This is a genomic window from Paractinoplanes ovalisporus (assembly GCF_016834655.1).
GTDB classification, from domain to species: domain Bacteria; phylum Actinomycetota; class Actinomycetes; order Mycobacteriales; family Micromonosporaceae; genus Actinoplanes; species Actinoplanes ovalisporus.
Genome location: NZ_JAENHP010000003.1, coordinates 170585 through 395930, shown reverse-complemented (window position 1 = coordinate 395930; position 225346 = coordinate 170585). Strand labels below are relative to the sequence as shown.

The following is a 225346-nucleotide window of genomic DNA, read 5'->3' as shown; positions in this document are numbered from 1 at the left end:
ACCACGGCCGGCCGCCGATCCGAGGGTGGCGACCCCGGACGAGCACGCCGACCGGATGGCCGGGTGGACCCGGTGCTGCCGCTTGCCGGGCCGGGCGACATCGTCCGGGTGGAGGCGGTCATCGAGACCTGACAAGCGGGCTCACTCGTACGCGACTGCGGTCAGCACGTTGAGCCGGGCGGCCCGGATCGCGGGAGCGATGCTGGCGACGGTGCCGATGACGACGCCCAAAGCGAGGTACGCGCCCATCTGCGCCCAGGGCAACCCGAGCGCCGTGATGCCCTGATCGTGCAGACCCTGCACCGCGGCGGCCCCGAGAGCCACACCGGCCGCCACGCCGAGCAGCGCTCCGAAGAGCGAGATGATCACACTTTCCACCGCGATCATCTCGACCAGCTGGGCGCGGCGCAGGCCGATGGCCCGCAGCAGGCCGAGTTCCCGGGTGCGCTCGATGACCGACAGGGCCAGGGTGTTGATGATGCCGAGCACCGCGACGATGATCGCCATCGTCATGAGGATCTGCACCATGCCGCGCAGCGAGTCGAGGGCGCTGGTCTGCTGGCGGACGTAGCCGCTGCGGTCCGACACGGTCGCCTCGGGGCTGTCGGTCAGCAACCCGGCGATACGCGCCTTGACCGCCGGCACCGAAGCCCCCGGCCGAACCTTGATCAGGCCCGTGCTGGGGTCGGCGCCGCGGAAATTCCTGCTCTCGGCGGCGCCGGTCAGCCAGCCGGACAACCCGGACTCCCGGGCGTAGATGCCGGTGACGGTGAACTGCCGGGGCCCACCCTTGGTCAACTGCACCCACAGGTGGTCGCCGACGTGCTGGCCGGTGTTGCGGGCGGTCGTGTCGTCGATCAGGAACTGTCCGGCGCCGAGACCGTCCAGCGTGCCGGCGGTGGCCCGCAGGCCGAACAGCGACCGCATGACCGTGCTGTCGGTGACGGCGCCGATCGGTGTCTGGCTGCCGTCGACGACGCCGACGTCGGTCGTGAACCCGAGCACCGTCTCGACCTCCGGCATCCGCCGGACCTGATCGAGCACGGCGCCGTCGAAGGTCGGCGGCAACGGTCCGGTCTGCTCCCCGGCGATGATGAGATCCACTTTGATCCGATTACCGAGGGCCTGATCGAAGCTGCGGGTGACCGACGTGAGGATCACACCGATGCCGACGACCAGGCTGATGCCGACCATGAGGGCGGCTGCCGTGATCGCCGTCCGGCGCGGCTGGCGGGCGGAGTTGCGCTCGCCCAGCCGGCCCGGCGTCCAGAACGCGACCGGGGCGCCGAGCGCCGCGACGACCGGACGGACCAGAACCGGCATCAGCAGGGCGATCCCGATCAGCACGAGCAGCACCCCACCCAGCAGGGCGACGAGTGGCTCGGCGGGACCGGCGTGGCCGGTCAGACCGGCGGCCAGCAGCGCGGCGCCGGCGATCGTGGCGGCGAGGCCGGCCACGGTGATCCGGCCCAGCCGGGTCTTGCCGGTGCTCGACTCGCGCAGCGCGGCGACGGGCGGGATCCGGGCCGCGCGCAGGGCCGGTCCCAGCGCGGCCAGCATGGTCACCCCGATGCCGACGCCGAGGCCGGCCAGAATCGCCGACGGCGGAACGGAGGTCGGCGCAAGCTCCACGCCGCCACCGAAGGCGGTGGCGGACCACCACGCCAGCAGGCGTCCGGTGCCGACTCCGAGCAGGAGGCCCGCGACCGACGACACCAGCCCCACCACGAACGCCTCGGCCTCGACCGAGCCGACCACCTGGGCCCGGCTCGCTCCCAGGGCGCGCAGCAGGGCCAGCTCCCGCAGGCGCTGCGCCACGATGATGGAGAAGGTGTTGAGGATCAGGAAGACGCCGACGAACAGCGCGACGGCGGCGAACCCGAGCAGGATGTAGTTGAAGAACTTCAGGCCCTGGTCGACGGCGTCGCCGGCCTGGCGTGACAGCTCGGCGGCGGTCTGCACGCGGTACGCCGGTCCAAGCACGCCCGCGACCGCAGCGCGCAGCTGCTCGGGGCTCACGCCGTCCTTCGCGACCAGGTCGACCGAAGTCAGCACGTCCGGCTCACCCACCAGCAGCCGCTGGGCGGCCGGCAGCGTGAAGGCCACGATCGTCTCCCCGGCCAGCGAGTCCCGGTTGCCGCTGTAACCGAAGACGCCGACCACCGTGAACGTGCGCCGCGGGGCGCGGGTCAGCACGCCGATCCGGTCGCCGACCGTGTAGCCGGTGGCTTTGGCCAGGCCCGCGTTGATGGCGATCTCGTTGTCGGCGGCCGGGCCGCGTCCGGCGCGCAGCCGGACGAAGCCGTCCTCGCCGGTCCAGTTCAGACCGATCCGCGGGGCGCCGAACGAGGTGACCACCTTGCCGTCACGGCCGACCACCCGGGCGCCGTCCTGCGTCGAGACGTTGCCGGTGGCCCGGGCCACCTGGGGCAGCGCCCGGAGCCGCTGCGCCAGCGACGCGGGCATGGTCGCCGGGGCGGCCAGATAGCCGGTGTTCACCTTCGGCGGCACGGACACCGACACGTCCATGTAGTCGTACGCGACGTCGAACATGGCGCTGTAGGAGCGGCTGAGGGTGTCGGTGAGGACCATCGAGCCGCTTACTGCGAGGACACCCAGCAGGACGGCGAGCCCGGACATCAGCAGCCGGAGTTTGTGGGCCAGCAGGCCCTTGAGCGTGGCGCGGATCATGTCCGGCTCCCGGCCCGTGCGGCGCTGTCGAGGCGGGCGAGGTGTTCGAGCACCCGTTCGGCGGTGGGTTCCCGCAGTTCGCTGACGATCCGGCCGTCGCGCAGGAAGACGACCCGGTCGGCGTACGCGGCGGCGTGTGCGTCGTGCGTGACCAGCACGACGGTCTGCCCCTGGCGGTGCACCGCGTCGCGCAGCAGCCGCAGGATCTCCGTTCCGGACCGGGAGTCGAGGTTGCCGGTCGGCTCGTCGGCGAAGATGACGTCGGGCCGGCTCAGGATCGCCCGGGCGCAGGCGACCCGTTGCTGCTGGCCGCCGGAGAGCTGGGCCGGGCGGTGCTCGAGCCGGTCGCCGAGCTCCATCGCGGCGACCACCTCGTCGAACCACGCCGGGTCGGGCTTGCGCCCGGCGATGGCCAGCGGCAGCACGATGTTCTCGCGTGCGCTCAACGTCGGCAGCAGATTGAACTGCTGGAAGACGAAGCCGACCTGGCGGCGGCGGAGCCGGGTCAGCCGGGCGTCGGACAACCCGGTCACCCGTGTCCCACCGATCCAGACCTCGCCGCTGGTCACCGCGTCGAGCCCGGCCAGGCAGTGCAGCAAGGTGGACTTGCCGGAGCCGGAGGGGCCCATGACCGCGGTGAGCTGCCGCGCGTCGACCGTGAGATGCACGTCGTCCAGGGCCACGACCTGAGCGTCGCCCGCCCCGAAGACCTTGCCGACCCGCATCGCGCGCACCGCCGGAACCGCGGGTGCCTGTGCTGTCGCCTCGCCGGCCATCGTGACTCCTCCCACCGGTTTTCTCCACCGTCGAGCCTTGGCCGCGGGGCGGGCCCGGCGACACGGCACAACGGCCCCCGAGGCGACGGTCGAACGTCCCCAGCCGGCGGGCCCGCTGGTCAGCGCAGGTGGGCGGCGTCCAGGGCCGACTGCAGCGACCGCCGGTAGCCGTCGCTGGTCACCGTCGCGCCGGAGACGGCGTCGATGTCCGCGCTCTGTGCCCGCAGCGTCTCCTGCACCAGGGCGGGCAGCGCGTACGCGTTGATCTCCTGATCGTGCGGGTTGTCGTCGGAGAAGACGGGCACCCGCACGCTCGCGATCCGGCCGGCAGTGACCGTGATCGTGACCTGCACGTCGCCCCACTCGGTGGAGGCGGTGCCGCCGGTGTAGGTCCTGGTGGTGGCTCGGCCACTCGGCGACTTCGAGGCCGGCGGCGGTGTGGTGGCCGGTGTGGTCGCCACGGCCACCGGGCCGGATGTGCCGCCGCCCGCGCCGGTGCTCGTGCGATAGCTGAGCAGCAACACCAGCGCCGCGACGGTGGAGAAGAGCCAGAAAGTGATGCGCCGCATGACCGGGTGTCCCTTCGTCACCAGGAGAACTGCTCGGTGTGCAACCGTCCGGCCGGGGTGCCGGCCGCCCGCGCGGCGTCCCGGGCCGCCGACGCCCACGCGTCGGGTCCGCAGATGAAGACGTGCGACCGGGCGACGTACGGGGCGATCTGCCGCAGGGCGTCGGCGTCGGAGTGGCCGGCATAGTGGGCAGGCAGCCACGAAACCCGGTCGGCCCGTCCGCCGGTCAGGAACACCAGTCGGACGCCTCGGTGCGCGGCGTACCACTCGAGCTCGCCGCGGAACGCGATCTCAGCCTCGCAGCGCACCCGGTAGACGAGGGTGGCCTGGCCCGGCCCGTACGGCATCTCGCCGAGCAGGGCCAGCAGCGGGGTCACGCCGATCCCGCAGGCCAGCATCACGACCGGCCCGCCGGCGTAGCTCTCGCCGGTGAGTTTCCCGTACGGGCCCTCGATCAGCACCCGGGTGCCGGGCCGCAGCGCCGGCGACCCGTCCGCTGGCGTCGCCGAGGTTCTTCACCGTGATCCGCAGGTGCTGCCCCCGCGGGTCGGCCGACAGGGAGTTCCGGATCATGGCCCAGAGTTCGGCGACCGCACCCGTTCCGGACGTTCCCCCGTAGCCCAGCGTGATCAGCCCGATGTGCCCGATCATCAGCCAGAACGAGACGAAGCCGGTCCAGCGGTGCCATCGGGCCAGCCGATCCTGGCCGAAGACGCGTTCGGCGAGCGGGATCCGGGCCATCAGCAGCACCTGCAGGAGCAGCAGGTCGGAGGCCCAGAGGCCGAGCAGGCGACCGGTGGCCGCGAGCGCGTTGCCGCCGGTGAGATCCTGCAGGCCGCCGTGGGCGCGCGGGTCATGGCGGAGCCGCCGGAAGCCGTACGGTGAAAGTGGCGCCTTGGCCAGGCTCGCCGGCCGCCTCGATGGTGCCGCCGTGGCCGGTGATGACCTCCCGGGCCAGCGCCAGGCCGAGCCCGAAACGTCGCTGTTCGCCGTGGCCGCGGGCGAAACGGTCGAACAGCCGCTCCGCGTCCGCGGGGTCGAACCCCGTGCCGGTGTCACGCACCGTCAACGTCACGGCGCGGCCCGGGGTTTCACGCAGCTCCACGGTCACCTGGCCGCCGCTCGCCGTATGGCTCAGCGCGTTGTCGACCAGCGCCACCACCACCCGGCGCAGAGCCGCCTCACGGCCTCGCACCAGCGAGGGGCGGTCCGGGTCGGGATCCAGCACCAGCGAAACGCCGTTGTCCATGGCCTTCGCGGCGAACCCGGCCACCGCGCCCGCCGCCACCACCCCCAGGTCGACCTCGGACGCCTCGCTCGCGTCGTGCTCCATGCGGGTCGAGAGCAGCAGATCCTCGATGATCTCGCCGAGCTGACGGGCCCCGGCCAGCAGTTGCTCGACGTCGGCGGCCATCCGGTCCGGCGGCGCCCCGTCGTGCAGGTCCTGGTGCAACAGCTGGGCCCGGGTGTGCAGCTGGGTGACCGGGGTGCGCAGCTCATGACCGGCGTCGGCGACAAAACGTCGTTGCCGGGCCAGGGCCTCACCCAGCGGCCGGGTCGCCCGTCCGGCCAGCAACCACCCGGCGCCGGCCGCGGCGGCCAGACCGATCAGCCCGGCCACGCCGAGTGCGGCCAAGGTGCGGTGCCGTTCCTGTTCCAGCCCGGCCATGCTCGCGACCACCTGGACGGCGCCGGTTCCCCGGGGCTGGGTGACGACCAGATAGTCCGTGCCCGCGCGGTCCACGGAACTTGACGAGGTGGCGCTGCCCGGCTGCGCGCGCTCGAGGGCGTCCAGATCGGGAAAGCCGCTCGGTGCGCCCGCGGTCGACGACAGCCGCCCGTCCCCGTCCCGCACGAACAGCCACATCCCGTACGGGGGATCGACGACGTCCTCGGCGGTGGCGGCCGTCTGCCGCACCGTGGTCTCCAGGACCCGGCGCTGCTCACGGGCCAGGGCGACGGCCGCCACCAGCCCGGCCACCAGCAGGATCAGCGTCACGACAGCGGTGCTCTGCACGGCCGACGTGCGCCGTGCCCGGCTCAGCAGCAACCGGTCCGGGTCGGGCCGGTTCACAGCGCACCCAGCGTGTACCCGGCGCCGCGTACGGTCCGTACCGCGTCCGCGCCGAGTTTGCGCCGCAGGTAGTGCACATAGGTGTCGACCAGCGACTCGGCGGCCGCGTCGGCGAAGACCTGGGTGACGATCTCGGCCCGGCTGAACACCCGGTCGGGCGCCTCGGCCAGCATGCGCAGCAGGTCGGCTTCCCGGCCCGACAGAGCGGTGACGTCACCGGCGGCGTCGGTGACCCGGCGCGACACCAGATCGAACTCGGCCCGGCCGACCGCCACGGTGGCCCGCACCCGGGCCGGGCGACGCAGCAGCACCCGCACCCGGGCCAGCAGCTCGGCGACGTCGAACGGCTTGACCAGGTAGTCCTCGGCGCCGCCGTCGAGCCCGGCCACCCGGTCCTCGACGCTGCCGAGGGCGGTCAGGATCAGCGCGGGCGTGGTCACCGACCGGCGCCGCAGCCGGGCCAGCAGGTCCAAGCCCTCGATCGCCGGGAGCCCGCGGTCGATGACCAGCACGTCGTACGTCCGGGTCAGGCCCCGGTGCAGCCCGGCCTGCCCGTCACGGGCGAGGTCCGCGGCGTATCCCGCCCCGCCGAAGACCCGCAGCAAGAGGTCGCCCAGCTCGCGATCGTCCTCGACCACCAGGGCCCGCGCCGGCACCGGTGTGCTCGTCTCGTCCACGCCTCCACCCTGCCGCGCGCAGATCGGAAAACTCCAAGATTTCCCTCCGTACGCTCGTCCCACGTTTGCCGATTCCCGGAGGGCTCCGCATGTTCACCGTCAACGGGCTGCCCGTACACATCCTGCTCGTGCACGCCGTCGTTGTGCTCCTGCCGCTCAGCGCGCTCGTCCTCGCGGCCACCGCGCTCTGGCCGGCCGTCCGGCGGCGGCTGGCCGGCCCCAACGTGCTGCTCTCGCTCGCGGTGGTCGCGTCGGTGCCGCTGACGACCAGCGCGGGGGAGTGGCTGCAGGCCCGCGTTCCGGCCACGGACCTGGTGCACGAACACGCGGAGCTCGGCGACACCGCCGTCTGGTACGCGATCCCGGTTGCGGTGCTGGCCCTGATCGTCTGGTGGCGTCAGCGCGAGTCACGCTCCACCGTGGAGAACCCGCGCCGCCGTACGTACCTGGCGCCGTTGTCGCCGGTGGTGACCGCGGTCGTGGTCGTCGCGGCGCTCGCCACGGCCGGCGCCGGGGTCTACGGCATGTACCGCATCGGCGACTCCGGCGCCCGGGCCGCGTGGACCGGCAGTTACAGCAGCTCCGCGGTGACACCCTGACCGGGCCGAACGACCGGCGGGCGCTACGACTGGACTTTGCGGACGGCACCGGTGAAGCCGGCGACGAACAGGGCGGCGAAAGCCCACGCCAGCACCTGCAGGAACCAGCCGCCGACCGTCAGCCAGGGTCCGGCCCCGGTAGTGGTGGGCACACAGGATTCGCGAGCGGCGGTCTTCAGCAGCGGTGTCCCCAGGTCGAGGCCGACGCCGACCAGTTCGCTGCCCGTGCACGGCTGGGCCGGCCGGGACACCGTCGCGGCGTGAGCCAGCCCGCCGTGCCGCCCGGCGAACCAGCTCACCGCGACCGACACCGCCACCACGAGCAGCAGCCCCAGAAGCGCCCGCCACGGTTGGTAGCCGTAGCCGAGGGTGAGTTTGGTCAGCCGGTTCCAGGTCCGCTCCCAGCGCCCGATCTGCCGCCGATGAACCCGATCGTCGCGCTGGGCAATCAGGACACGCCGGCACCTGCGGTCGTCCCCGGCGGCACGGTAGGCCCTGGCCAGCTGCTGATAGGGCTGGGCGGCGTAGGTCGACGTCCGGTCGTGTAACAGGCTCTCCCAGTCGGGTCTGACGTCCGGGATACCGGTGTAGGTCAGGCCGTCCAGATCGACCGGCCCGGGATCGCCCGACCTGGCCCGGTTGACGTCGCTGAGATCCAGCTGGAGCCGGCCGCCGACCCGTACATCCGCCAGCACCAGCACGGCGTCACCGGCGCCGGCAGCTTCGAACCCGTCCTCGAGGAACAGGTCCTGATCGACGGTGAGGCCGTCGGCGGTCAGGGCGGGGCCCGACGTGTTCTCCAGGTGCGCGCCGTTCCCGATGAGCTGGCCGCCGATGTGGGCCTCGGTCAGCCGGACCGCGCCGCTGTCGCCCGCCCCGAGGGCAACGAAGCCGCCGGTCAGAATCATCTCTCCGCCGACCCGCAGGCGGTCGGCGTTCAGGGCTGGTCCGGATCTGTTCTCCAGGTGTGCCCCGACGCCGGAGAATTCGCCGGTGATGTGGGCGTCGCAAAGGTTGACCGCACCGTCGGCGTTGTGGGCCCGCACCGTGGCCCTGCGCAGCCTGAGCAGTCTGGCGGCGAGACGTTCGGCGTCGACCGGTGTGTCGTCCGAGCCGGGTGGCTGGCCGATCAGGCATCTGTCCAGGGTCAGGCCGAACAGGGTGGCGTCGCGCAGCAGCAGCCCATCGGGAAGGTAGCAGTTGGTCAGTTCCAGCTCGAGATCGGAGGTCAGGTTCTCCAGGTCGAGCCGCCCGTCGATGCGCACTCCGTGCAGGCGAAGCCTGTGCGAATCAGGTTGTGGGGCGAGAACGCCGCGCACGATGTCCCGCAGCACCCGGGCCCGGACCGTCCGCCGGGCATCCCATGCCTTCATCGAGTCGGCGTCGACCGGGCTGTCACCTGCCAGATTCAGCGGTTCGCCGAGAGTGACGGCCTCGATGAGACGTTGTTCGAGGAGGGATTCGTCGGCCATGCGTCCAGGGTTGTCACCGGCCGGTCGGGCAAGGCAAGGGGCATTGGCCTCACGCATGACGGACTGACCGGCATGTGCGGCCGGCCGGAGAGGTCCGGCCGGCCGCGCCGCTTCTTCTCAGACGCACTTCTGCCGGGTCGCGTACGTCTGACCGCCCGAGGTGTGCAGGTAGCCGGTGATGCAGTTGCCGGGGTTGACGTTGTTCCAGGCGAACGAGTACGTGTTTCCCGCGTACGCCGTGAACCAGCCGTTGTCGTACGAGCCCCACGAGCCGGTCGAGTAGCTGAAGCGGACGGTGACGGCGCTGTTGGCGACCTTCTTGAACCAGATGTTGACGCCGGTCCGGTTGTTGATGTGCTGGATACAGATCTCGTTCGGACCGCTGCCGACGTAGTCGCACGGGTACGGGCTGGCCTGGGCCGGCGCCGCGAACCCGGTCACCACGGCCGCCGTCACGATCGCCGGAACCGCTACCGCACGCTTGACGAGAGAACGCATCGGAAACTCACCCCCATGAATGGAATCGATGGGGGTGACGCTAGGTCGGGACGAGAGCGCCGTCCGTTATCCCGGACGATCCCGGATGCGGTCAGACGCCGAGGCCGCCCGCGACGCGGGTCTCCTGGCTGGTGAACTCGCCGGTCAGCATCGGCATGGCCTGAGCGATGGCGGCGCGGGTCTCCGGCAGCTGCAGCGACGCGTCGTGGGCCTCCTTGGAGTCCCACGCCTCGGTCACCCAGATCGTGACGTCGTCGGACGCGTCGAGACCGACCACGTAGAGGTGGCAGCCGGCCGCCCGCAGCCCGTCGGCGCCGCTGGTCAGGATCGCCGCGACCTCGTCGCGGTGGCCCGGCTTGGTCTTCATCGAACCCAGATATCCGTAGAGCACGACCATGATCCTGGCACGGCTGGGTTAGGTTGGCCCGGTGGAACCCGTGGTTCTCGTGATCGGCCTCGATCCGCACCGGGTGCCCGGCCCGTGGGACCCCACGCCGGTGGCCGAGGGCATCGCGATCGGCATGGCCCGCTTCGCCCAGGCCGGCGTGGGCGCGACCAGCTGCCTGTTCGGCCTCGACGGCAGCGACGACATCGAAGCCGTGGTGACCGCGGCGCTGAGCGAACGCCCCTGGCGGGTGGTCGTCGTGGGCGGCGGCGTCCGCAACGACCTCGAACTGTTCGAACGCGTCATCAACCTGGTGCACCGCCACGCTCCGGCGGCGGCGATCGCGTTCAACAACACCCCCGACGACACGTACGCCGCCGCGGCCCGCTGGCTCCACCCGCCCGCGCCCTGACCGGTCGCCCGGGTCGCACACGGTGTGCGACAGGCACGTCCGCCGCGTCATTTCAATGCGATCATGACGCTGAGACAGCTGGTCATCGTGGTCGTCGCCGGGGGACTGGCCGGCGTGATCTGGCGGGTCACCAACGGTGACCATCTGGCCGGCCTCGTGTCGTTCCCGTTCCTGCTGTTCTGGCTGCACCGCTGGACCGCGCCCGCCCGGTCCTGAGGAAACAGGCCTCAGCTCGTCGAGGCGGCCGAGGCCCGGCGGGCTGATTTTTCGCGGTACATGGCGGCGTCGGCGGCCCGGCTCAGCGCGTCCAGGTCGGCGTCCTCCCCGGCCGCGCGCACCGCCGCGCCGATGCTCACGCCCACCGAAGCGGTCTGGCCGTCCAGGTCGACCGGCTCGCAGATCAGCGCCCGCAACCGGTCGGCCAGGGCGGCCGCGGTCGCGGGGGACGCGTCGGCCAGCACCACCACGAACTCGTCGCCGCCGATGCGGCCGGCCAGGTCGCCCTCGCGCAGGGCCGCGCGCAGGCGGGCCCCGACCGCGCGCAGCACCACGTCGCCGGCCGCGTGGCCCAGGGTGTCGTTGACGGCCTTGAAACCGTTCAGGTCGAGCAGCAACACGGCCATCGCCCGGCCGGTCAGGGCATCGGCGTGCGCGGTCAGGCGGGCCCGGTTGGGCAGGCCGGTCAGCGCGTCGTGGCTGGCCTGGTGGTGCAGCTGGCGCCGGGCCGCGTTGAGCTCGTGGACCTGGCGACCGTACGCGCTGGCCTGGGTGCCGCTGAGGATGGCGATCAGCAGGTGGCTGAGCACGGCCACGCTGAGGTCACCGGGGTTCATGGCCTGATCGCCGTGCACGAGGACCGCCACGCCCAGGATTCCGCTGGTCACCGTCCATGCGAGCAGCGCCCCGGGCAGTTGTTTGCGCAGCGCGGCGGTCAGGATGGCCATCGACAGCAGCGGCCAGACGGTCTGCCCGGCCGCCTGCAGGCTGGCCACCAGCCCGGCGATGGCGATGGTGTCGCTGACGACGCCGAGGGTGCTGAACCGCTCGTAGTGGCGACCGTTCGGGCGGCGCAGGTTGATCACGGCCAGGACGACCGAGAACAGGATCTCGGCGAGGCCGCCGATCGCGGCCAACCGGACCCAGGGCGCGTCGAGCAGCGCGTGCGGCATGCCGATCCACCCCGCCAGGAACAGCGAGACGCACAGCACGCCGCCGAGACGCGTCACCACCGAGTTGGCCTCGATGGTGCGGCGCCGGCGCAGCACCGAAGGGTCGAGTGTCGTTTCCATCCGACTTCGCATCGGACGGGTCAGGGGTTACTTGAGAGTCCAACCATCCAGCACCTGGGTGACGGTCGCCTCAGCCGGGGGTTGTGGATCTTTGGCGGGCGTACGGCCGAAGCGTGGCGCCGGGGCGGGCTGGGTGAGCCCGGACACGTCGACGAAGGCCCGGCGCTCCCGGTTGTGCGGGTGGGCGGGCGCCTCGGCGGGGGTGAGCACGGGCGCGACACAGGCGTCGAGCCCCGCGAAGATCGACGTCCACTCGTCCCGGGTGCGGGTGCGGAAACGCGCTTCGAAGGTGCTCCGGAGGACCGGCCACCCCGTTTCCTCGTACGGGGAAGGAAGCTCTTGATCCCCGAGCCCGAGCCCGGTCAGCAGCGCCTGGTAGAACGCGGGCTCGATGGCCCCGACCGCCATGAAACCGCCGTCGGAGGTCTCGTACGTGTCGTAGAAGGGCGCCCCGCCGTCGAGCATGTTCGCGCCGCGCCCGCCGTGCCACAGGCCGCTGTCGATCAGGCCGTGCAGGAATGTCGTGAGCAGCGCCGACCCGTCGACCATGGCCGCGTCGACCACCTGTCCCCGCCCGGACCGTGACCGTTCGACCAGGGCCGCGAGCACCCCGACGGCCAGCAGCATCCCGCCGCCGGCGAAGTCCCCGAGCAGGTTGAGCGGCGCGTGCGGGCGTTCCCCGGCCCGGCCCAGCGGTTCCAGGGCTCCGGCCAGCGCGATGTAGTCGATGTCGTGGCCGGCCCGCGCGGCGAGGGGTCCCTCCTGCCCCCAGCCGGTCATCCGCGCGTACACCAGGCCGGGGTTCCGCTCGAAGCACACCGCGGGGCCGAACCCGAGACGCTCGGCGACGCCGGGCCGGTAGCCCTCGACCAGCACGTCGGCCCGCTCGGTCAGGCTCAGCAGCTCCCCGACGCCGGCGGGAGTCTTGAGGTCGATGGTGACCGTGCGGCGGTTGCGGTCGAGCGGTCCCGGCGGCATCCCCGAGCCGCCGGGACGATCCACCCGCACCACGTCGGCGCCGAGGTCGGCCAGCATCATGCAGCCGAACGGCCCGGGGGCCAGGCCGGCCAGCTCGACCACGCGGATGCCGGAGAGCGCGGTCATACGGGTGCGAACCGGTCGCCGTAGCGGGCCGCCAGCTCGGCCGCCCGCCCGCGGAAGTCGTCGTGCTGGTCGGCGAACCGCAGCACCCCGCCGGTCCAGGCCGGATAGCCGATGCCGAGGATCGAGCCGATGTTGCCGTCCTCGGCGGTGCGCAGCACACCCTCGGCCAGGCAGCGCTGCGCGTCGAGCGCCTCGGCGAACAGGAACCGGTCCCGCAGATCCGCCAGGGGCACCGAGCGGCCTTCCGGCGTGGCCAGAGACACCAGGCCGTCCCAGAGTCCGGTGCGTTTCTCTTCCCCGTACGCGTAAAAACCGCGCCCGGACGAGCGGCCCGGACGGTCGTGCTTGTCGACCATCGCGTCGACCAGTTCGTGCGACGGCAGCCGCTCGTACGAGTCGGACGCGGCCTCGAACTGGCGGCGGATCCGCTGCACCAGCGTCAGGCTGACCTCGTCGGCCAGGGCCAGGGGACCGGTCGGGTAGCCGGCCTGCAGCGCCGCGTGCTCGATCGAGGGCGCCGGCACCCCTTCGGCCAGCATGCCGATCGCCTCGTCGATGAACGTGCCGATGACCCGGCTGGTGAAGAAGCCGCGCCCGTCGTTGACCACGATCGGTGTCTTGCCGATGCGCCGCCCCAGGTCGAACGCGCGCGCCACGGCCGCGTCCGAGGTCCGGGCGCCGACCACGATCTCGAGCAGCGGCATCTTGCCCACCGGTGAGAAGAAGTGCATGCCGATGAAGTCGCCCGGCCGGGACACACCCTCGGCCAGACCGGTGATCGGCAGCGTCGACGTGTTCGAGGCGAGCAGCGCATCCGGCGCGACCACCGGCAGCACCTCGGCGAACACGTCCCGCTTGAGGGCCGGGTCTTCGAACACGGCCTCGATCACCACGTCGCAGCCGGCCAGGTCGGCCACGTCGGCGGTGGTGGTGATGCCGGGACCGGCGGCCCGGGCCGCGAGTTCGGGCGTGACGTCCTTGACCACGACCGGCAGGCCGGCCTTGGCGCAGGCCTGGGCGATGCCGGCGCCCATCATGCCCGCGCCCAGCACCGCCACCCGCGTCGCCGGCGGCACCTCGACCGCCGGGCGGGCCAGGCCGCCGTTGACCGCGCGCATGTCGAAGAACAGCGCCCCGATCATGTTCTTGGCGATCCGGCCGGTGAGCAGCGTGATCAGGTGGCGGGTCTCGATCACCTGGGCCGTCTCGAAATCGACCTGCGCGCCCTCGACGGCGGTGGCCAGGATCTTCTCGGGTGCGGGCAGCGAGGCGCCCTTGAGCTGTTTGCGCAGGGTGGCCGGATAGGCCGGGAGCTGGGCCGCGGGCAGGCCGCCGGGGATCCGGTAGCCCTCGCGGTCCCAGGGCTGGGCGGCGTCGGGGTTGGCCAGGATCCACTCGCGGGCCTGGGTCAGCATCTCGGCCGGGGTGGAGGCGAGCGCGTCGACCAAGCCGTGGGCGAGGGCGTCGGCCGGGCGGTAACGGCGGCCGGTGAGCAGCCAGGTGGTCAGCGCCGGGGCGAGGCCGAGCATCCGGACCGTACGGGTCACCCCGCCCGCGCCGGGCAGCAGGCCGAGCGTCACCTCGGGGAAGCCGAGCCGGGTGCCGGGGGTGTCGAGCGCGATCCGGTGGTGGCAGGCGAGCGCCACCTCCAGGCCTCCGCCGAGCGCGGCGCCGTTGATCGCAGCGACGACCGGACGCCCGTACGTCTCGAGGCGCCGGAAGTCCCCTTTGATCGTGCTGAGCAGCTTGAACAGGGCGGGGGCGTCCTCGGGCGTGGCCCGGGCCATCGAGGGCAGGTCGCCGCCGGCGAAGAACGTCTTCTTGGCGCTGGTCACGATCACGCCGGTCACGGTGTCGCGCTCGGCGTGCAGCCGGTCGACGGCGGCCGACATGGCGGCCACATACGTCGCGTTCATGGTGTTGGCCGACTGGCCGGGGTCGTCCAGGGTGAGCGTGACGATGCCGTCGTCGTCCCGGGAATAGGTGATCATCACAGCCTCTCGAGGACGGTCGCGACGCCCATGCCGCCGCCGATGCACAGGGTGACCACGGCCCGCCGCTGGTCGCGCCGTTCCAGCTCGTCGAGCGCGGTGCCGAGCAGCATCGCCCCGGTCGCGCCGAGCGGGTGGCCGAGCGCGATCGCGCCGCCGTTGACGTTGACCGTCTCGGGGTCAAGTTCGAGGTCGCGGATGTATTTGAGGACGACCGCGGCGAACGCCTCGTTGATCTCGAACAGGTCGATGTCGCCGACCGTCAGACCGGCCGCGGCCAGGGCCTTGCGGGTGGCCGGGGCCGGGCCGGTGAGCATCAGCGTGGGGTCGGCCCCGGTGACGGCGGCGCCAGCGATGCGGGCGCGCGGGGTCAGGCCCAGCTCCCGGCCCACGCTCTCGGAACCGATCAGCACCACCCCGGCGCCGTCGACGATCCCGGACGAGTTCCCGGCGTGGTGCACGTGGTCGAGACGTTCGAGCCAGTGGAACTTGCGCAGGGCGACGGCGTCGAAGAAGTCCGTACGGGCGAAGGAGGGTTTGAGCTTGCCGAGGCCCTCGACCGTGGTGTCGGGCCGGGGATGCTCGTCGGCGGTGAGGATGTCGAGCCCGTTGGCGTCGCGGACCGGCACGATCGAGCGGCTGAAGTGCCCACCGGCCCACGCCTTGGCCGCCCGGTCCTGCGACTGCACCGCGTAGGTGTCGACGTCGAGCCGGGAGAAGCCCTCGAGGGTGGCGATCAGATCGGCGCTGATGCCCTGGGGCACGAAGTCGGTGGCGAACGACGTCTCGGGGTCGAGGAACCAGGCGCCGCCGTCGGAGCCCATCGGGTTGCGCGACATCGACTCCACGCCACCGGCCACGATCAGGTGTTCCCAGCCCGAGCGGATGCGGGCGGCGGCCTGGTTGACCGCTTCCAGCCCGGACCCGCAGAAGCGGTTGAGCTGCACCCCGGCCACCGTGTCGGGCAGCCCGGCCAGCAGCGCGGCGGCCCGGGACAGGTCGCCGCCCTGTTCGCCGATCGGGCTGACGATGCCGAGCACGAGGTCGTCGATGCGGGCCGGGTCGAGCCCCGGCAGCCGTTCCCGCAGCGCGCCGAGCAGGCCGGTGACCAGCGAGATCGGCTTCACCCCGTGCAGGGCGCCGTTCTCTTTGCCACGCCCGCGCGGGGTGCGCACCGCGTCGTAGACGAAGGCCTCAGAGGACACGGGCGATCAGCTCCTTCATGATCTCGTTGGTGCCGCCGTAGATCTTCTGGACGCGAGCGTCGGCGTACATCCGCGCGATCGGATACTCCGTGGTGTACCCGTAGCCGCCGAAGATCTGCAAGCACCGGTCGACCACCTCGCACTGCCCCTCGGTGAGCCACGCCTTGGCCATCGCGGCGGTGGCGACGTCCAGCTCACCGCGGGCGTGCCGGGTGATGCAGTCGTCGAGGAAGACGCGCGACACCCGGGTGCGGGTGGCGCATTCGGCGAGCACCATCCGCGTGTTCTGGTGCCCGATCAGCGGCTTGCCGAAGGCGGTCCGTTCCTTCGCGTACGCCGTGGTCAGCTCGACCGCCCGCTGCATCGCGGCCACCGCGCCGACGCCGATGACGAGGCGTTCCTGGGGGAGTTGCCGCATCATCTGCAGGAAGCCCGACCCCTCGCTCTCCAGCAGATTCGACGCGGGTACCCGGAAGTCGTCGAAGAACAGCTCGGCGGTGTCGTTCGAGTGCAGGCCGATCTTCTCGAGCAGCCTCCCGCGGCGGAACCCAGGGGAGTCGTCGCCCAGCTCGCAGACGATCAGGCTGATCCCGGCCGCCCGCTGCGACGGGTCGGTCTTGACGGCCAGGATGAGCAGGTCGGCCAGGCCCCCGTTGGTGATGAAGGTCTTGGAACCGGTGATCAGGTAGTCGTCGCCGTCGCGGACCGCCCGGGTGCGGATCTCCTGCAGGTCGGAGCCGCCGCTGGGCTCGGTCATGCCGATCGCGCCCACGAGGTCGCCCGAGCAGAGTCCGGGCAGCCACCGCCGTTTCTGCTCCTCGGTTCCGTACGCCACCAGGTAGCCGGTCACGATGCCGCTGTGCACCGCCAGGCCCAGGCTGCCCTCGCCCACCGCGGCCTGCTCGTGCAGCAGCACCGCCTCGTGGGTGAAGTCGCCGCCCCCGCCGCCGTACTCCTCGGGCACGCTGAGACCGAGCAGCCCGAGCGCGCCGGCCTGCCGGTAGTGGTCGCGGTCGGGGTGGCCCTGCTGTTCGAGGCGTGCCGTGTGCGGCAGCACCTCCTTGGTGAAGAAGGTGCGGGCCAGCTCGGCGAGGTCGTCGTGTTCGGGCTTCAACCACGCCGGGGTGTACCCGTCCAGTCCGGGGGTGGGCATGGCCCTACCTTTTCGCCTTGTTGGCACGGTGTCAACAAGCGATGGCCTAAGGTCATTTGGATGAGTGTGGAGGCGGGTCAGCGGCGCCGGCTGGAACCGGACGCGCGGCGTGAGCAGATCCTGTCCGTCGCCGTGCGGCTGTTCGGTGAGCGGGGCTACGCCGACGTGTCGACGACCGACGTCGCGCGCGCGGCCGGTGTGGCCCGGGGGCTGGTCAACCACTACTTCGGCACGAAGAAGGACCTCTATCTCGACGTCATCCGGGTGATGCTCACCGTGCCCGAGGTGGCGATCGCCGGCCTGCCCGACGGTGACCTGCCGACCCGCATCGACGCCATCGTGAGCTGGTTCCTCGACGTGGTCTCCCGGCACAGCCGCTCGTGGCTGGCCGCGATCACGGCCGGCGGCATGGGCGGCGACGCCGACATCGACCGGGTGATCGCCGAAGCCATCGACGCCGCCGCCGACTCGGTGCTGACGGCGGTGGGCCTCACCGGCTCGGGGCCGGCGCAGCACGCGATGGCACGCTCCTATGTGGGCCTGGCCGTTTCGACCGCCCGCGAATGGCTGCAACGCGGCGTGCTCACCCGTGCCCAGGTGCACCGCCTGCTCGCCGCCACCCTGCTGACCATGGTGGAGCAGGTCTTCACCGACGCTTAGCGGGGGTCCGATCCTCCGTTCGGACGGCTGTGTTCCGAGCCCGGGCTCGCCACGATGAGGTATCTGCGCGCTTCACGCGGACCCATCACCGGTGCCCATCCCTCTGCACAGCGGAGTCAGACATGGAAGCGGAACGGTACAGCGCGGACGTCCTCACCTTCGGCGGCGACCTCACGGCCGCGAAGGTCGAGGAACTGAACGACTTTCTGGACACCCGGGGCCACAAGAGCCCCCTCGTATACACCGGGCGCCGTGCCGGCGGCCGCGCCGTGGTCGAGGTCCGCGACGGCAACGCGACCGACATCCACGAGACGCTGGACAACGAGCGACCCGGGGCCGGCTCCCGCCCCGATCCGAAGTATCTCGGCGGAACCTTCAAACTCATGGGCCGCCACTGGGGTCACGGCACCTCATGGTCCGAGCTGCCCGACATCCCGGCCGACATGAAACCGCCGCCCTTCCGTCTGACCAAGCCCCAGGGCAACCTGCGCCGCCCGGTGGTCGCCCTGCTCGACAGCGGGGTGCACGACGACCACGAGGTGCTGGCCTCCGAGCCGGACGACCCGTTCGTGCTGCTCCCCGAGAACCTGCATGCCACCCACCGCTGGGAGGGCCGGGTCATGGAGGTCCACTCGGGTGACGTATCCGCGGCCGGCCACGGCACCTTCATCGCCGGCCTGATCCGGATGGCCGCCCCCAGCGCCCAGGTCCTCTCCCTGCGGGTCATGGACGACGAGGGCCGGGTCGAGGAACACAACATCATCGAGGCCCTCGAGTGGCTGGCGAGCTACTACGACCCCCGGGAACGGCCGGTCGACGTCGTCTGCATGGCCTTCGGCCGCGAGGACCACCCCGTCGACAACGTCATCCCGCTCCGCAAGGCCCTCGAACCTCTGGCCGACCTGGGTATCGCGCTGGTCGCCTCGGCCGGCAACGACCACCAGACGGAATCGATGATCTATCCGGCCGCGTTCGAGTTCGTCACCGGTCTCGGCGCCGGCTTCGGCCGCTACCACGCCGACTTCAGCAACTACGGCGACTGGGTCGACCGCTACCGCGACGGCGTCGACGTGATCGGGCCCATGCCCGGCGGCAAGTGGGCCAGGTGGAGCGGCACCTCGTTCTCGGCCGCCAACTTCGCCGGTGACCTGGCCCGCCCCCATGTCCGCTGACGTCCGTCTGGGCGCCCTGCTCGAACGGGCCCGCGACGGCGACCGGGAATCGTTGCGCGAACTCGTGCACGAGCTCAACCCGGTGCTCTGGCGCGTGGCCCGCGGGCAGGGACTGTCCGCCGAGGACGCCGCCGACGTGGTGCAGACGACCTGGCTGGAGCTGCTGCGACGGCTCCACGAGATCCGCACGCCGCGCGCGGTGACGGCCTGGCTGATCACCGCCACCCGGCGCGAGTCGTGGCACCGGCAGCAGCGCGGCCGCCGCGACGTTCCCGACTCCGAGGCGGTGCTCGACACCGCGGTCGACCCCGGCCCGCCCCCGGACGACCGGCTGCTCACCGACGAGCGCGACACCGTGCTGTGGCGGCACTTCAACCGGCTCTCCGAGCGCTGCCGTGAACTGCTCAGCATCGTGGCCGAGGTGCACCGCCCCGACTACTCGGCGATCGCCTCGGCGCTGGGCATGCCGCACGGCAGCATCGGACCGACCCGCGGCCGCTGCCTCGAGAAACTGCGCGGGATGCTGGTGGCCGACCCGAAGTGGGGTGCGTGATGAGCGACCCCGTGGACGCCGAGATTCTCGAGCGCATCGCCCGGTGGGACCGGCCGCCGCCCGACCTGGACGAGCGGGTGCTGTTCGCGATCGAGCTCGACCAGGTCGACGCCGAGGTGGCCCGGCTGACCGAGACCGCGTACGCCGGTTCGGGGGCCCGGGCGGCCGAGCGCACCCGCACGATCACGTTCGAGGCCGACAGCCGTACGGTCATGATCACCGTGGTCGAGCGGCCCGACAACCTGGTCCGGATCGACGGCTGGCTCGCCCCCGGCGCTGCCCTGCGGGTCGAGCTGCGGCTGCCCGAACCGGCCGCCTCCCGCACGGTCACCGCCGACCGGGCCGGCCGGTTCGTCTTCGACGAGGTCCCCCACGGGCTGGCCCAGCTGCTGGTGGAGGCGCAGAACGGCGGCGGCCGGGTGGTGACGCCATCGCTGGTGCTCTGACCGGACGGGCGGGCGAGCTGTTCGCCGCGGGCCTGGCCGCCAGCGACGACGGCCGGCCCGCCCTGGCCGTGCGCCGGTTGCGGGCCGCCCTGCGGCTGACCGGCGCCGGTGACCCGGCCGCCCGGGGACGGGTGCTAGTCACCCTGGCCTGGGCCGAGGCCGAGCGCGGCCGGGTCGACCTGGGCCACCGGCTGCTCGACCAGGCCGAAGAGCTCACGCCCGAGGCCGGGCGCCCGGTGCTGCACGCCCAGCGGGCGGCGCTGTTCAACCGGAACGGCCGGGCCGACCTGGCCATGCCGTGGTTCGACCGGGCCATCGCCGGGCTGTCCGAACGCGACGACCCCCTTGACCTGGCCAAGGTGCTCAACAACCGCGGCATGCTGCACCTGGAATCGGGTCGCGCCGGCCCGGCCCGCGACGACATGACCCGGGCGCTGCGCCTGTGCCGCCGCCACGGCATCGAGGTCGGGACGGCCCTGCTCGAGGTCAATCTGGCCTGCCTGGACGTGGTGCGTGGTGACCTGCCGTCCGCGCTCGGCGGGTTCGCGGCGGCCCGCGTCACCTACGAGCGGGTGGTTCCGGGCCGGTTGCCGACGCTCGCCGTCGAGCGGGCGCGGGCCCTGGTCGCGGCCGGGCTGTTCCAGGCGGCCGACGCCGAACTGGCGTTCGCCGTCGAGCAGGGCCGTTCCCAGGGGCAGGACAACACCGTCGCCGAGGCGCTGCACGTGCGGGCCGAGGCGGCCCTGCTCGCCGGGCGGTCCGCGGCGGCCGCGGGATGGGCCGAACAGGCCCGTACGGCGTTCGTGCGGCGCGGCAATCCCCGTCGCGCGGCGCTGGCCGCCCTGCTGGGGCTGCGCGCTTCACCGCCGTCGAAGCAGGTCGCCACCCGGGCCCGCCGGCTCGCGACCGAGCTGCGCCGGCTCGGCCTGGCCGAGGACGCCCGGGTGGCCCTGCTGACCGCCTCCCGTGTGATCCCGGGGCCGGCACCGGCGTCCCGCTTGATCCCTGGGCCGGCGCCCGCCTCCCCTTTGACCCCGGGGCCGGCGCCCGCCTCCCCTTTGACCCCGGGGCCGGCGCCCGCCTCCCCTTTGACCCCGGGGCCGGCGCCCGCGTTCCGCTTGACCCCGGGGCTGACGGTCGGCGCCGGGCGGCACGACCGGCTCGACACGCGGCTGCTGCGCCGCCTGGTCCGCGCGGAACAGGCCCGTGCCGCCGGGCGGCCCGCCGAGGCCGGGCGCGAGCTGGCGGCCGGCATGGCGGCCCTGCACCGGCACCGGGCCCGGTTCGGCTGCCTCGACCTGCAGACCGGCGCCTCGGCGCATGGGCACGACCTCGCGGCGGCCGGGCTGGCCGCCGCACTGGAGAGCGGTTCGCCGGCCGCCGTGCACCGCTGGTCGGAACGGTCCCGAGCCCAGGCGCTGCTGCTGCCCCCGGCCCGGCCCCCGGACGATCCCGCCGTCGCGGCCGCCCTGGAAGACCTGCGGCAGACCCGGTCCGCGCTGCGGGCGGCGGAGTTGGAGGGCCGCTCGGCGGGGTCGCTGCGCGGACGGGCCGAGACGCTGGAACGGCAGATCCGGGAGAGCGCCTGGTCGCAGCGGGGCGTGGGCTCGGGCGGGCCGGTGCTGGCCTCGCTGGCGGCCGTGCGCGCCGGGCTGGGCGGGGCGGCCCTGGTGGCGTACGTGCGCAACCGCGACCGCCTCGAAGCGCTGGTGATCACCGCGAGCCGTGCGACCGTGACGCCCGTGGGGGAGTGGACGATGGCCGAAGAGGCGGTTTTGCGGCTGCGGGCCGACCTGGACACCGCGGCCGGGCGAGCGCTGCCGAAACGCCTGGCCGTCGCGGTCGCCGAGGCCACCCGCCGCGACGCGGAGGCCCTTGAAGCCGCCGTGCTCGGGCCGATCTCCGCCCTCATCGGCGACCGCGACCTCGTGGTGGTGCCGACCGGCGTGCTGATGACCGCGCCCTGGGCCGCCCTGCCCGCCTGTGCCGGCCGCCCGGTGACGGTCGCACCCTCGGCCACGGCCTGGCTGTCCCGTCGACCCGCCGCCGGCTCCGTGCTCATGGCCGGGCCCGGCAACGAGTGGGCGGACGCCACCCACCGCGAGGGGGAGCAGGTTCGCGTCGAGCTCAGCCGTCGACCCGCCGCCGGCCCCGTGCTGGTGGCCGGTCCCGGCAACGAGTCCCGCCGGCGCGGCGACGGCCCCGTGCTGGTGGCTGGGCCCGGCAACGAGTCCCGCCGGCGCTTCGACGGCCCGACCGTGCTGGTGGCCGGGCCCGGTAACGACCGCGGCGCCGACGAGATCGCCGACATCGCGGCCCTGTACCCGCAGGCCGTCGTGCTCACCGGTGACCGGGCCGGACCCGCGGCGACCCTGGCCGCGCTCGACGGCGCCGGGCTGGCCCACCTCGCCGCCCACGGGCGCCACGAGGCCGAGAACGCGCTGTTCTCGGCGCTGGAACTGGCCGGCGGGCCGGTCCTCGGCTATGACCTGCAACGCCTCGGACGGGCACCCGGCCTGGTCGTGCTGTCGAGCTGCGAGCTCGGGCTGAGCGAGGTGCGGCCGGGCGACGAGACGTTCGGGATGGCCTCGGCGCTGCTGGCCGCCGGCACCGCGACCGTGGTGGCCAGCGTGGCCCGGGTCGCCGACGAGCAGGCCCTCGACGTGATGGCCGGCTTCCATCGGGCTCTCGCCGCCGGAAACACGGCCGCCGCGGCGCTGGCGGGCGCCGCGGCGGGAACCGCGTTCGTGTGTCTGGGTGGTTCGTAGCGTCAGCTGGCGGCCAGGGCCGAGGTCACGTGGGCCTCGATCTGGCGCTGGGCCTGCGCGTCGACCGCGGTCAGCTTCAGGCCGAGCTCGCGGCCGTCCGAGCGGTCGGAGCGCCGCATCACGTCGCCGCCGACGCTGAACGTCGAGCCGGACAGGGTGACCTCGACGGTGACCCGGTCGCCGACCGACACCCCCGCGTTCGCCGGGAGCAGGCAGCCCAGGCCGTCCGAGCTGAGGTCGACCAGCTGACCGCCGACCGGGGACCGCCCGGAGACCGTCACCCGGACCGGCCCGGTCGCGGCCATCCGCTCGTTGCGGCGCCGCTCGAGCCGCTCGGCGACCTCGGACAGGTCCTGGATCTCGGCCATGGTGGCGTCGACGGTGCTGTTGAGCCGCTCGACGATCTCGTGCTGGTTGTCGGCGATGCCGCCCAGCGAACCCATCGCCGCCTCGATCTCGCCGACCCCGCCGACGATCGCGGTGAGCGTGCCGCCCATCTGCGCGACGTCCGTCTCGAGGGTCGAGATGGTGGCGGCGATCTGCTCGGTCGACTCGGCCGTGGTGTTGGCGAGGTTCTTCACCTCGGCCGCGACCACCGCGAACCCCTTGCCGGCGGCGCCGGCCCGGGCCGCTTCGATGGTGGCGTTCAGGGCCAGCATCCGGGTCTGGGCCGCGATCTCACGGATCACGCCGGCGACCCCGGCCACCTGATGCAGGCTGTCGTTGAGCGCGGTGGCCGCCTGGTCGGCCGAGCGGGCCCGGCTGACCATCACCGCCGCCGCCTCGCTGGTGACCGAGACCCGGCTGTGGGTGGCGTTGGCCGCCTCCCGGGCCGCGTGCACCTGCTCGACCACGTCCTGCAGGCGCTCGGTGATGACCGCGCCCGACTCGTCGATCGCCTCGCGGGCCCGCCGGCGCAGCCGGTGGTTGTTCTTGCGCTGTTCCTGCTGCGCGTCGAACAGGCGGTTCTCGCGTTCGGTCAGCAACTCCTCGATCTCCCGTTGCCGTTCGTCGGCGAGGGCGGTCAGGGTGGTGCGAACCTCCTCGATCTCCCGCAGGCCGGCCTTCTTCTGCCGAGCGGAGCCGAGCCGGTACGCCACCACGGCGGCGGCCACGACGGCCAGAGCAACCCAGAGCGCTGTCACGGCCGCAAGTATCGGCTCCCGGTACGCCCAGTTGAGGGGTCGTCTTGTGCCGCCGACCATAATCATCAGTGTCGACTGTGGAGGGATGCCGTGCAGGAACACTGGGGCGAGGTCCGGGCCGTCGGTGAGGTCGTGGTCCGCGAGTCCTACCCGCAGGAACTGGAGGATTTCGACGCTGCGGCCGAGTGGTTCCGCACCGCTTCGCCGCCGGCCCGCACGTTCCGGCCGCCGGTCGGCATGGGGGTGGAGTTCGCGTCGATCGTCCCGATCGTCCTGTCCGCGGTGTCACTGCTGGCGACCGCCGTGGCCACTGCGGCCGGTGAGGAGCTGACCAGGGCGACCCGCGAGAAGCTGGCCGCTGCGTTCCGCCGTCGCCGCGAGCTGGGACCCGCTCCCGCCTTCCTCACCCCGGAACAGGAGCGGGAGGTGTACCGACTGATCCGCTCGCGGGCGGCCGGGCCGCTCGACGACGAGGAGGCGCGACGGCTGGCCGAGGCGGTGATCGGCGCCCTGCGCCTGCGCGGGCCGGACGGGTCGTGACCGCGGCGGCGGTGCGGCGCCCGCCCTCGGCCACCCGCGGCCGTTATTTGCTGATCATGGTGTTGTTGCTGCTCGGCGGAGCCCTCGCGGGCCAGCTGACCCATCACCTGACCGTGGGGCTGAACTGGCGGGATGTGACGGAAGCGTGCTTCCGCGACGCCTACAGCCGGTGGCCCGCCGCCGAGGACGCGTTGCGGCGGGCCCCGGTCATCAACGCCTGCCGGGCGGGCGTGGAGCACCGGTTCGCCCTCTTCGCGGCCGGCGGCGCCCTGCTGATGCTCGCGGGGGCGGCCTTCTTCGCCTGGCTGCTGCCCCGCGTGCTGCTCCTGCGTCTCGGGCCCCGCCGTCCGGCGCCGTTCGAGGGGTGGGCCGCGCAGCTCGGGGTCCGCCGGGCGCCCGAGGTCGAGTTCGGTCCGTGGGGTCTTCGAGAGCCCTTCACCGTACGGGCGTGGGGCGCGACCCGGGTCGTGCTGCCGCCCGGCGTCCGTCGTCTGCCCGCCGCTCACCTCGACGCTGTGCTGCGCCACGAGACCGCCCACGTGGCCGCGGGGGACGTGACGCTGGTGTGGCTGACGCGCGGCCTGTTGTGGGCGTTGCCGCTGGTGATGCTGGTGCCGCCGGTCCTGGCCGGGTTCGACGACGGCGGTTTCTGGCTCCGGTACGGCCTGCGGGCCGCCCTGCTCGGGGCAGCGGCCTACCTGCTGGCCCGTGCGGTGATGCGCGACCGGGAACTGGAGGCCGACCGGCATGCCGCCTTGGCCGGGTCGTCCGACGCCCTGATCGAGCTGCTGGGCGCGGCCCGTGGCGGTCGCCGGCACCTCCTGTCGATGCACCCGTCGCCGGCCGAGCGGGTGGCGGCCCTGCGCGAACCCGGGAGGCTGCTCGGCATGCCCGCCTCCGTGGCGGCGGTGGCCGGGGCGCTCGCCGTGAACATCTGGTCGGCCGGCGCCGGGATCGGGCTCTCGGCCTTCCTCGGTACGCCCCTGGAGCCGTACCCGCAGCTGGTGGCCGGTCTGTTCGCCGGTGCGCTGCTCGCCGCCACGTGGGGCCTCGCGGTCTGGCGGCGGCCGCCGCGAGCCGTCACGTCGGGCCCTGGGGTCGGGCGGCGGCCGCCGCGAGCCGTTACGTCGGGCCCCGTGCTCGGGCGGCGGCTGCCGCGAGCCGTCACGTCGGGCCTTGGAATCGGGCGGCGACCGCCGTGGGCCGGTGCCACGCTGGGCCTGCTGCTCGGGGTCGCGGCCGGGCTGCTGGTCAACCTCGACCCGCGGACCCTGGCCGGCGACTGGCGGATCGACTGGTGGGCCGTCCTCTACGTGCCGGTCGCGGTAGCCGGAGCCGCCGGATGTGTCCTGGCCCTGGCCACGATCCGGGCGCCGCGTTGGTGGCCGGCCGGGTTCGTCCTGGGCGCGGCGGTGTTCGCCGGGGCGCTCTGGATCGGCGCCGGCCTGGCCGTCCAGCAGCCGGTCGCCGTCGCGGCCACGGACCGGCCTGCCCTCGTCGCCGTTCTGTGGACAGCCGGGTTCGGCAGCGCCTGGCTGACCGCCGCGCCGATCGCCCTGCTGGCCCTGGCCGTGTTCACCTTCTCGCGGACCGCCCTTCTCGGAGGCCTCGTCGTGGGTCTGGTCGCTGTGGTTGGACGCTGGCTGGTCCCGCTGCCGGCCCTGGACGCCTACGGGGAGGCCCAACGCGACTGGTGGGCCGCCGCGCTGGCCGGTTTCGCGGTCGTCGTGGTGATGCTCGTGTGGCGGGGCGCGTCCGGGTTGGCCGCCGCCCTGGTGGCCGCCCCCGCCGCGGCTCTGACGGTCAGCGCCGGGGTGCTGCTGCGCTACATGACGGATTGGGACGAGCCTCTCGCGGCGGCCCGGGTCTACCTCACCCGCCCGCTGACGATGGTGGCCGTACTGATCCTCGCGGTGGGCGCGGCGGCCGGCCTGCTGCCCTCACGCCCGGGTCGGGGGCCGCGCTCACGCCCGGGCCGAGGGCCGCGCCGGAAAGACTGGTTTGCCTGGCCCCGGTTGAGGCGGTACCGCCTCGCTCGAGCCGCTGATGAGACGGGTCGGCCGGGGAGCGGGGTCATCGGGGAAGCCGGCGTACCCGGGCCGCCTCCCGGGTGAGGTGGTCGCGTTCGGGCACGCTCGTGGCCGCCTGCGCCGCCTCCACGTAGAGCTCGGCCGCCCGGTCGAGCTCGCCCGCCCGCTCCAACAGGTAGGCCTGGACCGCGGCGTACCGGGGCACTCCGGGGTCGACCTGGCCCAACTCGGCCAGCCCGGCCCGCGGCCCGTCGGCCTCGCCGACCGCGACCGCGCGGTTGAGCCGCACCACCGGGCTGCCGGTGATCCTCAGCAGCTCGTCGTACCACTCGACGATCTGCACCCAGTCGGTCTCGGCCGTGCTGGGTGCGTCGGCGTGCAAGGCGGCGACGGCGGCCTGGGCCTGGTATTCGCCGAGCCGGTCGCGGGCCAGCGCGGCCTGCAGGATCGCGACCCCCTCGGCGATCATCGTGGTGTCCCAGCGCGACCTGTCCTGCTCGGCCAGCGGCACCAGCCGGCCACCCGGCCCGGTGCGCGAGGCCCGGCGGGCGTGGTGCAGCAGCATCAGCGCGAGCAGGCCCGCGACCTCGGGTTCGGGCGTCGAGGCGGCGAGCTGCCGGGTCAGGCGTACGGCCTCGGCGGCCAGGTCGACGTCCCCGCCGTAGCCCTCGTTGAACACCAGGTAGAGCACCCGCAGCACGGTGCCGAGATCACCGGGCCGGTCGAGCGGCTGCCCGGTGATCTGCCGCTTGGCCCGGCTGATCCGCTGGGCCATGGTCGCCTCGGGAACCAGGTAGGCGGTGGCGATCTGCCGGGTCGTCAGGCCGCCGACCGCCCGCAGGGTCAGGGCCACGGCCGAACCGGGGGAGAGCGACGGGTGCGCGCAGAGGAAGTAGAGCCACAGCGAGTCGTCGCTCGCCGCGGCCGGCCCCGATGGCGGTTCGGCCTCCACCACCCGCTCCCGGTCCCGGCGGGACGACTCGGACCGCGTGGCGTCGAGGAACTTGTGCCACGCGGCCGCGATCAGCCACCCCTTGGGGTCGCGCGGAGGGTCTTCCGGCCACGACTCCAGGGCCCGGATCAGGGCCTCCTGCACGGCGTCCTCGGCGGCGGCGAAGTCGGCGCCGCGCCGCACGAGGACGCCGATCACGGCGGGGACGAGCTCGCGCAGCAGCGCTTCGTTCACTCGGTGACCGTCGGCGCTGCGGTCATGAACGGCCGCAGCTCCAGCCACTCCTGGATCGGGACGCCGCCCGCGCCCGGCGCCGCCGACAGCTCGGCCGCCAGTTCCAGCGCCCGCTCGTACGTGTCGACGTCGATGATCATCCAGCCGGCGATCAGATCCTTGGTCTCGGCGAACGGGCCGTCGGTGACCGGGGGCCGGCCCTCGCCGCCGGAGCGGACGAACGTGCCCTGTGGGGAGAGCACCTGACTGTCGACGAACTCGCCGGTGGCCTCGAGCTTGGCCGCGAAGTCGTCCATGTACTGCACGTGGGCGGTGACCTCGGCCGGCGTCCACCGGTCCATCGGCACGTCGTTGGGCGGGACCGGGCCGCCGCGGTAGTGCTTGAGAAGCAGGTACTTGGCCATCGTCGTCTCCTCCGGCTCAGGCGTTCTGGCGCTCGGCCCGCGCGCGGACCAGTTCCTCGACGGCGGACGGCAGCGTGGTCTCGAAGTCGATCAGCTTGACCCAGGTCGGGGTGATCACGATGCGGACCATGCCGTCGTACAGGGACCGCACCTCGGCCTCCCACTCGACCCGCTGTTCCTCGGTCATCGTGTAGGTGCCGTTCATCTGCAGATATTCGGCGGGGATGCCGTCGACGTCGTCGAGCTCGGCCGTCCCGCGGATGAGCAGGATCTTGGGTGGGTGCACCTCGGTGTCGATGGTCAGCGCGACCGCGGGGTTGTGGCGCAGCGAGGGCAGCTTGGGCGAGTTGCGGGTGGTGCAGAGGACGATCTGCGAGCCGTTCCAGGTGAACGCGATCGGGATGCTGCGGGGTGTGCCGTCCTTGGCCACGTAGGCCAGCCGGGTCAGGTCGCGGCCCAGCAGCTCCTGGCTGATCGGGCGGTTCAGGATCTCGGTGATCTCGTGCTGTTCCACTTCTGGCGCTCCTGGTGTCGATGTCGTCGGGCCGGTTGCACCCCGGGGACGGAGCCGGCCCGGCGTTCTCGACATCCGCGGCGGAACTTTTTCAGACCGGGTAGTCGGCCGGTGTCGTGAACACCCCGACGACCGTCGCCTCCCGCACGTCGAAGCTGAGCGTGAGGAACCGGCCCGGTTCGACCTCGACACTCGACGGGTTCGCCTGGTCGGGGTGGCCCGAGTCGTAGAGCTGCACGTCGGGGTAGCCGTCCCAGGTCTTCGCGGGGTCGCGCACCAACCGGCCCACGGTGTCGCGGTGCTCCGAGAAACGCTTCGAGAGATCCCCGTACGTGATCAGGACCTCCCCGGTGCTCAACGGCAGCGCGTGGTGGGAGGACGCGGGCATGTCGGTCGGCTGGGCCTCGGTCCACGTGTGCCCGCCGTCGACCGAGCGGCACACGTACGCCTGGTCGACCGTGGTGCGGATCAGCGCGACGACCTCGCCGTCCTCCAGCACGGTCAGGGTCGGCTCCTGGTAGTGCACGTTCTCGCCCTCGGCCAGCAGCACCTCGCTCCCGGCGGGCCAGCTGCGCCCGCCGTCCGTGCTGCGCACGACCGTGGCGCGTTGCCACTTCTGGCCGGGCAGACGACCGTACAGGGGAAGCAGGATGTCACCGCCGGGCAGCTCGGCCGCACCGCCGTGGGAGGCCGCCCACGTCGGCACCGCGGGCGTGTAACGGCCCCCGTCGTCGATCATGGCCGTGCCCACCGGGACCGGCTCGCTCCACGTGCGACCGCCGTCGGTGCTGCGGTGCGTGAACGTGCCGTGCGTGGTGTGCAGTGGCGTCGAGCTCCAGTCGATGACGAAATAGCTGAGCAGCACGGTCCCGTCGGCCAGGCGGGCCAGTTTCGGGTCGCGGTCGTCGAACTCCCCGTCGACCGCCACCCACGGCTCCGACCACGTCTGCCCGCCGTCGGTGCTCTCGACCAGGCTGATCCGCCCGTCGGACCGGACGTGGCCCGCACCCTCGCGGTAGGTGGCCAGCAGCCGGCCGTCGAGCAGGCGGACGATGTCGGGAAAGTGCGCGAGGCGACCGGCCTCGGCGCGGGCCACGGTGAACGGCGTCGGCACGCTTCTACCCCCAATGTTCGGCTCCGGCCCTATCTAACCGCTCCGCGAGACGGCGGGCCGACCCCGGGTCGAACCCGGGCCCGTCCACCGGCACCGGCCGGCCGCGCCGGAACGCGGTGAGCCCCGCCGGCAGCGGCCGGTCGAGCAGCCGTTCCAGCCGTTCCGCGGCGGCGCCGGGCTTCTCACCCAGCAGCGCGGCGGTCCGGCCCACGACCGTACGCCATGGTTGGCGCAGATAGCGGTGCATGCCGCTGTCGACCAGCAGGGGATTCCACAGCACGTAGCGGACGTCGCGGTCCGGATGCCGGTCGGCGAACCCGGCGCCGAGCAGGTCGAGGGCCCGCGCACCCTGCATGGTGGCCCGCGTCAGCGAGTACCGGCGTTCCAGCTGCAGGTCGTCCCAGTTCAGCCGCCCGAACGGGAGGCCGCCGACCCCGCACAGACTGAGGACAGTGCCACCCCGCATGCGCGGAACCAGCCGTTCCACCAGCAGATGCCGGCTCAGCACCGAGATCGCGAAGCTCTGCTCCAGGCCGTCGGCGGTGACGACGCGGCGCTGGTCGAACCGCCCGGCCGCCAGCACCAGCACGTCGATCCGCCCCGGCAGCCGCTCCGCCAGCTCGACAGTCTGCCGGGGCGACGACAGGTCGGCGTCGGCGCTGCCCAGCGCCACCACCCGGTCGCCCCGCCGCCGCAGCCGGGCCGCCAGGGCGCCGCCGATTCCCCGTGTCCCACCCGTGATCACCACTGTGCGCATGCCTCATGCTGGAGCGACCCGACGGCCGCCGAAAGAAGGCACATCGATGTCACCCCTGCTGCCCCTGCCCGTGACCGCGGCCGACCGCGATTCCTGCGCGGCCACCGACATCCTGCGGCGCGTCGGCGAGAAGTGGAGCGTGCTGATCCTGGCGTTGCTGGCCGAGCGCCCGTACGGCTTCAACGAACTGGACCGCACGGTCGAGCCGGTGAGCCGCCGCATCCTGACCCGTACGCTGCGCACGCTGGAGGCCGACGGCCTGATCAGCCGGTCCGAGACCCCCGAGCGGGTGCGGTACGCCCTGACCCCGCTCGGCCGCTCGCTGCTCCCGCTGATCGTGGCGCTGGGCGAGTGGGCGGCCGAGCACGCCGACGAGATCGGGGCGGCCCGCGCCTGACCTGGCCCCTCTGCCGCCCGCCGCCGCGCTGCTGCTGGACGACCTGGACGCCCCGCCGCGGCTCCGCGCCCACCTGCGGGCCGTGCACGACGTCGCCGTCTCGATCGTGGACTGGCTGGCCGCGGTTTCGGGGCGTGAGCCGTGGGAAGTCTTCCTCGACCTGGACGACCACCTGACGGCGCTGGCCGACACGGCCGACGAGCGGCTGGCTTTCCAGAACAGCCACCCCATCCACGGCTAGGATCAGGAACATCGACACTGTGACGCTCTGGCGGCCCACCGGGCAGGCCGAACTCGACCTCGTATCCGCCTCGGGCTGGCGGGCCTGGCCGCCCCGGCTCGCCGACCAGCCGATCTTCTATCCGGTGCTCAACCGGTGGTACGCCACGAAGATCGCCCGCGAGTGGAACGTGCCCGCCGAGGGCGTCGGCTATGTGACCCGCTTCGAGGTCGAACGCTCCTACCTCGACCGTTACCCGGTGCAGCAGGCCGGCGGTGACAGCGTGCTCGAATACTGGATCCCGGCCGAGGAACTGGACGAGTTCAACCGCCACCTCACCGGCGCGATCACCCAGGAGGCCGAGTTCCGCGGCCCGGTCGGCGACGACGAGTTCGCCGAGGCCGAGGCTGCCCTGGGCCACCCGCTGCCGGCCGCCTGGCGGGCCTATCTGCAGGGCCCGGCGTGGCTGCGGCGGGGCTGGCTGGAGAAGAGCGGCAGCCAGGTCTGGCTCCACTCGCCCCGCGAGATGCTGGAGATCCACGACGCCTGGCGCGACGCGACCGCCGCCCACCCGGGCATCGCCATCATCGGCGGCGACGGTTCCCGCGAGCAGCTGGTGCTCGACCTGCGCAAGGACCCGGCGCCCGTCATGCTGGCCGACGTCTCCAGCGAGAGCTGGGAGACCACGTTCCGCCAGGCCGCCGACGCCGGTGAGCTGGTCGAGCGGATCGAGGCGGGCACGTTCGCCTTCGACTTCGGCAGCGATTAGGCCGACGAAGCCGACTAGGCAGCATCCACCAGCGCGGCCAGTGCGTCCGCGATGTCGCCCAGACCCTCGTTCGGCGAGCCGCCGGGCTCGGTCATGTACGTGTCGCGGCGGATCTCCAGCATCAGGGCCGACACTGCGCGGTCCCGTCCGTACCAGGTGAGCGGGACGTAGGCGCCGGCGAACGGGGTGTTGACGGCGGCCGTGTAAGCGGCGAACGCACCCGTTGCAGTGTCCGTCAGGGACAGCGGCGTGTGGAACGCGTCCACGCCCAGGCAGAGCTCGGGACGCGGGCCGTCGGCGTGCAGCTCGTACGGCAACGCCTGCGTGGGATACGAGTGCACGTCCAGGATCACCGCCCGGCCCGTCGCGGCGAGGCGGTCGGCCACCAGGGTGGTCATTCCTTGCGCGTACGGATGGAAATGCTCCTCGACGAACGACGCGTCCCGCACGGGGTCGTCGTCGCGCAGGCGTCGCCGGGCGTAACCGTGGGTGTAGACGGCGCCCATCCCGCGCGAGCGCATCTCCTCGCGCTCGTCGGGGAAGCGTTCGGGGTCGACCACCAGGCGTGACAGGCCGTTGGCGAAGATCCACGGGCGTACGGCCGCCCGGTCCGCCGCCCGCAGGGCGATCAGGTCGGTGTGGGCGTCGGTCAGGTGGTCGAGCTCGTCGGTCAGCGCCGCCTCGTCGAGCAGCAGGCTGTCCCGGGCCTCGCCGGTGAGCTCCCGCGACGCGTGCGGCACGTGGAGGATCACCGGCGAGCCCGGGTCACCGGGCAGAACGTGGAACATGGACGCCTATTCGGCCAGGGCCGAGCACACCGTGTTGACGATGAGACGGGTGACGACGTACGGGTCGCAGTTGGCGTTGGGGCGGCGGTCCTCGATGTAGCCCTTGCCGTCCTTCTCGACCTGCCACGGGATGCGCACCGAGGCGCCGCGGTCGGAGACGCCGTAGCTGTACTTGCTCCACGGCGCGGTCTCGTGCATGCCGGTGAGCCGCTCGTCGATGCCGGCGCCGTACCCGGCGACGTGCTCCTCGAGCTTGCCCTCGGCGCCCATCGACTCGCAGGCCGTGATGATCGCCTTGTAGTCCTCGCGCATCGCCTTGGTGGAGAAGTTGGTGTGCGCGCCGGCGCCGTTCCAGTCGCCCTTGACCGGCTTGGGGTCGAGGGTCGCGGAGACGTTGTAGTCCTCGGCGACGCGGTAGAGCAGCCACCGGGCGATCCACAGCTCGTCGGCCACCTGCGGGGCCGCCACCGGGCCGATCTGGAACTCCCACTGACCGGGCATGACCTCGGCGTTGATGCCGGACAGGTGCAGGCCGGCCTCGAGGCACAGGTCCATGTGGGCCTCGACGATCGCGCGGCCGAAGACCTCGTCGGAGCCGACGCCGCAGTAGTAGCCGCCCTGCGGGGCCGGGTAGCCGCCGCCGATCGGGAAGCCGAGCGGGCGGCCGTCCTTGAAGAACGTGTACTCCTGCTCGATGCCGAAGATCGGTTCCTGGTCGGCGAACGTGGCCGCGACCTCGGCGCAGGCCGCCCGCGTGTTGGTCGGGTGCGGGGTGCCGTCGATCAGCAGGACCTCGCACATGACCAGCACGTTCTTGCCGCCGCGGATCGGGTCGGGGCAGACGAAGACCGGCTTGAGCACGCAGTCGGACTTGTCGCCGGGCGCCTGGTTGGTGCTGGAGCCGTCGAAGCCCCAGATGGGCAGCTCGGCGCCGTCCTCGACGATCTTGGTCTTGGACCGCAGCTTGGCGGTCGGCTGCGTGCCGTCGACCCAGATGTATTCAGCCTTGAACGGCAAAACGGGCTCCTCGGGAGTCAAAGGTGAAGGACCCGCGAAATGTTACCGACGGTTGATCATCCCGGACGCCTCCGCTCAGTGCGATCATCACCACGCTCCGCGTTAACACAGGGGAAACACTGGTGCGCCCGCAGGCATTTACGGGATTTCGCCCCGATCGGTGGATCACCACATAACGTCCGGGAGGTGATGCGCTTCCTCGGCAACATCGGCATCGGCCTACGCCTCGGTGGGGCGTTCACCGGCGTCTGCCTGTGCATGGTCGTCGCCCTCGGTATCGGCCTCTGGGGGCAGCACCGGTCGTCGGCGGCCACCGACGAGTTCGCCGCCGCCGATGACCTGCGCCGGCAGGCACTGGTCGCCAAGTTCCGCACCGCCGACCTCAACGGCTGGCAGAACGGCTACGCCTTCGACGTCGTGCGCGGCGTCACCGGCGCCAGTTCGGACACGGTGGGGCAGCGCAAGAACTTCGTGACCGCCAGCGAGGCATTCGAGTCGAGCATCGCCGGCCTGCGCGACAGCCACCTGCCGGCCGCCGCGGACACCGCGGTCGCCGCCGCCGATGAGGCGTACAAGCAGTACATGGCGGTCGACGACGAGGTCATCCGCCTCTTCCGGGCGGGCACGCCCAGCGCGGTCAAGCAGGCGGGGAACCTGGTGGCCGGCGAGTCGACCGAGCGGATGCGCGCCATGATCGCCGCGATCGACTCGTTGACCCAGCTCACCACCGACGACGCCACGGCGGCGAAGGCCGAGGCGACGTCGGCCGCGGACACCGCCCGCAACTTCATGATCGTGGCCGGTCTGCTCGCACTCGCGCTGGCCGCCCTGCTGGCGGTGCTGGTCACCCGGAGCATCACGGGGCCGCTGAGCGCGACGGTGGCGACCCTGCGTGCGGTGGCCGACAAGAATTTGGCCGTACGGGCCCCGGACGCCGGACGTGACGAGCTGAGCGTGATGGGCCGGGCCGTCAACAGCACGCTCGAGGTCCTGGTCAGCGCGTTCGGCCGGATCGGCGAGCACAGCCGCACGCTCTCCGGCGCCTCCAGCGAACTGAGCACCGCCTCGAACCGCATCGCCGAGGCCGCGGCCAGCGCCTCCGGCCGGTCCGGCCTGGTGGCGTCGTCGGCCGAGGAGGTCTCGCGCAGCGTGCAGACCGTGGCCGCCGGCACCGAGGAGATGAACGCCGCCATCCGCGAGATCTCGGGCAGCGCCAGCCAGGCGGCCGGGGTCGCGGCCAGCGGCGTGGACAGCGCCCGTGAGGCCGGCGAAACCATCGGTCAGCTCGGCCGTTCCAGCGCCGAGATCGGCGAGGTGGTCAAGCTGATCACCGCGATCGCCGAGCAGACCAACCTGCTCGCGCTGAACGCGACGATCGAGGCGGCCCGCGCCGGCGAGGCGGGCAAGGGATTCGCCGTGGTGGCCAGCGAGGTGAAGGATCTGGCCCAGGAGACCGCCAAGGCCACCGAGGACATCTCGGCCCGGGTGCAGGCCATCCAGCACGACACCACGGCCGCGATCAGCGCCATCGACCGCATCAGCGGCATCATCGGCCAGGTCAACGAGCACTCGACGACGATCGCGGCGGCGGTCGAGGAGCAGACCGCCACGACCGCCGAGATGAGCCGCAACATCGTCGAGGCGGCCACCGGGTCGGGCGAGATCGCCGAGAACGTGTCCGGCGTGGCCACTGCGGCTCAGGTGACCGCCGACGGGGTGGCCGAGGCGCAGCAGACGGCCGAGCGCCTCGAGGTGATGTCGCACGAGCTGCAGCAGATCGTCGACCAGTTCCAGCTCACGACACGCCCCTGATCTTCTAGGGCCGGCCGTAGCCGACCGTGTCGAGGGCGTGGTGGTGCGCGGCGATGACCGGCACGGCGGCCGCCGCCACCTGGCGGACCTGGACGTCGTCGCCGTGGTCGGCCTCCTGGCGGGCACCGGCCAGGGCCTTGGCGTGCCCGGCCATCTGCGTCGAGACATAGAGCGGGTCGAACAGGCTCGCGGGCGTGGCTTCGTAGCGGTTGCCGAGGGCCTGCTGCTCGGCGCTGGGCAGGTCGGGCAACCGGACCTGCAGCAGGGCCGCGACCCGGATCACCTCGGCGTCCATCGCCATGTGGTCCTGGATGAACCGCACGGCAACCGCCCGGATGTCCGGATCGGGCGATTTCCGGAGCGCGATCCGGTTGCCGGCGATCTCGGCCAGGTTGGTCTGGTGGGCGACGCGCAGGTACGCGGCGTCACGGGGCGCGGCCTGCGCGGCGGCGCCCGGAATCAAGGCTGCGGTCAGAGCCGAAGCCACCACAAGTGAACGGAACATATCGGTTCTTCCTCCTATATCGGATGCGGCTTACCCTCCGTACGGCCGGGTATGCCGGTGGAACAGCCCGAGTCCGGGGTGAGTTGGGGTGGGTGTGAAGAAGAAGATCGGTTTTTTGTCGTTCGGGCACTGGCGTGACGCCTCCGGGTCGCAGACCCGCAGCGCCGCCGACTCGCTGCTGCAGACCATCGAGCTGGCCGAGGCCGCCGAGGAGCTGGGCGTCGACGGCGCGTTCGTCCGGGTGCACCACTTCGAGCGCCAGCTCGCGTCACCGTTCCCGCTGCTGGCCGCGATCGGCGCCCGCACGAGCCGCATCGAGATCGGCACCGGCGTGATCGACATGCGCTACGAGAACCCGCTCTACATGGCCGAGGAGGCCGCCGCGGCCGACCTGATCAGCGGCGGCCGCCTGCAGCTGGGCGTGAGCCGGGGATCGCCGGAGACGGTGCTGCGCGGCGCCGAGGTCTTCGGCTACCAGCCGCCCGAGGGGCTGACCGCGGCCGACCTGGCCCGCTCCAAGACGGAGATCTTCCTGCAGGCGATCTCGGGTCAGGTGGTGGCCCGCACCGACCCGGCCCGCACCGGGGTCAGCGGCGGTCTGGCGATCCAGCCGCAGTCGCCCGGCCTGCGCGAGCGCATCTGGTGGGGCGCCGGCACCCGCGCCACGGCACAGTGGGCGGCCGGGCTCGGCGTGAACCTGCAGAGCTCGACCCTGCTGTCCGAGGACACGGGCGTGCCGTTCGACGAGCTGCAGGCCGAGCAGATCGCGCTCTTCCGGGCGGCCTGGAAAGAGGCCGGGCACACGCGGGAGCCGCGGGTCTCGGTGTCGCGCAGCGTCCTGCCGATCACCGAGGAGATCGACCGGATCTATTTCGGGAGCCAGGACCAGGGCGACCAGGTCGGGTTGCTCGAGGGGGTGCGGTCACGGTTCGGGCGGACGTACGCGGGTGAACCCGACCGGATCGCCGAGGAACTGGCGGCCGACGCCGCGGTCCGGGCCGCCGACACGATCCTGTTCACCGTGCCTAATCAGCTGGGCGTGGCGTACAACGCCCGGATTCTGGAAACGACCACCCGGCACATCGCGCCCTCGATCGGCTGGACGGCGTAACCTGACCGCGTGCAGCCGGTCGACGCGTATCCGGTCCCGTTCCCGGTCGTCGCGCTCGTCGCCTCCGCCGGCGGGGTCGAGGCACTGGCCCGCGTGCTCGCCGCGCTGCCCGCCGACCTGCCGGCGGCCGTACTGGTGGCGCTGCACCAGGATCCGAACCGGGCCAGCCTGCTCCCCGCGGTGCTGGCCCGCGCCGCCCGCCTTCCGGTCGAGGAGGCCGCCAACAACCACCTCATGCGCCCCGGCCACGTGCTGGTCACGCCGCCCGGGAACCATCTGCTGGTCACCTCCGAGGCGCGCATCGGGCTGATCGCCACCGGACCGCTGCCGCCGGCCCGCCCCTCGGCCGACCTGCTGCTGTCGACGCTCGCGGTGACCTGCGGGGCTCGCGCCCTCGCGGTGATCCTCACCGGCATGGGCCACGACGGGCAGGCCGGCGTGCGGGCGATCGCCCACTGCGGCGGCACCATCCTGGCCCAGAACGAGGCGACCTCCGACTTCCCGTCGATGCCCGCGGCCGCCGTCACCACCGGCCGCGTGCAGCAGATCCTGGCCCTCGACACGATCGCCGACGCCATCGTCAAACACGTCGGCGGCCATCGATAGCCCATTGTGGCGCTCCGCAATGGGGTGATCACGTGGCACTATGCCTGGCATGACGTTGTCGGCGCGGGGCTGGCGGGTCGGGATCAGCATCGGATCCGCCTCGACGGTGGCGATGCTGCGCGCACCGGGGATGCGACCACGGCCGATCCTGGCCGGCAACTCGCCCCGCATGCCGTCGTCGGCCGACCCCGTCTATCCCGGCCACCGCGACCCGCTGTGGGCCGGTTCGATGCTCCCGCAGCACCTGGCCCGCATCGCGGCCGAGGTGCACCGGGCCGCCGGCAACGAATTCGTCGAGACCACCGTCGGCTGCCCGCCCGAATGGGAGAACTCACGGCGGGCCGCCCTGGCCGAGGCCGTCACCCGGGCCGGGCTGACCGGCGTCGAGGTGGTCAGCGAGGCGGTGGCGGCCGGGGCCTATCTGGTGGACGCCGACGACGACGCCGTCCCGGTCGGCGGCCTGCTGCTGGTCTTCGACGCCGGCGCCAGCAGCTGCGACGCGGGACTGCTCCGCCGCACGCTCGACGGGTTCGAGACCGTGGCCTTCGAGACCGTCGAAGACTCGGGCGGCATCCGCCTCGACACCGACCTCGTCGAGTTCATCGGAGGCCGGATAGCCGCCGCCGACCGCACGGTGTGGCAACGGCTGAAAGATCCGCTCACCCCGGTCGACCGTACGGCCCGTCTGCTGCTCTGGGAGGAGGTGCGCGCGCTCAAGGAACGTCTCTCGTCCGAGACCACGACAACCTTGACCGTGCCGCTGGCCGACACCGCGCTGACCGTCACCCGCGAGGAGTTCGAGTCGCTGGCCCGGCCGACGCTGGAGCGGGCCCTGCGCGCCACCCGCGACGTGCTCGGCGGGTCCACGGTCGACGCCGTCCTGCTGGTGGGCGCCGCGAGCCGCATCCCGCTGCTGAGCGCCCTGCTCACCGAGGCGACCGGCCATGAGCCGATCACCGTCAAGGAACCCGACCTGGTGGTCGCCGAGGGGTGCGCGCTGATCGCCCGCCGGCAGGCGCCGCTGATCGACGAGGACGTGCAGTTCACCGTCTACCGCCCGCTGCGCCTGCCGCCCGGCCGGTGGGAGTCGATGCTGGTCTTCGCGCACAAGTCCGACCCCGTGGTCGACCCGGTCGCCGGCCCGATCGACCCGGTGCGCGAGGTGCGGGAGCGGGCCGAGCGCTTCTTCGGCGGGGCAGACCCTTCCCCCCGTACGGTCGATGCCCGTCAGCCCCTGACCCGCGGCACCGAGATCCGGGTCGTCCCCGAACTGCCCGGCGTCGAGTGCAACCCGCGCGAGGCCGTCCTCGACTGGCAGGAACCCGTGCACGAACTGGCCTTCCGGTTACGCGTGGCGCCGACCGCGCCCGAGGTGATCCGCGGGTTCGTGCGCGTCTGGTGCGGCCCGATCGTGATCGGTGAGGTGTCGCTGGCCCTGCCGGTGACCCTGGGCGACGTCGAGGTCGAGCGCAGGCCCGAGCCGATCCGCCGCTACCGCAAGATCTTTCCGTCCTATTCGAGCCACGACCGGGCCGTGGTCGAGGAGTTCGCGGTCGCCGCCCGTGCCCTGGGCGACCAATACCTGCAAGACATCGTGACGCTGCGCTCCGGCGAGCAGTGGAGCCCGCGGCTGCTCGAGCTGATCGCCGAGGCCGACGTCTTCCAGCTTTTCTGGTCGAGTAATTCCATGATCTCGGAATACTGTCGCGCGGAATGGGAATGCGCCCTGCGCCTGGGGCGGCCTTCGTTCGTGAGGCCGCTGTACTGGGAGGATCCGCTGCCGGAGGCGCCGCACCTGGGTCTGCCCCCCGAGGAGTTGCGTCGCCTGCACTTCGCGAAGGTGCCGGCCGCCTCCGGGCCTCCGCTCGCGGCGCCGGCCGCCCCAGGCGCTCCAGCGTGGAGCCAGTCACCCCCTGTTGCTCCACGGTCGCCGGCGCCGGCTGCCGTTCCGGCGCCGGCGGCGTCGTTGCGGGTCACCCACGCCAACGGCGAGACGTCGGCGTTCAGCCTGCCGGTGCAGCGCGCCACCGTGATCGGCACGGGACCGGCCAGCGACCTGCGCCTGGCCGACTCGTACGCGAGCCGGCGCCACGCCGAGATCACCCCGTCCGGCGGGCGGTTCCTGGTGGACGATCTCGGCAGCACCAACGGCACGACGCTCAACGGCCACCGGGTCAACGGTCGCGAGCCCCTGCACCCCGGCGACGTGATCGGCGTGGGCCGGACCCGCCTGGAGTTCGACAACCCTTCACTCCCGTACGCGGCATCGCCGGCACCCACAAGCAAGGGCGCCGACCCGGAACCGGCGGGCGGCGCCTCCATCGCCCTCGTGCTGACCGGAGCGGGCTTGGCGGTGGCGGGCGTCGGGTGGTGGTTGCGGTCGCCGTACGCGGGAATGCTCGTCGGTCTGATCGCGCTCGTCACCGGGCTGGTCGTCCTGGCGGTCGGCGCGTGGCGGCGCTGAGGCATCATTCCGGGCATGGATGTGCGGCAGGCCTCGGGCCCCGAAGATGCTTCCCGCGTACGCGACGTGGTCGAGCGCGCGTTCGAGATCTACGTCCCGCGCATGGACCGCCGCCCGATGCCGATGGACGCCGACTACGCCACGATCGTCGCCGCCGGCCGCTGCTGGGTGGCGGTTGACGAGGACGAGATCGTCGGCGTGCTCCACCTGGAGACACCGGCCGACCACGTCTACATCGAAACCCTGGCCGTCGCGCCGTCGGCTCAGGGCCGGGGTGTCGGGGTGCTGCTGCTCGCGTTCGCCGAACAGCAGGCACACACCCTGGGCCGGCCGGAGGTGCGCCTCTGCACCAACGAGGTCATGACCGAGAACATCACCTACTACCCACGCCGCGGCTACGTGGAGACCCATCGCGAGACCCAGCACGACTTCGCCCGCGTGTTCTTCACGAAGAAACTCTGAGTTGGGCGCCGGTCAGTCGCCGGTGTCGTCGTTTCCGTTGTCGTCTCCGTCTCCGGCCAGCGCGGGGCTCTTGTCGCCGCTCCAGCTCAGGGTGAGTTTGATGCTGGCCTTGCCGGAGGCCTCGGCCAGCACGCTGGTGAGCTTCCCGGTCTTCAGGGAAAGCTCGAGGCCGAACTCGACGCCGACCTGATCGGGGGCGATCCGCTCGACCGCGCCGGCGACCGTCTGGGCCACGCCCTCAACGGTGTCACGAAGGTCGTCCAGCGAGATCTTGCGGAGCGCGTCCATGCCCCCGACGTCGGATGGCCCCTCGGCCACGTTGGCCCAGATGACCTGGCCGCTCGGAAGCGCTACCTGAATCAGCCTCGACACTTGTTCGTTCTCCTTACTCTGCTTGACCCGTGGAAACCTCGGCCGTAACTCGGAAGAAGCCGGTTTCGAGATCGTCTCCGCGCTCGATCTCGACCAGCAGGTCGCCGTAGATGGTGAATCTCTGTTCCCCGACGAACCCAGCCATCGTCTGTGCGAACTCCTGGGCCAACGACGGGAACCTACGGGCCAGCCGGGTGTGGTCCTCCGGGGAAAGCTCGACCATGTAGTGGTTCGGCACCAGGATCCGGCCTTCGGGGAGAACGGACTTGTTCGCCTCGGCCTCCCGCTGGAGGGCGTTCAGGACCTGCACGGGCTGCACGGCGGTCGAGGTCCCGGCCTGATGGTTCGGGATCGCTCTAGCGCTTGGTGAGGATCGGTGTTCAGCCTGCACGCGGAAGGACCCGGCGCGCAGACCTGCGCCCAGGGCGATCTCGACTACGACGCCCTCCTGGAGCGTCCAGTCGGGCCGCTCGGCGATCAGCTCCACGATCGCCCTGGCCAGTTCGTGGGCGAGGGTCCCGAGGCGGAAGGACAGCCGATCGATGTCGCGCTGCGGAAGATCGATCAGATACTTCCCGGGAACCGGAACCTTCCTGCCGGCCAGTCTGGAGGTGTATGAACCTGCCTCGTCCCACATTGCCCTGAGAAGTTCGTCCGGAGCAATGACCTCTCCGACGGTCGTCGACCACGAACCTCCGACCTGATTGTCGAGCCTCTGGTTGAGCTGTTCGTAGGCGTTGCGCCGGCTCTGGCGGTTGCCCCACAGGCGCGACAGGAACGAGGCTCCGGTCTCCCGCTGGGGGACCTCTCCGACGGCCAAGGCCGGCCCGCGCTCCAGGTTGTTCGTCTGACGCTGCGTGTCGTCAGCCTCGGTGAGGACTTCGGCGGTGACGCGGAACATGCCACTGTCGAGTCCTTCCTCCCGTTCCATCTCCACGATGACGTCGTGGTAGACGACGTAGTTCTTCTCGCCGATAAATTCGGCCTCGGACTGCGCCAGCTCGTGGGCGAGCGCGGCCGCGTAATGGGCCAGGCGGGCGTGGTCGTACGGGGAAAGGCCGACCAAAAAGCGGTTGGGAACCAGCGTGCGGCCGCCGGCGAGTGGGGCGCGATGCTCTTCGGTCTCCCGCTGCATCGCCTGAAGGATCTCCACCGGGTGCACCACACCCTTGAAGGCTTTTCTGTGATCGCCCCCGACCAGCAACTCCAGCCGTCCCTCGAACCTGGCCACCGTAGGCGTGTCCGGATATTCGGCCGAAGGCGGTGTCGTCTGCCCGGTAGTGACCGTGGCTTCGGACAGCGGCTCCACGCGGAAGTGCCCTGCGGTCAGGTCGGTTTCGGCGTCGATCCGCACCGCGTTCTCCGGGTCGACCGTGACCTCCGTGCTGGACACCGCTTCGGTCAGCAGCTCGGTCAGTTCACGGCGCACGTCGCCCATGTACGGCACGATCGTTCGGAAGTCGTCGAACGAGAGACACAGCCGGAATTTGGCGCTCGAACCCGGCCGAACCGTAGGCGCGTGGGCCACCATCTCCTCGAACATCGCGACAACCATGACCGCCAGGTCGTCCGGCAGGAACGGCAGCCGTTGCCGCAGGTCTGAGGGGCGGTCGGCCTCCGCAGGTGCTTCTGCTCCAGGCCGTTCGGCGCGACTCTCGGTGGCCAGGCCGAGGCGGTGCAGCGCGTCCGCCGGGACCCAGGCGAACGGTTCGCCGGCCACCGGGCTGGGAGCGCCGCCCGGCAGAGCCGCCACGGCCGGAAAGGCCCGCCCCGGCAACCCGCCCCGAGACTCGATGTAGGCGGAGACGGCTTCGACGATCTGGTTGGCCTCCGACACCCGGAGGTCGTCCAGCAGCAACCCCCGCACGCCGGGCCGGAACTCGTACCCCGCCGGACCGCCCGCGCCGGCCTGCACGATCCCGGCCAGCAGCACTTCGGCCAGGTGGGTCGGCCCCGAATCGGGGAGCATGGTCCTCTGCACGAGCCGGATGACGGCGGGTTCCAGCGGCACCGCCGACAACAGGGTCGCCAGGCGGAAGGCCTGCGGCGAGGCCGTGGCCTGGAACCGCCGGAGCAGCTCGTCGGCCGTCCCACCCTCGGCGGGCATTGCGGAAAGAGCGCCGCCACCGTTGCCGGTCGCGCTCACCACGGCGGCCGCCAGGGCCGTGGTGTCTCCGTAGGCTCCGGTCACCATCGAGCACCACGACCGGAGCCAGCTCGGGGTGATCTCCACGACCGGTACGGCGGTCTCGTCCGGCCGGAGGGGACGTGGCCGGCGCCGGCGCTCCACAAAACGAAGGTCTTTCGTGGACCCGCCGGGCACGGTCGAGTGGAAGGTTCCCTGGCGGGTGCGTAGGCCCGTGCGGTGCCACAGCCTTTCCGGCAGGGGCTGCAGAACGACGACGGGACTGTGCCGGGACCACGAGCCCAGCACCTTTCCGCCCTCGCCGTCCCGCCAGCTCACCGAGGTGGCGTCGGTGACGACGAAGAACATCCGGCGGCCGCTGGGGTCGGTCAGTTCGCTGGGCTTGCGATCGGCCCGGGCGTCCGCACCCTCCGGTGTGCGGTTCTCCCGTGAGACGCCGAGACCCGGGTGGCGGCGTGAGGCGTGGATCTCCCACCGGCGTACGTCGCGGAAGGCGCCCAGCTGCACCAGCGACTTCTGCAGGTCGTCGATCATCGCGTCCCACGGGACCATGGAGGGCGTCGCCTCGACCACGAGAGCCAGATCGAGCCACTTCTCCGACGCGGGCCGGAACACCGGCGCCCAGGTGCCGGTCTCGGCGATCGCCTGCGCGGTCGCCTCCTCGTCCAGCACCAGGCGGCGGGCGGTGGGCACCCGGCGCTTCAGCGGCTTGAGCGCCCGCTGAACGGCCCGGCTCGACGGCAGCGCCGACGCGTCGGGCACGCTGACCGGCGACCCTTCGGCGAGCTGGGCCGACGGGCCGGGATCGGTCGGGACCCGTACGGACGTTCTCTCCGTCGCGGCCGGCGACTTCGGGCGTTCGGCGCAGGGGGACGGCGACGCGGGGTCGGGGGTGTCGTCCTCGTCGGCCGGGACGGTTCCCGCTTCGACGCGCCGGGCGGACCCGGCCAGCGGACCGGCCGCGCAGGCCAGCCACAGCGCTTCGGCGGCCTCCAACGGCGTCAGCTGCGGATCCGCGGCTCGCAACGCCGTCAGCAGCCGCGCCGTCTCCATGATCAGCCCTCGTCGCTGAGATGCCGCAGGACGACCTCGACGAGCTCGCGGCGGCTGGCGTCCGGCGTGAACTGGGTGAGGAACACCGCGTTCAACAGCTGGTCGGTCGCCAGCTCCCCGCCGTCGCGCCGGGCCAGGAACGCGTCGATCACATCGGACGCGCTCGCCCGCAGGTCCGGTCCGAGGTGGGCCTCCACGATCTTCGCGAGCCGGTCGGAGTCGGGCTGGCCGAGCTCCAGACGGACGCACCGCCGCAGGAAGGCGGGCGGGAAGTCACGCTCGCCGTTGCTGGTCAGGATCACGATCGGGAAGGCGCGGCACCGGACGGTGCCCCCGGTGACGCGGGCGGTGCCCTTCGGGTCGATGCGGACGGTCACCTCGGGCGTGCTGTGCCGGGCCAGCTCGGGAATGGTGAACTCGCCCTCCTCGAAGACGTTCAGCAGGTCGTTAGGGAGGTCGATGTCGCTCTTGTCGATCTCGTCGACAAGCAGGACCCGGGGTTTCCCGTACGGAAGCAGGGCCGTGCCCAGCGGCCCCAGCTGGAGGTAACGCCCGATGCCGTCGGCGCTGACCGTCGGTTCCCCGCTGAGGTTGACGTCCTGGAGGCGGCCGATCGCGTCGTAGCGGTACAGGGCCTCCTGCAGGCTCGACCGGCTGGTGATGGGCCAGCGCAGCACCGGACCCAGGCCCAGCTCGTGCGCGATCGCGTAGGCGAGCGTGGATTTGCCGGTGCCGGGGCGGCCGGTGATGAGCAGCGGCCGCCGCAGATAGATCGCGACGTTGACCAGCTCCACCTCGCGCGCGGTGGGCTGATAGGCGAGGGCGCGTTCGAGGTCGGCCGGCCGGTGCTCCCACCAGTCGGCGCCGGGCGGTTCGACCAGGGGGCCGCCGGTGAACCGGCGCCACGGCGGAGGCTCGGGCAGCACCCACTCCCGTTGCTCCCCGGATCCGCTGAATACGTGCCACTCGCTCATCGGCGCTCCTGATGGTTCATGCGGTCGGCCCGAGCAGCGGCGCCTCGGGTTCGGGCAGCCGGGTCGGGTCGTCCCACAACAGCACGATGCCGCTGCACTCGGGATTCAGCCCGGCCGCCATTGCGCTGCGCAGTTTGCGGACGAGCTCGGGCAGGGCCAGGTCCTGATGCGCGCCGAGCTCTTTCTCCAGACCCGCCCGGAACATGTCGCCCGAGCAGGGCCGCTCGTCGTGGCCGGGGCACTCGTGGCGCCGCCACACGACCGTCGGCACCCCGGCGTCTACGGCGACGTCCAGCAGTTCGCGCAGGGTGCCGCTCAGGTTGCGGGGGACGGCGACCGTGGCGATGTCGAGGCCGTTGCGCAGCCGCCCGTCCAGCGCGTCGGGGTCGGTGTGGTCGTCGCAGTCGAGCCATTCGACCGCGCCCCTGCCCGACCGCAGGCTCTGCCAGCGGGCCCGCCAGCCGTGCCAGGTCTCCTCCATGGCGAGCCGTTCGAGGTCCCGCAGAACAACCGGGTTCGTACGGCCGAGGCGGGACCGCCGCCCGACCGCGATCTCCTCGAACCGTTCGTCGAGCAGGTCGGGCGGGATCACGAACTCGACGATCGCCCAGCCGTGGAGCTGCTTCAGCGGGATCTTCACCAGGTCGGGCAGCATGGCCCGCAGCTCGTTGATCGTGTGGGTGCCGCTGTCGTCGCAGTAGAACTTCTCGCTGTGCCCGGCGCGCCGGCTCACCCAGACCGTCACCATGTAGCGGTTCGGGTCGAGCGCCCCGGGGGCGATCTGCACCGTCACCGACGGCTGGTCGGTCGTCTCCTCGGGCTTCTCGGCCGTCCGGCGCCACTGCACGTAGCGGTCGGACTCGCCGCGCCGGATGGCGACCTGTTCGGTCCAGCGGAGCAGCTCGTCGCGTGGCCGCCCGGTCGTCAGCTGCGAGAGATGCGCGGTGAACGCCAGCAGCGGGTGCAGGCCCGCCGCCGGTGTCAGCCGGTCCATGAGGGCGTTCGCCACCTCACGCAGACCGGCCAGCGACGACGGGGCCAGGCGGTCCGCGGCCCGTTGGTAGAGGACCGGGAGGTCGACGTCGACGCGCACGCCGCTCAGCAGGCCCAGAAGCTCGGCCTCCTCGACGGCGTTGATCGAGGCCGGAACCCGGTTCGGATGTCGTCGTAGCCCCTCGCGCAACGCCGCCCAGACACCGCCCGTGTGGTGCTGGTCGTGCCGGCTCCAGAGCATTGCCCGAGCGTGTGGCGAGAAGGCGCGCAGGCCGGCGATCGGGATGACGACACCGCCCATGGTGCTGTCGGGGAGACGGGTCGACTTGACGATCGCGCACACGGCGCCGTTGCGGAGATCGAGCACCGGCCCGCCGGACATGCCATGGGCGACCTCGTCGGTGGTGAAACGCCACATCTCGGCGCCGTCCACCTCCTGCGGGCCGCCGTATCGTCCGCTGGCCGAGGACACCTGCGGTGCACGCTGGTAGACCGTGGAATGTCCGAGCAGGAAGAGCGGTGTCTGGACGGACAGCCGCTGATCGCTGAGCCAGGCGCAGGGGTGGTCCGGAATGCCGGCCACCTCGAGCAGGGCCAGGTCGGGCCAGGGCCAGGGCTGGTCGGGGTCACGGCGCCGGGGCGGCACCGCTTCGACCAGGCGCCCCGGAGCGCGGATCTCTTCCCAGGTGATCTCGACGTCACCTGTGCCGGCCACGTGTGCGCAGGTGAGGACAAGTCCCGGGGCCACCCAGACGCCGCTGCCGTGGCTGCCGTCGGGCCCGTCGATGCGCACCAGGCTACGCCGGAAGAGCTGTTCCAGTTCCGCCTCGGCCGCGCTCATCGTTTCCGGGCACCGATCCCATCTCCTCGTCGTCAGCGGCCAGGCTAACCACCGCCGTCGCGCGTGGACACCGCCCGACATGGGGACCCAGGACCGGACATTCGGGGGATTCAGTCCACGGTGGCCTTGACCGGGCCGACACGCAGGATGCCGTCGTCGAGGGGGGTGCAGCGGACGCCGCCCTTGCCGCGCAGGCCCTTCCATGCGCCGGGGCCGACCGTGACGTCCATCCAGGCGCACGGGTGGGCCTTGCGGTTCACCTGCAGGCGTACGGGACCGTCGCCCGAATCGAGGGTCAGGATCTCGCCGACCAGGTCGTCCACGATCAGGCCGGACACGAGGATGTTGCGCCGCACCGCGGTCAGGCCCGTGCCCGGCGGCAGCTGCTCCTGGCTGATCACCGTGACGGCGGCGTCCTTGTGGGCCGGCTTGCCGAAGTAGCGGTCGCCCACGATGCCCAGGCCGGCCCGCACCTGCACGAGCGTCACCAGCTCACCGGGCGGCGCCGGCTTCGGGCCGTCCGAGGGACGCCCCTCGAAACGGGTTATCGGCGAGGCGAGCAGTTCCACGATCTCCGGCACCCGGCGATCCTAGTTGGTGCAGGCGCGCAGGCCCTTCAGCGTGCCCTCGCGGTAGGCGGCGATGCGGTCGAACGCCGTCGGGCCCTCGCCCTCGGCGGCCCGGCCGAAGGCCAGCAGCGCGGTGACCGCCTCGTCGAGGTCGCCGGGGGAGAGGGTCACCTTGCTCTGCCGCTGGTTGCGGGTGAGCAGGTCGTTGGTCCACGACCCGGCCAGACAGTCGACCGTGAGCTGGCCCCGCTCGGTGCGGGTGGCCTCGCCCCGGCGGTCCTGCGCGGCCCGGGCGAACAGGTCACCCAGCAGCATGCCGACAGCGTAGTCACCGATGCGCTGGTGCAGCGCCGGGCCCAGCTCGGTGCTGTCGAACGCCACGAAGTCGCCGTCAGGGCAGTAGAACGCGCGGCCCTCGGCCGACGCGTCGGGCTGCGGGCACTCCGGCGGCGAACCGGCCCGGAACGGCTGCACGGGCAGCGCGGGCCACTCCGCCCCGGCCAGCTGCGGATAGGTGCGCTGCCAGTACGACTGGGCGTCCTCGGCCAGCAACTGCACGGCGTCGTCGTAGGCGAGGTTCCCGCCGCTGGCCTCGTCGCGCGCGTTGGTGAACGGCACCTCGGTGACCGGCAGGTTCCGCGGGTTGTAACCGGCGCAGGTCTCCACGCCCTCCTCGACGCCGTCCTGCAACGCCCGGATGCGGTCGAACGCGTTGCCGTGCGCGCCCTCGGACAGGGCCGGCGTGCCCGGCTGGTCCCGCAGCGTCAGAACCCCGGCCACGGCGTCGTCGAGCTGCTTGTTGGTCACGTTCTTGAACGCCGTGGAGTTGCCGGCCAGCACCTCGGCCAGCCACGCCCCGGCGTAGCAGTCGGCCTGCTGCTCCAGCACGACCGTCGGCAATTCCCCGGTCAGCACCCGGGCCTGGATGGCGTGACCGTACTCGTGGGCCATCACGACCCCGACCAGCAGCGGGCCGTAGTCCTCCTGCAACTGCGGGATCAGCTGCTGGGCGTCCCACGCGATGAAGTCGTCGGCCGGGCAGTAGAAGGCGTTCGGCTGGTACTCGGACGGCTGACCCCCGCACGAGGGCGGCGGGTCGGCTTCCGTGTACGGGTAATAGCCGCCCTGCACCTTGGCGAACTTCGCGCCGTCGGCGATCCGGCCGAACTCGGACGTCCAGAAACGTTCCACATCGTTCAGCGACCGGGTGACGGTGTCGTTGCTGTTGCCGCCACGCCGGGGTTCCTGCTGTTCCTCCACCGGCACCAGCGAGCACCCGGCGGCCAGGCCGGCCACCGCGACCAGCGCGGACACGATCAGACGCTTCGACGCCATCGCCCACTCCTCATCAAGGCTGACCCTGTCGACGGTAGTTCCCCACGTCGACAATCCATCAATCGCGATGTGACCGGTCAGTACGCCACTAGGGTGTGGCCCATGCCGCCCGACGAGACCGTGGGGGTGCCGGCCCACCGGGGCGGGCTGCTGGTCGACGACCCGGTGCTGAGCGTGGGCGTCGTCCAGATCACGTCGCGTCCGTCGGGTCTCGACGTCGAGCTCATCGCCCGCCGGGGCGTGCCCGCGCCCCGCTCACCCCGGGTGCTGCTTCCCCCGTACGACGAAGGGGTCGATCTGCGGGTGGGCTGGCTCGACCCGTCGGGACGCGCTCACTGGGAATACGGCTCGGTCGCCTCGGACGGCGTGATGTGGCGCACGCGCGTGTACTTCCCCGCGCACTACGACGAGGTCTGCCTGCTGCTGGCCTGGCCCGAGATCGGCTTCCCGGAGTTCACGGCCCTGCTGCCGCTCCCGTCGCGTCCCGTGGTCGAGCGGGCCGCGGCGTCGATCTGGCAGGCGCCCGTGGTGATGGCGCCGGTTCCTTCCCACGTACGGCATCGGCCCGCCGACGGCCGCCTCGACGCGCCCCGGATCGAGACCGGCCGGCTGTGCGCGGCCCCGCGGGTGCTGGCCCGCGAACGGGACGGCGTGGTGGTGCTGACCCGCGTCACCGCCGTCGACCGCATCCTGGCCCTGGCCGTCGACAGCCTGGCCCGCATCGGTGGGCAGGCCCGCCCCGGCCCGTGGGGCGCCGGCCTGGCCGTGCTGAACGACCGCGACGCGATCCGCCTCGACCCGCACGAGAGCGAGGCCAGCGGCGACGAGCACAGTTTCCAGGCCAGCACCGAATACCTGATCGAACGTCCCGCCGCGCCCGTCCTCGACCTGATCGTCGCCTGGCCCGCGATCGGCCTGACCGGCATCCTGGCCACAGTGGACCTGGTCGACCCCGTCAGCCTGTGACCTTTTTTCGTCCGCGACTTCCGGGTGTCGTGCGGTCTTGGCCGACCCCTCAGCCCGTGACTTTTCCGTCGGCGACTTCCAGGTGCCGCGTGGTCGTGACCGCCTCCAGCATGCGCCGGTCGTGGGTGACCAGCAGAAGCGTTCCCGCGTACGAGGCCAGCGCCGACTCCAGCTGCTCGATCGCCGCCAGGTCGAGGTGGTTGGTCGGCTCGTCCAGCACGAGGAGGTTCACGCCCCGGGCCTGCAGCAACGCCAGGGCCGCGCGGGTGCGCTCACCCGGTGACAGGCTCTCGGCCGGCCGGGGCACGTGCGCCGCCCGCAGCCCGAACTTCGCCAGCAACGTCCGCACGTCGGCGTCGCTGAGTTCGGGCACCGCCTCGCCGAACGCGGCCATCAACGGCTTGTCACCCAAAAACAGCCCGCGCGCCTGGTCGATCTCGCCCACGACCACACCCGACCCGAGATGGGCCGCCCCCTCGTCGAGCGGAAGCCGGCCCAGCAGCGCCGCGAGCAGCGTCGACTTGCCGGACCCGTTGGCCCCCGTGATCGCGACCCGGTCGGCCCAGTCGATCTGCAGGGTGACCGGCCCGAGCTGGAAGTCTCCGCGCCGCACGACCGCGTCGCGCAGGGTCGCCACCACCGACCCCGAGCGAGGCGCGGCGGCGATCTCCATCCGGAGTTCCCACTCCTTGCGCGGCTCCTCGACCACCTCGAGACGCTCGATCATCTTCTCGGTCTGCCGCGCCTTGGCCGCCTGCTTCTCACTGGACTCGGCCCGGTACGCCTTACCGATCTTGTCGTTGTCGGGCGACTTGCGACGCGCGTTCTTGACGCCCTTCTCCATCCACGCCCGCTGCGTGCGGGCGCGTTCGAGCAGGTCGTCCTTCTTGTCGGCGTACTGTTCGTAGTCCTCCCGGGCCTGCCGCCGCGCCCGGTCGCGCTCCTCCAGATAGGAGGCGTAGCCACCCCCGTACAGCCGCACCTGCTGCTGCGCGAGATCCAGTTCGAGGACCTTCGTCACCGTACGGGTGAGGAACTCGCGGTCGTGGCTGACCAGCAGCGTCCCCGCGCGCAGCCCGCCCACGAACTCCTCGAGGCGGCGCAGCCCGTCCAGGTCGAGGTCGTTGGTGGGCTCGTCCAGCAGGAACACGTCGTACCGGCTCAGCAGCAGCGACGCCATGCCGGCGCGCGCCGCCTGCCCGCCCGAGAGCGCGGTCATCGGGTGGTCGAGCCCGACGGTCAGGTCGAGTTCGGCCGCCACCTGCTCGGCCCGCTCGTCGAGGTCGGCGCCGCCCAGGTCGAGCCAGCGCTCCAGCGCGACCGCGTATTCGTCGTCGGCGCCCTTCGCCCCCGCGGTAAGCCGCTCGGTCGCGAGATCGAGGGCCTGCTGGGCCGGCCCGACACCGGTGCGCCGGGCCAGGAAGTCGCGGACGGTCTCGCCCTCGCGGCGCTCCCGCTCCTGAGGCAGATAGCCGACGTTCGCGGTGGGCGGACTGATCGAGACGGTTCCGCTCTCCACGGGCACGAGCCCCGCGAGCGTACGCAGAAGGGTCGTCTTGCCCGCCCCGTTGACCCCGACCAGGCCAACAACATCACCCGGCGCGACCACCAGGTCAAGGGCGGAGAACAGGACGCGGTCGCCGTGCCCAGCGGCGAGTTCACGGGCAATCAGGGTGGCGCTCATCGCCTGCCAACTCTAGGCCGTGATCGGCACCGCGTTGCCGCTGACCCGCACCCTCGGGTCGCCCGGCCGCAGACCGACCGTGATCCGGCTCGACCGGCCCATGTCGTCGCCCTGCCGCAGCTCGAGCGTCACGGCCTCGGGCACCAGGTCGAGCGCGTGCAGATAGCCGCCCAGCGCGGCCGCCGCGGCCCCGGTCGCCGGGTCTTCCACCACGCCCCCGACCGGGAACGGGTTGCGGACGTCGAAGGTCGTTTCCCCCGTCCGGAAGATCAGCTGGATGGTCGTCCAGCCGTGCCACTCCATCAGCTCCTTGAGCCCCTCGAAGTTGTAGTCGAGGTCGGCCAGGCGTTGCCGCGTGCGGGCCGCGAGCACCGGGTGGTTGGCGCCGGCGAACGCGATCCGTGTGGGGAGGGCGGGATCGAGGTCGTCCGCGGACCATCCCAAGTTGCCGAGCAGGACGTCGAGGACCGGCGTCGGCAGCTCCTCGACCTTGGCCGGCACGCTGGTGAGGGTGGCCCGCCCCGCTTCGTCGACGGTCACCGGCACCTCGCCCGCGTTGGTCGTGAAGTGGTGCTCACCCGGCCCGAGCGCGACCGCCGTGGCGACCGTGGCGTGACCGCAGAACGGCACCTCGGCCAGCGGGCTGAAATAGCGCACCCGGTAGTGCCCGTCGCCCCGGTCGTCCGTGATGAACGCGGTCTCCGAATAGCCCAGGTCGGCCGCGATCTTCACCATCGCCGCGTCGTCCAGGTCACTGGCGTCGCGCACCACCCCGGCCGGGTTGCCACCCGCGGGGTCGTCGGTGAAGGCCGCATACCGCTCGATCGTCGCCATGCCGGCAAGACTGCCGTGCCGCGGCCGCCCCCGCCAGCCCGAGGGGCGGCCAACTGTCACAACGGCGGAGTAGCGTTCTTGCGGTGACAGATGCACCAACCGCGATCACACCCCCATCCGACCTTCCGCGCACCCTGGGCGAGCTTCGGGCCTCCGGGCACGAGTTCAAGACCGTGAAGCAGGAACTGCGCGACAACCTGCTCGACCGCCTGCGTGACGGCGGGCCCCGCTTCCCGGGCATCGTGGGCTACGACGACACCGTGCTGCCCGAGGTCGAGCGGGCCCTGCTGGCCGGCCACGACATGGTCCTGCTCGGTGAGCGCGGCCAGGGCAAGACCCGGCTCATCCGCGGGCTGATCGGCCTGCTCGACGAGTGGACGCCGGTCATCACCGGCTCCGAGCTGCACGAACACCCCTACCACCCGCTGACTCCGGCCAGCCGGCGGCTCACTGCAGAGACCGGTGACCTGCTGCCGATCTCGTGGCTGCACCGTTCCGAGCGCTACGGCGAGAAGCTCGCCACCCCCGACACCAGCGTCGGCGACCTGATCGGCGACGTCGACCCGATCAAGGTGGCCGAGGGGCGCGCGCTGGGCGACCCCGACACGATTCACTTCGGGCTCGTGCCGCGCACCAACCGGGGCATTTTCGCCGTCAACGAGCTGCCCGACCTGGCCGAGCGCATCCAGGTGTCGCTGCTCAACGTGCTCGAGGAACGGGACATCCAGGTCCGCGGCTACCAGCTCCGGCTGCCGCTCGACCTGCTGCTCGTGGCCTCGGCCAACCCGGAGGACTACACGAACCGCGGCCGCATCATCACGCCGCTCAAAGACCGGTTCGGGGCCGAGATCCGTACGCACTATCCGGTCGATCTGGCCCTGGAGACGGCGCTGATCCGGCAGGAGGCCGAGCTGGTCGCGTCCGTGCCCGACCATCTGCTCGACGTGCTGGCCCGCTACACCCGCGCGGTCCGCGAGTCGCCGTCGGTCGACGCCCGCTCCGGCATCTCGGCCCGGTTCGCGATCGCCGCCGCCGAGACCGTGGCCGCCAGTGCCCTGCGGCGCAGCGGCCTGCGGCAGGAACGTGAGGCCGTGGCCCGCGTCTGCGACACCGCGTCGGTGACCTCGACCCTGCGAGGGAAGGTCGAGTTCGAGAGCGGCGAGGAGGGCCGCGAGACCGAGGTGCTGGCCCACCTGCTGCGGGTCGCCACCGCCGAGACGTTCCGCGACCGGCTGGGCGGGCTCGACCTGTCCGGCTTCACCGAGCTGGTCGCCGAGGGCGCCATCATCGAGACCGGTGACCTGGTCAGCGCCGACGAGCTGCTGGGTCAGATCGGTACCGTGCCCGGCCTGGCCAAGGTGCTCGACCGGCTCGGCCTGGGCGACGCGCCGAGTCCGGGGCAGGCCGCGTCCGGCATCGAGTTCGTGCTCGAGGGGCTGCACCTCACACGCCGGCTGGCCAAGGAGCTCACCGACGACGGCCGCACCCTCTACGGGAGCTGACATGGCCGGAAACAGGTTCCGTTACGGCGCCTGGCGGGACGGGCCCGACCCGCTCGCCCCGCCGTACGACGTACGCGCCGCCGTCGACGAGGTCGGCGAGCGGGTGCTGGAGGGTGACAACCTCCGCGACGTGCTGCGCGACCTGATCCGCCGCGGTCCCCGGGCCGGTCGCGGGCTCGACGAGCTGCGCGACCGCGCCCGCCGGATGCGCCGGGAAGCGCTGCGCCGGGGAAACCTCGACGGCGCCGTCACCCGGGCCCAGCAGCTGCTCGACCAGGCCGTGGCCGCCGAGCGCGACGAGCTGCGCCGCCGCGACGACGACGAGTCCCGCTTCGCCGAGGCGGTGCTCGACAACCTGCCCCGGTCCACGTCGCGGGCGGTCGAGGAGCTGTCGCAATACGACTGGGCCTCCGACGAGGCCCGGCAGCTCTACCAGCAGATCCTCGACAACCTGCGGCACGAGGTGGTCGAGCAGCGGTTCGCGGGCATGAAACAGGCCCTCGAACAGGGCAACTTCGACGGCGTCAACGAGATGGTGGCCGACCTCAACGACCTGCTCGAGAAGCACGCCCGGGGCGAGGACACCGACGACGCGTTCCAGCAGTTCATGGCCAAGCACGGGCAATTCTTCCCGGAGAACCCGGCCGACGTCGAGGAGCTGATCGACTCCCTGGCCCGGCGGGCGGCCGCGGCCGAGCGGCTCATGCGGTCGCTCAGCCCGCAGCAGCAGGAAGAGCTGTCCCGGCTCATGGACCAGGCCCTCGGCAACGGCCCGCTGCGGGCCCAGCTGGGGGAGCTCACCGACAACCTGCGCGCGCTCCGGCCCCAGCTCAACTGGGGTCGTGGCGAGCGCATGCGCGGCCCCGAAGACCTCGGCTACGGTGACGCGGCGGCCGCCCTGGGCGAGATCGGTGAGCTGGACGAGCTGCTCGACCAGCTGGGCCAGGAACATCCGGGGGCCACGCTCGACGACGTGGACGTCGAGATGGTCGAGCGGCAGCTGGGCCGGGGCGCGGCCGACGACGTCCGGCGCCTGCGCGAACTGGAACGCGAACTGACCCGCCAGGGCTGGGTGACGCGCGACGCCGAAGGGCTGACCCTGTCACCCAAGGCTCTGCGCCGGCTCGGGCGTACGGCCCTGGCACAGGTCTTCGACGAGCTGGCCGGCCGCAAGCAAGGTCAGCACGACCTGCGCGACGCCGGGGCGGCCGGTGACCTGATCGGGTCGTCGCGGCGCTGGGAGTTCGGCGACGAGCAGCCCCTCGACGTGGTCCGCACGATCGGCAACGCGGTGCGGCGCCGGGCCTCGGGCGGCGGGGTCGGTGTGCTTCCCGTACGCCTCGAACCCGACGACTTCGAGGTGGCCGAGACCGAGCGGCGGGCGTCGGCCGCGGTCGCGCTGCTGGTCGACCTGTCCTATTCGATGTTCGCCGACGGGCGCTGGGGCCCGATGAAACAGACCGCGCTGGCGCTGTCGCACCTGGTCGAGACCCAGTTCCCGCAAGACTCGCTGCAGATCATCGGCTTCGGCCCCTATGCGTCGACCCTGTCGCAGGGGCAGCTGGCCGCGATCGAACCGGACATGGCCAAGGGCACGAACCTGCAGCACGCTCTTGCCCTGGCCGGCCGGCACCTGCGGCGTCACCCCGGCGCCGAACCGGTCGTGCTGGTGGTGACCGACGGCGAGCCGACCGCGCATCTGGAGGACGGCGAGTCCATGTTTTGGTGGCCGCCCTTGCCCGAGACGATCCGCGCCACCATCCACGAGGTTGATCACCTGACTCGTTATGGGGCCACGCTCAACTTCTTCATGCTGGGCGAGGATCCGGGTCTGCAACGCTTCGTAGCCGCGGTGGCCGAACGAAACGGCGGCCGGGTCTTCAGCCCGGACGCCGACGAACTGGGAAGCTACGTGGTCAGCGATTACGTCCGAGCCCGCCGAGGAAGACGGTAGGCGCGAGAGCGAGATCAAGAGCGAGATCAAGAGCGAGATCAAGAGCGAGATCAAGAGCGAGATCAAGAGCGAGATCAAGAGCGAGATCAAGAGCGAGATCAAGAGCGAGATCAAGAGCGAGATCAAGAGCCGGATGTCGTAGCGGGGTGGTGGGTGACGGACCGTCGCTCCCGCCGAGGGCCCGGGCGGGCCGAGCAGGGCGCTGGCGCGCCCAGAACGCTCAGCCCACCCGGGCGACCTGCGTAAATGGTTGCGCCCAAAGGCAAAATCCGGCTCGGCCGCCGCTGGGTGAGTGGTTGCGCCCCTAAGAGCTCGCCCGGCCCGGCGCTGGTGGGGTGGTCGCGGCTGGAGGCGGGTCCGCGCGACGTGCTCTGAGCGGGTGGTTGCGCCCAAGAGCTGGCTGCCCAGGGTGGGCTCGAAGCGTGACGCCCGGAGCCGGGCCCGGGAGAGTGGCTGTGCCCGGGGAGCGGGCACAATGCGGAGGTGCGTGCGGCCCGGCTCATCAATCTTGTGCTGTTGTTGCAGGCGCGCGGGACGATGACGGCCGCTGAGCTGGCGGCTGAGCTCGAAGTCTCCGAGCGCACGGTCTACCGCGACGTCGTCGCGCTGTCGGCGGCCGGAGTGCCGGTCTATGCCGAGCAGGGGCGCGTCGGGGGATATCGGCTGGTTGACGGCTACCGCACGCGGCTGACCGGGCTGTCGCGGGCCGAGGCCGAGGCGTTGTTCCTGGCCGGGCTGCCCGGGCCGGCCCGCGAGATGGGCATGACCGAAGCCGCCGGCACGGCCCGGCTCAAGATTCTGGCCGCGCTGCCGCCGGGGCTGCAGGAAGCGTCGGAACGGGCCGGTGACCGGTTCCACCTCGACGCGCCGGGCTGGTTCAAGGAGGCGGAGACGCCGCCCGTGCTGGCCGAACTCGCCCGGGCCGTGTGGCACGACGAGGAACTGACGATGACCTACCAGCGGCACGACGAGGTGTCGCGCACCGTCGAGCCGTACGGGCTGGTCCTCAAGAACGCCGTCTGGTATCTCGTCGGCAAAGTGGGGGAGAGCCTGCGCACCTACCGTGCCGACCGGATCACCGGTGTCCAGGCGACGGGGCTGACGTTCGTACGGGAAAACGGGTTTGATCTGGCCGATTTCTGGGCGCAGCGTGCGGTCGAGTTCGTGCGGCAGATGCTGCGCGAGACGATCGTCATCCGGCTGAGCCCGACCGGTCTGCGTGAGCTGCGGTTCGTGGCCGAGGCGGTGGCCCTGGACGAAGCCCTGGAGCAGGCCGAGCCGCCGGATCCGGACGGGTGGGTCCGGACCCGGCTGCGCGTCGAGTCCGTCGAAGTCGCCTACTCCTACATGCTGCGGCTCGGCCCCGAGGTCGAAGTGATCGAACCCGGGCCGCTCCGCGCGCGCCTCGCCGAGGCCGCTGGGAGAACAGCCGCTCTCTATCGGTAGCCGGTCATCCTGGCTATGTCAGTCACACGCGACGGAGCCAGGGTCACCGGTAGCCGGCCACGTCCGCGGGTTTGCCCGGGTCCTGCACCTCGACCAGGTAACGCCACGCGTCTGGCCGGCTGCCGTCGAGGTCGGTGAACCCGTACACCTGGGCCAGGTCGCCGCTCGAGGTCGACTTGCCGTTCCAGCGGGCCTTGTCCGGGTCGGCGGCGAGGGCGGCGACGGCCCGTCCCACGTACGCGGGTGATTCCGAGATGGCGAAGTGGGGTTCCTTGGCCGCGCCGTCGAGCCAGTTCTGCTCGGTCACGCCGAAGTGGTCCAGCATCATCTCGGAGCGCAGCCAGCCCGGGGTCAGCGCCACCGAGGTGCCGCCGTGCTCCTTCAGCTCCTGCGCCCAGGCGAAGGCGAGCCGGTTCACGCTCACCTTGGCCAGATCGTAGAAGACCGACAGCCGGTAGTTGTCCTCGTTGTAGGCGGTCGTGCCATCACCCATCTCGACCACGAGCCCGCCCGGGTTGCGGATGAGCAGCGGCATCGCGAAGTGGGCGGTGGTGATGTGGGTGTCGATGGCCAGCCGCAGCAGCCGGAACCCGTTGTCGAGCGACTGCTCCCAGACCGGCTTGTGCCAGGTCGCCAGTGGGTCACCGCCCCACACGTCGTTGACCAGCACGTCGAGCCGCCCCTGCTCGCGGTCGATGCGCTCGACCAGCCCCGCGACCTGCTCCGGAACGAGGTGGTCGACGGCCACCGCGATCCCCGTGCCGCCGGCCGCGGTGACGAGGTCGCCGGTCTCCTCGATCGTCTCCGGCCGGTCCATCTCCGAACGCTTTGCGCGCGTGCTGCGCCCGGTCGCATAGACGGTCGCGCCCGCCGCCCCGAGCTGAACCGCGATCTGCCGCCCCGCGCCGCGGGTGGCCCCCGCCACGAGAGCCACTTTGCCTGCCAATGGTTGTTCTGCCATGCGATGGACTCTCGCGGAAATACCTGACAGCCGATGTCCGACTTTCCGAACGGGGGCTCTCAGCGACCAGTCCACCCCGGTGTGCGACCGACAGAACTAGGTTCCTAGGATGGCGGACACGAAGTGCGACACGTGACGGGTCCGCGACGGAGATTCTGAAGCTCGTTATAGTTGCTCGGCGAGTGGCCGGTGGGGGGTCCGGGCGTCGGGGGACGCATGCATCCGGGCAGAGCCGTGCCGGTCGCCGGTGGTTCGGCCGGGGGATCTCCCGGCGCCGGAGGGGGAGAGGAAGTCGCGATGTCGCAGCAGCCTGCGTCGTCCGTTGCTGCCCCGTCCAACCGGATCTGGACGATTCCCAACGTCATCAGCTTCATCCGGCTGCTCGGCGTCCCGCTGTTCCTCTATCTTCTGCTGGGCCCGCAGCACGACGTGGCGGCGGTGATCGTGCTCGCGATCGGCGGCACCACCGACTGGGTCGACGGGTTCGTGGCCCGGCGCATGAACTCGGTCAGCCGCCTCGGTGAGCTGCTCGACCCGTTCGCCGACCGGCTCTACATCCTGGCCACGCTGATCGGCTTCACCGTGCGGGGCGTGGTTCCCTATTGGCTGACCGGCGCCCTGCTGCTGCGTGAACTGGTGCTGGGCATCGCGCTGCTGGTGCTGCGCCGCCACGGCTACGGCCCGCCGCCGGTGCACTACGTGGGCAAGACCGGCACGTTCGTGCTGCTCGCGGCGTTCCCGGTGATCCTGCTGGCCCGGGCCGTGCCGTCGATCGACTCGTGGGCCGGGCCGCTGGGCTGGGGTCTCGCGTGGTGGGCGCTCGGGCTCTACTGGGCCGCCGCCGTCCTCTATCTCGCGCAGACCACGCAGCTGCTGCGGGCCGCGCGGACGGCTCCGCGATGACCGAGGAACCGAAGAAGCGGACCTTCCAGCCCGACTTCCTCACCGAGCTGTTCCGCAATCCGCTCGACCCCGGCTACGCCGACGCCGCCGCCCGCAAGCAGCGCGAAGGCGAGCCCACGGGTGCCCGCAAGGCGATCTCCAGCGGTGTCCTGGCGGTCACTCTGGTCGCGCTGGGCTTCCTGCTGGTGCTGGCCTACAAGCAGACGGTCGCCGACGAGCCGGCCCGCACGACGGCCCGGGCCGAGCTGATCGACCAGGTCCAGAAGCGCCGCGAGACCACGGCCCACCTGCAGGAACACGCCGACGAGCTGGCTGACGAGGTGTCCGCCCTGCGGGAGGAGGGTCTCAGCGGCGACGAGATCCAGCGGCTGCGTGACACCGAGGCCGCGACCGGCCTGGCCCGGGTGACCGGTTCCGGGGCGAAGGTCACCGTGGGCGACGGCCCGACCCCGATCGACCCGGTCACCGGGGAACGCAACACGGTGGCCCGGGTCAAGGACTCCGACCTGCAGCTCGCCGCGAACGCGTTGTGGTCGCTGGGGGCCGAGGCGATCGCGATCAACGGGCAGCGGCTGACCGCGACCTCGACGATCCGGCAGGCCGGCGAGGCGATCCTGGTCGATCTGCGACCGGTCACGACCCCGTACGAGGTGGTGGCGATCGGCCCCGACGACCTCGCCCAGGATTTCCGTGCCGGCTACGCGGGCCGGTTCTTCGACCAGCTGGCCGGTAAGTACGGCATGTCGTTCGACGCGCGTGACGTCGAGAACGTGACGCTCGAAGCGGCGACCGAACTGAAGTTGCGGGTCGCCCAGCCGTCCACGCCGCCGCCCGCACCCTCGACCCTGTCCTCCTCGGCCCCCACCCCGGCCGAGTCCCGCTCATCGTCGGAAGGCGGCCGATGATCGCCGTACTTGCCCTGATCGCCGGGGTCGCCCTGGGCATCTTCTTCGACCCCACCGTGCCGGTGGCCCTGCAGCCCTATCTGCCGATCGCGGTGGTGGCGGCGCTGGACGCGGTGTTCGGCGGGGTGCGGGCCCGGCTCGACGGCATCTTCGACGACAAGCAGTTCGTCGTCTCGTTCATCTCGAACGTGCTGGTGGCCGCCCTGATCGTCTACCTCGGCGACCAGCTCGGGGTGGGCACGCAGCTGTCCACCGGCGTGGTGGTGGTGCTCGGGGTGCGCATCTTCGGCAATGTGGCGGCGATCCGCCGGCACCTGTTCCGGGCGTGATCGGGGTAGAGACGCGATGACCACCGACGACAACACGCCCGAGCCCGGCATGCCGACGGCCGGTCGCAAGCCGCCGCCCACCGAGGACGAGGGCCCGACGCTGGAGCAGCCGAAGCGCCGCCCGGTGGACCTGTCGACGGTCGAGCTCGAGGGCCCGACCCGCCGGCTGTCCCTGCCGTCGTCACCCGATTCAGCGACACTGCCGCAAACGGCACAGCCCGAGCCGGTGGATCCCGGGGAAGCGACGCGGGTCCTGACGCCGCAGCCCAAACAGACGCAGCCCAAACAGACGCAGCCGGAAAAGGCAGAGCCCGGGCCGGTGGATCCGGGGGAAGCGACGCGGGTCCTGACGCCGCAGCCCAAGAAGGCTCAGCCCCCCGAGGCGCAGCCCACGCCGGCTCAGCCCGAAGCCGCGCAGCCCCCGGACCCGCCGTCCGAGAGGCCGGAAACCGGGGCAGCGCCGCCTGAACCCGTACGGGAAAAGGAAGCGCAAGCGGACCAGCCACCGCCACCCACCGCCCGCCGTGGTCTGCTGCACAACCGTCCCAGCTCGGCCGGCGTGCTGATCCTGGTGCTGCTCGCGCTGTTCGGGTTCACGCTGGTGGTGCAGCTCAAGAGCAACGACAGCGACGAGGGCCTGGCCTCGGCCCGCCAGGAGGACCTGGTGCGCATCCTGAGCGACCTCGAGGCGCGTGACAGCCGTCTGCAGAGCGAGATCAGCGCGCTCGAGACGAGCCAGCGCCAGTTGACCTCGGGTGTCGCCGGGCGGCAGGCGGCCCTGGCCGAGGCCCAGAAACGCGCCGACGAGCTGGGCCTGCTGTCCGGCACCCTGCCCGCGCGAGGGCCGGGACTGCGGATCGTGCTGGACGGGGTCAAGGCGAGCGCGATCCTCAACGCCGTGCAGGAGCTGCGCGGCGCCGGTGGTGAGGTCATGCAGATCACCGGTTCGGGGGGCGAGGCCGTACGGATCGTGGCGTCGAGCTATTTCGTGGACGCCGAGGGCGGGGGCATCATCGCCGACAGTCAGCGGCTCAGCGGACCGTTCACGCTGACCGTGATCGGGCAGCCCTCGGTGATGCAGACGGCGCTGCAGATCCCGGGCGGGGTGGTGGCGTCGGTGAACAGCGGCGGCGGTAGCGTGACATTGGAACAACGGACCCTGGTCGAAGTGACCGCGGTACGCGGTGCCACGACATTGCAATACGCACGGCCGGCCTCCTGAAAGGGACGCCGGGGAATCGTGGAAACGGGAGAGAGAACGCGTGATTCCTGAGGACCTGCGGTACACCGCTGAGCACGAGTGGGTGGCCGGCGACGGTAGCGGTCCGGTGCGGGTGGGCATCACCCACTACGCGCAGGACGCGCTCGGCGACATCGTCTTCGTGCAGCTGCCCGACGAGGGCACCGAGGTCGCGGCGGGTGACTCGCTCGGCGAGATCGAGTCCACCAAGAGCGTCTCGGAGATCTACGCGCCCATCGCGGGCACGGTGGTGTCGAAGAACGCGACGCTGGCCGACGAACCCGAACTGATCAACGCGGAGCCCTACGCGGCGGGCTGGCTGGTCGAGATCGCGCCGGCCGACGCCGGGGCGGTTTCGCAGCTGCTCGACGCCGCGGCATACAAAGCTTTGACGGAGAGCTGAGCGAAGCTCAGCGCGTCCGGTTGCCCCGCGATATTGGCCCTGACTAGGGTTGCGGAGCACAACAGTTGTTATTCCTTTGAAACCGATAGTCGTGCGTCCAAGCCTTACGGCGCGGCCGGGGGAGACCTTTGCCGCACGCCACGACCAACTGATCCGTGAGGTGGTCCGATGACGCGCCCAGACGACGAGTTCCCCCCACTCGACGTCACGTCCACGCTGAACCTCGGCGCCCTCGACGAGGTGCTCGAGGGTCCCGACACCGACGTGGTGCCGAGCCGCATGTCGGGCTCGCTCCCGCCCGGGATGGCGCTGCTGGTGGTCCGCCGGGGCCCCAACGCGGGCGCACGGTTCCTGCTCGACCACGACGTGACGACCAGTGGCCGGCACCCCGACAGCGACATCTTCCTCGACGACGTGACCGTGTCGCGCCGCCACGCCGAGTTCCACCGTGACGGCGGCACTTTCACCGTGCGCGACGTGGGCTCGCTGAACGGCACCTACGTCAACCGGGAGCGGGTCGAGGCGGCCACGCTCAGCAACGGTGACGAGGTCCAGATCGGCAAGTTCCGGCTGGTGTTCATCGCCGGTCCGCGGCCCGAGGGTGAGGGCAGCTAGGAGTGAATTCGTCGGGGGCGGCCGCACGCGACCCGGGGGCCTCGCGCCCTCAGGGCGGGCGTGAGCCTGCGCTGATGAGCATCGGGGAGGTGCTGGCCCATCTGCGCACCGAGTTCCCCGACACCACGATCTCCAAGTTGCGGTTCCTGGAGGCGGAAGGGCTGGTCGATCCCCAGCGCACCGCCTCCGGGTACCGGAAGTACTCGTGGAACGACGTCGCACGGTTGCGGTTCGTGCTGACCGCGCAACGCGATCAATATCTTCCCTTGCGGGTGATCCGCGAGCAGCTCGACCGGATGGAGCAGGAGGAGCCGGTGGCGCCCAGCCGCCCGGCTCTGGTCGCGGTGGGCGCCGAGAAGGCGGCCGATCCGTCCGATTCCCGGGTCCCCCGGGAGGATGTGATGGAACGCACGGGCGCGTCGGGGGAGCTTCTCGACGAGCTCGAACGCATGGGCCTGGTCACCGCGCGTCCCCCGGGGTGGTACGACGGGGACGCCGTGATCATCGTGGAGGCCGTGGTGGGTCTCACGAAGTACGGTCTCGAGCTGCGCCATCTGCGCGGCTTCCGGGCCGCCTCGGATCGCGAGGTCGGCCTGTTCACGCAGCTTTTGGCGCCCCTGGTGCGGCAGAGCGACCCGGCCGCCCGGGCGCGGGCGAACGAGACGGCCCGCGATCTGCAGGCCCTGTCGCAACGTCTGCACGCCGCTCTGGTGCGGGCCGGACTGCGCGGCGAACTCGGACGCTAGGGCGGATTCGCCTAGGCTTTTCAGGGGTATGCGGCGGCCGTGGGATCCGGACGGCGTGCGTGTACCGTGCAGGATAGGGGCAGCCGTTGCGGGGCGGCGCGACAACGACACGGAGGCGGGCGGTGCGCGAGCTGAGCGTGGTCGGAGTTCGGGTGGAGCTGCCGAGCAACCAGCCGATCGTCCTGCTGCGAGAAGTTGACGGTGATCGGTATCTGCCGATCTGGATCGGTGCGGTCGAGGCGACCGCGATCGCGTACGAGCAGCAGGGTGTCAAGCCTGCCCGTCCGCTGACCCACGATCTCCTGCGGGACATCCTGGCCGCCCTCGAGGCGCCGCTGACCGCGGTTGAGATCACCGAGCTGAAAGACAACGTCTTCTACGCCGACCTGCTGATCGGCGACGGGGTGCGGGTCTCGGCCCGGCCCAGCGACTCGATCGCCCTGGCCCTGCGGGTCGGCGCGCCGATCCGCTGCGCCGACGAGGTGCTGACCGAGGCCGGCATCGTCATCCCCGACGAGCAGGAGGACGAGGTCGAGAAGTTCCGCGAGTTCCTCGACCAGGTCCGCCCGGAGGATTTCGCCGGCTGAGCCGGGGCGCTGAGCCGGAGCGGGCCGAAGCGCTGAGCCGGAGCGCTGAGCGGGATTGAAGCCGCTGAGCGGGATGGAACCGGCTTGCCGGGGCCTAAACCCCCGGAAAGATCGACATCTGCCTCCTCCGGACGCGGCGTGTCGTCGCGTTACCTAGCTGTTTCCGCGGGCCCTGAGATATACGCTCGTGAAGTCCAGGTGAAGCGGCGGCACCGCGCAGCGGGGAGGTGGTCGCGTGCACGAGCAGCCCCTTGAACAACAGGGTCCCCTCGTCGGCGAGGACGGCTCGGTCGGTTATCGCGGGGTGACGGCGTGCCAGGCGGTCGGCATCAGCTACCGCCAGCTCGACTACTGGGCGCGCACGACGCTGGTGGTGCCCAGCATCCGTGACGCGTCGGGCTCGGGCACCCAGCGGCTCTACTCGTTCCGCGACCTGGTCGTGCTCAAGGTCGTCAAGCGGCTGCTCGACGCCGGGGTCTCGCTGCAGAACATCCGCCGGGCCATCGAGACGCTGCGCTCGCGCGGCGTGGAAGATCTGGCCGGCATCACGCTGATCTCCGACGGCACGACGGTCTACGAGTGCCGTTCCCCGGAGGAAGTGGTCGACCTGCTGCAGGGCGGTCAGGGCGTGTTCGGCATCGCCATCGGCGGCGCCTTCAAGGAGATCCAGGGCTCGCTCACCAACCTGCCGGCCGAGCCGGCGGGTGGTCCGGTTCCGGTGGGCAGTGACCCCGAGCCGTCGGCGGGCGACGAGCTCGCAGCGCGCCGCGCTCGCAAGCGTGCGGGCTGACCTCTCGGCGTCGGACTTTCCCCACCGAGGCCGAAGCGTTTTGCTGTTTCAGCAACGTCAGTAGGCGGGTCGGCATTCGGTGCCGCAGGCTGGTGGCATGAGCGACGAACAAGCGTGGGACGCCCGGTACGCCGAGAGCCACCACATCTGGAGCGGCAAACCGAACGTGGTGCTGGTCCGCGAGGTCAGCGACCTGCCGGTCGGGCGCGCCCTCGATCTGGGCTGCGGCGAGGGTGGCGACGCGATCTGGCTGGCCGCCCGCGGGTGGCAGGTGACCGCCGTGGACATCTCCGGGGTGGCGTTGGAACGCGCGCGGCAGCACACGGCCGAACATGGCGTGACCACCATCGACTTTCAGAAGCGCAACCTGTCGGCGGAGTTCCCCGACGGCGAGTACGACCTGGTCAGCGCGCAGTTCCTGCACCACTGGGGCGAGTTCGACCGCGAGGCGATCCTGCGCCGGGCGGCGGCCGCGGTCGCGCCCGGGGGAGTGCTGCTGATCGAGGGGCACATGGACACCGGGCCGGTGCACCGCCCCGAACATGACGACATGCCGCCGCTGCCCGGCCCCGACGAGGTGGTCAAGAGCCTCGACCTGGGCGACGGCTGGGAGGTGCTGCTGGCCGAGGAACACCCCCGCGAGCACGTCATCGACGGCGTGGCGCATCACCGCACCGACAACACGGTGAAAATGCGCCGCCGCGACGGTTGACCCTCACACGGTGTCAGCGCCCAAGCTGGACGGATGAAGACATCAGTGATGACCGACCTCGGCCGGCACGCGGCGGCGGTGGCGGAGCTCCCGGGGGATGTTGAGTCGATCGTGCGGACGGTCCAGGGCCTGCTGATCCACGAGGCCTGGGCCGGGTCGTACGGGGTGACGGTGGCCGATCCGGAGACCGCGAACCTCCGCCGTACGGAAGATCTGCTCGACGCCGCCGGGGACCGCCCGCTGACCGAGGCCCGGGAACCCGCCGACCGGGTGTCCACGATGTGCCGCAGCTTCACCGTCGTGACCGTCGCGATGCTGCGCGCCCACGGCCACGACGCCCGTGCCCGGTGCGGGTTCGGCGCCTACTTCACGCCCGGCCGCTACGACGACCACTGGGTGGTCGAGGTCGGCGGCCGCCTGGTCGACGCGCAGATCGACGACCTCCAGCGCGAGGCCCTGAAGCTCGACTTCGACCCGCTCGACGTGCCGCGCGACCGGTTCCTGCCCGGCCCCGAGGCGTGGCGGCTGGTGCGGTCGGGCGAGAAGGACCCGGAGCTGTTCGGGCACCCACCGGCCGGCATGGCGGGGCTGTGGTTCGTGGCCGGCAACGTGATCCGCGACCGGGCCGCGGTCGAGGCCCTGCCCTGGGACGACTGGGAGCCCATGCCGGGCCCGGAGGACGAGGTCGACGTCGCGCTGATCGACCGCATCGCCGCCGGCGAGGAGCGCGTGGATCCGCCCGCCAAGGTGTTCAACTTCCGGCGTGGCGTGCTGGAGCCGCTGGTCAGTCCGTGAAAGCCGCCCGGGGGCGCCCGGTCACCGCGTAGCGTCGGGAGCGTGATCCCGCAGTACTTTCCGCTCTATCTGCGCGAGCCGGGCGCCCACGGCGGCGCCGACCGGGTGTGGCTGGTGGTGGGCTGGATGCCGGACAAGGTGTCGGGTCTGCCCAGGCAGCCGGTGGCTTTGCTGTGCGACGGCGACGTCGAGGAGCCCCGCGTGCTGGAACAGACAACCGTCTATCGGGTCATCGGGGCAAACCGACTCTAGCTGCGGTAACGGCGGCCACCGAGCGTGCCCGTGACATGACGTCAGGTGTTGTCTATGCTTCCAGATGCCTTGACCGGGATCTGGGGGAATCGTCGTGCCGCTGCCTACCGCGAAATCACCCGCTCCGCGCCCGCTCGACGAGGCTCGCCGGAGCCCCATCGACCAGATCGAACGGGCCGCGTCGGCGTCGATCGTCCGCCGCATCGTCCGGCTCGAACGATCGCGTGAGCGCTCCGACGTCACGCCCTTCACTTCGGGCATCTGACCCGGGGTGGAGACCCCGTGGCGCCCGCTGCGCCACTTCGTGCTGAAGGTCCACAGCCGCTGCGACCTCGCGTGCGACCACTGCTACATCTACGAGCACGCCGACCAGTCGTGGCGGGGCCGGCCGCTCGTGATGGCGCCCGAGACCGTGCGCGCCGCCGCCGGTCGCATCGCCCAGCACGCCGCGCGGCACGGCCTGGCCCAGGTGGGCGTGGTGCTGCACGGCGGTGAGCCGCTGCTGCTGGGCCCGCGGCGGCTGCGCGCCCTGCTCACCGAGCTGCACGGCACGATCACCGGGGTGTGCGGGCTCGACCTGCGCATGCAGACCAACGCCGTACGCCTCGACGCCGCCCTGTGTGAGCTGCTGCTCGAGTTCGGCGTACGGGTCGGGGTCTCGCTCGACGGCGGCCGCGCCGAGAACGACCGCCACCGGCGTTACCGCAACGGCGCCACCAGCCACCCGCAGACGCTGCGGGGCCTGGCCCTGCTCCGGCAGCCCCGGTTCCGGCCGCTCTATGCGGGCCTGCTCTGCACGATCGACGCCGCCAACGACCCGATCGCCGTCTACCAGGCGCTGCTGGCCGAGGAACCGCCCCGCATCGACCTGCTGCTGCCGCACGCCACGTGGGACACCCCGCCGCCGCAACCGGTGGGCCCCTGGCTGCGCACCTTCCACGACCGGTGGGCGGCCGACGACCGCCCGGTCCCGGTCCGCCTGTTCGACTCGATCCGCTCCCTCGGCCTGGGCGGGCCGAGCCAGTCCGAGGCGGTCGGCGTCGACACCGGCGACGTCGTGGTGATCGAGACCGACGGGGCGTGGGAGGAACCCGACTCGATGAAGACCACCGGGCCGGCCGGCGGGGCGACCGGGCTGACCGTCTTCGACGCCTCGGCCGACGACGTCACCGGCCTGCCCGCGATGCGCCGCCGCCGGGCCGGCCTGGCCGCGCTCTCGGCCACCTGCCGCGCCTGCGAGCTCGTGCGCCAGTGCGGCGGCGGCCTGACCGCCCACCGCCACCGCGCCGGTTCCGGCTTCGACAACCCCTCCGTTTACTGCGACGACCTGAAGGAGCTCATCATCGCGATCAACGAGCACCCCGGTCCGGTCGCGGGCGACCTCGGCGCGCTTCCGGCGGACGCCTTCGACGGCCTCGGCTACGGCTACGGCGACGCGGACGCGGTCGCCCTGCTGGCCGACGCCGAGCTGGCGGTCAACCGTGCCCTGGTGGGGGAGGTGGCGGGCGAGACCGCGGCCGGCGGGCATCTGCTGGCCGAGCTGGAACGGCAGGCGCCCGAGATCTTCGACGAGGTGTTGCGGCATCCCTTCGTACGCTCGTGGGCCGTGAGCTGCCTCGACGGCGGCCGCGACTGCGACCCGGACTGGGCGGCCGCCATCGCCGCGGCGGTCGCCGTGCGCGCCGGTCTGCCGGTCGAGGTGCCGGTGCGGGCCCACGGCGGGCGCATCCACCTGCCCACGGTCGGGTTCTTCGCGGCCCCGGCGGCCGAGGTCACGGTGTCGGCCGCCCCCGGCTCGTTCACGCTGCGCTGGCCGGGCGGCCGGGCCTCGGTCGCGGGCGACGCCGGGGCGCGCGGCTGGCACGCCGCCCGCTGGGTCACGGTCGACGGCGTACGGATCCTCCTCGAGGACGCCGACCCGTACCGCGACCGCCTGCAGCACGCCGCCACCGGCCACCTCGACGCCACCGCCGCCGGGGGCTGGTCGTCGGCGCTGCGCGGCGCCTGGGAAGCGTTGAGTGTGGACGCACCCGATCAGATCGGCGGCCTGCGTCAGGGCCTGCGCGCGATCGTGCCGCTGGCCCCCGCCCCCGACGGCACCCTGCGCAGTGCCACCTCCCGGCACGCGTTCGGGGCGCTCGGCATCGCCCGCACCGACCCGGCCGAGCTGGCCGTGCTGCTCGTGCACGAGTTCCAGCACACCAAGCTGGGGGCCGTGCTCGACCTGATCGACCTCGTGCCCGACGACGCGGGTGGTGACCGGCTGAAGGTCGGCTGGCGGCCCGACCCCCGCCCGGTCGAGGCGGCCCTGCAGGGCGCATACGCGCACCTTGCGGTGGCCGACGTGTGGCGGCGCCGGGCCGACCGCGACGGCGGCGACCAGAGCCGCAAGCTGTTCCGCACCTACCGCGACTGGACCGGCGAGGCGATCGGCGCGCTGCGCACCGGCGACCGGCTCACCCCGGCCGGGAAGAGGTTCGTCGGGCGCATGGCCGACACCGTCGGCAGCTGGGCGGCCTGACCGGAGCCGGCAAGCCCGACCGTCCTGCGTGGAGGTTGCGATCACGTGGTTGACTGAGCGTCCTGTGAGAGAGGTCGCGAGCACGGACGAGGCGGCGGGGCGGGACGATCCGGCCGCCCCGGTGTTCTTCCTGAGCTACTGGCGTCCCGACCCGCCCCGTCAGGGCGCCGGCCCGCCGCGCGAACCCAACCGGTTCGTCATGCAGTTCTTCGACGAGCTCAGCGAGAACGTCAACAACCTGATCGGCTCGATCCCCGGCCGCGACCCGGGCTATCTCGACGTGGCCCGCGGCGGCGGCGAGCTGTGGGAACGGCAGCTGCTGCACGCGGCCGGCACCTGTCAGGTGCTCATCTGCCTGCTCTCCACCCCCTACCTGACCGGCAGCGAGTGGTGTGCCCGCGAGTGGGACCTGTTCTCCCGCCGTCGCGTGGTGCCCCGCCACGACCACGCCCCGCCGTTCGAGACGGCGGTGGTGCCGGTGCTGTGGACACCGCTGAGCACCCCGCTGCCGCCGGTCGTCTCCGACGTCAACATCTTCGTGCCGACCCGGCTGCGCGAGGATTTCCGCGCCGACTACCAGACCGACGGGCTGCTCGGGCTGCTGCGCACCGGCCAGCAGACGGTGTACGAGGCGATCGTCTGGCGCATCGCGCAGCGCGTCGAGTGGCTGCGCCAGAACTACCGGGTCGAACCCCTGCACCTGCCGAGCTCGGACGACTTGCGCACCGACTTCGAGAGGGGGCCGCAGCCGTGACGCGGTACTACTTCTACCTCAGCTACGGCCACTCGGTGCGGCTGCGGGCGGGCGACCGGCCCGACACCGACCACTGGGCCGGCCAGTTCTTCACCGCGCTCTCGGCCGAGGTGGCCCGGCTGGTCGGCGCCGACCGCCGCACCCAGGTCGGCTACTACGACGACCTCGTGCAACCGCTTACCGACTGGAAGACCGCCCTGGCCGGGGTGCTGAGCAACACCGACGTCTTCGTGGCCCTCTACTCGCCGGGATACTTCAACAAGTCGTGGCCGCTGCGCGAACGGGCGTCGTTCGCCAGCCGCTACGCCGACCCCGCGATGGCCGACCACTTCACGGTGCCGGTGCTGTGGGTGCCGTGGCCGCCCTGGGAGCACGAGACCGAGCGCACGGCCGCCCTGCGCCTGGGCGCCGGCATCCCCGAATACGCCGACGAGGGTCTGCAGGCCATGTCGCGGCTCGCCCTCTATCGCAAGCAGTACCACGCAATCGTGCGCCGCCTGGCCTACCAGATCGTCACCCTGGCCTCCGAGGCGCCCCGCCCGGCCCCGCTGGCGGTCGCGATCGACGAGGTCACCGCCGAGCCCACCGCCCCGACCGACATCCTGTTCACGGTGGCCGTGGTCGCCCCGCCGCGCGGCGAGACCCCGCCCGGCCGCTCGACCGGCTCGTACGGCACGGCGCCGCGCGCCTGGACCCCGTACCGGGACCTCGAGCAGTTCCCGATCGCCGAATACGTGGCCAACGTCGCCGAGCGCCTGGGCCAGCCCGCCCGCATCGTCGACCGGCCCGGTGACCTCGGAGTGCTCGCCCAGGGCGCGGCGCTGGTGCTGATCGACCCGTGGGTGGCGGCCACCCCCGACGGGCTGGAACGGCTCTCCGGGCTGGCCGGGCGCATCCCCGACTGGGCGACCGTGCTGCTGGTGGCCGACCGTTCCGACCCCGAGTACGCCGCGCGCGGCGCCACCCTGCACGCCACCGTGGCCGATACCCTGATCGCGGCCGGGATCGCCCGCAACCGGATCACGCTGCTGCGCGACGCCGACCGCCTCGTCGAGCGGATGCCGTCCATCATCGACCAGGCGTGCACGGCGTACCGGAAGAACGCCCCGGTGTTCCTGCCCAAGGGCGCCGACTCCGCACTGCCCAGAATCGACGGGGGACCCGATGACTGACGGCGGCAAGGTCGTCACGTTCTACTCGTACAAGGGCGGCACCGGCCGCACCATGGCGCTGGCGAACGTGGCGTGGATCCTGGCCGCCAACGGCAAGCGGGTCCTGGTCGCCGACTGGGACCTCGAGTCGCCGGGCCTGCACCGCTTCTTCCGCCCGTTCATCGACCCCCAGGCCCTGGCCGACTCGGGCGGCGTGATCGAGCTGGTCCGCGGCTACGAGCAGGCCACCCTGCAGGACGTCGACCGCGACGACGACTGGCACCGCGACTACGCCCGGGTCAGCCGGCACGCCTTCACGATCAACTGGGACCACTTCCCGTCCGGCGGCACCCTCGACTTCCTCGGCGCCGGCAGCCAGAACCAGGACTACGCGCGCAGCGTCTACGAGCGCGACTGGGACGAGTTCTACGAGCGGCTCGGCGGCGGGCAGCTGTTCGACGCGTTACGCGACGACATGAGGTCCCGCTACGACTACGCCTTGATCGATTCCCGTACGGGGTGGAGCGACGTCGCCGGGATCTGCACGGTCCACATGCCCGACGTGCTCATCGACTGCTTCACGTTCAGTGAACAGGGCATCGACGGCGCCGCCACGGTGGCCGCCAACGTCTCGTCGCAGCAGGGCCGCCGCCAGATCCGCATCCTGCCCGTCCCGATGCGGGTCGACCTGGCCGAGCTGCAACGCGCCGACGCGGGCCGGCTGGCCGCCCGGCAGCGCTTCGGGGGACTGCCGTCCGGCATGTCGGCCCGCGAGCGGGACGCGTACTGGTCGACGGTCGAGGTGCCGTACGTGCCGTTCTACGCGTACGAGGAGACCCTGGCCACCTTCGGCGACCGGCCCGGCTCGCGCAGCTCGATGCTGGCCGCGTACGAGACCCTGGCCCGCTACATCACCGACGGCGAGATCGACGCGCTGCCGCCGATGGAGGAGTCGCTGCGCGAACGCACCGCCGCCCGGTTCGTGCGCCCGACGATCCTGCCCGAGTCGAAGATCGCGCTGCGCTACGCCCCCGACGACCGGCTCTGGGCCGAGTGGATCGCCAAGGTGCTGCAGACGAGCGGGGTCACGGTCAACGCGGTCGCGGTCGACCCCGAGGCCGACAACGTGCCCACCCCCGAGGGCCGCACCCTGACCGTCGTGTCGGCCGTCAACGCGCTCGCCGAACAGGCCCGCGTGCCCCGCGACCGCAGCGACCCCCGGGCGCCCCTGGTCGCGTACGTCTCCGATGTCAGCGCCCTGCGCGGGCAACCCGATCGCGACTCGGCGTTCCTGATCGGCCAGACCGAGGAGGTGGCCGTCGCCCGGCTGCTGCGCCTGGTCGGGCACCCGGCCGACGAGTTCGACCGCGGCCGCATCGGGCTGCGCTACCCGGGCCGCTCGACGGTGCTGTTCAACGCCCCGATCCGCAACGTGCAGTTCACCGGCCGCGAGAAGGACCTGCTCGACCTGCGTGACCGGTTGCAGTCCAGCAGCAGCCCGGTGGTGCTCTCGGGCGCCTCGCCGGTGGCGTTGCAGGGCATGGGCGGCATCGGCAAGACCCAGGTGGCGATGGAGTACGCCCACCGGTTCCGCAACGCGTACGACTTCGTCTGGTGGATCGACGCCGACCCCGTCACCTTCGTCGACACCCAGCTCTCCGACCTGGCCCGCGAGCTCGGGCTGGCCACCGACGGCGGCATCGCCGACCACGCCCAGGCCGTGCTGGGCGCGCTGCGCCGCGGGCGCACCCTGAGCCGCTGGCTGGTCATCTTCGACAACGCCGAGGACATCTCGGTGGTCAGCCGGTTCCTGCCCAGCGGACCCGGCGGCCACGTCATCGTCACCTCCCGCGACGCCGGCTGGGGCGAACGGGCCCAGGTCGTGCAGGTCGACGTCTTCGACCGCCGCGAGAGCGTCGCCCACCTGCGCAAACGCGTGCCCAGCCTGCGCAGCGAAGACGCCGCCCGGCTGGCCGAGCTGCTCGGTGACCTGCCGATCGCGGTCGCCGCCGCGGGCGCGTGGCTGGCCGACACCGGCGCCCCGATCGACGACTACCTGGCCCACATCGAGACGTACGGGCCGGCCAACCTGGAATCGGTCTGGGACCTGTCGCTCAAGCGCCTCGAGGAGCGGTCGGCGGCCGCGTACCGGCTGCTGACGCTCTGCTCGGTGCTGGCGCCGCAGATCGCCCTCGACCTGATCTACAGCGACCGGATGGCCGAACTGCTGCGCCCGCTCGACCCGATGGTCTCCGACGCCATGTACCGCGGCGCCCTGATCCAGCAGATCAACCGGCTGGCGCTGCTCAAGCTCGACATCGGCGGCGGGCAGATCCACGTGCACCGCATCGTGCAGCACGTGGTCCGGCAGCGACTGAGCGCCGAGCAGCTCGACGAGGCCCGCCGCGAGGTGCACCAGGTCCTCGCCGCCGCCCGCCCCACCGGCGAGGTCGACGACCCGGCCACCTGGGCCCGGTTCCGTCAGCTCTGGCCCCACCTGGAGGTCTCCCGGGCCTACCTGTCGCACGAGGAGCCGGTGCGGCGCCTCGTCATCGACCGGGTGCGTTACGTGTGGCAGTCCGGCGGCTACAACGACGGGCGGCGGCTGGCCGAGGAGTACGTGCGGCGCTGGACCGAGCTGCGCGACGACCTCGGCGACGACTACGCCCGTGCGTCGCTGAACCGGCAACTGCTGCAGCTCCAGTTCCATCTGGCCAACATCCTGCGCGACCGGGCCGAGTTCGCCGAGGCCCGCGCCCTCGACGAGAAGGTGCTGGCCGAGCAGCGGGAACTGCTCGGCGACTACCACCCCAATACGCTCACCACGGCCGGTGGGCTCGGCGCCTCGCTGCGCGCGCTCGGGCTCTACTCCGACGCGCTGCGCCTCGACGAACGCACCACGGCGGCCTGGATCGAGATCTTCGGCGAGGACGTGCTGCGCACCATGTCGGCCATGAACAACCTGGCCAGCTCGCTGCGGCTCTCCGGCCGGGTGCACGAGGCCCGCGACCGCGAACGGCACCTGTACGAGCGGTGCACGCTGGTGCTGGGCGAACAGCACACGCTGACCCTGTCGGTGGGCAGCAACCTCGGCCGTGACCTGCGCGAGGCCGGCGAGTACGTCGAGTCGATCGGGCTGCTGACCGACATCCTCAACCGCAACCGGCAGGCCTTCGGCGACAACGCGCCCCGCACGTACAGCGTGATGGCGAACCTGGCCGTCTCCGAGCGCAGCGCCGGGCGCAACCGGGAGGCGGCCAACCGGCTCGACTCCGCCTACGACAACCTCAACCGGCTGCTCGGCCCGGACAGCCCCGAGACGCTGGCCTGCCGGCTGAGCCGGGCCGTGAGCCTGGCCGCGACCGGTGAGCCCGACACCGCCGGTGACGAGATGGGCCGGGTCGAACGCTCCTACCGGACCAGCCTCGGCGCCTCCCACCCACACACGCTGACCTGCCTGAACAACCGGTCGACGGTGGCCCGGGCGGTCGGCGACCTGGGCACCGCGCGGCGGCTGTCGGGGGAGGCGGCCGAGGGCTTCGAACGGCGGCTCGGCGCCGACCACCCGTACGGGCTGGCCGCCCGGCTCAACCAGGCGATCTTCACCGCCGAGTGGGGAGCGGTCCCCGACGCGTACCGGATGATCATGCCGGTGGTGGAGCGGATCGAACGGGTGCTGGGCATGCGGCACCCCGACACCGCCCGGGCCGTGGCCAACCTGACCCTGATCCGGGCCGACGTGGAGGGCCGCAACGCCGCCGCCGAGCGGGAGGCCCAACGCCGCCTGCGCGAGGCCCTGGGCGACACCCACCCGGCCGTCGAGGCCATGCGCGAGGGCCGCTACCTGCACCGCACGCTCGACCCCCACCCGTTCTAGACCGGGTCGTCGGTGGCCCGGGGCTCGCCCAGCGGCTTGCCGCCACGGGCGAAACGGGTGCGATAGTCGGTGGCGGTCAGGCCGTAGTGGGCGCGGAAACGGCGGGCGAAGTAGTTCTGGTCGGGCCAGCCCACGCTCTCGGCGATGGCCCGCACCGTACGGTCGGTGTGCAGCAGCATCTCGGCCGCCAGCTCGACCCGGTGACGGGACAGGAACGCCACCGGGGGCAGCCCGGTGACCGACTTGAACCGCCGCACCAGATAGCCCGGGGCCAGGTGCAGCCCGTCGGCGAGCTCGGCCAGCGTCCAGTTGCGGGCCGGGTCGCCCTCGATGCGGCGCATCACCTCGACCACGGCCGGGTGCAGCGGATCCTGCCGCACCTCGGAGCCGACCGCGCGGGCCACGCAGCCCAGGGCCAGCACCACCTGGGCGATCTGGTCGGCCCGGTGCAGGTGGGCCGGGAGCGCGCGCAGCTCGGCCAGCGCGTCGAGGTGGGCGAAACAGGCGGCGCGTTCCGCCTCGCCCAGGTGCGTGGCGAGGATGCCGCGGCGACGTTCCGCATAGGGGCCGGTCCACAGCAGGTGCCCGAGCAGCGGGTCGTCGCGGGTCCAGGCCAGCTCGCGGCGCAGCAGCTCGGCCGAGAAGCAGAAGTTGTAGACCTCGAGGTCGCGGCAGTCTTCGTAGCCGTGCCACACGCCCGGGCGCAGCAGCAGGGTGTCGCCCGGCTTGAGTGCCTGCCGGCCGTTGAGGCTGTGGTGCACACCGCTGCCGCCGGCCACGATCGCCACCTCGACGAAGCTGTGCGTGTGCACCCGCATCTCGAGCTCGTGGACGTGCCGGCCCGCATAGGTGAACGAGTCGTCCCCGAAATATACGAGGGTGGACTTGTTCTCGATCGTGGCGCCGGACACATGCGCAATCTAGCCTCTGCGGGACTGGCGCCGCTGCTCGTGGTGACCCCGATGCCCCGGGTTCGTCATTCCGGCGTACGTGTGGGGCCTGCGTGCCGCCGTCTGGCCGGTGAGCGTCGCCGTCCCGCGGGCGTCTTCCCCGTGCTCGGCCTCACCGCGGCGGTCGTCGTCGTGGCCCTGCGCCGTTCCCGCTCACAGGTCGCGCAGCAGCCCTGGAACCCGCCCGGCATCGGTCGCGCTCACAGGTCGCGCAGTAGTCCCAGCACCCGCTCGGGGCCGTCGCGCAGCACGTTGTGGGTGGTCGGCCATTCCTCGTAGTGCCAGCCGGGGTCGTCGCGCAGCCGGTCCATCGTGGTGGGGGCCTGCGGGCCGCCCGGCGTGTCGAGGGCGGCCGCGTACCGCTTGACCGGCACCTGCCGCCACGCCCCGGTCAACCGGCTCTTCTCGAGCAGCGTGGCGAACGGGTGCGGCCGGGCCCGCTCGTCGAAGAACGGCATCGGCGCCAGGCCCAGCCCGTCGCCGCCGACCGAGTCGAGGAAGTATTTCCGGTTGTCGTCGGTCGTCACGTCCCAGCAGGACTCGCCGTCCTCCACCACGTCGGTGTCGAGGTGCACGAGCGCGCTCACCCGCGACGGGTCACGGTCGGCGGCGCCGTTGATCACCTGACCGCCGTAGCTGTGCCCGACCAGCACCACCTGCCCGCCGCCCGCGGTCAGGTCGGCGACCAGCTCGGTGACCTGCTCGACGTGGGTGGTGAGGTTGACCGGGCGCCGGGTGAGGTCGTCATCGGGCCACAGACCGGCCAGGGTGACGCATTCCGCTCGGTGACCCAGCTTCTCCCGATCCGCGGCCAGGGGTTCGTACCACCAACCGCCGTGCCAGGCTCCCGGCACGAGAACGAAGGTGCTCACCGGCGTCAGACCAGGACCTCGGCCGGCTGGGCCAGCCACGACAGGATCTCGGGCAGGATCTCCATGGCGCCGAAGTGGGCCGTGCCCGTCTGCACGGTCAGGTCGGCGTTGGGGATGCGTTCGGCCAGCCAGCGCGCGTGGGCGGGCGGGACGCAGTTGTCCTCGGCGCCGTGCCACACCCGTACGGGCTGCTTGATCTGGTCGAGGTGGAAACCCCAGTCGCGGCGCGAGGCCAGCACGTCGTCGATCCAGCCGTACGGGCCGCCGCGCATCGCCTCGGCGTACGTCTCGACCAGCAGTTGCTGCATCATCAGGTCGCCGACGACGTGGCGGTCGGGGCCGGCGATCTCCTGCCGCAGCGAGTCGAGCAGGCTGACCGGGCTGCGCCGGGTGCGGTCGGCCTGCAGGCGCAGGCTCTCGACCAGGCGTGACTCGTCCTGCGCGGGGGTGCCGAACTCCTGCACGTTGGACGGCATCATCCCGCCGAACCAGTCGATCTCGGCGTCGTGCGGGGCCAGGCTGACCAGCACGGCCGCCTTGGTGACCCGCTCCGGCAGCAGGGCCGCGCAGGCCAGCGCGTGCGGCCCGCCGCCGGAACGACCCACGACGGTGAACTTGTCGATGCCTAAGTCGTCGGCGATGGCGGCCACGTCGCCGGCGCAGTCGGCCACCGACCGGCCGCGATGCCGGTCGGAGCCGCCGAAGCCGGGCCGGTCATAACTGACCAGGCGGATGCCGAGACGGTAGAGCACGCCGCCGCGCGGCTTGGGCCCGACGCGGCTGCCCGGGGTGCCGTGCAACAGGAAGACCGGGACGCCGTCACGGGCGCCCGACACCTCGTAACGCAGCCGGCGTCCGCCGCTCGTGTATACGTCGCTGTACGACACGGTCACTCCTCCGGCCACCGTCAATCGAGTGGTCACGTTACTGACGCCGGGGCGTCGAGACCAGTATCGACGGGCGGCACCAGCCGGGTGTTGCGAATGGTGAACACCCAACACCCCCTCAGGGCTGAAACCGGTAGCCCATTCCGGGCTCGGTGATCAGGTGACGGGGCCGGGTGGGATCCTCCTCGAGCTTACGTCTGAGCCGGGCCATGTACTGGCGCAGGTAGTTCGTCTCGGTGCCGTACTGCGGCCCCCACACGTCGTGCAGCAGGCTGCGCTGGGTGATCAGCTTGCCCGGGTTGCGCAGCAGCCGTTCCAGCAGCTGCCACTCGGTCGGGGTGAGCCGCTGCTCCGGGGTGATGGTGTGGTCGGTCAGGTCCACCGTGTACCGGCCGACGGTCACCGGCCCGGGCGCGGTGTCGGACGGGTGGATGCGCCGGGTCACGGCCCGGATGCGGGCCAGCAGCTCGTCCACCCCGAACGGCTTGGTCACGTAGTCGTCGGCGCCGGCGTCGAGCGCGGCCACCTTGTCGGTGCCCTCGGCCCGTCCGGACAGGACGATGATCGGCACCGGGCTCCAGCCGCGCAGCCCGCGGATGACCTCGGCGCCGTCCATGTCGGGCAGCCCCAGGTCGAGCACGACCAGGTCGGGGGAGTGCGCGGCGGCGGCCTTGAGCGCACTCGCGCCGTCGGCCGCCACGTCGACCTCGTAGTCACGGGCCCGCAGGTTGATCCGCAGGGCCCGCAAAATCTGCGGATCGTCGTCGACAACAAGAATGCGGGTCACGTGGTGCCCTTCGGCAGCGTCAGGACCATGGTGAGCCCTCCTCCGGGAGTGTCCTCGGGGATCAGCGTGCCGTCCATCGCCTCGACCAGGCCGCGGGAGAGGGCCAGGCCGAGCCCGACGCCGGTGTGGTTGTCGCGGTCGCCGAGCCGCTGGAACGCCTGGAACACCCGCTCCCGGTCGCCGGGCGGGATCCCCGGCCCGTGATCGATCACCCGCAGCTCGACCCGGTCGCCGGCAACGCCCGCGGTGATCTCGGGCGGGCGGCCGTCCGGGCTGTAGCGCAACGCGTTGCCGACGACGTTCACGAGCACCCGGTCGAGCAGACCCGGATCGGCCCGTACGGCGTCCAGCCCGTCACCCAGCCGCACCCGCACCCGTCGCCCCGGCTCGCCCAGCTCGTCCAGCGCGGGCGCGACGGCGTCCTCCAGTCCGACGTCGGTGAGCCGGACGGCCAGCGCCCCCGCCTGCAGCCGGCTCATGTCGAGCAGGTTGGCGAGGAGCCCGCCGAGCCGGTCGAGGGACTCGTCGGCGGTCGCGAGGAGTTCGCGCCGGTCGTCCTCGTCGAAGTGGACCTCGTCGCTGCGCAGCCCCGCCACGGCCGCCTTGGCCGAGGCCAGTGGGGTGCGCAGGTCGTGGCTGACGGCGGTGAGCAGCGCGGACCGCACCCGGTCGCCCTCGGCCGCCATGGTGAGGCGTTGCTGGCGCAGGGCCACCGCGGCCTGAGCGCCGAACGCGGCGGCGATGCGCTGCTCGTTCCGGTCGAGGTCGCGGCCCCGGAACGAGAGCATCAGGCCGTCGTCGGCGAGGGGGAGAACGGCGTCGTCGTCAAGCGGGGCGGCGGGTGCGCCGGCGACGACAGCCCAGCCGGCTCCCCGCCGCTCCAGCAGCGCGACCGACTCCAGGCCGAACAGCTCGCGCAGCTCCGAGAGCAACCCAGCGAGGGGGTCAGGACCGGCCAGCACACCCCCGGCCACCGCGGCCAGGATGTGCGCCTCGGCGGCGGCGTCGTCGGCCTGGCGCAGACGCCGGGCGGCCAGGTCCACGATCCACGACACCGCCAACGCGACCAGCACGAACACGGTCAGGGCGAGCGCACCCTGGCCGGTGTTGACGTCGAGGCTGCGTACGGGCGCCGTAAAGAAGTAGTTGAGCAGCAGGAACCCGCCGACCGCGGCCAGCAGCGCCGGCCACAGACCACCCAGCAGCGCGACCCCGACGGTGGCGGCCAGGAACAGCAGCACACCGTCGGTGAGTTCGAGCCCGGCCGCGTGCGCCACCGCCGTCAACGACGGCAGCAGCAGCACGGTGAGCAGGAAGCCGGCCGCAACCCGGCCGCGGGTCATCCCGAGTGCGGGCCGACCGCGGTCACGACGATCGACGCCGCGCCGGCCTCGTCCGAGGCGGCCAGGTCGACGGTGGCCTCGATGCCCCAGTCGTGGTCGCCCTCCGGGTCCTCGAAGACCTGCCGTACGACCCACGCGGTCGGGGTGACCTCGATGTGCAGGAACGCGGGACCGCGGGCGGCGGGACCGGTGCCGAGCGTGTCGTACTCGTCGAAGTAGTCGAGGATGGCGTCCTGCCAGCGGTCGGCCGTCCAGCCGTGCTCGGCGTCCATCTCGCCCAGCAGGTCCCAGCGGCGCAGCGCGGCCAGCTCGACCCGGCGGAACATGGCGTTGCGCACCAGCACCCGGAACGCGCGGGTGTTGCGGGTGACCGCGGGCGGCTTGTCATCGAGGCGGACCTCCTCGGGCTCGGCGCCCGGGTTGCGCAGCCGTTCCCATTCGTCGAGCAGGCTGGAGTCGACCTGCCGCACGAGTTCGCCGAGCCATTCGATCAGGTCGGTCAGCTCCTCCGTACGGGCGTCCTCGGGAACGGTCTGCCGCAACGCCCGGAACGCGTCGGCCAAGTAGCGCAGCACCAGGCCTTCGGAACGGGACAGCCCGTAGAACGACACGTACTCGGTGAAGGTCATCGCCCGTTCGTACATGTCCCGCACGACGCTCTTGGGTTTGAGCTCGTAGTCGGCGACCCACGGGTGACCCTGCCGGTAGGTCTCGTAGGCGGCCTCGAGCAGCTCCAGCAGCGGCCGGGGGTGGGTGACGTCCTCGAGCAGCGCCATCCGTTCCTCGTACTCGATGCCCTCGGCCTTCATCGCGTTGACGGCCTCGCCGCGGGCCTTCTGCCGCTGCGCCGAGAGCACCTGCCGCGGGTCCTCCAGGGTCGACTCGATCACCGAGACCACGTCGAGCGGGTAGTCGGGGGCCTCGCGGTCGAGCAGTTCGAGGCTGGCCAGCGCGAACGGCGACAGCGCCTGGTTCAGGGCGAAGTCGAGCTGCAGGTCCTCGGTGAGGCGGTAGGTGCCTTCCTCCGTACGCTCGATGACCCCGCCCGCCAGCAGCGCGCGGGCGATCGCGATGGCCCGGCGGATGTGCCGGCGCTGGGCGGCCGGTTCCTCGTGGTTGTCGGTGAGCAGGTGCCGCATCGCCTGGAACGGGTCGCCGCCGCGCGCCAGCACGTTGAGCAGCATCGCGTGCGACACCTGGAACGACGACGTGAGCGGTTCCGGGTCGGCCGCCACGAGCCGGTCGAACGTGGGCTGCCCCCAGCCGATCGTGCCCTCCGGCGGCTTCTTGCGGACCACCTTGCGGCGCTTCTTCGGGTCGTCGCCGGCCTTGGCCAGGGCCCGCTCGTTGTCGATCACGTGCTCGGGGGCCTGCACGATCACGGTGCCGAGCGTGTCGAACCCGGCCCGGCCGGCGCGACCGGCGATCTGGTGGAATTCACGCGCCTTGAGCAGGCGGGTCTTCACCCCGTCGTACTTGGACAGGCCGGTGAACAGCACCGTACGGATGGGCACGTTGATGCCGACGCCGAGCGTGTCGGTGCCGCAGATGACCTTGAGCAGGCCGGCCTGGGCCAGGGTCTCGACCAGGCGGCGGTATTTGGGCAGCATGCCCGCGTGGTGCACGCCGATGCCGTGCCGCACGAGCCGGGACAGCGCCTTGCCGAAGCCGGCCGTGAACCGGAAGTTGCCGATGGCCGCCGCGATCTTGTCCTTCTCCTCGCGGGTGGCCATGTTGATGCTCATCAGCGACTGGGCCCGTTCCAGGGCGGCCGCCTGCGTGAAGTGCACGATGTAGACGGGCGCCTGCTTGGTCTGCAGCAGCTCCTCGATCGTCTCGTGCAGGGGCGTCATCGCGTACGAGAAAAGGAGCGGGACCGGTCGCTCCACGCTCGCCACGACGGCGGTTTCCCTGCCCGTACGGCGGGAGAGGTCGTCGACGAAGCGCGTGGTGTCGCCCAGTGTCGCCGACATGAGGATGAACTGGGCCTGGGGCAGTTCGATCAGCGGCACCTGCCAGGCCCATCCGCGGTCGGGTTCGGCGTAGAAGTGGAACTCGTCCATGACGACCTGGCCGACGTCGGCGTCCGCGCCCTCGCGCAGCGCCAGGTTGGCCAGCACCTCGGCCGTGCAGCAGATGATCGGGGCGTCCGCGTTGACGCTGGCGTCGCCGGTGAGCATGCCGACGTTGTGCGCCCCGAAGATCGCGCACAGGGCGAAGAACTTCTCGCTGACCAGCGCCTTGATCGGCGCGGTGTAGAAGGTGGTGCGGCCGTCGGCCAGCGCGGCGAAGTGGGCCCCGGTGGCGACCAGGCTCTTGCCCGAGCCGGTGGGGGTGTTGAGGATGACGTTCGCCCCGGTGGCGATCTCGATGAGCGCTTCTTCCTGATGGGTGTAGAGGGCCAGGCCCTGTTCGGTCGCCCATTTCTGGAAGGCGTCGAAAACGGCGTCGGGATCAGCGGAACCGGGGAGGCGGTCGGTGAGCGTCATGATTGACCAATCATATGGATCAGCTGCGCGGCCATGACGCGAGGCTTTGCCGCAGGTCGGCGATCTGCTGCGGGCTGAGGCCGTAGAGCGTGAACCGGGCGTCGCGCAGCCGGTCCAGATAGCGCCCGGCATCGGCCACGTCCTCCGGGTCGAGCGCCGGGTCGGCCTTGCGCGCGAGGTCCAGCAGCTGGGGGAGTGAGTAGCGCTCGAGCGCGGCCGCCACGTCGATGTAGTCGCGCACCTCGCGCCGGTTGACCAGCGCCGCGACCTTGGTGGCGACCAGGTCGTCGAGGTGCATGACCGGTCCGACCTCCATCACCACCGGGGTCTGGTGGCGGTCGAGCCGGCACAGGGTCAGCCGCAGCGCCTTGTCCGGCCCGGCGACGAGGAATTCCCGCAGGTCCTCGTCCATCCCCGCAAAAAGTTCATCACCCTCTTCCCGTACGACCCGGTAGCCGGCCTGCTGCAGCGCGGTGCTCACTTCTCCGGCCGCGGCCGCGACGCCCCCGGCCGTGTCGGTGAACAGGTCGACGTCTTCGGTGGGTCGCTCCACCAGGCCGTTGACCAGCCAGGCGAACCCGCCGCCGAGCACGAACCCGTGTTTGGTCGCGACCGCCAGCGCGATCCGCGCGACGTCCGCATAGAAGTCGTCGACGTCCTGCCCGGTCATCGGATCAGTATGTCCCGCCGCGGGAACCGCTCACCACCGTGCCGACCGTGGTCAGAACGCGGCGGCGCCGACCAGCCGGCCGGTGGCGGAGCGGGCCCCGGCCGCGCGGAGCCGGGGGTGCCGGGCCTCCCAGGCCGCCCGCACGCCGCGGGGGAGGTTCAGTTCCGGCCACACCCGGGTCAGGGTCGGACCGTGCAGATAGGTGCGCAGTTCCTCGACCCGAATGGCCTCGCGCAGAACGTTTTCGTACATCCACGCCAGCATCGTCGGTTCGGTCAGATCGAACGCGCTTTGCGGACCCCACCAAAGCCGCAACGGCAACTCGACAAGGCCGTGCGTGGGGCCGTTCAATTCGCTCAGTGTTCCCGCCACCAGGACCGGCCGGTGGGGCCGGGCGAGATGAACAGCGGCGGGAGCAGCGGCAGACATGTGATCAGAGTAAACCGACAACCGCCCGGAATCGAACTCCTAGTATCCTAGGATGCCTTAGCGGCGGGGCCGCTCACCACAAATACGCCGCCTTCGGCGCCCACCCCGAATAGCAACAGCCGGCCATTTCCCGCCGCTGCCGTCCTTCCTCGCCGCCGTTCTTCAGGTGAGGCGGAAGACCGGCCAGCCGATCTCGGTGCGCCACGCGGCGGGTTCGCGGGCGTCCCGGGGGCCGACGAGGTAGACCTCCCGCACCGGCCCGGCCACCGACATCGCGTTCTGAACCACCCAGGTCCCGAGGGCGCCGTAGGTGATCTCGACGCCGTCGTGCTCCCCGACGTGGGTCGTGACGGCGAGTTCGGCCGCCGGCAGTGTCACCGGGTGCACCCGTCCGACGCGCGGGGGAGCGGTCGCCGGCAGATAGACCAGCGCGTGACCGCGTTCCTGCTCGAACAGGGCGTTGTCGTAGGTGCCGCCCGGCGGTCCGGTCACGGCGTCACCGACGGCGGCCTCCAGCTCGGCCATCGCGCCCGCGAACCAGGCCTCGACGTCCCCACTGCCGACGACGGCCTCCACCGCCGCGACCGTCCGGGCGGGCTCGGAACGCAGTTCCACGTGGATCGGCGCGGGATCAGGCTCGAGCAGACGACGCAGCGACACGACCGCGGCCCGGGTGCGGTCGAGCACGCCTTCGAGGCGTTGCAGGTGCTCCGCGACCAGGGCCGCCCGGATGCCGGGGTCCGGGGTGCGCAGGATCCGCTGCACGTCGCTCAGGGGGACGTCGAGTTCGCGCAGCCGGTGGATGACCTGTGCGACCGGGATCTGGTCGACGCCGTAGTAGCGGTAACCGGTGGCCTGGTCGACCACGGCCGGTTCGAGCAGATCGGCCTCGTGGTAGCGGCGCAGAGTCCGCACGCTCAGGTGGGTCAGGCGGGAGAACTCGCCGATGGTCAGCACCCTCGCAGTCTGAACCATCCCCCAGGGAGAGAGTCCAGGGCTTGACCTTCCCTGGGCGTCAGGCCGCACGGTGCTCTCATGACACAGCACGCCGATCTTCCGTCCGAGCAGCTCCCCACCGTCGTGCGCGACTTCCTCGCCGCGCACATCGTCCGCGACGCCGACACCGCCTCGAAGGTCCTCACCGAGGATGTGGTGGCCGTCGACCAGGGCGAGACCGTCCGCGGCCGTGACCAGGTCCACGCGTTCCTGCGCGACGCCGGCTCCGAGTTCGAGTACACGACCGAGCAGATCGGCGCCCGTCGCGTCGACGAGACCCACTTCGTGGCGACCGTGCGGCTCGAGGGCACGTTCCCCGGGGGCACCGCCGAGCTCGACTACCGGTTCACGCTGCGCGACGACCGCATCGCGGAGATCGTCATCGCCAACCACGAAGCCTGAGCGGGGGCCCGTCACATGTCTGATTCGGATCGTGACCGTCTGGACGGTCGCCGGGCGCTGGTCACCGGCGGGTCGAAGGGCTCGGGCCAGGCCGTCGCCGAGAGATTGCGGGAGATGGGGGCCGACGTCTATGTGACGGCCCGCACGATGCCCGACGGGTACGAGCACCCCGACCGGTTCATCGCGGCGGACACGTCGACGGCCGAAGGCGCTGATCTCGTGGCCGCCCGCATCGCGGAAGCCGGCGGCGCCCTCGACATCCTGGTCCATGTCGTCGGGGGTTCCTCGACGCCGGCCGGCGGTTTCGCGGTCATCACCGACGACCAGTGGCTGACCGAGCTGAACCTCAACTTCCTGGGGGCGGTGCGGCTCGACCGGGCCCTGCTGCCGGCGATGATCGAGTCCGGATCGGGCGTGGTGCTGCACTTCACGTCGATCCAGCGGGAGTTGCCGCAGTACGACGCGACCCTGGCCTACGCGGCCGCGAAGGCCGCGCTGCGGACCTACAGCAAGGGCCTCGCCAACGAGCTCGCACCCCGGGGCGTGCGGGTCAACGCGATCAGCCCCGGCGGGATCGAGACCGAGGCGTACGAGAGGTTCGTCGACCGCATCGCCGAGGGCAACGGACTCACCCGGGACGAGGCCAAGCAGACGATCTTCGACTCCCTGGGCGGAGTACCGCTGGGCCGGTTCGCGGCCACCGAGGAGATCGCCGACCTGGTCGGTTTCCTGGTCTCCGACCGAGCCGCAGCAATCGTCGGCGCCGAGTACGTCATCGACGGCGGAACCGTCCCGACCGTCTGACCCGGCACCCCACTACGAACCGCGGTTTCCGAAGACCGCAAGGAGATCCATGACCACCCACATCACGCATCCGTCCGGCGCTCAGCCGGTCGGACCCCCGCCGCCCTTCGACCCGGAACTTGCGCCGGTCGTGGAGATGCTGAGCAGCCTGCGGGCGCCCGACGCGTACCGCCCCGACAACATCGCCGAGATGCGGGCGCCGATCCCCGGGGTGGAGGCCCCGACCGACGAGGTTCTCACGCGCGGTGGCGCCTACAGCGTGCAGCAGCGGACAGTGCCCGGGCCGGACGGGGAACCGGATATCTCGCTGCTGATCTGCTTGCCGAAGCTCGCGGCAAGCCCGACGGCGGCGATCTACCACACCCACGGCGGCGGCATGATCGTCGGCGACAACCGGTTCGGCCTGGTCGAGATGATCGACCTCGCCGAACCGCTGGGCATGGCCGTGGTCTCGGTCGAGTACCGGCTCGCACCCGAGACACCTCACCCGGGTCCGGTTGCTGACTGCTACGCCGGCCTGGTGTGGACGTCGGCGCACGCCGCGGAGCTCAACATCGACCCCAGGCGGATCGTCGTCGCCGGTGCCAGCGCGGGTGGTGGTCTCACCGCGGGGGTCACCCTGATGGCGCGCGACCACGACGGTCCGGCCGTCGTGGCCCAGATGCTCCTGTCCCCGATGCTCGACGACCGTAACGACACGCCCTCGGCCCGGCAGATGCGGGGCCTCGGCATCTGGGACCGCTCGTCGAACGAGACCGGATGGAACGCGTTGCTCGGCGACGGCGTGCGGGGCGGACCGGACGTTTCTCCGTACGCTGCCCCCGCCCGCGCCGAGAACCTGTCCGGGCTGCCGCCCACCTTTGTCGACGTGGGCTCGGCCGAGACGTTCCGGGACGAGGATGTCGCCTACGCGAGCCGCATCTGGCAGGCCGGTGGCCGCGTCGAGCTGCACGTCTGGCCCGGCGGGTTCCACGGGTTCGACGTCGTGGCCCCCGACGCCGCGATCTCCCGGGACGCGATCGCCGCCCGCGTGGCCTGGTTGCGTCGTCAGATGAACTAGTTTCCGTGGAAGAGGTTCACGAGGCCGTGGGGTGCGCCGGCGCCGAAGATCAGGTCGATCGTCTCGTGGGCGGCTGCGGCTTCGGCCTCGCTGCGGTCGAACATCACTTGCTCGTACGCGGCCAGGGCGGTCTCCACCGCACCAGGGTGGGCGGCGATCGCCTGGCCCAGTTCGGCCCCGTCGAGCATGGCCAGGTTGGCGCCCTCGCCGCCGGGGACGGTCACGTGGGCGGCGTCGCCGAGCAGGGTCACGCCGGGCGTGCGCTCCCACCGGTGGCGGTCGGGTAGCTGGTGGATGCTGCGCAGCACCGGCGCCGAGCCTTCGGTGATCAGGGCGGTGAGTTCCGGCGCCCACCCGGTGAACTCGGCCGCGATCCGCTGGCGGGCGCTGTCGGGGTCGGCGAAGGTGATGCTCTCGAACCACGAGACGGGACGGCTGAGGACCGCGTACGAGTGAATGGTGTCCCCGGCCTCCCGGTGGGCGAGGAAGCCCTGGCCGGGGACGAGGGCGTACATCGCGCCGTCCCCGACCGCCTTGGCGGTGTCGGCGTGATGTGCGTCGACGTCGTGCAGGTACGTGTCGATGTAGCTCAGGCCCGCGTACGTCGGAGTGGCGTCGGACAGCAGGGGGCGCACCTTCGACCAGGTTCCGTCGGCGCCCACGAGCAGGTCGGTGACGACCGTCGACCCGTCGGAGAAGGCCAGTTCGTGCCGGCCGCCGCCCAGGGGATTCGCGGTGACGAGCTTGCGGCCCCACTGCACGGTCCCGGCCGGCAGGGATTCCAGCAGGATCCGCCGGATGTCGCCGCGCAGGGCCTCGGGGCGGGTCATCGAACCGTCGTCCGGCACCGCCGCGAGTTCACGTCCGTGCTGGTCGAGGACCCGTTGGGCCCCGCCGCCGCGGTGGATGACCGCCCGGTACTCCGCGGTCAGGCCGGCCATCTCCAGGGCGAGCTGGCCGTTGTGTTCGTGCAGGTCGAGCTGCCCGCCCTGGGTGCGGGCGCCGGGGGAGGCGTCGGCCTCGAGGACGGTGACGGGAACGCCGTTGCGGTGCAGCACGCGGGCCAGGGTGAGGCCGCCGAGGCCGGCGCCGACGATCGTGACGGGAGTGGTCATGGTTGGTCCTCTCGACAGATGATTGGACCGGCGGTCCAACAACCCGAGTATTGGACCGCCGGTCCAAGCATGTCAAGATGACGGTCATGACCGGTCCGAGGCATCCGCGGCGCAGCGACGCCCTGTCCCGTGCGCGCATCCTCGAGGCGGCCATCGAGATCCTGGACACCGAGGGCGAGGGCGGGCTGACCCTGCGGGCGGTCACCGCGCACCTGTCCACCGGCCGGGGCGCGATCTATCACCACGTCACCAGCAAGGACGATCTGCTCGCGGCGGCGGCCGACAGCATCGTGGCGGCCGTGCCGGGGGAGACCGTCCGGGAGCTGGCGCTGGGCGTCTTCGAGGCGATCGACGCCCACCCGTGGGCCGGCGCGCAGCTGGCCCGCGACCCGTCGCAGCCGGCCGTGCTGCGCCTCTGGAAGCGGGTCGGGGCCGCGCTGACCGGGCTGGGCGTCACCGGTCCGGCCCGCTCGGACGCGGGGGCGGCGCTGGTCAACTATGTGCTCGGCGCGGCCGCTCAGCACGCCGCGGGCGCCCGCCGGGCCGCGGACGGCGTGTCCCGGCGGGACTATCTGGAGAAACTGGCCGCCGAGTGGGCCGCGTCGGACGACGACGAGCTGGTGCGGGAGTCGGCGGCGCTGCTGGCCGGGCACGACGACCGGAGGCAGTTCCTGGCCGGGGTCGACATCTTCCTGGCCGGGATCACACGGTAGCCAGGCGGGCCCGCACCACCAGGTCGTTCAGGGCCTGCACGGCCTCGGGTGGGGGGTGGGCAGGCAGGTGGGAGGCGTCGCGGGTCTTTTCGAGTTCGGCCCGCAGACCGGCCGCGTCGGCTCGCAACCGCGATTCCAGGCCGGCCGGGAAAGCGGATTTCTCGGCCGAGCGCTTCAGCTCGATCAGCGACGGCACATAGGACAGGGAGGTGCCGAGCACGTTCAGGTCGGTTTCCAGCTCGCCGGTGCGCATCAGGTGGATTCCGGTCAGCAGGACCCGCAGCCAGTAGAGCGCGGCTTTGAGGCGGCCGGTCTGGTTGAACAGCTTCTCCTGGGACGTGGCGAAACCCAGGTAATGGTGGGCGTGGTTGGACGTCACGAAGGCCGGGGCGAGCGCGATCAGGTCGCGGTGCAGCGGGCCGGTCGCCACGACCAGCGGCGAGAGCAGCTGTTCCAGCACGTAGCCGTTGCGGCTGTTCAGCAGGACCGCGAATTTGCGCAGGTCGTGCGAGACGACGTCGAGTTCCACGCCCTCGCGCAGGCCCTCGTGCGAAAGCGTTTCCGGGCCGGTTCTCAGCCCGACGACTTCGGCCGCGGGCAGCAGGTGGGCGGCGCGCAGATCGAGGTCGGAGTCGACCGAGGCGAAACCGTAGAGGTGGGCGCCGCTGACGGTGGCGAAAACCAGCGGATAAGGCAGTTCGGCCACGACTTCGGCCGACCAGGACGGGACGGTGACGGTCATTCCAACCCCCTTTCGCGTACGTGGGAAAGCAGCTCGTTGACGGCGGCGCGGTCCGGCTCGTCGGGCAGTTCGGTCGTCGATGCGGAGGCCGTGAGTTCACCCTGCAGTTCGGCCGCCCATTCCGTGACCGAATCCCAGGAGACCGACCCGCCGCGGATGTCGAGCAAGGAAGAGCGCAACGGGGTCACGTCGACCAGCACCTCGCCCGTCCGCAGCACGTGAGCGCCCGCCAGCAGCAGCCGGATCATGTGCATGGCCTGTTTCCAGTTCGTCTCGCCGGTGCGCGCCCGCCGGGCTGCGACCCGGTTGAGCTGGTCGCGCGCGTATTCGCCGTACGTGGAAGCGACCTTTCGCGACAGGAACGCGCCCCGCACGGAAAGCAGCTCCTCGCCGGCCGCTTCACGTCGTTCGATCAGAGGTGACCAGAGCACTTCGAGGACGGTCGGATTGGCCTGCAACGCCAGGGTGCAGAACCGTTCGATCTCCCACGAGAACTGCTCGGGCAGCGGCCCGTCGAGGTGGGTCGGCGGTTTGTCGAGGGTCCAGAAGGAACGGGTCGGGGCGACGAACACGCCGCGGCGGTCGTGGTCGGACGCGGGGCCGGAAAGTCCGTACGCCCGCGACCCGACCACGACGCCGAGAACCGTGTGCCGTTCGACGAGTTCGATCATGCAGCGACGGTATAGAAATCGCCGGGGAACTGCCGCCGAATTAGAGGTCGAGAACGGTGGCGTCGATGTCGCCGAGCTCGGCTTCGGAAAGCGCGAGGTTGCCGACCGTGGCCACGTTGTTCTCGAGCTGCTGCACGCTGCTGGCGCCGATGATGAGGCTGGTCATCCGCTCGTCGCGCAGCGCCCAGGCCAGCGCCATCTGGGCCAGGGACTGGCCGCGCTTGGTCGCGATGTCGTTGAGGGCGTGCAGCCGTCCGAGGGTCTGCTTGTCGAGCGCGTCCTCGTTGAGGAACCGGCTCGTGCGGACGCGGGAATCGTCGGGAATGCCGTTGAGATAGCGGTCGGTCAGCAGGCCCTGCTGCAGTGGGCTGAACGCGATGCAACCGGCCCCGGCCGTTTCCAGGGTGTCGAGCAGATTGTCCTTCTCGGTCCAGCGGTTGAGGATCGAGTACGACGGCTGGTGAATGAGCAGCGGCGTGCCGAGCTCGCGCAGAATAGCGGCCGCCGCCGCGGTCTGCGAGGAGTTGTAATTCGACAGGCCGACGTACTGGGCCTTGCCCGCGCGGACCACGGCGTCGAGCGCGCCCATGGTCTCCTCGAGCGGGGTGTCCGGGTCGGGCCGGTGGTGATAGAAGATGTCGACGTAGTCGAGGCCGAGCCGCTTCAGCGACTGGTCGAGCGAGCTGACCAGGTATTTGCGCGAGCCGAAGTCGCCGTACGGGCCGGGCCACATGTCGTAGCCGGCCTTGGTCGACACGACGATCTCGTCGCGGTGGGCCTTGAGGTCGGTGGCCAGGATGCGGCCGAAGTTCTCCTCGGCGCTGCCGGGCGGCGGGCCGTAGTTGTTGGCCAGGTCGAAGTGGGTGACGCCGAGGTCGAACGCGCGGCGCACGATGTCGCGCTGGCGCTGCCAGGGCCGTTCGTGGCCGAAGTTGTGCCACAGCCCGAGCGAGATGACGGGCAGCTTGAGCCCGCTTCGCCCGGTCCGCCGGTAGGGCATGGTGTCGTAGCGGTCGCCCGCGGGGGTGTAGGTCACAACCCCACCCTAGAGATACCGGCCCGAAACATGATCGCTGGTAGCTTGGTTGCCAGCCATGCGGGAGAGACCGAGGGTTCACCTCGGCGCCGAAGGGGCAAATCCTCCCCGGAACCTCTCAGGCAAAAGGACCGCGTGGGCAGACGACTCTGAAGCACCCGTGCGCACGCGGTGGTGACAGAGGGGGAGGCCGCCTTGTCGACCTCTCTTAGGAGCCGTCATGACGTTCGCGAACCGGCATATCGGGCCGGACACCGACGAGCAGACCCACATGCTCAAAGCCATCGGGTACGCGTCGCTGGACGCCCTGATGGACGCCGCGATCCCCGAGGTGATCCGCTGGCACGGGTCGCTGAACCTGCCCGACGCGGCCTCCGAGGAGGAGACGATCGCCGAGCTGCGCGCCATCGCGTCGCGCAACCGGGTGACCACCTCGATGATCGGCCTGGGCTACTACGGCACCCACACCCCGGCCGTGATCAAGCGGAACGTGCTGGAGAACCCGGCCTGGTACACGGCGTACACCCCGTACCAGCCGGAGATCAGCCAGGGCCGGCTCGAGGCGCTGCTGAACTTCCAGACCATGGTGACCGACCTCACCGGGCTGACCACGGCCAACGCCTCGATGCTGGACGAGGGCACGGCCGTCGCCGAGGCGATGACCCTGGCCAAGCGGGCCTCGAAGAGCAAGTCCCCGACGTACGTGGTCGACGCGGACACGCTGCCGCAGACCCTCGCCGTGCTGCGGACCCGGGCCGAACCGCTCGGCATCGACCTCGCGCTCGTCGATCTGGACGCCGGTGACGCGCTGCCCGGCGAGTTCTTCGGCCTGCACCTGCAATACCCGGGGGCTTCGGGCGCCGTACGCGACCACGCGTCCCTGATCGAGGCGGCGCACGCCCACGGCGCTCTCGTGACCGTGGCCGCCGACCTGCTCGCGTTGACGCTGCTGCGGGCGCCGGGCGAGATCGGCGCCGACATCGCGGCCGGCACCACCCAGCGGTTCGGGGTGCCGCTCGGCTTCGGCGGCCCGCACGCGGGATACCTGGCCGTGCGCGCCGGGCTGGAGCGGTCGCTGCCGGGCCGGCTCGTCGGTGTGTCGAAGGACGCGGACGGCGCCCCGGCCTACCGGCTCGCCCTGCAGACCCGGGAGCAGCACATCCGCCGCGAGAAGGCGACCAGCAACATCTGCACGGCCCAGGTCCTGCTGGCCGTGATGGCGAGCATGTACGCGGTCTACCACGGCCCGGCCGGTCTGCGGGACATCGCGAAGCGCACCCACAACCACGCCCTGACCCTGGCCGGCAGCCTCACCGCGGGCGGCGTCGAGGTGGCCCACGGCGCGTTCTTCGACACCGTGACCGCGGTGGTCCCGGGGCGCGCGGCCGCGATCGTCGCGGCGGCGGCTTCCGAGGGTGTGGATCTTCGTCTGGTCGACGCCGACCGGGTGTCGGTCTCCACGGACGAGACGACGACCGACGCGCATGTGGCCGCGGTGCTCGGCGCGTTCGGTGTGGCCGTGACCTCCCCGGCCGAGTGCGGTGCGAAGCCCCTCGCGCGGACCAGCGAATACCTGACCCACCCGGTGTTCCGGTCGCACCACTCCGAGACGAGCATGCTGCGCTACCTGCGCAAACTCTCCGACCGGGACTACGCGCTCGACCGCGGCATGATCCCGCTCGGCTCGTGCACGATGAAGCTCAACGCGACCACCGAGATGGAACCGGTCACCTGGCCCGAGTTCGCCGCCATCCACCCGTACGCCCCGGCGACCAACACGGCCGGGTACGAGGAACTGGTCTCGACGCTCGAGGGCTGGCTGGCCGAGATCACCGGGTACGACGCGGTGAGCGTGCAGCCGAACGCGGGCTCGCAGGGTGAGCTGGCCGGCCTCCTCGCGATCCGGGGCTACCACCGCTCCCGCGGCGAGACCCACCGTGACGTGTGCCTGATCCCGTCGAGCGCGCACGGCACGAACGCGGCCAGCGCCGTGATGGCCGGCATGCGGGTCGTCGTGGTGGCCTGCGACGACCTGGGCAACGTCGACATGTACGACCTGCACGCCAAGATCGCCAAGCACGCGGACGCGCTGGCCGCGATCATGGTGACCTACCCGTCGACCCACGGCGTGTACGAGACCTCGATCGCCGACCTGTGCGCGGCCGTGCACGAGGCCGGCGGCCAGGTCTACGTCGACGGCGCCAACCTCAACGCGCTGGTCGGGTTCGCCCGGCCCGGCAAGTTCGGCGCCGACGTGTCGCACCTCAACCTGCACAAGACGTTCTGCATCCCGCACGGCGGCGGCGGTCCCGGCGTGGGCCCGGTCGCGGTCCGGCAGCACCTGGCCGAGTTCCTGCCCGGTGACCCGCTCGAGCCGGGCGAGCACCACGCGGTGTCGGCGGCGGCGCACGGCTCGGCCGGCATCCTGCCCATCTCGTGGGCCTACCTGCGGATGATGGGCCCCGACGGGCTGGCCGCGGCGACCGGCACGGCCGTGCTGACGGCGAACTACGTGGCCTCGCGGCTGCGGGAGCACTACCCGGTGCTCTACGCGGGCAACAACGGCCTGGTCGCGCACGAGTGCATCCTTGACCTGCGGCCGATCACGAAGGCGACCGGTGTCTCGGTCGACGACGTGGCCAAGCGGCTCATCGACTACGGCTTCCACGCCCCGACGATGTCGTTCCCGGTGGCCGGCACCCTGATGGTGGAGCCGACCGAGAGCGAGGACCTGGCCGAGCTCGACCGGTTCGTCGCGGCGATGATCGCCATCAAAGGTGAGATCGACCAGGTGGCGGCGGGGGTGTGGCCGGCCAAGGACAACCCGCTGGCCAACGCGCCGCACACCGCCTCGGCGGTCACGGCCGACGAGTGGGAGCACCCGTATCCGCGGTCGGTGGCCGGGTTCCCCGAGAGCGTGGACCGCACCGCCAAGTACTGGCCGCCGGTGCGCCGCATCGACGGGGCGTACGGGGATCGGAACCTGGTCTGCTCGTGCCCCTCGCCGGAGGCGTTCGAAGACTGAGCCTCGGCTCTGGTGGATGCGCGCCCTCGGTCGTCTTCTCCGAGAGGACTGAGCCGCGCGGTTCTTGGTGATGCGCGCCCTCGGTCGTCTTCGGGGGCGCGCATTCGTCGGTCGCGGCGTGTGAAGGGTGGTTGGCTCGACGATGAGCGGGGATTCGTTCGACTACGCTCAGTAGCGGAATCGGTCGGCCTCGTCGCCGGCTTTCCGGGCCCTTTCAGCGGTCTGTCAGAGACCGTTCAGGTCAGGCCGCGAGAGCGTGCCGGGCGGGTCCCCGGTGCGGCTCGATCATGGTGCCGTCGGGCAGGATCTCGCCGGTGTCCTCGAAGACGATGACACCGTTGCAGAGAAGGCTCCAGCCTTGCTCGCGGCATGTCGCGACGGTCTTGGCGGCCTCGCGGTCGACGGCGTCTGCGCTGGGACAGGGGTTCAGGTGCTGGCACATTGTGTGTTGCTCCGGTCGGGGGGTTGTGTGATGACTCACAACGACGGTGACGGACGTTACCTCAAATCGAACGACGACGGTTCGAGCGAGTGACGGTGTCTCCATTGACAGAATCCTCGCTTCCGATGGTCCACGGAAGCCGGTCGTTCGGCCACTATCCGACACCCCCTTCCGTCGCGCCGCCGGGCTCTCCGGCGTCCTGCCTGGGCCGTCACCGTGCGTCAACTTCGTTCCAGTGGTTCGCCCGTGACGGCGGTGACCCCGCTGAGCTTGTCGCCGAGTACCTCGCGGACAACGGACTCGGCGTGCGAAACATTGGCCGAACGGCTACCCAGGTTTGTCCGACCGGCGCTGGCTCGATCTGCGGTGCGGCACTCTACGTGTCGGCTGATGCCGGATCCGTGATGTCCGGCGGCCCGCGGGGGGCGGCCACCCCGGTCCCGTCGATCCCGGACGTGTACGCGGTCGTCTACGAACACGTTGCTTCGTCAGCGGATGGGGATTGCGCGGGCGGTCCCGGGCATGCCGGCTTCGCGCTGGGGGAGTGGACGCCGTCGTGGACGCCGGACGAGCACGCGGCTGCGGTCACCGCTGTGCGCGAGTCCATCGGGCGGGGTGACGTCTATCAGGTCAACGTCGTGGGGCACACCAGCGCCCCGTACGAGGGAAATGTCGTGCCCGCCCTGGCCCGGGTGGCCGGACTGCCCGGCGCGCGCTACGGAGGCGTTCTGGAGGGCGACGGCTGGGCGCTGGCCACCGCTTCCCCCGAGACGCTGGTCGAGGTGCGTGACGGCCGCGTGATCACCCGGCCGATCAAGGGGACCCGCCCGGCCACCGCCGCCGGCCGCCGGGAGCTGCTCGCCTCGACCAAGGAACGCGCCGAGCACGTGATGATCGTCGACCTGTCCCGCAACGACCTGTCCCGCCTGCCCGGGGTCGGTCCGGTCGAGGTCGAGGAGCTTTTCGCCGTACGGCGGTGGTCCGGTCTGTGGCAGGCCGAGTCGGTCGTGTCGGCCCCGCTGACCGGCGGGCTCGACCTGGCGTCGCTGTTGCGGGCCCTGGTCCCCGGCGGGTCCGTGACCGGCGCCCCCAAGATCGCTGCGCTGGCCGAGATCGCCCGGCTGGAACCGGTCGGCCGGGGCGTGAGCATGGCCGCGGTCGGCTGGGTCGGCCGCGACCACGTCGACCTGGGGCTGACGATCCGGACCGTGGCCGTCGACGGCGCCCGCGTGCACGCGTGGGCGGGCGGCGGCATCGTCTGGGACAGCGACCCCGAGGCCGAGGTCGCCGAGGCTGCCGCCAAGCTGGCCCCCGTCCAGGCTGCCCTGGCCGATCCGGGCGGTGGCGAGGCACGATAGGTCACGCTTTCGCCTCGGAGGTCACCGGACAGCCGCGCCGACTCGTCTTTGCTTCAACAGCTGCGGAAAGGGCTTCTTCTGTGACCGAGGACCTCCGGGCGTTGATGCGGGCCGAGCTCAACAACGAGCGCCCGCCACCGCTGGGTGACGTCGTGGGCGCCGCCCTGCGCGACGGCCGGCGCATCAAGCGGCGCCGCCGCCGGGCCGGGATGGCCGGCGCCGGCGCGGCCGGGCTGATCGCGGTGGTGCTGTTCGGCACGGTCGCTGCCCACTCCGAGCCCCGCCGGGCGGTCGTGGCCGACCCGGCCGCCGCACCCGCCCTCCCGTCCCCGGCGAGCCCGGCGGCGATGGCCCGGGCCGCGCAGAAGGTATCTCCCGGATCTGTGCCAGTCACGGTTTCGCCCCCCGCGACCGTGGCCCCGGAGCGTAGTTTGACGGTCCACAGCGGCATGGAACGCGCCGCCGGACCGCGGAAGAAAGCGACAACGGGGGCCATGCTTCACCTTTTGACCCAGCTGTTACCGCCCGGACGGACGAGTCACGCCGCCGTGTCCGGCAACGAAGATCCGTACGTGCAGATCTACCTCGACCGTGGGGACGGTCCCGGCATGATCCGGGTGGTGCTCGGGCAGCTGCCGGAAGATCCGCGTCCGCCGCGGGGCGGCACCGCCACCGTCTCGGTCCTGCGCGGTGAGAACAACTGCGTGCAGGACACCGTGGTGGTCTCGCGCTGGCCCGACGGCACGGCCGTGCAGCTCGACCTCGCCTCCTGCCTGCAGGACGAGCGTCCGGGCCGGGTCGTGCTCACCGACGACGAGGCGACGGCCATCGCCGCCGACCCGCGCTGGGGCCTGTCGATGGACGCCGATCTGGTCGACCAGGGCGACAAGCGGTACGGCGGGTCGCCGGTGTTCACCTCATGACCGACGACGAGCAGTTCGCCGAGTTCGCGAACGCGCACGCCGAACGGCTCCGGACCACGGCGTTCATGCTCTGCCGCGACTGGCACCTGGCGCAGGACCTCACCCAGAACGCGCTGACCAAACTGTTCCTGTCGTGGCGGCGGGCCTCGCAGAGCGACAACCTGGTGGCGTACGCGCAGAAGATCCTGCTCCGGGTCTTTCTCGACCACCGCCGGCGCCGGTCCTCGTCGGAGTCGGCCAGTGGGATGCTGCTGGAACCGGCCTACCGGGAAAGCCCCGAACTGCGCCTGACGATGCTCGACGCGCTCGGCTGCCTGCCCGAACGTGACCGGGCCATCGTGATCCTGCGCTACTTCGAGGACTACAGCGTCGACCGGGTGGCCGACGTGCTCGAACTGCCGGTGAGCGTGGTCAAGAGCCAGACCCGGCGGTCGCTGGCCAAGCTCCGCGAACTGCTCGCGGAGGAACAGCTGGCCCTGTTCGGCTGAGGCCGGTAACGGGCCGATAGCCTCTGTGTCATGACGGTGCGGCCCATCAGGATCTTCGGTGACGCGGTGCTGCGCACCGAGTGCGACCCGGTCACCACGTTCGACGCCGAGCTGCGCGCGTTGATCGACGACCTCGAGGACACGGTGCGCGAGCCCGGCCGGGCCGGTGTCGCGGCGCCCCAGATCGGCGTGAGCCTGCGTGTCTTCTCCTACAACGTCGACGACGTGGTCGGGCACATGGTCAACCCCGTGCTGACCGGTTTCGAGGGCGAGCAACAGGACGAGGAGGGCTGCCTGTCCATCCCCGGCCTCTACTTCCCGACGAAGCGTTCGATGTCGGTGACCGCAACCGGCCAGGACCGCCATGGTGAGCCGCTGGTCATCCAGGGGACGGGGTTCCTGGCGCGGGCCCTGCAGCACGAGACCGACCACCTCGACGGCACCCTCTACATCGACACCCTAAAGGGTGATGTGCGCCGGCAGGCGTTGCGCGAGATCCGCCGCATTCCCCGCCCGTAGGCCGCTCGCCGTCACGCGGCGATCTCTTGGGATGGTGTTATCACCGGCCCTGACCGCCTGCCCGGCTTCATCCCGGCCGCGCACGACCACGGGATGACCGAGACCACCGCCGCGTCCTGACCTCGGGCGCACCTGCGCGACGACTCACCCGAAGAGACCTAGCATCCTAGGATGCCTCACGCGCAGAGATCCACCCCATAGCGGAGAAGCGACCCTGCGGGCCGCTCCCAACTCCGACAAACCACGGGCAGCCCGGCTGTTTCCTTGCCTCGGGCGACTCAGACGGGCAAGGCGACCGGCTCTCCGGGTATGTCGCCCGCGATCAGGGCAGACAGATGGGCGGCCAGGTCGCGCGGGCCGAACGCGTCGGGCCCCGGGTAGGACCCGATGTCGGCCAGGGACCACCAGCGGACGGCGGTGATGTTCTCAGCGGCGAGTTCGGTGTCGGTCATGCTGCCGCGGGGTGTGAAGGCCGGCGTCCGTACGAGGTAGTAGTCGTTGACGACCCCGTCGTAGCCCGGCAGGTGGTCCGGTGAGACGACTTCGCGGTGCCACACGTGCGGCGGTTCACCGTCCAGCGCGAGCCCGACTTCTTCGGCCAGTTCCCGGCGCAGGGCTTCCAGCTGGGTCTCGCCCGGCTCGATCCCTCCGCCCGGGGCCGCCCAGACCGCGCCCGGCGGCCGGTCGATGACGTGCCGCACGAGCAGCACCCGGTCGGTGTCGTCGAGGATGATGCCGCGTACGGAATGGCGCAGGTTGGGTGATGTCACGTCCGGCATTCTCGCCGTCGCGGCGCTGCCGGCGCCTCCGTAATTCCCGGCGCCCGGCCGGGGCAGGCCGCTACCGTGCCCTGCATGCTGGATGGGCAGGAGCGTTTCGTGGCGTCCGGGCCGTTGCGGATCTGGACCGAGCGTTTCGGCGCCCCGGATCGACCCGCGGTGCTGATGGTGATGGGGTCGGCCGCGCAGGGCGTCAGTTGCCCCGACGAGCTGGTCGCCCGTCTGGTCGAACGCGGTGTGCAGGTCATCCGTTTCGATCAGCGCGACACCGGCCGCTCCAGCGTCGTCGACTTCGACACCGACCCTTACACGATCGCCGACATGGCCCGTGACTGCCTGGCCGTGCTCGACGGCTACGAGCTGGAGTCCGCGCATGTGGCCGGCTGTTCCCTGGGCGGCATCCTCGCGCAGTGGCTGGGCGTGCACGCCCCCGGGCGGGTCCGCTCGCTGACGCTGATCTCGAGCTCACCCATGGGCCACAACCCCGGCCCGGCTCGGAAGCGCGCCCAGGCCGGCGAGCCACCCGACCCCGACGACCTGCCACCGCCGGCGCCCGCTTTCCTCGCCCACCAGGCACTCGGTTTGCCACCGGGCGTGGAGTCCGACGTGGCGTTGTTCCGTGTCTTCAACGGCCCGGTGCGCCCGTTCGACGAGCCGGCCGCCCGCGCGATGCTGGAGCTGGCTCTGTCCCGGGCCACCGACCCATCCGCAGCAGCCAACCACCACCGGGCGGTCTGGCTGGCCGAGCCCACCCTGCACGCCCCGCTGTCCTCAATCACCGCCCCAACCACAGTCCTCCACGGCGACCAGGACCCGATCTACCCTCTCGCCCACGGCAAGGCTCTGGCGGCCGCCATCCCAGGCGCAGTCCTGCACGTCGTGCCCGGGATGGGCCACGTCTTCACATCACCGGGCTTACCCGAGGAGGTAGCCGACCTGATCCGCCTGTGAGTTCAGCGGGCGTAGATCAGAGACCGGCCTTCTTCACGCCGTAGGTGGCCTGGGCGGTGGTGAAGCCCTCGTACTCCAGCTGGTCGATGAGGCCTTGGCGGGAGAACGGCATGGTCCTGAGGTAGGACTTCGCCATCCTCGCGGCCTGGTAGTTCCAGTTGGCGTGCTGCTTGTCGACGCCGTAGGTGGCGAGCTTGGTGGTGAACCCTTCGTACTCCAGCTGGTCGATGAGGCCGGTGCGGGAGAACGGCATCGTCTTCAGGTAGGACGCCGCCATGCGACGGGCGTTCTGCTGCGCGACCGATTCCTTGGCCGCGTGATAGGAGGCCGTGGAGACGTTGCGCGGGGTGACGTGCTCGGCTGCCTGCGCGGGCGCTGCGGTACCGATGAGCCCCGCGGCGGCGATTGCCACCGAAACAGAGACGAGAAGCTTCTTCATGACGATCCTCACGCGGTTCTGGGGGATGAACTCAGCACGCCTCTATCGGAGACGCCGGGACCGACTTGAGGACTAGCTCGTGGCGAGGGTGGCGGCCCAGCGGCCGAAGGCGGTGTCGGGGTGGGCGGTGGCGTAGCGGTGGAACTGGTCGCGGGCTTCGGCCTGGTGTAGGCCGCCGGTGATGTGGGGTGGCTGGTACCAGGGCAGGTCGGGGTGCGGCTTCCAGGTGGCGGCCACGGCGGAGCCGCCGTCGGCGGGGGAGTCGAGGGCGTAGTAGATGTCGGTGACTTTCAGGGCCATGGCGGCGCCGAGGCACATCAGGCAGGGCTCGAGGTTGACGGCCAGGCGTAGGGGGCCGGGGCGTGGGGTCCAGCCGAGTTTCTGGTCGGCTTCGGTCATGGCCAGCAGGTCGGCGTGGACCAGGCGGCGGCCGAGGCTCACGTCCCGGGTGTAGGCGGTGGCGATGATCTCGCCGTTCATTTCGAGGACGGCTCCGATGGGCATTTCGCCTGCGGTCATGCCGTCCTCGGCTACGGCCAGCGCCGCCTGGACCAGTGAATCGGGGGTCATGTCCTCAGAGGATCACGAATGCGGGTGGGGTGTGGCGCAGGAACTGGTGGTGGGAGATGTCCCAGCCGTAGGCGCCGGTGCGGGGGAAGACCAGGATGTCGCCGGCTCGGACGGACTGGACGTGCTGGTCGCGGCAGAGGACGTCGCGGGGGGTGCAGAGTTCGCCGACGGCGTCGACGGGGGTGTCGGTTGCGGTGGGGCGGGGATAGGGGTGGGGCCAGTCGTCGACGGGGATGACGGTGAACGGGTGGTTGTAGCCCCAGGCGGCCGGTAGGCGGAAGTGGTGGGTGCCGCCGCGCAGGACGGCGAAGGTGCGGCCGTGGGTGGTTTTCACGTCGAGGACGGTGGTGGCGTACCAGCCGGCGTCGGCGGTCAGGTAGCGGCCGGGTTCGAAGACGAGGTCGACGCCGGTGGGGGCCTGGATGTCGTGGAGCGGGGTCAGGTCGATGGTGGCGTCGGACTGGTAGTCGACGCCGAAGCCGCCGCCGACGTTGACGACGCGGGGGCGGATGCCGGTGGCCTGGGCCCAGTCGAGGGATGAGCGGACGAAGGCGGCGTGGGCGTGGCCGTCCAGGTTGTTGGAGACGGCGTGCAGGTGGAAGCCGATGATGCGTACGCCGGGAACCGCAAGGGCTTCGCTCAGCTGGGTCTCGTCGATGCCGAAGGGGGTGGGGGTGCCGGTCATGGTGTGGCTGCCGGTGAGGGCGGTGGTGGCCCGGTTGACGCGGAGCACGACCTCGGCGCCGGGGTGCAGGGTGGCGATGCGGTGCAGTTCGTGGATGCTTTCGGCGTTGATCTGCACGCCGGCGTCGAGGGCGGCCCGCAGTTCGGTGTCGGTTTTGGCGGGGCCGCCGAAGACGATCCGGCGCGCGCCGGCCTTGAGGGCCAGGTCGAGTTCGCCTCCGGAGGCCACTTCGAGTCCGTCGCAGGCGTCGGCCAGGGTGGCGAGCACGGACGGGTGCCCGTTGGCTTTCACGGCGTACAGCAGGGTTGCCGTGGGTGGCAGGGCGGCCCGGACGGTGGCGGCGCGGGCGCGCAGGGTGGCCGTGTCGTAGACGTAGGCGCAGACGGGCGTCTCGAGTTCGCGCAGCGCGGCGACGACGTGTTCAGGCGGGTGCATGCAGGGGATTCCGTACGGGAACGTAGATGTCGCCCTCCCTGGCCAGCCGCATCCGGACGAGGGCCTTGTGGGGGACCGTGGGTGCGGTGAACGCGGTGTGGTCGTCGCCGGTGACGTGGTCGTCGACGATGTCGCGGATGATGCGCCAGGCGTGGTCCTCGTCGAGGCCGAAGTCGGTGGCGAGCCGCAGGACGATCTCGCCGAGGTGGGCCTGGAACAGCGTGTAGCCGATTTTGGCGCGGAACACGTCGAGGGTGTCGGCGTTGACGACCGAGCCGGGCCACAGGTTGATGGTGTGGCCGGCGGCGGCGAGGCGGGGCTGGTGCAGGCGCAGGCCGGCGAAGTCGCGCAGGGCCAGCCGGTGGGGGCGTCCGGCGACGAAGGTGGGCAGGCAGTTCTGCAGGTGGGCTTCGAGCGCGACCCCTTGGGCGGTGAGCCGCAGGAGCGGGGGGATGACCATTTCCCCGTACGCGCGGAGCCAGTCCCCGGGCTCACCGGTGACCAGTTCGCCGAGCAGCAGCGGCAGGGCGCCCCCGGGGATGGCGCGTTCGCCGGGTTCGAGGCGGTGGCCGAGGCCGTCGCGGCGGATGGCGGACAGGTCGCGTCCGGAGCCGACGGGCACGGCGGCGCCGGCGGTTTCGGCCATGAGCAGGATCCGGTCGTCGTCGACGAGGTCGTGCAGCAGGCGGGAGACGGCGGGGCCGTTGCGGGTGCTGGCGATGCTGATGCTGCGGCGGGTGGAGGTGACCTGGATGTCGAGGGACACCTTGAGGTAGTCGCCGGTGGTGGGCAGCAGCAGGGTGCGCAGGGCGGCGGTGGGGATCGCTTCGCGTTCTTCGTCGAGGATCTTCAGGGCGCCCGTACGCAGCAGGTCGCCGTACCGTTCGGGCAGCACGTTGTCGCGTTGCCAGGCGTGGACGGGCTGGACGGCGTACCCGGACGGTTTGTCGATCTCGGTGAAGACGTCGTCGCCGAGGTGCAGGTCGTCGCGGACGGCGACGAACCCGACGCGGGTGCGTCCCGATTCGAGATCGTGGGCGAGGACGTCGCCGGTGTCCCAGCCCAGCCGGGTGCGGCCGCAGGGGTGCAGGTTGTGCCCGGCCACGGCGAGGCGTTCCAGGGCGATGGCCTGTTCGTCGGGGTTGTCGCCGGCCGGTGGGTGGGGCCGGGCCATGGCGATGGCGAGGTTCATGACGGCGTTGCGGATCTCGGCGGCGAATCCGGGGGCGTCGAGGCCGTCGAGCAGGTCGAGGGGGTCGGCGACGCCGGCGGTGGCGTATTCGACGCGTCCGAAGCCGTGGCGCCGGCCGGGTCCGGTGTCGCGGATCCCTTCCCGGACGAGGGCTCCGCGTAGCCGCCGTCCGACGGTGTCGGCTGCTTCGGGCAGGGCGGCGAGGAAGCCGGGGACCAGGTCGGGGGCGTGCACGGCGAGGGCGGCTTCGGTGTGCGCGATCCGTTCCGGGCGCAGGGTCTTGTTCATGCGTGTCCCGTCATCGGGTTGTCGATCAGGGCCCACTGGTCGTCGAGCGGGTCGGTGGCGAGCCGCATGGCGGTGGTGGCCTTGATGGGCAGGGGCTCTTTGAGCAGGTAGGGCACGTCTTCGGTGCCGGTGGCGCGGACCGCGCGGGCGACGATGCCCCACAGCCGGTCGGGGTCGGCGCCGTGGGTGCGGGTGAAGGTGGCGATCAGTTCGGCGGCGACGGTGCCGAACGCGGCGGCGGCGAGTTTGGTGCGCAGTTCGGCCGGGTCGTCGCTGGGCAGGTCGCCGTGCAGGGCCGGGGGTTCGATGCCGCTGTTGCGCAGCCGTCGGGCGCTGACCCGGACCCCGCCGAGGTCGCGGTAGAGGATGCGTTGCGGCCGGCCGTCCTTGATCACGACGAGGGTGTTCTGGCCGTGGGCCTCGAGCGCGACGCCGCGGGCCAGCACGCAGGTGATGGGGGCGAAGAAGATCTCGGCGAGGGCGGTCATCCAGCCGTACGGGTCGTCGACGGTCCGGATCGCGGCCAGGGGGATGGCCAGTTCCCCGTCGTGCAGCTGGGGTGCTTCGCGGATGACGTGGGCGAGGTGGCGCTGGGGGACGCCGTCGACCAGGACGGCGCCGGCGGCGATCTCGGCGAGGATGTCGATGGGCTGGTCGGCGGTGAGCCGGCGCAGCAGTTTCGACAGGACCGGCCCGTTGTGGACGGCGGCCGGTGACACGGTGCGCACGGCGCTGGTCATCTGCACGTCCACGGCGGTCTTGATGTGCGGCCCTCCGTTCACGGGCGCGACGGTACGCAGCGACATCAACGGCCGTACGGGGTCGGTTTCGCCGTCCGGGGTCAGCCACGGGTGGCGGGTCAGGAGGCGGGCGGCCTGCCAGGGGTGGGCGTAGAGGATCGGCGGGGCGGTGCCGTACCAGCGTGGCCGGGGCACGCGGAGGCGGTGCAGCCGGATGACCGGGGAGTGTTCGGGCGCGTAGGCGAGGACGTCGGCCACGGTCATGCCGCCGCGGGTGCGGCAGCAGGGGTGCAGCGGGTGACCGTCGGTGACCTGCTGCTCGATGCGGCCCAGGGCGTCCGGGTCGCCGGCCTGCGGCATCCGCTGGTCGGGCGGGTCGGCGCGGGCGAGGGCGAGGTTGGCGACACTGTTGTCGATCTCGACGGCGAGGCCGGTGTCACCCCACAGCGCCCGTACGAGTTCCCCCGGGTCCACGATCGACCTTTGCGGCCCGTAGGTGACGGTCAGGCCGGCTTCCACCCGCGCGAACGGTTTCGCGGCATGGGCGGGGTAGCGCACGGTAGCCGTTTCACCCGTCCGAGTGGTCGCTGCCGATGTCACCCCATCGGACCGGTCGACGCCGAACGTGGCCGTTCCGGGCGCGCGGTTGAGCAGGCCGGGCAGGGGTTCGCGGTCGAGCGCCCCCAGCAGCCGCCCCAGGACGGCGGCCCGGGCCCCGCCCAGCTCAGCGTCGTAGCGGGCCACCAGGTCAGGCCGCAGCGCCGTCAGTTCCTCCCGTGTCCGAAGGGGACCGGCGGTGTGCCGGTGCGGCGGGGCGCTTCCAGAAGATCGCGGCACAGCCCCCATTTTCCGCCTGCCTCCCGCAAGATCCACCCGGGGCCGTAGGGCGTGAGCGAGAACGCAGTAACCAAACCACCATCCTAGGATGGCTCACAAGGAATCAACGACATCCCACAGAACTTCCGGGCCGCCGTCCCGGATCTTTGACGCCCGGCCCGACCAGCCGCGGTGTGGTGCTCGGCATGCGGCTGGCCGACCCGGTTGAGACCGAGGACATCGGGCTCGTCCCGGTCGAACTGGAGGAGCTGACGGCCGTGCAAAAGGAGGTCCGGCGCCGGGATGCTGTCGTCGCACCTGGTCGCGGCCGGCCGCCTCGTGGCGGGTGGCGGTGGGTGGGTGGTAGGGGTAGCTCGCCCCAGGCGCATTACCCGCCCTCCCAGGGGGACCCCCACCTGGGCAATTGTGGCGGAAATTGCTGATCAACGCGGGCCGCCGACGGCTGGGCTGTGGACGAAGCTCCCACTGTGGATACCCCGCGCATCGGGGAGTTTCCTGCTAACGGGGCGGCGCCCCATGCTGTGGGTGTGCTTCAGTGTGCGGGTGCTGACCTGGGGACGTACGTACGTGGGGCTGGGGCTCGGTCTGGTTCTGCTGGCGGCAGGCGGCTGCACAGCCGACCCCGAGCCGGAGCAGCCGCAGCGCACGGTCGAGGTCTGCGTGCGGCCGGACGCCGCCCATCGCGAGGGCGAGCAGGTTCGTGTCGAGCTCAAAGACGGCCAGTTGGTGGTCGCTTCGGGGTCGATCACGGTTCCGGGGCGGTTCTCGGCGCAGGCTCCGGCCGACCGGACCGTGGACATCTCCGTCGAGGGTGTGGCCGCCGGCAGTGCCGGTCCGAGCGGGAACACGGCCATCGTGGGCTGCGGTGATCTGGCGGGCTGACCGGTCGTGGCGGCGCGACGACTTAAACAGTACGGCGCGACGGCCTAAACCGGTTGCGGGCGGCGGGCCGGCGGGGCAAGGTGGTGGGCGTTGCTGACGTCGAGCCTGGGAGTGCCTTTCTTCATGTGAGAGCGATCCGACCTCTGTGAGCGTGCCCATGTTTGTGGGGCGCTGTCCTGTCGGTGTTTCGCCCCTTGGAGTGTGGCCCCTTGTTGAAAGTCGTCAATCTCAGCCGTTCCCACGACGGTGACCCGTTGTTCGCGGGGTTCGATCTGGTTCTGCACGACGGTGACCGGGTCGGGATCGTGGGGCCCAACGGTGCCGGCAAGTCGACCCTGTTGCGGGTTCTGGGTGGGGAGTTGCGGCCGGACGCGGGCAGTGTCACGTACGGGCCTCGGACGCGGATCGGGTATGTGGCTCAGCAGATGCCGGATCCGGAGGGGTCGGTCGGTGCTTTCCTCGGTGCGGGCCTGGGGGAGCTGGCCGCGGTCACGGCGCGGATGCGGGAGCTGGAGCGGCGCATGGAGGCCGGCCACAGCGACGGCCTGCTGAGTGAGTACGCGGCGGTGCAGGAGCGGTGGACGGCCCTGGAGGGGTGGAAGGTCGAGGCCCGCATCGCGGAGATCCGGCAGCGTCTCGACATCGATCATCTGCCCGACGATCTGGCGTTGCGTGAGGTCAGTGGTGGTGAGCAGGCCCGGTTGTTGCTGGCGCGGGCGTTGCTGGACGAGCCGGATGTGTTGCTGCTGGACGAGCCCACCAATCACCTGGACGCCGAGGGGGTGGCGTGGTTGCAGGGCTGGCTGGGTGCGTACGGGGGAGCGGTGTTGACCGTCAGCCACGATCGGGCGTTTCTGGATGCCGTGGTGACGCGGGTGTTGGAGTTGGACGGCATCGACACCGAGGTGCAGGACTATCCGGGTGGTGGCTACACGGCGTACCGGGAGGAGAAGCAGCGGCGGTGGGAGCGGCTGCTGTTGGATTTCGAGGCGCAGGAGAAGGACCGCCGGCGGTGGGAGGCGGACATCGAGCGGACGAAGCAGTATTCGGTCGGGGTGGAGAACGCGAAGGGTCTGGGGTTGGCGGGTCCGCATCTGCGGCGGGTGGCCCGTCTGGTGGCGCGTAAGGCGAAGGTCCGGGAGCGGCGGTTGCGGCGGCAGATGGAGTCGGTGCGGTGGATCGCTGAGCCGAGGACGCGTCCGCCTCTGACGCTGGCTTTCCCGGATGATCAGGCGGATCCGGGTGAGGTGGTGCTGAAGGCGCGGGATCTGCGGGTGGCGGCGGGGCCGAAGGTGCTGCTTGAGCGTGTCGATGTGGAGGTGCGCCGTGGTGACCGGATTCTGGTGTCGGGTCGTAACGGTGCGGGGAAGACGTCGTTGCTGAGGGCGCTGGCCGGCGATGAGACCGCGGTGTTGCCGCAGACCACCGACGGGTTGCGCACCAAGGTGACGGTGATGGAGTTCTTCCGGTCGCGGGTGCCGGTGTATCTGGACGATGCGGAGACGTTGCTGCTGGGGCATCAGTTCGGCCCGGATCAGTGGGATGTGTCGTTGCGGAGTTTGTCGGCGGGGGAGTTGCGGCGGCTTCTGCTGGCGGTGCTGGTGAACAGTCCGGCGCGGGTGTTGCTGCTGGATGAGCCGACGAACTTCCTGGACCTGGACGCGTTGGATGTGGTCGAGGAGGCGTTGCGGCGTTACCGGGGGACTTTGGTGGTGGTGACGCATGACCGGTATTTCGCGGAGCGGGTCGGGTTCGGGCGTCGCTGGCATGTCGGGGACGGTGTGGTGATCGAAAGCTGACACGATGGGTTCATGCAGCTGGTGCCGAGGCAGGGTGGGGAGCTCGCGCAGGTCGGGGCGGCCGAGCAGGTCACCGAGGTGTGGCTGGCGAACCGGCGGTTGTCGGAGCACACGCGGGCGGCGTATCGGCGGGATGTGCATGCGTGGCTGGCGTGGTGTGGCGCCCAGGAGCGGGATCCGTTGCGGGCGTCGTTCCTGGATGTGAACACGTATGCGCGGGGGTTGGAGGCGCGGAATCTGGCCGCGGCCACCGTCGCCCGTAAACTGTCCGGTTTGTCGTCCTGGTATGACTTTCTCGTAAAAATCCGGGCGATCGACTCGAATCCCGTGGCCGGCGCTGACCGCCCGAACGTGTCCCGCGACCACTCGGCCACGGTGGGCCTCACACCGGAGGAAGTAGACAACCTCCTTCACAAAGCGGCTGAGAACGGGCCCAGGACGTACGCAGTGATGACGGTGCTGGCCGACCTGGGTCTGCGCGTCGGGGAACTTGTGAGCCTGAACAGGGACGACCTCGGCTGGGAACGGGGTCACCGCACGGTCCGCTTCGTCGGCAAGGGCAACAAGGCCAGGCGGCGCGCGTTGACCCCGGAGACGGCCGAGGTCCTCGACGCCTATCTGGCTGTGCGGGGTGACGACGAGGGTCCGCTGTTCCGCACGTCGACCGGGGCGCGGCTGGACCGGCATGCCATCTTCCGGCTGATCCGCCGGCTGGCCGCGGCGGCCGGTATCCCCAACGCCGACCGTCTGTCCCCGCACTCGTTGCGGCACGCGTTCGCGACGGCGGCCCGGGCCGAGGGTGTCCCCTTGGAGGATGTGCAGGACGCGATGGGGCACGCCGACCCGCGGACGACGCGCCGCTATGACCGGGACCGGCACAACCTGGACCGTGATCCGGCCTACACCCTGGCCGCCGCGCGTGCCCGCCGCGCCTCGCAGTGACAGCGCCCCCTATGCTCGTCCGCGGTACAAAGCGGATCAATAAGGGGCGGTCGGGGTTTGAACATCTTCGAAGCGGTGCTGCTGGGCGCGGTTGAGGGCTTTACCGAGTTCCTGCCCGTGTCGAGCACCGGCCACCTGACGATCCTGGAGAAGCTGCTCGGTTACCGCATCGACGATCCGGCGATCACCGCGTTCACGGTGATCATCCAGTCGGGGGCGGTGCTGGCGACGATCATCTTCCTGCGCAAGGACATCGCGCGGGTGGTGCCGGCGTTCCTGGCCGGGTTGTTCAGCACGGACAAGCGGGACAACCCGGATTACCGGTTCGGGTGGGCGGTGATCATCGGTGCGATCCCGATCGTGATCATCGCGTTGTTGTTCAAGGATCAGGTCGAGACGACGTTGCGGAGCCTGTGGTTCGTGGCGGCGGCGTTGATCCTGTGGTCGGGGGTGATGGCGTTCGCTGATCACGCGGCCACGCAACAGCGGCACGAGGACGATGTGACCTGGAAGGATTCGCTGATCATCGGTCTGGTGCAGTGTCTGGCGCTGATCCCGGGTGTGTCGCGTTCGGGGGCCACCATGTCGGCTGGTCTGCTGCGCGACTTCGACCGGGTGACGGTGACGAAGCTGTCGTTCTTCCTGTCGATCCCGGCGCTGCTGGGGGCGTCGCTGCTGCAGGGCTACCAGGAGGCGGGCAACATCGCCGACGGGGTGGGCTGGGTGAACACGCTGATCGCGACGGCGGTCAGTTTCGTGGTGGCGTACTTCTCGGTGAACTGGCTGCTGCGGTTCGTGTCGCGGCACTCGTACAGCATCTTCATCTGGTACCGGGTGGTCCTGGGGGTGATCCTGATGGGTCTGCTGACGTTCAACGTGATCGAGCCGAAGTGAGCGGGCGGGCCCTGGCGTACGTGCGGGGGTTGTTCCCCGAGCCGGGCCCGGTGGTGGATGCGCCGGTGACGGTGAGTTTCCACCCGGATCGTCTGCTGGCCGACGGTTTGACGGTTGCGGAGCATCTGGCCGTCGAGGGGGTCTACCGCAGCCAGTTCGAGACGGGGATCTCCAACGGCGGTCTGACCGCGTACGAGGGTGGGGACCGTGACCGGTGGGAGCAGCGCATGTTCCCCGGTGTGTACTCGTCGGCGGCGGGCCGGCCGGTGTACGGCGGGTTGAACCTGGCCGGGTATCCGGACGGGGCGTCGCCGCGGTTCGGCAGCTGTCATCTGGTGCTGAACGCGTCGGTGTTGCCGCGGACCACGTTCAGTCATGGTGACAGCGCCACCGAGCCGACGGTGTTCGGGACGGCGAGCACGTTCGGTGCGGTGTGGGCGGCTCTGCTCGACGAGGTGGCGCGCACCGGCCGCGCCTTGAACCTGGCGGCGGGCTCACCGGCCGAGTGGGTGGCGGCGCTGGGTGCGGGTCGCACGGTGGCGGGCCGGGCGATGGACCATTACGTGGAGGCTCAGGTCCATGGTGGGCTGACGTTGAGCGAGCATGTCACGGCGGTGGTGGCCGACCCGGGTTTCCGGGGTACGGCGGTGGAGACGCACCTGCGGCGGTTGGGTCCCGAGTTGCGGTGGTCGCCGGGGTTCGAGCTGCCGGCCGGTGACTTCCCGGACGAGCTGCGCGGCCCTGAGGTTCCGGCTCTGGTGCGGGCGGTGTCGTCGCATTACGGCCGGGAGGTCATCGACGCGGCCCTGATCGGCCGGGCCACGCACGAACCGGCCACGTGGGCGTCGTACGGCACCCCGGCCGAGGTGTTGCAGCTGTTGAAGAAGGCGTGGCACATCCTGGTGCTGCGCGGGGCCCCCGTCACACCTTGAATCGCCGCGGCGGGCGCTCGTGGTGAACGTCATGCATCTGTGACAGGCGCTGTGACCAGCGGGAAGCCCCGGTAGGATATCGATTCGGCCGCATCGGCGGGGTTAGTTGCTGTCCGGCAACCATTCAGTGGATACTTGCCGCCGCTGGGGGGTGAGGGGTTGTCGGAGGCCGACGCGCGGTGGGCCGGGGCGCTGCACCGGCTCTGGGGCGCGGTCGTCGCCATCGGGTCGCGGGAGCAGCTCGCCGACCTGGTGCTGCCCCCGTTGCAGCAGCTGCCGGGGGTGCGGGCCGTGTGGGGTCTGCGGCACGCCACCGACGGTGACCGTGTGCTCGCCTACCGGTGGCGGGGTGTCCCCCTGACCGGTGACCTGCAGCAGCTCGCCCTGGATCTCGCACCCGGCAAGGCCGGGCCCGCACACGTCGTCGACACCGGGGCGGCCCTGCGCGCGTACGGGGTGGGCCGGGTCGTGGCGGCCCGGTTCGATCAGCCCGGTCAGGCCGCCGGCACGTTCCTGGTGGCGGTCGACGACACCGCCGACACCGGGTTCGTCGCGGACTGCCTCACCCAGGTCGTCGAGGTCACCCAGGAGGCCGTGCGGCGCCTGTCCAGTTTCCGTGACGAGCACGAGCAGCAGGTCCGCGACGCGTTGCTGGCCGAGGCGTCGCTGCAGATGGACGCGGTCCTCGACACCGCCCAGACCATGTACCGGGTGCCGCGCATGGCGGTACCCGCGATCGCCGAGGGCTGCCTGGTGTTCGTCCACGAGGACGGCAAACCGGTGCTGCGCAGCGCCGTGCACGTCGACATGCGCCGCCTCGACGCGCTGCTGAAGGAACCCGGCATGATCGACCGGCTGGCCACGCCGGGGGAGCACGCGCAGGTGCTGCGCGCGCGGGGCCGGGTCATCGGGCTGCTGGTGTTCCTGTTCGACCGGCCCGCCGAGCGGATCCCGCCGGCGTCGTTCCTGCGCGACCTGGCCGCCCGGGCCGCCCTGGCCATCGACAACAGCACCCTCTATGAACAGCGCCGCCAGGAGGTGGTGCGGATGCAGCAGCACCTGCTGCCGAGCCGGCTGCCCCGCGTGGCCGGGTTGCGGCTGGCCGCCTCCTACACCGTCGGGGACCGGGTCCTCGAAGTCGGCGGTGACTTCTACGACGCTGTCGTGCGGGCCAACGGTGAGCTGGTGGCGGTGATCGGGGACGTGTGCGGGCGTGGGGTGGACGCGGCCGCGCTGACCGGGATGGCCCGGCACACCCTGGCCGCGCTGCTGCAGGAGGGCCTGTCCCCGGCCCGGGCGCTGACCCGGCTCAACGCCCGGCTGCGCCTGGACGGGTCGTGGCGGTTCATCACGGCCGCGGTCGCCGTGGTCAGCCCGGACGGCGCCGTCGAGTGGACCTCGGCCGGGCATCCCGCCCCGGTGGTGATGCGGGCCGGTGGCGGTTCCGGGCGGGCGTGCGGGGGCGGCGTACCCCTGGGGGTCCTGGCCGAGCCGGTGCTGAAGCAGTCCCGGCTCGAGCTGGCCGCCGGGGACACACTGCTGATGTTCACCGACGGGCTGACCGAGAGCCGTGACGCCGAGGGGCGCATGTTCGAGGAGAAAGCCCTCGGTGACACCCTCGACCGGTTGCACGGGACCACCCCGCAAGCGCTGGTCGACGATCTGAGCCGGGCCGCGCAGACCACCGACGACATCGCGCTGCTCGCGATCCGCCGAGAGGACGACCCGCGGTGACGGACCTGGTGCTGGTGGTGGAGGACTCCGACGAGGACATCGAGGCGATCGCCCGGGCCATCGGCCGGTCCCATCCCGAGCTGCGCCTGGAGTTCCTGCGGTCCGGTTCCGGGGTGCTGCCGCGCCTGGACACGGCCGGGGCGCCCGTGCCGGGGCTGGTGCTGCTCGACCTGAACATGCCCGGCGAGGGTGGTCTCGACGTGATCCGGCAGGTGCGGGCCCGCCCTGAGCTGGCCGGGTTGCGGCTGGTCGTGTTCACCTCGTCGGAGAACCAGGCCGAGGCCGATGCCTGCTACGCCGCCGGGGCCGACAGCTACATCTACAAGCCGATCAACTTCGCGTTGTTCCAGAGTGTGCTCGCGCAGACCCTGGACTACTGGAGGTCGCGCGACGCGAACGTCACCCACACGGTGGTGCCGCCGCCGGGGGACTCGCCGGCCCAGGCCTGACCGCCGTGGCGTTCCGCGATGCGCCGCACGATGGCCAGGCCGGCCCCGGAACCGTCGCGGGCGGCGTCGGGGTGCAGCCGCCGGAACAACTGGAACGCCTGCTCGCGCAGGTGCGCCGGCATGCCGATCCCGTTGTCGCGGACGAACAGGGCGCCGTCGGTGAGCCCGACCTCGATGCGGCCGCCTTCGGGTCGGGCGTACTTGGCCGCGTTGACCAGCAGGTTCACCAGCACCTGGTCGAGCAGGACCGGATCGGCGTGCACGCTGCCGGACGTCACGTCCAGGGTGACGCCGGCTTCGGTGAGCCGGGGCCCGGCCACCTCCAGGGCCCTGTCGACGGCGTCGGGCAGCGGCACCGGGGACCGGACCAGTTCCGTACGGCCGAGACGCGCGTAACGCAGCAGCGCGTTGAGCAGCTCGTCCATGCGGGTGGCGAGCCGCTGGATGGACTCCAGGCGCCGCACCGTGACCGGGTCCATGCCGGCGGCGGCGTCCTCGATGATGAACGTCGACGTGTTCGCGATCCCCCGCAACGGCTCCTTCAGGTCGTGCGCGGCGGCGTGCGCGAACGAGTCCAGGTCGACGTTGAGCAGGGCCAGCTGCCGGGCCTGGGCCACCGCCACCCCCATGATCGCGCGGCCCAGCTCGACCGCCATGGCCAGGTCGGTGGTCGACCAGCCGGTGCTGCGACCCCGTACGGAAGCAAGGAACACGGCTGTGGAACCGCGCGGGGTCAGGCGTTGCCCGTGCGGGCCCAGCATCACCGGGGTGCGGGGGTCGGCCGCCCACCGCCTCGGGACGCTGCGTTCGGCCCGCAGCCACACGATGCAGTCCCCGCCCGTGCCGAACGGCAGCACCAGAGCCCCGGGCCACGGCCCGTCGACGGCGTCGCTGTGCCACACCTCGCCCGGCGGCGGCACCGTCACCGCGGCCAGGGCGGCCGGGGCGTCGGCGGGGTCGATGCCGTGGGCGACCACGGTGTCGCCGGTGCGCACCACCACCGCGTCGCAGGCGATCACCTGGTCGAGTCCGGCCGGGTCGCGGGACCAGCGCATCGGCAGGTCCGTCGAATACCGTTCGAGCAGGCGGGCGATCACTTCGCGTGACTTCTCCCGGGCCGCCGCCTCGTCGCGTTCCCGCAGCGCGGCCAGGTGCAGCGACAACGCCACCCCGAAGAACTCGCAGGCGGCGCGGGTCTGCGGGCTCAGCGTCTTGGCGGCGCGGCCGTGGCAGGCGATCAGCCCCCACAACCGGCCGGCGTCGAGCAGCGACACCGACATCGACGAGGTGACCTCGATGTTGCGCAGATATTCCAGGTGGAACGGGGACACGGTGCGCAGCACCGACAGGGACAGGTCCAGGGGTGCGCCGGTGGCGGGCAGCACGCCGGGGACCAGCCGGGCGGTGGTGTCGGCGACGTCGGCGATCACCCGGATCCAGTTGCGTTCGTAGAGGCGGCGGGCCTGCGGCGGCACATCGGTGGCCGGGAACCACAGGCCCAGCCACGGCTCCCATCCGTCGGTGACCTGTTCGGCGATCACCTCGCCGGGCCCGTCGGCCGATTCGAACCGGTAGGCCACCACCCGGTCGTAGCCGGTGATCTCCTGGATCTCGCGGACCGCGGCCTGGCAGGCCTCCACGACGGTGCCCGCGCGTTGCAGCCGGGTCAGGGCCTGACGGACCGGGGCGTACAGGGTGCCGAACCCGGGGGTGTCGGGGGCCGGTTCGAACTCGAGCACCACCAGAGCGTCGCAGCGGTGCACGGTCACGTCGAACCGGCGCTCACCCAGCTCGAGCGGCATCATCGCGGTCTGCCCGGTGTCCGCGTCGGCCAGCGAGGCCAGGGTGTCGCGTTGCGCGGCGGTCAGGAACAGCTCGCCGGCGGTGACGTCGACGCCGAGGACGTCGGGGGCGTTCTCGCTGGCCACCGCGACCCGGCCGTCGTCCAGGGCGATCAGGGCCCCGTACGACTGGATGCCGCCGAGGCGGTGGATGGGTTCACGCACGCAGGCGGTCAGGTCGAAGGTGGTGCCGACCTCACGTTCGGCGGCGGCGACACGTTCCGGCAGCCACTCGGTCATGATCTGCCCACCCTAGCTGGCGGGCAGCTGGTCACCCGGGTTGACCAGGCCGCTCTGGTAGGCCAGGACGACCAGCTGGGCCCGGTCGCGGACCTCCAGCTTGGCCATGGCCCGGTTCACGTGGGTCTTGGCGGTCAGCGGGGACAGGAACAGCCGGGCCGCGATCTCCTCGTTGCTCAGGCCGTGCGCGACCAGGATCAGGATCTCGCGTTCCCGGTCGGTGAGCACCTTCAACCCGTCGGTGCGCACCGGGGGGCGCAGGTTCTCCAGGAACCGGCCGATCAGGCCGCGGGTGGCGGCCGGGGACAGCAGGGCCTCCCCGGTGGCGACGACCCGGATGGCCTGCAGCAGGTCGGCCGGGGCGACGTTCTTGCCGACGAACCCGCTGGCGCCGGCCTGCAGCGCCAGCAGCACGTTGTCGTCGTCCTCGAACGTGGTCACCACCAGCACCCGCACCCCGGCCAGGGAGTCGTCGGCCGAGATACGGCGGGTGGCTTCCAGGCCGTCCATGACCGGCATGCGGATGTCCATCAGCACCACGTCGGCGCGCTGGGTGCGGGCCAGCTCGACCGCTTCCCGGCCGTCGGAGGCCTCGGCGACGACCTGCATCCCCGCCTCCGCGTCGATGATCATTTTGAAGCCGGCGCGGATCAAAGCCTGATCGTCGGCGAGCAGGACCCGGGTCGTCACGGGGCGGTCTCCAAGGCGTACGCGGTGATGGGCAGGGTGGCGAGCAGCCGGAACCGGCCGCCATCGGGTCCGGCGGTGACGCTACCGCCCGCGGCGGCGGCCCGTTCCCGCATCCCGATCAACCCGAACCCGGAACCGTCGCCGTGACCCTGGACGCGGTTGGTGACCTCGATCGTCACGACCGCCTCCTCGTAGCTGATGGTCAGGGTGGCGTGGCCGTCGCCGTAGCGGTGCGCGTTGGTCAGGGCCTCCTGCACGATCCGGTAGGCGGCCAGGTCGACGATCGCGGGCACCTGCTGCGGGGAGCCGGTCTGGGTGAACACCACGTCGAAGCCGGTCAGCCCGTCGAGCAGGGCGGGCACGCGGGCCAGGCCGGGGCTGGGTTCGGTGGTGCCGGCCTCGCCGTCCTCGCGCAGCACCCCGATCACCGATTTGATCTCGCGGAGCACGTTGTCGGAGGCCTGCCGGATCACCTCCAGCACCGGGCCGGCCTGTTCCGGGTGCTGTTTGATGACGTGCCCGGCCGCCCCGGCCTGCACGTTGATCACGGCGATGTGGTGGGCGACCACGTCGTGCAGTTCCCGGGCGATGCGCAGCCGCTCGTCCATCACCCGGCGGCGGGCCTCCTGCTCGCGGGACTGCTCGGCCTGGCGCAGCCGTTCGGTCATCTCCGCGATGTAGGCGCGCCGGTTCCGCACGGCCTCCCCGACCGCGCCGCCCCCGCCGATCCACGCGTACAGGCCCAGCGAGTTCAGCGACCACCACTGGGCCGGGTCGGCGATCATGCCGACCGCGAACAGCAGGGTCGCGCAGGCCAGCCCGCACAGCCAGGGCCGGCGCATCGTGGTGCGCAGGGTGATCTCGTACATCGTCAGCCCGGTCAGGAACAGCAGCACCTGCGAGGGCCGCTGCACCACGATGGTGACCATCAGGCCCACGGTGACCAGGATCAGCGACGGCACGGGCCAGCGGCGCCGGCAGTAGACCACGGCGATGCCGGTGACCGCGATCGCGAACGGCCGGGTCGCGTCGATGGTGTTCTCGGCCGTGGCCGCCACCGCCACGACCAGCCCGGCGAAGACCAGGTCGACCAGCCGTCTGTTCATCTGCACCCTCCGAACCTATGTCGTGGCGGCGCGCACCATCGTCGTCCGGTCGCAGTAGGGCCCGCCCGTGCCGGTTACTGCGGGCGCAGTAGGTGCCGACCGCGGCGGGACGACGCGGTGCGGCGTCGCGGCCGGGACCGTGGAGCGCATGGCTACGTTCCTCTACCGGCTGGGCCGGTTCTCGTTCCGCCGCCGCTTCACGGTGGCGCTCGCGTGGGTGGCGCTGCTGATCGCCACGGTGGCCGGCATGGCGCTGCTGCAGAAACCGACCACCGCGTCGTTCAGCATCCCGGGCACCCCCGCCCAGCAGACGATCGACCTGCTCACGGAACGTTTCCCGCAGGCCGCCGGCAACACCGCGTCGGCCCGCGTCGTGTTCGCCGACCCCGACGGTCGCCTGGACAAGGCCGCCGTCGAGAAGACGGTGGCCCAGCTGCGCACCTCCCCGCAGGTGGCGGCGGTGGCCGACCCGTACGAGGCGAAGACCGTCAACGCCGACGGCACCGTCGCCTACGCCCAGGTCACCTACACCGTGCCCGCGACCGAGGTGTCCGACGCCGCGCAGGACGGTCTGCTGGCCGCGGCCCAGTCCGGCCGGGACGCCGGGCTGACCGTGGAGATCAGCGGGGACGCCCTGACCGAGGAGGGACACACCCCGATCGCGGAGATCATCGGTCTCGGGGTGGCCGCGGTGGTCCTGCTGATCACGTTCGGGTCGCTGGTCGCGGCCGGGCTGCCGCTGCTGACCGCGATCATCGGGGTGGGGATCGGGGCCGCGTCGATCGGGATCGCGACCGCGTTCACCGACCTGTCCGCCACCACCAGCACCCTGGCCATGATGCTCGGTCTGGCCGTGGCCATCGACTACGCCCTGTTCATCGTGTCGCGGTACCGCGGGGAGCTGGCCGCCGGGCACGACCGGGCCGAAGCCGCCGGACGCGCGGCCGGCACCGCCGGGTCGGCCGTGGTGTTCGCCGGTCTGACGGTGGTGATCGCTCTGGCCGGGCTGGCCGTGGTCGGCATTCCGTTCCTGACCCAGATGGGTGTCGCCGCCGCCGGCACCGTCGCCGTGTCCGTGCTGATCGCGCTGACCCTGCTGCCCGCCCTGCTCGGTTTCGCCGGCAAGAAGATCAAAGCGGTTCCCGTACGCGACCACGCCGCCAAACCCGCCCTGGGAGTCCGCTGGGCCCGGGCCATCGCCCGCCGCCCCGTGGCGTATCTGCTTCTCGCCGTGGTCGGGCTCGGCGTGATCGCGCTGCCCGCCGCCGACCTGCGCCTGGGCCTGCCCACCGAGGGCAGCTCGGCCCCCGACACCACCCAGCGCAAGGCCTACGACCTGCTCGCCGACGGTTTCGGTCCCGGGTTCAACGGGCCGCTGACCGTGGTCACCGACGCGTCCACCGCCGCCCCGCTCACCCAGCAGATCAAGGGTCTCGGCGACGTCGCCGTCATCACCCCGCCGGTCACCAACCCGGCCGGTGACACCTCCGTGCTCACCGTCATCCCGACCACCGCCCCCGACGACGCCAAGACTGAAGACCTCGTGCACGCCATCCGTGACCTCGACGGCACCCTCGGTGTCACCGGCACCACCGCCGTCAACGTCGACATCAGCGAGAAACTGGCCGGGGCGCTGCTGCCGTATCTGGCCCTGGTCGTCGGTCTCGCGTTCATCCTGCTCGCCCTGGTGTTCCGGTCGCTGCTGGTGCCGTTGAAAGCCACCCTCGGCTTCCTGCTGTCGGTCGGGGCCACGTTCGGGGCCCTGGTGGCGGTGTTCCAGTGGGGGTGGGCGGCTGACCTGCTCGGGGTGTCGCAGACCGGCCCGATCATCAGTTTCCTGCCGATCCTGCTCATCGGCATCGTGTTCGGCCTGGCCATGGACTACCAGGTGTTCCTGGTGACCCGCATGCGCGAGGACTTCGTGCACGGCGCCCCGGCCCGCCAGGCCGTGGTCTCCGGGTTCGGCCACGGCGCCCGGGTCGTCACCGCGGCCGCCCTGATCATGATGAGCGTGTTCTTCGGGTTCATGCTCGGCCCCGAAGCCATCATCAAATCCGTCGGGTTCGGCCTCGGCATGGCCATCCTGTTCGACGCCATCGTGGTGCGGATGATCCTGGTGCCGGCCGTGATGACGCTGCTCGGCCGGTCGGCGTGGTGGCTGCCCCGCTGGCTCGACCGGATCCTGCCGAACGTCGACGTGGAGGGCGAGAAACTGACCCGCCACCTCACCGGCAAGCCGGCCGGGGAGCCGGAGCCGAAGGAGCTTGTGCTGCGCTGACCGCGCACACCCGGGGCCCGGTCAGCCGAGGGCGAACTCCTCCAGAGTCGTCCACGAGCGGCCGGGCACCGGCCTGCCCACGGCCAGGCGCATCGAGGTCACCCGCACCGGGACCGGCAGATGCGCCGCCACGTCGTCGGCTGCCGCCTTCAGCTCGGCCGGCGGATGGTCGTGGCCGATCGTCAGGTGGGGCACCACGTCGTCGAACGCCCCCTCGTAGGGGCGCACCTGCGGGAACCGGGCGGTGACGGCGCCGGTGAGGGCCTGGAACGGGCCGGCCGGTTCCGGGGCCAGCCACACCACCCGCTCCCCGAACCACTTCACCGCGGCCAGGTCGCAGAAGAACGCGGGCACCCCGGCCGCGGCGTGGCGCAGACCTGCCAGCACATGCTCGTCGATCTCGGCCGGTGCCAGGAACGGGTACAGCACGGTGATGTGGGCGGGCACCCCCCACGACGCGGCCGCGTCGAGCCGGTCCCGGTGGGCCGCCACATACGGTTCGGCCTCGGCGACGGCGACGATCAGGGCGCTGTGGGTGGGTTCCATCGACGCATTCTCGCCACACCCGCCACACGCGCGCCAGGGGTGGACCCTGACGAATGTCATGGCCGCCTCGTGACGCGTAGCAGCAGAACCGGGCCGGGCCCGGGCCGACGATGAGGTCATGACCCTCACCACCACTGCCCAGGCCGCCACGGGCACCGCGGCGGTCGACCTGGACGGCGTCGTCAAGCGCTTCGGCGCGGTGACCGCCGTCGACGGCATCACCCTGTCCATCCGGCCCGGCGAAGTGGTCGCCCTGCTCGGCCCCAACGGCGCCGGCAAGACCACCACGGTCGACATGCTGCTCGGCCTGTCCAGACCCGACCAGGGCCGGGTCACCGTCTATGGCCGGGCCCCTCAGGAAGCGGTCGCGCTCGGCCTGGTCTCGGCCGTCATGCAGACCGGCGGGCTGCTCAAGGACTACACGGTCGAGGAAACCGTCCGGCTGACCGCGGTGCTGTTCGGCCGGCCCCGCACCGCCGTCGACGAGGCCCTGCGCCGGGCCGGGCTCACCGACATCGGTAAACGCCTGGTCGGCAAGTGCTCGGGCGGGCAGCAACAGCGGCTGCGGTTCGCCATGGCGTTGCTGCCCGACCCGGAACTGCTGATCCTCGACGAACCCACCACCGGCATGGACGTGGCCGGGCGCCACGAGTTCTGGACGGCGATCCGCGACGACGCCGCCCGCGGCCGCACCGTCATCTTCGCCACCCACTACCTGGAGGAAGCCGACGCGTACGCGGACCGGGTCGTGTTCGTGCGGCGCGGGCGCATCGTCGCCGACGGCACCGCCGCCGAGGTCAAAGCCCTGGCGGCCGGGCGCACCGTGCGGGCCACCCTGCCCGGCGCCACCGAGACCGAGATGACCGGGATCGCCGGGGTCGACCGGGCCGAGGTGCGCGGCGACACCGTCTACCTGCACGGCAACGACACCGACACCATCGCCCGGCACCTGCTCACCCGCACCCCCGCCAAGGACCTGGAGATCACCTCCCGGAACCTGGAGGACGCGTTCCTGGCCCTGACGGCCGACGAGGAGACCTCATGACCATCGCTGCCGTTCCCGCGAGGAATCTGCCGAAGTTCGGCGGGTTCAGCCCCGGCATGATCCGCCTCGAGCTGCGCCGCATGGTCCGCAACCGCCGCACCGTCGTCTTCACCCTCGTCATGCCCGCCGTGTTCTTCCTGCTGTTCGGCACCAGCGGCGACTACAAGACCGAACGGGTCGGCGGCGGCAACCTCACCGGTTACATCCTGGTCAGCATGGCCGTGTACGGGGCGATGCTGGCCACCACCAGCGGCGGCGCGATGGTCTCGATCGAACGCGCCGCCGGGTGGAGCCGGCAGCTGCGGCTGACCCCGCTGCGCCCGGCCGCCTACATCGCCGTGAAACTGGTCCTCGCCATGATCATCGGTGCGGTGTCGGTGGTGGTCGCGTTCGTGGTCGGCTCGCTCTCGGGGGCGCAGCTGCCGGCCTCCGCCTGGATCGGCTGCGGCCTGCTGGCCTGGGTGTGCGCGCTCGTGTTCGCCGCGTTCGGCCTGTTCATGGGTTACCTGCTGCCCAGCGAGAACGTCATGCAGATCCTCGGGCCGGTGCTGGCCGTCCTGTCGTTCGCCGGTGGGCTGTTCGTGCCGGTCGACCAGCTCGGCCACACCTTCGCCACCATCGCGAAATTCACTCCCGTGTACGGGGTCGGCGAGATCGCCCGCTACCCGCTGACCCACGACGGCAACCTGTGGCTGGCCGTGCTCAACGTGGTGGTGTGGACGGCCCTGTTCGCAGCCGGCGCGATGTGGCGGTTCCGGCGCGACACCGCCCGCGTGTGAACCGTAAGTTCTCCCTCATGACCACGACGACGGCGGGCCGCCCCCCGAAATACGGGTGGATGTTCGCCGCCGTCTGGCTGTTCTACCTCGGCGGCACCGTCGGCGCCCTGCTCGATCAGCCCCGCATGTACTGGCGGGTGGCCGGGCTGATCTCGGTGGCCGCGTTCGCGGTGACCTACCTGTACCTGGTGGGCCGGGCCCGGGCGGTACGCCACAGCAGACACCCGCGCCGGCACGTGCTGCACACCTGGCTCGGCGTCGCGCTGCTGCTGGCCCTGTTCGGGCTGCAGGTCCCCGGCGCCGGCGACCACGCCCTGAGCTGCCTGGTCTACATCGCCGCCCTCGCCATGGTGCAGCTGCCGGTCGCGCAGGCCGCCCCGCTCGCGCTGAGCCTGTTCGGGGCGGCCGAGATCCTGCCCCGGGTCGTCGACGGGTGGAGCGACGGCGGGTACGGCCTCGCCGTGCTGCTGGGATCGGCGGCCTCGTACGGGTTCCGGGCCGCCTTCGAACGGCAGGCCCGCCTCGTCGTGGCGCAGAAGGAACTGGCCGACCGGGCCGTGGCCGACGAAAGGGCCCGCATCGCCGCCGACCTGCACGACATCCTCGGCCACTCCCTGACCGTGGTCACCGTCAAGGCCGAACTGGCGCAGCGGCTGCTCGACGTCGACCTCGACCGGGCCCGCAAGGAACTGGCCGACCTGGAAGGGCTGGCCCGCGACGCCCTGGCCGACGTGCGGGCCACCGCCATGGGCGTACGGGGCATCTCCCTGCCCGGTGAGATCGCCGCCGCCCGCGAAGCCCTGGCCGCCGCCAACGTCGAAGCGGACCTGCCCGGCGCCGCCGACGACGTGCCCACCCGCAACCGGGAACTGTTCGCCTGGACCATCCGCGAAGCCGTCACCAACGTGGTGCGCCACAGCCGGGCCCGGCACGTGCGGGTGCTGCTCGCCCCGGCCAGCGTGGAGATCCTCGACGACGGCGTCGGCTCCCACGGCGGCCCGTCCGGTCAGGGCCTGACCGGGCTGCGGCGCCGGGCCGAAGCCGTCGGTGGCCGGCTCACCGCGGGCGGCCGTGAAGACTCACCCGGATTCCGGGTACGCGTGGAGGTACCAACATGATCAAAGTGCTGCTCGCCGACGACCAGGCCCTGGTCCGCGGCGCCATGGCGGCCCTGCTCGACCTCGAACCCGACCTCAAAGTCGTCGCCGAGGTCGGCCGCGGCGACGAGGTCGTGGCCGCCGCAGCCGCCAGCGAACCCGACGTGGCGCTGCTCGACGTGGAGATGCCCGGCCTCGACGGGGTGGCCGCCGCCCGGGCCCTGCTGCAGGCCCAGCCCGCCGTGCGGGTCCTGATGGTCACCACCTTCGGCCGGGCCGGCTACCTCAGACAGGCCATGGCCGCCGGGGCCAGCGGCTTCGTCGTCAAGGACACCCCGGCCCGGCAACTCGCCGACGCCGTCCGCCGCGTCCACGAAGGCCTGCGCGTCGTCGACCCCGCCCTGGCCGCCCAGTCCCTGGCCCAGGGCGACTCCCCGCTGACCGACCGCGAGACCGGGGTGCTGCGGGCCGCCCGCGACGGCGGCACCGTCGCCGACATCGCCCGGGAACTGCACCTGTCCGAAGGCACCGTCCGCAACCACCTGTCCGCCGCCATCGGCAAGACCGGCGCCCGCACCCGCGCCGAAGCCGTCCGCCTCGCCGTCGAGAACGGCTGGCTGCTCACTTGAGAACTCTTCGCGAGGTGCAACCAAGCAGCAACCGCCGGTAACCGGCTTCTGCACCCGGCGGCCACAAAAGTTCCTCCCTGTCAGCACCGACAAGGGGGAACACCGATGGACACCATCGACACGCTGGTCCGCGACAACATGGCCCTGGTCGGCCACATGGTCCGCGAGATGCTGTTCAAGGTCCCGCCGCACGTGCACCGCGACGACCTCGCCTCGGCCGGCTACACCGCCCTGGTCACCGCCGCCCGCGCCTACGACCCCACCCGCGGCATCCCGTTCGGCCGGTTCGCCGCCCTGCGCGTACGCGGCGCCCTGCTCGACGAACTGCGCGGCATGGACTGGGCCAGCCGCTCCGTGCGGGCCCGGGCCCGCCGCGCCGAGCAGGCCCGCCAGGAACTGACCACCCGGCTGGGCCGCACCCCCACCGACACCGAACTGGCCAGCCTGCTCGGCGTCGCCGTCAGCGAACTCGCCCACACCCACGACGACGTCCAACGCGCCGCCGTGCTCAGCCTGCAGGGCTTCACCGCCGGCGCCGAGGACATGGTCGCCGAGACCGCCCTCAACCCCGAGGAGATGCTGCTGCACCGCGAGCGCATCGGCTACCTCACCGACGCCGTGGCCGTGCTCCCGGAAAAGCTGCGCCACGTCGTCGAAGCCTCCTACCTGCGCGAGCGCCCCCTGGCCGAGGTCGCCGCCGAACTCGGCGTCACCGAGAGCCGCGTCTCCCAGCTGCGCACCGAGGCCCTGGCCCTGCTCCGCGACGGCCTCAACACCCACATGGAGCAGCAGACCACCACCGGCGCCAAGGACGGCTGCGTCGCCCGCAAACGAGCCCTCTACGCCGCCAAGATCGCCGCTCGCACCACGATGGCGTCCCGCCTGGCCGCCACCGACGTCCAGGGCCTGCCGAAGGCCGCCTGACCCCTTGCGCCCCACCCGCCTGGCCGTCGGCGCCGTCACCCTGGGCATCGGCCTGCTGCGCTGACGGCCCGGCTTGGCCCGGGCCTCTAGGCTCGGCGGTGTGCTGGACGCGGGGATCATCGGCAACGTCGTGGCCCAGCCGAGACTGCTGGCCGTCCTGGGGCTCACCGTCGTGCTCGCCTGGCCGCTCGGGCGGCTCCTCGGACGCGGGTCGCTGGGCACGGCCTTCATCGTCGTCGTGGGGGCGGTGCTGGCCGCGACCACCACCACGAGGACCCCGTACTACTCGCTCGACGGCGTCGAGGTGTACCTGCGCGCCTGGACCGGCCCGGCCGGCCTCGTCCACGGATTCGCCGGCACCCACGAGAAACTCGCCAACATCGGCCTGTTCGCGCCGCCCGCCGCGCTGGCAACCCTGCTGTGGCGGCGCCCCGCCCTGATCGTCGGCGCCGCCACCGTGCTGAGTTTCCTGATCGAAGCGTGGCAGGGCTTCATCGGCCGCGGCGGCGACCCCGTCGACGTCGTCCACAACGGCGTGGGTGCCCTCCTCGGTGCCGGGGCCGGCTTCGCGATCCGGGCCGGCTACCGGTGGCGGGACAGGAAGTCGAACAGCAGGGCGTTGACCGGGGCCGGGTCTTCCACAACGGGCAGGTGACCCGCCCAGTCGAGCTCGACGTGCCGAGCCTCGGGCAGGCGGGTGGCCAGACCGGCGGCGACCTCACGGAAGTCGGGCAGGTCGTGGGCGCCGGACACCAGCAGGGCAGGCGCGGTGATCGCGTCGAGGGACCACTCGGCCTCGAACTCGTCGACGTCACCGGCGGCCAGCTGCACCTCGAACGCGTGCCGCTGCATGTCGGCCACCTGAGCCCGTACGGCGTCGGGAGCCCGCGGCCCCACCCACGTCCGCACGTTCAGGGCCGTCGCCCCCTCGACGTCACCCGCGTCCAGCAACGCGTTCTCCTGCGCCCACAACTCCCGCAACGCCGGCGACGGGTTCAACGTGGGCGACGCCGTGCACAGCAGAGCCAGGGCCGGCACCCGCGACGGCCACCGCGCGGCGATCTCGAGCGCGACCAGGCCGCCGCCGGACGAGCCGACCAGCGCCACCGGGCCGTCACCGGCCAGGGCCAGCACCTCGGCGGCGGTGTCGAACGGCGCCGGCAGCACGGGGGAGCCGCCATAGCCGGGCAGGTCACAGCGCAGCAGCCGGAACCCGGGCAGCACCACCGGATCCCACATGCGGCGGTCGCATACCGTCGAATGCAGCAGCACGACCACCGGACCGGAACCCTGGGAATCATGGGATAGCGTCATCGACGCGCACGGTACGCGGCCACACGAACGAGGGGAAACGACTTATGGTGACCTTGCTGGACGTCCGGGACGCGGCCAAACGCCTCGACGGCATCGCCCACCACACCCCGGTCATCCGGTCGCGCACCCTCGACACCCGTACGGGGGCGCAGGTCTTCCTCAAAGCCGAAAACCTGCAACGCATCGGCGCGTTCAAGTTCCGCGGGGCCTACAACGCCATCCGCAAACTCAGCCCCGACCAGATCGCCCGGGGCATCGCCGCCTACTCGTCGGGCAACCACGCCCAGGCCGTCGCCCTGGCCGCCCGTGAACTCGGCACCACCGCCGTGATCGTCATGCCCGAGGACACACCCCGCTCGAAACTCGACGCCGTCGCCGGGTACGGCGCCGAGATCATCACCTACGACCGGTACACCGGCGACCGGGAAGAGATCGGCCGGCAGCTCGCCGCCGACCGCGGGCTCACCCTCATCCCCCCGTATGAGCACCCGGACGTCATCGCCGGGCAGGGCACCGCCGCCCTGGAACTGCTCGAAGAGGTCGGCGACCTCGACACCATCCTGGTCCCGGTCGGCGGGGGCGGGCTCATCGCCGGCAGCGCCGTCGCCGCCAAGGGCCTGCAACCCGGCATCCGCGTCACCGGCGTCGAACCCGAAGCCGGCAACGACACCTACCTGTCCCTGCAGGCCGGGGAACGGGTCAGCATCCCGGTGCCGCGCACCATCGCCGACGGGCAGGCCGCCCCCATCCCCGGCGAACTCACCTTCAGCATCAACAAACAGCTCGTCGACGAGATCGTGCTGGTCAGCGACGCCGAGATCCGCGACGCCCTGCGCTTCGCCGTCGACCACCTCAAACTCGTCATGGAACCCAGCGGCGCCACCGGCCTGGCCGCCCTGCTCGCCGGCAAACTGGACGCCCGGCAGCGCATCGGCGTGATCATCTCGGGCGGCAACGTGGGCGCGGCCCGCCTGGCCGAGCTACTCGCCTAACACCTTCGCCTCCACCTGCGGGTCCAGACCCACCTGGGGCCGGTCCGCGCGCTGCGGCGCATCCCCGGGCAGGCTGCGCAGCCACGCCCACGTGTCCTCGATCGTGGCGCGCACGGGACGGCAGACCAGACCTTCCCCGTACGCCTTGGAGACGTCCCCGCCGTGCAGGAACGTGTGCAGCTCGCCGGGCGGCAACCACACCGGCAGCTGCGTCCACGGCTCGATCCCGGCCGCCGTGACGACCTCCGGGCTCGTCCAGCGCAGCTGCGCCCGACCGCCGGTCACCTCGGCCGCCACCTCCAGGAACTCGCCCATGGTGGTGTGCCCGGACCGGCTGACCAGATCGAACGGGCCCCCGACGCCACGGCCGGCCGCGTCCAGCAGGAAGATCGCCAGGTCGCGGGCGTCGATGTACTGCAACGGCAGCTCCCGCGGCCCCGGCGCCAGCGTCGGGCCACCCCGGGCGAGCCGGTTCAGCCACCACGGGAGACGACCGATGTCCTCGTACGGGCCCAGGATCAGCCCCGCCCGCCCCAGCAGCACCGGACCGTCGAACACCCGCACGCCGAGCTCGCCGCGCAGCTTGTCCCCGGCATAACCCTCCTCGGTGCCGGCGACCAGGGGAGCGTCCTCGGCCTTCTCACGTTCGGTGCCGGCGTACACCGACCGGCTCGACACGTATGTGTAATGCCCGGCCCGCCCGCTGAGCAGCCCGGCCGTACGCCGCACCGCCTCACCCTGAGCCGACCACGTGTCCACCACGGCATCCCACGTGCCTGTCTCCAGCGCCGACAGGTCACCGAGACGGTCCCCGGTCAGCACCGTCACCCCTTCGGGCGCCGCCTTCGACCCACGGTTGAACACGGTCACGTCACAGCCCCGGCCCACGGCCTCGTCGGCGACACAACGGCCCACGAAGCCGGACCCGCCCAGGATCAGCACTCTCATGCGCCGACACTGCCTTCCCCCGTACGCAACAGGGAAGGTTTTCTCGCTACGAGCGAAACGCCCGCAGCGCCTCCACCACCAGCGCGTGATCCTCGGCCTGCGGCAGCCCCGACACCGTCACCACACCCACCACCCCGACATCGCGGATGCGGATCGGGAACGCACCCCCATGAGCGGCGTAGTCGGCCGGGTCCACACCCATGCCGGCGTCCAGCTCCTGCCCCTTGGCGGCCAGACGACGCCCCACCAGATACGACGAAACCCCGTACCGCTCCACCACCCGCACCTTGCGCTCGATCCACCGGTCGTTGTCGGCCACACTGCCCGGCAACCCCGCATGAAACAGCTGCTGCGCCCCACGCCGGATGTCGACCGCCACCGGCAACGACCGCTGCGTGGCCAGCTCCACCAGCAGACTCCCCAGCCGCCACGCGTCGGTGTTGTCGAAACGGGTCAGCTCGAGCTCGGCCTCCTGGGCCTGCAACTCGGCGATCAGATCCTCAGTCATGCCCGCATTATCGGCCGCGGCGACGCTGCAACCAGATCCCGACCGCCGCCACTGCGATGAAGATCATCACTGAGCAGCAGAGCGCCTTGATGAACACCATCACTCCCGGATTCGTTAGGGTCGTATCTCGTGCGCCTGGCCACCTTCAACCTGTTGCACGGCAGATCGCTGTCCGACGGCACGGTACACGCCGACCGGGTCGCCACCGCCGTCGCCGACCTCGACGCCGACGTCCTCGGACTGCAGGAGGTCGACAAGGCCCAGCCCCGCAGCGGCCTGCTCGACCTCACCGCCATCGCCGCCGACGCCCTCGGCGCCCCCGTCCACCGCTTCGCCGCCGCCGTCGTCGGCACACCGGGGGAGACGTGGCAACCCTGGCGCAGCGACGACGACAACGAACACCCCCTCTACGGCATCGCCCTGGTCAGCCGCTACCCGGTCACCCGCTGGCAGGTCACCACCCTGCCCGGCGCCCCCATGCGCTCACCCATCTACGACCCCGACAACGGGCTACGGCTGCTCAAGGACGAACCCCGGGTGCTGCTCGCCGCCGTCCTCGACACGCCCCGCGGACCCATGACGGTGGCGACCACCCACCTGTCCTTCGTCCCCGGCTGGAACCTGCGGCAACTGCGCCACGCCGTACGGGCCCTGAGAGCCCTGCCCGCACCCCGCGTGCTGCTCGGAGACCTCAACATGCCCGCCCGGCCCGTCCGCGCCGTCACCGGCTGGAAAACCCTCGGCCGGGCCGCCACCTTCCCCAGCCCCATGCCCCGCGCCCAGCTCGACCACGTCCTGGCCGACCCGCGGGGCCTCTCCGCCCTGGGCCGGGTCGTCCAGGTGTCCACCAGCCGGCCCCCGGTCTCCGATCACCTGCCCTTAGTCGTCCAGCTAGACCGCTGACTGTGTTTTTTTAGGCGCATGAAGACGTCCTCCAGGCCGTCCTCCGGGTCCCACTGCTCGCCGATCTTCCGGAACCCGAACCCGGCGATGGTGGCCCGTGAGCCCACGTTGTCGGGGCGGATGCTCGCCCGTACGGCCGTCACCCGCGGATCGGCGTCGGCCCGCTCCAGCAACGAGCGCAGCATCGCCTTCGCATAGCCCTTCCGCCGATGCTCGGGCGCCACCGAATAGGCAACCTCCACCACGCCGTTCTCATCCGGCGGCCCGTGAAACCCTCCGTGACCGACAGTTACACCCTCCGGCTCGGCCACCGCGGCCCGCGCGATCCACTCCGCAGCCGCCGGATCCTGCTCGATCTCGGCCAGCCGCACACGCCACAACCAGGCCTCATCCACCAGGTATCGGCTCAGCGGGGCACCCGCGGCGGCACTGGCCGCGGCCAGGTCACCAGCGATCAACGCCGACAACGCGGCGGGGGAGAGCTGTACGAAACGGATATCCGGCACGCCGGCAAGGATCACACAGAGTTGCGACCAACACCACACTCCAATTGCGCACAACTTAGTTGTGCACTATCGTTCTCGCCATGGTCACGCCCAGCACGCTCGAACAGATGGTCTGCTTCCAGCTGTACGCAGCCAGCCGCGCCATGACCGCCGTCTACCGCCCCATCCTCGAACCCCACGGCCTCACCTACCCCCAGCTCATCGTCCTGGTCGCCCTCTGGGACAACGGACCCACCACCGTCCGCGACCTCGGCAAACAGCTCAACCTCGACAGCGGCACCCTCTCGCCCCTGCTCAAAAGGCTCGAAGCCGCAGGACACGTCAGCCGCACGCGGGGGAGCACCGACGAGCGCACGGTCGTCATTGACACCACCGAAACGGGTATGCGACTCCGCGACGAGCTCAGCGACCTGCCGGCCCGCATCGCCTGCGCCGTCAACCTCACCGAAACCGAATTCCACCAACTCACCCACCTGCTGGCCCGCTTCCGCGACGCCATCAACTGAGAAGGAGAACCATGTCGGCGATCTACACCGCCTCCGCCACCGCCAGCGGAGACGGCCGCAACGGCCACGTCCGCTCCAGCGACGGCGTCCTCGACTTCGACCTCGCCGTCCCCAAGGAAATGGGCGGCCCCGGCGGCGCCCACAGCAACCCCGAACAGCTCTTCGCCGCCGGCTACGCCGCCTGCTTCCACGGCGCCCTCAAACTCGTCGCCCGCAACGAGAAGATCGAACTCACCGACACCGCCATCACCGTCGACGTCGGCATCGGCCCCAAGACCGACGGCACCCCCGGCTTCCAGCTCAACGCCACCATCGAAGCCGAACTCGCCGGCGTCGACGACGCCACCGCCCAGAAACTCATCGAAGCCGCCCACCAGGTCTGCCCCTACAGCAACGCCACCCGCGGCAACATCGACGTCAAGCTCTCGGTCGCCTGACCTCCTTCGCTTACCCCTTAACCCAGCTTTCCCAGCGCGCGGTTCGTACGGTTCGCCCGTACGGCCGCGCGTTGCTGTTCCGCCGTCACCTCGATGTAGTTCTGCGACGTCGCCAACGACGCATGCCCCAGCAACCGCATGATCTCGCTCGCATTGGCACCGTCCTCAGCCAGCCGCGTGGCGAACGTATGCCGCAACGCATGCAGCTGAGCACCCCGCGGAACCCGGTCATTCACACCGGCCCGCCGATAACACGAACTCACCAGATACTGCAGACCACCACGCTGCAGGGGAGCACCCTTCCGATCCACCATCAACGCCTCATCCGGCCGCACCCGCCCGAACCGCACCCGCCGGCTGTCCACATACCGCTGCACCACCGCATCCAGCTCCGGCTCAACCGGCACCGTCCGCGGCCGCCCACCCTTACCGGCCACCTCCACCCGCCGCTCACCCGGACGCCCCAGAAACGACCCCACGCGCAACGCCAGCAACTCCGACAACCGCAGCCCCGCACACAGAGCCAGAGCCAGAACCGCCACATCCCGCTCCGGCCACGGATCCCGCTGCCGCTCATCAGCCTTACTCACCGCATCCAACAGCCGCTCCGGCGTGTCCTCACCCCGCAACGGCTTAGGGGAGTGGGCCGCCAGCCGCGGCTTGTCCACCGCCGACATCGGATTACCGGCCACCACCTGCTCGGTCACCAGAAACGTGAAGAACGCATTCCACGACGTCCACGCCCTCGCCACCGACGCCGGGGCACGCGTGCTCGCGAACGTCGCAAAGGCCGCCCGCAGCGAGCGAGGGGAGAGGTCACTGAGAGTGACATCCTCTTCGCCGATCAGCCGGACGATCAGATTCAGATCCCGCTCGTACGCCTGCAGGGTGTGAACCGACGGCTTCCGCGTGGCCCGTGCCGCCAGAAAGTCCTTGATGAGCTCCCTGACCGTTAAGCCATGGTTTTGATGCATATCGCATATTATGCAGCATTTACAGGCATACGGCGAGGTCAGGGCGCAGACGAATTCAGTGGATGCGTCGTGCGCACATCGGCGTCGCACCGGAGTTGCGTTCCGCCAGCTCGAGCGCCGTCGTAGCGACGCGCAATCCTGGTCGGTTCGCTCCGAGCTGTGGACAACCCGGAAAAGCGACCACGCCCGCCTGTGGACAGAAGCGGGGCCCGCCCTTGACACGGCGTAAAGTTGAACCCCGAAGCCCCTGGGTGGGCGGGGGTAAGGGCGGCTGCTCCGGGGAAAGTCGATCAAGTACCGACCCGGTCCTGAGAAGACGATCTAGGCATGCTCAGCGACGCCACGGGTCACCCAGGCCATACAGTTGCCGAGATGCGGCCTTCCGAAAGGCCGTTGCTGCCGACGCCGGCCCGATCTTGCCTCAGTGGCTGAGCGCCGAAGAGTCGAAATCCTGAGAGATCGCTGCTGAGAGAAGTGCGCACCGGCACCGGCCCTCGGACCGCACCTGCGAGGACCCTCGCAGGTGCACAGGCGATGACGATCAGTCTCCAGTACGCGTGGGCGCAACTTTCCCGTCGGCCGCCGCCTTGCATCGCAAGCGGCGCCTCGGGACGCCCTCGGTGGCATAACCGGCGCTACGGCACGGGCTTCCGCGACGGCGGGGAGATGGGCGACCGTCGGCGCGTAATTTCAGGCTTTCGAGGTGGCACCACTTCCACCGTGATCACTTTTAGTTGACATAATGTGCATTAACGACCCGGGATTTTGTCGATGGAACGCTCCAGCCAGACGTTGGCCGGCCATCCAGGGTGATCGCTGGGGTCGCGGCGGATCTCGGTGAAACCGCGCGCCGTGTAGAAGGCGGCGGCCCGCGTGTTGCCGTCGGCGTAGGCCAGGCGCACCGGGCGGGTTCCGGCGAGCGTGATCAGTTCGGTCAGCAGCGCTGAGCCGGCGCCGGTTCCTTGGGCTTCGGGTGTCACGTAGAGCTTCCAGATGACGGCGGTGTCGGCGCGCAGGTCGATGTTGCCGAGGCCGATGACGTCGTGGTTGTCGTTTTCGGCGAGCAGCATCGTGGTGACGGTGAGGCTTCGTGCGGTGGCTTCTTGTGACCACCAGTTAATGAGTCCGTGGGCGATGTAGTCGGCGCCGGCGAACGCGTACGTGGGTGGCCAGGTTTCGTGTCCGATGCGGATGATGGCTTGTACGTCGTCGTCGGTGGCTTGGCGGATTTTCATGTGGTCCTCCCCCGGGTTGCGCCCATGCTCCCATCGCGACCGGGCAACGACGACCCCAGTGAGACGGCGGCAGCCCGGCTCAGTGCTGGATCAGGCCGCCGGTCGGGACTGGGGCGACGTGGCCGTTCGCGGGACGGGTGGTGGCCAGGGCCAGCCCGATGTCGACCAGCGACGACCGGCGCAGGCGGCTGACCTGCGGTAGCGGTGTCCAGGCGGGGTCGGTGGTGGCGCCGTCGGGTTCGGGGCGCGGGGTGCCGGCGGTGATGCGTACCTGGTAGAAGATGCCGACGTTGTGGTGTTCGCTCCCCCGTATGGCTTCGGCGGCGGGGATGACTCTCGAGTCGACGCCGAGCAGGTGGTCGACGTGGCCGGTGCAGCCGGTTTCCTCGGTGAGTTCGCGGGTGACGGTGTCGTACGGGTCTTCGGCGTGTTCGACCTGGCCGCCGGGCAGGGTCCAGTGGGTGTCGCCGGTCGGGGTGACGTAGCGGGTGAGCAGGATCTGGTTGTTGTGGATGCAGACCGCGTAGGCGGCGAGCCGGAAGCTCACGAGCCGATGAGCCCGGACGGGGTGGCGAGTTTGGTGAGGTAGCTCTCCAGGGTTTCGCGGCGTTCGCGGAGGCGGTCTTCCTGGTGCTGGAGTTCGTCGCGGACCTGCAGGACGCGGGTCATCATGGCGTTGCAGTCGCCGTCGGGGGTGGTGTTGAGGGCGCAGGGCAGGATGTCGCGGATGATCTCGGACGGGAGGCCGGCGCGGTAGAGGTCCTGGATGAAGGCGACGATGTCGACGGCTTGCGGGGTGTAGGTGCGGTAGCCGTTGGGGCTGCGGGTGGTGGGGAGCAGGCCTTGCTGGTCGTAGTAGCGCAGGGCGCGGGTGCTGACGCCGGTGGCTTGGGCTAGTTCTCCGATGCGCATGGTGTCCCCCGCGTGCGGCTTGACATTGACGTTAGCGTCAAAGTTTAGCGTGCTCGGTATGACGACGTTTGCGCAGATGGCGGGCCGGGTGGCGGTGGTGACGGGCGGGTCGAGCGGGATCGGGGCTGCGGTTGCTGCGCGTCTGGAGGCGTACGGGGCGAAGGTGTTGACCGTGTCTCGGAGTGCGGGGGCGTCGGTGCGGTTGGATCTGGCCGAGCCGGGGGCTGCCGGTGAGTTGGTGCGGGTCCTCGATGAGCGTGGCGTCGAGGTGGAGATGCTGGTGAACAACGCCGGGGTGAGTCTGCTGGGCAAGGTTGCGGACAGTGATCCGGCGGCGTTGCGGGCGTTGGTGGATCTGAATGCGGGGGCGTTGACGGAGACGACGGCTCTGCTGGTGCCGCGGATGGTGGGCCGGGGGCACGGCACGGTGGTGAACATCGCGAGCACGGGCGCGTACGTGCCGGCGCCTTATATGGCGGCGTACGGCGCGTCGAAGGCGTACGTGTTGTCGTTCTCCCAGGCTTTGTGGGCGGAGACCAGGGGTTCGGGGGTGCGGGTGGTGGCGGTTTCCCCGGGTCCGACGGACACCCCGATGAACCGCTCCCCTATGGCCAAGCGGTCGACCGGTCAGGTGGTGGACACGGTGGTGCGGGCGGTGGCGGGGCGCCGGCCGGCGGTGGTCGACGGCGGGGTGAACCGGTTGACGAGTGTGGTGTTCGGGCGGGTGTTGCCGGGTGCCTGGTCGGCGGGTCTGGCGGCTTGGCTGGCGCCGCGGACCGTGCTGCGGTGACGACAGCCGGCCGGGGTCAGTGGCTGCCGAGTTCGACGAGCAGGACGCCGGTGATGACCAGCAGGATGCCGGCGCCCATGGTGCGGGTCAGGGGTTCTTTGAAGGCGGCGCGGGCGATCAGGGCGGTGCCGGCGATGCCGATGGCCGACCAGATGCCGTAGGCGATGCCGATGGGCATGCCTTTGTGCAGGGAGAGTGACAGCAGGGTGAAGGAGGCGATGTAGCCGGCGATGACGGGCAGGGCCCATTTTTTGACGCGGAGGCCTTCGGAGAGGCGCAGGGCCATGGTGGCGCTGATTTCGAGGGTGATGGCCAGGGTGAGGTAGAGGTAGCTCATCGGGCGGGTCCGGGTCGGTGCGGGTGGGAGCCGAGTTCGATCAGCAGGACACCGCCGATGATGGCGGTGAAGCCGAGGCCCATGACCCAGGTGAGGGGGTCGTCGAACAGGGCGGCGGCGGCCAGGGCGGTGAGGGCGACGCCGAGGGCGGCCCAGATGCCGTAGGCGACGCCGATGGGCATGCCGAGGCGGAGCACGATCGAGACGAAGACGAAGGACAGGCTGTATCCGGCGACGACGAGGGTGTACCAGGCGGGGTGGTCGACGGCGGCGCGCAGGGCGAGGCTGGCGCTGACTTCGGACAGGATCGCGGCGGCCAGGGCGGCCCATCTCATGCGGGGCTTCCTCCGTGGGCGGGGCAGGGATGATGGTCGAAGTCTGGCATGGGAGTTGATCGTGCGGGTTCGTTGGATCACGGGGTTTCTGGATTCGCCGTCGCGGGTGGCGGAGGGGTTCTGGCTGGCGGTGACGGGCACGTCGTTGTCGCCGCGGCGGGGGGATTTCGCGACGTTGGTGCCGGTGTCGGGGGACGCGTATCTGCGGGTGCAGGTTCTGCGGTCCGCTCCCCCGCGCGCGCATCTGGATCTGCATGTCGACGATGTGGTGGCGGCCGTCGTGGAGGCGGTGGGTCTGGGGGCGTCGGTGGTGCTCGACGAGGGGTCGCTGGTGGTGTTGCGCTCGCCCGCTGGTGTGGTGTTCTGCCTGGTGGGCTGGGCGGGTGAGGCCGGTGTCGTGGCCGGGCGCGGTGGTGAGTGCGGTTGATCAGCTGTGTGTCGACGTACCGGAAACCGTTTTTGATCGTGAGGCGGTTTTCTGGTCGGCGTTGACCGGGTGGGAGCGGGCGCCGTCGGATCTGCCGCAGTTCGAGCATCTGGTGCGGGGTGCCGGGATGCCGTTGAAGTTGCTGCTGCAGCGCACACAGGCCGGTCCGGCGGGTCTGCATGTGGATCTGGCCTGCACGGATGTCGACGCCGAGGTGGCGCGGCATGTGGCGTTGGGGGCTTCGGTCGTACGGCGGGTGGAGGGTGACTGGACGACGTTGCGTGATGTTTCTGGCCGGGAGTATTGCGTCACCGCCCGGTCGCCGTCGGTTTGCTAGCGTGGGTGCCGGCGCCGCAGTGGCGGTTGCCCCGGACGAGGACGTGTCGTACCCGGCCTGCAAAGACGACCGCGTGAGGGTGGTCTGTCGTCATGGCCTGGGTTGTTCTTGTGGTTTCCGGTGTGCTCGAGTCGGTGTGGGCGATCGCCCTGGGCCGCTCGCAGGGTTTCACCCGCCTGACCCCCAGTGTGATCTTCGGGGTGGCGCTGGTGCTGAGCATGGCCGGGCTGGCTTACAGCCTGAAGAGCATTCCCGTCGGTACGGGGTATGCGGTGTGGGTGGGTATCGGCGCGGTCGGGACGGCGGTGGCCGGGATGGTGTTCCTCGGTGAGTCGGCCAATGTGCTGCGGATCCTGTCGTTGCTGCTGGTGGTGGCCGGGGTGATCGGACTCAAGGTGTTCCACTGACCGCGGCGCGGATGAGTTCCGCCGTTTCGGCGGGTTTCTCCTCGTGGACCTGGTGGCCGCAGTCGAGTTCGACGAGCCGGAACTTCTCGCCGAGCGCGGTGGCGCACTGGCCGGGGTAGCCGGGTGGGACGGCTTTGGAGCGGCGGGCCCGCACGAGGGTGGTCGGTGCGGCCGGGGCGACGGGTTCGCGGGCCAGTTCGGTCCAGGTGGCGGCGATGACCGGGCTGGGCGCTTCGGCGGCGAACTTGGCGGCCAGGGCTTCCGGCAGGCCGATGCCGGGGTCGAGCAGGATCAGCCGGCGGATGCGGCCGGGGATCAACTGCGACAGGTGTACGGCGATGGTGGCGCCCAGGGAGTGCCCGACCACAACGGCCTGGTCGAGGTGCAGGGTGTCGAGGATTTCCCGTACGTCGTCAGCGTGCTGTTCGAACGTCCACGGCGGCTGTGTGGTGGATCGTCCGTGGCCGCGCAGGTCGGGTGCGTGGACGCGGATGCCCGGGCAGGTGGTCTTCGGCGAGGCGCTGCCATCGGGTGCCGTCGCGCATGAGACTGTGCAGCGCCACCACGGGTGGGCCGTCGGTGGGGCCGTAGTGGTGGAGATGCAGCACCCGGGAAGGGTACTTGGCCGCTCCCCCGTGCGGGTTTGTCGGTGGGGCCTGGTAGAAGAGTCATACAAACGTTCGAAGGCTGGGTTGGAGGGTGGCGTGATGGCGGGGCTGAGCACCGACGAGCTGCAGGTGATCAAGGACGGGCTGGCGTCGGGGCGCAAGCCGCGGGTGCAGTTCACCGAGGCGGCCGGGCAGATGGCGGGTCAGATCGGGCAGGTGATCGGGCTGGGTGATCCGGCCGAGTCCGACGAGTGGGTGACGGTGCGGTTCGGGCGTGACGAGTTGCCCTTCTCCCCCGGTGATCTGCGGGTGGCGCCGCGGGGTGCGGCCGCGAAGAAGGCCGTCCCGCCGCAGCCTGCTCCCGCGCCCGAGCCGGCCGGTCCGGCTTTTGTGCTCGACCAGCCCGCACCCGTGAAGAAGGCCGCTCCGGCGCCCCGCAAGAACGAGGACGACGTGACCCCGACCCCGACCCCGGCGCCCGCGGCGAAGAAGACGGCCGCGCGGGCCGCGAAGCCGAAGCCGTTGCCGGCGTTGACGGTGACTCTGGCCTACGCGGAGGGCGAGTGGACGGTCGCCGCGTCCCAGGGTTCCAAGGCCCTGGCGAAGCCTTACATGATCCGTCCGGCCGAGGCGCTGCGGATGGTGGCGCTGGTCGACGTGCCGGGGGTGCACGAGGCGGTTGAGCAGATCATGGCCGGTGAGCGGGCCGAGGCCGAGGAGCAGGCACGGCGGTTACGGGCCGAGCTGGCCGAGGTGGAGGCGCGTCTGGCCGAGCTGGGCGAGAAGCCCTGAGTCAGGCCGGGCGGGCTCGGCGGGCGGGGTTTACCGCCCCGGTAGGCGGCGAGGAACTGCCCGCCCGCGCGGATCCAGTGGTCGACCCCGGCCAGAACGACCGCGGCGGCGGCGAACACGGCGGTGGTCGCCAGGACCGCCCGCCGCGGGTTGCTCGTCGGGCCGTCGGCCGGCTGTTCAGGGGGCGACGCGGTCGTCGGCGGGCCGGCGGGGGCGTACGCGGGACAGGTCCTCGGCGCGGGTGGTGTCGACGTAGCGGGGCGTCTGCATCTCGCCGGTGCGCAGCGGGATCAGGGTGTCGTGGATGCCGTCCATGATCAGGCGGGTGGCGCGCATGGCCTGGGCGCCCGCGGTGCCGGACAGGCCGGTCAGGTCGACGGGGGTGCGGCCGAAGCGGACGTGGACGACCGGGCGGCGTACGACGGCCCGGGCCAGTGACCGCAGCAGGTGCTTGGGGGTGGTGTAGGGCAGCACGGCGTGGGTGCCCCACTGGGCGACGGGCAGCACCGGCGCTCCGGAGAGGGCGGCCATGCGGGCGACGCCGGTCTTGCCGCGTTCGGGCCACATCCACGGGTCGAGGCCGATGCGGCCCTCGGGGTAGACGAGCACGAGGGCGCCGTCCTTGAGGGCCTGGGCGGCGGCGGGCAGGGCGTCGGCGACGGTGGCGCTGCGCCGGTCGACGCGGATGTGCCCGGCCCGGCGCATGGCGGCGCCGACGATGGGCGCGTCGAACAGCCCGCCGGTGGCCATGATCCGCGGCGCGATGCCGATCTTGTGGCAGGCGGCGGTCATGACGATCGGGTCGAACGGGCTCACGTGGTTGGCGGCCAGGATCAGCGGGCCGCGGCGCAGGTCGGCCGGGATGTCACCGGAGACGCGCAGCCGGCACAGCGGGAACACGACGAGGCGGGACAGCGCGAGCATGAACCGCCACATGAGCGGTGTTTTCTCCGTGGTGCTTTCCATAAGGTCGCTAATGATCGCACGGCCGGGGCGGGGGCCCGGATCACCCGACCGGCCGGAACCCGGCCTCGGCCACGTCGAGCCAGGTGTCGACGGTGGCCGGGTCGTGGTGGCGGATCGACCAGTCGACCATGCGCAGGCTCATGTGCGCCCAGTAGGTGTTGTAGCGGCGGTCGGAGATGCCGGCCAGGCGCTGGTCGAGGGGGCCGAGCATCCCCGGGCCGGCCCTGGCGAGGGTGAACCGGAGGGTGACCAGGTCGAAGTGGCGGTCGCCGCGGGCCGCGCCGTCCCAGTCGATGAGCCCGGTGACGCGGCCGCTGGGGTCGACGAGCACGTTGCCGGGGTGGAAGTCCATGTGGACGAGGTCGTCGCCGACCATCACCGTGCCGGCCGCGCCGATGGTGTGGATGCGTTCGAGCAGGGCGGCCGTGCGGGGGCTGTGTTCGGCGAGGGGGTCGTGCAGGCAGAAACCGGGCCCGTCACCGGTCAGGTAAAGGTCGGTGGGTTTGGGGGCGGGCACGTCGGCCAGCAGCCCGGCCAGGCGGTCGTTGATGGCCAGCATCTGCCGCACCAGATGCGGGTCGGGTTGCTGCGGGGGCCGGCCGGGCAGGCGTTGCTGGACGATGACGCGGCGGCCGTCGACGTGGGCGGACAGTTCGTGGCGGGCGGTCGGCACCCCGGCCTGGCGGGCCTTGTCGACCAGCGGGCCGCTGCGGGACCGGCCCTCGGTGAGCACGGAGTGGCGCCCGTCGGGCCAGCGCACATAGGCGGCGCCGACCTCACCGCCCGGGGCCGGGCCCTCCAGCTCGAGACGCACCCCGGTGATCTCGGCGATCCGTTGCAGGATGCGCGGAGCGTCCAGGCGCGCGGAACGTGGCCACGCAGGGCGGACCGCTTCAGTCACTTCGGCCCCCGCCCGGTGACGGCATACGCATAGCGCGACGACCCTACCGCCTCGCCGTCACCCGATGGTGTCAGGCATCTGTCAGCCCGAGAAGTTGCGCGACCCGTACGGTCAGATCGGTTTCGGTCAGGCCCGGCTCGACCTCGACGGTGGCCAGGCCGCGCTCACGGGTCTCGGCGCGCAGCCGGTCGGTGAACATGCGGTCGCGTTCCAGCAGATGGTGCAGGGCCCGCTCGGGGTCGCTGGTGCGGGCGGCGATCTGCCAGGTGGAGCCCCGGTGGTCGAACGCGGCCCGCCGGAACTCGGGGGTGGGCAGCAACCAGACCGCCCTCGCTTCCGGTGGTACGAGGGCGGGCAGCAGCCGGAACCCTTCGGCGATCACCGGGCGAGGCCGCCGGCGCAGGTCGTCGAGGATCAGGTCGAACGCTTCGCCCCGGAACCAGTGGAACGTGTCCAGCATGGTCGCGGGCGGTCGCAGCCACCGCTCGTCCATGGACATGCCGATGAAGGCGGCCAGTTGCGGGCTCGTACGGGGGTCGGCTCTTTTCGCATGATCTGCCATGGCGGCGTCGGTGTCGTAGACCCCCAGCCCGTGCTCGGCGGCCAGACGCCGCGCGATCGTGGACTTGCCGGCGCCGCTGCCCCCGCCGATCCAGTAGATGCCTTCGATGGTCATGTCGTACCCCCGGGGCAGGATCCCACGCATGACCACTCTGCCCGCACGACTGTCCGTCGTGACCCTCGGCGCCCGTGATCTGCCCGCCCTTCGGGTGTTCTACCGGCGGCTGGGCTGGCCCGAACGTGACGGCTCGGACGACACTTTCGCCTCGTTCCTGCTCGGCGGGGTGCTGCTCGCTCTCTACCCGACAGCCGACCTGGCCGCCGAGGCCGCGCCCGACCTTCCCGGGCCGGTGTCGCCCGGGTGGGGTGGTTTCACCCTGGCCCGCAACGTGGACAGCCGTGCCGCCGTCGACTCGGCGTTCGCCGCGGCCGTCGGCGCGGGCGCCACCGCCGTGGCCCCGCCGGTCGACCGTGACTGGGGCGGCCGGTCCGGCTACATCGCCGACCCCGAGGGCAACCGGTGGGAGATCGCCTGGAACGGCGACGCCACGTTCGACGAGCGGGGCGCCCTGCTGACCTTCTGACACCGGCCGTGCGTTGCTTTCGCCCGGCCGGGCGAGCCGTGCGCCGCTTTCAATCGGCCGGTCAGCGCCGTGAAAGCGCCCGCTCGACAGCCTGGGCCGTGGTGTCGGCCCGGTGTTGAAGCCGATCACCGACGACGGGGTCTCCCGGCGGGCGATGTCGATCAGTTTCTCGAGCAAGGGGGTCAGGGCGGGGTCGAGCCGCACCCCGCCTCCGATCACGATGACGTCGTAGTGGCGGGACCGGACCGTGTCGCGGAACTTCTCCTCGGCGCCGGGGTCGCGGGAGAGCAGGCAGCTCTCGAAGCTCATCCCCATCCGCGCCGCGACGGTCGCCGCGCGTTCGAGCCCGGCCCGGACTCGCGCCGCGTCGACGCCCGGGAAGGCCTGGTCCTGCCCGGAGGAATCCGCGAGGTGCCACGGGTCGAGACCCACGTTGAGCACGCTGCGCTCCGGCTGAGCGCGACCGGGCCGGGCCGCGTCAGAGGTGGCGGGGTCAGAGGTGGCGGGTCAGGAAATCGTAGGCACGGGCCCGCATCGGCTCGGTGAACTCGTGGCCGCCGTCGTAGAGGGCCAGCTCGACCTGGTCCCCCACGACCAGCTCGGCCGCGCCCCGGCTCCACTTGTCGTCGCGGGTGGCCGAGATCAGCAGCCTCGTGGTGGACGGGTAGGAGGCGATCACGTCGTCGAGGTCGTAGCGGGGCACGAACCCGGGCACCACCGTCTCGGCCTGCAACCCGGTGTCGTGGGTGGCCGACAACCGGAACGGGATGCACCCGCAGTTCGACACCGACGCGACGATCCGCGGGTCGAACGCGGGCGCCCACAGAGCCATCCGGCCGCCGTACGAGTGACCCAGGAACCCGATCCGGGTGGCGTCGACATCCGGCCGGCTCACCAGATGGTCGAGGGCCACCGTGATGTCGTGCAGACATTTCGCGAGCAGGGTCTGACCGCGTACGAGCCGGGTCGAGGCTTCCCACCACGACACATTGCCCTGACCGTCCCGGCTCCAGTTGCGTTCCTCGAAGCCGAGCGCGTCCGGCACGATCGTCACGAACCCGCGGGCGGCGAGCTCGGGCGCGTACGCCTGGTCGGGATGCCCGCGCAACCCGACCACCTCGCTCTTGCCGACACCGAACTGGCTGGCGTGCTGGTGGTGGCCGAACACGGCCGGGGCCGGGCCGGTCAGTCCTTTCGGCACACACACGTAGGCGGGCACCCGCTCGCCGGCCTCCACCGAGTAGACGACCTTCTCACGGATGTAGGAGCCACAGTCGACGCTCTCCACCGTTTCCGGTTCGGGGTCGACGCGCTCCGGCCACGGGCCGAGAAGCCGTTTCCAATCGCCGGTCATACCCGGACCTCCACAATGTCGGGGAACCTCAGCCCCGCCCAGAAATCGCCGGCGGGGCCGGTGACGTGGGCGGTGGCAGCCAGCCAGCATGACATGGCCATGCCGTGGGTGCCGATGACCAGCGGCCGCCCGGCGGCCCGGGCGGTGTGACGGGCCACGGCGTCACCGAACCGGGCAACCACGTCGGCGTGCGGTTCCCAGCCGGGGTGGGCGGTGCCTTCGACGTACGCGCGGGCCCGTTCCCGGTGGTCGTCGCGCCACTCGTGGGGGCGGCGCACCTCGTCGAAACCGGCGTCGACGACCACGAGCCGCGCGACATCGCCGGCCCAGACCGCCGGCGCGGATCCGGTGCCGGCAGTCGGCGCGCCTTCCTCACGGAGGGCGGCGGAGACCACGTCACGAGCTTCAGCCGTCAGCGGCCGGTCCGTGTTCGGGGCGGTGGAGGCGTGGGGAGTGCTGGTGGCCGGCGGCCGGCCTGTGCCGGGCGTGTGCTCGGACAACAGCGCGCCCGCGGCCGGTGACCGCTCGGTGGGGGCGGGAAACGGCTCGCCTGAGTGGGGGCCGGCGAGGGAGGAGTGAGGAGTGTCGGTGGCGTGTGTGGAGAAGGGCGTGCCCGTGGTCGGTGTCCGGCCGGCGGGGAGCGGCTCGCTCGCGTCAGGGTGGGTGAGGAAAGCGGCGGCGAGGGTTTCGGCGGCCTTGGGCTCACTGCTGGCGACCAGATAGGCGTCCGGGGGCAGGAGCAGGGCGCGGGCCGCGGCGAGGCCTTCGGGGCCGAGGTGCCAGCGGTCGGGGGCCACGGCCGGGTCGAGATGCGGCATCGCGTGGCGTACGAGCAGGATCCGGTTCGGGACGGGCCCGGTGGCGGCCGAGCCGTGACCTCGCTGGATCAATGGGAGCGGGGCGGGGCGCCGCGCTGACGCAGGTACGCCAGGACGGCCTCGCGGGTGGTGCGGACACCGAACATCGCGCGGGCCTCGGCGATGCGGCGGTTGGCGGTGCGCAGGGACAGGAATTCGGCGGCGGCCGCGGCGGCGATGGTGTCACCGGCGGCCAGACGGTCGAGCAGGGCGCGTTGTTCGGGCACCAGGTCGGCCACCGTGTTGTTGCCGCCCACCGGTTCGGTCACGCCCTGATGGACGGGGCCGAGACGGGCCAGGTCGTCGATCAGGGCGCGGCCCAGCGGCGATTCGGCGTCGCAGACGGCGACGATGCCGGCGCCTCGGGCCGCGGCCAGGACCGCGAGTTGCAGGGTGTCGGGGTCGCCGATACGTCCGTGCAGCACGAGGCGGCTGCCGGTGACGTCCCAGGCGGGGTCGGGCAGGGCGAAGCCGTCGCGGGCCACCCAGCCGTCGCGGGTGAGTCGGCGCAGCACGGTGTCGGCGTCACCGGGGTTGGCGACGACGTGGCGGGGAGCGTCGGGCTGTCTGGTCACCGGCCATCCTTGTGCGTGTCAGACATGTCGGGGGGTGAGGAATGGGTGAAGGCCAGGGCGGCAGCTTCCGTTCGGGTGCGGGCGCCGAGCTTGCGCATGCCGGCGCGGATGTGGGTGTCGACCGTCTCGGCGGAGATGCCGAGCTGACCGGCGATCCGGCGGGTCGGTTCGCCGGCCGCGACCAGCCGCAGGACGTCGGTCTCGCGGCGGGTCAGTTGGTCACCCGAGCGGGGGCTGCGGGTGTCGCGGTGCACGTGGTGCCGGCGCAGGCCGCGGCGGGCCCGCCCGGCGAGCACGGTGAACCCGGCCGCGTCGGCGAGCTGCTCGGCCGACAACAGCGCGGCCACGGCCCGCTGCGAATCGGTGTCGGTCACCCCGGCCGCGATCAGGCACCGGATGCGTTCCCGCAGAGCGATCGGTTTCCACCCCTCGGCGGCGGCGGTGAAGCCGGTGCCGGTGGCCCAGGCGGTCAGCGTACGCCGCGCCGCCCCCGGAAGCCCGCCCGGAATCGGAGGCGCCGACTGCTCGCCCAGGTCGAACGCGGCCCACCGGGCGGTGATCGCGTGCAGCCCGGCCAGCAGCCCGTCCGCGTCCCCGCCGGTGCCGAGCGCCCGGTCGGGTTGCCCGTCGAGCCACGCCGTCTCCTGCGCCACCCACGCCGTCGCCGGATGCGCCGGCCCCGCGTCGAGATGCGCACGAGCCGCCGCGAGCAGCCCGGTGTCGGCCTCGATCAGCGCCGTCGCCGCGGTCGCATAACCACGGGCCTCGTCGGGCAACGCCCGGTCGGTCAGATTCGAAGCCCGCTTCAGTACGCCGTCAGAACCGTCCCACAACCGCACCCCGGCCCCGCCCGCCGAACCGGAACCATGGACCGCTCCCGCCAAGCCAACTCCGGCGGTCCCGGACACAGCGCCCACCGCCCCGCCGGGCACAGCTGAAGCCGAGACCACGCCGGCAGCTCCCGCCGAAGCAGCGATCGCTGCGGACGAGCCGGGCACAGCAGTGGGCGTGGAACCGGCAGACCCCGCTGAGGCAGCGCCGGCCGTCCCGGCTGAACCCGAGACCACACCACCAGATCCCGCCGAAGCAGCGCCTGCGGTTCCGGACGCAGCAGCGGGTCCAGCCGAACCTGAGTACAGCCCGGCAGCTCCCGCCGAAGCAGCAGCGGGTCCAGCCGAACCCGAGTACAGCCCGGCAGCTCCCGCTGAATCAGCCCGCACGTCGGCGGACCCGGCGACAGCAGCGGACCCGGCCGGTGAAACGGGCGACGACGAGGCGAGCAGCTCACCCGGAATCGAACCGTGCAACGCGAGGGCCCAATCGGCGGCCGCCGCGAACCGGGTCTGCCACCCGTATGACAAGTCGGCCGCACTGTCCCGGGCCGCCGCCAGCGCGACATCGGCCGATTCAGCGAGGCGACCGTCGGCCGCCAACTGCTCCACGAGCAGCCACGCCGCCCACCGGCTGATCAACGGATCACCGCTGCGCGCCGCCGATGCCAGAGCGGAATCCCAGCCGGGCGTACGGAACCGGGCCTGCACCGCCGCCAACGCGGCCGCCACCCCGGGTGTGGGCTGCGGATGCCGGGCGCTGATCTTGCCGGCGAGGTCCTGCGCCGAGGCCGGGTCGGCCGCCAGTTCGGCGAGCAGCAACACGCGGTCCCGGGCGGCGAGCACCGGCCCGGTCGCGGCGTCAGGCACCGACCGTACGGCCGCCCGGGCCCCTTGCGGGTCATCGGCCTGAAGAAGTGCCTCACCGCGCAGCACGTCCGCTTCGGGCCCCAACGGCTCGGCCGCCACCAGAACCCGGGCCGCGGCCGAAGCCCGCCCCGCGGTCAGCAGCGCGTCGGCCGCCGCGATCCGCACCCGCGGGTCGATCGGCACGTCGAGTTCGCACGCGAACAGCAGCAGCTCGGCCCGGTCACCGCCCGAGGTCTGGTCGGCCGCCACCAACGCCCGCCGGTGCGCGCCGGGCAGGTCACCGGCCGCGGCCAGGTGCCGGGCGGCTTCGGCGGGCGGGGTCAGCTCGGCCAGCCGGGTGTGCAGTTCGACGCGGGCCGCGGCGTCGAGCAGCCCGGCCGCGGTCTCGGCCACATAGGTCGACACCGGGACGAGAAGGTCGCCACCGGAAGAGCCAGCCGGGCCAGCGGCGGCGGAAAGCCCACTGGAGGAGCCAGCCGGACCGGGAACGCCGGAAGACCCGGCCGAGCCGACAGCACCGAAGGACCCGGGCGAGCCGGCGGCACTGGAAGAGCCGGCCGAGCCGACAGCGCCGGAGGACCCAGCCGAGCCGGGAGCGCCGAGGAGACCGGCCGGGGCGACCAGCCCAGCCGCGAGCAGATCGGCCGCGCCCGCGCCGAGCAGACCGGCCGGAGCGGGCCGCCCGAGCAACCCGAGCGCGGCCAGGGCGGTGCGGGCCGGGCGTGGCAGGTCGGACAGGGCGGTCGCGATCGCGTACGCCACCTGGTCGATGCCCGGCCCCGCCCCCGGTTTGGCCGCGGCGGCCTGCCGGGCCAGCGCGGTGATCGCGAGGGGGTTGCCGCCGGCCCGGTCGACCACAGCCGACAGCAACGCCGGATCAAGCCCCCCAGCTGTACGCCCGGCCAGCTCGAGCGCAGCGTCACGGCCCAGCGGCGGCACCTCGACCCAGGCCGTGGCGGCAGCCCGCAACGAGTCGAGGACCGGCCCGCTCAAACGGTGGGGGGTGCGCAACGCGACCAGCACCCGGCAGAACCGGGCCAGGGCGGGCAGCGCGGCCAGGGTGGCCGCGTCCGCGTACTGGATGTCGTCGAGGACCAGCAGCCCGGCCCGCACCCGGGACCGGACCGCTTCGGCGAGCAGGTGCACGTCGTGGGCGGGCAGCCGGGCCCGCACGGCGCGGGACAGCGCGAGCGCGGGCACCGTCTGGAGCATGGCCAGCCCGCCGCCGGAGTGAACCGGCCCGGGAACGGCGGCCGTGAGCTCACGCAGCGCGGTGCTGCGGCCGCTGCCGGGCGGGCCGGTCAGCACGACAAGACCGGGGCGTTGCAGCATGGCGGCGGCCTGACGCAGCGCTTCCGCCACCTGATCCCCTCCCCCCGAAGTATTCGGTCTGCGTGGCACGAACTCGGGATCCCCAGCTCGTGCGCGGTCCGTAGGCTGTGCTGCGGCGGGTGACCCTGACACCCGCCCCGAATCGTGACGGGGAGGCTTCTCAGTGACACCGGCCGTGGTCTGCACATTCTCTCCGACAATGTGCCCGGCTGACGAGTCATGGTGAGCGGCCCGCTGAGCGCCAGCGTAGCGACGCTCTGTGACCAGATGGTGGCCCGTGTCGGGAAAGAGGCCGGTGGCCAGCTAATTCAGATCCGTGACCGCCTCGGTGAACCGTTACGGGTTGCGATCGCGGGTCGCCTGAAAGCCGGAAAGTCGACACTCGTCAACGCGTTGATCGGGCGCCGGGTCGCGCCCACGGCGGTCGGTGAGTGCACCCGGGTGGTCACCCGTTTCCGTTACGGGACGGCCGACCGGGTCGATGTGGTGTGCCGTGACGGGTCGCGCCGGAGCCTGCCACTGGACGACGACGGCATGATTCCGCAGCGCCTCGGGGTGCCCGCGTCCCGCGTCGCGTACGTCGACGTCACCCTCACCAGTGAGAAACTGCGTGACCTGACCGTGGTCGACACGCCCGGCCTGGCGTCGACCGACACGCTCGTCAGTGCCCGCGCCGAAGAGGCCGTGGGCACCTCGACCGCCCCGTTCGACGCCGACATCGACGCCGACTCGGCCGGGGAGGTCGCCGCCGCCGAGGCCGTGGTCTACGTGTTCACCCAGGCGGTGCGGGCCGACGACCTGCGCGCCCTGGAGGCGTTCCGGGACGCGTCGGCCCGGCTCGCGTCCACCCCGATCAACGCGCTCGGCGTGTTCGGCAAGGCCGACACCCTGGTCGCCGGAGCCGGCGACCCGTGGCCGGTGGCGGGTCCGCTGGCCGAGCAGCAGGCCTCACTTCTTTCCCGTACGGTCTCCGACGTCGTGCCCGTGGTCGGCCTGCTCGCCGAGACCGGTGAGTCGGGGCGGCTCACCGGTGCCGACCGGGACGCCCTGCGGCAGCTCGCCGCGTTGCCCCCGGCCGAGTTGAAGATCATGCTGGCGTCGGTCGACCTGTTCCGGTCGCGGACCGCCCCGGTCGGCGCCGAGCAGCGGGAACGGTTGCTGCAGCTGCTCGACCTGTACGGCATCGGGTTCGCCCTGGCCCAGCTGGAAGCCGACCCGCGGCTGTCCACCGGGGAGCTGGTGCGCCGGCTGGTCGCCGCGTCCGGGTTCCCCCGGCTGCGCAACACCCTGGAGGAGACGTTCCGGTGGCGGTCCGACGCGATCAAGGCCGGGTGGGCGTTGTCGCGGCTCGAGCGGCTGGCCGGGCACACCCGCGACGAACGCGACCGGGAAAGGCTGCGCGACGGTGTGGAACGGCTGCTGCGTGACCCCGCCTACCACCGGCTGCGGCTGCTCGACGCCGCCCAGCGGGTCGCCACCGGCGCGGTCGCGCTGCCCGTGGAATGGGAGCAGGAACTGACCCGGCTGGCCACCTCGGAAGACCCGCGCTGGATCCTGCGGCTGCCCGACGCCGGCGTGGAGGAACTCGCCACGGCCGCCGTGGCCGCCGCGAACCGGTGGCGGGTCTACGCGGTCGCCGGGGCCGGTCCCGCCCAGTCCCGCGTCGCCCAGGTCGCCCAGCGCGGCTTCCACATCCTGGCCCAGCAGGTGCGCCGATGACCCCGCCCGCCGAAGAACAGGCAGCAGGTGCGCCGATGAGGAGGCAGACGCCGATGAGGAAGCAGGCGCGCCGATGACGCAGCCCCGCTCCGCACAAAAACCGGCCAACGACCTGACCCCGGTTCTCGACGCCGCTGTCAACGACACCCTGGCGTACGTGCGCACCCAGGACCCCGACGCGGGCGCCGAACTGGCCGACCTGCGGCGCCGCCGCCTGACCCGCCCCGAGGTCGTCGTGGTGGGCGAGACCAAACGCGGCAAGAGCTCCCTGATCAACGCGCTGCTCGGGGTGCCCGGCCTGTCCCCGGTCGACGCCGCCGTCGCCACCGCCACCTACCTGCAGTTCGTGCCCGGCCCGGCCGGCGCCCGGGCGTGGCTGCCCGGCTCGGCCGACCCGGTCGACATCGACAGCCTGGCCGAGTGGGCCACCGGCGCCCAGCGGGCCCGGCGCATCGAGGTCAGCCACCCGGCGCCGATGCTGCGCTACGTCAGCCTGCTCGACACTCCCGGCGTCGGTGGCCTCGACCCGGCCCACACCGCGGTCGCCCTGGCCGCGGTGGAACGGGCCACGGCGCTGCTGTTCGTCGCCGACGCCTCGGCGCCGCTGTCCGGGCCGGAACTGGACTTCCTGGTCGCGGCCAGCGAGCGGGTCGACGCGGTGGTCTTCGCCCTCACCAAGATCGACGGGTTTGCGGGGTGGCGGCGCATCCTCGACGACAACCGGGCTCTGCTGCGCGCCCACGCCCCGCGGTTCGCCGAGGCGTCCTGGTTCGCGGTGTCGTCCACCCTGGCCGAGCTGGCCGTCGAGGCGGGACCGGAGGAGCAGGCGGCCCTGGTCGAGGCGTCGAAGATCGCCGAACTGCAGCACGCCCTGGTCGAGCTGGCCGGGCGCGGGCACCAGTTGCAGCTGGCGAACGTGCTGCGGGCGGCCCGCGGTGATCTGCTGCGCCTGCAGTCGGCGGCGGAGGACACCGTACGGGCGGTGGAAGCCGACCCCGTGCGCACCGCGCAGATCCGCGCCGAACGCGCCGCCCTGGCCGCGCGCAAACGCACCGAGTCGCGGCAGTGGACGCTGCTGCTGAGCACCGAGACCCAACGCGCCCGGGTCGAGACCGTCGGGGCGTTGCGCACCCGCATCGCCGCCGTGCAGCAGGAGTTCTCCCAGCGCATCGACGCCGGCCGTGGGGAGGCCCTGGCCAAGCTGCCCGAGCAGCTCGACGCCGAGTTGCAGGCCGTCGCCGTGCAGCTGTCGCAGCAGCTGGAGGACACGTTCGCGCAGGTCGGGGAGAAGGTCCTGGCGTCGGTGTTCGACGAGAGCGAACGCGCGGCGATGCTGGGCCGGCTCAACGCGTCGCTGCGCCACGCCATGGACGCCGCCCCGCCCCGCGACGGCTCGGCCGACAACCTGCTGATCGCCCTGTCCGCCGGCGGCATCGCGTTCATGGCCGGGCGCGGCGCCATGCTGGGCGCGTCCGTCCTCGCGGTCGGCGGCGGGTTGCTCATCCCGGTCGCCGGGATCGGTCTGGGCCTGGCCGCCGGCGGGTACGTGCTGTACCGGCGGCGGGTGCAGACCGACCGGCAGCAGGCGAGGATCTGGCTGCGCGACGTGCTCGGCGAGGCCCGGGCGGCGCTGGCCGACGAGATCGCCAACCGGTTCACCGACCTTCAGTACGCCCTGTCCGTCGCGGTCGACGACGCCGTCGAGAAGCGGCTGCGGGACCTGGACGCGCACATCGCCGAGATCGACGCGGCCGCCGCCGAGGACGCGGCCGGCCGGGCGAAACGGCGCGCCGCGGCCCAGCAGGAGCTCGACGGGGTACGCGCGAGGCTGCGCGCCGCCGACGCGGCACTTTCCCGGGCCCGGGCGCTGACGCCCGCGCCGCACGACGAGGAGGACCGATGACGGACCATCACGACTTCGGCGACCACGACGACTTCTCGGTCTTCGACACGCCCGACCTGCACGACACGCCCGACAGCCACGACAGCTTCGGGCATTTCGACCAGCCGGACGATCATGAGTTGTTCGACGACCCCGGTCATTTCGAGCCGGTCGAGCATCATCACGAGGAGCCGCTGGACGACCCGCTGCCGGTCGAGGACCACGCCGCCGTGGCCGACGACGTGGTGACGGCCGACCCGGTCGACGTGTTCCCGCCCGCGCTCGACGTCGGTGAGCTGCCCGAACCGGTCGACGGTTTCCCCTGGATCGACACCGGCAGCCTCGGTGTCGTGCACGCCGCCGCGGTCGCGGACACCCCTGATCCCGTACGGCCGGAGGAGCTCGCCGAATACGCCGGCGTCGACCTTCCGCCCGCTCAGGACCCGTGGGCTGCCCTGGCCGACTCCGACGATCCCGCGACGAGCGCCCTGGCCCGGTGGTGGCAGGAAAACTGAGTATCCGGCCTCTCCCCGGGCGTGGTGTGCGGATGACATAGTTTCGGCGCTGACGATCGACATCTGGAGCCGAGCACATGGCCGCACCCGGCACTGACACCATCGCTCCCGCCCGCCGGGAACGCACGGGCTGGTACTTCTACGACTGGGCCAACTCGGCCTTCTCGACCACGGTCCTGACCGTCTTCCTCGGACCGTTTTTGACCACCACCACCGAGATCGCCGCCGGCTGCCCCCTCGGAACCGACGACTGCACCGGCCGGGTGCACCCGTTCGGCCTCACCATCGCCGCCGGCTCCTTCTACCCGTACGTGGTCAGCCTGTCGGTCTTCCTCACCGTGTTCGTGCTGCCCGTCATGGGGGCCATCGCCGACCGCGCCCCGCGCAAGAAGCCGCTGCTGGCCGGGGCCGCGTTCCTGGGCGCCGCCGCCACCATCGCCATGGTGTTCGTGACCGGCGACCGTTACCTGCTGGGCGGGCTGCTGTTCCTGGTCGCCAACATCGCGTTCGGCGCCGCCGTCGTCGTCTACAACTCGTTCCTGCCGCAACTGGCCGGCCCCGACGAACGCGACAAGGTGTCCAGCCGCGGCTGGGCCCTCGGCTATCTGGGCGGCGGGCTGCTGCTGGCCGCGAACCTGGTCGCCGTGATGATCCTGTCGATCGACGGCGACGACCAGCGCACCATGGACATCGCCCGGTTCTGCATCGTCAGCGCCGGCGTGTGGTGGGCCGTGTTCACCCTCATCCCGCTGCGCTGGCTCAAGGAACACCCGGCGGCGGGGGCGGCCGCGGAGGCCGGGCGCGGCAACGTGCTGACCGACGGGTTCAAGCAGCTCGGGCACACGCTGCGCAGCCTCAAGGCGTACCCGCTGACGTTGTTCTTCCTGCTCGCCTATCTGATCTACAACGACGGCATCCAGACCGTGATCGCCCTGGCCGCCCAGTTCGGCAGCGAGGAACTGGACCTCACCCAGTCCACGCTGATCGTCACCATCCTCATCGTGCAGTTCCTGGCGTTCGGCGGCGCGCTGCTGCTGGGCGCCCTGGCGAACCGGATCGGCGCCCGCAAGACGGTGCTGCTGAGCCTGGCCCTGTGGCTGGTCGTGATCGCCGCCGCCTACTGGCTGCCGGCCGGGCAACCGCTGCCGTTCATGCTGCTGGGCGCGGGCATCGGCATCGTCATGGGCGGCAGCCAGGCCCTGAGCCGCAGCCTGTTCTCCCAGCTCATCCCGAACGGCCGCGAGGGCGAGTACTACGGCTTCTACGAGATCAGCGACAAGGGCACCAGCTGGCTCGGGCCGCTGCTGTTCGGCCTGATCTTCCAGCTCACCGACAGCTACCGGCTCGGCATCATCAGCCTGGTCGTGTTCTTCGTGGTCGGTGGCATCCTGCTCTCCCTGGTCCCGATGCGCCGCGCCATCACGGCCGCGGGCAACACACCCCCCAGACTGATCTGATGGACATCGTCATCGACCCGGCCTCGGCCACACCCCCGTACGAGCAGGTGCGGTTGCGCATCGCCGAGCTGGCCGCCGCGGGCACCCTGGCGGCCGGGGAGAAGCTTCCTCCCGTACGGGCCCTGGCCGCCGAACTGGGTCTGGCGGCCAACACGGTGGCCCGGGCCTACCGGGAGCTCGAGCTGGCCGGCCTGGTCGAGACCCGGGGCCGCCTGGGAACGGTCGTCACGGCCCGGGCGGCGGGCACCTCGACCCAGGCGCAGAAGGCCGCCGCCACGTACGCGGAAAAGGTCAAAGGTCTGGGGGTGCCGCCCGAGACCGCGCTGGCCCTGGTCCGGGCGGCGCTGGGACTCTAGAGACCGTGCCGGGGGCCCAGCTCGGCGTGGACGTCACCGGGCTGCACGAACCAGGGCGGCCCGTCCGGGGCGGCGGTGGTCTCGATCCGCAGTTTGGTCAGGCCGCTCACCTCGGGCATGTCGTCGGGCGTGAACCAGCCCACTTCGAGGGATTCGTCGCCGTCGGGGCGGGCCTGACCGCCGACGGCCCGGCACCGGAACCACACGGCCAGGTATTCGCACTTGTCGCCGTTGGGGTATTCGGCCGCGTGCATGGCCACGCCGGCGAGGCGTTCGATCTCGGCGATGACCCCGGTCTCCTCCTCGATCTCCCGCAGCACCGTCTCGGCCGGCTGCTCCCCCGGGTCGATCATTCCGGCCGGCAGCGACCACTGCCCGTTGTCCGACCGTTTGAGCAGCAGGATGCGGCCCTGGTCGTCGCGCACGACCGCGCTCGCGCCGGGAAGCAGCAGCAGGTCGTGACCGATGTGGGCGCGCAGCCCGGTGATGTACGGCGAGATCGGCATCCGGTCACAGTGTCACATCGGGGCGAACCGTCACGCGGTGACCGGCTCCTCGGCCTTCTCGTCGTCGGTCAGACCCGGCTCGGCGTGGTCGTGGCGGGGCGGGGTGTCCAGCCGCTGGGCCAGTTTCGCCCCCTCCACGTCGACGTCGGGCAGCAGCCGGTCGAGCCAGCGCGGCAGCCACCACGCGGACGGGCCGAGCAGCAGCATGACGGCCGGCACCAGGGTCATCCGCACCACCACGGCGTCGAACAGGATCGCCACCCCCAGCGCGAACCCGATCGACTTGATGATCGCTTCGGGGCCGAGCATGAACCCGAAGAACACGCTCATCATGATCAGGGCGGCCGCGGTGACGACCCGGGCGCCGTGGCCGAACCCGAAGACCACGGCCTGGCGGGCCGGGGCGCCGTGCACGAAGTCCTCGCGCATGCGGGTCACCAGGAACACCTGGTAGTCCATGGCCAGGCCGAACACGATGCCGATGAGCAGGATCGGCAGGAAACTGATGATCGGGCCGGTCTGGGTGATGCCGAGCACGAAGGCCTGCCAGCCCCACTGGAACACCGCAACCAGGGCCCCGAACGTGGCCGCCACCGACAGCAGGAAACCCAAGGTGGCTTTCAACGGCACCAGCAGCGACCGGAACACCAAGGTCAGCAGGATGAAGGCCAGACCGACGATCAGGGCCAGGTACGGCAGCAGGGCCGCGGCCAGTTTGTCGCTGACGTCCATGTTGACGGCCGTGGTGCCGGTGACGCCGAGCACCCCGGGCAGCGCCCGCAGCCGGTGCACCAGGTCCTCGGTCGCCGGGTCGTCCGGGCCGGTCTCCGGGATGACGGTGACGATCGACGTGTCACCGGCCTCGTTGGTGGCCGCCGGCATGGCCAGGCCCACCCCCACCACCGGGCCGAGCGACACGCCGGGGACGGTGACCACGGTCAGCGGGCCGTTGTAGCCGGGCCCGAAACCGTCGGCGAGCAGGTCGTACGCGCGGCGCGGAGAAGTGTCGTCGGCCGCGGTGCCGTCGGTCGGCAGGCCCAGCCGCAGGTCGTACGCGGGAATCGCGACCACGCCCAGGCCGAGCACGCAGGCGACCACCGCCACGGCCGGTTTCCGGGAGATCAGGCGCACCCACCGCACACCCAGCGGCGGGCGGTCGAACGGATCCCGTACGCGGGCCGGGGTGATCCGTCTGCCCGCGAACCCGATCAGCGCCGGCAGCAGGGTGAGCGCGATGACGACGGCCACCGCCACCGTGCCCGCGGCGGCCACCCCCATCTGGGTCAGGAACGGGATGCCGGCCACGGCCAGCCCGGCCAGGGCGATCACCACGGTCAGACCGGCGAACACGACGGCGTTGCCCGCGGTGCCCACCGCCCGCCCGGCCGCCTCCTGCGGTTCCCGGCCGGCGGCGAGTTCCCCGCGGTAACGCGACACGATGAACAGGGCGTAGTCGATGGCCACGGCCAGGCCCAGCATCGACGCCAGGGTCGACGTGGTGCCGGACAGGTCGGTGAACCGGGTCGCGATGCCGATCCCGGCGAACCCCAGGGCCACCCCGATCATCGCGGTCAGCAGCGGCAGCCCCGCCGCCACCAGCGAGCCGAAGGTGGCCAGCAGCACCAGGGCGGCCACGATGATGCCGGCCGCCTCCCCCCAGGGGGCGTGTCCGGCGGGTGCCACGGCGTCCCCGCCGACCTCGGCGATCAGGCCGTCGGCCCGGGCGAACTTGACCACGTCGTCGAGGCTCTGCCGGGCTGATCGGCTCAGCTGCTCGGCCGGCACGGTGAACGTGACCTGGGTGAAGGCGACGGTGCCGTCGGCGTTGGCGGCGAGCGTGGCGACCGAGGCGACCTGCGGGGCGCCCTTGAGCGAGTTGACGGCCCGCACAGCGGCGTCGCCGTCGAGGCGGTTCCCGCCCGGCTGCGAGAACACCACCCGCGCCGAGGCGCCCGCACCGGCGCGCGGGAACCGTTCCTGCAGCAGGTCCATCGTCTGCTGGGCGGGGGTGCCGGGGATGCTGAAGGTGGCGCTGGTGGGTTGCTGCAGCACGACCATGCCGGTCAGGGCGGCGACCAGCACACCGGCCCAGATCAACAGCACGGCCCAGCGGCGCTGGAACGAAGCCCGGCCCAGCCGGTACAGGAACGTGGCCATGCCCCTCACGGTCCTCGGGTTGCGGGCCGCCCGGGGCCGGGTTCGCGCAGACTGTTACCCCTGGGGCTGAGGGGTCAACTGGAACTGTTCGAACCTCTCCAGGGCCCGGTCGACGTCAGGCCGGTCCGGCCCGGTCCACGTCCACTGCTGCACGAGCAGTTTCCCGGCGGCCCGGTCGGTCTTGAGGTCGATCACCGCCACGACCCGGTCACCGGCCAGCACCGGCAGCGCGAAATAGCCGTACCGGCGCTTGGCCTTGGGCACGTACGCCTCGAACACGTGCCGGTAGCCGAAGAACAACTCGAGCCGGTCCCGCTGGATGATCAGCGGGTCGAACGGCGACAGCAGATGCACCACGTCCGGGTCGGCCGGGGGTGGCACGCTGTCGAGGGTGTCCGGGGCCGCCCAGTGCCCGACACCGGCCACGGTGACCGGCACCAGCTGCCGGCGGCGGACCCGCTGCTCGATCAGCTCCCGCGCGGCCGTCTTCAGCGCAGGCGCGTGGAAACACACCGAGGCCACGCTGACCAGGCCCTGCGCGCGTAACGCCCGGTCGAGCCGGTAGGCCAGTTCCTGCCGGGCGGTGGCCGGGCGGGGCGGGCGGTCCCACCCGAAGTGACGGTCCATCAGCTCGTACGTCTTGACCATGCCGGCCCGTTCGCTGACGGTCAGCAGCCCCCACGAGAAGGCGATCTCCAAGGCCAGCTTCGACGGTTTGCGGCTCGCCCACAGCCATTCCTTGTCGACCAGCACGTCGTCGGTGATGTCACGGATGCTCAGCGGCCCGCCGTCGCGGACCCGGGCCACGACCCGCCGCACGTCCTGCGGGGTGGCGCTGCGGTGCCAGCTCAGCCACGGCCCGGTCCGCAACTGCCGCATGCGGGGCAGGAAGAACCGCAGGTCCTCGGCCGGGGCGTACGACAGGGCGTGTGTCCACACCTCGAAGACGCTCTTGTCGACGCTCTGCGCGGCCGCGAGATCGGCGCGCCGGTAGCCCGGGATCCGGCTGAACAGGATGTGGTGGTGGGCCCGCTCGATGACGTTGATGGTGTCGATCTGCACGTAACCCAGGTGCCGTACGGCCGCTGCCACCGCCGGCGGCCCGTCCCCGAACGGCTCGGCGGTGTCGAGCCGTTGCGCGCGCAGCCAGATCCGCCGTGCGTCCTCGATCGCCAGGTCCACGCCGTACCCTAACCGCCGCGGGTCACCAGGGTGGTGTGGTGCACCGACCGCCGCGGCGGGGTGTCGGCACCGGTCATCCGCGCGAACAGCAGCTCCGCGGCGTGCGCGCCGAAAGCGGCCGCGTCATAGGTCACCAGGGTGATCGGGTGGGGCAGCAGATCCGCGAACTCGATGTCGTCGAACGCGGCCACCCCGGCCCGGCTGCCCCGCACCGCGTGCAGCACCCCGACGCACATGCGGTTGTTGTCGGCGAAGAAGGCGTCGGCCAGCCCCAGCAGGCCGGTGGCGGCGGTCCGGGCGTCGTCGACGGTGTGCGCGTTGAGCCGCACCAGCGCCGGGTCGTAGGGCAGCCCGGCGCGTTTGAGGGCCTGTTTGTAACCGGCCAGCCGGGACCGGCCGGTGGTCACCGACGGGTCGCCGCCGACGTACGCGATGCGCCGGTGGCCCTGCTCGAGCAGGCTCTGCACGGCCTTGCGGGCGCCGCCCTGGTTGTCGAGCACGACCGCGTCGGCGGGCACCCCGGCCGGGGTGCGGTCGAGGAACACCATCGGCGCCCACCGGCTCAGCTCGGTGTGCAGATCGCGCTGGGTGTGCGCGGTCGGGACGACCAGCACCCCGTCGACCCGGCGGCGCAGCACCAGGTCGCGCAGCAGGTCACGTTCCCGGTCGTAGCTCTGCCGGGTGCTGGCCACCACGAGCATGTGCTGGTGGCTGCGGGCCACCTGCTCGGCGCCGTCGGTCACCGCCGACCAGAACGGGTTGACCGCGTCCTCGATGACCAGGGCGACGGTGTCGGAGCTCTGCCCGGGACGCAGCGCCCGGGCCGCCGCGTTGCGTTCGAAGCCCAGCTCGGCGATGGCCCGTTCGACCGCGGCGCGGGTCTCGTCGCGGATGTAGCGCTCGTTGTTGACCACGCGCGAGACCGTCGCCGGGCTGACCCCGGCCGCCCGCGCGACGTCGTGCATCGTGGGCCGGCGCTGTGCCAACGTCCGCTCCCGAAGCTCATGCCGTCGCAGGTGTTGCGCGGCTAAGGCTATCTGATTACGTTTTCAGACAACGTTTACAGAGACGATACTCAATGGATCTTGCGATCGCGAGAGGAGTCCTGATGCGGCCCAAACTCGTTCTCGCCGCCCTGTCCGCACTCGCCCTGGCCACGGCGTCGGCCGGCTGCGGCGGGTCGGACAGCGGCGACGACGACAAGACGATCACCGTCGCCTACCAGAAGTTCGGAGCGTTCATCCAGCTCGACAACCAGCTGCAGGACGTCAAGAAGGAGTACGAGGCCGCCCACGCCGGTTACACGGTGGAGCTGGTGCCGATCGAGGCGGCCGAGAACGACTACTACACCAAGCTGTCGCTGATGAACCGCTCACCCAAGACCGCCCCCGACGTCATGTACGAGGACACGTTCCTGATCAACACCGACATCCAGGCCGGGTTCCTCGCCCCCATCGACGAATACCTCAACGGGTGGGCCGACTGGGCCCAGTTCACCGACGCCGCCAAGGCCGCCGGCAAGGCCCAGGACGGCAAGACGTACGGGGTGCCGATGGGCACCGACACCCGCGCCCTGTGGTACGACAAGACCGTCTTCAAGAAGGCCGGCATCGCCGAGCCGTGGGAACCCAGGAGCTGGGACGACATCCTGGCCACGGCCCGCACCATCAAGCAGAAGGTCCCCGGCGTCACCCCGCTCAACGTCTACTCCGGCAAGGGCGCCGGCGAGGGCTCCACGATGCAGGGCTTCGAGATGCTCCTGTACGGCACGAAGCACACGCTCTACGACGACGCGCAGAAGAAGTGGATCGTGCAGAGCCCCGGCTTCAACGACTCCCTGCAGTTCATCAAGACGATCTTCGACGAGAAGCTGGCGCCGGACCCGCAGGACGCCCTCGACCCCAACTGGGGCACCAAGGTCAACACCGAGCTGGTGCCCGCCGGCAAGCTCGGCATCAACCTCGACGGCTCCTGGGTCAGCAGCACCTGGCTCGACAGCGGCAGCAAACCGTGGCCGCAGTGGAGCCAGAACCTGGGCTACGCCGCCATGCCCACCCAGAACGGTGAGGCCCCCGGCAAGACCAGCATGTCCGGTGGGTGGCTGCTGTCGGTCGGCGCGAACTCCAAGGACAAGAAGGCCTCGTTCGACTTCATCGCGACCATGCTGAACAAGGAGAACACCCTCAAGTACGACATCGGCGCCGGTCAGATCGCCGAACGCAAGGACGTGGCCGCCGATCCGCGCTACCTGGAGTCCAACCCGTCGCTGGAGTTCTTCACCGACCTGGTCGAGGTCACCCACTTCCGGCCCGCCTACCCCGACTACCCGAACGTCTCCAACGCCATCCAGGTCGCCATGGAGGCCGTGATGACCGGTCAGGCGTCGGTCGACCAGGCCGCCAAGACGTTCGCCGAACAGGTCACCTCGGCCGTCGGCGGGCCCGACAAGGTGACCAGCGCGTCATGACGAGCGCCACCGCGCCGCGGGCCGCCAGGATCGGGGCGTTCGTCCCGGCCCTGGCGCTGCTCGCGGTGTTCTTCGCCGGCCCGCTGATCTGGGCCGCCTACAGCGCGTTCACCGACGTCGCCCTGACCGGCTCGGCCGAGGTCAACTTCATCGGCGTCGACAACTTCACCACGATGTGGCACGACGCCCAGTTCTGGAACTCGCTGTGGCTGACCCTGGTGTTCGTGGTCGGCTCGGCCGTCATCGGGCAGAACACCCTCGGCCTGCTGATCGCGCTGCTGCTGCGCGGCCGCAACGCCGGCACCCGCGGCGTGGTCAGCGGGCTGGTCATCGCCGCCTGGACGGTGCCCGAAGTGGTGGCCGGTTTCTGCTGGTACTCCTACCTGCACCGCGACGGCACCCTCAACGGCATCCTGGGCTGGGCCGGGCTCGACCAGAACTGGCTCTACACCACCCCGATGCTGGCCGTCATCCTGGCCAACGTGTGGCGCGGCACCGCGTTCTCGATGCTGGTCTACCAGGCCGCCCTCAACGACGTGCCACCCGAACTGCACGAGGCGGCCGCGGTCGACGGGGCGTCGGCCTGGCAGCGGCTGCGGTCGGTGACGCTGCCGCTGATCCGCCGGTCCATCGTCAGCAACCTGATGCTGATCACCCTGCAGACCCTGGCCGCGTTCGGGCTCATCTACGTGATGACCAAGGGCGGGCCCGGCACGAAGAGCTCGACGACGCCGATCTACATGTATCAGGAGTCGTTCCAGTTCTACAAACTCGGCTACGGCACCGCGATGGCCCTGGTCCTGCTGGTCATCGGCGCCATCTTCTCCCTCATCTACGTACGCCTGATCAAGGTGGACAACCTGTGACCGGCGCCCGCCGCGGCCCCCTGCGGCTCGCCGTCCACGCCGTCCTCGCGCTCGTGGCGGTGTCGTTCTTCCTGCCGTTCCTGTGGCTGGTGGTGGCCTCCATCCAACCCGGCGCCGCCCTGTCCGCCGACATCACGTGGGAGTTCTCGCTGAAGAACTTCGCCGACGTGCTCACCCCCGAGACCATCTTCCGGCCCGTGCTTAACTCCCTGATCATCTCCGGCGGCACAGCCCTGATCACGGTCCTGGCAGCGGTGCTGGCCGCCTATCCCCTGTCGCGCTACCGCAGCCGCTTCGGCCGGATCTTCCTGTACGGCATCCTGTTCTCCACCGGCCTGCCCATCACCGCGGTCATGGTGCCCGTCTACACGATGTACAGCCAGTTCGAACTGACCGACTCGGTGCCCGCGCTGATCCTGTTCATGGCCGCGTCGTCGCTGCCGTTCGCGATCTGGATGATGAAGAACTTCATGGACTCGGTGCCGGTCGAACTGGAGGAGGCCGCCTGGACCGACGGCGCCGGCTGGCTGCAGAGCCTGCGCCGCATCATCCTGCCTCTGATGGTCCCCGGCCTGACGGTGGTGTTCGTCTTCACGTTCGTCACCCAGTGGGGCAACTTCTTCGTCCCGTTCATCCTGCTGCAGAGCCCCGACAGCCAGCCCGCCGCCGTCACCATCTACACGTTCTTCTCCACGTACGGCCAGGTCGCCTACGGGCAGCTGGCCGCCTTCGCGATCCTCTACACCCTGCCGGTGGTGCTGCTCTACACCGCCATGTCCCGCGTCTTCGGCGGCGCGTTCAGCCTCACCGGAGCCGTGAAGGGTTAGCTTCCCCGGTGTTGCCGGCGAACAGGCGGTTGAGCTCGCCCGCGCGGTCCAGGTCGATCACGTCGTCGTCCTGCTCCCAGCCACGCGGCAGCTCGACCGACAGGGCGCCGCGGCGGGCCGCCCACGACGCGGTGGCGTACACCGAGCCCTGCGCCTCCTGGATCTTCGCAAGGGTCGCCGTCTGGAACTGCACCGGATGCCCCGCCCGGGCCGCCGTGGTCATGTACTCGTACATGGCGTCGTAGTCGGTCCGGTTCTGCACCGGCTCCCCGTTCACCCAGCGCGCGCTCAGGGAGTTGTTCGCCCACACCCCGTACGCACCCATGGTGGTCCTCTGATGATCCATGAGGGCGCGGGTGGTGGCCGGGCTGACCAGCACCGCACCGGCGTCGTCGAGCGTCTGCCACGGGTTGTACGCCACCGACGACGCGATACCCAGCGGCGTGAGGATCCGGTGGTGGGCGTCCATCGCCTGCCGCAGCGCGTCCTGATCCTTGGCGTCGGTGTATCCGGCGTCACGCGCCTGGCCCCGGTTGGCCGCCACCCCGAGCTGCTTGACACACGGTTCGGCATAGATCGTGCAGGTGGCCGACACGGTCACTTCCGCCCACCGGGGCCGCCCGTCCAGCTCATCGGCCAGCGCGGTCAGCAGACCTTCGTACGCGCCGAGGAACTCGGGCTGCCACCACTGCGGGACGGTGTATTTCTTCGTGATGTCCTCCGGGTCCACCCACTCGGTCAGCGGCCCGTCGTCGAGGTGCAGCGCCCAGTCCGGCGACTCGGCCCCCGCGACCAGGCGCAGTTTCAGGAACGGGTAGCCCGGGGCGACCGCTTCCGCCCGGTCCAGCGCGTCGGTGGCCGCCTTGCTCAGGCTCGCACCCGGCGTGAGCTGGGCGTCTTTCCACGACAGCCGCAGCACCAGTCCACGCAGCCGGGCCTGGTTGGCCGGGCGCACCAGGTGATCCTCACGCGCCAGCAGCCCCGCCACCCGCCCGCGCGGCGACGGTGGCGGTTCGGCCGCAGCCGTCGGCCCACCTCCCAGTCCGGCCCCCGCAAGCGGAAGTCCAGCAGCAAGTTTGAGCAACCCACGACGGCGCATGCCCGGCACGCTACCAGTCCACAGCAGACGGTCGCCCGCCCGGCGAATCTGTCGTACCCGGCTCCTAACGTGCCCTCATGACTCAACGGTGCCCCCGGTGCGGCAGACTCGTGGATCCCAGCGTCTTTCTCGATCCTTCCGGCAAGCGCTTGAAATCGTGCCGCCCTTGCCGAGACACAGCGCGCGACTTCAATCGACTGTTGCGCGAACGCATCGGCCCCGCGGGCGTGCGAGCAGCGAACCTGCGCGAGAAGTACGGAATCTCGGTCGAGGACTACGACCGGATGCGAGCCGGCCAGCGTTACAGGTGTGCCATTTGCGGCCGGCACGAGGATGACCTGCCGGCCAGCAAGGCAGGACGCCCGCGACTGGATGGGCTGCCCACCGCGATCGCGTTCAAGCTCGTCGTCGACCACTGCCACGACACCGGCCGCGTCCGTGGACTGCTCTGCGTCGGCTGCAACGCGGCAATCGGCCACTTCCGCCACGACGAAGCTACCGTCCGCGCAGCGCTTGCCTATCTCGCGATTCCATACCCTACTGGTAGGGATACCGCATAGCAGTCATTATGGTGTACCCGAAGTTATGTCCGTTTTCGGTTTACTGGATTGCCGGTATTAATAATCCAGTAATTCGAGCAGGGGAGGACGCCGCGCCCGCGATTCCAGTCGGACACGCGACGCTAACCTTGGGCCGTGCCGCCTTCGCTGAAGCCTGTCGATCCCGTCGAAGCATTGCCCGACCCGGGTGAGGCGGGCACGCTCGACGCGCTCGTCGAACGGCTGCGGGCGCTGAAACGCAGAACCGGCGACCCGTCGTACGAAACCATCACCGCCCGCCTCAACCAGGGCCGCCCACCCAGTGAGCACGCCCGCAAGAACACCGTGGCCGACTGTTTCCGACCGGGCCGCCGCCGCTTGAACGCCGCGCTCGTGGTCGCCGTCGTCGAAGTCCTGCACCCGGACCCCGGATACGCCGAGCGGTGGCGCCAGGCACTCCGCGTGATCCGCGGCGAGGCCCAGGCCGCCTCACAGGTCCGCGTGCACAACCGGCTGCCCGACGACCTGCCCACCTTCACCGGCCGCACCGCCGAACTCGACCGGATCCTCCCCGCGGCCACCGGCGAAGAACCGGTCGTCGTCGCCGTCGAAGGCATGGCCGGGGTCGGCAAGACCCAGCTCGCCGTCCACGCCGGCCACCTGCTCACCAACCACCACCGCTTCGACACGGTCCTCTACGTCGACCTGCGCGGCTTCCACCCCGACCCGGCCCTGCCACCGGCCGACCCGGCCGCCACCCTCGACGGATTCCTGCGGCTGCTCGGCGTGCCGGGCCAGAGCATCCCGTACGACCTGCAGGCCCGTTCCGCCGCCTTCCAAGAACGCCTCGCCACCGGTCGTGCCCTGGTGGTGCTGGACAACGCCGCCGGCACCGATCAGATCCGGCCGCTGCTGCCGGACACCCCGGGAAGCCTCACCCTGATCACCAGCCGCCGCGGCCTGACCGCCCTGCCCGGCGCCCAGCACGTCGTCGTCGACGTGTTCGACACCACCGACGCGATGCAACTGCTGGCCCACGCGGCCCCGCACACCCCGCCCGGGCCGGACCCGTCGGCCGCGGCCCGCATCGCCGAACGCTGCGGCTACCTGCCGCTGGCCCTCGAAGTGGTCACCGGGCACATGCGCGCCCGGCCCGGCTGGACCCTGACCGACCACGCCGACCGCCTCGACGAACGCCACCACAACCGGCGCCTCGACAGCGGCGTCGAACTCGCCCTCGACCTGACATACCAGGACCTGCCCGCCGACCGGCAACGCGCGCTGCGCCTGCTCGCCCTGCACCCCGGACCCGACCTCGACGCGTACGCGGTGTCCGCGCTCACCGGCGGCGACCAGCCCGGCTCCGACGAACTGCTGCGGCAGCTGCACGCCGACCACCTGCTGCAGCAACCCGCCCCGCAGCGCTACACCCTGCACGACCTCGTCCGCGCCCACGCCATCACCCGGGCCGTCGACGAGGAACCACCACCGCAACGCCGGGCCGCGCTGACCCGGCTGTTCGACCACTACCTGGCCACCGCCGCCGTGGCCATGGACACCCTGTTCCGGGCCGAAGCGGCCCGCCGGCCCCGGGTCGCGGCGCCGCGGGTGGCCGACCCGTCGCTGACGCAACCCCAAGCCGCCCACGCGTGGCTCGACAGTGAACTGCCCGCGCTGCTGGCCGTCGCCGGCCACGCCGCCGAGCACGGCTGGCCCGGCCACACCACCATGCTGTCGGCCACCCTCTACCGCTACCTCAGCAGCGGCTACCCGTTCGCCGCGCTGACCCTGCACCAGCACGCACGCCAGGCCGCCCTGAGCACGGGCGACGTGGCCGCCCACGCCGGCGCCTGCCTCGGCCTGGGCGTCGCCCACCTGCAACTGGGCCGGCCCGCCCCGGCCGCCGAACAGCTACGCCGGGCCGGGGAGCTCTACCAGCAGGCCGGTGACCCCGCCGGTCAGGCCCGGGCCCTGGCCAACCTCGGCATCATCGACCAGCGGCAGGGCCGCTACCGGGAAGCCGCCGAGCACGTCCGGCACGCCTCCCAGCTCTACCGGCAGGCCGCCGACGAGGTCGGCGAGGCCGCGTCGCTGCTCACCCTCGGCGCGATCGACCAGAACCTCGACCAGAACGAGTCCGCCGCCGACCACCTGCGGCAGGCGCTGACCCTGTTCCGGCGGCTCGACTACCCCGCCGGGGAAGCCGCCGCACTCAACAGCCTCGGCCTGGTCGAAGGCCGGACCGGGCGGCACACGTCCGCCACCGAGAACCTCGGCCGCGCCCTGACCCTCTACCGGCAGATCGGCAACCGCACCGGCGAGGCGTCGGTCCTGGACAGCCTCGGCACCGTGCACACCCGGATGGGCGACTGGGAACAAGCCACCACCCTGCACCGGCAGTCCCTGGCCATCCTCGACGACATCGGCGAACGACACGGCGAGGCCGACGCCCGCAACGGTCTCGGCGAGGCCGCCCGCGCCGCCGGCCACCTCGACGAGGCCGTCGAACATCACACGGCCGCCCTCACGACGGCCGAGGCGCTGGGCCAGCGCGACCAGCAGGCCCGCGCCCACACCGGCCTCGGCTACACCACCCACGACCTGGGCGACCAGCCCCGCGCCGAACACCACCTCACCCGAGCGGTCGAGCTCTACACCGAGCTGGGCATGCCCCGGGCCGACGAGATCCGGGCGTTCCTCAGCGCCCAACCTTGAAGAAGCGGATCGGGCCCGCCCGGAGCCTGACTTGGGGTGCCGGCGCGGGCACCCGACGGGAAGCCCGCGCCGATCCGCTTCTGCTCAGCCGGTCCGCCTGATCTCCTCCAGACGGCGCCGCAACAGAGCACGTTCCGGGTCGGTGCCAGCCAGATCCAAGGCTTTCCCGTACGCGGTGACGGCCTCACCGCTGCGCCCGGCGCGCTGCAGCAGGTCAGCCCGGGCGGCGTGGAAAGGCGCGTAATCCCGTAAACGGTCGTCGTCGCTCAAGGCGTCTATATAGGTGAGACCAGCGACCGCGCCGTCCCGCATCGCCATGGCGGCGGCCCGGTTCACGGCCACGACCGGAGACGGGGTGAGGGTGTGCAACACGTCGTAAAGGGCCACGATCTGCGCCCAGTCGGTGGTGTCCACGGTGACGGCCTCGTCGTGCAGGGCCGCGATCGCCGCCTGCACACCGTAGGGCCCGGGCGGGCCGCCGATCAGCGCCTGCGGCACCAGCGACAACCCCTCTTCGATCATCAGTGCGTCCCACCGCCCCCGGTCCTGCTCCTCGAGCAGCGCCGGCGAGCCGTCCGGGCCGGTCCGCGCCTCCCAACGGGCATGCACCAGCAGCATCAACGCGAGCAGCCCGGTGACCTCCCTCTCGGCCGGCAGCAACCGCCGGAGCACCCGCACCAGCCGCACCGCCTCGTCGGCCAGGTCACCGCGCTGCGCCACATACCCCTCGGTGAAAATCGAATACAGGGTCTGCAACACCCCCGGCAACCGCTGCGGCAACTCGTCCGCCCCCGGCACCCGGAACGGGATCCGCGCCTGGTGGATCTTCTTCTTGGCCCGCACGATCCGCTGCGCCATCGTCGCCGCCGGCACCAGATAGGCCCGCGCCACCTCGGCCGTGGTCAGCCCGGCCAGGCAACGCAACGTCAACGCACCCCGCGCGTCCTCCGGCAACGCCGGATGAGCGCACGTGAAGAACAACTGCAACCGGTCGTCGGGGAACTCGGCGCCCTCCGGCATCTCGGTCACCGTGTCCACGTGCACCAGCGCCAGCTTCGCCGCATAGGTGCGGTCCCGCCGCAACCGGTCCACAGCCTTACGCCGCGCCGTCGCCATCAGCCACGCCCCGGGCCGCTCCGGCACCCCCTCGACCGGCCAGTGCACCAGCGCCGCCTCGATCGCCGCCGACGTCACCTCCTCGGCCAGGTCGAGGTCACCGAAGCGTCGCACCAGGGCAGCCAGGAGCCGGCCGTGCTCCTCCCGGAACACGGCCTCCACAGCGTCCCCGGCTGTCACCGCGCGTCCCCGATGCCCGCGCTCACGCCCATCGCCTTCCAGCCTCGTCCCGTCCCGTCGCGGTGCCGCCCGCGCGTATCGCCCCACGGCTTCGTCCCGGCGCTGTGCCGGTCAGGAACGTCGCCCCACGGCTTCGTCCCGGTTCAGTGCGGCTCACGCGCATCGCTCCACCGATTTGTCGCGGCGCGGTGCTGGTCACGGGCGTCGCCCCACGGCTTCGTCCCGGCTCGGTGGGGTTCACGCGCATCGCTCCACCGATTTGTCCCGGCGCGGTGCCGGTCACGGGCATCGACCCACAGCTTTGTTCCTGCTCGGTGCTGCTCACGCGCCGAAGTCGGCGACCGGCCGCACCACCACCGAGCCGCCGCCCCACGAACCTGGGCAGCGGGCCGCCCAGTCCAGCGCCACGTCCAGGTCGGGCACGTCGATGACGTAGAACCCGCCCAGCACCTCCCGCGTCTCGGCGAACGGCCCGTCCACCACCGTGCGGGTGCCGTCACCCGCGACCTTCACGGTGGTGGCCGTGACCAGGTCGGCCAGCGACTCACCCGACACGAAGATCCCCGCATCCTGCACGGCCTTGTCGAAGTTCTGCCAGTCCTGAACGTCGCACCCCTCGTTCACCCCGTCCTCAGAGACGGCCCCGGCGTGGATGAGCAGCATGTACTTCACGGTGGTCCTCCTGTTGGCCCCGTGCGGCCCGGTGCCGCACTTCATCACGACGTTCGGGACCGACCCGCATCGACATCCCGCCCCAATTTTTCCCGAACTTTCTCGCCCGCCCACCACAGCCTCGCTGTGCCGGGCCGCAGACCCGGACGTCACCGGGACCGGCTACGACCCTGGCGGATGGCAGCGGGGCGCCGCGTTGTCCGGGGATCTCAGGGCCAACCGGCCGATCAGCATCAGCGCCTGGCTGAAGGCTGGTGGGGGATGTCGAGGAACACAACGCCCAGCAGGCGCCCGGGCGGCTTCAACCTTGCCGATCGGACGGCGCTTGCGGGTGGGCGGTTGACGTCGACAGGCCTGAACATCCCGCGGCGTGGCGACCACAACGGCGTGTCACACCCGGCGCGTCACGTGCAGCAGATACTCCTTGCGGTCCAGCGGGTTGTGGTCGGTGCGCGGGCGAGATGGCGGTGGGCCGTTACGTACGGGCTCGTAGCGGTCGAACACGCTCTCCAGCAAACCCTCACCGCGGGTCAGGCCCGGCAGACGACGCTGGAACTCGTGAACTCCCGCCGCCGGCAGCTCACCCTCCAGCACCGCCGGCCCGGTCGCCAACGGGATGCCGCCCAGCTTCGCCAGCAACGGCAAGACCTGCGGCAATGTGTCACCCGGAAGCTCCGCCCGGAACGAGTGCACCGGCTCGAGCACCGTCGTCCCGGCCCGCCGCAGCGCCTCCATCACCACCAGCGGAGTGAGGTTGCGGAAGTCACCCGCCGTACTGGACATGCTCTTGTCGAACACCGCGTGAGCGTGACTCTGCCGCGCCCAGTAACCGTTCCGGATCAACGTCACGTGATAGTCGCGGACCGGCCACCCCCGCAGACCCTGCCGCAACGTCTCGTGCACCGTCTCCTCGACCGCCTTGAAGAACGCCGCCGGCATCGACCCCGGCTCGACCCCCAACCCGAACGTCCCCGAACCCGGCTCGACACGCAGACCCACCGTGGCCAGGAAAGGATTGCCCCCGGCCTTGATCAGCTCGACGTGCTCGCCCACACCGGCCGGCCGCTCCACACACAACGTGACAGTCTCCCGGAACGCCACCCGCAGCCCGTACTGCTCGGCCAGCGTCGCCTGGATGACCTCCTTCTGCACCTCGCCGTAGAGCGACACATGCAGCTCGTGACGGGCCTCGTCCCGACGCAGCGCAATCAGCGGATCTTGCTCGGCCAGCTCCGTCAGCGCCGCGAACAACGCCCCACGATCCGGCCCGCACGACGCGACCACCGCGGTCTCCAGGCTGGGCGGCGCGAAATGCGCCGGGTGCGCTTGCTGACGCCGTACGCCGACCGGGTCCCCGATCTTGATCTTCGACAGCCCCCGCAACCGGCCGATCCGCCCACCCTCGATCCGCCGCCGCGCCACGACACCCCCGTCGGCGAACACGTCGATGCCGGTGACCCGCTCGCCGCCCACCACGTCACGCACCCGCAGCTCACCCGCGAACATGCGCACGTAGGCCAGCTTCTCGCCCGCCGGCCCGCGCTCCACCTTGAAGACGGTCCCGCTGAACGTCCGGGAGTTATCCACATTCCCGGGTTGTCCACAGGCCCCCGGCAGAGATCGCGGTTTCCCGCCACCATGAAGGGCAGCGGAAGGCCCCCGCGCAGGGGCAGACGCCTCTCCGCTCTTGTCGTCGTCGTCATCGCTGCCGTCGGAAGGAGCCCGATCGGAAGAGCCATCAGAGAAAGCCACCACCGAACCGGCGGCACACACGTCAGGCCCCGGCTCGAGGCCCGCGGTCTCGACGCCACAGTTCGACACCGGCCCCATCGCGTCGTCGATGCCGGGCGCGCACACTTCAGCCGGGCCGGCGCCGACGGGCTCGCGAGCGGGCGGCAAGGACGTGGCTCCTGCTTCGTCGGTGCCGGATGGGCGCGCATCGGTCGGGCCCGCGCTGTGGACGCCGCCCGGCGTGCAAACATCGCCCTCGTCGGTGCTGCGGATGCGGCCGGGTGTGTGGGCATCAACCCGCCCGGCACCAAGAACACCGCCGGGCGCGCACGCTTCGGCCCGGCAGGTGCCGTCGAACCCGCCGGGAGGGCGCGCTTCGGTTGGGCCCGCGCTGTCGACGCCGCCGGGCGCACAGACGTCGCCCGCGTCGGAGTTGTGAACGCTGGCGGGCTCCGGGGTGGGGAGCAGGGACGTGATGCCTGTTATCAGGTCGTCGATGCCCGCGCCGGTGACGGCGGAACCGAAGTAGACGGGGTGCACCCGGTCGTGGGCCCGGAACGGTGGGGGCCGGCGGTCCTCGACCAGGGCCGCCAGCACCTGATCGTCGTGGTCGGCCAAGCGCAGCCAATCGGGGGCGGCCGTTACCGCGGCCGCGCGGGTGCCCAGGTCGGCGACGCGGCTCATCGGCAGCAGGGCGGGGCTCAGACGGGCGGCGATCTCGTCCAGCACGCCGGTGAAACGGGCACCCGCGCGGTCGACCTTGTTCACGAAGATCAGGGTGGGGATGCGCAGGCGGTGCAGGGTCCGGGCCAGGATGCGGGTCTGCGCCTGCACCCCCTCGACGGCCGACACCACCAGGACGGCGCCGTCGAGGACGTCCAGGACACGTTCCACCTCGGCGATGAAGTCGGGATGGCCAGGAGTGTCGATCAGGTTGACGGTGGTGCCGCGCAGACGGAACGACACCACCGCCGCCTTGATGGTGATGCCACGGCGGCGTTCCAGATCGAGCGTGTCCGTGCGGGTGTTGCCCTCGTCCACACTGCCGAGCGTGTCGGTGACACCCGCGGTGTGCAGGAGGCGTTCGGTGAGACTGGTCTTACCAGCGTCGACGTGCGCCACAATTCCGAGATTGAGCAGGGGCATGCGCCATGTCCTTCGACAGCAAACGGATTCGGGTCGGCTGGGACACGAACGCAGCTCGCATGCTCATTTCTCCTTCTCAACAGTCACCGGCGACAACCGGGACAAGCACATTCCACCTGTGAACCGGTAGGCAGCCGGGATCAGCGCGCTCTGAGGTCACTGGCGCCTCGACCGGCGCCAACCGGGTTGGGACGCGGTCAGGGCGCAGACCAGACGGCCGACCCGACTTCGGACGGCATGTTCCGAGATCACCGCGGCGCCATACACGGGTGGATAGTCGACGCCGCGAACAACCACCAGAGCCGGCCGCGAAGGCAGGAACGGCCTACTGGCGGGAAGCCTCCCGGCGGCCCCGCTTGCCCAACGGCACCTCGGCCATGTCGACGGCCTGCACCGTCACGTTCTTGATCGGATAACCCCGCTCGGCCATCCACTCCTCCGCCTTGATCTGCGCCCGCACCGCCGCCTGCGGCACCTCGTCGGCGTCGGCGGCCTCCTCGGCGAACCGGAACGTGAAGAACGGACGCCCCGGCAGGTCGTAGGCCAGATAACCCTCGGCGGTGTACTGCGTGTTCATGAAATCGTGCTCACCGGCCACCGCCACGAGCGACGCCATCTGAGCCTCGCTCAAACCGTCGAAACTGCCACGCACGGTCACCCGCACAGCCCGGCTCATCCACATCCCCTTCATCCGAACACCACCCCGCGCAGGAGGCCGAACACGACCCCACGCAAGAGGCCGACAACGACCCCGGACGAGAACCGAACACGACCCGGCCACGGCCGAACGACCCCGCAGCAGGACCGACGGCCAGTATCAACCAACCCCGGACCCGGGCGAAACCGGATTAATCACGGCCACCCGATGTCATCGAGAAACTCGTCGATCGCGACCACCACCCGCGCCAGCACCGCGATCGTGTCCGTCAACGGCCCCGGAACATACATCCCGTGATTCGCCGCCGGCACCTCCACCACGTACGGGGAAAGCTCCTGCGCCAAAGCCCGATCCCACAACGGATCAGCCGTCCCACCCACCAGCAGGAACGGCGCCGTCGCCCGGCCCAACGCCGCCGGCACCCACGGAACCGTCAACACCGGCGTCAACCACACCGCCGGCAGACTCCGCTCCGCCGCCAACCCCGCCGCGAAAGACCCCAACGACTTGCCGATCAGCAACGGCTGCCCACCCAGACCATCGAGCACCGGCGCCACCTCGGAACACACCCACGACTCCACCGCCGGCTCGAACAACTCCCGCGGACGCTCACCAACCCAATCGTGACGGTGCACGGTGGCGCCCCGAAAATGCGGCACGTCACCCGCATACTCCAGCAGACCCGCGGAACTACCGTTCCGACCCCCGGGAATCACCACAGCATCGGCCATGCGCAGACGCTAACCGGGCTGGAACCGGAACGCGATGCCTCGCGGATCACCAACATCCGACAACCCCGCCACCTCGGTGAACCCCGCCAGCCGCGCCAACGCCGCCGACGCCGAATCCACCCCGCTGAGCTGCACCGTCACACCCCGGAAACCCAGCCAAGCCTCCACCGCGAACTCATCGGGCCCCAACCCGTCGAGATCACCCGACACGGTGGCCACCACCCGGATCCGCTCACCGTCCTGCTCGGCCACCCGCACCACCACCCGGTCGAACCGGTGATGACCCCGCAACCGCACCGACGCCTCAGCCGGCTCCGCGAACGACCCGCTCGACACCTCGAGCCCCGCCACCGCCCGCCAATCCGGCACTTCCAGCGGCAACCAGTCAAGATCCAACGTCGCCGACTCACCGTCAACCGGCGCCAACGGCACCACACACGTCCAGGTCAGAGCCGGAGCCACCCCGATCACCGGGTTGTCGAACAGCAGCCCCGACCAACCGCCACCCTCGACGGCGATCAGCGCGCGAGCCTCCAGCCCGCCCTTCTCGTCAGCCACGGCCGGGAGTTTGCCACAACCCCCCGACAAATCAACGCACGGCCACCGTCAGCAGATGACTGCTCGCCCCCAACAGGCTCGGCTCCTCCTCGACCCTCCGCAACATCTCCAGCAGAAGCGAAGGCTCATCCAGAAAATCCGCCAGCGCCGACGAACTCATCCACAACGGACCCTCCACCGACACCACCCGCGACAACCGCAACCCCGCATCGGCCACCTCACCCGCCGTCTCCTCCGGCCGGTGGAAATACGCACTCGTGAACCACCGCGGCACCCCACCCGGATTGCTGTGCCGCCCATCCGCCAGGGCCTGCTCCACCACCGGCCGGAACTCCGGATCCCGATAGAACCCCTTCACGAACCCGTCGAACATCGAAGCGAACCGGCTGATCGTCGCCGCCACCACCAAACCACCCGGACGCACCACCCGAGCCGCCTCCCGCCACGCCGCCACCCGCTCCGACCGGTCCTGCAGGTGATACAACGGCCCGAACAACAACACGGCATCCGCGCTCGCATCCTCCGCCGGCAGATCACGGGCATCACCCCGTACGGCCGAAACGCCCGGCAAAGCCCCCGCCACCGCGACATGCTCACCCACCGGATCCACCACCGTCACCCGATAACCGGCCTCCGCGAGCGGCTTCGCATAAACCCCGGTCGCCCCACCCACATCGAGCACATCGGCCGGCGCCTCCGGAAGAGCACGGACCAGAACATCCCACGTACGCAGGAACTCCAGCCGCCCCGCCCCCGCCGACAACCGGTCCCGCTCGCCGCCACGCAGGTAATAGTCGAGAATCTCCCGTTGCACCATGCCGCCGATCGTCCGATCCCGCCGACAAACCCGACAACCCATTTCCCGTACGGAGCTCCCATGCACCCACTCGGCTCAGGCATGGAAGGCGTCGTGCACGCTCTCGACGACACCCGCGTGGCCAAAACCTGGCACCACGCGTCCGTCCCCGAACTGCGCCGCCTCGCCCGCTTCTACGACGAGCTCGACACCGGACGGTTCTCGTTCGCCGTCCCCCGCATCCTCGACATCACCGAGCAGGACCGCCGGCTCGTCACCATCGAACGCCGCCTCACCGGAACCCCCGGACAGGCCACCGCCGACACCATGCTCGACATCCTCGCCGAACTCGCCGCCTCCGGTCCCGTACCCACGGCTCGAGAGCTGGCCGTCCCGTTCCAGGGCAACACTTTCCCCGAGGCCCTGGCCGCCCACGCCGCCTCCCGCGTCACCCCCGTCCTGCGAGCGGCCGTCGACAACCTCGAAACCAAAGTCCAGGCCCTCCGCGTACGCCTCCCCGAGCGCGACACCGGCCGGCGTTCCGTCATCCACGGCGACCTGGTGCCCGCCAACGTCCTCACCGACCACGCCGGCCGTCCCACCGCCGTGCTCGACTGGGGTTTCCTCACCACCGAGGGCGACCCGGCTTTCGAGGCCGCCGTCACCGCCGCGATCTACGACATGTACGGCCCGGCCGCCCTGGAAACCGAACTCGACCTGCTGACCCGCTGCGAACAACGCTTCGGCTACGACCGCACGACGCTGCTGCTCTACCGGGCTGCGTACTCCGTCATCACCGCCACCGCCTACGACCCGACCGGCCAGGACGGTCACTTCGCGTGGTGCGCCGCGGCCCTGAACCGGCCCGACGTGGTCCAGGCTCTTCTCTTTTAGTCGAGGTCAGGGAGCGGCCCGCAGGGTCGCTCTTCCTTCTGGTGCTCTTGATCTCTGCGCGTAAGGCATCCTAGGAAGATAGGATGTTAGGAACGCGATGGGTGAGACGGCGGGGATTGGCGGCCGCGCCCCGAGTGGTCGCCGGGTCTTCGAAGAGCTGAGCGCCCGGCTCACCGGCAGCCTCGCGTCCCGCGCCATTTCGGTGCGCTCCGCCGGGTCAGGATTGTGGCTCCGCCACTCGACGACCACAGCCGACGCGGCGGGATCCCGCGTGACCAACACTCACAGCCGCGGAAAGGGAACGTTGGCGAGGCGCGCGAACGGGAATGCCACGAGCGCCGGAAGGTCCGGTCGCCAGGAGTGGGTGATGCCCAGGTCAGGGGTGCCGGAGGCCGGGACCGTAAGCTGCCGCGGTGATCAAGCGGGGATGGCTGGCCGGGCCGATGGTGGCGGCCCTTGTCATGGTCGGTGGCTGCGGCCCGGGACAGGCGATGAGCGTGCCCGAGGGATGCGAACCCGAGGCGGCCGGCGTCACCTGGTCGGCGCCCGGGAGCGAGTTCGTGCTGACCCAGGTCAGTCTCTTCGGGCCGGAGGACCGCACGGTCGGCGCCGAGGGCCAGAACAAGCGGGACGAGCCGTTCCGCCCGTCCATCGAGGGCGTGGACGCACCGGACTCCTGGCTCGCCGCCCTCGCCACCGATCTGGCGCGGCAGAGCAGGAAGGCGGCCTACGCCACGCCGCCCGAGCCCGCGGCCGACGGCACCGGGTTCGGTTTCGGCGGGGACGACGCCGACCACAGCATCGTCTACACCGGTGTCGAACGCCTCGACGCCGGGTTCGAGGTGGCCTGCTCCCCCACCGTCCGGGGCACCTTCCACACCTGGACGGACACCCGGATCGGCGGCGTGGCCTGTGCCTACAGCGACGGCGTCGAGCTCACCGCGTACGACCGCCTGGCCCTGAAGTTCTGCCCGACACCGGTCACGGCGCCGCCCAGCGCTACTAGTGCTGGATGAGGAAACTGTCCACGGCGTCGAGGATGAAGACACTCGGGTCACCGCCGCGGTCCTTGATGTCGAGCATCTCCCGCAGGTGGCTCGTGGTCAGGAACAGAATGACCTTCTTCTCCTGGTTGAACACCATTTGCGGCGCCGCAGAGTCGACTCGTGCGGCGGCTTGTTGCAGACGCCGCAGCAGCCCGTCGACGCCGGCGGTGACCTCGACCGGCGGCTGACCGCCGACGGGACCGCGCAGAACTCGATGACGGCCGGCACGATGTCGACCCCGCGGCGTTCCAGGGAGCGGGTCAGGTAAGTCGTCCAGCAGGGGCGTCTTGACGCTGTTGGGCGAGAGCACGGCCACCAGCACGTCCCCGGCGGCGTCCGGCAGCATGTCCGACACCTCGGCCGTGACCCGCACATCGGCTGCGCCGAGTTCCGCCGCCAGCCGCTCGATCGCCGCGCGGTCGTCGTCCACCCCGTTGCGGTCCCGGATGACCTCGGCCATTCGGGCGGCGAGAGTGCCGTGCGACGTCAGATAGAGCGGCCCGGCGTGCGTGCCCCTCCTCGAGCACCAGGCCGAGCAGGTGCGCGATCACGGCCGACCGGCCCGTGCCCGGCGTCAGCACCACGCTCATCCGGCGATGGCCCTCGGCGATCGCGGCCTCGATGGCGGCGAGGGCCTCGTTCTGATGCGGGCGCAGTCCGGGAGCCAGGCCGATCTCGCGGCCGTCGGGGGTCAGCGCCGGTGGATGCCCGGCCGCTTCCCGGCGCGGCTCCCCGCGGAGTTCCCCGGTCTTGCGCGCCGGCTCCTGGAGAGCTTCCTCGGCGTGTGCGGGGCGCGCGGCCGCCGGAGGACTGCTCCGCAGATCGGGCGGCGCAGCACCCCCTCGTCGAGGATCGCCCAGATGAACGGCCCGTCGGGCTGGTTCAGACGCCGTAGAGCGTGAGCAGGTCGGCGATGTCCCGTTCCTTGAAGCCGATGCGACCCAGCTCCATGCGGGTGATCTTCGACTCGGACGCGCGGATGCGGTAACCGGCCTCCGCGCGGCTCAGGCCCCGGGTCAGCCGCAGATCACGCAGCCGGACCCCGAGCTGGATGCGGCGGACGGTGGAGCTGCCGCTGAACGTGTCTCCACTCACCTCGCCACTCCACTGTGGTCACCGGTCGCGTCAGCATAGCGGTCCGGCCGGGTCAGGGAACCGCCTACAGCGGCAGCAGATCGGTCAGGCGGTTGACGGTCACCGTGGGCCGCACGCCGGGCGGCAGGACAGCGCAACCGCTGCGGTCGACAAAGGCGGTCGCGATGCCGAGTTCCTGCGCCCCGATGAGGTCGGACGCCGGCGAATCACCCACGTGGATCACCTCCGCCGCCGTAAGGCCGAGCAGCGACAACGCCATCTCGAAAGGCTCCGGCCGGGGTTTGTAGGCGCGGGCGTCCTCGCTCGTCACCACGTGGTCGACGGTCACGCCCAACGAGGCCAGCAAACCAACCAGATGGTTGCGGTCGGCGTCCGAAACGAGGCACACGGGCACCGACAGCGCGGCCAGGAAAGGCGCGGCGTCGGGGAACAACGCGGCCGGGGGAACCGGGCGCGGCGGCAGCACGAACCCGAAGTGGGCGGCCGTCAGCGCGAGGGACGCCGATTCCAGGTCGGCCAGCGTACGGAAGCCGACACCGTGCGCGCCGTCGGCGGCGGCCCACAGGTGGGACTCCCAGACCTGGGCGACCGAAGCGGCTGGTACACCGGCCAGATCAGCGAGCTGCGAGACGTACGGGGAATCGTCGTCGACCACAAGTGTGCCGAACACGTCAAGCAGAATCGCTTTGTACACGCCCGGATCCTAGGGCACGGTAAGGCGATGAAGACCTTCACGGAGGCGACCGCGCTGGTCGCCGGCGACGGGGCCCTGGAGGCCGACCTCGACCCGCAGTGGGCGGTCGGGGACAAGCTGCACGGCGGCTACATCATGGCCCTGCTGGGCCGGGCCGTGGCACGCAGCGCCGAGCTCCCCCACCTGGTGTCGATGAGCGCGACGTTCCTGCGCCCACCCGCCCCCGGGCGGGCCACCGTCACCGTCGAGCCGCTGCGCTCCGGGCGTACGGCCGGCATGTTCCGGGCCCGCCTCGAGCAGGAGGGCGTTCCGTGCGCCGAGGCGCTGGTCACCCAGGGTGTGCTCGACGATGCGGCGCCGTGGTGGGGCCGGGCCAAACCGCCGGCGCTGCCGCCCGAGGAGGAGTGCATGCGGCTGCCCAGCGAGGCGCCCGGCTCCCCGTTCCCGGTGCCGCTGCTCGACCTCGTGGAGCACCGCCTCGACCCGGCCTGCCTCGGGTTCGCGGTGGGCCGGCCCGCCCAGGACGGCCGCACCGCAGGGTGGCTGCGGCTCACCGGCGGCGACGACTGGGACCCGCTGAGCCTGCTGATCGCGACCGACCCCGCTCCCCCGATCTCGCTCACCCTGGGCGTGACCGGCTGGGCGCCGACGCTGAGCCTGACCGCTTACGTGCGGCGACTGCCCGCCCCGGGCCCGCTGCGCTTCGTCATGACCTCCAGCGAGATCACGTCGGGGCGCATGGACGAGGTGGTCGAGGTGTGGGACTCGGCCGACACGCTGGTGGCGCAGGCGACCCAGCTGGCCGCCGTCCGGGTCTAGGCTCGGATTTTGTGATCACCGTTGCCCGCCCCGAGGACCGTCCGGCGATTGTCGGCGCCCTCGTGGCCGCGTTCGTGAACGATCCCGTCCTGCGGCACCTGTTCCCGGACGACACGACCTACCCGGCGTACGCGGAAGCCTTTTTCGGGGTCTGCTTCGACAAGCGGGTCGACCGGCGCACCGTCTGGACGATCCAGCAGGGCGCGGCCACCGCGATCTGGGAGCCGCCGGACGTCGACCACCCGTCGGACAACCTGGCCGCCGAGCTGCCCGAGGCCGAGCTCAAACGGGTCCGGCAGTACGACGAGGCCGTGCACGCCGCCCTGCCCGCGGGCCCGTTCTGGTATCTGGGCGTGCTCGGCACCCACCCCGACTTCACGGGCCGCCGCTGGGCCCAGGCCGTCATGCATGCGGGTCTCGACCGGGCCGCCGCCGACGGGCTGCCCGCGGTGCTCGAGACCAGCAACCCGGCCAATGTCGAGTTCTACCGCCGCGCCGGCTGGCAGGTGGTGAACGAGATCAGCGATCCGCTGCCGGTGTGGGTGATGCAGCGCTAGCTGGACGGCCGCCGGCGCAGATCCGCGGTATGGGATCGACCACTTTGCGCACGTCGGACGGGTTCACGGGGTCTCACCGCGAGCGGAGATCGTTTAGGGTTTCCGGGCTGCTTCGCTCAACGGGGGGAAACTTTTGAAGCGCTACGGCTCAGCCCTGCTCGTTCTCACCACGGCCGGTGCCCTGCTGGCCGGCTGCGGTGTGCCGACTGTCGGCATCCGTGCCGTGTCGCCCGCCTCGGGGGCCAGCGGCGCCCCGGCCCCGGACGGGAGCGCGGCCCCCGACCCGGCGACCGACGACGCGACCGAGGTCTTCAAGGCGGCCCTGCGCAAGACCCACAACGCCACCTACAAATACAGCGTGAACAGCCAGCTGCCCGACAAGCAGCGGGTCACCGGCACCGGCGCCTACGACCGGCGCACCAGGAAGATGCAGACCACCATGAAGTACACCGGCGGCGTCAACCCGCACACCACGCAGACCGTGGTGATCGGCGACGACCTCTGGCAGAAGGAGCCCGGCGAGAGCCGCTGGGTGCACCTGGACATGGCCAAGCTCAAGAAGGACAGCTACCTGCGCGTCGACATGACCGACCCGGTCGGGCTGGCCGCGTTCAGCGGCGCGATCAAGACCGTGCGCCGGACCGGCCCGAACACGTTCGCCGGCACGTTCGACCCCAACCCGGCCGACACCGACGAGTTCCTGCCGCTGGGCGCGCCCAGCATCATCGTGTTCAGCATCTTCGGGCCGGATGCCGAGTTCAGCGCCACCACCGACGCCAACGGCTGGGTGACGATCGTCAACGCCAAGATCGTCGCCAAGGAGACGGTCAAGATGACCACGAAGTTCTCCGGTCACGGCCAGTCGTCCGGCATCAAGAAGCCGTCGCGGACCGCGGAGGCGGCCGATTTCTACTACGACTGACCGCGTCGCCGCCCTGCTGCCGCCCGGCGCGCCCCGGGTGGCGGTCGACGGGGTGGACGGCGTCGGCAAGACGACCTTCGCCCGTGAGCTGGCCCGCAGCCTGAACGACCGCGGCCGCCCCGTCGTGCAGGTTTCGGCCGACGACTTTCTCCACCCGGCTCCCGTACGCCATCAGCGCGGTCGCCATTCCCCCGAGGGGTTCTGGCTCGACAGCTACGACTACCCCGCCCTGATCGAGCGGGTGCTGCTGCCCCTGGGCCCCGGCGGTGACCGCCGCTACCACCGCAGCGTGGACACACCCTGCCCCGAGACCGCACCCACCGGCGCCGCGCTGATCGTCGACGGCCTGTTCCTGCACCGCGACGAGCTGCGCGGGCTCTGGGAGTTCACGGTCTTCCTGGAGGCGCCGTTCGAGGTGACCGTGCCGCGGATGGCCGCCCGCGACGGCTCCCACCCCGACCCGGCACATCCCAGCCAGGCCCGCTACGTCGGCGGGCAGCGCCTCTACTTCGCCGCCTGCGACCCGCGGACCAGGGCCGACGTCCTCATCGACCACTCCGACCTGGAAAGTCCGAGAATTCTCCGGGGAGACTGTCGAAATCCGTAGGCCGGCCCCGTTCAGGGGGTGAGAGTGACCAACGAGGAGTGGAGCCGGACATGCCGAAGTACATCCTGATCGTCGATCACCGCCCGGGCGCCGTCGAGACGCCGATGGACGAGTGGAAACCGGCCGACGTACAGGCCCACATGGACTACTACGGCGCGCTGCGCCAGGAACTGCTCGACAGCGGTGAGCTCGTCGACCAGCACGCGCTGACCGGGCCCGAGTTCGCCCGGGAGGTCACCAGCGACGGCGGCCCGCCCGTGGTCACCGACGGCGTGTTCCCCGAATCCAAGGAGTTCCTGGCCGGCTTCCAGATCGTCGAGGTCGTCTCCGAGCAGCGCGCGTTCGAGATCGCCGCCAAGGTGTCGGCCGTGCCGGGGCCGGGCGGGGTGCCGCTGCAGCAGCCGATCGGGGTGCGCCGGGTGATGGACGACTCCGACTTCGAGGCGCTGACCGCCGAGCGGTGAGCGGCCCGGACCGGATCGACGACCTGCTGCGCGCCCTCGCGCCGCAGGTCGTCGGCGTGCTCACCCACCGGTTCGGCGACTTCGAGGCGGCCGAGGACGCGGTGCAGGAAGCCCTGCTGGCGGCGGCCACGCACTGGCCGGTGGACGGCACACCGGAGAACCCGCGCGGCTGGCTGATCCAGACGGCGACGCGCAAGATGCTCGACCAGCTGCGCGGCGAGCAGGCCCGGCGCCGCCGCGAGATCACGGCCGCGCTGCGCGAACCGGCCGGGGCCGCCTACGACCGGGACGACACGCTCGACGTGCTGCTGATGTGCTGCCACCCGGCGCTGGGCGACGCCGCGGCGGTCGCGTTGACCCTGCGGGCGGTCGGCGGGCTGACCACGGCCGAGATCGCGCGGGCGTTCCTGGTGCCCGAGCCGACCATGGGCCAGCGGATCAGCCGGGCCAAGCAGCGCATCCGCGGGGTGCCGTTCGACTCGTCGGCCACCCGGCTGACGGCCGCCCTGCGGGTGCTCTACCTGATCTTCAACGAGGGGTACGCGAGCAGCGGCGACGCCGTGCACCGGGTCGAGCTGTCGGCCGAGGCGATCCGGCTGACCCGGATGGTGTGGCAGCGACGGCCCGAAGACGGCGAGGTGGCCGGGCTGCTGGCGCTGATGCTGCTCACCGACGCGCGCCGCCCGGCCCGCACGGGAACCGGCGGGCAGCTGGTGCCCCTGGCCGAGCAGGACCGATCCCGGTGGGACGCCGACCTGATCAAGGAGGGCACGGCGATCCTCGACGCCGCGTTCCGGCGCGGGCAGGTCGGCGAATACCAGCTGCAGGCGGCCATCGCGGCCCTGCACGATCGCGCGCCCTCGGTGACCGCCACCGACTGGCCGCAGATCGTCGCGCTCTACGGGTTGCTCGAACGGATGACGGCCAGCCCGGTGGTGGCGCTGAACCGGGCGATCGCGGTGGCGATGGTGGACGGGCCGGCCGCGGGTCTCGACCTGGTGGCGGCGCTGGAGGCGCGGCTGGACGGGCATCACCGGGTCGCGGCCACGCGGGCTCACCTGCTCGAACTCGCGGGCGACGACGTGGGGGCGGCCGCCGCCTACCGGGTGGCCGCGGCGGCGACGACCAGCGAGCCGGAGAAGCGGTACCTGACCCTGCGGGCGGCGCGGCTGAACGCCCGTACGGCGGGACCTTGACTTTGACCTTGGGGGAAGGCCCAGCGTGGCGGGTGCCGGTCGCGGTGACCGGCACGAGGAGGATGTCGCTGTGGCTCTGCTGACGATCGGGGCGTTCGCCCGGGCGGCGAGGCTGACCCCGAAGGCGTTGCGGCTCTACGACGAGATGGGCCTGCTGACCCCGGCCGCCGTGGACGCCGAGTCGGCCTACCGCTACTACGACGAGGCGCAGCTCGGGCACGCGCATCTGATCGGCCGGCTGCGCTCGATCGGCATGCCGCTGGAGGAGATCCGCACGGTGTGCTCGCTGCCGCCCGTCGAGGCGGCGGCCGCGGTCGAGGTCTTCTGGCGCCAGGTCCGCGCCGACACGGCCGCCCGGGCGCGACTGACATCCGACCTCGTTCGGCACCTGTCCGGAAAGGACAAGAGCATGAGCGATTTCCTGTACGCGGCGACGACCGACCCCGGCACGACGCGTGACGACAACGAGGACCGTGCGTACGCGGGGCCGGACCTGGTCGCCGTGGCCGACGGCGTCCGCGGACCGTTCGGCGGCGCGGCGGCCGAGGCGGCGATCGACGCCCTGAAGCAGGCGGCGGGCGCCTCGCTCGGGGACCTCGCCGACGCGGTGGAGGCCGGCGACCGGGCGATCCGGGCCCTGTCCCCGGCCGACCAACCGGCGACGACGCTGACCGCGCTGGTGCGCCAGGGGTCCCGGCTGGCGCTGGTGCACGTCGGCGACACCCGCGTCTATCTGCTGCGCAACGGCGGGATGACGCTGCTGACCCAGGACCACACCTGGGTGCAGACCCAGGTCGACCAGGGCAGACTCTCACCGGACGAGGCGGCCGGGCACGAACGGCGGGCCCTGCTCGTGCGGGCCCTGGGCGCGGGTGACGGCGTCGAGGCCGACCTGGCGCTGCGGACGGCGCTGCCCGGCGACCGGTATCTGCTCTGCTCGGACGGCCTGCACACGGTGGTGCCGCGCGCGGACCTGCAGGCGGCTCTGGTCGCGGCGGCCGGCCCTCAACAGGTGGTCGACCGGTTGGTCACCGCCGCCCGCGAGGCCGGCGCGACGGACAACATCGCGTGCGCCGCATATTTCAGCGCTGCTTAACGGTGGCCGAGCACAATTAAATAGACCTTCCCGTACGGGGCTGGGACCGTGACCGGCATGACTCTCCGTGGCCTGTACGTCCCGTTGATCACCCCGTTCGCCGCCGACGGCTCGGTGGCCCTGACCGCTTTGGAACAGCTGGCCCACGACTGCCTGGACGCCGGCGCGACCGGGCTGGTCGCCTTGGGAACCACCGCCGAGCCGTCGGCGCTGTCCCCGGCCGAGCGGTCGTCGGTTCTTGGCCTGCTCACCCGGGTCGCCCGTGATCGCTCGGCCCCGCTGATCGTCGGCGGGGACGAGGTGCCCGCGTCGGCCGCGGCGGCGCTCACCCTGGTGCCGCCGTTCGTGCGGCCGGGCGAGGACGGGGTGGTGGCCTACCTGTCGTCGGTGGCCGCCCGCAGTGCGGTGCCGCTGGTCGTCTACCACGTGCCGTACCGCACCGGGCAGACGCTGTCGGTGGACGCGCTGCGCCGGATCGCGGCCATCGACGGGGTGGCCGGCATCAAGCTGGCCGCGGGCGGGATCGACGCCGACGTGATCGCGCTGATGGCCGACCCGCCGCGCGACTTCGCGATCCTCGGCGGGGACGACGCGTTCATCTCACCGCTGCTGGCGCTGGGCGCGCACGGCGGGATCCTGGCCTCGGCCCACATCGAGACCAGCGCTTACGCGTCCCTGGTCTCGATGTGGGACCCGGCGCTGGGGCACCGGCTGGCCCGGTTGTCGCTGGCCCTGTTCGCCGAGCCCAACCCCACCGTGATCAAGGCCGCGCTGCACGCCGACGGCCGCATCCCGACCGCCGGCGTACGGCTGCCGCTGCTGCCCTACCTGCGTACGCTCAACCAGATCGTCGGGGTCGGGCCGGCCGTCGAGGAGATCTCGTCGAGCGCCACGAACGTGCCGCCGGCCTGACGGAACAGCGGCGTGCCGTCGCCCAGCAGCACCGGGGCGACGAACACCAGGATCTCGTCGAGCAGACCGGCCTCCAGGCACTGGGCGGCCACGTCGGCGCCGAGGACGCAGACGTACTTGTCGCCGGCCGCTTCCTTGGCCGCCTGCACCGCCGTCGACAGGTCGGTGACGAACGTGCTGCCCGGTGTGGCCTGCGCGGGCGGGTTGTGGGTGAGCACGAACTCCGGGCCCGACCACAGGCCGCTGAAGGCGCCCTCCTGGTCGGTGCCGGCGTTCGGGTCGTTGCCGTGGTAGGTGCGGGCCCCCGTGAGCAGAGAGCCGATCTGCTGCCAGAGCCCGTCGGCGACCTCGTGCGGGCCGGTCTCGGGCAGTTTGGTCATCCAGGTCATGTCGCCGTCCGGCCCGGCGATGAAGCCGTCGAGGGACATGGTCGCGGAGTACAGAAGTTTTGCCATGGTCATAACGACGGTAGCGGCGCCGAAAACTCATCGGGCAGCCCGAACACGGCGAACAGCGACGGCGTGTGGAAGGCCGTGATCTCGCTGATCCGGCCGCGCTCCACGGTGACGACCCCGATCCCGAAGCCGGCGTACGCCGGAGCGCCCGGCGGCCTCACGTAGGTGGCCGCCGCCAGCTGGCCGTTGGCCGCGGTCGGCACCACGCGGAACTCCCCCACGTAGTCCGGCCCGTCCGGGTTCCAGCTCAGCGACAGGGCCTCGAGCACCGACGGGCGGCCGAGGAACCATTCCGCGTACGGGGGCATGGTGGTCCGCACGTCCTCGGCGAGCAGCCCGGCCATCTCGTCGAGGTCGCCGCGTTCGACGGCGCTCATGTAGCGCCGCAGCAGCCGCCGGTCCTCGTCGCTGGGCGGTGCGGCCGGCGCCCAGTCCATCCGGCCCGGTGGCAGGTGTTCGCGCAGCGTGGCCCGGGCCCGCTGCAGAGCACTGTTGACCGACGCCACCGTGCCGTCCAACGCGCCCGCCGTCTGCCGGGCGGGCCAGCCGAGCACGTCGTGCAGGATCACCACCGCGCGCTGGCGGGCCGGCAGATGCTGAATGGCGGCGAGGAAGGCCAGCTCGAGCGTCTCCCGGGCGACCGCGGCGGCCTCGGGCTCCTGGTCACGCGGGGCGACGTACAGGTGGTCGGGAAACGGCTGCAGCCAGGTCACCTCGGCCGGCACCGCCCGCGTCTCGTGGAAACTGGCCGACGGCGGCCCCACGTGGTGCGGCAGAACAACCCGCCGCTTCCGGCCGTCGAGGTGGTCGAGGCACGCGTTGGTGGCGATCCGGTAGAGCCAGACCCGCAGCGACGACCGCCCTTCGAAGGTGTCGCGGCCGCGCCAGGCTCGCAGGAACGTCTCCTGCACGAGGTCTTCCGCCTCGTCGAAGGAGCCGAGCATGCGGTAGCAGTGCACGCGCAGCTCACCGCGGTAGCGCTCACCCTCCACTTCCAGATCCACCCGGGCGACGCTACCCGAGCCGCCGCCGGTGGCGGGGGTGGCATCGACCGTGCGCTTCCGGAGCTCGTCAGAGGCCGAGCGGGACCGGCCGGTCGGGCGTCCCGGTCGTGAGCAGTGCCGTCAACGGTGTCACCAGGTCGCGGGGTGAGAACAGCTCGGATCCCTGGTATCCGGTGATCTCCGAGAGGTGCCACCACCGGAACCCGTCCAGCTTCTCCTGGGCGACGAGCTGCTCGTCGGCCACCTCGCCGCGGGGCTGGAAATGAGCCGCGCGGACGAGGAAGTAGTCGTTGACGATGGCGGGTGCACGGTCGACGGCCGCAACTTCCTGGTGCCAGACGTGGGGTGGATCGGCGCCGATCGCCAGACCGGTCTCTTCCAGCAGTTCCCGGCGCAGTGCCGTCAGCGGTTCCTCACCGGGTTCGATGCCGCCGCCGGGGGCCGCCCAGACAGCGGTCGCCGCCGCCGGCACCGCCGGGTGGGGAAAGACGAACCGGCAGAGCAGGATCCGGTCGTCCTCATCCAGGATGACCGCCCGCACAGCGCGGCGCGGACCGGCGGTCACGGCATGCCCGGCAGGTCAACGAGACGGACGATGATCGGCACCGCGGCAGACTACCAACGACCTCACCGGTCAGCTGTCCGCTCCTCGGGTGCGCTCCGGCTGACGGCTCGTACCGGCCTGGCAGGATGGCCGGATGGTCACCGCACCCAAGGATGTGTTGAAGACTTATCTCCAAGGGGCACGCGATGTGCTGCTCTGGAAGCTGGACGGACTTTCCGAGCGTGAGCAGCGGTTGCCGCTCACGCCGACCGGCACCAACCTGCTGGGCCTGGTCAAGCACGCGCTGAACACCGAGGTGATCTACTTCGGCCCTACCTTCGGCCGCACATGGCCCACACCGGACGAACTGGTGTCCCCCGACGACCCTGACCCGCTGGCCGGCTGGTACGCCACCGAGACGGAGACCGCCGCCGGGATCACGGACCTCTACCGTCGCGTCCAGGCGTTCGCCGACGAGACCATCGACACCCTGACACTGGAAACGGTCGGGCACGTCGCCCACTGGGGCGGCGCGGCCGTCACGCTCCACGAGATCATGGTCCACAAGACCGCCGACCTGCAGCGCCACGCCGGCCACGCCGACATCCTCCGCGAGCAGCTCGACGGTTCCGTCGGCCTGCTGCCGCGCCACAGCAACATGCCGTCCGCCACCGACTGGCCGACCCACACCAAGCGGTTGACAGCGATCGCCGACCGATACGACGGACGTCCCACCGGGGTGCCCGCCGACTCGTAGGTGACGCCCGGCGCAGGGTCAGCGCGGTCCGCACCGAGGCGGCGTCGACCTCGGTCGCGCTGGTCACGACAAACGCGATGTCTTGCGCCCGGCCACGAAGGACGGCGTGGGAAGGCTCGATGCCGGCGCGCCGGCCGGCCTCAACGCTCAGCGGATGCGGGCTCAACCAGCATCGGATCACAGGCACGGCCGGGATCAGTCGGCCGGCTCAGCCGAGCCGGCCGCACGCCGGGACCGGATGAGCAGCCCGGCCGCGACCAGCGCGAGCACGAACAGCGCCGCCCCGCCGAGGAACGCGACGCGATACCCGTGGACCCCGGAGTGACCGACCACGGCGGAGACATAGAGGGTGTTGAGCAACTCCGGACCGATCGCGCCGCCCACCTGCTGGGTCGCGCTGATCATCGCGCTGGCCACGCCGGTGTCGGCGGAATCGATGCCGGCCAGGGCGGCGTTGGGCAGCGCCACGAGGAAGAGCCCGAGCCCGGCCCCGGTCAACACCATCGCGGGCAGCACGACCACCAGGTAGCCGGACGAGGCCTGAATCAGGCCGAGCACCAGAGTCCCGGCCAGGGTCACCCCGATACCACCGCTCAGGAGCCGCTTGGTGCCCACGCTGGTGACCAGCGGAGCGCACCGTAGACGCCGAAGGCCCGGGCCCGCTCGGACGCGTCGGTGAAGGTGACCGCGATCAGCGACAGCGCGGCCGGGGCCAGCAGCGCCGCGAAGGCTCCCTGCAGGGCACGCCCGGCGACGCCGAGGGGCTTGCGGGGGGTTTGGGGCTAATCGCTGATCGTGAATACGGCGGCGCTCCGGGTTTCGGCGGTATTACCGCGGGGTTACGTTGCCGCCATGGCGATGAAAGCGCTTTCAAAGGCGACCATCTATCAGGTCGCCCAGCGGGCCGGCGTGTCCATCGCCACCGTGTCGCGTGCGTTGCGCGACTCCGACCTGGTCACGCCCGAGACCCGGGAACGGGTGCATGCCGCCGCCCGGGAGCTTCAGTTCACGCCCAGCCGGCCGGCCCGGTCGCTGGCCGAAGGGCGCCACGCGGCCAACGGCATCGTGTTCCCCGACCTGGTGGGGCCCTACTACGCCGAGGTGGTGCTCGGCTATGAGGCCACCGCGGGCAGCCTCGGCAGCAGCGTGCTGATCCTGGCCACCAACGGCCGCCCGGACGCCGAGGCCGCGGTCCGCGAGCTGGCGGGCCGCGTCGACGGGCTCACCGTCATGGGCCGCACGGTCGGCGACGACGTCGTCCGGGGGATCGCCAGCACAGGGCTGCCGATGGTGCTGCTCGCCCGCGATCCCGTCGACGGCGTGGACACCGTGCGGGCCGGCAACACCAACACCGCCAAGGCCCTGGCCGAGCACCTGCTCGGGCACGGGCACCGGACGATCACGTTTCTCGGCGATCCGGACGGCTCGTCCGACGTCGCCGGGCGTTTCGCGGGCGTCAGAGCGGCGCTCGCGGGAACCGACGCGCTGCTTTCCCTCGTACGGGGAAACGGGCTTGATCTTGACTCTGGGCGCACGGCCGCGCGGCAGATCCTGGCCGACCGGCCCGACGCCGTGGTGTGCGCGAACGACGAGGCCGCGCTCGGTGTGCTGCTGGCGGCCGAGGAAGCCGGTCTGGACGTGCCGCGGGACCTGGCCGTGACCGGCTGGGACGACCTGCTCGCGGCGCGTTTCGCGGGACTCACCACCGTACGGCAGCCGATGCGTGAACTCGGCGCGACGGCCGCCCGCTGGCTGAACCGCCGCATCAACGAACCCCCATTGGAGAACACCGCCGCCCGCCGCCGGATCCTCGCCACCGAGGTGGTGATCCGGCGCAGCTGCGGCGTGCACGAGGAGGTGCATCCATGAGACAACGATGGCTGGCCGTCGCGACGAGCGCGGCCCTGATCGCCGGTGTGACCGCCGGTTGCGGACGCGATTCCGGCGGCGGCGAGGAGTCCGCCAAGGGTGTCGCCGAGGGCAAGGCCACCGGCGAGATCACCGTGTGGGCGATGGGCACCGAGGGCGAGAAGCTGGGCGAGTTCGCCAAGGCCTTCACCGCCGAGAACCCGGACGCCAAAGTGAGCGTGACGGCGGTGCCGTGGGACTCGGCCGGGCAGAAGATCACGAGCGCGATCGCGGCCAAGGCCACCCCGGACGTGTCGATGATCGGCACCACGATGCAGGGCGAGATCGCCAAGACCGGCGCGCTCGACCCGACCCCGACCGACCTGTTCCAGAAAGACTCGTTCTTCCCGGGCGCCTGGGACACCACGGTCGTGGACGACACCCCGTACGGCGTGCCCTGGTATGTCGAGACCCGCGGCATCTTCTATCGCACTGATCTCGCGGAGAAGGCCGGCTACCCGGACGGCCCGAAGACGTGGGACGACCTCAAGGCCATGGCCAAGGCGATGCAGACCAAGGCCGGCGCCAAGTGGGGCATCAACCTGCAGCCGGGCAAGACCGGCAGCTGGCAGTCGATCCTGCCGTTCGGCTGGTCCAATGGCGCCGAGATCGCCTCCGACGACAAGTACACGTTCGACACCCCGCAGATGACCGAGGCGCTGACCTACTACCAGTCCTTCTTCAAGGAGAAGCTGGCCCCGAACGACCTGCCCCAGGGCGCTCTGGAACCGGCCTTCGCCAAGGGTGAGATCGGCGCCTTCATGTCCGGCCCGTGGCACGTCGGGATCCTCAACGAGCAGGGCGTCAAGGGCAAGTTCGCGGTCGCGCCGATGCCGTCCAGGCAGTCGTCGACCTCGTTCATCGGCGGCAGCAACATCGCCGTGTTCAAGGACGCCAAGAACCGCGACGCCGCCTGGAAGTTCATCCAGTGGCTGAGCAAGCCCGAGGTGCAGGCCAAGTGGTACCAGGCGGTCAGCGACCTGCCGGCCGTGCAGTCGGCCTGGGACGACTCGGCGCTGAGCAACGACCCGATGCTCAAGGTGTTCGGCGAGCAGCTCAAGTCGGCCAAGGCGCCGCCCACGTTCCCGTCGTGGACCCAGGTGGCGGCGACCTTCGACACCGAGGCCGAGAAGGTGTGCGTCGGCGGGAGCGACCCCGCGGCCGCGCTGAAGGCGGTGCAGAGCCAGGCTGATTCCATCGGCACCGGATCGTGACGGCCCTCGCCGAGCGGCCGGTGACCGCCGCGCCCGAAGCGATCCGCAAACGGCGGAGAAAATGGACGGGCTGGGCCTTCGCGGCGCCCTTCACGGTCCTGTTCCTCGTGTTCGCGTTGCTGCCCGTGGTGGCCTCGCTGGTCATGAGCGTCACGGACATGAGAGCAACCGATCTGCGTACGCCGCTGGCCGTCGACTTCGTCGGCCTCGACAACTACACGAGGCTGTTCTCCGACGACCTGTTCCTGCGCTCGGCCGTCAACACGCTCGTCTTCGTCGTCATCGGGGTGCCGCTCACGATCGTGGCGGCCCTCGCGGCGGCGAACGGCCTCAACTCGGGCCTGATCCGGTTCCGCGCGGTGTTCCGGGTCGGCTTCTACCTGCCCGTGGTCACCAGCATCGTCGCCATCGCGGTGATCTGGCGGTTCCTGCTCGACCCCGAGGCCGGCCTGGTCGACAACCTGCTCGGCCTGGTCGGCATCCAGGGCCCGAACTGGCTGGGCGACTCCAGCACGTCGCTCGGCTCGATCATCGTGATGGCGGCGTGGCGCAACTTCGGCTCGCTCATGGTGATCTTCCTGGCGGCGCTGCAGGGCATTCCGAACGACCTGTACGAGGCGGCCCGGCTCGACGGGGCGGGGCGGTGGCAGCAGTTCAGCCGCATCACGATCCCGCTCATGCGGCCGGCCCTGCTGTTCGGGGCGGTCATCACCGGCATCGGCTATCTGCAACTGTTCGAGGAGCCGCTGGTCATGACCCAGGGCGGGCCGCTGAGCTCGACCCTGTCGGTGAGCTACCACATCTACAACCAGTTCGGGTTCGGCAACTACGGCTACGCGGCCGCCGCCTCGTACGTGCTGTTCGTCGCCATCGTCGCCCTGTCCGTGCTGCAGTTCCGGCTTCTGGGGAACCGCGATGACTAGAGACCGCGTGGCCAAGATCTCCCTGTACGCGATCCTGTGCGCGGGCCTGCTGGCGGTGGTCGGCCCGTTCCTGTGGATGCTGCTGTCGTCGTTCAAGCCGGAGGCCGACATCCGTTCGGTGCCGCCGACCTGGTGGCCGTCGACGTGGACGCTCGACCACTACCGGGAGCTGTTCGACCGGCTCGACTTCCCGCAGTACTTCGCCAACTCGGCGATCGTGGCCGTGCTGGTGACCGCGGGCAACCTGCTGTTCTGCTCGCTGCTCGGCTACGCCCTGGCCAAGCTCGACTTCCCGGGCCGGCGGGCGCTGTTCCTGACCGTGCTGGGCATGCTCATGGTGCCGGGCATGGTGACCTTCGTGCCGCAGTTCGTGCTGGTCAGCAACATGGGACTCGCCAACACGTACGCGGGCCTGGTGTTGCCGTTCCTGGCCGGCCCGTTCGGGGTGTTCCTGATGCGCCAGTTCCTGCTGTCCATCCCGGACGACCTGATCGAGGCCGCCCGCGTGGACGGCGCCGGCGAGTGGCGGATCTTCTGGCGGGTCGTGCTGCCGCTGTGCAAACCGGCCCTGGCCACGCTGGGGATCCTGACATTCCTGAGCTCGTGGAACAACTTCCTGTGGCCGCTCGTGGTGGCGACCACCGACGACAAGTACACGCTTCCGGTCGCGTTGGCGCTGTATGCCATCGGGCAGAACCGCATCTATTACGGGCTGCTGCTCGCGGGAGCCGTGGTCGTCGTCGTTCCCGTCCTGATCGTGTTCCTGGCGTTGCAGCGGCACTTCATGCGCGGCATCGCCACCACCGGACTCAAGTGACGCTCGTTCGTAAGTCCTCACTCACCAACGACAACCCGAGGTGATCCCATGAGACGCTTACTCGCTCCCCTGCTCGCCCTGGCCCTCGTCGCAACCAGCGCCACCGTCGCCGAAGCGGCCGCGCCCGATCCGCTGCGCACATACGCGAAAGACACGTGGCGCTCCTTGACCGCCATGACGGACCCGGCGACCGGGCTGGTCGCCGACAACATCCCGGGGGATCTGTCCGCCCCCGCCGCCTACACGTCGCCGACCAACATCGGCGGGTACATGTGGTCGGCCGTCGTCGCGCGCTCGCTGGGCATCATCTCGGCGCGCGACGCCACGCAACGTGTGGAAAAGACGCTCGACACACTGGCGAAGCTCAAACACCACGACAAATCGGGCATGTACTACAACTGGTATGACCCGCACACGGGCGCGGTGCTGACCGTGCTGCCGGACGGCACCCAGGTCACGCCGTTCCTGTCCAGCGTCGACAACGGATGGCTGGCGGCCGGCCTGCAGGTTGTCCAGGGGGCGTTCCCCTCCCTGCGTACGAAGGCCGCGAAGGTTCTCGACCACATGGACTTCGGTTTCTACTTCAACCCGGCCGCCACCTCCCCGATCGGCACCCGGGGCCTGATCCGGGGCGGGTTCTGGGACACGGAACCACCGAACACCTGCACCGCTCCGGACGCCGCCAAGGCCGTCTGGTTCACCTGCAACCACTACGACATCACCGTCACCGAGCCGCGGATGGCCACCTACCTGGGCATCAGCGAGGGCCACATCCCGGCCACGGCGTACTTCGACACCATGCGCACCCTGCCCGACAACTGTGACTACTCGTGGCAGGAGATGCAGCCGCAGGGCTTCACCACCACGCATCTCGGCCGGCAGGTGTACGAGGGTTCGTACCGCTACCGCGGGATCACGTTCGTGCCGTCGTGGGGCGGCGACATGTTCGAGGCGCTCATGCCCGACCTGTTCGTGCCCGAGGCCCAGTGGGGTCCGCGCAGCTGGGGCCGCAACCACCCGGCGACCGTGGCCGCGCAGATCGAGCACGGGCTCAACGACGCCAAGTACGGCTACTGGGGGTTCTCGCCGGCGTCGAACCCGTTCGGCGGGTACGGGGTGTACGGCGTGGACGCGATGGGGATGGACACCAACGGCTACCCGTCGGACATCGAGGGCGGCAAGTACGACGCCGGGTTCGGTGACTGCCGCCCGGCCGGTCCGCCCGCCGTCTACGGCGACGGTGTCGTCACGCCGCACGCCGCCTTCCTCGCGCTGCCCTACGCGCGCGGGCCGGTCCTGGCCAACCTCGCCAAAATCAAGAGCGGTTTCGACGCGTACGGGCCGGGTGGCTTCTACGACGCAGTTGCCGTGCGCTCGAAGACGGTCGCGAAGCGGTATCTGTCGCTGGACCAGTCCATGATCATGGGGGCGATCGGGAACGAGCTCGCCGACGACGTGCTCAAGAAGGCGTTCGTGACACCGCGGTTCGAGCGGGCGGTGCGGCCCCTGCTCGCACGGGAGACGTTCAACGTGCCCGCCGGACAGAAACTGCCGCAGCTCGGAGGGCGCTGATGACGATCGAGGACCAGGCTCGCTCCAGCTGGGCGGCGCTCATGGGCGGCGGGGGCGCTCAGGACCGTACGCCCGGGGAACCGCAACAATCGCACCTGCCCGCGCCCACCGGGGTGTCGGCGGTGGCCGGGCAGGGACAGGTGACCGTCGCCTGGGATCCGGTGGCCGGGGCGATCGGGTACGCCGTGCACCGCGCCGCCTCGGCCGACGGCCCGTTCGAGGTCGTCGACCACGGCGGCGGGGATGTTCTGGCCGTGCCGCACGGGCCCTACGCCGACACCACGCCCGGGCGCGGGGGCTATTACGCCGTGGCCGCGCTGCAAACCGTCACCGCGATCGGGCCGTTGTCCGCGCCCGTTTTGTCCGCGGCGGGCGACGCGGGAGACTCGCCCGAGCACGTGTTGTCCCAGGCGGGCGACGCGGGCGACTCGCCCGAGCACGTGACGGTTGAGGTCGGCTCGGAGGCGACCCCGCTCACCCGCGTCTGGGAGGCGATGGTCGGCTCGGAACACCTGTCCCACCTGCTGTCGGCCGACGAGACCGGCGGCCGGGTGATCGGCCCCGACCTGGTCGACGCCCTGCGACGGGTGCACGACGAGCTGGGCGTGAAGACCGTGCGGGCGCACCACATCCTCGGCGACGACAACGGGGTCTACCGGGAGGTCGACGGCGAACCGGTGTACGACTTCACCCGCGTCGATCGGATCTTCGACCTCGTACGGGAGATCGGGATGACACCGGTGGTCGAGTTCGGCTACATGCCGCACGACCTGGCCCGCGACCCGTCACGCACGGTCTTCACCTATCGGGGCATCATCTCGCCGCCGAAGGACTGGGACCGCTGGGGTGATCTGATCCGGGCGTTCACGCGGCACGTGGTCGACCGCTACGGCTTGGACGAGGTGCGCGACCGGTGGTGGTTCGAGGTGTGGAACGAGCCCAACCTGTCGGTGTTCTGGTCGGGCACCCCGGCCGAGTACTGGCGGCTCTACGAGGTGGCCGCGGCCGCGGTGAAGGAGGTCGACCCGTCGCTGCGGGTGGGTGGCCCGGCCACGGCCGCGGTGGGCTGGGTCGAGGATCAGCCGGGCGGCGACTTCCTGTCCACCCACGTGTACGGGACGGTGCCGCTCGACCTGCGTCCCCTGGCCGCCGGGCGTCCGCTGTTGTGGACGGAGTGGGGTGTCACCGCCACCCACGGCAGCCGGATCAACGACGGGGTGTTCGCGGCCGCGTTCCTGCTGCGGGGGATGCGGTCGGCGGCGGGTCGCATCGATGCGCTCGCGCCGTGGGTGGCCAGCGACCACTTCGAGGAGCTGGGCCGGCCGCAGCGGCTGCTGCACGGCGGGTTCGGGCTGCTCACGGTGGGCAACCTGGCCAAGCCCAAGTTCTGGGCGCTGTCGCTGGCGGCGAAGCTCGGGCCGGACGAACTGCCGGTGTCACTGACCGGGGACGGCGCGGACAGCCTGGTCGAGGCGTGGGCGTCCCGCTACGACGACGGCGGGATGGGGTTGCTGATCTGGAACGGCACGCTCGACCACAGCCGGGCCGACGGCAACCCCGCCTTGCTCCGTACGGTCGTCGTCCGCCCCGGCCTCACATCACCGCACCTGATGCGGGTGTGGCGGGTCGACCGTACGCACGGGAACGTCGATTTTGACGGTGAGTGGCCGTCGGACGCGCAGTGGGAGACGTTGAAAGCCGCCGACCAGTTGCGCGAGTCGGAACCGGCCCGGCGGGTCGCCCCCGGCAAGGACGTGACGATCGAACTGCCCAACCCCGGGATCGTGTTCCTGGAGTTCAAGCCGCTTCGGTCCACGCCCGTGTGATCGCCAGGTGCTCCTGCCACGTACGGCGGGCGGCGGCCGGTCCGTTGCGGAACCGTTCCACGAACGCTTCGCACCGGGCCACCGCCGCCTGCTGCCGGCGCGCCCACGACGGCCTTACGCCGTAGCCCGCGAACAGCTCGTCCAGAGCGTCGACGTGCCGCGGGTGGTGCCGTCGCACGATCCACTCGCACCAGGCGATGTCCTCGATGCGGTCCCCCGGATGCGCCCACTCCCAGTCGAGCAGGCCGGTGACCCGGAACGTGTCCTGGTCGAACAGCATGTTGTTCGGCCCGTAGTCGCCGTGAACGACCACCCAGCCGGTGCCGGGCGTGGTGTCCGGGAAGACCGCGCTCACGTCCACCTGTTGCAGCCGGCGCAGCAGCTCCCCACACTTGCGCAGCACCGGGCGGGCCAACCCTTCGTCGATCAGGTCCTGCCCGTGCATGCCGTCGAGGTGCTGCAGCTGCAACGCCCCCTCCGGGACCGACAGCACCCGCGGCACCGGAAGTCCCGGCGGCAGCCTTTCCAGCACGGCCAGTTCGGTGGCCCGGCGCAGCGCCTCGTCGATACCGCCCTGATAGCGCTTGACGACGGTCGCCCCGTCCCCGCGGGTGTCGTTGGTGTACCCGTGCCGAAGTGGCCGCATCCCTTTCCCCTCGTCCGCGCGCTGTTTTTCGCGTTCCGCTTTCAGCGCCGCGTTCCGCTCTTCCGCGCGCTTGTCTTTTCCGGCCCGCTTTCCACTTCTCTTTTCGCGCGCTCTTCCGCTTCAGCTCGCCACGGGCCCCTGGCTGATCCGTTCCGCCCCGCTTTCCACTTCCCTTTCGCGCGCTGGTCTACTTCAGCGCGCCACGGGTCCCTGGCTGATCCGTTCCGCGGCGAACCCGACCCCGCCGCGCCAATAGCCGAGCGCCTCGATCCACCAGGTCAACCCCGTTTCCCCGTACGGGCTGGTCTGCTCGGCCGCAGTGGAAACCTCGGTGGCGCCTTCGAGCACCAGGTCGAACCCGGTCCCGGCCCCCTCCCCGCGCAGGAAGGACACGACGTCACCGAACTCCTCGACCGGCACGTTGCGTTCCCGCTGCTCGTGGAAGATCGGCATGGCCCCGTCGTTGCGGGCGGCCCGGCGCAGTCCGGCCCGGTTCGGCCACAGCCCGCCGCACCAGATCGGGATCCGCCGGGTCCCCCACCGTTCCCAGAGCTCCCGCATGACCCGGATACGTTCGTCGAGAGCCTTCCCCCGTACGCGCATGTCCGCGTCCAGCCCGAACTCGGTGAACTCCTCGTCGACCGACCCGATGATCGGAATGAGCGTGAGCCGCCCACCAGAGAGCTGGTCGAGAGCGGCGGCTTCCTGCGCCACGTCCTGAGCCTGCCGCCGAGGCAACACGACCGTCAGAAGAATCTGAACCCGCTCCGTGGCCGCCGCGATGGCCGAGGCCGCCACCACGGAGTTGGTCACCGGATCGGCCGGGTCGTGATAGAGCAGGTGATCCCACAGATGCACCCCGTCCCACCCGTGACGATCGGCCGAGACGCCGAGCTCGACCAGTTTCCGGACGTCCCCGAACTCCCCCACCGTGGGCAGCCCCGCCGCATACCTGAGACCCATGTCCCGCACCCTACCGCCGAGATCCACAATGCTCCCGCCCCGGCAACCCGATGCGGCCAACCAGCCACACGGCAACAACCACCAGAGCCGCACAGACCAGCAGCCCCCGCGGCGTGGAGGAAAGGTGGGCGACGGCCGCCACGGCAAACCCGCAGGCGATCTCCCCAAGATATTTGGCCTGAGCCAGCAGCGAGTGCACCGTAGCCCGCACAGCACTGACCGCAAGTTCGTTGATCCAGACGGTGGTGAAGGTCCTGGTCAGTGGCAGCGCGCCAGCCGCGAGGAGTACAGCCAGGCTGCCGCCGAACTCCTCAGGCGCGACGGCCAGCCCCACCACCCCGACCCCCGCAACCGCACCCGCGACCACAAACCCGCGGCGCAGCGTGCGGACCCCGTCAAGACGCCGTCGCACCAGCCGCAACGCGACCGCGCCGCCCAGACTCATCAGCACACCCAGGCCACCGAGCCATACCACGGGGTCGACGGCCAGCCCGACTTCAACCAGCCGGAGCGGATAGAGCCGCCCGAACGCGTTGACCACCCCGCTGACCAGAAATGTAGCCGCGAAGATCCCAACCACAACCCGGCTGCCCCGCACCAGCGCTACCCCACGCATGAGAACGGCCCATTGCATCGCGCCACCCGACCGCGTCTTCGCGCCGACCCACCGCGCCCTCGCGCGAATCGACCCCGGCCTCGCAACGACCGATCGTGTCCTTCCGCGGGCCGACGTCTGCTTCGCGCGGACCGGCCGGAACCGCCGCTCGGGAAAGCGGGCCACCACATAGAGGCCGAGCAGCAGCATCGCCGTTCCGGCCGCCGTCATCGCCGTGCCCGGCCCGGTCAGCCAGGCCAGCGCGCTGACCCCGGCCAGCCCGGCCACGGTCCCGGTGAGCTGGGCCTGTTCCGCCCGCATCAGCACCGCGGAGACCGCACCCGGCTCCCCGAGCTCGTCGCTGATCCAGGCCACGTCCGCCCCACCCGCGAAGTTCCAGGCCAGCCCCCACAACATCTGCGTGACCAGCACCGGCACAAACCCGCTGACCATCCCCGTGGCGACCATGGCCGCACCCATGAGGGCATGCGAGACAACCAGCGACCACTTCCGGCTCACCGTGTCCGCCAGCACACCGGCCGGAACCTCAAACACCAGCGCCGCCGCCGACTGCCCAACCCCGACCAGCACCAGCTCCGACGCCGTCAGATGCGCATCGACAACCAGATAGACGCTGGTAACCGCCCACCATCCCCGGTGCAGAAACGCCCGGCACCACGTCCACCGCACGAACACCGCAGCAAGGCGCCCGCTGTCCCCATTCAGCGCAAACGCCGGCGACCCCACCCGCCGGACCCTACGGACCGCTCACCACCACAAGCCAACGGTTTCCACCCATGCCGGCCGTCGAAGCCCGCCCCTAACGTCAGCCCCGAGCCGCGGTCCAGCCATCCGGCACATACCTGGCCACCGAGACGTCGCCGTTGTCCTCCTCACCGCCCTTCACTCGCGGGCAGCATCCCCGGGCGCTGTCAGCGACGTCCAGCACGGCGCCGCTGGGCCGCCCCGCGGCGGGATCCCGCTCGCACGCCGAGCGATCTCGCACTGTGACCCGGCCGTCACTCTCGACTGCCAACGCCTCGACCCCAAACACCCTGCGGCAAACCAGAGCTCTACTTCGCCCACCCGGCCCGTGCTCGGCCGCCGAGACCATCGCTCTTCACGCGCGGGCTGCATCCCGGGCGCTGTCAGCGAAGTCCCGGCTCGGCTGCCACCGAGCCTGTCCCCAGAAGATCCCGCTCGCACGCCACGCGATACCGCGCCTCGACCCGGCAGTCACCCCCGGACCGCCGACGCCTCAGCCCGAAGACCTCGCCGCAGTCTTACTCCTGCCACCGCGCGGGGGATCGGTTCACTCGGGGGCTCCAGGGGTGGCCGGGTTCCAGCGTCGGCGCCGGCCCTGCCGGACGATCACGGCGACCACGCCGAGCAGCAGCACCAGGCCCACGCCGACCGCGGCGAAGATCAGGGACATGTCGCGGGAGCGGTCACGCCGGGCCTCGAGCGCGGCCGCCGCCGGGTCGTTGAGGTTCATCGGCTCGGGGACCGTGGACGGACCGGCGGACGGGCCCAGGTTCGCGGTGAGCGCGCGGTAGGGGTTGAGCGCCCCGAAGCCGTATTCGATGTTGCGTTTGCCGCCCGGCGACGGGTCGGCCGTGGCGACCAGCCGCTGCCGCACCTCGCTCGGCGTCAGGTCGGGGAAACGCTGCTTGATCAGGGCGGCCGTGGCCGCCACGAACGGTGCCGAGAAGCTGGTGCCCTGCTGTGACGTGTGCCCGGCGACCAGGCTGGCCGCGGTCACCGGGTCGCCGATCGCGACGAGGTCGACGTAGTCGCCCCGCTGGGAGAACGACGCCCGTACGCCGTTGGCCGTGATCGCCCCCACCCCGATCACCCCGGGATATTTCGCCGGGAACGGGTCGGGGTTGCCGTCGTTGGGGCCGCCCTTGTTGCCGGCGGCGGCCACCACCACCACACCGCGCGCGATCGCCCGCGCGACGGCACGGCGTACGGCGAGGTTGTCCTCGGTCATCACGAGCGAGAGGTTGATCACGTCGGCGTCGCCCTGATCGACCGCCCAGTCGATCGCCTCGGCGAACTGGGCCGGGGTGCCGCGGTCACCGACCGCCTTGCCGTCGATCTCCTGCTGCTCGCTGATCCGCACCGGCACGATCACCGCCTCGGGGGCCAGCCCCTGGAAGCCGGTGTTGCGGACCGGGATCGCCCCGATGATGCTCGCGACCGCCGTGCCGTGGCCGTTGCAGTCCTGCCGGCCGGTGTTGTCACCGTGCAGGAAATCGGCGCCCTGGGAGACGTGTCCGCGCAGCTGGGGATGCCCGGCGTCGACCCCGGAGTCGATCACCGCGACCCGCACACCGGCGCCCGTGGCGAACGGGGCGAGCCGCTTCGGGTCGTAGATCTGGTCTTCGACCGGGACCCCCGCGACGACCGGTTTGGCCTGCGCGACCGTCTGGCAGACCACGGCCGCGCGGGCCGGCGCGGGCACCGTCAGCAGAGCGGCGACCACCGCCGCGGCTGCCACCAACCGGCGCCACACCATCACGCACCCCCGTGCTTTCCATCGTGAGTCGTCTCTGCGATTCGGATGGATGGTATCGGCCGGGTGCGACAACTCCGGTTGTGCGCCCAGGGACCTCACAGTTAGGTTGTGGGAACCATCTGCGGCCTCGTGAGGGAAACCGGTGAGAATCCGGTGCGGTCGCGCCACTGTGAACGAGGGCCCGAGGGTTCTCGTGAGTCAGGACGCTCACGGGGTTGCAGCCTGTCGAACGGGACGCGTCATCCCGCAAGGAGGTTCGCCATCATGCCCAAGGCCACCACGGTCGGCCCGCTGAGCACCCCCGCTGTCTCGCCGCGGCTGCTCTGGACGGCACTCGTCGTCGTCGCGCTCATGCTGCTCATCACCTACCTGGTCGCGTTCGACCAGGGCGCGGTCTCGCGCAGCGGCATGTACCTGCACGAGCTCATGCACGACGGCCGTCACCTGCTCGGCGTTCCGTGTCACTGAGCGAAGGTTCCCCGGCGCCCACGTACGGCGCACTGCTGCTCCGAGGTCTGATCGCGGGCCTCATCGCCGGTCTGCTGGCCGGCCTGTTCGCGTTCACCTTCGGCGAGCCCAAGGTCGACGCGGCGATCGCCATCGAGGAGGCGGCGTCCGCTCAGGCCCAGGCCGCAACGGAGCAGACCTCGGCGGCCGAGGAGGAGCCCCTGGTCTCGCGCGACGGCCAGAAGGGCGGCCTGTTCCTGGCCACCGGTCTCTACGGCATCGCCCTCGGCGGCATCCTCGCCACCGCATACACGCTGCTCCGGCGCCGTCTGCGAACCCCCAGCGACACCCGGGCGGCCCTAAGTCTGGCCGGCGCCGCCCTGCTCGGGGTGGTGCTCATCCCGTACGTGAAATATCCCCCCAACCCACCCGCAGTCGGCGACCCCGACACCATCAACCAGCGCACGATCAGCTACCTGGCGATCCTCGTGATCGGCCTGGTTGCGGTCTGGGCGGCCGTGGTGGCCAAGCGGACCCAGCCCACCGAGTGGCGCCAGGCCGCCGCCGCTGTCGTGGGTTTCCTGGTGGTCGTGGTCGTCGGTTACGCGCTGCTGCCCAACGTCAACGAGGTCCCCGAGACGTTCCCGCCGGACCTGCTCTGGTCGTTCCGCCTGGCGTCCCTGGGCACCCAGGTCGTCATGTGGACGGTGCTGGGCGTGGCGTTCGCCGCCCTGCTCTCCTCCACCCGCCGCCCGGCCTCCCAGCCGGAACGGCAACCGGTGACCACCGCCTGAACACCCTCGCGTCGTCTCCGCCGCCCAGCACTGAGCGGCGGAGACGACGGGCACGCCGGTCAAGCAGCCCGCGAGGGTGCCAGGAGTTCCGCTGCGAGGCGCCGGGAAGCCTCGGGGAGCGCGAATGCGCCGGCCGGGTTACGCGGGGCGTACTCGCCGTCGGGAACACCGGCCTCCCAGGGAATGTGTCCCCAGAACTGCACCTCGTCGGAGACCGCGGCCTCCGCCACCTTCTCGACGTCACCGGTGGCGCCGAGCGTGCGCATCGCCTGCGCGATCAGGGCAACGGCCTCGGGGGTGTCCGCGGCCTCGTCGCCGAACGCCGGGGCGAGAAGCAGCAGCGTCTGCGCGCGCCGTGTCGAGGTGGCCTGCCTTTGCGCCACCGCCTTCAGCTCCGCCCACGAGAGTCCGGGGCCGGTCTGGTGCCCGTCCAGTGCGGCGATCTCGACGGCGTCGCCACCGCCGGGCGGCAGGATCAGAAAGTCGATCCCACCGTCGTCCTCGAGGTTGCGGAACACCACGGCCAGTTCCGCGCCGTGGTCCAGATCCATCCGCAGCACCGGCCAGGACGCGAAGTCGAGCATGACCCGGATGTCGTCGCCGTCGGCTCCCCACACCTCCGTCAGCGCATTCTCGTCGTCGGGGATCAGCAGCTCCCGCCAGTACCACGCCCAGAACCCGGGCCGTTCCACTAGATCCCAGCCTTCGACGGCCAGGGACGAGACGTCGACATCGTCGGGAAACCGGTCCTGGTAGCCGGGCAGGATCATCGTGGCAGGCTACATCGCGGGCCTCACATGACGGCGTCGGCCCAGCGGGCGACCACGGCCAGCACCGGGGCGCGCCCGGCCAGCATCGCCTCGAGGCCCCGCGTGTCGTAGCCCGCCTTACGACCGCCGCCGTTCATCGCGGCCGTCACCATCCGGGGCGCCAGCCAGAAATACTTGGCCGCCCCGCACGTCATCACCGCCTGCCGGACCGTGTCGTCGTCCACCGCGCCGTCCAAACCACGCCGGTACTGCTCCGCCACCGCGTCGAGCACGTCATCCAGCAGGTCGATGCTGATCAGACCGTCGAAGAACGTGTCGAGCGCCAGGTTCGCCGCGTCCTCGCCGATCGCCCCCGGCCCGCAGTAGGCCCAGTCGATCAACACCGGGCCCCGCGGTGCCAGGACCAGGTTCATCGGCCACACGTCGTGGTGGCACAGCGTGCGGGGAAGGCGGTCGGCCGACGCCAGGATCTCGGCCCGGCCCTCCCACAAGCGCCGCAAGCCCGTACGCAGCTGCGGCGTCCACGCCTGCGCCAGCACCGGATGATCCCAGTCGAGGTCGGCGTCGAACGCGTTCGCCATCGTGTAGTCGCGCAACCAGTCCCGTGCCAGCCACGGCTGCGCCGGCGGCCGTCCGAGCCAGTGCGCGTGCGCACCACCCAACCGGAACGCCACATCACCCAGCTCGGCCACACCGGCGGTCGTGCCGGCCGCGCCGCTCACGTCCTCCAGCCACATCGCCACCGAACCGTCGGCGCACTCCACCTCCTCGAACATCTCGGGCCCGGGCAGGCCGGGCAGACCCGTCGCGGCGAGCCCGGACGCGTACGCCTCGGGCTCGCGCCGCCAGTAGTTGAAGTGTCCCGGGTCGGCGCTGGCCGCCAGGTGGGCGGCCGCGCCCTCTCTCCTCGGCGTCGCGATCTTGAGGATCGCGGTGCCGCCGTCACGATAGACCCTCCAGACCCCTCCGGTGACCTCGTTCGCCTGGCTGTGGACAAGTTCTTCGGCGGTCCATTCCGGACGGAGCAGGTTTTCCACAGGCCGACAATATCGGCGGAAAACTGTCGGGGCGGCCCGCTAGCTTGCTCGGCATGACCGCGTTCCTGCCCGGAGTCGAACTGTCCCGCCTCTTCTACGCCGAGGCCGTCCGCCCCCTGCTCGGCGACCTCCCCCACGCCGCCGCCCGCATCGGCCCCGGCTCCGACGTGCTCGGTTTCGACACGGCCAGATCCACCGACCACGACTGGGGTCCACGCCTCGAGCTGTTCGTCGACGACGACACCGGCGAGCTGGGCCCGATGCTGTCCGAGTCGCTGCCCAAACGGTTCCGCGGCTGGTCCACACACTTCGAGCCGCCGGGCGCGCGGGTGCGTTCGATGGCCGACACCGACGGCCCCGTCGACCACTACGTGACAATCACCTCGTTCCCCGCCTGGTGCCGCCACACGCTCGGCTTCGACTCTTCCGGCCACCTCACCGATCTCGACTGGCTGGGCACGCCGTGGCAACGCTTCGCCGAGCTCACGGGCGGGGCCGTCTTCCACGACCCCGATCAAGAGCTTTCCCGCGTACGGGCGAAGGTGCGCTGGTATCCCCCCGACCTCTGGCGTCACGTGCTGGCGAGCCAGTGGCAGCGCATCGGTGAGGAAGAGGCGTTCCCGGCCCGGGCCGCCGAGTTCGGCGACACCCGCGGCGCCCAGGTGCTCACGGCCCGGTTGTGCCGCGAGATCGCGCGGCTGTTCCTGCTCCTGTCGCACCGCTGGCCGCCGTACTCGAAATGGCTCATGGCCGCCCTGCCGCCCGAGCCGATCGTGTGGCATCTGACCAGCGCACTGCGCACCGACGACCCCGCCGGCCGGGAAGACGCGTTGTGCACAGCGCTGGAGTTGCTCGCCGAACGGCAGAACGAGGTCGGTCTGGCCGAAGAGCTGCCACCGACACGCCGCGAGTTCTTCGACCGTGGCTACGGCGTGATCGGCGCCGGCCGGTTCGCCGAGGCGCTGCGTGAGGCCATCACCGATCCGTTGCTGCGCGCTCGCCCGCTGACCGGCTCGATCGACCAGGTCAGCGACAACACAGCGATCCTCACCAGCCCGGCCCGTTCCCGGGCCGTCATCACAGCGGCAGGCATGTCGTGACCGTCTTCCCCGTCGTCAAACCTTCCGCCGCAACCGCGATGACCGACCATGATTCTGCTCTAGACAACTTTTGTTTTCGGTGGGAGAGTTCGTCGCATGGAGGAAGTCGCCGTCATCGAAGACCCGGCCGCGGCCGAGGTCTCCCTCGATCCGATCCGCAGCCGGCTGCTCGCCGAACTCGCCGAACCGGGCTCGGCCACCATGCTCGCGCTCAAGGTCGGCCTGCCCCGGCAGAAGGTCAACTACCACCTGCGCGCCCTCGAGCAGCACGGCCTGGTCGAGCTGGTCGAGGAGAGGCGCAAGGGCAACGTCACCGAACGCATGATGCGGGCCACCGCCGCCTCGTACGTCATCTCCCCGAACGCGATGGCCGCGGTGGCCCCCGACCCCGACCGCGCCCCCGACCGGCTCTCCGCCCGCTGGCTGCTGGCCCTCGCCGCCCGCCTGATCCGCGAGGTCGGCAGTCTGATCACCGGAGGCAGCCGGGCCGGGCAGCGGGTGGCCACGTTCGCCCTCGACGGCGAGGTCCGCTTCGCCACCCCGGCCGACCGGGCCGCCTTCGCCGAAGAGCTGACCAGCGCCGTCACCGGCCTGCTGGCCCGCTACCACAGCGAATCAGGCCGCAAACACCGCCTCGTCGTGGCCGTCCACCCCGCGCTCGACTCCGCCGCCACCGCCCCTGGTGGCAACGGCCCGGCCCCCGCCGCCGGCGCCACCCCGCCGGGCAGCGGCCCGGCCTCCGGCGCGTCACCCCTTCCCCCCTCCGAGGAGAAGTAGGCATGGGCAAGGAATACGAGGTGGGGATCGAGACCACCGTCCCGGCCGACCCCGAACAGGTCTGGGAAGCCATCACCACCAGCGCCGGGGTCTCGTCCTGGTACATCGGACGCACCCAGGTCGACGGCTCGATGGTGCGCACCGCGTTCGGCGAGATCGAGTTCCCGCCCTCGACGGTCACCGCCGCCGAACCACCCGGTCACTTCGCCTACCGCACCGAGACCGCGCCCGACGGCCGTTTCCAGGCGTTCGAGTTCCTGGTCGAGGGCCGCGACCGCTCGGCCACCGTGCTCCGGGTCGCCACCAGCGGCTTCCTGCCCGGCGACGACTGGGCCGACGAATACGAGGCGATGAGCCACGGCCTCGAGCTGTTCTACGCCACCCTGATCGAATACCTCGGCCACTTCGCGGGCCGCAGCGGCAGTTCGGTCACCGCGTTCGGGCCACCGATCGGCGACTGGTCCGCCGCGTGGGAGAAGCTGACCAGCGCGCTTGGCCTCAGCGCCTCCCCCAAACCGGGCGACACCACCGGCGACGGCGGCGAGGTCTTCCACGTCAGCCCGCACACCCTGGCCTTCCATACGGAAGAAGGGCTGTTCCGCTACATCCGCGGCTTTCACGGCGCCATGGTCGCCGCCCACGTGATCTTCCCGCCCGCCGAGGCCGGCACCGCCCGGTGGGAAGCCTTCCTCAACTCCCTCTACGCCCGCTGAGGAGCACCCGATGCCCACCGTGACCTCCGCCGACGGCACCACCATCGCCTACGAGACCACCGGCCGCGGACCGGCCCTCATTCTGGTCGACGGCAGCCTGTGCCACCGCGACTTCGGGCCGGCCCGGGCCCTCGCCGAGCAACTCGCCGACCGGTTCACCGTCCACATCTACGACCGGCGCGGCCGCGGCGCCAGCGGCGACACCCAGCCCTGGTCACCCGAACGCGAGATCGACGACCTGGCCGCCCTGCTCGACGCCGCCGGCGGCGAGGCCTACCTGTTCGGCGCCTCCTCGGGCGCGGTGCTGGCCGCCGACGCCGCCAACCGCCTGCCCGGATTCACCAGGGTCGTGCTCTACGAGCCGCCGTTCATCGTCGACGACACCCGGCCCGCCCGCCCGGCCACCTTCCGCCCCGGCATCGAGGCCATGATCGCCCGCGGCGACGATTCCGGAGCCCTCAAGACCTTCTTCCGCGACGTCGGCGTCCCCGGCCCGGTTGTCGCCATCATGAAACTCACCCCGAACTGGAAGAAGCTCAAAGGCCTGGCCCACACCCTCCCCTACGACCTGACCATCCTGGGCGACACCAGCCGCGGCGAGCCGCTGGACAGTTCCCGCTGGTCGGCGGTCACCGCACCCACCCTGGTGCTCGACGGGGGTAAATCCCCGCAATACATGCGCAACGCCGCCCGGGCTTTGAGCGAGGCGCTACCGAAGGGCGAATACCGCACCCTGCCCGGCCAGACCCACATCATCAAGGCCAAGGCGCTGGCCCCCGCCGTAAAGGAGTACCTGACAACCTGACCAACGCGCAGCACCGGCCGCCGGGCCACCGAGACGGCCCGTCCCATCGCGCGGGAAAGCGACCAGCAGCGGTAAGGCCCACCCAAAGCTAGGTTGCGGCCATGACATCCTTCGCCGCGCTGTGGTCCTTCGTCCTGGTCGTCGGGCTGCTGACCCTGACCCCCGGCCTCGACACGGCCCTGATCCTGCGTACGGCCACCGTCCATTCGACGCGCAGCGCGTGGGGCGTTGTGCTCGGCATCCAGACCGGCACCCTGGCCTGGGGCGTCCTGGCCTCCGCCGGCATCACGGCGCTGCTCACGGCTTCCCACATCGCCTACGAGGCAGTCCGGTGGGCCGGCGCGGGCTACCTGGTCTGGATGGGTGCCCGCATGCTCTGGTCGACCCGCCGCCGAGCCGCCGCGCCGACCGCACCGGCCGAGCGCCCAGAAACCCACCCGCGAGCCGCCACGCCAACCGCTCCGGCCGAGCGGCCAGAAACCCACCCGCGAGCCGCCGCCGACAACGCCAGTTTTGATGCCGCCGACAATGCCGGCCTTGACGCCGCCGACAGCGCCGGCTTCGGGGCCGGCTGGCGGCGAGGGCTGTTCACCAACCTGCTCAACCCGAAGATGGGCGCGTTCTACGTGGCGCTGCTCCCCCAGTTCATCCCCACCGGCGCGAACCCTCTCCTCGCCGGCGTGCTGCTGGCCGGCGTACACGTCGCCCTGGGTCTCGCCTGGTCCACCGTCCTCGTTGCCGCCGCCCGTCGCCTGCGCACCGTGCTGCGACGCCCACGAGCCCGCCGTGTCCTCGACCGCATCACCGGCCTCGTGATCGTCGGCTTCGGCGTCCGGCTCGCCACCGAGGCCCACTGACCCGTCGCCCTCACCCATCGGCCCTGGAAGCACGGCCGAAAGCGAAACCAAATCAGGGATGGCCGTTGATTCCTTTTGGTTCCGCCTTTGCGGTCCGAGCGAGCTGGCGCACATCCGCTAGAGCATCCTAGGATGATTGGTGTCGGCCGAGCGAACATGGGCGGACCGGCGGCGGGATGACTGACTGCGGGAAGTCGTGTCGTGGCGCGGTTCCGGGTGCGGGCGCGCCTAGGGTGACCTTGCGATGAACGAGAACGACGACACTACGACCGAGACCCGGCCCTGCGCTCACTGTGGACGGCCGGTCCCCCAGCGGGCCTCCGCGGGGCGGCCCTTCCGCTACTGCCGGGACAACGACGGCGAGTGCCAGCGGGCCTCGCGCAACGTCCGGATGCGGCACCGGTCCTCGCCGGGGCTTGCGGGGCAGGTCGCCCGCACCTGGGAGATCGTGGACCGCCTCGACCAGCTGGCCGGGTCGCTCACCGAAGCCCTGCACTCCGAGCTGTCGCCGGCTGGTGTGGAGCGGCAGGTGGCCGAGATCCGGGCCGAGACGTCGGGGCAGATCGCCGCTGCGCACACCGAGCGTGATGACGCCCGTCGTGACGCGGAGCGGTCGGCGGCGGAGACCGCTACTGCGCAGCAGCTCGCATCGGCGGCTACCGCCGAGCGGGACGAGGCCCGGCACGACGCTGAGGAGTCGGACCGGCTCGCCCGAGCCGCGGCCGCTCAGGCCGACGAGGCGCAGCAGGCCCGCGAAGAGGCGCAGCGTGCGGCGACCGCGGCGGTGGCGCTCAAGGAACGCGCGGAGGCCGACCGGGACGCCGCACGCGACGAGCTGGCCACGGCCCGGGCGGAGATTCTCGACGTACGCCGGGATCGGGAAGCCACCGAACGCGAACTGGCGTCGGCCCTGCGTGACGCGGAGACCGTCGCCGCCCGCAACGAGGAGCTGCGCCGCGAGCGGGACTCGGCACGCGAGGAGACCAAGCAGACCGAGGCGGCCCTGGCCACGGCCCGGCGCGAGTCGGCCGAGCAGCGGGCCGAGGCGGACAAGACCCTCCAGGGTGTACGGCGTGAGGCCGCCGGAGCCCAAGAGGCCGCCGACGCCGAGATCGCCCGCACGAGGGCCGCTCTGCAGGAGGCGTTGTCCGAACGGGACGCGTTGCTGCGTACGCGAGAAGAGTTGGAACGCGCCGCCCGCGACCGGGCCGACCTGGAGCGCCGCCTGGCCACCGCACAAGCCGACGCCGAGGCCGCCCAGACCCGCGCCGCCCAGCTGTCCACCCAGGTCAGCGACCTCGCGTCGGCGCTGGCCAGCCTAGGCAGCACCCGCCCACCGACCCAGCCGAAACCGGCCGAAGCCACCACCCGCACCTGAGCCCGCGGCTCACGGACGCGCGACAGAACGGCCCCGACGGGGGATTCACCCTGCCGGGGGACCGTCCACATCCACCCCTTGGAGGAATTCCCGCGACACGCCGCGCCGGTACATTGCTCGGCAGCTCGCACGGCGTAGGAACAACACCTCGCGCGGCGTGCGAAACCACCAGGAGGTGCCACGTTGCGGTCGGTGCTGCCAGGGGTGCTGGTCGTCGCGGCGTTTCTCGCCGGCTGCACGACTACCGAGCCGCGCACAACCACTGAGCCGCGCACGACCACTGAGCCGCGCCCGGGCGCCGAGCCGCGCCCGGCCCAGCCGACGCCGTCCCTCGCGCCGCCGAACGCGCCGACGGCGCCGGCCCCGCTGGCGGCCGCCGCGAGCAGGTTCCCGCTCGACGCCTACCTGCCGGCCCCGGCCGAAGCCAACGACCTCGACACCGTGATCGGGCGCCTGACCAGCGAATGCATGCTCCGGTTCGGACAGAAGTGGCAGAGCGGCGCCCGCAACAACTTTGACCTGCTGCGCAACCGTTCCAACCGGTTCGGCCTGGCCGACGCGGGCCTGGCGCGCAGCCTCGGCTACCACTGGGACGTCGCGGCGCCGGCCCCGGCCACCGACGAACAGCGGCGCTACCTCGACGGCAGCGGCACTCCGGTCCCCGGTCTCCCGGCGGGTGGCTGCAGCGGCGAGGCCGACCGCGCGCTCGGCTGGTCCTCGGCCGACTTCCGCTGGCTCGCCTCCCTGCAGGATCAGACCATGACCTCCACGTACGCCTCCCCACGCGCGACCGCCGTGACAAGCCGCTGGAGCGATTGCATGACCAAGAGCGGTTTCCCGTACGCATCCCCGCGCGCCGCCGAGACCGACCTCCGCTGGAACGGGCCGACGACGCCCTCGGCACAGGAGAAGCGCACCGCCGTGGCCGACGTCCGGTGCAAGCTCCAGGTCGGGCTCGCCGAGGAGCTGGCCACCGTCCTCGCCGCCGAGCAGACACTCGCCGTCGAAGCCAACCGGCCGCGCCTGGACGCGTTCCGCCGCATGGCCCGGTCCGCGGTCGCCCGGGCCGACACCCTCCGCGGTGATCGCCACTCCCCCGTGCCCGGAGGCCCCACCTCACCCCTCCCGCCTGGCATGTGGCGGACAAGACACACCTCGGCCTGACTGACACGCCCAAGACCGATAACGATCAGCGAGGTGGCCGCCACATCCCGTCCTGGCGTGACCTGGCCACAGCCCGGTTGGCGTTTGTGCTCAGGTTGAGTGTCCGGCGGACGAACTATGCTCGGCGCGGAGCCGAACAGCGTGGCGAAATAAGGGACTACTCGACCGAGTGACCGAGATCGCACCACGTGAAGAACTCGCATAGGCCGTAAAGTGGACCAAGGTCCACTTCGGCGGGGGTTCATGGTGCCGGGTAAGGGCCACGGGCGGTTACGCTCGTAGCGTTAACACTGCCGTCACAACGGCGGGACAGAGTCTCGGCGACCGTAGGAATCCGACGGCCGCCCCTTTCGTTACATCAACGAGAGCAGCACCACGAGCGAGGGGAAAGCCACCATGGGCGAACGCATGCTGCGCGGCAGCCGTCTTGGCGCAGTCAGCTACGAGTCCGACCGCAACACCGAGCTGGCGCCCCGGCAGACCCGAGAGTACCTGTGCGTGAAGGGTCACCAGTTCGAGGTGCCGTTCGCCGTCGACGCCGAGGTGCCCACCACCTGGGAGTGCAAGTTCGACGGCAGCGTCGCCCGACTGGTCGACGGCAGCGAGCCGGAGCAGAAGAAGGCCAAGCCGCCGCGCACCCACTGGGACATGCTCCTCGAGCGGCGATCGATCTCGGAGCTGGAGGACATCCTCAACGAGCGGCTCCAAGAGGTCCGCACCCGCCGAGGCCGCTGACCCGGCAGCCGGCACCAACCAGGAAAGGCCGCTCCCAACGACGGGGGCGGCCTTTTTGCTGCCCGAGGAACGGTCCCCCGTACGCAAACGAACAGCCGACGAACGCACAACGCGCAGACGCCACACGTGAACGCCGTGCGAAACGCGCACATCGCGCACGTCACGGCCATCCGCAACGCGAACATGACGATCGCGCGCGACACGCACCCGGCAGCCACACGAAACGCCCAAGCAGCGCACAGGACGGCCGTACGCAACGCGAACATGACGATCGCGCGCGACACGCCCCTGGCAGCCACGGGAGGGCGCAAACAGCGCACATCTAGACAGTGCATGCACGAACACGCGGCGGCGCACATCGAGACAGCTGCGCTGAGCGAACGGCAATGCACGAACGCGCAGCGCACAAACGCGCAGCGCACAAACGCGCGGAGCGTAGACAGCGCGGGCCCCGGGCCGTGGGACGGCCGGGGCCCGGAGAAGCGCGGGAGCGAGCCGGCTAGCGGATGACCTCGCCCTCGACGACTTCGCCCTCGATCGCGGCCGCGGGCGTGCGCTGGGCCGGGCGCGTCGGCTCCTCATCGATCACGACGATCGGCTCGCCGGTGTCGACGCGGACGTGGCGGGCACCGAACAGGTCGCCGGCCATCGCGCCGCCCACCTGGCGCTCGGTGTAACGCTCGACCTGCCGGCGGGCCAACTGACGGCCCGGAGGCAGCACCAGCAGCAGACCGGCCACGGCCGTCACAAAACCGGGCACCGCGAGCAACAGGGCGCCCAGCAGACCGACCAGCGAGTTCGACACCTGCTTGCCGGCGGGACGGCCCTCGGCGGCGGCCGCCTGGAAACGGCGCCAGCCCTTGATGCCCTCGCGGCGCAGCAGGACCATGCCGGCGATGCTGGCCGTGCCGCCCAGCAGGATGGCCCACCCGAACCCGATAGCGTGCGCCACCGAGATGAAGGCGACGATCTCGGCGAACGCCAGCAGGGGAAGTGCGATGGGAAGCAGGGCGAGCCCTCGACGACGCATGTGGTCCCTCCGTGTCAGGTTGACCTTCCCAAGCATGACACGGGTTGACGACGTCACGGCCAGGTGGAACCCTCGTCGGCCCGCTTGCGGAACCGCTTGCGGACCGCCTCGCGACGGGCCTGCACACCCCACAGAGTGACCCTGAGCAGCTGTTCCTTGAAAATGTTGCCGCTCATCTTGCTGACGCCGTGTTCGCGCTCGGTGAACGTGATGGGCACCTCGGCGATGCGGAACCCGGCCTGGTAGGCCCGCCAGGCCAGCTCGACCTGGAACGAGTAGCCGGTCGACGCCACCGTCTCGAAGTTGATCTCGTCGAGGACGGGCATGCGGTAGGCCCGGTAGCCGCCGGTCGCGTCGCGGAACGGCATGCGCAGCGCCATCCGGATGTAGATGTTGCCGCCGCGAGAGAGCAGCAGCCGGTGCACCGGCCAGTTGTGCACGCTGCCGCCGGGGATGTAGCGGGTGCCGAGCACGGCGTCGGTGTCACCCAGCGCGTCGAGCAGCTTGTGCAGCTCCTCGGGGGCGTGGGAGCCGTCGGCGTCCATCTCGACGACCGCGTCGTAGCCCTTGTTCTTGGCCCAGGCGAAACCGGCCTTGTACGCCGCCCCGAGCCCCTCCTTGCCGGCCCGGTGCAGCACGAAGATGTGGTCGTCGGCCTCGGACAGCTCGTCGGCGATGCCGCCGGTGCCGTCGGGCGAGTTGTCGTCGGCGACCAGGATGTCGACCTCGGGGACCGCACGGCGCACCCGCTCGGTGATCAGGCGGATGTTGTCCGCCTCGTTGTAGGTCGGGATCACCACCAGGACCCGCCCCACCCCGGGGTAGCCTTCCGCCTCGCTCACCGTGCCTCCGCATCGTCGTTCGTGGTGCGCCGGCGGCGTCGCAATCCAAGCGCGCCGGCCAGGGCGACGATCGTCAATGCGACCATCACCATCTCGGGCCAATGGCCCAAACGAGTCGCCAGCGTAGTCGTTCCGCCCAGACTCATGTCACGCACCATCACCGCGCCGACGTTGAAGCCGCTCGAGTCGTAGACCTGACCGGCTGTGCCGACGAACGCGGACACCCCGACCGTGGAGACCATCAGCGACTCGCGGCCGTGCTCCACCGCCCGCAGCCGCACCATGGCGAGCTGCTGGCGGGCCTCGGCCTCGTTGAACGTCGCGTTGTTGGTCTGCACGGCGAGAACCTGTGCCCCTCCGATCACAGTGTCGCGGACGATGTCGTCGTACGCCACCTCGAAGCAGATCACGTCGCCGACGGTGACCGCGCCGCTGTGCAGGACCCCGGGGTGGTCGCCGGAGAGCATGTTGCGCACCAGGTCGACCTTGTCGGTGACGAGCCGGGCGATCGAGCGCAGCGGCATGTACTCGGCGAACGGCACGGGGTGGCGTTTCACGTACTTCTGGTCGATGTCGGGGCCGGTGCCCGGGTTCCACAGGATGCCGGCGTTCTCGATGTCGCCCGGCACGTCGGTGCGCAGCACGGTGCCGACCAGGATCGGCGCGTTGATCGTGTCGGCCGCCTGGGAGATGACCGCCGCCGCGTCGGTGTTGCGCAGCGGGTCGATGTCGCTGGAGTTCTCGGGCCAGACCACCAGGTCAGGCTGCTTCTGCCGGCCCGCCGCGACCTCGGCCGCGAGCTTCTCGGTGGCGGTGACGTGGTTGTCGAGCACGGCGCGGCGCTGGGCGTTGAAGTCGAGACCGAGGCGGGGCACGTTGCCCTGCACGATCGCGACGACCGCCTTCTCGCCGCCGCTCGAGGCGACCGGCACGAGCAGCGGGCCGGCGATCAGCGCGGCCAGGGCGACCGCGAACCCGATCACCGGGCCGAGGGGGCGGCGGGCCCGCGGAACAGCGGAACCGGCGCGCCAGGGCCGCCAGGCCAGCGCGATCAGGGCACCCCCGGCGGCGGCGACGAAGAATGTGACGAGCGGGGCACCCCCGTACGCGGCCATGTGCAGGGCCGGGGCCTCGTCCTGGCTGAAGGCCAGCCGGCCCCACGGGAAGCCGCCGAACGGCGCCCGGTCACGCAGCGCCTCCTGCGCCACCCAGACCAGCCCCAGGATCAGCGGCCACAGCCCGCGCCAGCGGTCGATCAGCGGCGACAGCCAGGCCCCGGCCGCCCCCATCAGGCCGAGGATCGCGGCCTGGGCGACCGACAGGAGGGCCCACGGCAGCCAGCCGGCGGCGAACGTGGTCCACCACAGCAGCGGCAGGAAGAGCACCAGCCCGGCGATCGAGCCCAGCCCGAACGCGCGGAACAGCCGGCGGCGGTGGGTGGCCGCGGCCAGCAGCGCCACCCCGACCGGCGAGAGCCACCACAGCCCGTAGGGCGGGAGCGCGAGCAGCAGCGCGACACCGGCGAGAACACTGAGCGCGACCGCCCATCGGCGGGGCACCGGTCGCGGCGCCTCGCCCGGCCCCGTGACCTGCGGTGAAGCCGGGGGCTGCAACGTCATCTCCACCCGCGAGAGGCTACCTGGCGCCCTCTGGCCACAAACGGACAGTGCGGGCGGAGAGTGCATCGATAAGAGAACAATCGAACGACGAGAGAGAAAGATCAAGAGCCGGATGTCCCAGCGGGGTGGTGCGTACGGGCCGTCGCTCCCGCGGGGACCGCGGCGGGCTTCGCTGGCCGCTGCGCGTCCAGAACGCGAAACCCACCACGGCGACCTGCGTGAGCGGTTGCGCCCAAGAGCCGAAGCCCGAAAGCCAAAGCCAAAGGCGACAGCCGAAGCCCCCGAGCCGAGACGCAACGCGGAAGCGCAAAAGCCAAAGGGCGACGCCCGGGCAAAGCGAAGCGCGACCGGGGAACGGTCGCGCCTCGCGTGCTTTCTGCCATCCGGGGCACGGCCGGTGGGCCGTACGGAGGTCGCGGTCGCCTTCGGACCGACGCGCTCCGCGCCGGCTGCGCGGGTCACGCCGTTGTCTACTGGCGCCGTTCTGTCCTCGGGCCCACTCGGGCGCGACCGGTCCGCGCCGCCCCGCCGACCCCCACCCCCTGGACCTGGCTGAACGCGCGACCCCTGCGAGGACTGCGGGCCAGTGGGTGGAGGAACGAAGCGAACAGTGCCGCTCGCCGTGCTCAGGATTCGACGACGGTACGTCCGTCCCCCGCGGTCCTGTCAACCGGCGTCCCCGCTGCCGGGCGTGTCGCGTTCCTCGGCGTGTCATGTCCGGTACCCGTTCGGGCTACAGGCTGTTCACCAGCGCCGCCGCGGCGTGACGATGATCGATAGACAACAGGCCGGCGGCGGCCAGCACGTAGCGCGAGTCGATCACCGCGCGGGCCGAGGTGGGGGCGGCCCAGCCGCCGGCATGATCCGACAGCACCGCGTCCAGCACATACGCGCCGCCGCCGTGCCGCAGAACCCCGCCCGATCCGACCACGAGCCGGACGTCGCGCAGGTCGCGCCCACCCGTGCGGGGCTGACCAGGAGCGGACGAGTGACCGCGCGCGTGCCTGCGCAGCGCGACCGTGGCCGCCGCGGCGGCTAACGCAACGTCACTTGAGCGGTGTCCGGTTTCCGAAAGTGCCAACTTCTCGGCGGCCGCGGCGGCCCGGGTCCCGTCGGCACCGACAGCGACGCCGAGATCACCCTCCACAGTTCTGGAGCGCCACAGCGTCCCCGCCACGTCGCGCCGCGGTCCGGTCTCGGCCTCCGCGTCGGGCACCAGCGCCGAGTACACGTCGGTGGTCGCGCCGCCGACGTCCACGACCAGCACGCCGTACCCCGTCAGGTCGGCCAGGAGCTCCACTCCGGCCAGAACGGCGTCGGGGGTGGCCGCCCGCACCAGCGACGCGAACCGCGGCCCCCTGGACAGTTTCTTGCCGCCGATCACGTGGCGCAGGAACACCGACCGGATGGCCGCGCGCGCCGGGCCGGGGTCGAGCTCGCCGATGCGGGGCAGCACGTTGCCCGTGACGGTCACCGGAACGCGGCGCCCGGTCAGGCGGGCCGCGGCCTCATCCCGTACGTCCGCGTTGCCCGCCACCACCACCGGCACGCGCAGCCGGGAGGTCGCCAGCCGGTGCGCGTTGTGCAGCAGCACCTCACCGTCGCCGCCGTCGGTGCCGCCGACCAGCAGGATCACGTCCGGTCGGCTCTCGCGCAGCGCCGTGATGCCGCCACCGTCGAGGGGCCCGGCCGCCACGTGCACCACGCGGGCGCCGGCGGACAGCCCGACCCGGTGGCCGGCCTCGGCGGTGACCAGCGACTCGTAGCCGACCACGGCCAGCCGCAGCCCTCCCCCGGCCGACGAGCACACATAGAGCCGGTCGCCGCCGCCGACCTCGGCCACGGCCTGATCGAGTCCGGTCAGCACGTCGCTGCCGGAGGTGGTCGGCACCTCGGCCCGGCGCACCAGCACGCCCGCGTCGAGGTCGATCAGAGCCGCTTTGGTGTACGTGGATCCGACGTCCACGCACACGGCGGTCGTCACGGTTTGGGGGGTACGACGACCGTGCCCGTGGCGGTCACCGCGACGATCGGCTCGTCCAGAACGGAAGCGGCCGACCCACCCGTGCCCCGGGCCACAACCCGCGACGCGAACTCGATCTTGCGGGAGCGGGTGCCCATGTGCACGACGGTGGCGACGATCTCGAGGATGTCACCGGCCTGGATCGGGGCCTTGAACTGCACGTCGTCGTAGGAGGCGAACAGGCCCTCGTCGCCGTCGAGCTGGATGCAGACCTCGGTCGCGACGTCGCCGAACAGGCCGAGCGAGTAGGCGCCGTCGACCAGGTTGCCCGCGTAGTGGGCGTGCGAGTAGGGGACGTACCGGCGGTGGGTCACGGTGATCATTTAGTGGGGCTCCCGGCGGCTAGGGCATGGACGAGGTAGGAGGCGACTTCGCGGGGTGTCGTGCCGCGGGTGAAGATCCGGTCGACGCCGAGGTCGTCGGCCATCAGCTCGTCGAAGCGCGGCCCGCCGACGATCAGAAGCGGTCGTTTGCCGACCGGCAGGGCCTCCCGGAAGGCGGCCGACATGGCGCGGGTGTTCTGCAGGTGGGCGTCACGCTGGGTGACGACCTGGGAGACGAGCACCGCGTCGGCCTTGCGCTCCCGGGCGGTCTCGACCAGCTCCGGCACCGAGACCTGGGCGCCCATGTTCGTCACCGACAGCTCGCTGTAGTACTCCAGCCCCTTCTCCCCCGCGATCCCCTTGAGGTTGAGGATGGCGTCGATGCCGACGGTGTGGGCGTCGGTGCCGATGCAGGCCCCGACCACGTTGAGCCGCCGCCGCAGCCGCCGCTTGATGGCCGCGTTGACCTCCGTGGCGCTCAGCAGCGGGAAGTCACGCTCGACGACCTGCACCTGGTCGGTGTCCACGAGGTGGTTGACCTTGCCGTAGACGACGAAGAACGTGAACCCGTCGCCCATCTGCTTGGCGTGCACGAGCAGGGCCGGGTCCATGCCCATCTTGTTGGCGAGCTGCACCGCGGCGCCCTCGGCCCGCTTGTCGTGCGGGACGGGCAGCGTGAACGACAGCTGGACCATGCCGTCGCCGGTCGTATCCCCGTACGGGCGAATGATGCTCACTGTTCCAGCGCCTCCGTGACGGGGTTGTAGTAGTCCTCGTCGTGTTTCGCGACGCCGTCGAGGCCCTTGCCCCGGTCGGCCGGCCGTTTCATGATCCCGAAGGTGCCGTCGGCGATGGCGTCGAGCAGCGAGTCGTCGACGATCTTCTCGAGCAGCTCGATCGCCTCGGACAGCACATGGTGGGCGCGGCTCTGGATGAATCCGCCGGGGGCCGGGACGAAGTCCTCGTGCAGGCTGCCGGCGCCGTTGAGCACGTAGCGCACGTTCTGCAGGGCCACGTCACGGTCGGACAGCCACGGCGTGACGACGGCCTCGGTCATCATGCCGACGAGCAGGATGCCCTGCCCGGTGAGCGCCCCGACCAGGTTGAAGAACCCGTCGAGCAGGTTGCCGCGGAACACGTCGCCGGTCATGTGCTTGGTCGGCGGCATCCATTTCAGCGGCGCGTCCGGGAACAGTTCACGGGCCAGCAGCGCGTGGGCGAGTTCGAGGCGGAACGACTCGGGCAGATCCGGGTTGATCTCGAAGGCGTGGCCGAGGCCGAGCTGCCAGTCCTCGAGCCCGGCCTCGTGGGCGAAGAACTCGTTGAGCAGCTGCGACACCGTCACCGTGTGGGCCGCCTCGACGGCGTCGGCGGTGGTCAGGTAGTTGTCCTCGCCGGTGTTGATGATGATGCCGGCGCGGGCGTGGACCTGCCGCGAGAACCGCTGGTCGACGAAGGTACGGATCGGGTTGATGTCGCGGAACAGGATGCCGTACATGCTGTCGTTGAGCATCATGTCGAGGCGTTCCATCCCGGCCAGGGCGGCGATCTCGGGCATGCACAGCCCCGACGCGTAGTTGGTCAGCCGCACGTACCGGCCGAGCTCCTTCGACGTCTCGTCCAGGGCGGCCCGCATGAGCCGGAAGTTCTCCTGGGTGGCGTACGTGCCGGCGAAGCCCTCGCGGGTGGCGCCCTCGGGCACGTAGTCGAGCAGCGACTGCCCGGTCGAGCGGATCACCGCGATCACGTCGGCCCCGGCCCGGGCGGCCGCCTGGGCCTGCGGGATGTCCTCGTAGATGTCCCCGGTGGCGACGATCAGATAGATCCAGGGCCGCTGCCGGGGATCTCCGAACCGTTTGATCAGCCGGTCGCGTTCCCGCCGCCGCCGGTCCACGACCTTGAGACCGGCGCCGGCCTGGGACCGGGCGGCACGGCGGGCCGCAGTGGACTCGGCCCGGGTGGAGGGCAGGTCGAACCGGACCGCACCCGCGGCGGCCTTCTGCGCGAGCACGGTGATGTCGTCAACGCCGGTGCTCCGCATCGCGTGGAACACCGGGACCGCGACGCCGTGCCCGAGCCCGACGTCGGCCCGCACGGCGTCCACCAGGCGGTTCACCCAGGGGATGCCGTCCTGGTCGGCCCCGTGCACCCCGGCCAGCCGCAGCACCGCCCGCTCCACCGACACGGTGGTGTGCGAGCGGGCCAGGTCGACCACCGGCTGCCCCGCCCTGGCCGCGAGCCGGCGCGCTGTGCGCACCGTCCGCGGGTCCAGATCCAGCTTCCCCGCCACCCTCAGCTCCTCGTCGTCAGACTTCGTAGATCGTTTGCCCGTGCAGGACCGTCCGCCGGCACACCGGCCGCGCCGGGGCCACGCCCTCCACGTCGGGCAGCAGGTCGGGCAGACCGGCCCGGACGCCGCCCGGGGTGTCCCAGACGGCGAAGGTGGCCGACTTGCCCGGTGCCAGCACCCCCGCGTCGTCGACCAGAGCCGCCCGCCAACCGCCGCTGGTCGAGGCCGCGAACGCCGCCCGCACGTTCATCCGGTAGACCGGGTTGCGCGGGGCCGCGGCCGCCACCACGACCGCCCACGGGTCGAGCGGCGTCACCGGCGAGTCGGAACCGAAGGCCAGCTGCACCCCGGTGGCGTGCATGGCGCCGATCGGGTTGGACGCCATCGCCCGCTCGACGCCGAGGCGCTGCGCGTACATGCGGTCGGGGCCGCCCCACAGCTCGTCGAAGACCGGCTGCACCGAGGCGATCACCCCGAACTCGACCATCCGGGCGATCATCGCCTTGTCGATCAGCTCGACGTGCTCGATGCGGTGCCGGCCCTCGCGCACGGCGTCGACGCCGACCGACTTGGCGGCCAGCGCGAACCCCTCCAGGACGGTCTCGATCGCGGCGTCGCCGATCGCGTGGAAACCGCCCTGCACGCCGACGGTGATGCAGTCGATCAGGTGGTCGGCGGCCTGGGACGCGCTCACGAAGGCCTCGCCGCACCCGCCGGTGGAATACTCCGAGCGGACGTGGGCGGTGCTGGACCCGAGAGCGCCGTCCGCGTACAGGTCACCGGCCGCGCCGACCGCGCCCAGTTCCTTGGCCTTCAGCGCCCCGCCCAGCTCACCCCAGTAGCCGAACACCTGCGGCAGGCCCTGACCGCTGAGCGCGAGCACCGAGGTGAGGTCGGCCTCGCTGGACGTGCCGGGGCCGCCGCACTCGTGCACGGCGGCGATGCCCAGCGACGCGGCCTTGGCCAGGGCGGCCCGCTGCGCGGTGGTGCGTTGCGCCGGCGTGAGGTCGTTGAGGGCGATGGCCCGTACGGCGTGGTGCTGTTCCTCCTTGACCAGGCTCTCGCCCGTCGGGAGTCCGGCCGCGGCGAGCAGTGCCGGTGAGGTGAGGGCGGAATGCACCGACGCCTGCGACAGGTAGACCCGGCGGCCCCCGGCGGCACGGTCGAGCTCGCCCGCGGTCGGCAGCGTCTGGTCGGCCCAGGTCGACTCGTCCCAGCCGTGACCGTGCACGACGGCCTCGGGCGCCCGGGTCGAGGCGAAGGCGGCGACCGCGTCCAGCAGCTCGCTCCGGTCACGGACGGCGGACAGGTCGAGCCCGTCGATGGCCAGGCCGGTATCGGTGGCGTGCTGGTGGGCGTCGACAAAGGCCGGGGTGACCAGGCCGTTGTCCAGCTCGACGGTCCGGTCGGCCCGCGGGGCGTCGCCGCTGTCGCCGAGCCAGGCGATCCTTCCGTCGCGGACCAGCATGGCGGTGGCCCGCGGGTCGGCGGCGGAGTAGAAGCGGCCGTGGGTGTAAAGCACCTCAGTCATGGGCGTCAGTCTCTCGCGAGCCGCGCCTCGAAGAGAGACCGGACCGCCGGGACACGGCGGACGAGGTCGACCGCGAACTCGGCGTGGCCGGGCACGTACCCGTTGCCGATCAGCATCGTGACGTCGGCGGCGAGGCCTTCGGCGCCCAGCGCGGCGGCCGGGAAGCTGGTCGCCATCGAGAAGAAGATCACGGTGCCGCCGGGGGCGGTGGCCAGGATCGCGCCGTGCTCGCAGCCGGGGACGTCGACGCAGACGACCGTGATCGTGGCCGGCTCCCCCACCGCGGCGGCCACGTCGACCGGGTTACGGGCGTCGGCGATGGCCACCTCGTCGGCCACGCCGGCCGCGGCCAGCGCCGCTCGCTCCTGTTCATTTCGGACAAGTCCGATTGTTCGAGCACCGGCCAACCGGGCTGCGGCGAGAGCCAAGGAACCGCTCTTGCCGGCACCACCGAGCACGGCAACGCGCGGAGAAGAGTAGCCGCGGACAATCCGGTCAGTGAGCGCGGGCGCGCCGCAAACGTCGTAGACGGCCAAGGCCAGCGCCGGGGACAGATCGTCGGGCAGCACGCCGACGATGGAGCGGCCGAACAGAATGGCGGTGCCCGAGGCCGGGACCTGCTCGGAACGACCGTCCCAGTTCGCCAGGCCGTCCGTGATCCGCAGCGGGGTCAGGGTCAGCGAGACGAGCGTGGCGACCCGGTCGCCCTTCTTGACACCCAGCGGCGAGCGCGGGCCCACCTCGTCGACCACGCCGATCAGCATGCCGCCGGAACCGGTGACCGGGTTGTGCATCTTCCCGCGCGTCTCGACGATCGCCAGAACCTCCGAGCGGATCGCCGCACCGTCGCCGGAGTGCTTCTCGGCCAGCTGGCGGTAACTCGCGGCATCCAGGTTCAGGCGCTCCACCCGTACGCGAACCTCGTCGTCTTTGATCTCGGGGGCCGCATCCAGTCGCCAGGCCGCCTGCGGCAGCACCCCGGCCGGCTCGAGAACCCGGTCAAGACCGACAGAAGACACCATCAACCCCACCCTCACCAAGAAATCAAGAAGCTCGCCGCGGATCCAAACCGTAAATCCTCCGGCCCACTGTTTACCAGACCGGAAATTCTCCAGTAGCGTCTGACTGGTCCGAACGATCGATCAGGGAGCCGCCGTGACCCAGCCCGCCGGTCAGCCGTACGAGTACCGCCGCCGCACCCTGGTCGAGCCCGACTGGACCCGGTTCCCCGGGTGGCGCGACGTGACCGCCGAGCAGTGGCAGTCGGCCCAGTGGCAGCGGGTCAACTGCGTCAAGAACCTCAAGCAGCTGCGCGCCGTCATGGGCGACCTGCTCGACGAGAGCTTCTACACCGACCTCGAGACCGACCAGAAACGCCTGGCCACGATGTCGATGCTGATCCCGCCGCAGATGCTCAACACCATGGTCCCGGATCGCACCCCCGACACGGAGGCGTTCTACGCCGACCCGATCCGGCGCTACATGCTGCCGGTGGCCACCGACCGCCACCTCGACTGGCCGTCACACCCGCACGCCACCCGCGACTCGCTGCACGAGCACGACATGTGGGTCGCCGAGGGCCTGACCCACCGCTACCCGACCAAGGTGCTGGCCGAGCTGCTGTCGACCTGCCCGCAGTACTGCGGCCACTGCACCCGCATGGACCTGGTCGGCAACAGCACCCCCACGGTCGACAAGCTGAAACTCACCCTCAAGCCGGTGGACCGCTACGACGCCCACCTGACCTATCTCAAGGCCCACCCCGGCGTACGCGACGTGGTGGTCAGCGGCGGCGACGTCGCCAACGTGCCGTGGAAGCAGCTCGAGGCGTACCTGATGGGTCTGCTCTCGGTGCCCACCGTGCGCGACATCCGCCTGGCCACCAAGGCGCTGATGGGCCTGCCCCAGCACTGGCTGCAGCCTGACGTGGTCGAGGGCCTGCACCGGGTCGCCATCACCGCTCAACGCCGCGGCGTCAACCTGGCCGTGCACACCCACGTCAACCACGTGAACTCGCTGACCCCGCTGGTCGCCCAGGCCGCACAGACCCTGCTCGAGGTCGGCGTGCGCGACGTGCGCAACCAGGGCGTGCTCATGCGGGGCGTCAACGCGACCACGGCCGACCTGCTCGACCTGTGCTTCGGACTGCAGGGCGAGGCCGGCATCCTGCCGTACTACTTCTACATGTGCGACATGATCCCCAACGCCGAGCACTGGCGCGTCCCGGTGTGGCACGCCCAGCAGCTGCAGCACGACATGATGGGCTACCTGCCGGGCTACGCCACCCCGCGGATCGTCTGCGACGTGCCGTTCGTGGGCAAGCGCTGGGTGCACATGGTCAGCGAGTACGACCGCGAGCACGGCATCTCGTACTGGACGAAGAACTACCGCACCTCGATCGAGCAGAACGACGACGAGGCGTTGTCCAAGCTCTACGCCTACTACGACCCGATCGACACGCTCCCCCAGTCCGGTCAGGACTGGTGGCGCAAGCAGGAGGCGTCCGCCCAGTCGTGAGCACATGGAACGGCCCCCGGGACATCATCCCGGGGGCCGTCTCCTTGGATTCCTCGCGACTGGCGCTCGGAAATCTCGGGGCCGGTCAGCTGAACGCGTCGCGGACGTCCTTGCCGGCGTCCTTGACGTGCTCACCCGCCTTCTTCGCGTGGGCGGCCGTCTCCTGAGCCTCGCCCTCGGCAACCAGGCGCTCGTTGTCGGTGGCACGTCCCACGGCCTGCTTGGCCTTGCCGGTCAGTTCCTCGGCCTCGTTCTTGACCTTGTCGGTGAAGCTCATCGCACAAACCTCCGTGGTTGTCGGCTCGGCATCTGATGTTCCCTTGGCGCGCTTGGCCCAAACCACACTGCGTATAGCGTCCTAGGATGTTGCCGGTCGGAATGGATCGGGATGGATAAGATCGTGATCGTGAACGACCGCTCCGCACATGCCCATTCGTTCGGTCCCGCCGCCGAGATCTACGAGCGCGGCCGCCCCTCGTACCCGCAGGAGGCTCTGGACTGGCTGCTCCCGTCCGGCTCGCCCCGGGTGGTCGATCTGGGCGCCGGCACCGGCAAGCTGACCCGCCAGATCCACGACCGGGGGCTACCCGTGACCGCGGTCGAACCGTCGGAGGGGATGCTGGCGCAACTGCGGCGCTCGGTGCCCGGCGTGCCCGCCCTGCTGGGCAGCGCCGAATCGCTGCCGCTGCCGGACGCCTCGGCCGACGTGGTGCTGGTGGCCCAGGCCTGGCACTGGGTCGACCCGGCGCGGGCGGTGCCCGAGGTGGCCCGGGTCCTCTCCCCCGGCGGCCGCCTCGGTCTGCTGTGGAACCTGCGCGACGAGCGGGCCGACTGGGTGCGGCGCCTCGGCGAGATCATCGGCAGCGCGGAGTCCGAACGCGACACGGCCGTGGGTCCGCCGTTCGGGCCGGTCGAGATCAGGCACTTCGAGTGGACCGAGACGCTGGGGCCCGAGCGACTGATCGACATGGTCGCGTCGCGCAGCTATGTGATCCTGCTCGAGCCCGACGAGCGCGCGGCGCTGCTGAGCGAGGTCCGCAAGCTGATGGCCACCCATCCCGACCTGGTCGGGCGCACCGAGTTCAAGCTGCCCTACATCACCGAGTGCGCCCGGGCCACGCTGCCGAGCCAGGCCAGCTAGGCCAGCTCGGCGGTGATGCGCGGGGGACGGTTCTCGTACGGGGTGGACAGCACGACCGTCGTCCGGGTGGTGACGTTGGCCGCCGTCCGGATCTCCTGCAGGAGGCGTTCCAGGTCGGCCGGGCTGCCGACCCGGACCAGCAGCATGTAGAAGTCCTCCCCGGCGACCGAGTAGCACGAGTCGATCTCGGGGAGGTGGGCCAGCCGCTCGGGCGCGTCGTCGGGCTGTGACGGGTCGAACGGGCGGATCGCCACGAACGCCGTCAACGGCAGTTCCAGGGCCTCGTACGAGACCTTGGCCGTGTAACCGGAGATCACGCCCCGCTGTTCGAGGCGGCGGACGCGCTGATGGACGGCCGACACGCTCAGGCCGACCCGCTCGGCCAGGTCGGTGTACGACAGGCGGCCGTCCGCGGTGAGGGCGCCCACGATCGCCCGGTCGATCTCTTCCACGGGCGCCACCCTACAGGCTACGAGGCGTTCTTCTCGGCCTCGGCCAGCAGCGCCCGCGCCTGGGCCTCGTCGTCGGGATGCACCTGCACCTGCACCCCGTCGGTGACGGCCAGGGCCGGGTCGAGACCGCCCGCGTCGTCGGCCAGGGAGATCGCCCGCAGGCCGTTGCTGGTGAGCAGTCCGACGATCAGGTCGGCCTCGATCTGCGAGCCGGGCATGGCCACGGTGACACCCTCGATGTTGTCCATGGCCGCCAGCTTTACCTCCGGATCAGCCCGGCGAAACCTCGTTCACCCCTTCACGAGGGCGCGGCTGATCACGAGGCGCTGGATCTGGTTGGTGCCCTCGACGATCTGCAGCACCTTGGCCTCGCGGAACCAGCGCTCGGCCGGGTGGTCGCTGACGTATCCGGAACCGCCCAGCACCTGCACGGCGTCGGTGGTCACGCGCATCGCCATGTCGGTCGCGAACAGCTTGGCCTTGGCCGCCTCGGTGGAGAACGGGCGTCCCGCGTCCTTGAGCCGGGCCGCCGACAGCAGCAGGGCCCGGGCCGCCGAGATCTGGGTGGCCATGTCGGCCAGCATGAACCCGACGCCCTGGAAGTCGGCGATCGGCCGACCGAACTGGTGGCGCTCGCGGGCGTAGGAGACCGAGTAGTCGAGGGCGGCCTGGGCCAGCCCGACCGCGCAGGCGGCGATGCCGAGGCGGCCCGCGTCCAGCGCCTCCATGGCGATCGTGAAACCGGTGCCCTCGGCGCCCACCAGGCGGTCGGCGTCGACGCGGCAGTTGTCGAACACGATCTGCGACGGGGCCGACGACCGCAGTCCCATCAGCCGTTCCGCCTTCTGGGGTTCGAGCCCGGGGGTTCCCGCGTCGGCCAGCAGACAGGAGATGCCACGGGCGCCGGCTTCCCCCGTACGGGCGAAGATGTTGTAGAAATCGGCGTCGCGCCCGTGCGTGATCCAGGCTTTGGCGCCGTTGACGACCCAGCCGTCCTCGTCGTCGCGCGTGGCCCGGGTCTGCAGGGCCGCCGCGTCGCTGCCACCCTGGGGCTCGGAGAGGCAGTAGGCACCGAGCAACTCGCCGCCGAGCATGTCGGGCAGCAGCTTGCGCAGCCGCTCGCTGCCGTGGGCATAGACGGGATAGCAGGCCAGGGTGTGCACGCTGACCGCCTCGGCGATCGCCAGCCAGCTGCCGGCCAGCGTCTCGAGCACCTGCAGGTAGACCTCGTAAGGCTGGGCGGCCCCGCCCACCTCTTCGGGATAGGGCAGGCCGAGCAGGCCGGACCGGCCGATCGTGCGGATCACCTCGCGCGGGAACTCACCGCGCGCCTCGTAGTCGGCGGCCTTTCCGGCTAGTTCGCGCTCGCAGAGCTCGCGCGTCAGGTCGAGGAGGTCGTGGGCTTCGGCGGTGGGCAGCATCCGATCAACTGTCACGGAGTTAGCTTAACGGTCGTTAGGGCGGAGAGGCGACGGCATGCCGTTAAGGTGGCACGGTGAAAGCACAGCCGCTGCTCGCCGTCGATGCCGCCAGCCTCTATTTCCGCGCCTTCCACGGCGTCCCCGAGAAGGCCGCCCGGACCAGCGCCGGCGAGCCGGTGAACGCGATCCGTGGATTCATGGACATGATCGCGCAACTGGTCCGCACGCGGCAGCCGGACCGGCTGGTCTGTGCGCTCGACGCGAGCTGGCGCCCGGCGTGGCGGGTCGAGCTGGTGCCGTCGTACAAGAAGCACCGGGTCGCCCACGGTGACGTCGAGGTGGTGCCGCCGGCGCTCGAGAAGCAGATCCCGGTGCTGCTCGAGGTCCTGGCGGCGGTCGGCATCCCGGCCTTCGGGGTGGACGGCTACGAGGCCGACGACGTGCTCGGCACGCTCGCCGTGACCCAGCCGGCTCCGGTCGAGGTCGTCTCCGGCGACCGTGACCTGTTCCAGCTGGTCGACGACGAGCGCGGAACCCGGCTGCTCTACTGCGGGCGCGGCGTGGCCAAGCTCGAAGACGCGGACAACGCGCTGGTGGAGAAGAAGTACGGGGTTCCCGCGCGGTGGTACGCCGACTTCGCGGCGATGCGCGGCGACGCCTCCGACGGCCTGCCCGGGGTGGCGGGTGTGGGAGAGAAGACGGCGGCCCGGCTGATCATGCGGTACGGCGGCGTGGAGCAGATCCTGGCCGCACTCGACGACCCGGAGGCCGGGTTCGCGCCGGGCGTCCGCACCAAGCTGGACGCCTCGCGTGACTACCTGGCCCGGGCGCTGCCGGTGTGCAAGGTGGCCCTCGACGTGAAGCTGCCCGCCTTCGACCCGGCCCTGCCCCGCGCGCCGAAGAACCCGGACGCGCTGCTCGCGCTGGCCGAGCGGTGGAACCTGGCCTCCTCGGCCAAGCGCCTGGTCGACGCCCTGGCCGGCTAGAACGTCAGCGCGTACGTCTGGCCGTTGACCGGGCCGGTGCCGAACCCGTCGTGCGGCTTCTCGCTCGTCAGTTCGAAGCCACGGGACTGGTAGAGACGGCCGGCCGTGGCCTGCTGGTCGGTCGTCCACAGCCGCATGCCGGCATAGCCCGCCTTGCGCGCGAAGCCGAGGCAGGTGTCGACCAGCTCGCCGCCGACCCCGTGGCCGCGCGCGTCGGGGTGCAGCAGCAGAACCCGCAGCACGGCTGTGTCATCGCCGCCGTCGACGCAGAACACGCAGCCGACCCGGTGGCCGTCGAGCTCGGCGATCCAGGCAGCCTCGCGGTCGGGGTCGTGGGCCGCGGCGAAGTCGGCCACGATCCGGGCCACGAGGGCTTCGAACGAGGTGTCCCAGCCGCTCTCCCGCGCGTACAGCTCGCCGTGCGCCTTGATCACCCAGCCGAGGTCGCCGGGCTGTCCCAGTTCACGAATCACGGTCGCCTCCCGCGTTTCCTCGTTTCCTTCGACTGAAACGAGCGTTTCAGTGGGCATACTAGCGCCCGTGACGAGCGGTCGGCGGGACGAGTTGCTGGAGAAGGCGTACGCGTATGTCCGCGAGACCGGCATCTCCGAGATGTCGCTGCGGCCGCTCGCGACCGCGATCGGTTCCAGCCCGCGGGTGCTGCTGTTCCTCTTCGAGAGCAAGGACGGCCTGATCCGGGCCCTCCTCGCGCGGGCCCGGGCCGACGAACTGGACGTCCTGACCCGGACGCTGCCCCCGGGGGCCGACGCGGCCGGGCTGGCGGTCTGGGAGTGGCTGGCCGCACCGGCCAACGCCTCGCTGCTGCGGCTCTGGGTGGAGGCGTACGCGCGCTCGATCGGTGTCGCCGAAGGCCCGTGGGCCGGTTTCGCCGCCGGGACCGTGGCCGACTGGCTCGAGGTGCTGGCCCGGGCCCAGCCGCCGGAGGAACGCGACTCCCCCGACGGCCTGGCCCACCGCACGGCCGTGCTGGCCGTGCTGCGCGGCGCCCTGCTCGACGTGCTAGCGACCGGCGACGTCGACCGGGTCACGGCCGCCGTCCGCCGCGCGCTCGCGCCGGGAGCCTGACAGCACGTCGGCCAGGGCCGCCACGAGCGCGACGACCACGAAGCCGATGGTCAGCCAGAGGGCGCCCCGGAACGCGGCTCCCCAGTCGCCCTGCTGCGCGGCCAGGCGGTTGAAGAACAGCGCGCCGACCGCGGCGATGCCCATGGCGGTGCCGATGCGCTGACCGGTCTGCAGCACCGCGCCCGCGCTGCCGGCCCGGGCCACCGGCACCTCGGACAGGGTCAGGGTCTGGTTCGGACTGATCACGAAGCCGCTCCCCAGACCGGCCACCAGCAGCGGGAACGCCGCCGCCCAGCCACCGCCGGAGCCGGGGACCGCCCGCAGCACGAGGTCGGTCGCGGCCAGACCGACGATCACCGCGGCCAGGCCGCCGGCGACCATGTGGCGGCCGAACCGCTGCACGAAGCGCCCGCCGACGGCCGACCCGACCGCCGAGCCGACCGCGAACGGGGTCACCGCCAGCCCCGCCGCCAGCGCGCTGTAGCCCAGGCCGGACTGC

At 71.5% G+C, this 225346-nt stretch carries 227 protein-coding genes, 7 pseudogenes and 3 riboswitches (1 of these 237 only partly in view); of the genes and pseudogenes, 115 read left to right on the top strand and 119 right to left on the bottom strand.

Annotation, left to right across the window (positions count from 1 at the left end; genetic code table 11):
* Window positions 1–141: 141 nt before the first annotated feature.
* The 5 genes from JIG36_RS12060 to JIG36_RS54635 form a co-directional block, all read right to left on the bottom strand.
* Window positions 142–2691: an ABC transporter permease gene (locus JIG36_RS12060; protein WP_203376191.1), complete on the bottom strand. Its 2550-nt coding sequence runs from the start codon at window positions 2689–2691 to the stop codon at window positions 142–144.
* Window positions 2688–3467 (bottom strand): ABC transporter ATP-binding protein, encoded by a 780-nt coding sequence (locus JIG36_RS12055; protein ID WP_203376190.1) that lies wholly within the window; start codon window positions 3465–3467, stop codon window positions 2688–2690. The genes JIG36_RS12060 and JIG36_RS12055 overlap by 4 nt, the downstream gene beginning before the upstream one ends.
* 119 nt (window positions 3468–3586) lie before the next feature.
* Entirely contained in the window at window positions 3587–4036 is a 450-nt protein-coding gene (locus JIG36_RS12050) for an FMN-binding protein (RefSeq protein WP_203376679.1), read from the bottom strand.
* Between the two features lie 17 nt (window positions 4037–4053).
* The gene (locus JIG36_RS51835; protein ID WP_369076876.1) at window positions 4054–4383 is read right to left on the bottom strand and encodes a ferric reductase-like transmembrane domain-containing protein; all 330 of its coding nucleotides are present in this window, start codon (window positions 4381–4383) and stop codon (window positions 4054–4056) included.
* A complete protein-coding gene (locus JIG36_RS54635; RefSeq protein WP_369076875.1) occupies window positions 4328–4777 on the bottom strand; it encodes a hypothetical protein in 450 nt (149 codons plus the stop codon). The genes JIG36_RS51835 and JIG36_RS54635 overlap by 56 nt, the downstream gene beginning before the upstream one ends.
* Here JIG36_RS54635 and JIG36_RS51830 point away from each other — a divergent pair.
* A complete protein-coding gene (locus JIG36_RS51830) occupies window positions 4718–4921 on the top strand; it encodes a hypothetical protein (protein ID WP_236046662.1) in 204 nt (67 codons plus the stop codon). The genes JIG36_RS54635 and JIG36_RS51830 overlap by 60 nt on opposite strands.
* Here the strand turns inward: JIG36_RS51830 and JIG36_RS12040 are convergent.
* Both JIG36_RS12040 and JIG36_RS12035 read right to left on the bottom strand, forming a co-directional pair.
* Window positions 4890–6110 carry a sensor histidine kinase gene (locus JIG36_RS12040; protein ID WP_203376189.1) on the bottom strand — a complete coding sequence of 407 codons (1221 nt, stop codon included), beginning with the start codon at window positions 6108–6110 and terminating at the stop codon, window positions 4890–4892. The genes JIG36_RS51830 and JIG36_RS12040 overlap by 32 nt on opposite strands.
* Complete coding sequence (locus tag JIG36_RS12035) at window positions 6107–6787, bottom strand: response regulator transcription factor (protein WP_203376188.1); 681 nt, start codon at window positions 6785–6787, stop codon at window positions 6107–6109. The genes JIG36_RS12040 and JIG36_RS12035 overlap by 4 nt, the downstream gene beginning before the upstream one ends.
* An 89-nt stretch (window positions 6788–6876) precedes the next feature.
* Between JIG36_RS12035 and JIG36_RS12030 the strand changes: the two genes are divergently transcribed.
* Window positions 6877–7386: a DUF2231 domain-containing protein gene (locus JIG36_RS12030; RefSeq protein WP_203376187.1), complete on the top strand. Its 510-nt coding sequence runs from the start codon at window positions 6877–6879 to the stop codon at window positions 7384–7386.
* A gap of 23 nt (window positions 7387–7409) precedes the next feature.
* Here JIG36_RS12030 and JIG36_RS12025 read toward each other — a convergent pair whose 3' ends face one another.
* From JIG36_RS12025 to JIG36_RS12015, 3 genes are all read right to left on the bottom strand, one after another.
* Window positions 7410–8858, bottom strand: coding sequence for a hypothetical protein (locus JIG36_RS12025; protein WP_203376186.1), 1449 nt, complete (start codon window positions 8856–8858; stop codon window positions 7410–7412).
* 117 nt (window positions 8859–8975) lie between these two features.
* Complete coding sequence (locus JIG36_RS12020; RefSeq protein WP_203376185.1) at window positions 8976–9356, bottom strand: hypothetical protein; 381 nt, start codon at window positions 9354–9356, stop codon at window positions 8976–8978.
* A 91-nt stretch (window positions 9357–9447) separates the two neighbouring features.
* Window positions 9448–9747 (bottom strand): putative quinol monooxygenase, encoded by a 300-nt coding sequence (locus JIG36_RS12015; protein ID WP_203376184.1) that lies wholly within the window; start codon window positions 9745–9747, stop codon window positions 9448–9450.
* A gap of 37 nt (window positions 9748–9784) precedes the next feature.
* Between JIG36_RS12015 and JIG36_RS12010 the strand changes: the two genes are divergently transcribed.
* Together JIG36_RS12010 and JIG36_RS12005 are read left to right on the top strand one after the other, a co-directional pair.
* The gene (locus tag JIG36_RS12010; RefSeq protein WP_203376183.1) at window positions 9785–10153 is read left to right on the top strand and encodes a hypothetical protein; all 369 of its coding nucleotides are present in this window, start codon (window positions 9785–9787) and stop codon (window positions 10151–10153) included.
* A gap of 63 nt (window positions 10154–10216) precedes the next feature.
* Window positions 10217–10369: a hypothetical protein gene (locus JIG36_RS12005; protein ID WP_203376182.1), complete on the top strand. Its 153-nt coding sequence runs from the start codon at window positions 10217–10219 to the stop codon at window positions 10367–10369.
* A gap of 11 nt (window positions 10370–10380) precedes the next feature.
* Here JIG36_RS12005 and JIG36_RS12000 read toward each other — a convergent pair whose 3' ends face one another.
* From JIG36_RS12000 to JIG36_RS11980, 5 genes are read right to left on the bottom strand one after another with little or no spacing between them, the layout of a single operon-like run.
* The gene (locus tag JIG36_RS12000) at window positions 10381–11442 is read right to left on the bottom strand and encodes a GGDEF domain-containing protein (protein ID WP_203376181.1); all 1062 of its coding nucleotides are present in this window, start codon (window positions 11440–11442) and stop codon (window positions 10381–10383) included.
* Window positions 11443–11469: 27 nt separating this feature from the next.
* Window positions 11470–12546, bottom strand: coding sequence for a CaiB/BaiF CoA transferase family protein (locus JIG36_RS11995; RefSeq protein ID WP_203376180.1), 1077 nt, complete (start codon window positions 12544–12546; stop codon window positions 11470–11472).
* Window positions 12543–14537 (bottom strand): 3-hydroxyacyl-CoA dehydrogenase NAD-binding domain-containing protein, encoded by a 1995-nt coding sequence (locus tag JIG36_RS11990; protein ID WP_203376179.1) that lies wholly within the window; start codon window positions 14535–14537, stop codon window positions 12543–12545. Before JIG36_RS11990 ends, JIG36_RS11995 begins: the two co-directional genes overlap by 4 nt.
* Window positions 14537–15742, bottom strand: coding sequence for an acetyl-CoA C-acetyltransferase (locus JIG36_RS11985; protein ID WP_203376178.1), 1206 nt, complete (start codon window positions 15740–15742; stop codon window positions 14537–14539). Before JIG36_RS11985 ends, JIG36_RS11990 begins: the two co-directional genes overlap by 1 nt.
* Window positions 15732–16895, bottom strand: a complete 1164-nt coding sequence (locus tag JIG36_RS11980) for an acyl-CoA dehydrogenase family protein (protein ID WP_203376177.1) — start codon at window positions 16893–16895, stop codon at window positions 15732–15734. Before JIG36_RS11980 ends, JIG36_RS11985 begins: the two co-directional genes overlap by 11 nt.
* A 60-nt stretch (window positions 16896–16955) precedes the next feature.
* Here JIG36_RS11980 and JIG36_RS11975 point away from each other — a divergent pair, with 60 nt between their 5' ends.
* The 5 genes from JIG36_RS11975 (at window position 16956) to JIG36_RS11955 (ending at window position 22494) form a co-directional block, all read left to right on the top strand.
* Window positions 16956–17555 carry a TetR/AcrR family transcriptional regulator gene (locus JIG36_RS11975; protein ID WP_203376176.1) on the top strand — a complete coding sequence of 200 codons (600 nt, stop codon included), beginning with the start codon at window positions 16956–16958 and terminating at the stop codon, window positions 17553–17555.
* Between the two features lie 122 nt (window positions 17556–17677).
* Window positions 17678–18727: a S8 family peptidase gene (locus JIG36_RS11970; RefSeq protein WP_203376175.1), complete on the top strand. Its 1050-nt coding sequence runs from the start codon at window positions 17678–17680 to the stop codon at window positions 18725–18727.
* Window positions 18717–19280, top strand: a complete 564-nt coding sequence (locus tag JIG36_RS11965) for an RNA polymerase sigma factor (RefSeq protein WP_236046660.1) — start codon at window positions 18717–18719, stop codon at window positions 19278–19280. The genes JIG36_RS11970 and JIG36_RS11965 overlap by 11 nt, the downstream gene beginning before the upstream one ends.
* On the top strand, window positions 19280–19726 hold the full coding sequence (locus JIG36_RS11960; protein ID WP_203376173.1) for a carboxypeptidase regulatory-like domain-containing protein: 447 nt from the start codon (window positions 19280–19282) through the stop codon (window positions 19724–19726). The genes JIG36_RS11965 and JIG36_RS11960 overlap by 1 nt, the downstream gene beginning before the upstream one ends.
* Before the next feature lie 68 nt (window positions 19727–19794).
* Window positions 19795–22494 (top strand): CHAT domain-containing protein, encoded by a 2700-nt coding sequence (locus tag JIG36_RS11955; RefSeq protein WP_203376172.1) that lies wholly within the window; start codon window positions 19795–19797, stop codon window positions 22492–22494.
* A gap of 2 nt (window positions 22495–22496) precedes the next feature.
* Here the strand turns inward: JIG36_RS11955 and JIG36_RS11950 are convergent, their stop codons facing one another.
* Window positions 22497–23639: a methyl-accepting chemotaxis protein gene (locus JIG36_RS11950; RefSeq protein WP_203376171.1), complete on the bottom strand. Its 1143-nt coding sequence runs from the start codon at window positions 23637–23639 to the stop codon at window positions 22497–22499.
* A gap of 90 nt (window positions 23640–23729) precedes the next feature.
* Between JIG36_RS11950 and JIG36_RS11945 the strand changes: the two genes are divergently transcribed.
* Window positions 23730–24179 carry a hypothetical protein gene (locus JIG36_RS11945; RefSeq protein ID WP_203376170.1) on the top strand — a complete coding sequence of 150 codons (450 nt, stop codon included), beginning with the start codon at window positions 23730–23732 and terminating at the stop codon, window positions 24177–24179.
* Window positions 24176–26293, top strand: a complete 2118-nt coding sequence (locus JIG36_RS11940; protein ID WP_203376169.1) for a M48 family metalloprotease — start codon at window positions 24176–24178, stop codon at window positions 26291–26293. Before JIG36_RS11945 ends, JIG36_RS11940 begins: the two co-directional genes overlap by 4 nt.
* On the opposite strand, the gene JIG36_RS11935 is transcribed toward JIG36_RS11940, so the two are convergent.
* From JIG36_RS11935 to JIG36_RS11915, 5 genes are all read right to left on the bottom strand, one after another.
* Window positions 26253–27395, bottom strand: coding sequence for an RNA polymerase sigma factor (locus tag JIG36_RS11935; RefSeq protein ID WP_203376168.1), 1143 nt, complete (start codon window positions 27393–27395; stop codon window positions 26253–26255). The genes JIG36_RS11940 and JIG36_RS11935 overlap by 41 nt on opposite strands.
* Complete coding sequence (locus JIG36_RS11930; protein ID WP_203376167.1) at window positions 27392–27799, bottom strand: YciI family protein; 408 nt, start codon at window positions 27797–27799, stop codon at window positions 27392–27394. The genes JIG36_RS11935 and JIG36_RS11930 overlap by 4 nt, the downstream gene beginning before the upstream one ends.
* A gap of 16 nt (window positions 27800–27815) precedes the next feature.
* Window positions 27816–28313 (bottom strand): pyridoxamine 5'-phosphate oxidase family protein, encoded by a 498-nt coding sequence (locus JIG36_RS11925; protein WP_203376166.1) that lies wholly within the window; start codon window positions 28311–28313, stop codon window positions 27816–27818.
* A gap of 91 nt (window positions 28314–28404) precedes the next feature.
* Window positions 28405–29427, bottom strand: coding sequence for a sialidase family protein (locus tag JIG36_RS11920; RefSeq protein WP_203376165.1), 1023 nt, complete (start codon window positions 29425–29427; stop codon window positions 28405–28407).
* 4 nt (window positions 29428–29431) lie between these two features.
* The gene (locus JIG36_RS11915) at window positions 29432–30184 is read right to left on the bottom strand and encodes a Rossmann-fold NAD(P)-binding domain-containing protein (protein WP_203376164.1); all 753 of its coding nucleotides are present in this window, start codon (window positions 30182–30184) and stop codon (window positions 29432–29434) included.
* Window positions 30185–30230: 46 nt separating this feature from the next.
* On the opposite strand from JIG36_RS11915, the gene JIG36_RS11910 reads away from it, so the two are divergent.
* The 3 genes and pseudogenes from JIG36_RS11910 to JIG36_RS11900 all read left to right on the top strand — a co-directional run.
* On the top strand, window positions 30231–30581 hold the full coding sequence (locus JIG36_RS11910) for a winged helix-turn-helix transcriptional regulator (protein ID WP_203376163.1): 351 nt from the start codon (window positions 30231–30233) through the stop codon (window positions 30579–30581).
* An 82-nt stretch (window positions 30582–30663) separates the two neighbouring features.
* Window positions 30664–30822 carry a hypothetical protein gene (locus JIG36_RS11905; protein WP_236046655.1) on the top strand — a complete coding sequence of 53 codons (159 nt, stop codon included), beginning with the start codon at window positions 30664–30666 and terminating at the stop codon, window positions 30820–30822.
* Between the two features lie 10 nt (window positions 30823–30832).
* Window positions 30833–31171: pseudogene (locus JIG36_RS11900) on the top strand (ADP-ribosylation/crystallin J1); the annotation flags it as partial.
* Window positions 31172–31584: 413 nt separating this feature from the next.
* Here the strand turns inward: JIG36_RS11900 and JIG36_RS11895 are convergent.
* Window positions 31585–32358, bottom strand: a complete 774-nt coding sequence (locus JIG36_RS11895; protein ID WP_203376162.1) for an N-formylglutamate amidohydrolase — start codon at window positions 32356–32358, stop codon at window positions 31585–31587.
* 6 nt (window positions 32359–32364) lie between these two features.
* Window positions 32365–33375 (bottom strand): glutamine synthetase, encoded by a 1011-nt coding sequence (gene glnII, locus JIG36_RS11890; RefSeq protein ID WP_203376161.1) that lies wholly within the window; start codon window positions 33373–33375, stop codon window positions 32365–32367.
* 189 nt (window positions 33376–33564) lie between these two features.
* Here glnII and JIG36_RS11885 point away from each other — a divergent pair, with 189 nt between their 5' ends.
* A complete protein-coding gene (locus tag JIG36_RS11885; protein WP_203376676.1) occupies window positions 33565–35187 on the top strand; it encodes a methyl-accepting chemotaxis protein in 1623 nt (540 codons plus the stop codon).
* A 4-nt stretch (window positions 35188–35191) separates the two neighbouring features.
* Here JIG36_RS11885 and JIG36_RS11880 read toward each other — a convergent pair whose 3' ends face one another.
* A complete protein-coding gene (locus JIG36_RS11880; protein ID WP_203376160.1) occupies window positions 35192–35692 on the bottom strand; it encodes a DUF4142 domain-containing protein in 501 nt (166 codons plus the stop codon).
* A 94-nt stretch (window positions 35693–35786) separates the two neighbouring features.
* Here JIG36_RS11880 and JIG36_RS11875 point away from each other — a divergent pair, with 94 nt between their 5' ends.
* The 4 genes from JIG36_RS11875 to JIG36_RS11860 are packed head-to-tail and all read left to right on the top strand — an operon-like array spanning window position 35787 to window position 40335.
* Window positions 35787–36803: an LLM class flavin-dependent oxidoreductase gene (locus tag JIG36_RS11875; RefSeq protein ID WP_203376159.1), complete on the top strand. Its 1017-nt coding sequence runs from the start codon at window positions 35787–35789 to the stop codon at window positions 36801–36803.
* 9 nt (window positions 36804–36812) lie between these two features.
* Window positions 36813–37409 carry a chemotaxis protein CheB gene (locus JIG36_RS11870; protein WP_203376158.1) on the top strand — a complete coding sequence of 199 codons (597 nt, stop codon included), beginning with the start codon at window positions 36813–36815 and terminating at the stop codon, window positions 37407–37409.
* A gap of 49 nt (window positions 37410–37458) precedes the next feature.
* The gene (locus tag JIG36_RS11865; protein ID WP_203376157.1) at window positions 37459–39873 is read left to right on the top strand and encodes an Hsp70 family protein; all 2415 of its coding nucleotides are present in this window, start codon (window positions 37459–37461) and stop codon (window positions 39871–39873) included.
* 15 nt (window positions 39874–39888) lie between these two features.
* Window positions 39889–40335 carry a GNAT family N-acetyltransferase gene (locus tag JIG36_RS11860; RefSeq protein ID WP_203376156.1) on the top strand — a complete coding sequence of 149 codons (447 nt, stop codon included), beginning with the start codon at window positions 39889–39891 and terminating at the stop codon, window positions 40333–40335.
* A gap of 12 nt (window positions 40336–40347) precedes the next feature.
* On the opposite strand, the gene JIG36_RS11855 is transcribed toward JIG36_RS11860, so the two are convergent.
* The 9 genes and pseudogenes from JIG36_RS11855 to JIG36_RS11830 form a co-directional block, all read right to left on the bottom strand.
* Window positions 40348–40707, bottom strand: a complete 360-nt coding sequence (locus JIG36_RS11855) for a CU044_2847 family protein (protein WP_203376155.1) — start codon at window positions 40705–40707, stop codon at window positions 40348–40350.
* A 25-nt stretch (window positions 40708–40732) separates the two neighbouring features.
* Window positions 40733–41026 (bottom strand): annotated as a pseudogene (locus JIG36_RS51825) (DUF3662 domain-containing protein); the annotation flags it as partial.
* A gap of 78 nt (window positions 41027–41104) precedes the next feature.
* A pseudogene (locus JIG36_RS51820) lies at window positions 41105–41422 on the bottom strand (FhaA domain-containing protein); the annotation flags it as partial.
* A gap of 108 nt (window positions 41423–41530) precedes the next feature.
* Window positions 41531–41938 (bottom strand): annotated as a pseudogene (locus JIG36_RS51815) (DUF3662 domain-containing protein); the annotation flags it as partial.
* Between the two features lie 564 nt (window positions 41939–42502).
* Window positions 42503–43906: pseudogene (locus JIG36_RS53235) on the bottom strand (SAV_2336 N-terminal domain-related protein); the annotation flags it as partial.
* A gap of 2 nt (window positions 43907–43908) precedes the next feature.
* Window positions 43909–44880, bottom strand: coding sequence for an AAA family ATPase (locus tag JIG36_RS11845; protein WP_203376153.1), 972 nt, complete (start codon window positions 44878–44880; stop codon window positions 43909–43911).
* Between the two features lie 16 nt (window positions 44881–44896).
* Entirely contained in the window at window positions 44897–46714 is a 1818-nt protein-coding gene (locus JIG36_RS11840; protein WP_203376152.1) for a VMAP-C domain-containing protein, read from the bottom strand.
* Window positions 46715–46824: 110 nt separating this feature from the next.
* Window positions 46825–47295, bottom strand: coding sequence for an MOSC domain-containing protein (locus tag JIG36_RS11835; protein WP_203376151.1), 471 nt, complete (start codon window positions 47293–47295; stop codon window positions 46825–46827).
* 9 nt (window positions 47296–47304) lie between these two features.
* Complete coding sequence (locus JIG36_RS11830; RefSeq protein WP_203376150.1) at window positions 47305–48618, bottom strand: neutral zinc metallopeptidase; 1314 nt, start codon at window positions 48616–48618, stop codon at window positions 47305–47307.
* A gap of 102 nt (window positions 48619–48720) precedes the next feature.
* Here JIG36_RS11830 and JIG36_RS11825 point away from each other — a divergent pair, with 102 nt between their 5' ends.
* Window positions 48721–49584: a hypothetical protein gene (locus JIG36_RS11825; protein ID WP_203376149.1), complete on the top strand. Its 864-nt coding sequence runs from the start codon at window positions 48721–48723 to the stop codon at window positions 49582–49584.
* Between the two features lie 49 nt (window positions 49585–49633).
* Here JIG36_RS11825 and JIG36_RS11820 read toward each other — a convergent pair whose 3' ends face one another.
* Window positions 49634–51268, bottom strand: a complete 1635-nt coding sequence (locus tag JIG36_RS11820; protein WP_203376148.1) for an ABC-F family ATP-binding cassette domain-containing protein — start codon at window positions 51266–51268, stop codon at window positions 49634–49636.
* Window positions 51269–51280: 12 nt separating this feature from the next.
* Window positions 51281–52102, bottom strand: a complete 822-nt coding sequence (locus JIG36_RS11815; RefSeq protein WP_203376147.1) for a PhzF family phenazine biosynthesis protein — start codon at window positions 52100–52102, stop codon at window positions 51281–51283.
* Between the two features lie 83 nt (window positions 52103–52185).
* Between JIG36_RS11815 and JIG36_RS11810 the strand changes: the two genes are divergently transcribed.
* The 3 genes from JIG36_RS11810 to JIG36_RS11800 all read left to right on the top strand — a co-directional run bounded on the left by JIG36_RS11810 (window position 52186) and on the right by JIG36_RS11800 (window position 57004).
* Window positions 52186–53604, top strand: a complete 1419-nt coding sequence (locus JIG36_RS11810) for a sigma 54-interacting transcriptional regulator (RefSeq protein WP_203376146.1) — start codon at window positions 52186–52188, stop codon at window positions 53602–53604.
* 1 nt (window position 53605) lies between these two features.
* On the top strand, window positions 53606–55558 hold the full coding sequence (locus JIG36_RS11805; RefSeq protein ID WP_203376145.1) for a vWA domain-containing protein: 1953 nt from the start codon (window positions 53606–53608) through the stop codon (window positions 55556–55558).
* Window positions 55559–56041: 483 nt separating this feature from the next.
* Window positions 56042–57004, top strand: a complete 963-nt coding sequence (locus JIG36_RS11800) for a helix-turn-helix transcriptional regulator (protein ID WP_203376144.1) — start codon at window positions 56042–56044, stop codon at window positions 57002–57004.
* A 43-nt stretch (window positions 57005–57047) separates the two neighbouring features.
* On the opposite strand, the gene JIG36_RS11795 is transcribed toward JIG36_RS11800, so the two are convergent.
* Complete coding sequence (locus JIG36_RS11795; RefSeq protein WP_203376143.1) at window positions 57048–57965, bottom strand: SDR family oxidoreductase; 918 nt, start codon at window positions 57963–57965, stop codon at window positions 57048–57050.
* Between the two features lie 297 nt (window positions 57966–58262).
* Between JIG36_RS11795 and clsA the strand changes: the two genes are divergently transcribed.
* The 17 genes from clsA to fxsT all read left to right on the top strand — a co-directional run bounded on the left by clsA (window position 58263) and on the right by fxsT (window position 74545).
* Window positions 58263–58868, top strand: coding sequence for a cardiolipin synthase ClsA (gene clsA, locus JIG36_RS11790; RefSeq protein WP_203376142.1), 606 nt, complete (start codon window positions 58263–58265; stop codon window positions 58866–58868).
* Window positions 58865–59773 (top strand): DUF881 domain-containing protein, encoded by a 909-nt coding sequence (locus JIG36_RS11785; protein ID WP_203376141.1) that lies wholly within the window; start codon window positions 58865–58867, stop codon window positions 59771–59773. Before clsA ends, JIG36_RS11785 begins: the two co-directional genes overlap by 4 nt.
* The gene (locus JIG36_RS11780) at window positions 59770–60102 is read left to right on the top strand and encodes a small basic family protein (protein WP_203376140.1); all 333 of its coding nucleotides are present in this window, start codon (window positions 59770–59772) and stop codon (window positions 60100–60102) included. The genes JIG36_RS11785 and JIG36_RS11780 overlap by 4 nt, the downstream gene beginning before the upstream one ends.
* Before the next feature lie 16 nt (window positions 60103–60118).
* On the top strand, window positions 60119–61324 hold the full coding sequence (locus JIG36_RS54025; protein ID WP_307872679.1) for a DUF881 domain-containing protein: 1206 nt from the start codon (window positions 60119–60121) through the stop codon (window positions 61322–61324).
* 40 nt (window positions 61325–61364) lie between these two features.
* Window positions 61365–61745, top strand: a complete 381-nt coding sequence (gene gcvH / locus JIG36_RS11770) for a glycine cleavage system protein GcvH (RefSeq protein ID WP_203376139.1) — start codon at window positions 61365–61367, stop codon at window positions 61743–61745.
* Between the two features lie 168 nt (window positions 61746–61913).
* A complete protein-coding gene (gene odhI, locus JIG36_RS11765; RefSeq protein ID WP_202994510.1) occupies window positions 61914–62360 on the top strand; it encodes an oxoglutarate dehydrogenase inhibitor Odhl in 447 nt (148 codons plus the stop codon).
* 74 nt (window positions 62361–62434) lie between these two features.
* Entirely contained in the window at window positions 62435–63106 is a 672-nt protein-coding gene (ftsR, locus tag JIG36_RS11760) for a transcriptional regulator FtsR (protein ID WP_236046652.1), read from the top strand.
* A 122-nt stretch (window positions 63107–63228) separates the two neighbouring features.
* On the top strand, window positions 63229–63693 hold the full coding sequence (locus JIG36_RS11755; protein ID WP_203376137.1) for a bifunctional nuclease family protein: 465 nt from the start codon (window positions 63229–63231) through the stop codon (window positions 63691–63693).
* A 235-nt stretch (window positions 63694–63928) separates the two neighbouring features.
* A complete protein-coding gene (locus JIG36_RS11750; RefSeq protein WP_203376136.1) occupies window positions 63929–64483 on the top strand; it encodes a MerR family transcriptional regulator in 555 nt (184 codons plus the stop codon).
* Window positions 64484–64580: 97 nt separating this feature from the next.
* A complete protein-coding gene (locus tag JIG36_RS11745; RefSeq protein WP_203376135.1) occupies window positions 64581–65195 on the top strand; it encodes a class I SAM-dependent methyltransferase in 615 nt (204 codons plus the stop codon).
* A gap of 33 nt (window positions 65196–65228) precedes the next feature.
* Entirely contained in the window at window positions 65229–65990 is a 762-nt protein-coding gene (locus JIG36_RS11740) for a transglutaminase domain-containing protein (RefSeq protein ID WP_203376134.1), read from the top strand.
* Window positions 65991–66032: 42 nt separating this feature from the next.
* Window positions 66033–66242, top strand: coding sequence for a hypothetical protein (locus tag JIG36_RS11735; protein WP_203376133.1), 210 nt, complete (start codon window positions 66033–66035; stop codon window positions 66240–66242).
* 94 nt (window positions 66243–66336) lie between these two features.
* Window positions 66337–66507: a hypothetical protein gene (locus JIG36_RS11730; protein ID WP_203376132.1), complete on the top strand. Its 171-nt coding sequence runs from the start codon at window positions 66337–66339 to the stop codon at window positions 66505–66507.
* 6 nt (window positions 66508–66513) lie between these two features.
* Complete coding sequence (locus JIG36_RS11725) at window positions 66514–68763, top strand: FxsB family cyclophane-forming radical SAM/SPASM peptide maturase (protein ID WP_203376131.1); 2250 nt, start codon at window positions 66514–66516, stop codon at window positions 68761–68763.
* Between the two features lie 64 nt (window positions 68764–68827).
* Window positions 68828–69517 (top strand): TIR-like protein FxsC, encoded by a 690-nt coding sequence (locus JIG36_RS11720; RefSeq protein ID WP_203376130.1) that lies wholly within the window; start codon window positions 68828–68830, stop codon window positions 69515–69517.
* Complete coding sequence (gene fsxC / locus JIG36_RS54020; protein ID WP_203376129.1) at window positions 69514–70689, top strand: FxsC protein; 1176 nt, start codon at window positions 69514–69516, stop codon at window positions 70687–70689. Before JIG36_RS11720 ends, fsxC begins: the two co-directional genes overlap by 4 nt.
* On the top strand, window positions 70682–74545 hold the full coding sequence (fxsT, locus tag JIG36_RS11710; protein WP_203376128.1) for an FxSxx-COOH system tetratricopeptide repeat protein: 3864 nt from the start codon (window positions 70682–70684) through the stop codon (window positions 74543–74545). The genes fsxC and fxsT overlap by 8 nt, the downstream gene beginning before the upstream one ends.
* Here fxsT and JIG36_RS54015 read toward each other — a convergent pair.
* From JIG36_RS54015 to JIG36_RS11665, 9 genes are all read right to left on the bottom strand, one after another.
* On the bottom strand, window positions 74542–75456 hold the full coding sequence (locus JIG36_RS54015; protein ID WP_203376127.1) for an AraC family transcriptional regulator: 915 nt from the start codon (window positions 75454–75456) through the stop codon (window positions 74542–74544). The genes fxsT and JIG36_RS54015 overlap by 4 nt on opposite strands.
* A 239-nt stretch (window positions 75457–75695) precedes the next feature.
* Entirely contained in the window at window positions 75696–76367 is a 672-nt protein-coding gene (locus tag JIG36_RS11700) for an alpha/beta fold hydrolase (RefSeq protein ID WP_203376126.1), read from the bottom strand.
* Window positions 76368–76372: 5 nt separating this feature from the next.
* Complete coding sequence (locus JIG36_RS11695; protein ID WP_438870721.1) at window positions 76373–77290, bottom strand: alpha/beta fold hydrolase; 918 nt, start codon at window positions 77288–77290, stop codon at window positions 76373–76375.
* An 82-nt stretch (window positions 77291–77372) separates the two neighbouring features.
* The gene (locus JIG36_RS11690; RefSeq protein ID WP_203376125.1) at window positions 77373–78041 is read right to left on the bottom strand and encodes a response regulator; all 669 of its coding nucleotides are present in this window, start codon (window positions 78039–78041) and stop codon (window positions 77373–77375) included.
* On the bottom strand, window positions 78038–79384 hold the full coding sequence (locus JIG36_RS11685) for a sensor histidine kinase (protein ID WP_203376124.1): 1347 nt from the start codon (window positions 79382–79384) through the stop codon (window positions 78038–78040). Before JIG36_RS11685 ends, JIG36_RS11690 begins: the two co-directional genes overlap by 4 nt.
* Window positions 79381–81873 carry a DEAD/DEAH box helicase gene (locus JIG36_RS11680; protein WP_203376123.1) on the bottom strand — a complete coding sequence of 831 codons (2493 nt, stop codon included), beginning with the start codon at window positions 81871–81873 and terminating at the stop codon, window positions 79381–79383. The genes JIG36_RS11685 and JIG36_RS11680 overlap by 4 nt, the downstream gene beginning before the upstream one ends.
* Window positions 81874–81892: 19 nt before the next feature.
* The gene (locus tag JIG36_RS11675) at window positions 81893–82543 is read right to left on the bottom strand and encodes a nucleotidyl transferase AbiEii/AbiGii toxin family protein (protein ID WP_203376122.1); all 651 of its coding nucleotides are present in this window, start codon (window positions 82541–82543) and stop codon (window positions 81893–81895) included.
* 51 nt (window positions 82544–82594) lie between these two features.
* The gene (locus tag JIG36_RS11670; protein WP_203376121.1) at window positions 82595–82972 is read right to left on the bottom strand and encodes a hypothetical protein; all 378 of its coding nucleotides are present in this window, start codon (window positions 82970–82972) and stop codon (window positions 82595–82597) included.
* A gap of 162 nt (window positions 82973–83134) precedes the next feature.
* On the bottom strand, window positions 83135–83929 hold the full coding sequence (locus JIG36_RS11665; RefSeq protein WP_307872678.1) for a MerR family transcriptional regulator: 795 nt from the start codon (window positions 83927–83929) through the stop codon (window positions 83135–83137).
* A gap of 78 nt (window positions 83930–84007) precedes the next feature.
* Here JIG36_RS11665 and JIG36_RS11660 point away from each other — a divergent pair, with 78 nt between their 5' ends.
* The 3 genes from JIG36_RS11660 to JIG36_RS11650 are packed head-to-tail and all read left to right on the top strand — an operon-like array spanning window position 84008 to window position 86234.
* Window positions 84008–84370: a nuclear transport factor 2 family protein gene (locus JIG36_RS11660; protein WP_203376119.1), complete on the top strand. Its 363-nt coding sequence runs from the start codon at window positions 84008–84010 to the stop codon at window positions 84368–84370.
* Window positions 84371–84385: 15 nt separating this feature from the next.
* Window positions 84386–85174: an SDR family oxidoreductase gene (locus JIG36_RS11655; RefSeq protein WP_203376118.1), complete on the top strand. Its 789-nt coding sequence runs from the start codon at window positions 84386–84388 to the stop codon at window positions 85172–85174.
* 49 nt (window positions 85175–85223) lie between these two features.
* On the top strand, window positions 85224–86234 hold the full coding sequence (locus JIG36_RS11650; RefSeq protein WP_203376117.1) for an alpha/beta hydrolase: 1011 nt from the start codon (window positions 85224–85226) through the stop codon (window positions 86232–86234).
* Here the strand turns inward: JIG36_RS11650 and JIG36_RS11645 are convergent.
* Window positions 86231–87349 (bottom strand): FAD-dependent oxidoreductase, encoded by a 1119-nt coding sequence (locus JIG36_RS11645; protein ID WP_203376116.1) that lies wholly within the window; start codon window positions 87347–87349, stop codon window positions 86231–86233. The genes JIG36_RS11650 and JIG36_RS11645 overlap by 4 nt on opposite strands.
* 86 nt (window positions 87350–87435) lie before the next feature.
* Here JIG36_RS11645 and JIG36_RS11640 point away from each other — a divergent pair, with 86 nt between their 5' ends.
* Complete coding sequence (locus JIG36_RS11640) at window positions 87436–88062, top strand: TetR/AcrR family transcriptional regulator (RefSeq protein ID WP_236046648.1); 627 nt, start codon at window positions 87436–87438, stop codon at window positions 88060–88062.
* Here the strand turns inward: JIG36_RS11640 and JIG36_RS11635 are convergent.
* From JIG36_RS11635 to mgrA, 3 genes are read right to left on the bottom strand one after another with little or no spacing between them, the layout of a single operon-like run.
* The gene (locus tag JIG36_RS11635) at window positions 88052–88804 is read right to left on the bottom strand and encodes a nucleotidyltransferase domain-containing protein (protein WP_203376114.1); all 753 of its coding nucleotides are present in this window, start codon (window positions 88802–88804) and stop codon (window positions 88052–88054) included. The two genes, JIG36_RS11640 and JIG36_RS11635, sit on opposite strands and share 11 nt — an antisense overlap.
* Window positions 88801–89475 carry a nucleotidyltransferase domain-containing protein gene (locus JIG36_RS11630; RefSeq protein WP_203376113.1) on the bottom strand — a complete coding sequence of 225 codons (675 nt, stop codon included), beginning with the start codon at window positions 89473–89475 and terminating at the stop codon, window positions 88801–88803. Before JIG36_RS11630 ends, JIG36_RS11635 begins: the two co-directional genes overlap by 4 nt.
* Before the next feature lie 40 nt (window positions 89476–89515).
* Window positions 89516–90511 (bottom strand): L-glyceraldehyde 3-phosphate reductase, encoded by a 996-nt coding sequence (gene mgrA / locus JIG36_RS11625; RefSeq protein WP_203376112.1) that lies wholly within the window; start codon window positions 90509–90511, stop codon window positions 89516–89518.
* A 51-nt stretch (window positions 90512–90562) separates the two neighbouring features.
* Window positions 90563–90655, top strand: a riboswitch (glycine riboswitch).
* A gap of 76 nt (window positions 90656–90731) precedes the next feature.
* On the opposite strand from mgrA, the gene gcvP reads away from it, so the two are divergent.
* The gene (gcvP, locus tag JIG36_RS11620; RefSeq protein ID WP_203376111.1) at window positions 90732–93536 is read left to right on the top strand and encodes an aminomethyl-transferring glycine dehydrogenase; all 2805 of its coding nucleotides are present in this window, start codon (window positions 90732–90734) and stop codon (window positions 93534–93536) included.
* 241 nt (window positions 93537–93777) lie between these two features.
* Here the strand turns inward: gcvP and JIG36_RS11615 are convergent, their stop codons facing one another.
* Window positions 93778–93978 (bottom strand): DUF5999 family protein, encoded by a 201-nt coding sequence (locus tag JIG36_RS11615; protein WP_203376110.1) that lies wholly within the window; start codon window positions 93976–93978, stop codon window positions 93778–93780.
* A gap of 125 nt (window positions 93979–94103) precedes the next feature.
* Between JIG36_RS11615 and JIG36_RS11610 the strand changes: the two genes are divergently transcribed.
* The 4 genes from JIG36_RS11610 (at window position 94104) to def (ending at window position 97266) form a co-directional block, all read left to right on the top strand.
* Window positions 94104–95336, top strand: coding sequence for a chorismate-binding protein (locus JIG36_RS11610; RefSeq protein ID WP_203376109.1), 1233 nt, complete (start codon window positions 94104–94106; stop codon window positions 95334–95336).
* An 80-nt stretch (window positions 95337–95416) separates the two neighbouring features.
* The gene (locus JIG36_RS11605) at window positions 95417–96259 is read left to right on the top strand and encodes a hypothetical protein (protein ID WP_203376108.1); all 843 of its coding nucleotides are present in this window, start codon (window positions 95417–95419) and stop codon (window positions 96257–96259) included.
* Complete coding sequence (locus JIG36_RS11600) at window positions 96256–96747, top strand: sigma-70 family RNA polymerase sigma factor (protein WP_203376107.1); 492 nt, start codon at window positions 96256–96258, stop codon at window positions 96745–96747. The genes JIG36_RS11605 and JIG36_RS11600 overlap by 4 nt, the downstream gene beginning before the upstream one ends.
* A 30-nt stretch (window positions 96748–96777) precedes the next feature.
* Window positions 96778–97266, top strand: a complete 489-nt coding sequence (gene def / locus JIG36_RS11595) for a peptide deformylase (RefSeq protein ID WP_203376106.1) — start codon at window positions 96778–96780, stop codon at window positions 97264–97266.
* Between the two features lie 278 nt (window positions 97267–97544).
* Here the strand turns inward: def and JIG36_RS11590 are convergent, their stop codons facing one another.
* The gene (locus JIG36_RS11590) at window positions 97545–98036 is read right to left on the bottom strand and encodes an NUDIX hydrolase (RefSeq protein ID WP_307872677.1); all 492 of its coding nucleotides are present in this window, start codon (window positions 98034–98036) and stop codon (window positions 97545–97547) included.
* An 84-nt stretch (window positions 98037–98120) separates the two neighbouring features.
* Between JIG36_RS11590 and JIG36_RS11585 the strand changes: the two genes are divergently transcribed.
* Entirely contained in the window at window positions 98121–98996 is an 876-nt protein-coding gene (locus tag JIG36_RS11585; RefSeq protein WP_203376104.1) for an alpha/beta fold hydrolase, read from the top strand.
* A gap of 16 nt (window positions 98997–99012) precedes the next feature.
* Here JIG36_RS11585 and JIG36_RS11580 read toward each other — a convergent pair whose 3' ends face one another.
* The 5 genes from JIG36_RS11580 to JIG36_RS11560 all read right to left on the bottom strand — a co-directional run bounded on the left by JIG36_RS11580 (window position 99013) and on the right by JIG36_RS11560 (window position 104191).
* The gene (locus tag JIG36_RS11580; RefSeq protein WP_203376103.1) at window positions 99013–99435 is read right to left on the bottom strand and encodes an Ltp family lipoprotein; all 423 of its coding nucleotides are present in this window, start codon (window positions 99433–99435) and stop codon (window positions 99013–99015) included.
* A gap of 72 nt (window positions 99436–99507) precedes the next feature.
* Window positions 99508–100005 (bottom strand): nucleoside deaminase, encoded by a 498-nt coding sequence (locus JIG36_RS11575; protein WP_203376102.1) that lies wholly within the window; start codon window positions 100003–100005, stop codon window positions 99508–99510.
* Between the two features lie 4 nt (window positions 100006–100009).
* Window positions 100010–101125, bottom strand: coding sequence for a type III PLP-dependent enzyme domain-containing protein (locus JIG36_RS11570; RefSeq protein WP_203376101.1), 1116 nt, complete (start codon window positions 101123–101125; stop codon window positions 100010–100012).
* Complete coding sequence (locus JIG36_RS11565) at window positions 101112–102605, bottom strand: IucA/IucC family protein (protein ID WP_203376100.1); 1494 nt, start codon at window positions 102603–102605, stop codon at window positions 101112–101114. The genes JIG36_RS11570 and JIG36_RS11565 overlap by 14 nt, the downstream gene beginning before the upstream one ends.
* The gene (locus tag JIG36_RS11560) at window positions 102602–104191 is read right to left on the bottom strand and encodes an IucA/IucC family protein (protein ID WP_203376099.1); all 1590 of its coding nucleotides are present in this window, start codon (window positions 104189–104191) and stop codon (window positions 102602–102604) included. The genes JIG36_RS11565 and JIG36_RS11560 overlap by 4 nt, the downstream gene beginning before the upstream one ends.
* Before the next feature lie 534 nt (window positions 104192–104725).
* On the opposite strand from JIG36_RS11560, the gene JIG36_RS11555 reads away from it, so the two are divergent.
* From JIG36_RS11555 to JIG36_RS11525, 7 genes are all read left to right on the top strand, one after another.
* Window positions 104726–105064, top strand: a complete 339-nt coding sequence (locus tag JIG36_RS11555; protein ID WP_203376098.1) for a hypothetical protein — start codon at window positions 104726–104728, stop codon at window positions 105062–105064.
* 182 nt (window positions 105065–105246) lie between these two features.
* Window positions 105247–106863, top strand: a complete 1617-nt coding sequence (locus JIG36_RS11550) for an ABC-F family ATP-binding cassette domain-containing protein (protein WP_307872675.1) — start codon at window positions 105247–105249, stop codon at window positions 106861–106863.
* Window positions 106864–106875: 12 nt separating this feature from the next.
* Complete coding sequence (locus tag JIG36_RS11545) at window positions 106876–107805, top strand: tyrosine-type recombinase/integrase (protein ID WP_203376096.1); 930 nt, start codon at window positions 106876–106878, stop codon at window positions 107803–107805.
* 57 nt (window positions 107806–107862) lie between these two features.
* Window positions 107863–108699: an undecaprenyl-diphosphate phosphatase gene (locus JIG36_RS11540; RefSeq protein ID WP_203376095.1), complete on the top strand. Its 837-nt coding sequence runs from the start codon at window positions 107863–107865 to the stop codon at window positions 108697–108699.
* On the top strand, window positions 108696–109631 hold the full coding sequence (locus tag JIG36_RS11535; protein WP_203376094.1) for a DUF3626 domain-containing protein: 936 nt from the start codon (window positions 108696–108698) through the stop codon (window positions 109629–109631). The genes JIG36_RS11540 and JIG36_RS11535 overlap by 4 nt, the downstream gene beginning before the upstream one ends.
* 159 nt (window positions 109632–109790) lie before the next feature.
* Window positions 109791–111365, top strand: coding sequence for a PP2C family protein-serine/threonine phosphatase (locus JIG36_RS11530; RefSeq protein ID WP_236046647.1), 1575 nt, complete (start codon window positions 109791–109793; stop codon window positions 111363–111365).
* Window positions 111362–111814, top strand: coding sequence for a response regulator (locus JIG36_RS11525; RefSeq protein ID WP_203376092.1), 453 nt, complete (start codon window positions 111362–111364; stop codon window positions 111812–111814). The genes JIG36_RS11530 and JIG36_RS11525 overlap by 4 nt, the downstream gene beginning before the upstream one ends.
* Here the strand turns inward: JIG36_RS11525 and JIG36_RS11520 are convergent.
* Genes JIG36_RS11520 through JIG36_RS11510 form a run of 3 tightly spaced genes read right to left on the bottom strand, consistent with a single transcriptional unit; the run spans window position 111739 to window position 115691 of the window.
* Window positions 111739–113895, bottom strand: coding sequence for an ATP-binding protein (locus tag JIG36_RS11520; RefSeq protein WP_203376091.1), 2157 nt, complete (start codon window positions 113893–113895; stop codon window positions 111739–111741). The genes JIG36_RS11525 and JIG36_RS11520 overlap by 76 nt on opposite strands.
* 12 nt (window positions 113896–113907) lie before the next feature.
* A complete protein-coding gene (locus tag JIG36_RS11515) occupies window positions 113908–114585 on the bottom strand; it encodes a response regulator (protein ID WP_203376090.1) in 678 nt (225 codons plus the stop codon).
* A complete protein-coding gene (locus JIG36_RS11510) occupies window positions 114582–115691 on the bottom strand; it encodes a sensor histidine kinase (protein WP_236046831.1) in 1110 nt (369 codons plus the stop codon). The genes JIG36_RS11515 and JIG36_RS11510 overlap by 4 nt, the downstream gene beginning before the upstream one ends.
* Window positions 115692–115839: 148 nt before the next feature.
* Here JIG36_RS11510 and JIG36_RS11505 point away from each other — a divergent pair, with 148 nt between their 5' ends.
* Window positions 115840–117969, top strand: a complete 2130-nt coding sequence (locus tag JIG36_RS11505) for an MMPL family transporter (protein ID WP_203376088.1) — start codon at window positions 115840–115842, stop codon at window positions 117967–117969.
* Window positions 117970–117990: 21 nt separating this feature from the next.
* On the opposite strand, the gene JIG36_RS11500 is transcribed toward JIG36_RS11505, so the two are convergent.
* A complete protein-coding gene (locus JIG36_RS11500) occupies window positions 117991–118515 on the bottom strand; it encodes a 2'-5' RNA ligase family protein (protein ID WP_203376087.1) in 525 nt (174 codons plus the stop codon).
* Window positions 118516–118633: 118 nt separating this feature from the next.
* On the opposite strand from JIG36_RS11500, the gene JIG36_RS11495 reads away from it, so the two are divergent.
* The 6 genes from JIG36_RS11495 (at window position 118634) to JIG36_RS11470 (ending at window position 123644) form a co-directional block, all read left to right on the top strand.
* Window positions 118634–119560 (top strand): ABC transporter ATP-binding protein, encoded by a 927-nt coding sequence (locus tag JIG36_RS11495; protein WP_203376086.1) that lies wholly within the window; start codon window positions 118634–118636, stop codon window positions 119558–119560.
* Window positions 119557–120339, top strand: a complete 783-nt coding sequence (locus JIG36_RS11490; RefSeq protein WP_203376085.1) for an ABC transporter permease — start codon at window positions 119557–119559, stop codon at window positions 120337–120339. Before JIG36_RS11495 ends, JIG36_RS11490 begins: the two co-directional genes overlap by 4 nt.
* A 17-nt stretch (window positions 120340–120356) precedes the next feature.
* Window positions 120357–121457: a sensor histidine kinase gene (locus JIG36_RS53220; protein ID WP_268919582.1), complete on the top strand. Its 1101-nt coding sequence runs from the start codon at window positions 120357–120359 to the stop codon at window positions 121455–121457.
* Window positions 121454–122065, top strand: coding sequence for a response regulator transcription factor (locus JIG36_RS11480; protein WP_203376084.1), 612 nt, complete (start codon window positions 121454–121456; stop codon window positions 122063–122065). The genes JIG36_RS53220 and JIG36_RS11480 overlap by 4 nt, the downstream gene beginning before the upstream one ends.
* 105 nt (window positions 122066–122170) lie before the next feature.
* Entirely contained in the window at window positions 122171–122989 is an 819-nt protein-coding gene (locus JIG36_RS11475; protein WP_203376083.1) for a sigma-70 family RNA polymerase sigma factor, read from the top strand.
* A 100-nt stretch (window positions 122990–123089) separates the two neighbouring features.
* A complete protein-coding gene (locus JIG36_RS11470) occupies window positions 123090–123644 on the top strand; it encodes a VanZ family protein (protein ID WP_203376082.1) in 555 nt (184 codons plus the stop codon).
* On the opposite strand, the gene JIG36_RS11465 is transcribed toward JIG36_RS11470, so the two are convergent.
* A complete protein-coding gene (locus JIG36_RS11465) occupies window positions 123572–124303 on the bottom strand; it encodes an alpha/beta fold hydrolase (RefSeq protein ID WP_203376081.1) in 732 nt (243 codons plus the stop codon). The two genes, JIG36_RS11470 and JIG36_RS11465, sit on opposite strands and share 73 nt — an antisense overlap.
* 44 nt (window positions 124304–124347) lie before the next feature.
* On the opposite strand from JIG36_RS11465, the gene JIG36_RS11460 reads away from it, so the two are divergent.
* On the top strand, window positions 124348–125295 hold the full coding sequence (locus JIG36_RS11460; RefSeq protein ID WP_203376080.1) for a pyridoxal-phosphate dependent enzyme: 948 nt from the start codon (window positions 124348–124350) through the stop codon (window positions 125293–125295).
* Here JIG36_RS11460 and JIG36_RS11455 read toward each other — a convergent pair.
* Window positions 125284–126243: a Rossmann-fold NAD(P)-binding domain-containing protein gene (locus tag JIG36_RS11455; protein ID WP_203376079.1), complete on the bottom strand. Its 960-nt coding sequence runs from the start codon at window positions 126241–126243 to the stop codon at window positions 125284–125286. The genes JIG36_RS11460 and JIG36_RS11455 overlap by 12 nt on opposite strands.
* A 46-nt stretch (window positions 126244–126289) precedes the next feature.
* Window positions 126290–126751 (bottom strand): heme-degrading domain-containing protein, encoded by a 462-nt coding sequence (locus JIG36_RS11450; RefSeq protein ID WP_203376078.1) that lies wholly within the window; start codon window positions 126749–126751, stop codon window positions 126290–126292.
* A gap of 129 nt (window positions 126752–126880) precedes the next feature.
* Here JIG36_RS11450 and JIG36_RS11445 point away from each other — a divergent pair, with 129 nt between their 5' ends.
* The gene (locus tag JIG36_RS11445) at window positions 126881–127654 is read left to right on the top strand and encodes an endonuclease/exonuclease/phosphatase family protein (protein WP_203376077.1); all 774 of its coding nucleotides are present in this window, start codon (window positions 126881–126883) and stop codon (window positions 127652–127654) included.
* Here the strand turns inward: JIG36_RS11445 and JIG36_RS11440 are convergent.
* The gene (locus tag JIG36_RS11440; protein WP_307872674.1) at window positions 127621–128175 is read right to left on the bottom strand and encodes a GNAT family N-acetyltransferase; all 555 of its coding nucleotides are present in this window, start codon (window positions 128173–128175) and stop codon (window positions 127621–127623) included. The two genes, JIG36_RS11445 and JIG36_RS11440, sit on opposite strands and share 34 nt — an antisense overlap.
* A 65-nt stretch (window positions 128176–128240) precedes the next feature.
* Here JIG36_RS11440 and JIG36_RS11435 point away from each other — a divergent pair, with 65 nt between their 5' ends.
* Window positions 128241–128666 carry a MarR family winged helix-turn-helix transcriptional regulator gene (locus JIG36_RS11435; RefSeq protein WP_203376076.1) on the top strand — a complete coding sequence of 142 codons (426 nt, stop codon included), beginning with the start codon at window positions 128241–128243 and terminating at the stop codon, window positions 128664–128666.
* An 11-nt stretch (window positions 128667–128677) separates the two neighbouring features.
* Complete coding sequence (locus tag JIG36_RS11430; protein WP_203376075.1) at window positions 128678–129103, top strand: organic hydroperoxide resistance protein; 426 nt, start codon at window positions 128678–128680, stop codon at window positions 129101–129103.
* Window positions 129104–129120: 17 nt separating this feature from the next.
* On the opposite strand, the gene JIG36_RS11425 is transcribed toward JIG36_RS11430, so the two are convergent.
* The 4 genes from JIG36_RS11425 to JIG36_RS11410 all read right to left on the bottom strand — a co-directional run bounded on the left by JIG36_RS11425 (window position 129121) and on the right by JIG36_RS11410 (window position 132224).
* Window positions 129121–130077, bottom strand: coding sequence for a tyrosine-type recombinase/integrase (locus tag JIG36_RS11425; protein WP_203376074.1), 957 nt, complete (start codon window positions 130075–130077; stop codon window positions 129121–129123).
* A 749-nt stretch (window positions 130078–130826) separates the two neighbouring features.
* A complete protein-coding gene (locus tag JIG36_RS11420) occupies window positions 130827–131312 on the bottom strand; it encodes a GNAT family N-acetyltransferase (RefSeq protein ID WP_203376073.1) in 486 nt (161 codons plus the stop codon).
* A 79-nt stretch (window positions 131313–131391) separates the two neighbouring features.
* Complete coding sequence (locus JIG36_RS11415) at window positions 131392–131859, bottom strand: NUDIX hydrolase (RefSeq protein ID WP_203376072.1); 468 nt, start codon at window positions 131857–131859, stop codon at window positions 131392–131394.
* A complete protein-coding gene (locus tag JIG36_RS11410) occupies window positions 131856–132224 on the bottom strand; it encodes a MerR family transcriptional regulator (protein WP_203376071.1) in 369 nt (122 codons plus the stop codon). The genes JIG36_RS11415 and JIG36_RS11410 overlap by 4 nt, the downstream gene beginning before the upstream one ends.
* Before the next feature lie 58 nt (window positions 132225–132282).
* Here JIG36_RS11410 and JIG36_RS53215 point away from each other — a divergent pair, with 58 nt between their 5' ends.
* Window positions 132283–133014, top strand: a complete 732-nt coding sequence (locus tag JIG36_RS53215; protein WP_203376070.1) for an SDR family NAD(P)-dependent oxidoreductase — start codon at window positions 132283–132285, stop codon at window positions 133012–133014.
* Between the two features lie 16 nt (window positions 133015–133030).
* Here the strand turns inward: JIG36_RS53215 and JIG36_RS11400 are convergent, their stop codons facing one another.
* Window positions 133031–133351 carry a DMT family transporter gene (locus JIG36_RS11400; protein WP_203376069.1) on the bottom strand — a complete coding sequence of 107 codons (321 nt, stop codon included), beginning with the start codon at window positions 133349–133351 and terminating at the stop codon, window positions 133031–133033.
* Window positions 133348–133686: a DMT family transporter gene (locus tag JIG36_RS11395; RefSeq protein WP_203376068.1), complete on the bottom strand. Its 339-nt coding sequence runs from the start codon at window positions 133684–133686 to the stop codon at window positions 133348–133350. The genes JIG36_RS11400 and JIG36_RS11395 overlap by 4 nt, the downstream gene beginning before the upstream one ends.
* Window positions 133687–133747: 61 nt before the next feature.
* Between JIG36_RS11395 and JIG36_RS51795 the strand changes: the two genes are divergently transcribed.
* The 3 genes from JIG36_RS51795 to sugE all read left to right on the top strand — a co-directional run bounded on the left by JIG36_RS51795 (window position 133748) and on the right by sugE (window position 134857).
* Window positions 133748–134113, top strand: a complete 366-nt coding sequence (locus JIG36_RS51795; protein WP_307872673.1) for a VOC family protein — start codon at window positions 133748–133750, stop codon at window positions 134111–134113.
* The gene (locus JIG36_RS51790) at window positions 134079–134450 is read left to right on the top strand and encodes a VOC family protein (protein ID WP_307872672.1); all 372 of its coding nucleotides are present in this window, start codon (window positions 134079–134081) and stop codon (window positions 134448–134450) included. Before JIG36_RS51795 ends, JIG36_RS51790 begins: the two co-directional genes overlap by 35 nt.
* Before the next feature lie 8 nt (window positions 134451–134458).
* A riboswitch (guanidine-III (ykkC-III) riboswitch) is annotated at window positions 134459–134525 on the top strand.
* A gap of 17 nt (window positions 134526–134542) precedes the next feature.
* A complete protein-coding gene (sugE, locus tag JIG36_RS11385) occupies window positions 134543–134857 on the top strand; it encodes a quaternary ammonium compound efflux SMR transporter SugE (protein ID WP_203376067.1) in 315 nt (104 codons plus the stop codon).
* On the opposite strand, the gene JIG36_RS11380 is transcribed toward sugE, so the two are convergent.
* Entirely contained in the window at window positions 134841–135581 is a 741-nt protein-coding gene (locus JIG36_RS11380; protein WP_307872671.1) for an alpha/beta fold hydrolase, read from the bottom strand. The genes sugE and JIG36_RS11380 overlap by 17 nt on opposite strands.
* On the opposite strand from JIG36_RS11380, the gene JIG36_RS11375 reads away from it, so the two are divergent.
* A complete protein-coding gene (locus JIG36_RS11375; protein WP_203376065.1) occupies window positions 135565–136257 on the top strand; it encodes a hypothetical protein in 693 nt (230 codons plus the stop codon). The two genes, JIG36_RS11380 and JIG36_RS11375, sit on opposite strands and share 17 nt — an antisense overlap.
* A 177-nt stretch (window positions 136258–136434) precedes the next feature.
* Here the strand turns inward: JIG36_RS11375 and JIG36_RS11370 are convergent, their stop codons facing one another.
* The 3 genes from JIG36_RS11370 to JIG36_RS11360 all read right to left on the bottom strand — a co-directional run bounded on the left by JIG36_RS11370 (window position 136435) and on the right by JIG36_RS11360 (window position 138830).
* Window positions 136435–137223, bottom strand: coding sequence for a lysophospholipid acyltransferase family protein (locus JIG36_RS11370; RefSeq protein ID WP_203376064.1), 789 nt, complete (start codon window positions 137221–137223; stop codon window positions 136435–136437).
* 40 nt (window positions 137224–137263) lie between these two features.
* A complete protein-coding gene (locus JIG36_RS11365; protein WP_203376063.1) occupies window positions 137264–138124 on the bottom strand; it encodes a phosphotransferase enzyme family protein in 861 nt (286 codons plus the stop codon).
* A gap of 70 nt (window positions 138125–138194) precedes the next feature.
* Window positions 138195–138830 carry a hypothetical protein gene (locus tag JIG36_RS11360; RefSeq protein ID WP_236046643.1) on the bottom strand — a complete coding sequence of 212 codons (636 nt, stop codon included), beginning with the start codon at window positions 138828–138830 and terminating at the stop codon, window positions 138195–138197.
* Between JIG36_RS11360 and JIG36_RS11355 the strand changes: the two genes are divergently transcribed.
* Window positions 138829–139269, top strand: coding sequence for a VOC family protein (locus JIG36_RS11355; protein WP_203376062.1), 441 nt, complete (start codon window positions 138829–138831; stop codon window positions 139267–139269). The two genes, JIG36_RS11360 and JIG36_RS11355, sit on opposite strands and share 2 nt — an antisense overlap.
* A gap of 493 nt (window positions 139270–139762) precedes the next feature.
* On the opposite strand, the gene JIG36_RS11350 is transcribed toward JIG36_RS11355, so the two are convergent.
* Genes JIG36_RS11350 through JIG36_RS11335 form a run of 4 tightly spaced genes read right to left on the bottom strand, consistent with a single transcriptional unit; the run spans window position 139763 to window position 145087 of the window.
* Entirely contained in the window at window positions 139763–140623 is an 861-nt protein-coding gene (locus JIG36_RS11350) for a dienelactone hydrolase family protein (RefSeq protein WP_203376061.1), read from the bottom strand.
* Window positions 140620–141513 (bottom strand): histidine phosphatase family protein, encoded by an 894-nt coding sequence (locus JIG36_RS11345; RefSeq protein ID WP_203376060.1) that lies wholly within the window; start codon window positions 141511–141513, stop codon window positions 140620–140622. Before JIG36_RS11345 ends, JIG36_RS11350 begins: the two co-directional genes overlap by 4 nt.
* Complete coding sequence (locus tag JIG36_RS11340; protein WP_203376059.1) at window positions 141510–142055, bottom strand: LuxR family transcriptional regulator; 546 nt, start codon at window positions 142053–142055, stop codon at window positions 141510–141512. The genes JIG36_RS11345 and JIG36_RS11340 overlap by 4 nt, the downstream gene beginning before the upstream one ends.
* Window positions 142052–145087: a LuxR C-terminal-related transcriptional regulator gene (locus tag JIG36_RS11335; protein WP_203376670.1), complete on the bottom strand. Its 3036-nt coding sequence runs from the start codon at window positions 145085–145087 to the stop codon at window positions 142052–142054. The genes JIG36_RS11340 and JIG36_RS11335 overlap by 4 nt, the downstream gene beginning before the upstream one ends.
* A 267-nt stretch (window positions 145088–145354) precedes the next feature.
* Here JIG36_RS11335 and JIG36_RS11330 point away from each other — a divergent pair, with 267 nt between their 5' ends.
* From JIG36_RS11330 to JIG36_RS11310, 5 genes are all read left to right on the top strand, one after another.
* A complete protein-coding gene (locus tag JIG36_RS11330) occupies window positions 145355–146806 on the top strand; it encodes a dynamin family protein (RefSeq protein ID WP_236046641.1) in 1452 nt (483 codons plus the stop codon).
* A gap of 73 nt (window positions 146807–146879) precedes the next feature.
* Window positions 146880–148709 (top strand): dynamin family protein, encoded by a 1830-nt coding sequence (locus tag JIG36_RS11325; protein WP_203376057.1) that lies wholly within the window; start codon window positions 146880–146882, stop codon window positions 148707–148709.
* Window positions 148706–149203 (top strand): hypothetical protein, encoded by a 498-nt coding sequence (locus tag JIG36_RS11320; RefSeq protein ID WP_203376056.1) that lies wholly within the window; start codon window positions 148706–148708, stop codon window positions 149201–149203. Before JIG36_RS11325 ends, JIG36_RS11320 begins: the two co-directional genes overlap by 4 nt.
* 77 nt (window positions 149204–149280) lie before the next feature.
* On the top strand, window positions 149281–150660 hold the full coding sequence (locus JIG36_RS11315; RefSeq protein ID WP_203376055.1) for an MFS transporter: 1380 nt from the start codon (window positions 149281–149283) through the stop codon (window positions 150658–150660).
* The gene (locus JIG36_RS11310) at window positions 150660–151016 is read left to right on the top strand and encodes a GntR family transcriptional regulator (RefSeq protein ID WP_203376054.1); all 357 of its coding nucleotides are present in this window, start codon (window positions 150660–150662) and stop codon (window positions 151014–151016) included. Before JIG36_RS11315 ends, JIG36_RS11310 begins: the two co-directional genes overlap by 1 nt.
* Here the strand turns inward: JIG36_RS11310 and JIG36_RS11305 are convergent.
* From JIG36_RS11305 to JIG36_RS11290, 4 genes are read right to left on the bottom strand one after another with little or no spacing between them, the layout of a single operon-like run.
* On the bottom strand, window positions 151013–151522 hold the full coding sequence (locus JIG36_RS11305) for an NUDIX hydrolase (protein WP_203376053.1): 510 nt from the start codon (window positions 151520–151522) through the stop codon (window positions 151013–151015). The two genes, JIG36_RS11310 and JIG36_RS11305, sit on opposite strands and share 4 nt — an antisense overlap.
* 30 nt (window positions 151523–151552) lie before the next feature.
* Window positions 151553–153679 carry an MMPL family transporter gene (locus JIG36_RS11300; protein ID WP_203376052.1) on the bottom strand — a complete coding sequence of 709 codons (2127 nt, stop codon included), beginning with the start codon at window positions 153677–153679 and terminating at the stop codon, window positions 151553–151555.
* 54 nt (window positions 153680–153733) lie between these two features.
* Window positions 153734–154861: a winged helix-turn-helix domain-containing protein gene (locus JIG36_RS11295; RefSeq protein ID WP_203376051.1), complete on the bottom strand. Its 1128-nt coding sequence runs from the start codon at window positions 154859–154861 to the stop codon at window positions 153734–153736.
* Window positions 154862–154869: 8 nt separating this feature from the next.
* A complete protein-coding gene (locus JIG36_RS11290) occupies window positions 154870–155847 on the bottom strand; it encodes a LacI family DNA-binding transcriptional regulator (protein ID WP_203376050.1) in 978 nt (325 codons plus the stop codon).
* A 122-nt stretch (window positions 155848–155969) separates the two neighbouring features.
* Here JIG36_RS11290 and JIG36_RS11285 point away from each other — a divergent pair, with 122 nt between their 5' ends.
* The 3 genes from JIG36_RS11285 to JIG36_RS11275 are packed head-to-tail and all read left to right on the top strand — an operon-like array spanning window position 155970 to window position 159021.
* Complete coding sequence (locus JIG36_RS11285; protein ID WP_203376049.1) at window positions 155970–157328, top strand: extracellular solute-binding protein; 1359 nt, start codon at window positions 155970–155972, stop codon at window positions 157326–157328.
* Window positions 157325–158194 (top strand): carbohydrate ABC transporter permease, encoded by an 870-nt coding sequence (locus tag JIG36_RS11280; RefSeq protein ID WP_203376048.1) that lies wholly within the window; start codon window positions 157325–157327, stop codon window positions 158192–158194. Before JIG36_RS11285 ends, JIG36_RS11280 begins: the two co-directional genes overlap by 4 nt.
* Complete coding sequence (locus JIG36_RS11275; RefSeq protein ID WP_203376047.1) at window positions 158191–159021, top strand: carbohydrate ABC transporter permease; 831 nt, start codon at window positions 158191–158193, stop codon at window positions 159019–159021. Before JIG36_RS11280 ends, JIG36_RS11275 begins: the two co-directional genes overlap by 4 nt.
* On the opposite strand, the gene JIG36_RS11270 is transcribed toward JIG36_RS11275, so the two are convergent.
* Window positions 158999–160120: a hypothetical protein gene (locus JIG36_RS11270; RefSeq protein ID WP_236046639.1), complete on the bottom strand. Its 1122-nt coding sequence runs from the start codon at window positions 160118–160120 to the stop codon at window positions 158999–159001. The two genes, JIG36_RS11275 and JIG36_RS11270, sit on opposite strands and share 23 nt — an antisense overlap.
* A gap of 200 nt (window positions 160121–160320) precedes the next feature.
* Between JIG36_RS11270 and JIG36_RS11265 the strand changes: the two genes are divergently transcribed.
* A complete protein-coding gene (locus JIG36_RS11265; RefSeq protein ID WP_203376045.1) occupies window positions 160321–160680 on the top strand; it encodes an endonuclease VII domain-containing protein in 360 nt (119 codons plus the stop codon).
* A 135-nt stretch (window positions 160681–160815) separates the two neighbouring features.
* Window positions 160816–163374 carry a tetratricopeptide repeat protein gene (locus JIG36_RS11260; protein WP_203376044.1) on the top strand — a complete coding sequence of 853 codons (2559 nt, stop codon included), beginning with the start codon at window positions 160816–160818 and terminating at the stop codon, window positions 163372–163374.
* An 84-nt stretch (window positions 163375–163458) separates the two neighbouring features.
* Here the strand turns inward: JIG36_RS11260 and JIG36_RS11255 are convergent, their stop codons facing one another.
* From JIG36_RS11255 to JIG36_RS11220, 7 genes are all read right to left on the bottom strand, one after another.
* Window positions 163459–164670, bottom strand: a complete 1212-nt coding sequence (locus JIG36_RS11255) for an RNA polymerase sigma factor (RefSeq protein ID WP_203376043.1) — start codon at window positions 164668–164670, stop codon at window positions 163459–163461.
* A gap of 321 nt (window positions 164671–164991) precedes the next feature.
* Window positions 164992–165333: a YciI family protein gene (locus tag JIG36_RS11250; protein WP_236046808.1), complete on the bottom strand. Its 342-nt coding sequence runs from the start codon at window positions 165331–165333 to the stop codon at window positions 164992–164994.
* A gap of 399 nt (window positions 165334–165732) precedes the next feature.
* Window positions 165733–168219: a GTP-binding protein gene (locus JIG36_RS54010; RefSeq protein WP_307872669.1), complete on the bottom strand. Its 2487-nt coding sequence runs from the start codon at window positions 168217–168219 to the stop codon at window positions 165733–165735.
* A gap of 325 nt (window positions 168220–168544) precedes the next feature.
* Window positions 168545–168895 (bottom strand): DUF6204 family protein, encoded by a 351-nt coding sequence (locus tag JIG36_RS11235; protein WP_236046637.1) that lies wholly within the window; start codon window positions 168893–168895, stop codon window positions 168545–168547.
* A 176-nt stretch (window positions 168896–169071) separates the two neighbouring features.
* Entirely contained in the window at window positions 169072–169608 is a 537-nt protein-coding gene (locus tag JIG36_RS11230; RefSeq protein ID WP_203376041.1) for an alpha/beta fold hydrolase, read from the bottom strand.
* Window positions 169609–169617: 9 nt separating this feature from the next.
* Window positions 169618–170166, bottom strand: coding sequence for a hypothetical protein (locus JIG36_RS11225; RefSeq protein ID WP_203376040.1), 549 nt, complete (start codon window positions 170164–170166; stop codon window positions 169618–169620).
* Between the two features lie 31 nt (window positions 170167–170197).
* Entirely contained in the window at window positions 170198–170983 is a 786-nt protein-coding gene (locus JIG36_RS11220; protein WP_203376039.1) for a class I SAM-dependent methyltransferase, read from the bottom strand.
* 60 nt (window positions 170984–171043) lie between these two features.
* On the opposite strand from JIG36_RS11220, the gene JIG36_RS11215 reads away from it, so the two are divergent.
* Together JIG36_RS11215 and JIG36_RS11210 are read left to right on the top strand one after the other, a co-directional pair.
* Window positions 171044–171856, top strand: coding sequence for a phosphotransferase family protein (locus tag JIG36_RS11215; RefSeq protein WP_236046636.1), 813 nt, complete (start codon window positions 171044–171046; stop codon window positions 171854–171856).
* Between the two features lie 413 nt (window positions 171857–172269).
* Window positions 172270–172872, top strand: coding sequence for a hypothetical protein (locus JIG36_RS11210; protein ID WP_203376037.1), 603 nt, complete (start codon window positions 172270–172272; stop codon window positions 172870–172872).
* Here JIG36_RS11210 and JIG36_RS11205 read toward each other — a convergent pair.
* The 4 genes and pseudogenes from JIG36_RS11205 to JIG36_RS54005 form a co-directional block, all read right to left on the bottom strand.
* Entirely contained in the window at window positions 172859–173362 is a 504-nt protein-coding gene (locus JIG36_RS11205; RefSeq protein WP_236046634.1) for an ELKS/Rab6-interacting/CAST family protein, read from the bottom strand. The two genes, JIG36_RS11210 and JIG36_RS11205, sit on opposite strands and share 14 nt — an antisense overlap.
* A gap of 52 nt (window positions 173363–173414) precedes the next feature.
* Window positions 173415–173558, bottom strand: a pseudogene (locus JIG36_RS54630) (DEAD/DEAH box helicase family protein); the annotation flags it as partial.
* A gap of 229 nt (window positions 173559–173787) precedes the next feature.
* Window positions 173788–173997 (bottom strand): annotated as a pseudogene (locus tag JIG36_RS11200) (helix-turn-helix domain-containing protein); the annotation flags it as partial.
* A gap of 64 nt (window positions 173998–174061) precedes the next feature.
* A complete protein-coding gene (locus JIG36_RS54005) occupies window positions 174062–174691 on the bottom strand; it encodes an HAD family hydrolase (protein WP_203376034.1) in 630 nt (209 codons plus the stop codon).
* Between the two features lie 27 nt (window positions 174692–174718).
* On the opposite strand from JIG36_RS54005, the gene JIG36_RS11190 reads away from it, so the two are divergent.
* The 8 genes from JIG36_RS11190 to JIG36_RS11155 all read left to right on the top strand — a co-directional run bounded on the left by JIG36_RS11190 (window position 174719) and on the right by JIG36_RS11155 (window position 181264).
* Window positions 174719–175510, top strand: coding sequence for a thioesterase family protein (locus JIG36_RS11190; RefSeq protein WP_203376033.1), 792 nt, complete (start codon window positions 174719–174721; stop codon window positions 175508–175510).
* Between the two features lie 11 nt (window positions 175511–175521).
* Window positions 175522–176067: a GNAT family N-acetyltransferase gene (locus JIG36_RS11185; RefSeq protein ID WP_203376032.1), complete on the top strand. Its 546-nt coding sequence runs from the start codon at window positions 175522–175524 to the stop codon at window positions 176065–176067.
* Window positions 176068–176200: 133 nt separating this feature from the next.
* On the top strand, window positions 176201–176989 hold the full coding sequence (locus tag JIG36_RS11180; protein ID WP_203376031.1) for a hypothetical protein: 789 nt from the start codon (window positions 176201–176203) through the stop codon (window positions 176987–176989).
* A gap of 37 nt (window positions 176990–177026) precedes the next feature.
* Window positions 177027–177596, top strand: coding sequence for a nucleoside/nucleotide kinase family protein (locus JIG36_RS11175; protein WP_203376030.1), 570 nt, complete (start codon window positions 177027–177029; stop codon window positions 177594–177596).
* A 50-nt stretch (window positions 177597–177646) separates the two neighbouring features.
* Entirely contained in the window at window positions 177647–178060 is a 414-nt protein-coding gene (locus tag JIG36_RS11170) for a YciI family protein (RefSeq protein ID WP_203376029.1), read from the top strand.
* Window positions 178057–179256 carry an RNA polymerase sigma factor gene (locus tag JIG36_RS11165; protein ID WP_203376028.1) on the top strand — a complete coding sequence of 400 codons (1200 nt, stop codon included), beginning with the start codon at window positions 178057–178059 and terminating at the stop codon, window positions 179254–179256. The genes JIG36_RS11170 and JIG36_RS11165 overlap by 4 nt, the downstream gene beginning before the upstream one ends.
* A gap of 70 nt (window positions 179257–179326) precedes the next feature.
* The gene (locus JIG36_RS11160; RefSeq protein WP_203376027.1) at window positions 179327–180352 is read left to right on the top strand and encodes a MerR family transcriptional regulator; all 1026 of its coding nucleotides are present in this window, start codon (window positions 179327–179329) and stop codon (window positions 180350–180352) included.
* 57 nt (window positions 180353–180409) lie between these two features.
* The gene (locus JIG36_RS11155; protein WP_203376026.1) at window positions 180410–181264 is read left to right on the top strand and encodes a dihydrodipicolinate synthase family protein; all 855 of its coding nucleotides are present in this window, start codon (window positions 180410–180412) and stop codon (window positions 181262–181264) included.
* On the opposite strand, the gene JIG36_RS11150 is transcribed toward JIG36_RS11155, so the two are convergent.
* From JIG36_RS11150 to JIG36_RS11140, 3 genes are all read right to left on the bottom strand, one after another.
* Window positions 181177–181719 (bottom strand): dihydrofolate reductase family protein, encoded by a 543-nt coding sequence (locus JIG36_RS11150; RefSeq protein WP_203376025.1) that lies wholly within the window; start codon window positions 181717–181719, stop codon window positions 181177–181179. The genes JIG36_RS11155 and JIG36_RS11150 overlap by 88 nt on opposite strands.
* Window positions 181720–181721: 2 nt before the next feature.
* Window positions 181722–182723, bottom strand: coding sequence for a sigma-70 family RNA polymerase sigma factor (locus tag JIG36_RS11145; protein ID WP_203376024.1), 1002 nt, complete (start codon window positions 182721–182723; stop codon window positions 181722–181724).
* Window positions 182724–182790: 67 nt separating this feature from the next.
* Window positions 182791–183288 carry an NUDIX domain-containing protein gene (locus JIG36_RS11140; RefSeq protein ID WP_203376023.1) on the bottom strand — a complete coding sequence of 166 codons (498 nt, stop codon included), beginning with the start codon at window positions 183286–183288 and terminating at the stop codon, window positions 182791–182793.
* A 133-nt stretch (window positions 183289–183421) separates the two neighbouring features.
* On the opposite strand from JIG36_RS11140, the gene JIG36_RS11135 reads away from it, so the two are divergent.
* Window positions 183422–184024, top strand: a complete 603-nt coding sequence (locus tag JIG36_RS11135) for a DinB family protein (RefSeq protein ID WP_203376022.1) — start codon at window positions 183422–183424, stop codon at window positions 184022–184024.
* Between the two features lie 195 nt (window positions 184025–184219).
* On the opposite strand, the gene JIG36_RS11130 is transcribed toward JIG36_RS11135, so the two are convergent.
* On the bottom strand, window positions 184220–184639 hold the full coding sequence (locus tag JIG36_RS11130) for an MFS transporter (protein ID WP_203376021.1): 420 nt from the start codon (window positions 184637–184639) through the stop codon (window positions 184220–184222).
* Window positions 184640–184876: 237 nt separating this feature from the next.
* Between JIG36_RS11130 and JIG36_RS11125 the strand changes: the two genes are divergently transcribed.
* Genes JIG36_RS11125 through JIG36_RS11100 form a run of 6 tightly spaced genes read left to right on the top strand, consistent with a single transcriptional unit; the run spans window position 184877 to window position 192284 of the window.
* Complete coding sequence (locus JIG36_RS11125) at window positions 184877–185893, top strand: LacI family DNA-binding transcriptional regulator (RefSeq protein ID WP_203376020.1); 1017 nt, start codon at window positions 184877–184879, stop codon at window positions 185891–185893.
* Window positions 185890–187146 (top strand): sugar ABC transporter substrate-binding protein, encoded by a 1257-nt coding sequence (locus JIG36_RS11120; RefSeq protein WP_203376019.1) that lies wholly within the window; start codon window positions 185890–185892, stop codon window positions 187144–187146. The genes JIG36_RS11125 and JIG36_RS11120 overlap by 4 nt, the downstream gene beginning before the upstream one ends.
* Entirely contained in the window at window positions 187143–188069 is a 927-nt protein-coding gene (locus tag JIG36_RS11115) for a carbohydrate ABC transporter permease (protein ID WP_307872668.1), read from the top strand. Before JIG36_RS11120 ends, JIG36_RS11115 begins: the two co-directional genes overlap by 4 nt.
* Complete coding sequence (locus JIG36_RS11110) at window positions 188062–188886, top strand: carbohydrate ABC transporter permease (protein WP_203376018.1); 825 nt, start codon at window positions 188062–188064, stop codon at window positions 188884–188886. The genes JIG36_RS11115 and JIG36_RS11110 overlap by 8 nt, the downstream gene beginning before the upstream one ends.
* Window positions 188887–188934: 48 nt before the next feature.
* Window positions 188935–190458 carry a DUF3131 domain-containing protein gene (locus tag JIG36_RS11105; protein WP_203376017.1) on the top strand — a complete coding sequence of 508 codons (1524 nt, stop codon included), beginning with the start codon at window positions 188935–188937 and terminating at the stop codon, window positions 190456–190458.
* On the top strand, window positions 190458–192284 hold the full coding sequence (locus JIG36_RS11100) for a GH39 family glycosyl hydrolase (RefSeq protein ID WP_203376016.1): 1827 nt from the start codon (window positions 190458–190460) through the stop codon (window positions 192282–192284). Before JIG36_RS11105 ends, JIG36_RS11100 begins: the two co-directional genes overlap by 1 nt.
* Here the strand turns inward: JIG36_RS11100 and JIG36_RS11095 are convergent.
* The 4 genes from JIG36_RS11095 to mycP form a co-directional block, all read right to left on the bottom strand.
* Window positions 192256–192930, bottom strand: a complete 675-nt coding sequence (locus JIG36_RS11095; protein ID WP_203376015.1) for a phosphotransferase family protein — start codon at window positions 192928–192930, stop codon at window positions 192256–192258. The genes JIG36_RS11100 and JIG36_RS11095 overlap by 29 nt on opposite strands.
* A 192-nt stretch (window positions 192931–193122) precedes the next feature.
* The gene (locus JIG36_RS11090; RefSeq protein WP_203376014.1) at window positions 193123–193893 is read right to left on the bottom strand and encodes an LLM class flavin-dependent oxidoreductase; all 771 of its coding nucleotides are present in this window, start codon (window positions 193891–193893) and stop codon (window positions 193123–193125) included.
* 10 nt (window positions 193894–193903) lie between these two features.
* Window positions 193904–195184: an MFS transporter gene (locus tag JIG36_RS11085; protein ID WP_203376013.1), complete on the bottom strand. Its 1281-nt coding sequence runs from the start codon at window positions 195182–195184 to the stop codon at window positions 193904–193906.
* Window positions 195185–195800: 616 nt separating this feature from the next.
* Complete coding sequence (mycP, locus tag JIG36_RS11080) at window positions 195801–196991, bottom strand: type VII secretion-associated serine protease mycosin (protein ID WP_307872667.1); 1191 nt, start codon at window positions 196989–196991, stop codon at window positions 195801–195803.
* Window positions 196992–197116: 125 nt separating this feature from the next.
* Window positions 197117–197267: riboswitch (adenosylcobalamin (AdoCbl) riboswitch) on the top strand.
* Between the two features lie 6 nt (window positions 197268–197273).
* Between mycP and JIG36_RS11075 the strand changes: the two genes are divergently transcribed.
* Both JIG36_RS11075 and JIG36_RS11070 read left to right on the top strand, forming a co-directional pair.
* Window positions 197274–197477 (top strand): CbtB domain-containing protein, encoded by a 204-nt coding sequence (locus JIG36_RS11075; RefSeq protein WP_203376011.1) that lies wholly within the window; start codon window positions 197274–197276, stop codon window positions 197475–197477.
* Entirely contained in the window at window positions 197468–198250 is a 783-nt protein-coding gene (locus tag JIG36_RS11070) for a CbtA family protein (protein WP_203376010.1), read from the top strand. The genes JIG36_RS11075 and JIG36_RS11070 overlap by 10 nt, the downstream gene beginning before the upstream one ends.
* A 59-nt stretch (window positions 198251–198309) precedes the next feature.
* Here JIG36_RS11070 and JIG36_RS11065 read toward each other — a convergent pair whose 3' ends face one another.
* Window positions 198310–199020, bottom strand: coding sequence for a hypothetical protein (locus JIG36_RS11065; protein ID WP_203376009.1), 711 nt, complete (start codon window positions 199018–199020; stop codon window positions 198310–198312).
* A 23-nt stretch (window positions 199021–199043) separates the two neighbouring features.
* Window positions 199044–200057 (bottom strand): phosphotransferase, encoded by a 1014-nt coding sequence (locus tag JIG36_RS11060; RefSeq protein ID WP_307872666.1) that lies wholly within the window; start codon window positions 200055–200057, stop codon window positions 199044–199046.
* 53 nt (window positions 200058–200110) lie between these two features.
* Between JIG36_RS11060 and JIG36_RS11055 the strand changes: the two genes are divergently transcribed.
* The 8 genes from JIG36_RS11055 (at window position 200111) to JIG36_RS11020 (ending at window position 207586) form a co-directional block, all read left to right on the top strand.
* On the top strand, window positions 200111–201157 hold the full coding sequence (locus JIG36_RS11055; RefSeq protein ID WP_203376008.1) for a DUF4037 domain-containing protein: 1047 nt from the start codon (window positions 200111–200113) through the stop codon (window positions 201155–201157).
* 96 nt (window positions 201158–201253) lie between these two features.
* Entirely contained in the window at window positions 201254–201934 is a 681-nt protein-coding gene (locus tag JIG36_RS11050) for an ArsR/SmtB family transcription factor (RefSeq protein ID WP_203376007.1), read from the top strand.
* Window positions 201935–201936: 2 nt separating this feature from the next.
* The gene (locus tag JIG36_RS11045; RefSeq protein ID WP_203376006.1) at window positions 201937–202647 is read left to right on the top strand and encodes an SRPBCC family protein; all 711 of its coding nucleotides are present in this window, start codon (window positions 201937–201939) and stop codon (window positions 202645–202647) included.
* Between the two features lie 10 nt (window positions 202648–202657).
* A complete protein-coding gene (locus JIG36_RS11040; RefSeq protein ID WP_203376005.1) occupies window positions 202658–203452 on the top strand; it encodes an alpha/beta fold hydrolase in 795 nt (264 codons plus the stop codon).
* Window positions 203453–203553: 101 nt separating this feature from the next.
* Window positions 203554–204309, top strand: a complete 756-nt coding sequence (locus JIG36_RS11035; RefSeq protein WP_203376004.1) for a LysE family translocator — start codon at window positions 203554–203556, stop codon at window positions 204307–204309.
* A gap of 244 nt (window positions 204310–204553) precedes the next feature.
* A complete protein-coding gene (locus JIG36_RS11030; protein ID WP_203376003.1) occupies window positions 204554–205687 on the top strand; it encodes a coiled-coil domain-containing protein in 1134 nt (377 codons plus the stop codon).
* 183 nt (window positions 205688–205870) lie between these two features.
* The gene (locus JIG36_RS11025) at window positions 205871–206851 is read left to right on the top strand and encodes a hypothetical protein (RefSeq protein WP_236046632.1); all 981 of its coding nucleotides are present in this window, start codon (window positions 205871–205873) and stop codon (window positions 206849–206851) included.
* Window positions 206852–207247: 396 nt separating this feature from the next.
* Window positions 207248–207586 (top strand): RNA polymerase-binding protein RbpA, encoded by a 339-nt coding sequence (locus JIG36_RS11020; protein WP_020517072.1) that lies wholly within the window; start codon window positions 207248–207250, stop codon window positions 207584–207586.
* Between the two features lie 499 nt (window positions 207587–208085).
* Here the strand turns inward: JIG36_RS11020 and JIG36_RS11015 are convergent, their stop codons facing one another.
* The 9 genes from JIG36_RS11015 to kdd all read right to left on the bottom strand — a co-directional run bounded on the left by JIG36_RS11015 (window position 208086) and on the right by kdd (window position 218263).
* Window positions 208086–208616, bottom strand: coding sequence for an FxsA family protein (locus JIG36_RS11015; RefSeq protein ID WP_203376001.1), 531 nt, complete (start codon window positions 208614–208616; stop codon window positions 208086–208088).
* A 53-nt stretch (window positions 208617–208669) separates the two neighbouring features.
* Window positions 208670–209458 (bottom strand): polyprenol monophosphomannose synthase, encoded by a 789-nt coding sequence (locus JIG36_RS11010; RefSeq protein ID WP_203376000.1) that lies wholly within the window; start codon window positions 209456–209458, stop codon window positions 208670–208672.
* Complete coding sequence (gene lnt, locus JIG36_RS11005; RefSeq protein WP_203376663.1) at window positions 209455–211077, bottom strand: apolipoprotein N-acyltransferase; 1623 nt, start codon at window positions 211075–211077, stop codon at window positions 209455–209457. Before lnt ends, JIG36_RS11010 begins: the two co-directional genes overlap by 4 nt.
* 733 nt (window positions 211078–211810) lie before the next feature.
* Window positions 211811–213061, bottom strand: a complete 1251-nt coding sequence (locus JIG36_RS11000; protein ID WP_203375999.1) for a glutamate mutase L — start codon at window positions 213059–213061, stop codon at window positions 211811–211813.
* The gene (gene kal / locus JIG36_RS10995; RefSeq protein ID WP_203375998.1) at window positions 213058–213423 is read right to left on the bottom strand and encodes a 3-aminobutyryl-CoA ammonia lyase; all 366 of its coding nucleotides are present in this window, start codon (window positions 213421–213423) and stop codon (window positions 213058–213060) included. The genes JIG36_RS11000 and kal overlap by 4 nt, the downstream gene beginning before the upstream one ends.
* Window positions 213420–214160, bottom strand: coding sequence for a lysine 5,6-aminomutase subunit beta (gene kamE, locus JIG36_RS10990; RefSeq protein WP_203375997.1), 741 nt, complete (start codon window positions 214158–214160; stop codon window positions 213420–213422). The genes kal and kamE overlap by 4 nt, the downstream gene beginning before the upstream one ends.
* The gene (gene kamD, locus JIG36_RS10985; protein ID WP_203375996.1) at window positions 214157–215713 is read right to left on the bottom strand and encodes a lysine 5,6-aminomutase subunit alpha; all 1557 of its coding nucleotides are present in this window, start codon (window positions 215711–215713) and stop codon (window positions 214157–214159) included. The genes kamE and kamD overlap by 4 nt, the downstream gene beginning before the upstream one ends.
* A 16-nt stretch (window positions 215714–215729) precedes the next feature.
* On the bottom strand, window positions 215730–217244 hold the full coding sequence (locus JIG36_RS10980) for an amidohydrolase (RefSeq protein WP_236046630.1): 1515 nt from the start codon (window positions 217242–217244) through the stop codon (window positions 215730–215732).
* A gap of 5 nt (window positions 217245–217249) precedes the next feature.
* On the bottom strand, window positions 217250–218263 hold the full coding sequence (gene kdd, locus JIG36_RS10975) for an L-erythro-3,5-diaminohexanoate dehydrogenase (RefSeq protein WP_203376659.1): 1014 nt from the start codon (window positions 218261–218263) through the stop codon (window positions 217250–217252).
* A 136-nt stretch (window positions 218264–218399) separates the two neighbouring features.
* Between kdd and JIG36_RS10970 the strand changes: the two genes are divergently transcribed.
* Window positions 218400–219761: a KamA family radical SAM protein gene (locus tag JIG36_RS10970; protein WP_203375995.1), complete on the top strand. Its 1362-nt coding sequence runs from the start codon at window positions 218400–218402 to the stop codon at window positions 219759–219761.
* Window positions 219762–219846: 85 nt separating this feature from the next.
* Here the strand turns inward: JIG36_RS10970 and JIG36_RS10965 are convergent, their stop codons facing one another.
* On the bottom strand, window positions 219847–220038 hold the full coding sequence (locus tag JIG36_RS10965; protein WP_203375994.1) for a CsbD family protein: 192 nt from the start codon (window positions 220036–220038) through the stop codon (window positions 219847–219849).
* Window positions 220039–220149: 111 nt separating this feature from the next.
* On the opposite strand from JIG36_RS10965, the gene JIG36_RS10960 reads away from it, so the two are divergent.
* A complete protein-coding gene (locus JIG36_RS10960) occupies window positions 220150–220902 on the top strand; it encodes a class I SAM-dependent methyltransferase (RefSeq protein ID WP_203375993.1) in 753 nt (250 codons plus the stop codon).
* Here JIG36_RS10960 and JIG36_RS10955 read toward each other — a convergent pair.
* From JIG36_RS10955 to JIG36_RS10945, 3 genes are read right to left on the bottom strand one after another with little or no spacing between them, the layout of a single operon-like run.
* The gene (locus tag JIG36_RS10955) at window positions 220899–221354 is read right to left on the bottom strand and encodes an Lrp/AsnC family transcriptional regulator (RefSeq protein WP_203375992.1); all 456 of its coding nucleotides are present in this window, start codon (window positions 221352–221354) and stop codon (window positions 220899–220901) included. The two genes, JIG36_RS10960 and JIG36_RS10955, sit on opposite strands and share 4 nt — an antisense overlap.
* A gap of 17 nt (window positions 221355–221371) precedes the next feature.
* Entirely contained in the window at window positions 221372–221602 is a 231-nt protein-coding gene (locus tag JIG36_RS10950) for a putative signal transducing protein (protein ID WP_203375991.1), read from the bottom strand.
* A 42-nt stretch (window positions 221603–221644) separates the two neighbouring features.
* Complete coding sequence (locus JIG36_RS10945) at window positions 221645–222790, bottom strand: acyl-CoA dehydrogenase family protein (protein WP_203375990.1); 1146 nt, start codon at window positions 222788–222790, stop codon at window positions 221645–221647.
* 59 nt (window positions 222791–222849) lie between these two features.
* On the opposite strand from JIG36_RS10945, the gene JIG36_RS10940 reads away from it, so the two are divergent.
* Complete coding sequence (locus tag JIG36_RS10940; protein WP_307872665.1) at window positions 222850–223761, top strand: 5'-3' exonuclease; 912 nt, start codon at window positions 222850–222852, stop codon at window positions 223759–223761.
* Here JIG36_RS10940 and JIG36_RS10935 read toward each other — a convergent pair.
* A complete protein-coding gene (locus tag JIG36_RS10935) occupies window positions 223758–224234 on the bottom strand; it encodes a GNAT family N-acetyltransferase (RefSeq protein WP_307872664.1) in 477 nt (158 codons plus the stop codon). The two genes, JIG36_RS10940 and JIG36_RS10935, sit on opposite strands and share 4 nt — an antisense overlap.
* 67 nt (window positions 224235–224301) lie before the next feature.
* Between JIG36_RS10935 and JIG36_RS10930 the strand changes: the two genes are divergently transcribed.
* On the top strand, window positions 224302–224847 hold the full coding sequence (locus JIG36_RS10930) for a TetR/AcrR family transcriptional regulator (RefSeq protein ID WP_307872663.1): 546 nt from the start codon (window positions 224302–224304) through the stop codon (window positions 224845–224847).
* On the opposite strand, the gene JIG36_RS10925 is transcribed toward JIG36_RS10930, so the two are convergent.
* Window positions 224782–225346, bottom strand: the 3' end of a protein-coding gene (locus JIG36_RS10925; protein WP_203375988.1) for an MFS transporter. Its footprint extends 866 nt past the window's final position; the window shows 565 of its 1431 coding nt (coding positions 867–1431); its start codon lies beyond the right edge, outside the window — the gene reads right to left on this strand; its stop codon occupies window positions 224782–224784. The genes JIG36_RS10930 and JIG36_RS10925 overlap by 66 nt on opposite strands.

Coding starts and splice junctions, on each gene's coding strand:
- JIG36_RS11495 (WP_203376086.1), top strand. CDS start 118,634: ATGACCCTCACCACCACTGCCCAGGCCGCCACGGGCACCGCGGCGGTC.
- JIG36_RS11675 (WP_203376122.1), bottom strand. CDS start 82,543: ATGACCGGGCAGGACGTCGACGACTTCTATGCGGACGTCGCGCGGATC.
- JIG36_RS11215 (WP_236046636.1), top strand. CDS start 171,044: ATGCACCCACTCGGCTCAGGCATGGAAGGCGTCGTGCACGCTCTCGAC.
- JIG36_RS11480 (WP_203376084.1), top strand. CDS start 121,454: ATGATCAAAGTGCTGCTCGCCGACGACCAGGCCCTGGTCCGCGGCGCC.
- JIG36_RS11600 (WP_203376107.1), top strand. CDS start 96,256: ATGACCGACGACGAGCAGTTCGCCGAGTTCGCGAACGCGCACGCCGAA.
- JIG36_RS11930 (WP_203376167.1), bottom strand. CDS start 27,799: ATGGCCAAGTACCTGCTTCTCAAGCACTACCGCGGCGGCCCGGTCCCG.
- def (WP_203376106.1), top strand. CDS start 96,778: ATGACGGTGCGGCCCATCAGGATCTTCGGTGACGCGGTGCTGCGCACC.
- JIG36_RS11325 (WP_203376057.1), top strand. CDS start 146,880: ATGACGCAGCCCCGCTCCGCACAAAAACCGGCCAACGACCTGACCCCG.
- JIG36_RS11120 (WP_203376019.1), top strand. CDS start 185,890: ATGAGACAACGATGGCTGGCCGTCGCGACGAGCGCGGCCCTGATCGCC.
- JIG36_RS11450 (WP_203376078.1), bottom strand. CDS start 126,751: ATGACTGAGGATCTGATCGCCGAGTTGCAGGCCCAGGAGGCCGAGCTC.
- JIG36_RS11095 (WP_203376015.1), bottom strand. CDS start 192,930: ATGCGGCCACTTCGGCACGGGTACACCAACGACACCCGCGGGGACGGG.
- JIG36_RS12025 (WP_203376186.1), bottom strand. CDS start 8,858: ATGGCCGACGAATCCCTCCTCGAACAACGTCTCATCGAGGCCGTCACT.
- JIG36_RS11655 (WP_203376118.1), top strand. CDS start 84,386: ATGTCTGATTCGGATCGTGACCGTCTGGACGGTCGCCGGGCGCTGGTC.
- JIG36_RS11650 (WP_203376117.1), top strand. CDS start 85,224: ATGACCACCCACATCACGCATCCGTCCGGCGCTCAGCCGGTCGGACCC.
- JIG36_RS11510 (WP_236046831.1), bottom strand. CDS start 115,691: ATGAACAGACGGCTGGTCGACCTGGTCTTCGCCGGGCTGGTCGTGGCG.
- kal (WP_203375998.1), bottom strand. CDS start 213,423: ATGATCACCGTGACCCACCGCCGGTACGTCCCCTACTCGCACGCCCAC.
- JIG36_RS11475 (WP_203376083.1), top strand. CDS start 122,171: ATGGACACCATCGACACGCTGGTCCGCGACAACATGGCCCTGGTCGGC.
- JIG36_RS11100 (WP_203376016.1), top strand. CDS start 190,458: ATGACGATCGAGGACCAGGCTCGCTCCAGCTGGGCGGCGCTCATGGGC.
- JIG36_RS11350 (WP_203376061.1), bottom strand. CDS start 140,623: ATGACCGGCGATTGGAAACGGCTTCTCGGCCCGTGGCCGGAGCGCGTC.
- JIG36_RS53215 (WP_203376070.1), top strand. CDS start 132,283: ATGACGACGTTTGCGCAGATGGCGGGCCGGGTGGCGGTGGTGACGGGC.
- JIG36_RS11170 (WP_203376029.1), top strand. CDS start 177,647: ATGCCGAAGTACATCCTGATCGTCGATCACCGCCCGGGCGCCGTCGAG.
- JIG36_RS11250 (WP_236046808.1), bottom strand. CDS start 165,333: ATGCTGCTCATCCACGCCGGGGCCGTCTCTGAGGACGGGGTGAACGAG.
- JIG36_RS11375 (WP_203376065.1), top strand. CDS start 135,565: ATGGCGGGGCTGAGCACCGACGAGCTGCAGGTGATCAAGGACGGGCTG.
- JIG36_RS11845 (WP_203376153.1), bottom strand. CDS start 44,880: ATGAGCGAGTGGCACGTATTCAGCGGATCCGGGGAGCAACGGGAGTGG.
- JIG36_RS11300 (WP_203376052.1), bottom strand. CDS start 153,679: ATGGCCACGTTCCTGTACCGGCTGGGCCGGGCTTCGTTCCAGCGCCGC.
- JIG36_RS11235 (WP_236046637.1), bottom strand. CDS start 168,895: ATGAGCCGGGCTGTGCGGGTGACCGTGCGTGGCAGTTTCGACGGTTTG.
- JIG36_RS11895 (WP_203376162.1), bottom strand. CDS start 32,358: ATGTTCCACGTTCTGCCCGGTGACCCGGGCTCGCCGGTGATCCTCCAC.
- JIG36_RS11220 (WP_203376039.1), bottom strand. CDS start 170,983: ATGGTGCAACGGGAGATTCTCGACTATTACCTGCGTGGCGGCGAGCGG.
- JIG36_RS11270 (WP_236046639.1), bottom strand. CDS start 160,120: ATGCGCCGTCGTGGGTTGCTCAAACTTGCTGCTGGACTTCCGCTTGCG.
- JIG36_RS11105 (WP_203376017.1), top strand. CDS start 188,935: ATGAGACGCTTACTCGCTCCCCTGCTCGCCCTGGCCCTCGTCGCAACC.
- JIG36_RS11670 (WP_203376121.1), bottom strand. CDS start 82,972: ATGTCTGCCGCTGCTCCCGCCGCTGTTCATCTCGCCCGGCCCCACCGG.
- JIG36_RS11320 (WP_203376056.1), top strand. CDS start 148,706: ATGACGGACCATCACGACTTCGGCGACCACGACGACTTCTCGGTCTTC.
- JIG36_RS11465 (WP_203376081.1), bottom strand. CDS start 124,303: ATGACGCTATCCCATGATTCCCAGGGTTCCGGTCCGGTGGTCGTGCTG.
- JIG36_RS11460 (WP_203376080.1), top strand. CDS start 124,348: ATGGTGACCTTGCTGGACGTCCGGGACGCGGCCAAACGCCTCGACGGC.
- gcvP (WP_203376111.1), top strand. CDS start 90,732: ATGACGTTCGCGAACCGGCATATCGGGCCGGACACCGACGAGCAGACC.
- JIG36_RS11660 (WP_203376119.1), top strand. CDS start 84,008: ATGACACAGCACGCCGATCTTCCGTCCGAGCAGCTCCCCACCGTCGTG.
- JIG36_RS11805 (WP_203376145.1), top strand. CDS start 53,606: ATGGCCGGAAACAGGTTCCGTTACGGCGCCTGGCGGGACGGGCCCGAC.
- JIG36_RS11500 (WP_203376087.1), bottom strand. CDS start 118,515: ATGGAACCCACCCACAGCGCCCTGATCGTCGCCGTCGCCGAGGCCGAA.
- JIG36_RS11610 (WP_203376109.1), top strand. CDS start 94,104: ATGGTCCACGGAAGCCGGTCGTTCGGCCACTATCCGACACCCCCTTCC.
- JIG36_RS11135 (WP_203376022.1), top strand. CDS start 183,422: ATGGTCACCGCACCCAAGGATGTGTTGAAGACTTATCTCCAAGGGGCA.
- JIG36_RS11825 (WP_203376149.1), top strand. CDS start 48,721: ATGCCGCCCGACGAGACCGTGGGGGTGCCGGCCCACCGGGGCGGGCTG.
- JIG36_RS11575 (WP_203376102.1), bottom strand. CDS start 100,005: ATGACCCCCGATTCACTGGTCCAGGCGGCGCTGGCCGTAGCCGAGGAC.
- JIG36_RS11960 (WP_203376173.1), top strand. CDS start 19,280: ATGAGCGACCCCGTGGACGCCGAGATTCTCGAGCGCATCGCCCGGTGG.
- JIG36_RS11840 (WP_203376152.1), bottom strand. CDS start 46,714: ATGAGCGCGGCCGAGGCGGAACTGGAACAGCTCTTCCGGCGTAGCCTG.
- JIG36_RS11190 (WP_203376033.1), top strand. CDS start 174,719: ATGAAGACCTTCACGGAGGCGACCGCGCTGGTCGCCGGCGACGGGGCC.
- JIG36_RS11970 (WP_203376175.1), top strand. CDS start 17,678: ATGGAAGCGGAACGGTACAGCGCGGACGTCCTCACCTTCGGCGGCGAC.
- JIG36_RS11615 (WP_203376110.1), bottom strand. CDS start 93,978: ATGTGCCAGCACCTGAACCCCTGTCCCAGCGCAGACGCCGTCGACCGC.
- JIG36_RS10960 (WP_203375993.1), top strand. CDS start 220,150: ATGGATAAGATCGTGATCGTGAACGACCGCTCCGCACATGCCCATTCG.
- JIG36_RS12030 (WP_203376187.1), top strand. CDS start 6,877: ATGTTCACCGTCAACGGGCTGCCCGTACACATCCTGCTCGTGCACGCC.
- JIG36_RS11155 (WP_203376026.1), top strand. CDS start 180,410: ATGACTCTCCGTGGCCTGTACGTCCCGTTGATCACCCCGTTCGCCGCC.
- JIG36_RS11360 (WP_236046643.1), bottom strand. CDS start 138,830: ATGCGTGGGATCCTGCCCCGGGGGTACGACATGACCATCGAAGGCATC.
- JIG36_RS11110 (WP_203376018.1), top strand. CDS start 188,062: ATGACTAGAGACCGCGTGGCCAAGATCTCCCTGTACGCGATCCTGTGC.
- JIG36_RS11880 (WP_203376160.1), bottom strand. CDS start 35,692: ATGTTCCGTTCACTTGTGGTGGCTTCGGCTCTGACCGCAGCCTTGATT.
- JIG36_RS11430 (WP_203376075.1), top strand. CDS start 128,678: ATGTCGGCGATCTACACCGCCTCCGCCACCGCCAGCGGAGACGGCCGC.
- JIG36_RS11740 (WP_203376134.1), top strand. CDS start 65,229: ATGAAGACATCAGTGATGACCGACCTCGGCCGGCACGCGGCGGCGGTG.
- JIG36_RS12020 (WP_203376185.1), bottom strand. CDS start 9,356: ATGCGTTCTCTCGTCAAGCGTGCGGTAGCGGTTCCGGCGATCGTGACG.
- JIG36_RS11990 (WP_203376179.1), bottom strand. CDS start 14,537: ATGATCACCTATTCCCGGGACGACGACGGCATCGTCACGCTCACCCTG.
- JIG36_RS10980 (WP_236046630.1), bottom strand. CDS start 217,244: ATGACTGAGGTGCTTTACACCCACGGCCGCTTCTACTCCGCCGCCGAC.
- JIG36_RS11635 (WP_203376114.1), bottom strand. CDS start 88,804: ATGACCGTCACCGTCCCGTCCTGGTCGGCCGAAGTCGTGGCCGAACTG.
- sugE (WP_203376067.1), top strand. CDS start 134,543: ATGGCCTGGGTTGTTCTTGTGGTTTCCGGTGTGCTCGAGTCGGTGTGG.
- JIG36_RS11020 (WP_020517072.1), top strand. CDS start 207,248: ATGGGCGAACGCATGCTGCGCGGCAGCCGTCTTGGCGCAGTCAGCTAC.
- JIG36_RS53220 (WP_268919582.1), top strand. CDS start 120,357: ATGACCACGACGACGGCGGGCCGCCCCCCGAAATACGGGTGGATGTTC.
- JIG36_RS11125 (WP_203376020.1), top strand. CDS start 184,877: ATGGCGATGAAAGCGCTTTCAAAGGCGACCATCTATCAGGTCGCCCAG.
- JIG36_RS11965 (WP_236046660.1), top strand. CDS start 18,717: ATGTCCGCTGACGTCCGTCTGGGCGCCCTGCTCGAACGGGCCCGCGAC.
- JIG36_RS11820 (WP_203376148.1), bottom strand. CDS start 51,268: ATGAGCGCCACCCTGATTGCCCGTGAACTCGCCGCTGGGCACGGCGAC.
- JIG36_RS11425 (WP_203376074.1), bottom strand. CDS start 130,077: ATGCATCAAAACCATGGCTTAACGGTCAGGGAGCTCATCAAGGACTTT.
- fxsT (WP_203376128.1), top strand. CDS start 70,682: ATGACTGACGGCGGCAAGGTCGTCACGTTCTACTCGTACAAGGGCGGC.
- JIG36_RS11915 (WP_203376164.1), bottom strand. CDS start 30,184: ATGCGCACAGTGGTGATCACGGGTGGGACACGGGGAATCGGCGGCGCC.
- JIG36_RS11040 (WP_203376005.1), top strand. CDS start 202,658: ATGCCCACCGTGACCTCCGCCGACGGCACCACCATCGCCTACGAGACC.
- JIG36_RS11520 (WP_203376091.1), bottom strand. CDS start 113,895: ATGACCGAGTGGCTGCCGGAACGTGTCGCCGCCGCCGAACGTGAGGTC.
- JIG36_RS11090 (WP_203376014.1), bottom strand. CDS start 193,893: ATGGGTCTCAGGTATGCGGCGGGGCTGCCCACGGTGGGGGAGTTCGGG.
- JIG36_RS11050 (WP_203376007.1), top strand. CDS start 201,254: ATGGAGGAAGTCGCCGTCATCGAAGACCCGGCCGCGGCCGAGGTCTCC.
- JIG36_RS11335 (WP_203376670.1), bottom strand. CDS start 145,087: ATGCTGCAACGCCCCGGTCTTGTCGTGCTGACCGGCCCGCCCGGCAGC.
- JIG36_RS11565 (WP_203376100.1), bottom strand. CDS start 102,605: ATGAACAAGACCCTGCGCCCGGAACGGATCGCGCACACCGAAGCCGCC.
- JIG36_RS11030 (WP_203376003.1), top strand. CDS start 204,554: ATGAACGAGAACGACGACACTACGACCGAGACCCGGCCCTGCGCTCAC.
- JIG36_RS11640 (WP_236046648.1), top strand. CDS start 87,436: ATGACCGGTCCGAGGCATCCGCGGCGCAGCGACGCCCTGTCCCGTGCG.
- JIG36_RS11315 (WP_203376055.1), top strand. CDS start 149,281: ATGGCCGCACCCGGCACTGACACCATCGCTCCCGCCCGCCGGGAACGC.
- JIG36_RS11980 (WP_203376177.1), bottom strand. CDS start 16,895: ATGCCCACCCCCGGACTGGACGGGTACACCCCGGCGTGGTTGAAGCCC.
- JIG36_RS11490 (WP_203376085.1), top strand. CDS start 119,557: ATGACCATCGCTGCCGTTCCCGCGAGGAATCTGCCGAAGTTCGGCGGG.
- JIG36_RS11830 (WP_203376150.1), bottom strand. CDS start 48,618: ATGGCGTCGAAGCGTCTGATCGTGTCCGCGCTGGTCGCGGTGGCCGGC.
- JIG36_RS11285 (WP_203376049.1), top strand. CDS start 155,970: ATGCGGCCCAAACTCGTTCTCGCCGCCCTGTCCGCACTCGCCCTGGCC.
- JIG36_RS11045 (WP_203376006.1), top strand. CDS start 201,937: ATGGGCAAGGAATACGAGGTGGGGATCGAGACCACCGTCCCGGCCGAC.
- JIG36_RS12055 (WP_203376190.1), bottom strand. CDS start 3,467: ATGGCCGGCGAGGCGACAGCACAGGCACCCGCGGTTCCGGCGGTGCGC.
- JIG36_RS11630 (WP_203376113.1), bottom strand. CDS start 89,475: ATGATCGAACTCGTCGAACGGCACACGGTTCTCGGCGTCGTGGTCGGG.
- JIG36_RS11885 (WP_203376676.1), top strand. CDS start 33,565: ATGCGCTTCCTCGGCAACATCGGCATCGGCCTACGCCTCGGTGGGGCG.
- JIG36_RS11420 (WP_203376073.1), bottom strand. CDS start 131,312: ATGAAAATCCGCCAAGCCACCGACGACGACGTACAAGCCATCATCCGC.
- JIG36_RS11570 (WP_203376101.1), bottom strand. CDS start 101,125: ATGCACCCGCCTGAACACGTCGTCGCCGCGCTGCGCGAACTCGAGACG.
- JIG36_RS11795 (WP_203376143.1), bottom strand. CDS start 57,965: ATGGCAGAACAACCATTGGCAGGCAAAGTGGCTCTCGTGGCGGGGGCC.
- clsA (WP_203376142.1), top strand. CDS start 58,263: ATGTCGCAGCAGCCTGCGTCGTCCGTTGCTGCCCCGTCCAACCGGATC.
- JIG36_RS10950 (WP_203375991.1), bottom strand. CDS start 221,602: ATGGACAACATCGAGGGTGTCACCGTGGCCATGCCCGGCTCGCAGATC.
- JIG36_RS11910 (WP_203376163.1), top strand. CDS start 30,231: ATGTCACCCCTGCTGCCCCTGCCCGTGACCGCGGCCGACCGCGATTCC.
- JIG36_RS11975 (WP_203376176.1), top strand. CDS start 16,956: ATGAGTGTGGAGGCGGGTCAGCGGCGCCGGCTGGAACCGGACGCGCGG.
- JIG36_RS11785 (WP_203376141.1), top strand. CDS start 58,865: ATGACCGAGGAACCGAAGAAGCGGACCTTCCAGCCCGACTTCCTCACC.
- JIG36_RS11055 (WP_203376008.1), top strand. CDS start 200,111: ATGACCGCGTTCCTGCCCGGAGTCGAACTGTCCCGCCTCTTCTACGCC.
- JIG36_RS10965 (WP_203375994.1), bottom strand. CDS start 220,038: ATGAGCTTCACCGACAAGGTCAAGAACGAGGCCGAGGAACTGACCGGC.
- JIG36_RS11330 (WP_236046641.1), top strand. CDS start 145,355: ATGGTGGCCCGTGTCGGGAAAGAGGCCGGTGGCCAGCTAATTCAGATC.
- JIG36_RS11410 (WP_203376071.1), bottom strand. CDS start 132,224: ATGCGCATCGGAGAACTAGCCCAAGCCACCGGCGTCAGCACCCGCGCC.
- JIG36_RS11685 (WP_203376124.1), bottom strand. CDS start 79,384: ATGACCCGCGGCCGGGTTGCGGCCGGCTTCCTGCTCACCGTGCTGCTG.
- JIG36_RS54010 (WP_307872669.1), bottom strand. CDS start 168,219: ATGCCCCTGCTCAATCTCGGAATTGTGGCGCACGTCGACGCTGGTAAG.
- JIG36_RS54635 (WP_369076875.1), bottom strand. CDS start 4,777: ATGGCCCGGATCCCGCTCGCCGAACGCGTCTTCGGCCAGGATCGGCTG.
- JIG36_RS11015 (WP_203376001.1), bottom strand. CDS start 208,616: ATGCGTCGTCGAGGGCTCGCCCTGCTTCCCATCGCACTTCCCCTGCTG.
- ftsR (WP_236046652.1), top strand. CDS start 62,435: ATGAGCATCGGGGAGGTGCTGGCCCATCTGCGCACCGAGTTCCCCGAC.
- JIG36_RS11645 (WP_203376116.1), bottom strand. CDS start 87,349: ATGACCACTCCCGTCACGATCGTCGGCGCCGGCCTCGGCGGCCTCACC.
- odhI (WP_202994510.1), top strand. CDS start 61,914: ATGACGCGCCCAGACGACGAGTTCCCCCCACTCGACGTCACGTCCACG.
- JIG36_RS11435 (WP_203376076.1), top strand. CDS start 128,241: ATGGTCACGCCCAGCACGCTCGAACAGATGGTCTGCTTCCAGCTGTAC.
- JIG36_RS11560 (WP_203376099.1), bottom strand. CDS start 104,191: ATGGGGGCTGTGCCGCGATCTTCTGGAAGCGCCCCGCCGCACCGGCAC.
- lnt (WP_203376663.1), bottom strand. CDS start 211,077: ATGACGTTGCAGCCCCCGGCTTCACCGCAGGTCACGGGGCCGGGCGAG.
- JIG36_RS11400 (WP_203376069.1), bottom strand. CDS start 133,351: ATGAGCTACCTCTACCTCACCCTGGCCATCACCCTCGAAATCAGCGCC.
- JIG36_RS11310 (WP_203376054.1), top strand. CDS start 150,660: ATGGACATCGTCATCGACCCGGCCTCGGCCACACCCCCGTACGAGCAG.
- JIG36_RS11815 (WP_203376147.1), bottom strand. CDS start 52,102: ATGGCGACGATCGAGCGGTATGCGGCCTTCACCGACGACCCCGCGGGT.
- JIG36_RS11680 (WP_203376123.1), bottom strand. CDS start 81,873: ATGACGCTCACCGACCGCCTCCCCGGTTCCGCTGATCCCGACGCCGTT.
- JIG36_RS11280 (WP_203376048.1), top strand. CDS start 157,325: ATGACGAGCGCCACCGCGCCGCGGGCCGCCAGGATCGGGGCGTTCGTC.
- JIG36_RS11745 (WP_203376135.1), top strand. CDS start 64,581: ATGAGCGACGAACAAGCGTGGGACGCCCGGTACGCCGAGAGCCACCAC.
- JIG36_RS12000 (WP_203376181.1), bottom strand. CDS start 11,442: ATGGAAACGACACTCGACCCTTCGGTGCTGCGCCGGCGCCGCACCATC.
- JIG36_RS11860 (WP_203376156.1), top strand. CDS start 39,889: ATGGATGTGCGGCAGGCCTCGGGCCCCGAAGATGCTTCCCGCGTACGC.
- JIG36_RS11075 (WP_203376011.1), top strand. CDS start 197,274: ATGCCCAAGGCCACCACGGTCGGCCCGCTGAGCACCCCCGCTGTCTCG.
- JIG36_RS11205 (WP_236046634.1), bottom strand. CDS start 173,362: ATGGCCGAGGTCATCCGGGACCGCAACGGGGTGGACGACGACCGCGCG.
- JIG36_RS11865 (WP_203376157.1), top strand. CDS start 37,459: ATGACGTTGTCGGCGCGGGGCTGGCGGGTCGGGATCAGCATCGGATCC.
- JIG36_RS11505 (WP_203376088.1), top strand. CDS start 115,840: ATGGCTACGTTCCTCTACCGGCTGGGCCGGTTCTCGTTCCGCCGCCGC.
- JIG36_RS11455 (WP_203376079.1), bottom strand. CDS start 126,243: ATGAGAGTGCTGATCCTGGGCGGGTCCGGCTTCGTGGGCCGTTGTGTC.
- JIG36_RS11370 (WP_203376064.1), bottom strand. CDS start 137,223: ATGGAAAGCACCACGGAGAAAACACCGCTCATGTGGCGGTTCATGCTC.
- JIG36_RS11585 (WP_203376104.1), top strand. CDS start 98,121: ATGCTGGATGGGCAGGAGCGTTTCGTGGCGTCCGGGCCGTTGCGGATC.
- JIG36_RS11065 (WP_203376009.1), bottom strand. CDS start 199,020: ATGATCCTGCCCGGCTACCAGGACCGGTTTCCCGACGATGTCGACGTC.
- JIG36_RS11995 (WP_203376180.1), bottom strand. CDS start 12,546: ATGACCGCGCTCTCCGGCATCCGCGTGGTCGAGCTGGCCGGCCTGGCC.
- JIG36_RS11305 (WP_203376053.1), bottom strand. CDS start 151,522: ATGCCGATCTCGCCGTACATCACCGGGCTGCGCGCCCACATCGGTCAC.
- JIG36_RS11545 (WP_203376096.1), top strand. CDS start 106,876: ATGCAGCTGGTGCCGAGGCAGGGTGGGGAGCTCGCGCAGGTCGGGGCG.
- JIG36_RS12060 (WP_203376191.1), bottom strand. CDS start 2,691: ATGATCCGCGCCACGCTCAAGGGCCTGCTGGCCCACAAACTCCGGCTG.
- JIG36_RS11230 (WP_203376041.1), bottom strand. CDS start 169,608: ATGGCCGATGCTGTGGTGATTCCCGGGGGTCGGAACGGTAGTTCCGCG.
- JIG36_RS11150 (WP_203376025.1), bottom strand. CDS start 181,719: ATGGCAAAACTTCTGTACTCCGCGACCATGTCCCTCGACGGCTTCATC.
- JIG36_RS11355 (WP_203376062.1), top strand. CDS start 138,829: ATGACCACTCTGCCCGCACGACTGTCCGTCGTGACCCTCGGCGCCCGT.
- JIG36_RS54025 (WP_307872679.1), top strand. CDS start 60,119: ATGACCACCGACGACAACACGCCCGAGCCCGGCATGCCGACGGCCGGT.
- JIG36_RS51835 (WP_369076876.1), bottom strand. CDS start 4,383: ATGCCGTACGGGCCGGGCCAGGCCACCCTCGTCTACCGGGTGCGCTGC.
- JIG36_RS11580 (WP_203376103.1), bottom strand. CDS start 99,435: ATGAAGAAGCTTCTCGTCTCTGTTTCGGTGGCAATCGCCGCCGCGGGG.
- JIG36_RS11035 (WP_203376004.1), top strand. CDS start 203,554: ATGACATCCTTCGCCGCGCTGTGGTCCTTCGTCCTGGTCGTCGGGCTG.
- JIG36_RS12005 (WP_203376182.1), top strand. CDS start 10,217: ATGACGCTGAGACAGCTGGTCATCGTGGTCGTCGCCGGGGGACTGGCC.
- JIG36_RS11780 (WP_203376140.1), top strand. CDS start 59,770: ATGATCGCCGTACTTGCCCTGATCGCCGGGGTCGCCCTGGGCATCTTC.
- JIG36_RS12050 (WP_203376679.1), bottom strand. CDS start 4,036: ATGCGGCGCATCACTTTCTGGCTCTTCTCCACCGTCGCGGCGCTGGTG.
- JIG36_RS11395 (WP_203376068.1), bottom strand. CDS start 133,686: ATGAGATGGGCCGCCCTGGCCGCCGCGATCCTGTCCGAAGTCAGCGCC.